The organism is Cohnella sp. GCM10020058 (assembly GCF_042683485.1).
Classification (GTDB): domain Bacteria; phylum Bacillota; class Bacilli; order Paenibacillales; family Paenibacillaceae; genus Cohnella.
In genome coordinates this window covers 171364-401877 of the sequence record NZ_JBHUJV010000019.1, presented here as the reverse complement: position 1 = coordinate 401877, position 230514 = coordinate 171364, and the positions used below count along the sequence as shown (strand labels likewise).

At 60.2% G+C, this 230514-nt stretch carries 204 protein-coding genes, 5 tRNA genes, 1 other RNA gene and 4 pseudogenes (1 of these 214 only partly in view); 39 read left to right on the top strand and 175 right to left on the bottom strand.

Going from position 1 to position 230514, the window contains the following annotated elements; translation table 11 throughout:
- Window positions 1-652 precede the first annotated feature (652 nt).
- Window positions 653-2377 carry an acetate--CoA ligase gene (acsA, locus tag ACFSR7_RS32480; protein WP_378168794.1) on the bottom strand — a complete coding sequence of 575 codons (1725 nt, stop codon included), beginning with the start codon at window positions 2375-2377 and terminating at the stop codon, window positions 653-655.
- A 291-nt stretch (window positions 2378-2668) separates the two neighbouring features.
- Here acsA and ACFSR7_RS32475 point away from each other — a divergent pair, with 291 nt between their 5' ends.
- Window positions 2669-3301, top strand: a complete 633-nt coding sequence (locus tag ACFSR7_RS32475) for a GNAT family N-acetyltransferase (protein WP_378168793.1) — start codon at window positions 2669-2671, stop codon at window positions 3299-3301.
- 20 nt (window positions 3302-3321) lie between these two features.
- On the top strand, window positions 3322-4518 hold the full coding sequence (locus tag ACFSR7_RS32470; RefSeq protein WP_378168792.1) for an acetoin utilization protein AcuC: 1197 nt from the start codon (window positions 3322-3324) through the stop codon (window positions 4516-4518).
- 98 nt (window positions 4519-4616) lie between these two features.
- Here ACFSR7_RS32470 and ACFSR7_RS32465 read toward each other — a convergent pair whose 3' ends face one another.
- From ACFSR7_RS32465 to ACFSR7_RS32450, 4 genes are all read right to left on the bottom strand, one after another.
- Window positions 4617-5312, bottom strand: coding sequence for a 5'-methylthioadenosine/adenosylhomocysteine nucleosidase (locus ACFSR7_RS32465; protein ID WP_378168791.1), 696 nt, complete (start codon window positions 5310-5312; stop codon window positions 4617-4619).
- A gap of 106 nt (window positions 5313-5418) precedes the next feature.
- Entirely contained in the window at window positions 5419-6426 is a 1008-nt protein-coding gene (gene ccpA, locus ACFSR7_RS32460) for a catabolite control protein A (RefSeq protein WP_378168790.1), read from the bottom strand.
- A gap of 127 nt (window positions 6427-6553) precedes the next feature.
- Window positions 6554-6904: a bacillithiol system redox-active protein YtxJ gene (ytxJ, locus tag ACFSR7_RS32455; RefSeq protein WP_378168789.1), complete on the bottom strand. Its 351-nt coding sequence runs from the start codon at window positions 6902-6904 to the stop codon at window positions 6554-6556.
- Between the two features lie 107 nt (window positions 6905-7011).
- Window positions 7012-7422 (bottom strand): hypothetical protein, encoded by a 411-nt coding sequence (locus ACFSR7_RS32450; RefSeq protein ID WP_378168788.1) that lies wholly within the window; start codon window positions 7420-7422, stop codon window positions 7012-7014.
- A 231-nt stretch (window positions 7423-7653) separates the two neighbouring features.
- Between ACFSR7_RS32450 and ACFSR7_RS32445 the strand changes: the two genes are divergently transcribed.
- Complete coding sequence (locus ACFSR7_RS32445) at window positions 7654-8187, top strand: type 1 glutamine amidotransferase domain-containing protein (protein WP_378168810.1); 534 nt, start codon at window positions 7654-7656, stop codon at window positions 8185-8187.
- Window positions 8188-8280: 93 nt separating this feature from the next.
- Here the strand turns inward: ACFSR7_RS32445 and ptsP are convergent, their stop codons facing one another.
- From ptsP to aroA, 4 genes are all read right to left on the bottom strand, one after another.
- Window positions 8281-10038: a phosphoenolpyruvate--protein phosphotransferase gene (ptsP, locus tag ACFSR7_RS32440; RefSeq protein WP_378168787.1), complete on the bottom strand. Its 1758-nt coding sequence runs from the start codon at window positions 10036-10038 to the stop codon at window positions 8281-8283.
- The gene (locus tag ACFSR7_RS32435; protein ID WP_378168786.1) at window positions 10035-11921 is read right to left on the bottom strand and encodes a glucose PTS transporter subunit IIA; all 1887 of its coding nucleotides are present in this window, start codon (window positions 11919-11921) and stop codon (window positions 10035-10037) included. The genes ptsP and ACFSR7_RS32435 overlap by 4 nt, the downstream gene beginning before the upstream one ends.
- 133 nt (window positions 11922-12054) lie before the next feature.
- The gene (locus ACFSR7_RS32430; RefSeq protein ID WP_378168785.1) at window positions 12055-12483 is read right to left on the bottom strand and encodes a CoA-binding protein; all 429 of its coding nucleotides are present in this window, start codon (window positions 12481-12483) and stop codon (window positions 12055-12057) included.
- 44 nt (window positions 12484-12527) lie between these two features.
- Window positions 12528-13823 carry a 3-phosphoshikimate 1-carboxyvinyltransferase gene (gene aroA / locus ACFSR7_RS32425; RefSeq protein ID WP_378168784.1) on the bottom strand — a complete coding sequence of 432 codons (1296 nt, stop codon included), beginning with the start codon at window positions 13821-13823 and terminating at the stop codon, window positions 12528-12530.
- A gap of 131 nt (window positions 13824-13954) precedes the next feature.
- On the opposite strand from aroA, the gene ACFSR7_RS32420 reads away from it, so the two are divergent.
- Window positions 13955-14257: a rhodanese-like domain-containing protein gene (locus ACFSR7_RS32420; protein ID WP_378168782.1), complete on the top strand. Its 303-nt coding sequence runs from the start codon at window positions 13955-13957 to the stop codon at window positions 14255-14257.
- Window positions 14258-14474: 217 nt separating this feature from the next.
- Here ACFSR7_RS32420 and gndA read toward each other — a convergent pair whose 3' ends face one another.
- From gndA to ACFSR7_RS32405, 3 genes are all read right to left on the bottom strand, one after another.
- Complete coding sequence (gene gndA / locus ACFSR7_RS32415) at window positions 14475-15890, bottom strand: NADP-dependent phosphogluconate dehydrogenase (RefSeq protein ID WP_378168780.1); 1416 nt, start codon at window positions 15888-15890, stop codon at window positions 14475-14477.
- Between the two features lie 139 nt (window positions 15891-16029).
- A complete protein-coding gene (locus ACFSR7_RS32410) occupies window positions 16030-16698 on the bottom strand; it encodes an SGNH/GDSL hydrolase family protein (protein ID WP_378168778.1) in 669 nt (222 codons plus the stop codon).
- Window positions 16699-17089: 391 nt separating this feature from the next.
- Window positions 17090-17686, bottom strand: coding sequence for a hypothetical protein (locus ACFSR7_RS32405; RefSeq protein ID WP_378168776.1), 597 nt, complete (start codon window positions 17684-17686; stop codon window positions 17090-17092).
- 179 nt (window positions 17687-17865) lie between these two features.
- On the opposite strand from ACFSR7_RS32405, the gene ACFSR7_RS32400 reads away from it, so the two are divergent.
- Complete coding sequence (locus tag ACFSR7_RS32400) at window positions 17866-18507, top strand: YktB family protein (protein ID WP_378168774.1); 642 nt, start codon at window positions 17866-17868, stop codon at window positions 18505-18507.
- Window positions 18508-18628: 121 nt separating this feature from the next.
- Here ACFSR7_RS32400 and ACFSR7_RS32395 read toward each other — a convergent pair whose 3' ends face one another.
- Window positions 18629-21634: an efflux RND transporter permease subunit gene (locus ACFSR7_RS32395; protein ID WP_378168772.1), complete on the bottom strand. Its 3006-nt coding sequence runs from the start codon at window positions 21632-21634 to the stop codon at window positions 18629-18631.
- 210 nt (window positions 21635-21844) lie between these two features.
- On the bottom strand, window positions 21845-23029 hold the full coding sequence (locus ACFSR7_RS32390) for an MFS transporter (RefSeq protein WP_378168770.1): 1185 nt from the start codon (window positions 23027-23029) through the stop codon (window positions 21845-21847).
- 275 nt (window positions 23030-23304) lie between these two features.
- Here ACFSR7_RS32390 and ACFSR7_RS32385 point away from each other — a divergent pair, with 275 nt between their 5' ends.
- The gene (locus tag ACFSR7_RS32385; protein WP_378168768.1) at window positions 23305-24774 is read left to right on the top strand and encodes an aminotransferase class I/II-fold pyridoxal phosphate-dependent enzyme; all 1470 of its coding nucleotides are present in this window, start codon (window positions 23305-23307) and stop codon (window positions 24772-24774) included.
- A gap of 77 nt (window positions 24775-24851) precedes the next feature.
- Here the strand turns inward: ACFSR7_RS32385 and ACFSR7_RS32380 are convergent, their stop codons facing one another.
- The 3 genes from ACFSR7_RS32380 to ACFSR7_RS32370 form a co-directional block, all read right to left on the bottom strand.
- The gene (locus ACFSR7_RS32380) at window positions 24852-25142 is read right to left on the bottom strand and encodes a DUF1292 domain-containing protein (protein WP_090115327.1); all 291 of its coding nucleotides are present in this window, start codon (window positions 25140-25142) and stop codon (window positions 24852-24854) included.
- Window positions 25143-25273: 131 nt separating this feature from the next.
- Window positions 25274-25849, bottom strand: a complete 576-nt coding sequence (locus ACFSR7_RS32375) for a stalk domain-containing protein (protein ID WP_378168766.1) — start codon at window positions 25847-25849, stop codon at window positions 25274-25276.
- 211 nt (window positions 25850-26060) lie between these two features.
- Entirely contained in the window at window positions 26061-26282 is a 222-nt protein-coding gene (locus tag ACFSR7_RS32370; RefSeq protein WP_378168764.1) for a hypothetical protein, read from the bottom strand.
- 175 nt (window positions 26283-26457) lie between these two features.
- On the opposite strand from ACFSR7_RS32370, the gene ACFSR7_RS32365 reads away from it, so the two are divergent.
- The 6 genes from ACFSR7_RS32365 to ACFSR7_RS32340 all read left to right on the top strand — a co-directional run bounded on the left by ACFSR7_RS32365 (window position 26458) and on the right by ACFSR7_RS32340 (window position 30371).
- Window positions 26458-27192, top strand: coding sequence for an MBL fold metallo-hydrolase (locus ACFSR7_RS32365; protein ID WP_378168809.1), 735 nt, complete (start codon window positions 26458-26460; stop codon window positions 27190-27192).
- A 636-nt stretch (window positions 27193-27828) separates the two neighbouring features.
- Window positions 27829-27904 (top strand) — tRNA-Val (locus tag ACFSR7_RS32360).
- 191 nt (window positions 27905-28095) lie between these two features.
- Window positions 28096-28518 (top strand): hypothetical protein, encoded by a 423-nt coding sequence (locus ACFSR7_RS32355; RefSeq protein ID WP_378168762.1) that lies wholly within the window; start codon window positions 28096-28098, stop codon window positions 28516-28518.
- A 128-nt stretch (window positions 28519-28646) separates the two neighbouring features.
- Window positions 28647-28722: transfer RNA gene (locus ACFSR7_RS32350), tRNA-Val, on the top strand.
- A 246-nt stretch (window positions 28723-28968) separates the two neighbouring features.
- Window positions 28969-29289 carry an acyltransferase family protein gene (locus ACFSR7_RS32345; RefSeq protein ID WP_378168808.1) on the top strand — a complete coding sequence of 107 codons (321 nt, stop codon included), beginning with the start codon at window positions 28969-28971 and terminating at the stop codon, window positions 29287-29289.
- A 152-nt stretch (window positions 29290-29441) separates the two neighbouring features.
- On the top strand, window positions 29442-30371 hold the full coding sequence (locus ACFSR7_RS32340) for an S-layer homology domain-containing protein (protein WP_378168760.1): 930 nt from the start codon (window positions 29442-29444) through the stop codon (window positions 30369-30371).
- 68 nt (window positions 30372-30439) lie between these two features.
- Here ACFSR7_RS32340 and ACFSR7_RS32335 read toward each other — a convergent pair whose 3' ends face one another.
- Window positions 30440-31192: a uracil-DNA glycosylase gene (locus ACFSR7_RS32335; protein ID WP_378168758.1), complete on the bottom strand. Its 753-nt coding sequence runs from the start codon at window positions 31190-31192 to the stop codon at window positions 30440-30442.
- A gap of 91 nt (window positions 31193-31283) precedes the next feature.
- Here ACFSR7_RS32335 and dat point away from each other — a divergent pair, with 91 nt between their 5' ends.
- Window positions 31284-32129, top strand: a complete 846-nt coding sequence (gene dat / locus ACFSR7_RS32330) for a D-amino-acid transaminase (protein WP_378168756.1) — start codon at window positions 31284-31286, stop codon at window positions 32127-32129.
- Between the two features lie 46 nt (window positions 32130-32175).
- On the opposite strand, the gene ACFSR7_RS32325 is transcribed toward dat, so the two are convergent.
- Window positions 32176-32343 (bottom strand): hypothetical protein, encoded by a 168-nt coding sequence (locus ACFSR7_RS32325; protein WP_378168754.1) that lies wholly within the window; start codon window positions 32341-32343, stop codon window positions 32176-32178.
- A gap of 199 nt (window positions 32344-32542) precedes the next feature.
- On the opposite strand from ACFSR7_RS32325, the gene ACFSR7_RS32320 reads away from it, so the two are divergent.
- Window positions 32543-33073, top strand: coding sequence for a YdhK family protein (locus ACFSR7_RS32320; RefSeq protein WP_378168752.1), 531 nt, complete (start codon window positions 32543-32545; stop codon window positions 33071-33073).
- Between the two features lie 149 nt (window positions 33074-33222).
- Here the strand turns inward: ACFSR7_RS32320 and ACFSR7_RS32315 are convergent.
- The 12 genes and pseudogenes from ACFSR7_RS32315 to ACFSR7_RS32260 all read right to left on the bottom strand — a co-directional run.
- A pseudogene (locus ACFSR7_RS32315) lies at window positions 33223-33429 on the bottom strand (KGG domain-containing protein); the annotation flags it as partial.
- Window positions 33430-33694: 265 nt separating this feature from the next.
- Window positions 33695-33780: transfer RNA gene (locus ACFSR7_RS32310), tRNA-Leu, on the bottom strand.
- A 35-nt stretch (window positions 33781-33815) separates the two neighbouring features.
- A tRNA-Ile gene (locus ACFSR7_RS32305) sits at window positions 33816-33891 on the bottom strand.
- A gap of 29 nt (window positions 33892-33920) precedes the next feature.
- Window positions 33921-33997, bottom strand: a tRNA-Met gene (locus ACFSR7_RS32300).
- Between the two features lie 89 nt (window positions 33998-34086).
- Complete coding sequence (locus ACFSR7_RS32295) at window positions 34087-34269, bottom strand: YycC family protein (protein WP_378168750.1); 183 nt, start codon at window positions 34267-34269, stop codon at window positions 34087-34089.
- A 120-nt stretch (window positions 34270-34389) separates the two neighbouring features.
- Window positions 34390-34554: a hypothetical protein gene (locus ACFSR7_RS32290; protein WP_378115380.1), complete on the bottom strand. Its 165-nt coding sequence runs from the start codon at window positions 34552-34554 to the stop codon at window positions 34390-34392.
- A gap of 95 nt (window positions 34555-34649) precedes the next feature.
- Entirely contained in the window at window positions 34650-36215 is a 1566-nt protein-coding gene (locus ACFSR7_RS32285) for an ABC transporter substrate-binding protein (RefSeq protein ID WP_378168748.1), read from the bottom strand.
- 158 nt (window positions 36216-36373) lie between these two features.
- A complete protein-coding gene (locus ACFSR7_RS32280) occupies window positions 36374-37924 on the bottom strand; it encodes an ABC transporter substrate-binding protein (RefSeq protein ID WP_378168746.1) in 1551 nt (516 codons plus the stop codon).
- A complete protein-coding gene (locus ACFSR7_RS32275; RefSeq protein WP_378168744.1) occupies window positions 37921-38808 on the bottom strand; it encodes an ABC transporter ATP-binding protein in 888 nt (295 codons plus the stop codon). The genes ACFSR7_RS32280 and ACFSR7_RS32275 overlap by 4 nt, the downstream gene beginning before the upstream one ends.
- Window positions 38809-38811: 3 nt before the next feature.
- The gene (locus ACFSR7_RS32270; protein ID WP_378168742.1) at window positions 38812-41694 is read right to left on the bottom strand and encodes an ABC transporter permease; all 2883 of its coding nucleotides are present in this window, start codon (window positions 41692-41694) and stop codon (window positions 38812-38814) included.
- A 3-nt stretch (window positions 41695-41697) separates the two neighbouring features.
- Window positions 41698-42798: an efflux RND transporter periplasmic adaptor subunit gene (locus tag ACFSR7_RS32265; RefSeq protein ID WP_378168740.1), complete on the bottom strand. Its 1101-nt coding sequence runs from the start codon at window positions 42796-42798 to the stop codon at window positions 41698-41700.
- Window positions 42758-43450, bottom strand: a complete 693-nt coding sequence (locus ACFSR7_RS32260; protein ID WP_378168738.1) for an ABC transporter ATP-binding protein — start codon at window positions 43448-43450, stop codon at window positions 42758-42760. The genes ACFSR7_RS32265 and ACFSR7_RS32260 overlap by 41 nt, the downstream gene beginning before the upstream one ends.
- 235 nt (window positions 43451-43685) lie before the next feature.
- On the opposite strand from ACFSR7_RS32260, the gene ACFSR7_RS32255 reads away from it, so the two are divergent.
- The 7 genes and pseudogenes from ACFSR7_RS32255 to ACFSR7_RS32225 all read left to right on the top strand — a co-directional run.
- A complete protein-coding gene (locus ACFSR7_RS32255) occupies window positions 43686-45368 on the top strand; it encodes a glutamine--tRNA ligase/YqeY domain fusion protein (protein ID WP_378168737.1) in 1683 nt (560 codons plus the stop codon).
- A 111-nt stretch (window positions 45369-45479) separates the two neighbouring features.
- Window positions 45480-46880 carry a beta-N-acetylhexosaminidase gene (gene nagZ / locus ACFSR7_RS32250; protein WP_378168735.1) on the top strand — a complete coding sequence of 467 codons (1401 nt, stop codon included), beginning with the start codon at window positions 45480-45482 and terminating at the stop codon, window positions 46878-46880.
- 80 nt (window positions 46881-46960) lie between these two features.
- Complete coding sequence (locus ACFSR7_RS32245) at window positions 46961-47692, top strand: winged helix-turn-helix domain-containing protein (protein ID WP_378168733.1); 732 nt, start codon at window positions 46961-46963, stop codon at window positions 47690-47692.
- Window positions 47685-48809: a sensor histidine kinase gene (locus ACFSR7_RS32240; RefSeq protein ID WP_378168731.1), complete on the top strand. Its 1125-nt coding sequence runs from the start codon at window positions 47685-47687 to the stop codon at window positions 48807-48809. Before ACFSR7_RS32245 ends, ACFSR7_RS32240 begins: the two co-directional genes overlap by 8 nt.
- A 109-nt stretch (window positions 48810-48918) precedes the next feature.
- Entirely contained in the window at window positions 48919-49695 is a 777-nt protein-coding gene (locus tag ACFSR7_RS32235; RefSeq protein WP_378168730.1) for an ABC transporter ATP-binding protein, read from the top strand.
- Window positions 49670-51637 (top strand): ABC transporter permease, encoded by a 1968-nt coding sequence (locus ACFSR7_RS32230; RefSeq protein ID WP_378168728.1) that lies wholly within the window; start codon window positions 49670-49672, stop codon window positions 51635-51637. The genes ACFSR7_RS32235 and ACFSR7_RS32230 overlap by 26 nt, the downstream gene beginning before the upstream one ends.
- Window positions 51638-51838: 201 nt before the next feature.
- Window positions 51839-52402, top strand: a pseudogene (locus tag ACFSR7_RS32225) (Ig-like domain-containing protein); the annotation flags it as partial.
- 1029 nt (window positions 52403-53431) lie between these two features.
- Here the strand turns inward: ACFSR7_RS32225 and ACFSR7_RS32220 are convergent.
- The 13 genes from ACFSR7_RS32220 to lspA form a co-directional block, all read right to left on the bottom strand.
- On the bottom strand, window positions 53432-54217 hold the full coding sequence (locus tag ACFSR7_RS32220; RefSeq protein WP_378168726.1) for an ABC transporter permease: 786 nt from the start codon (window positions 54215-54217) through the stop codon (window positions 53432-53434).
- Window positions 54218-54221: 4 nt separating this feature from the next.
- Window positions 54222-55040 carry an ABC transporter permease gene (locus ACFSR7_RS32215; RefSeq protein ID WP_378168724.1) on the bottom strand — a complete coding sequence of 273 codons (819 nt, stop codon included), beginning with the start codon at window positions 55038-55040 and terminating at the stop codon, window positions 54222-54224.
- The gene (locus ACFSR7_RS32210; protein ID WP_378168722.1) at window positions 55037-56080 is read right to left on the bottom strand and encodes an ABC transporter ATP-binding protein; all 1044 of its coding nucleotides are present in this window, start codon (window positions 56078-56080) and stop codon (window positions 55037-55039) included. The genes ACFSR7_RS32215 and ACFSR7_RS32210 overlap by 4 nt, the downstream gene beginning before the upstream one ends.
- Window positions 56081-56488: 408 nt before the next feature.
- Window positions 56489-56740 (bottom strand): hypothetical protein, encoded by a 252-nt coding sequence (locus ACFSR7_RS32205; RefSeq protein WP_378168720.1) that lies wholly within the window; start codon window positions 56738-56740, stop codon window positions 56489-56491.
- A gap of 391 nt (window positions 56741-57131) precedes the next feature.
- Window positions 57132-57785, bottom strand: coding sequence for an orotate phosphoribosyltransferase (gene pyrE, locus ACFSR7_RS32200; RefSeq protein WP_378168719.1), 654 nt, complete (start codon window positions 57783-57785; stop codon window positions 57132-57134).
- Window positions 57782-58525 carry an orotidine-5'-phosphate decarboxylase gene (pyrF, locus tag ACFSR7_RS32195; RefSeq protein ID WP_378168717.1) on the bottom strand — a complete coding sequence of 248 codons (744 nt, stop codon included), beginning with the start codon at window positions 58523-58525 and terminating at the stop codon, window positions 57782-57784. The genes pyrE and pyrF overlap by 4 nt, the downstream gene beginning before the upstream one ends.
- Window positions 58526-58652: 127 nt before the next feature.
- Window positions 58653-61868: a carbamoyl-phosphate synthase large subunit gene (carB, locus tag ACFSR7_RS32190; protein ID WP_378168716.1), complete on the bottom strand. Its 3216-nt coding sequence runs from the start codon at window positions 61866-61868 to the stop codon at window positions 58653-58655.
- Window positions 61855-63000 carry a glutamine-hydrolyzing carbamoyl-phosphate synthase small subunit gene (gene carA / locus ACFSR7_RS32185; RefSeq protein WP_378168714.1) on the bottom strand — a complete coding sequence of 382 codons (1146 nt, stop codon included), beginning with the start codon at window positions 62998-63000 and terminating at the stop codon, window positions 61855-61857. Before carA ends, carB begins: the two co-directional genes overlap by 14 nt.
- A gap of 5 nt (window positions 63001-63005) precedes the next feature.
- Window positions 63006-64325, bottom strand: a complete 1320-nt coding sequence (locus ACFSR7_RS32180; protein ID WP_378168712.1) for a dihydroorotase — start codon at window positions 64323-64325, stop codon at window positions 63006-63008.
- 52 nt (window positions 64326-64377) lie between these two features.
- Window positions 64378-64977: a bifunctional pyr operon transcriptional regulator/uracil phosphoribosyltransferase PyrR gene (gene pyrR / locus ACFSR7_RS32175; protein ID WP_378168710.1), complete on the bottom strand. Its 600-nt coding sequence runs from the start codon at window positions 64975-64977 to the stop codon at window positions 64378-64380.
- A 241-nt stretch (window positions 64978-65218) separates the two neighbouring features.
- On the bottom strand, window positions 65219-66472 hold the full coding sequence (locus tag ACFSR7_RS32170; protein WP_378168708.1) for an LL-diaminopimelate aminotransferase: 1254 nt from the start codon (window positions 66470-66472) through the stop codon (window positions 65219-65221).
- A gap of 132 nt (window positions 66473-66604) precedes the next feature.
- Window positions 66605-67555 carry an RluA family pseudouridine synthase gene (locus ACFSR7_RS32165; protein ID WP_378168807.1) on the bottom strand — a complete coding sequence of 317 codons (951 nt, stop codon included), beginning with the start codon at window positions 67553-67555 and terminating at the stop codon, window positions 66605-66607.
- A 52-nt stretch (window positions 67556-67607) separates the two neighbouring features.
- Window positions 67608-68138, bottom strand: a complete 531-nt coding sequence (gene lspA / locus ACFSR7_RS32160) for a signal peptidase II (protein ID WP_378115427.1) — start codon at window positions 68136-68138, stop codon at window positions 67608-67610.
- 222 nt (window positions 68139-68360) lie between these two features.
- Here lspA and ACFSR7_RS32155 point away from each other — a divergent pair, with 222 nt between their 5' ends.
- Window positions 68361-69104 carry a TraR/DksA C4-type zinc finger protein gene (locus tag ACFSR7_RS32155; protein ID WP_378168706.1) on the top strand — a complete coding sequence of 248 codons (744 nt, stop codon included), beginning with the start codon at window positions 68361-68363 and terminating at the stop codon, window positions 69102-69104.
- An 87-nt stretch (window positions 69105-69191) separates the two neighbouring features.
- Here ACFSR7_RS32155 and ACFSR7_RS32150 read toward each other — a convergent pair whose 3' ends face one another.
- A complete protein-coding gene (locus tag ACFSR7_RS32150; protein WP_378168704.1) occupies window positions 69192-69557 on the bottom strand; it encodes a DUF5665 domain-containing protein in 366 nt (121 codons plus the stop codon).
- Window positions 69558-69763: 206 nt separating this feature from the next.
- Window positions 69764-72865, bottom strand: a complete 3102-nt coding sequence (gene ileS / locus ACFSR7_RS32145) for an isoleucine--tRNA ligase (protein ID WP_378168702.1) — start codon at window positions 72863-72865, stop codon at window positions 69764-69766.
- 83 nt (window positions 72866-72948) lie between these two features.
- On the opposite strand from ileS, the gene ACFSR7_RS32140 reads away from it, so the two are divergent.
- Entirely contained in the window at window positions 72949-73080 is a 132-nt protein-coding gene (locus ACFSR7_RS32140; protein ID WP_378168700.1) for a hypothetical protein, read from the top strand.
- Window positions 73081-73294: 214 nt separating this feature from the next.
- Here ACFSR7_RS32140 and ACFSR7_RS32135 read toward each other — a convergent pair whose 3' ends face one another.
- The 31 genes and pseudogenes from ACFSR7_RS32135 to bshC all read right to left on the bottom strand — a co-directional run bounded on the left by ACFSR7_RS32135 (window position 73295) and on the right by bshC (window position 106801).
- Window positions 73295-73807 carry a DivIVA domain-containing protein gene (locus ACFSR7_RS32135; RefSeq protein WP_378168698.1) on the bottom strand — a complete coding sequence of 171 codons (513 nt, stop codon included), beginning with the start codon at window positions 73805-73807 and terminating at the stop codon, window positions 73295-73297.
- 99 nt (window positions 73808-73906) lie between these two features.
- Window positions 73907-74692: a YlmH family RNA-binding protein gene (locus ACFSR7_RS32130; RefSeq protein ID WP_378168696.1), complete on the bottom strand. Its 786-nt coding sequence runs from the start codon at window positions 74690-74692 to the stop codon at window positions 73907-73909.
- Between the two features lie 20 nt (window positions 74693-74712).
- Window positions 74713-74997 (bottom strand): YggT family protein, encoded by a 285-nt coding sequence (locus ACFSR7_RS32125; protein WP_378168806.1) that lies wholly within the window; start codon window positions 74995-74997, stop codon window positions 74713-74715.
- 17 nt (window positions 74998-75014) lie between these two features.
- Window positions 75015-75473 carry a cell division protein SepF gene (locus ACFSR7_RS32120; protein ID WP_378168694.1) on the bottom strand — a complete coding sequence of 153 codons (459 nt, stop codon included), beginning with the start codon at window positions 75471-75473 and terminating at the stop codon, window positions 75015-75017.
- Between the two features lie 13 nt (window positions 75474-75486).
- A complete protein-coding gene (locus ACFSR7_RS32115) occupies window positions 75487-76182 on the bottom strand; it encodes a YggS family pyridoxal phosphate-dependent enzyme (protein WP_378168805.1) in 696 nt (231 codons plus the stop codon).
- Window positions 76183-76196: 14 nt separating this feature from the next.
- Window positions 76197-77036 (bottom strand): peptidoglycan editing factor PgeF, encoded by an 840-nt coding sequence (gene pgeF, locus ACFSR7_RS32110; RefSeq protein ID WP_378168692.1) that lies wholly within the window; start codon window positions 77034-77036, stop codon window positions 76197-76199.
- 54 nt (window positions 77037-77090) lie between these two features.
- Window positions 77091-77366, bottom strand: coding sequence for a YlmC/YmxH family sporulation protein (locus ACFSR7_RS32105; protein ID WP_378168690.1), 276 nt, complete (start codon window positions 77364-77366; stop codon window positions 77091-77093).
- Between the two features lie 185 nt (window positions 77367-77551).
- On the bottom strand, window positions 77552-78334 hold the full coding sequence (gene sigG, locus ACFSR7_RS32100; RefSeq protein ID WP_090115206.1) for an RNA polymerase sporulation sigma factor SigG: 783 nt from the start codon (window positions 78332-78334) through the stop codon (window positions 77552-77554).
- Window positions 78335-78420: 86 nt separating this feature from the next.
- Window positions 78421-79143, bottom strand: a complete 723-nt coding sequence (sigE, locus tag ACFSR7_RS32095) for an RNA polymerase sporulation sigma factor SigE (protein WP_378168688.1) — start codon at window positions 79141-79143, stop codon at window positions 78421-78423.
- A gap of 15 nt (window positions 79144-79158) precedes the next feature.
- On the bottom strand, window positions 79159-80130 hold the full coding sequence (locus ACFSR7_RS32090; protein ID WP_378168686.1) for a sigma-E processing peptidase SpoIIGA: 972 nt from the start codon (window positions 80128-80130) through the stop codon (window positions 79159-79161).
- Between the two features lie 469 nt (window positions 80131-80599).
- The gene (locus ACFSR7_RS32085; RefSeq protein ID WP_378168811.1) at window positions 80600-81220 is read right to left on the bottom strand and encodes a hypothetical protein; all 621 of its coding nucleotides are present in this window, start codon (window positions 81218-81220) and stop codon (window positions 80600-80602) included.
- 78 nt (window positions 81221-81298) lie between these two features.
- Window positions 81299-81469 (bottom strand): annotated as a pseudogene (locus tag ACFSR7_RS32080) (transposase); the annotation flags it as partial.
- A 388-nt stretch (window positions 81470-81857) separates the two neighbouring features.
- A complete protein-coding gene (locus ACFSR7_RS32075) occupies window positions 81858-83186 on the bottom strand; it encodes an HD-GYP domain-containing protein (protein ID WP_378168684.1) in 1329 nt (442 codons plus the stop codon).
- Between the two features lie 165 nt (window positions 83187-83351).
- On the bottom strand, window positions 83352-84485 hold the full coding sequence (gene ftsZ / locus ACFSR7_RS32070; RefSeq protein WP_378168682.1) for a cell division protein FtsZ: 1134 nt from the start codon (window positions 84483-84485) through the stop codon (window positions 83352-83354).
- Between the two features lie 48 nt (window positions 84486-84533).
- Window positions 84534-85781: a cell division protein FtsA gene (gene ftsA / locus ACFSR7_RS32065; RefSeq protein ID WP_378115453.1), complete on the bottom strand. Its 1248-nt coding sequence runs from the start codon at window positions 85779-85781 to the stop codon at window positions 84534-84536.
- Between the two features lie 308 nt (window positions 85782-86089).
- A complete protein-coding gene (locus ACFSR7_RS32060; RefSeq protein WP_378168680.1) occupies window positions 86090-86848 on the bottom strand; it encodes a cell division protein FtsQ/DivIB in 759 nt (252 codons plus the stop codon).
- Window positions 86849-87024: 176 nt separating this feature from the next.
- Entirely contained in the window at window positions 87025-88284 is a 1260-nt protein-coding gene (murA, locus tag ACFSR7_RS32055; RefSeq protein ID WP_378168678.1) for a UDP-N-acetylglucosamine 1-carboxyvinyltransferase, read from the bottom strand.
- Window positions 88285-88301: 17 nt separating this feature from the next.
- On the bottom strand, window positions 88302-89207 hold the full coding sequence (murB, locus tag ACFSR7_RS32050; protein ID WP_378168676.1) for a UDP-N-acetylmuramate dehydrogenase: 906 nt from the start codon (window positions 89205-89207) through the stop codon (window positions 88302-88304).
- A 186-nt stretch (window positions 89208-89393) separates the two neighbouring features.
- Entirely contained in the window at window positions 89394-90503 is a 1110-nt protein-coding gene (gene murG / locus ACFSR7_RS32045; RefSeq protein ID WP_378168674.1) for an undecaprenyldiphospho-muramoylpentapeptide beta-N-acetylglucosaminyltransferase, read from the bottom strand.
- 4 nt (window positions 90504-90507) lie between these two features.
- Complete coding sequence (gene spoVE / locus ACFSR7_RS32040; protein WP_282909398.1) at window positions 90508-91605, bottom strand: stage V sporulation protein E; 1098 nt, start codon at window positions 91603-91605, stop codon at window positions 90508-90510.
- A gap of 46 nt (window positions 91606-91651) precedes the next feature.
- Window positions 91652-93094 (bottom strand): UDP-N-acetylmuramoyl-L-alanine--D-glutamate ligase, encoded by a 1443-nt coding sequence (murD, locus tag ACFSR7_RS32035; protein WP_378168671.1) that lies wholly within the window; start codon window positions 93092-93094, stop codon window positions 91652-91654.
- Complete coding sequence (gene mraY / locus ACFSR7_RS32030; protein WP_378168669.1) at window positions 93091-94062, bottom strand: phospho-N-acetylmuramoyl-pentapeptide-transferase; 972 nt, start codon at window positions 94060-94062, stop codon at window positions 93091-93093. The genes murD and mraY overlap by 4 nt, the downstream gene beginning before the upstream one ends.
- Window positions 94062-95534, bottom strand: coding sequence for a UDP-N-acetylmuramoyl-tripeptide--D-alanyl-D-alanine ligase (locus ACFSR7_RS32025; protein WP_378168667.1), 1473 nt, complete (start codon window positions 95532-95534; stop codon window positions 94062-94064). Before ACFSR7_RS32025 ends, mraY begins: the two co-directional genes overlap by 1 nt.
- A complete protein-coding gene (locus ACFSR7_RS32020; protein WP_378168665.1) occupies window positions 95531-97018 on the bottom strand; it encodes a UDP-N-acetylmuramoyl-L-alanyl-D-glutamate--2,6-diaminopimelate ligase in 1488 nt (495 codons plus the stop codon). The genes ACFSR7_RS32025 and ACFSR7_RS32020 overlap by 4 nt, the downstream gene beginning before the upstream one ends.
- 278 nt (window positions 97019-97296) lie before the next feature.
- Window positions 97297-99246, bottom strand: coding sequence for a stage V sporulation protein D (locus ACFSR7_RS32015; RefSeq protein ID WP_378168663.1), 1950 nt, complete (start codon window positions 99244-99246; stop codon window positions 97297-97299).
- Between the two features lie 127 nt (window positions 99247-99373).
- A complete protein-coding gene (locus ACFSR7_RS32010; RefSeq protein WP_378168661.1) occupies window positions 99374-101680 on the bottom strand; it encodes a penicillin-binding transpeptidase domain-containing protein in 2307 nt (768 codons plus the stop codon).
- Between the two features lie 51 nt (window positions 101681-101731).
- Window positions 101732-102118, bottom strand: coding sequence for a cell division protein FtsL (gene ftsL2, locus ACFSR7_RS32005; RefSeq protein ID WP_378168659.1), 387 nt, complete (start codon window positions 102116-102118; stop codon window positions 101732-101734).
- 84 nt (window positions 102119-102202) lie between these two features.
- Window positions 102203-103177, bottom strand: a complete 975-nt coding sequence (gene rsmH / locus ACFSR7_RS32000) for a 16S rRNA (cytosine(1402)-N(4))-methyltransferase RsmH (RefSeq protein WP_378168657.1) — start codon at window positions 103175-103177, stop codon at window positions 102203-102205.
- Between the two features lie 104 nt (window positions 103178-103281).
- Entirely contained in the window at window positions 103282-103719 is a 438-nt protein-coding gene (gene mraZ, locus ACFSR7_RS31995; RefSeq protein WP_277567075.1) for a division/cell wall cluster transcriptional repressor MraZ, read from the bottom strand.
- 140 nt (window positions 103720-103859) lie between these two features.
- Window positions 103860-105125 (bottom strand): adenosylhomocysteinase, encoded by a 1266-nt coding sequence (locus ACFSR7_RS31990; protein ID WP_378168655.1) that lies wholly within the window; start codon window positions 105123-105125, stop codon window positions 103860-103862.
- Entirely contained in the window at window positions 105122-106801 is a 1680-nt protein-coding gene (bshC, locus tag ACFSR7_RS31985; RefSeq protein ID WP_378168653.1) for a bacillithiol biosynthesis cysteine-adding enzyme BshC, read from the bottom strand. Before bshC ends, ACFSR7_RS31990 begins: the two co-directional genes overlap by 4 nt.
- 87 nt (window positions 106802-106888) lie before the next feature.
- Here bshC and ACFSR7_RS31980 point away from each other — a divergent pair, with 87 nt between their 5' ends.
- Window positions 106889-107659 carry a tryptophan-rich sensory protein gene (locus ACFSR7_RS31980; protein ID WP_378168651.1) on the top strand — a complete coding sequence of 257 codons (771 nt, stop codon included), beginning with the start codon at window positions 106889-106891 and terminating at the stop codon, window positions 107657-107659.
- An 81-nt stretch (window positions 107660-107740) separates the two neighbouring features.
- Here ACFSR7_RS31980 and ACFSR7_RS31975 read toward each other — a convergent pair whose 3' ends face one another.
- The 3 genes from ACFSR7_RS31975 to ACFSR7_RS31965 all read right to left on the bottom strand — a co-directional run bounded on the left by ACFSR7_RS31975 (window position 107741) and on the right by ACFSR7_RS31965 (window position 109975).
- Window positions 107741-108136: a DUF3397 domain-containing protein gene (locus ACFSR7_RS31975; RefSeq protein WP_378168649.1), complete on the bottom strand. Its 396-nt coding sequence runs from the start codon at window positions 108134-108136 to the stop codon at window positions 107741-107743.
- Window positions 108137-108146: 10 nt separating this feature from the next.
- Window positions 108147-109112 carry a ketopantoate reductase family protein gene (locus ACFSR7_RS31970; protein ID WP_378168647.1) on the bottom strand — a complete coding sequence of 322 codons (966 nt, stop codon included), beginning with the start codon at window positions 109110-109112 and terminating at the stop codon, window positions 108147-108149.
- Between the two features lie 212 nt (window positions 109113-109324).
- Complete coding sequence (locus ACFSR7_RS31965; RefSeq protein WP_378168645.1) at window positions 109325-109975, bottom strand: RsfA family transcriptional regulator; 651 nt, start codon at window positions 109973-109975, stop codon at window positions 109325-109327.
- 307 nt (window positions 109976-110282) lie between these two features.
- Between ACFSR7_RS31965 and ACFSR7_RS31960 the strand changes: the two genes are divergently transcribed.
- Window positions 110283-110519 carry a DUF2626 family protein gene (locus tag ACFSR7_RS31960; protein ID WP_090115152.1) on the top strand — a complete coding sequence of 79 codons (237 nt, stop codon included), beginning with the start codon at window positions 110283-110285 and terminating at the stop codon, window positions 110517-110519.
- A 202-nt stretch (window positions 110520-110721) separates the two neighbouring features.
- The gene (locus ACFSR7_RS31955) at window positions 110722-111813 is read left to right on the top strand and encodes a coiled-coil domain-containing protein (protein ID WP_378168643.1); all 1092 of its coding nucleotides are present in this window, start codon (window positions 110722-110724) and stop codon (window positions 111811-111813) included.
- On the opposite strand, the gene ACFSR7_RS31950 is transcribed toward ACFSR7_RS31955, so the two are convergent.
- From ACFSR7_RS31950 to ACFSR7_RS31940, 3 genes are all read right to left on the bottom strand, one after another.
- A complete protein-coding gene (locus ACFSR7_RS31950) occupies window positions 111784-113091 on the bottom strand; it encodes an extracellular solute-binding protein (protein ID WP_378168641.1) in 1308 nt (435 codons plus the stop codon). The genes ACFSR7_RS31955 and ACFSR7_RS31950 overlap by 30 nt on opposite strands.
- 62 nt (window positions 113092-113153) lie before the next feature.
- On the bottom strand, window positions 113154-113282 hold the full coding sequence (locus ACFSR7_RS31945; RefSeq protein ID WP_378168640.1) for a hypothetical protein: 129 nt from the start codon (window positions 113280-113282) through the stop codon (window positions 113154-113156).
- A gap of 9 nt (window positions 113283-113291) precedes the next feature.
- On the bottom strand, window positions 113292-114626 hold the full coding sequence (locus ACFSR7_RS31940) for a PhoH family protein (protein ID WP_378168638.1): 1335 nt from the start codon (window positions 114624-114626) through the stop codon (window positions 113292-113294).
- Window positions 114627-114784: 158 nt separating this feature from the next.
- On the opposite strand from ACFSR7_RS31940, the gene ACFSR7_RS31935 reads away from it, so the two are divergent.
- A complete protein-coding gene (locus tag ACFSR7_RS31935; protein WP_378168636.1) occupies window positions 114785-115390 on the top strand; it encodes a YhcN/YlaJ family sporulation lipoprotein in 606 nt (201 codons plus the stop codon).
- A 318-nt stretch (window positions 115391-115708) separates the two neighbouring features.
- Here ACFSR7_RS31935 and ACFSR7_RS31930 read toward each other — a convergent pair whose 3' ends face one another.
- From ACFSR7_RS31930 to ACFSR7_RS31910, 5 genes are all read right to left on the bottom strand, one after another.
- Window positions 115709-116785 (bottom strand): LCP family protein, encoded by a 1077-nt coding sequence (locus ACFSR7_RS31930; RefSeq protein ID WP_378168634.1) that lies wholly within the window; start codon window positions 116783-116785, stop codon window positions 115709-115711.
- A gap of 84 nt (window positions 116786-116869) precedes the next feature.
- A complete protein-coding gene (locus ACFSR7_RS31925; RefSeq protein WP_378168632.1) occupies window positions 116870-117175 on the bottom strand; it encodes a YlaH-like family protein in 306 nt (101 codons plus the stop codon).
- 35 nt (window positions 117176-117210) lie between these two features.
- Window positions 117211-119049: a translational GTPase TypA gene (gene typA / locus ACFSR7_RS31920; protein ID WP_378168630.1), complete on the bottom strand. Its 1839-nt coding sequence runs from the start codon at window positions 119047-119049 to the stop codon at window positions 117211-117213.
- A gap of 199 nt (window positions 119050-119248) precedes the next feature.
- Window positions 119249-119743: a hypothetical protein gene (locus tag ACFSR7_RS31915; RefSeq protein ID WP_378168628.1), complete on the bottom strand. Its 495-nt coding sequence runs from the start codon at window positions 119741-119743 to the stop codon at window positions 119249-119251.
- A 129-nt stretch (window positions 119744-119872) separates the two neighbouring features.
- Window positions 119873-120547, bottom strand: coding sequence for a TerC family protein (locus ACFSR7_RS31910; RefSeq protein ID WP_378168626.1), 675 nt, complete (start codon window positions 120545-120547; stop codon window positions 119873-119875).
- A 133-nt stretch (window positions 120548-120680) separates the two neighbouring features.
- Between ACFSR7_RS31910 and ACFSR7_RS31905 the strand changes: the two genes are divergently transcribed.
- A complete protein-coding gene (locus ACFSR7_RS31905; protein ID WP_378168624.1) occupies window positions 120681-121400 on the top strand; it encodes a TerC family protein in 720 nt (239 codons plus the stop codon).
- A 52-nt stretch (window positions 121401-121452) separates the two neighbouring features.
- Here ACFSR7_RS31905 and thiI read toward each other — a convergent pair whose 3' ends face one another.
- The 5 genes from thiI to ACFSR7_RS31880 form a co-directional block, all read right to left on the bottom strand.
- Window positions 121453-122679 (bottom strand): tRNA uracil 4-sulfurtransferase ThiI, encoded by a 1227-nt coding sequence (thiI, locus tag ACFSR7_RS31900; RefSeq protein WP_378168623.1) that lies wholly within the window; start codon window positions 122677-122679, stop codon window positions 121453-121455.
- Between the two features lie 4 nt (window positions 122680-122683).
- Window positions 122684-123841 carry a cysteine desulfurase family protein gene (locus tag ACFSR7_RS31895; protein ID WP_378168621.1) on the bottom strand — a complete coding sequence of 386 codons (1158 nt, stop codon included), beginning with the start codon at window positions 123839-123841 and terminating at the stop codon, window positions 122684-122686.
- A gap of 108 nt (window positions 123842-123949) precedes the next feature.
- Entirely contained in the window at window positions 123950-124726 is a 777-nt protein-coding gene (locus tag ACFSR7_RS31890) for a lytic transglycosylase domain-containing protein (protein WP_378168619.1), read from the bottom strand.
- Between the two features lie 154 nt (window positions 124727-124880).
- Window positions 124881-125090: a DUF1540 domain-containing protein gene (locus ACFSR7_RS31885; RefSeq protein WP_378168617.1), complete on the bottom strand. Its 210-nt coding sequence runs from the start codon at window positions 125088-125090 to the stop codon at window positions 124881-124883.
- Window positions 125091-125174: 84 nt separating this feature from the next.
- Window positions 125175-125663, bottom strand: a complete 489-nt coding sequence (locus ACFSR7_RS31880; RefSeq protein WP_378168615.1) for a YpuI family protein — start codon at window positions 125661-125663, stop codon at window positions 125175-125177.
- 213 nt (window positions 125664-125876) lie between these two features.
- Here ACFSR7_RS31880 and ACFSR7_RS31875 point away from each other — a divergent pair, with 213 nt between their 5' ends.
- The 3 genes from ACFSR7_RS31875 (at window position 125877) to ACFSR7_RS31865 (ending at window position 129388) form a co-directional block, all read left to right on the top strand.
- Window positions 125877-127886 carry a S8 family peptidase gene (locus ACFSR7_RS31875; RefSeq protein WP_378168614.1) on the top strand — a complete coding sequence of 670 codons (2010 nt, stop codon included), beginning with the start codon at window positions 125877-125879 and terminating at the stop codon, window positions 127884-127886.
- A 257-nt stretch (window positions 127887-128143) separates the two neighbouring features.
- On the top strand, window positions 128144-128908 hold the full coding sequence (locus ACFSR7_RS31870) for a DsbA family protein (protein WP_378168612.1): 765 nt from the start codon (window positions 128144-128146) through the stop codon (window positions 128906-128908).
- Between the two features lie 15 nt (window positions 128909-128923).
- Window positions 128924-129388, top strand: a complete 465-nt coding sequence (locus tag ACFSR7_RS31865) for a disulfide oxidoreductase (RefSeq protein WP_378168610.1) — start codon at window positions 128924-128926, stop codon at window positions 129386-129388.
- A gap of 197 nt (window positions 129389-129585) precedes the next feature.
- Here ACFSR7_RS31865 and ACFSR7_RS31860 read toward each other — a convergent pair whose 3' ends face one another.
- The 28 genes from ACFSR7_RS31860 to yqfC all read right to left on the bottom strand — a co-directional run bounded on the left by ACFSR7_RS31860 (window position 129586) and on the right by yqfC (window position 157065).
- The gene (locus tag ACFSR7_RS31860) at window positions 129586-130815 is read right to left on the bottom strand and encodes an aminopeptidase (protein ID WP_378168608.1); all 1230 of its coding nucleotides are present in this window, start codon (window positions 130813-130815) and stop codon (window positions 129586-129588) included.
- A 45-nt stretch (window positions 130816-130860) separates the two neighbouring features.
- Window positions 130861-132093: an aminopeptidase gene (locus ACFSR7_RS31855; RefSeq protein WP_378168606.1), complete on the bottom strand. Its 1233-nt coding sequence runs from the start codon at window positions 132091-132093 to the stop codon at window positions 130861-130863.
- A 203-nt stretch (window positions 132094-132296) separates the two neighbouring features.
- Window positions 132297-133250 (bottom strand): metal ABC transporter substrate-binding protein, encoded by a 954-nt coding sequence (locus ACFSR7_RS31850; protein ID WP_378168604.1) that lies wholly within the window; start codon window positions 133248-133250, stop codon window positions 132297-132299.
- Window positions 133247-134170, bottom strand: coding sequence for a metal ABC transporter permease (locus tag ACFSR7_RS31845; protein ID WP_378168602.1), 924 nt, complete (start codon window positions 134168-134170; stop codon window positions 133247-133249). Before ACFSR7_RS31845 ends, ACFSR7_RS31850 begins: the two co-directional genes overlap by 4 nt.
- Window positions 134113-134823 (bottom strand): metal ABC transporter ATP-binding protein, encoded by a 711-nt coding sequence (locus ACFSR7_RS31840; RefSeq protein WP_378168600.1) that lies wholly within the window; start codon window positions 134821-134823, stop codon window positions 134113-134115. Before ACFSR7_RS31840 ends, ACFSR7_RS31845 begins: the two co-directional genes overlap by 58 nt.
- 168 nt (window positions 134824-134991) lie before the next feature.
- Entirely contained in the window at window positions 134992-135489 is a 498-nt protein-coding gene (locus ACFSR7_RS31835) for a Fur family transcriptional regulator (protein WP_378168598.1), read from the bottom strand.
- A gap of 57 nt (window positions 135490-135546) precedes the next feature.
- Window positions 135547-135958, bottom strand: an RNA gene (gene rnpB, locus ACFSR7_RS31830) — RNase P RNA component class A.
- Window positions 135959-136163: 205 nt separating this feature from the next.
- Entirely contained in the window at window positions 136164-137279 is a 1116-nt protein-coding gene (locus ACFSR7_RS31825; protein WP_378168596.1) for a Nif3-like dinuclear metal center hexameric protein, read from the bottom strand.
- Window positions 137246-138067, bottom strand: a complete 822-nt coding sequence (locus ACFSR7_RS31820) for a tRNA (adenine(22)-N(1))-methyltransferase (protein WP_378168594.1) — start codon at window positions 138065-138067, stop codon at window positions 137246-137248. The genes ACFSR7_RS31825 and ACFSR7_RS31820 overlap by 34 nt, the downstream gene beginning before the upstream one ends.
- Window positions 138064-138897, bottom strand: coding sequence for a hypothetical protein (locus tag ACFSR7_RS31815; RefSeq protein WP_378168593.1), 834 nt, complete (start codon window positions 138895-138897; stop codon window positions 138064-138066). The genes ACFSR7_RS31820 and ACFSR7_RS31815 overlap by 4 nt, the downstream gene beginning before the upstream one ends.
- Before the next feature lie 106 nt (window positions 138898-139003).
- On the bottom strand, window positions 139004-140140 hold the full coding sequence (gene rpoD, locus ACFSR7_RS31810) for an RNA polymerase sigma factor RpoD (RefSeq protein ID WP_282909440.1): 1137 nt from the start codon (window positions 140138-140140) through the stop codon (window positions 139004-139006).
- 31 nt (window positions 140141-140171) lie between these two features.
- Window positions 140172-141998, bottom strand: coding sequence for a DNA primase (gene dnaG, locus ACFSR7_RS31805; protein ID WP_378168591.1), 1827 nt, complete (start codon window positions 141996-141998; stop codon window positions 140172-140174).
- A gap of 48 nt (window positions 141999-142046) precedes the next feature.
- Window positions 142047-142517 carry a YaiI/YqxD family protein gene (locus ACFSR7_RS31800; RefSeq protein WP_378168589.1) on the bottom strand — a complete coding sequence of 157 codons (471 nt, stop codon included), beginning with the start codon at window positions 142515-142517 and terminating at the stop codon, window positions 142047-142049.
- 165 nt (window positions 142518-142682) lie between these two features.
- A complete protein-coding gene (locus tag ACFSR7_RS31795; RefSeq protein WP_378115547.1) occupies window positions 142683-143489 on the bottom strand; it encodes a pyruvate, water dikinase regulatory protein in 807 nt (268 codons plus the stop codon).
- Window positions 143490-143530: 41 nt separating this feature from the next.
- On the bottom strand, window positions 143531-145618 hold the full coding sequence (gene glyS, locus ACFSR7_RS31790; RefSeq protein WP_378168587.1) for a glycine--tRNA ligase subunit beta: 2088 nt from the start codon (window positions 145616-145618) through the stop codon (window positions 143531-143533).
- On the bottom strand, window positions 145611-146498 hold the full coding sequence (glyQ, locus tag ACFSR7_RS31785) for a glycine--tRNA ligase subunit alpha (protein WP_378168585.1): 888 nt from the start codon (window positions 146496-146498) through the stop codon (window positions 145611-145613). The genes glyS and glyQ overlap by 8 nt, the downstream gene beginning before the upstream one ends.
- Window positions 146499-146885: 387 nt before the next feature.
- A complete protein-coding gene (locus tag ACFSR7_RS31780; RefSeq protein WP_378168583.1) occupies window positions 146886-147614 on the bottom strand; it encodes a DUF6081 family protein in 729 nt (242 codons plus the stop codon).
- Between the two features lie 23 nt (window positions 147615-147637).
- Entirely contained in the window at window positions 147638-148558 is a 921-nt protein-coding gene (locus ACFSR7_RS31775; RefSeq protein ID WP_378168581.1) for a prenyltransferase, read from the bottom strand.
- 138 nt (window positions 148559-148696) lie between these two features.
- The gene (gene recO, locus ACFSR7_RS31770) at window positions 148697-149461 is read right to left on the bottom strand and encodes a DNA repair protein RecO (RefSeq protein ID WP_378168579.1); all 765 of its coding nucleotides are present in this window, start codon (window positions 149459-149461) and stop codon (window positions 148697-148699) included.
- 98 nt (window positions 149462-149559) lie between these two features.
- A complete protein-coding gene (locus tag ACFSR7_RS31765; protein WP_090115089.1) occupies window positions 149560-149712 on the bottom strand; it encodes a YqzL family protein in 153 nt (50 codons plus the stop codon).
- 139 nt (window positions 149713-149851) lie between these two features.
- The gene (gene era / locus ACFSR7_RS31760) at window positions 149852-150757 is read right to left on the bottom strand and encodes a GTPase Era (protein ID WP_378168577.1); all 906 of its coding nucleotides are present in this window, start codon (window positions 150755-150757) and stop codon (window positions 149852-149854) included.
- Complete coding sequence (gene cdd, locus ACFSR7_RS31755; protein ID WP_378168575.1) at window positions 150754-151203, bottom strand: cytidine deaminase; 450 nt, start codon at window positions 151201-151203, stop codon at window positions 150754-150756. Before cdd ends, era begins: the two co-directional genes overlap by 4 nt.
- A gap of 41 nt (window positions 151204-151244) precedes the next feature.
- Window positions 151245-151616: a diacylglycerol kinase family protein gene (locus ACFSR7_RS31750; RefSeq protein ID WP_378168573.1), complete on the bottom strand. Its 372-nt coding sequence runs from the start codon at window positions 151614-151616 to the stop codon at window positions 151245-151247.
- Window positions 151613-152182 (bottom strand): rRNA maturation RNase YbeY, encoded by a 570-nt coding sequence (ybeY, locus tag ACFSR7_RS31745; protein WP_378168571.1) that lies wholly within the window; start codon window positions 152180-152182, stop codon window positions 151613-151615. The genes ACFSR7_RS31750 and ybeY overlap by 4 nt, the downstream gene beginning before the upstream one ends.
- Window positions 152179-154443, bottom strand: a complete 2265-nt coding sequence (locus ACFSR7_RS31740; RefSeq protein WP_378168569.1) for an HD family phosphohydrolase — start codon at window positions 154441-154443, stop codon at window positions 152179-152181. Before ACFSR7_RS31740 ends, ybeY begins: the two co-directional genes overlap by 4 nt.
- Window positions 154444-154458: 15 nt before the next feature.
- Window positions 154459-155430 (bottom strand): PhoH family protein, encoded by a 972-nt coding sequence (locus tag ACFSR7_RS31735; RefSeq protein ID WP_378115566.1) that lies wholly within the window; start codon window positions 155428-155430, stop codon window positions 154459-154461.
- Window positions 155431-155436: 6 nt separating this feature from the next.
- Entirely contained in the window at window positions 155437-156639 is a 1203-nt protein-coding gene (gene yqfD / locus ACFSR7_RS31730) for a sporulation protein YqfD (protein ID WP_378168567.1), read from the bottom strand.
- Between the two features lie 141 nt (window positions 156640-156780).
- The gene (gene yqfC / locus ACFSR7_RS31725) at window positions 156781-157065 is read right to left on the bottom strand and encodes a sporulation protein YqfC (RefSeq protein WP_090115073.1); all 285 of its coding nucleotides are present in this window, start codon (window positions 157063-157065) and stop codon (window positions 156781-156783) included.
- Window positions 157066-157214: 149 nt separating this feature from the next.
- Here yqfC and ACFSR7_RS31720 point away from each other — a divergent pair, with 149 nt between their 5' ends.
- Window positions 157215-157409 carry a hypothetical protein gene (locus ACFSR7_RS31720; RefSeq protein ID WP_378168564.1) on the top strand — a complete coding sequence of 65 codons (195 nt, stop codon included), beginning with the start codon at window positions 157215-157217 and terminating at the stop codon, window positions 157407-157409.
- A 965-nt stretch (window positions 157410-158374) separates the two neighbouring features.
- On the opposite strand, the gene ACFSR7_RS31715 is transcribed toward ACFSR7_RS31720, so the two are convergent.
- The 16 genes from ACFSR7_RS31715 to ACFSR7_RS31640 all read right to left on the bottom strand — a co-directional run bounded on the left by ACFSR7_RS31715 (window position 158375) and on the right by ACFSR7_RS31640 (window position 177337).
- Window positions 158375-159037, bottom strand: a complete 663-nt coding sequence (locus tag ACFSR7_RS31715; protein ID WP_378168562.1) for a zinc-dependent alcohol dehydrogenase — start codon at window positions 159035-159037, stop codon at window positions 158375-158377.
- 175 nt (window positions 159038-159212) lie between these two features.
- A complete protein-coding gene (locus ACFSR7_RS31710; protein WP_378168560.1) occupies window positions 159213-159665 on the bottom strand; it encodes an SIS domain-containing protein in 453 nt (150 codons plus the stop codon).
- A 301-nt stretch (window positions 159666-159966) separates the two neighbouring features.
- Window positions 159967-160686 (bottom strand): sugar phosphate isomerase/epimerase family protein, encoded by a 720-nt coding sequence (locus ACFSR7_RS31705; RefSeq protein ID WP_378168804.1) that lies wholly within the window; start codon window positions 160684-160686, stop codon window positions 159967-159969.
- 200 nt (window positions 160687-160886) lie between these two features.
- Complete coding sequence (locus tag ACFSR7_RS31700) at window positions 160887-161312, bottom strand: hypothetical protein (RefSeq protein WP_378168559.1); 426 nt, start codon at window positions 161310-161312, stop codon at window positions 160887-160889.
- Between the two features lie 108 nt (window positions 161313-161420).
- Window positions 161421-161708, bottom strand: a complete 288-nt coding sequence (locus ACFSR7_RS31695; protein WP_378168557.1) for a hypothetical protein — start codon at window positions 161706-161708, stop codon at window positions 161421-161423.
- Window positions 161709-162063: 355 nt separating this feature from the next.
- Window positions 162064-162681, bottom strand: coding sequence for a hypothetical protein (locus ACFSR7_RS31690; RefSeq protein WP_378168556.1), 618 nt, complete (start codon window positions 162679-162681; stop codon window positions 162064-162066).
- Between the two features lie 5 nt (window positions 162682-162686).
- Complete coding sequence (gene floA / locus ACFSR7_RS31685) at window positions 162687-163676, bottom strand: flotillin-like protein FloA (protein ID WP_090115067.1); 990 nt, start codon at window positions 163674-163676, stop codon at window positions 162687-162689.
- A gap of 26 nt (window positions 163677-163702) precedes the next feature.
- Window positions 163703-165061, bottom strand: coding sequence for an NfeD family protein (locus tag ACFSR7_RS31680; RefSeq protein WP_378168554.1), 1359 nt, complete (start codon window positions 165059-165061; stop codon window positions 163703-163705).
- Between the two features lie 255 nt (window positions 165062-165316).
- Window positions 165317-165760 (bottom strand): GatB/YqeY domain-containing protein, encoded by a 444-nt coding sequence (locus ACFSR7_RS31675; protein WP_378115619.1) that lies wholly within the window; start codon window positions 165758-165760, stop codon window positions 165317-165319.
- A gap of 15 nt (window positions 165761-165775) precedes the next feature.
- Window positions 165776-165949, bottom strand: a complete 174-nt coding sequence (gene rpsU, locus ACFSR7_RS31670) for a 30S ribosomal protein S21 (RefSeq protein ID WP_080840534.1) — start codon at window positions 165947-165949, stop codon at window positions 165776-165778.
- A 107-nt stretch (window positions 165950-166056) separates the two neighbouring features.
- On the bottom strand, window positions 166057-166413 hold the full coding sequence (locus ACFSR7_RS31665; protein WP_378168552.1) for a histidine triad nucleotide-binding protein: 357 nt from the start codon (window positions 166411-166413) through the stop codon (window positions 166057-166059).
- A 173-nt stretch (window positions 166414-166586) separates the two neighbouring features.
- Window positions 166587-167009 (bottom strand): hypothetical protein, encoded by a 423-nt coding sequence (locus ACFSR7_RS31660; RefSeq protein WP_378168550.1) that lies wholly within the window; start codon window positions 167007-167009, stop codon window positions 166587-166589.
- A gap of 148 nt (window positions 167010-167157) precedes the next feature.
- A complete protein-coding gene (locus tag ACFSR7_RS31655; protein WP_378168548.1) occupies window positions 167158-167754 on the bottom strand; it encodes a hypothetical protein in 597 nt (198 codons plus the stop codon).
- Window positions 167755-167828: 74 nt separating this feature from the next.
- On the bottom strand, window positions 167829-172181 hold the full coding sequence (locus ACFSR7_RS31650) for a UvrD-helicase domain-containing protein (protein WP_378168546.1): 4353 nt from the start codon (window positions 172179-172181) through the stop codon (window positions 167829-167831).
- A complete protein-coding gene (gene addB, locus ACFSR7_RS31645; protein WP_378168545.1) occupies window positions 172178-175762 on the bottom strand; it encodes a helicase-exonuclease AddAB subunit AddB in 3585 nt (1194 codons plus the stop codon). The genes ACFSR7_RS31650 and addB overlap by 4 nt, the downstream gene beginning before the upstream one ends.
- A 159-nt stretch (window positions 175763-175921) precedes the next feature.
- Window positions 175922-177337: a class I SAM-dependent rRNA methyltransferase gene (locus tag ACFSR7_RS31640; protein WP_378168543.1), complete on the bottom strand. Its 1416-nt coding sequence runs from the start codon at window positions 177335-177337 to the stop codon at window positions 175922-175924.
- A gap of 139 nt (window positions 177338-177476) precedes the next feature.
- Here ACFSR7_RS31640 and ACFSR7_RS31635 point away from each other — a divergent pair, with 139 nt between their 5' ends.
- Window positions 177477-178460 carry a Na/Pi symporter gene (locus ACFSR7_RS31635; RefSeq protein WP_378168541.1) on the top strand — a complete coding sequence of 328 codons (984 nt, stop codon included), beginning with the start codon at window positions 177477-177479 and terminating at the stop codon, window positions 178458-178460.
- A gap of 40 nt (window positions 178461-178500) precedes the next feature.
- Here the strand turns inward: ACFSR7_RS31635 and deoC are convergent, their stop codons facing one another.
- The 13 genes from deoC to ACFSR7_RS31570 form a co-directional block, all read right to left on the bottom strand.
- Window positions 178501-179643, bottom strand: coding sequence for a deoxyribose-phosphate aldolase (deoC, locus tag ACFSR7_RS31630; RefSeq protein ID WP_378168540.1), 1143 nt, complete (start codon window positions 179641-179643; stop codon window positions 178501-178503).
- Between the two features lie 17 nt (window positions 179644-179660).
- A complete protein-coding gene (gene mtaB, locus ACFSR7_RS31625) occupies window positions 179661-181010 on the bottom strand; it encodes a tRNA (N(6)-L-threonylcarbamoyladenosine(37)-C(2))-methylthiotransferase MtaB (RefSeq protein ID WP_378115637.1) in 1350 nt (449 codons plus the stop codon).
- Window positions 181003-181794: an RsmE family RNA methyltransferase gene (locus ACFSR7_RS31620; RefSeq protein WP_378168539.1), complete on the bottom strand. Its 792-nt coding sequence runs from the start codon at window positions 181792-181794 to the stop codon at window positions 181003-181005. The genes mtaB and ACFSR7_RS31620 overlap by 8 nt, the downstream gene beginning before the upstream one ends.
- Before the next feature lie 536 nt (window positions 181795-182330).
- Window positions 182331-183017: a site-2 protease family protein gene (locus tag ACFSR7_RS31615; RefSeq protein ID WP_378168537.1), complete on the bottom strand. Its 687-nt coding sequence runs from the start codon at window positions 183015-183017 to the stop codon at window positions 182331-182333.
- Window positions 183014-184015 (bottom strand): 50S ribosomal protein L11 methyltransferase, encoded by a 1002-nt coding sequence (prmA, locus tag ACFSR7_RS31610; protein WP_378168535.1) that lies wholly within the window; start codon window positions 184013-184015, stop codon window positions 183014-183016. Before prmA ends, ACFSR7_RS31615 begins: the two co-directional genes overlap by 4 nt.
- A gap of 87 nt (window positions 184016-184102) precedes the next feature.
- Entirely contained in the window at window positions 184103-185368 is a 1266-nt protein-coding gene (gene tyrS, locus ACFSR7_RS31605; RefSeq protein ID WP_378168803.1) for a tyrosine--tRNA ligase, read from the bottom strand.
- Window positions 185369-185711: 343 nt separating this feature from the next.
- Window positions 185712-186062, bottom strand: coding sequence for a hypothetical protein (locus tag ACFSR7_RS31600; protein WP_378168534.1), 351 nt, complete (start codon window positions 186060-186062; stop codon window positions 185712-185714).
- Between the two features lie 5 nt (window positions 186063-186067).
- Window positions 186068-186220 carry a YfhD family protein gene (locus tag ACFSR7_RS31595; protein WP_378168532.1) on the bottom strand — a complete coding sequence of 51 codons (153 nt, stop codon included), beginning with the start codon at window positions 186218-186220 and terminating at the stop codon, window positions 186068-186070.
- 265 nt (window positions 186221-186485) lie between these two features.
- Complete coding sequence (gene dnaJ / locus ACFSR7_RS31590) at window positions 186486-187604, bottom strand: molecular chaperone DnaJ (RefSeq protein ID WP_378168530.1); 1119 nt, start codon at window positions 187602-187604, stop codon at window positions 186486-186488.
- A 118-nt stretch (window positions 187605-187722) separates the two neighbouring features.
- Window positions 187723-189573 (bottom strand): molecular chaperone DnaK, encoded by a 1851-nt coding sequence (gene dnaK / locus ACFSR7_RS31585; RefSeq protein ID WP_378168528.1) that lies wholly within the window; start codon window positions 189571-189573, stop codon window positions 187723-187725.
- A gap of 74 nt (window positions 189574-189647) precedes the next feature.
- Window positions 189648-190208 (bottom strand): nucleotide exchange factor GrpE, encoded by a 561-nt coding sequence (grpE, locus tag ACFSR7_RS31580; RefSeq protein WP_378168526.1) that lies wholly within the window; start codon window positions 190206-190208, stop codon window positions 189648-189650.
- 45 nt (window positions 190209-190253) lie between these two features.
- Entirely contained in the window at window positions 190254-191279 is a 1026-nt protein-coding gene (hrcA, locus tag ACFSR7_RS31575; protein ID WP_378168524.1) for a heat-inducible transcriptional repressor HrcA, read from the bottom strand.
- Window positions 191280-191425: 146 nt separating this feature from the next.
- Window positions 191426-191893, bottom strand: a complete 468-nt coding sequence (locus tag ACFSR7_RS31570) for an N-acetyltransferase (RefSeq protein WP_378168523.1) — start codon at window positions 191891-191893, stop codon at window positions 191426-191428.
- Window positions 191894-192112: 219 nt separating this feature from the next.
- Between ACFSR7_RS31570 and ACFSR7_RS31565 the strand changes: the two genes are divergently transcribed.
- Both ACFSR7_RS31565 and ACFSR7_RS31560 read left to right on the top strand, forming a co-directional pair.
- Entirely contained in the window at window positions 192113-192898 is a 786-nt protein-coding gene (locus ACFSR7_RS31565; RefSeq protein ID WP_378168521.1) for a TrmB family transcriptional regulator, read from the top strand.
- A 25-nt stretch (window positions 192899-192923) separates the two neighbouring features.
- Window positions 192924-194135, top strand: coding sequence for an MFS transporter (locus tag ACFSR7_RS31560; RefSeq protein WP_378168519.1), 1212 nt, complete (start codon window positions 192924-192926; stop codon window positions 194133-194135).
- Between the two features lie 408 nt (window positions 194136-194543).
- Here ACFSR7_RS31560 and ACFSR7_RS31555 read toward each other — a convergent pair whose 3' ends face one another.
- From ACFSR7_RS31555 to ACFSR7_RS31540, 4 genes are all read right to left on the bottom strand, one after another.
- Complete coding sequence (locus tag ACFSR7_RS31555) at window positions 194544-194801, bottom strand: YkgJ family cysteine cluster protein (RefSeq protein ID WP_277567014.1); 258 nt, start codon at window positions 194799-194801, stop codon at window positions 194544-194546.
- 116 nt (window positions 194802-194917) lie between these two features.
- Window positions 194918-196096 carry a radical SAM family heme chaperone HemW gene (hemW, locus tag ACFSR7_RS31550; RefSeq protein ID WP_378168517.1) on the bottom strand — a complete coding sequence of 393 codons (1179 nt, stop codon included), beginning with the start codon at window positions 196094-196096 and terminating at the stop codon, window positions 194918-194920.
- 105 nt (window positions 196097-196201) lie between these two features.
- On the bottom strand, window positions 196202-198016 hold the full coding sequence (lepA, locus tag ACFSR7_RS31545) for a translation elongation factor 4 (RefSeq protein ID WP_378168515.1): 1815 nt from the start codon (window positions 198014-198016) through the stop codon (window positions 196202-196204).
- A 77-nt stretch (window positions 198017-198093) separates the two neighbouring features.
- The gene (locus ACFSR7_RS31540) at window positions 198094-199194 is read right to left on the bottom strand and encodes a hypothetical protein (RefSeq protein WP_378168513.1); all 1101 of its coding nucleotides are present in this window, start codon (window positions 199192-199194) and stop codon (window positions 198094-198096) included.
- Here ACFSR7_RS31540 and ACFSR7_RS31535 point away from each other — a divergent pair.
- On the top strand, window positions 199180-199392 hold the full coding sequence (locus ACFSR7_RS31535) for a hypothetical protein (protein ID WP_378168511.1): 213 nt from the start codon (window positions 199180-199182) through the stop codon (window positions 199390-199392). The genes ACFSR7_RS31540 and ACFSR7_RS31535 overlap by 15 nt on opposite strands.
- Before the next feature lie 21 nt (window positions 199393-199413).
- On the opposite strand, the gene ACFSR7_RS31530 is transcribed toward ACFSR7_RS31535, so the two are convergent.
- From ACFSR7_RS31530 to ACFSR7_RS31505, 6 genes are read right to left on the bottom strand one after another with little or no spacing between them, the layout of a single operon-like run.
- Window positions 199414-200313 (bottom strand): fumarylacetoacetate hydrolase family protein, encoded by a 900-nt coding sequence (locus ACFSR7_RS31530; RefSeq protein ID WP_378168509.1) that lies wholly within the window; start codon window positions 200311-200313, stop codon window positions 199414-199416.
- A gap of 23 nt (window positions 200314-200336) precedes the next feature.
- Window positions 200337-201347 carry a zinc-dependent alcohol dehydrogenase gene (locus ACFSR7_RS31525; protein WP_378168507.1) on the bottom strand — a complete coding sequence of 337 codons (1011 nt, stop codon included), beginning with the start codon at window positions 201345-201347 and terminating at the stop codon, window positions 200337-200339.
- Between the two features lie 13 nt (window positions 201348-201360).
- Complete coding sequence (locus ACFSR7_RS31520) at window positions 201361-202482, bottom strand: mandelate racemase/muconate lactonizing enzyme family protein (protein ID WP_378168505.1); 1122 nt, start codon at window positions 202480-202482, stop codon at window positions 201361-201363.
- A 23-nt stretch (window positions 202483-202505) separates the two neighbouring features.
- Entirely contained in the window at window positions 202506-202820 is a 315-nt protein-coding gene (locus ACFSR7_RS31515; protein ID WP_378168503.1) for a cupin domain-containing protein, read from the bottom strand.
- Between the two features lie 15 nt (window positions 202821-202835).
- Window positions 202836-203609 (bottom strand): SDR family NAD(P)-dependent oxidoreductase, encoded by a 774-nt coding sequence (locus ACFSR7_RS31510; protein ID WP_378168502.1) that lies wholly within the window; start codon window positions 203607-203609, stop codon window positions 202836-202838.
- A gap of 40 nt (window positions 203610-203649) precedes the next feature.
- Complete coding sequence (locus ACFSR7_RS31505; RefSeq protein ID WP_378168500.1) at window positions 203650-204357, bottom strand: PIG-L deacetylase family protein; 708 nt, start codon at window positions 204355-204357, stop codon at window positions 203650-203652.
- Window positions 204358-204548: 191 nt separating this feature from the next.
- Here ACFSR7_RS31505 and ACFSR7_RS31500 point away from each other — a divergent pair, with 191 nt between their 5' ends.
- Together ACFSR7_RS31500 and ACFSR7_RS31495 are read left to right on the top strand one after the other, a co-directional pair.
- Window positions 204549-205241, top strand: a complete 693-nt coding sequence (locus tag ACFSR7_RS31500) for a GntR family transcriptional regulator (protein ID WP_378168498.1) — start codon at window positions 204549-204551, stop codon at window positions 205239-205241.
- Window positions 205234-206295, top strand: a complete 1062-nt coding sequence (locus tag ACFSR7_RS31495) for a DUF6786 family protein (protein WP_378168496.1) — start codon at window positions 205234-205236, stop codon at window positions 206293-206295. Before ACFSR7_RS31500 ends, ACFSR7_RS31495 begins: the two co-directional genes overlap by 8 nt.
- Here ACFSR7_RS31495 and ACFSR7_RS31490 read toward each other — a convergent pair whose 3' ends face one another.
- The gene (locus ACFSR7_RS31490) at window positions 206296-206640 is read right to left on the bottom strand and encodes a hypothetical protein (protein ID WP_378168494.1); all 345 of its coding nucleotides are present in this window, start codon (window positions 206638-206640) and stop codon (window positions 206296-206298) included. It lies immediately after the preceding gene.
- Window positions 206640-208241 carry a glucosidase family protein gene (locus tag ACFSR7_RS31485; protein ID WP_378168493.1) on the bottom strand — a complete coding sequence of 534 codons (1602 nt, stop codon included), beginning with the start codon at window positions 208239-208241 and terminating at the stop codon, window positions 206640-206642. The genes ACFSR7_RS31490 and ACFSR7_RS31485 overlap by 1 nt, the downstream gene beginning before the upstream one ends.
- 314 nt (window positions 208242-208555) lie before the next feature.
- Here ACFSR7_RS31485 and ACFSR7_RS31480 point away from each other — a divergent pair, with 314 nt between their 5' ends.
- Window positions 208556-210010 carry an SGNH/GDSL hydrolase family protein gene (locus ACFSR7_RS31480; RefSeq protein ID WP_378168491.1) on the top strand — a complete coding sequence of 485 codons (1455 nt, stop codon included), beginning with the start codon at window positions 208556-208558 and terminating at the stop codon, window positions 210008-210010.
- A gap of 73 nt (window positions 210011-210083) precedes the next feature.
- Here ACFSR7_RS31480 and ACFSR7_RS31475 read toward each other — a convergent pair whose 3' ends face one another.
- From ACFSR7_RS31475 to ACFSR7_RS31415, 13 genes and pseudogenes are all read right to left on the bottom strand, one after another.
- Window positions 210084-211751 (bottom strand): SGNH/GDSL hydrolase family protein, encoded by a 1668-nt coding sequence (locus ACFSR7_RS31475; RefSeq protein ID WP_378168489.1) that lies wholly within the window; start codon window positions 211749-211751, stop codon window positions 210084-210086.
- Between the two features lie 13 nt (window positions 211752-211764).
- The gene (locus ACFSR7_RS31470; protein WP_378168487.1) at window positions 211765-214398 is read right to left on the bottom strand and encodes a glucosidase family protein; all 2634 of its coding nucleotides are present in this window, start codon (window positions 214396-214398) and stop codon (window positions 211765-211767) included.
- A 74-nt stretch (window positions 214399-214472) separates the two neighbouring features.
- Entirely contained in the window at window positions 214473-218345 is a 3873-nt protein-coding gene (locus ACFSR7_RS31465; RefSeq protein WP_378168485.1) for a carbohydrate binding domain-containing protein, read from the bottom strand.
- Between the two features lie 38 nt (window positions 218346-218383).
- On the bottom strand, window positions 218384-219217 hold the full coding sequence (locus ACFSR7_RS31460) for a carbohydrate ABC transporter permease (protein ID WP_378168483.1): 834 nt from the start codon (window positions 219215-219217) through the stop codon (window positions 218384-218386).
- The gene (locus ACFSR7_RS31455; RefSeq protein WP_378168481.1) at window positions 219214-220128 is read right to left on the bottom strand and encodes a carbohydrate ABC transporter permease; all 915 of its coding nucleotides are present in this window, start codon (window positions 220126-220128) and stop codon (window positions 219214-219216) included. The genes ACFSR7_RS31460 and ACFSR7_RS31455 overlap by 4 nt, the downstream gene beginning before the upstream one ends.
- A gap of 152 nt (window positions 220129-220280) precedes the next feature.
- A pseudogene (locus ACFSR7_RS31450) lies at window positions 220281-221465 on the bottom strand (ABC transporter substrate-binding protein).
- Between the two features lie 285 nt (window positions 221466-221750).
- On the bottom strand, window positions 221751-223385 hold the full coding sequence (locus tag ACFSR7_RS31445) for a response regulator (RefSeq protein ID WP_378168479.1): 1635 nt from the start codon (window positions 223383-223385) through the stop codon (window positions 221751-221753).
- Window positions 223386-223398: 13 nt separating this feature from the next.
- Window positions 223399-225294, bottom strand: a complete 1896-nt coding sequence (locus ACFSR7_RS31440) for a cache domain-containing sensor histidine kinase (protein ID WP_378168477.1) — start codon at window positions 225292-225294, stop codon at window positions 223399-223401.
- A gap of 411 nt (window positions 225295-225705) precedes the next feature.
- Window positions 225706-227706 carry an endonuclease MutS2 gene (locus ACFSR7_RS31435; protein WP_378168476.1) on the bottom strand — a complete coding sequence of 667 codons (2001 nt, stop codon included), beginning with the start codon at window positions 227704-227706 and terminating at the stop codon, window positions 225706-225708.
- A 308-nt stretch (window positions 227707-228014) separates the two neighbouring features.
- Entirely contained in the window at window positions 228015-228713 is a 699-nt protein-coding gene (locus ACFSR7_RS31430) for a Crp/Fnr family transcriptional regulator (RefSeq protein ID WP_378168474.1), read from the bottom strand.
- 43 nt (window positions 228714-228756) lie between these two features.
- A complete protein-coding gene (locus ACFSR7_RS31425; protein WP_378168472.1) occupies window positions 228757-229743 on the bottom strand; it encodes an HD-GYP domain-containing protein in 987 nt (328 codons plus the stop codon).
- Between the two features lie 136 nt (window positions 229744-229879).
- Entirely contained in the window at window positions 229880-230332 is a 453-nt protein-coding gene (locus tag ACFSR7_RS31420; protein ID WP_378168470.1) for a hypothetical protein, read from the bottom strand.
- Between the two features lie 15 nt (window positions 230333-230347).
- Window positions 230348-230514: the 3' end of a stage II sporulation protein P gene (locus tag ACFSR7_RS31415; protein WP_378168469.1), read on the bottom strand. The gene runs 1042 nt beyond the window's last position; the window shows 167 of its 1209 coding nt (coding positions 1043-1209); the start codon falls outside the window, past its right edge; it ends in the stop codon at window positions 230348-230350.

Here is a 230514-nt window from a genome sequence, read left to right as displayed (position 1 = left end):
TCTTCTCTACAATAGGGGTCTTTTTGTTTTTTGCCCATGAAAAACCCGCTTTAATTAACATAAATAGTAATTTTAGATTGATTTTCATGTTAATTTTTATGCAAGGCTAGTGGATTAAGTGGGGTTCTGATCGCGCGAATTTCCGTCAGGTGGCGCATCATAAGCTCAAACATGCCTAGCTAGGCGGCATCCTTCAAGAGAGCCGACAACCACGGGTAGGACTCTTGCGGCAGCAAGGGGCCTCCGCATCTTGCAGTCGGTTTCCTGAGCGAAGGGGATATCGTTAAAACGCGCGAACGAGGGGTGATGACTCCGATGATCGGCCTCTTCTTTAAGCCCTTTCTATTACTTGCACATTTGCATGCATTTCCAACGTGTAATCAATCAGCAGAAAATACCTATACAAATGAAGCTTCTTCGCCCGACAAACATGCGAATAGCTCCGGCAAGGCGAAAGCACGCTTACCTATCGACGAATCGCTGCCGTCGCCGAGTCAAGAAGACAACAAGCTCTCTTCCCAGTCTCCCATCTCCGATTTTCGATTACCGTTTTATCGATAGGCCCGATCTTGCGGACTTTAAACGTGATTTAATCACAAAAAGCCGCCCCTCGGAGAATCGCTTCTCCGTAGGGACGGCCTTCCTTACGTCATCAGTCTTCGATCGTAGAAAGATCGCCGGTCGGGAGATTAAGCTCCCAGGCCTTGAGGACGCGCCGCATGATCTTGCCGCTGCGGGTCTTCGGCAGTTTATCCTTGAACTCGATCTCGCGCGGCGCAGCATGCGCGGATAGTCCAACCTTGACGAACTTGGAGATGTCCGCCTTCAGCTCCTCGGAAGGCTCGAAGCCTTCGCGCAGCGAGATGAACGCCTTGATGATCTCGCCGCGGAGCGGATCGGGCTTGCCGATGACGCCGGCTTCGGCGACGGCCGGATGCTCGACCAGCTTGCTCTCGACCTCGAACGGCCCGACGCGCTCGCCGGACGTGTTGATGACGTCGTCGATCCGGCCCTGGAACCAGAAGTAGCCTTCTTCGTCCATGTACGCGGAGTCGCCGGACACGTACCAGCCCGGGATCCGGAAGTACTCCTCGTACTTGGCCGGATTGTTCCAGACCTTGCGCATCATCGAAGGCCATGGCGTTCGGATCGCAAGGTTGCCCATCCGCATCGGAGGCAGCTCGTTGCCCTGATCGTCGATGATAGCCGCCTGAACGCCCGGGATCGGACGGCCCATGGAGCCAGGCTTGATCTCCATGCTCGGATAATTGCAAATGAGCTGTCCGCCCGTCTCCGTCATCCACCACGTATCGTGGATACGCTGGTTGTATACTTTGAGGCCCCAACGAACGACCTCGGGGTTCAGCGGTTCACCGACGCTGAGCACATGACGCAGATTGGACAGATCGAACGGGCTGACCGCATCGTCGCCCGCGCCCATCAGCATGCGGAAGGCGGTCGGCGCGCTGTACCACACGGTAACCTTGTACTTCTCGAGCGTAGCATACCAATCCTGCGGGCTGAAGCGCCCGCCGCGGATGACGTTGGTCGCTCCGTTCAACCAAGGCGCGAATATGCCGTACGACGTGCCGGTTACCCAGCCCGGATCGGCCGTACACCAGTAGACGTCTCCTTCCTTCAAGTCAAGCACGATGCGTCCGGTATAATAATGCTGGATCATCGCATTTTGCACATGGTAGACGCCCTTCGGCTTGCCTGTGGAGCCTGACGTATAATGCAAAATTAAACCGTCTTCGCGGTCAAGCCATTCGATATCGGCCGTCTCGGACGCTTTTTCCATCTCGGCCTTGAAGTCGACGATGCCGTCGCCTGCGGCAACGCCTTCGCCGAACACGATCAGATGCTTCAGCTCCGGCAGCTCGGCGCCCGAGATGCGCGGCAAGAGCGCCGGCGTCGTCACAATTGCGACTGCGCCGCTGTCCTGCAAGCGATCGCGGACGGCCGTCTCCATGAACGCTTCGAACAACGGTCCAACGACAGCGCCGATCTTCAGCGCGCCAAGCAGGGCAAAGTAAAGCTCCGGCGTGCGCGGCATAAAGATGAAGACGCGGTCGCCCTTGCCGATGCCGAGCCCACGGAGCACGTTGGCGAATCGTGCGGACTGCAGCGAGAGATCAGCGTACGTATAGCTCTCGTCGCGCTGAGCATCGCTATAGTGCAAAGCGATCGTACCGCCTCTGCCTTCCTCGACATGGCGGTCGATCGCCTCGTACGCCATATTGACTTTCCCGGTCTTGGACCAGGAAAAATGGTTTTCGATGTTCTCCCAATTAAAGTTGCGCACCGCGTCCTCATAAGAACCGAGATTTGCGGTTGTCGCCGTTACGGCCACTTTTTCATCCTGACTTAATGTCATTAATGATCACCTTCCCGTTGATTTGCTGCAAACCCGATGCTAAGTATACGAATGCGCTTACACGAAGAACAAAGCCCTTGAGGCTTGCTTTTGCCATTATACCATGCGTCCGACATACCTACGCAACCGAAGGAGGGAAATTTTCTCCAAGACGTAGATAACAATGGCAAAAATGCGTGCGAAATCGGTAAAAAAGGCGCGCGATAACGGCTTTGCTGTATAATGCTGTATAATGAGATTCGTCGAAACCCTCGCGCAAGACGTACTCGAATCGGCAAAAGGAGCGTGCGCATGGAACATTACAAGCGCTATCAGCGCGTCGCCAGGCCCGGACGGGCGGGTCCGATCGTCATCGAAGGTCCGGTCGATCCGGAGCGGCTGAAGGACTACCGGCTCCACGACAAGCTCGATGCCTTCCGCAGGCCCCGGGAGCAGCACGAGGCGCTCGTCGAGATCGCCGGCCTGCCCGAAGGCAGGATCATCATCTCCCGCGAAGAAGACATGATCGTCGGCTACGTCACCTTCCACTACCCCGACGAGCTCGAGCGCTGGTCCGAAGGCGGCATGGACGACCTGATCGAGCTTGGCGCCATCGAGGTGGCCGACGAGTACCGGTCGCTCGGCCTCGGCAAAGCGATGATCGTCGCAGCATTCGCGGAGGAGCAACTGGACAATGCTATCGTGTATACGACCGAATATTATTGGCACTGGGACTTGGAAAAAAGCGGGCTGAACGTCTGGCAATACCGCGAGATGATGGAAAAGTTAATGAAGTCCGTCGGCATGGTGTGGTTCGCCACGGACGATCCCGAGATTTGCGCGCATCCGGCCAACTGCCTGATGGTGCGCATCGGCAAGGACGTGCCGCTGTCGTCGGCCGAGCAGTTCGACCGCGTGAGATTCCGTCAGCGGTTTATGTATTGACGAAAGGCAGGCGACCCCTGTTGTCATCGAAAAGCGATCACGCGCGCTGGATCGACTGCAGCGCCGTAAAGCGGTACTCGTTTCGCGAAGATCATCCTTTTCACCCGATCCGGCTCGCCTTGACCGAGGCGCTGCTCGAGGACTGCGGCGCGCTCGGTCCCGAAGACAAGCTCGTGCCGACCGCGGAGGGCGCGGCCGAAGCCGTGGACGCTATCCACCGGGCCGACTACGTCGAGACGGCGCGTGCGCTCAGCGTTGAGGCCCCGGCCGTGTCCTACCAGGACCTGGCCGAGCAGTACGGCCTCGAAGAGGACGGCGATACGCCGTATTTTCCAGGCATGCACGACGCCGCGCTGGCCGTCGTGCAAGGCTCGCTGAGCGCCGCCGAGGCCGTCATGTCCGGAGCGACGAGGCATGCGCTCCATCTCGGCGGCGGCCTGCATCACGCCTTCCGTGAGCGGGGCGCGGGCTTCTGCGTCTACAACGACGCCGCGTGCGCCATCTCCTGGATTCACCGCAAATACGATGCCAAGGTGCTGTACATCGACACCGACGTGCATCACGGCGACGGCGTGCAGTGGAGTTTTTATACGGACCCGGACATATTCACCTACTCGATTCACGAGACAGGCAAGTTCCTTTTCCCGGGCAGCGGATTCGCGCACGAGCGCGGCGAAGGCAGCGGCTACGGCGCCAGCCTCAACATTCCCGTGGAACCGTATACAGAGGACGAATCGTGGCTCGAGAGCTTCGAGAGCGGCCTTGCGCAGGTCATGCGCGCGTTCAAGCCCGACGTCGTCGTCAGCCAGCACGGCTGCGACGCCCATGCACTCGATCCGCTCGCGCATATTCACTGCAGCATGCGAATCTACCGCGAGATGCCCCGCCTCATCCATCGGCTGGCGCACGAGCATACGGATGGGCGGTGGATCGCGCTTGGCGGCGGCGGCTACGAACATTGGCACGTCGTCCCACGGGCTTGGAGCCTGCTCTGGCTGGAGATGAGCGACCATCCGCTGCTCGCATCCATCGACGCTTCGCCGGACGGCGGGCCCCTCCCCGCCTCTTGGCCCCGACTCTCGTCGCCCAGCCGACCCGCGGACCTCCCGCGAACCTGGCTAGACGATACGTCGCTGTGGTCGCCGATGCCTCGCAGGGCCGAGATCACGGCCAAAAACCGCGAGATCGTGGCGCTGGCGCTTCAGCATTTGGGCTAACCGGCAAGCGTTCGGCATCATCCAATTTTTTTGCAATAAAAAACAGCAGGTGTCTCCGGCTTCGCCGGAAAATACGCCTGCTGTTTTGACGATTATCGCTATTTGCCCAAATGCTGCAACATCTCGTTGACGATCGCGAACGACCGGTTGGATGCCGTCACCGTAAACTCCGTGAAGTTCACGTCCGCCGAACCGTCCGCCTTGTCAGAGATGGAGCGGATGACCACGTAAGGCACCTGGTTCATCGCGCATACTTGCGCGACGGAAGCGCCCTCCATTTCCACGCACGAGCCTTGAAGCTCGTCTCTAAGCCGCACGACCAGCTCTCTGTCGGCGATAAACTGGTCGCCCGAGAGCACCTTGCCCGTCTTGATATGACCGGGGAACAGCTTGTCCCCGGCCTCGCGCGCCGCCTTGATCAGCGCTTCGTCCGCCGCCCAGTCCGAGATCTCCTGGTACGGCAGAACGCCGCGCGCGTAGCCGAGTGCCGTCACGTCGATATCGTGCTGCATGCTGCTCGAGGATACGACGATATCTCCGATGTCGAGCTCCGGATCGAGCGCGCCCGCTACACCTGTAAATACGACCTTGTCTGCGTTGAAACGGTCGATGAGCACCTGCGTGCAGATCGCCGCGTTCACCTTGCCGACGCCCGACTTGCATACGACGACTTTGTGTCCGTGCAGGCTGCCCGCCACATAACGAATGCCGGAGCGCTGCAGCTCCACCGCGTCCTCCAAGGCGCCGAGCAGCAGGTCGATCTCTTCCTGCATGGCGCCGATAATGCCGATCATGAGCATATCTCCTTTGAAACTAGAATAAGAAGCCCTGCGGCGGGCGATTACTGTCCGCGCAGGGCGATCAAACAGGTTATGGGCCGATCCGTACCGAAAACGACGATTAGCCGCGCGGCGCGACCGAATTGCGAACGATCAGCTCGTGATGGAGTGTCACTCTAGCCTGCTCGACGTTTTCTTTTTTCATTAATTTGGTGAGCAAACGCATCGAGACGGCGCCGATGTCGTACATCGGCTGCGCAACCGTCGTGAGCAGCGGACGGACCATCGAAGCCAAGCGGATATTGTCCACGCCGATCACGGAAATGTCCTCCGGTACCGACAATCCTGCGTCCTGGATGCCGTGGATGGCGCCGATCGCCATCTCGTCGGTAGCCGCGAACACGGCCGACGGGCGTTCTTCCAGCTCGAGGAAGTACTGAACGGCCTCGATGCCGGATTCGTAGCGGTAATTGCCGACGCGCACGAGCGATTCGTCGAACGCGACGCCGCTCTCCTCTAGCGCGCGCTTATAGCCTTGATAACGAGCGTAACCGTTGGCCGGATCCTGAAGCGTGCCGCTGATCATCGCGATGCGCGTATGGCCCTCGCCGATCAGCTTGCGAACCGCGTCGTACGCTGCCGTCTCGTGGTCGATATCGACGGAGGGCATCGTGCCCTTCTCGTCGGTCGTCGCACAAAGGACAATCGGCACATTGGACGTATTAAACGCCTGGATATGCTCGTCCGTCACGACGCCGCCCATGAACAGGAGCCCGTCCACTTGCTTCTCGAGCAGCGTGTTGATGACGCGGATCTCCTTTTCCTTGCGCTTGTCGGCGTTGCACAGGATGATGTTGTAATGATACATGTTCGCGATATCTTCGATGCCGCGCGCGACTTCGGCGAAGTTGGCATTCGCGATATCGGGGATAACGACGCCGACCGTCGTCGTCTTCTTGCTGGCGAGGCCCCGGGCCACCGCATTCGGCCGGTAACCGAGACGCTCGATCGCTTCGTATACTTTTTTTCTCGTCTGGGGCTTTACGTTAGGATTGTTATTGACGACGCGGGATACCGTCGCCATCGATACGCCGGCCTCGCGGGCTACGTCATAGATAGTTACCGTCACATCTCACCGCTCCATTTGCTCATGTCAGGTCTTTGTCCGATTGGAGGACCCGTTCATGGTATATTAAGGTAATGATACGACAAAAGGGGCGTTTCCGCAATGGCAAACCCCGACATCCGTCGCGCTTTTAGCCTTCCGAACCGACGCGTTCGTTCAGAAAATCCGAGGTAATGCGCCAGTGCGATTCGTTCCATACGGGGTGTCCATCGCGCACCAGAATCGCCTGCGGCGACTTATGCTGCACCTGCAGCGCTTCCGCGATCGCATTGCTCACGGGACGTTCCTCGATGACATGCACGATGGCGACGTCTACAGGCAGCTCGTCGCGTCCGCCGAGGAAGCGGTCCAGCTCGTCGTGCGCACCCGCGCTGATCGGGCAGGAGGTGCTGTGCTTGAAGACGAGCAGCGGTTTGCTCGACGTGTTTTTAAGCGCTTCTTCCCACTGTTCGACAGTCTGCAGTCTTTTCACTTCCGACATCGCATGCATCCTCCTTGAAAATAAGTTTCATTGATTTTCATGGTATCAGAAATGAAAAAGTTTCGCAAAAAAAAGAAAAGGAGCGCGACCGCTCCTTCAAGTTTTACTCAAAATATGTATTGTCCGTTAAGCTGCGCAAGCTTTGCCTCCAGCTCGCGCTTCCACGCCCGATCACCCAGAGAGGCGGCGATCAGCAGCAGATCGAGCAATTCGTTCGTCCGCTCCTCCGTCAGCCTCGCGATTCTGGCGGCGTTCAGCGGCTGACTCGCAGAAGCGGCTTGACTCAGCATACCGGCCCATTCGTGCACTTCGTCAAAACGAATTTCCCGCGGCAAGGGCTTCGAGCCCAATCCGGACAACAGGCTGCTCAGATCCGACTTGACGCCCGGATATACTTCGTTGCGCGAGCAATGCCCGCAAGCGTACACGGGTACGCCGGTGATGCTCACCGTCTTGGAATAAAAGACCTTGCGGAGACCGAGCGCCATCGCTTTCCCGCATATACACCGTTTGAACAACTGACTCTCTCCTTACGCGCCGCGCGCGCGGTTCCAAAATCCCCGAGAGGGACGTTGAGAGAGTATATTCGGCGGATGCGCCTTTAACTCCTTCTCAGCAAACCGCTGTAAATTATGGAAGCAAATCGGTATTAAAACAATACCTGCATCCGGATGAACGCATCTTGCAAATGTGCTAGGATAGAAGATATTTATGCGCATATGCGCCGATGAACAGCCGAACTGGGAGGAATCGAATTGACTGAAGCCAAACGTATCATTTGTCTGATCGACGACGAGTTCGAAGACTTGGAATTGTGGTACCCGGTATACCGCGCCCGCGAAGAAGGCGCAGTCGTCCTGTACGCCGGCCCCGAGAAAGGCCGCAAGCATATCGGCAAATACGGCGTGCCTGCCGTCGCCGACATTTCCTATGAGGAGCTGGATGCGGAGAAATGCGACGGCCTGCTCGTGCCGGGCGGCTGGGCGCCGGACAAGATCCGCCGCAGCGAGCGCGTACAGGCTTTTGTGCGGGAGATCGACGACGCAGGCAAGCCGATCGGTCAGATCTGCCACGCGGGATGGGTGCTGATCTCCGCCAAGATCCTGCAAGGACGCAAGGTAACGTCCACGCCCGGTATCCGCGACGATATGGAAAACGCGGGCGCAATCTGGTTCGACGAGGCTGTCGTCGTGGACGGCAATCTGATCTCCGCGAGGCGTCCGCCGGACCTGCCCGAATATGCAAAGGCATTTTGCGACGTATTATACGGAAGACAGTCCTGATTCATTTTTTATCGGCTATTAGAAAAAGATCCGTAAACGGTGCGGCAGCCGCCCGTTTACGGATTTTTCATTATACACATTTGCCGTCCGTCCCTAGCGTTTGCCCGGATGGAGCCGTTCGTCCTGCACGGCAGCCCCGGCGTGGAACCGCTCGAGTCGCTCCTTAATCTCGGCGGCCGTCCCGAGCGCGAACAGCTCCTCCGTGACCTTTTTGCAGGCCATGGCGTTCGTGCGCAGCATCGTCGCCTTAACGGGAAGCACCGATTGCACGGACATGCTGAGCATCTGGATGCCGAGGCCCACCCAAAGCGGGATCGCCCTTACGTCGCCGGCCATTTCCCCGCATACGCTCACGGGAACGCCGTTTCTGGCGGCGGACTCCGCGACGGTGCGGAGCATGCGAAGCACGGCGGGATGGTACGGTTCGTACATATGGTTGATCTGATCGTTCATCCGGTCGACAGCGAGCGTAAACTGGATCAAGTCGTTGGTGCCGATGCTGAGGAAAGAGACCTCTTTCGCGAGCAGATCGGCGATCATTACCGCGGCGGGCACCTCGATCATCGCACCTGTCGGCAGTCCGCCGCGGAAGGGAAGCCCCTCCGCCGCAAGCTCCCGTTGGGCTTCGGCCAACAGGGCATTGGCCGCACGCACCTCGTCGACCGATGCGATGAGCGGATACATGATGCGGATGTTGCCGAAGACGGACGCCCGCAAGATCGCGCGCAGCTGCGTCTTGAACAAATCGCTCCGGTCGAGGCTGAAGCGAATGGCGCGATAGCCGAGAAACGGATTGTTTTCCTCCGGCATATCGTAATAATCCAGCTGCTTGTCTCCGCCGATGTCGAGCGTGCGGATCGTCAGCGTAGCCGTGCCCAGACGTTCGGCCGCCGCCTTGTACACCTCGAACTGCTCATCCTCCGTCGGGAATCGCGAGCGATCCATGTACAGAAACTCGGTTCGGAACAGTCCGACGCCGTCAGCTCCCCGCATCAGCGCCGCGTCAAGCTCTTTGATCGAGCTGATATTGGCGGCCAAGTACAGCCGCTCCCCGTCCGGCGTGACCGACGGCACCTGGACGAGCTCCTGCAGCCGCTCCTTGGCATCCAGATGCTGCTTGCGAAGCTCCGTATACCTGCCGACCGTCTCCGCGTTCGGCATGACCGCCAGCGTGCCGGCGCCGCCGTCCAAAATAAGGAGGTCGCCCGTCACGATCGGCTCGGACAGCTTGCCCTCGACGCCCATGACGAGCGGAATGCCGAACGCCCTGGCCATGATCGCCGAATGCGAGGAGGCGCTGCCGATCATCGTCACGATGCCGAGGACGACGTCGGGCTTGAGATGGATCAGCTGCGACGGCGTCAGCTCCCGCACGACAAGAATGAATGGCTGGGCGTCCGTTGGCAGCGCGATCTCGGGAGCCCCGAGCAGGTGCTTGAGCAGCCGGTTGCCGACGTCCTTGATATCGAGGGCCCGCTCCTTCATGTACTCGTCGTCGAGCAGGTCGAACATCGTCACGAAGTGATCGATCGCTTCCTTTACCGCGACCTCCGCCGCCTTGTACTGGCGTTGAATGATGCCCTGGATCTCGTTCATGAAGACGGGATCGTCCAGAATCGCCAGATGCGCGTCGAAGATGCTGGCCTCTCCCGCGCCGACCGTTTCGTCAAGATCGCTTTTCATTTGGCGAATCTCGGTTTTTGAACGCTTGACCCCCTCGTAGAGCCGTTCGAATTCGAGCGCGAGGTCGAGCGAGTCGATCTTCTGTTCGGGCAGCTCCCATTCCCAGTTGGGCAGCACGAACGCCTTGCCGATGGCGATGCCCTCCGAGCCTCCGATCGCTTGGATCATAACTCCGCCCCCCCGTTTTCTCTCTCTCTTACGACGACCGACATGACCGCCGCTTGACCCTTTTTAACCGCCTTGAACGGCGCGAAGCGCCAGGAGCGCACGATATCCGAGTTGGTAATGACCATCGGCGTCGCCAGCGACTTGGCATGCGCTTTAAGCGTGGGCAGATGAAACCGGATGAGCGGCTGCCCGGGCATGACCTCGTCGCCTTCCTTGACGAGCGCAGTAAATCCTTCCCCGTTCATCTGGGACGTGTTGATCCCGATGTGGAGCAGCACCTCGAGACCTTCCGGCGTCTCGATCCCGATCGCGTGCTTGGTCGGATACAAGTGAATAATCTTCCCGCGCACCGGCGCGACCAGTTCTCCCTTCTCGGGAATAAAAGCGACGCCATTGCCCACGAGCTTCTGTGCGAAAATGGGATCGTCCACTTCCTCGAGCGGGATCATGCGTCCTTGCAGCGGCGCATGGAATTGGACCTGGTGCACGTCGAGCTGCATCAGCTTGACAATCTCGCCGCGGATCAGATCCGAGTAAGTGCCGAATACGACCTGCACGTGGCCGCCGCCAAGCCGGATGACGCCCGCAGCCCCAAGATGACGCAGGCTTTTCGCATCGACCCGCCTGTCGTCGTTCAGCGTCAGCCGCAGCCTGGTAATGCAGGCCTCGATCCGCGAAATGTTGTCCTTGCCGCCGAGCGCCTGCAGCACGAGCGGCGCTCTGTACGGAATATCGCCGCCCCAATCGTCGAGCCGCGTGGAGTCCTCGCGTCCCGGCGTTGACAGCTGAAACCTGCGGATGCTCCATCGGAACAGCACGTAGTAAAAGACGGCGACCGCCAGGCCGATCGGAATGATCAGCCAGCCCCGCTCAGACAGCCTGAAGTTGATGATATACTCGAGCGCGCCCGCGGAAAAGGTGAACCCTTCGCGGATGCCCAGCTCGTACGTGAGCCACATGATCCCGCCGGACAGCAGCGCATGCACGATAAAAAGGTAAGGCGCCACGAACAGAAATGCGAATTCGACCGGCTCGGTCACGCCCGTAACGAAGGCCGTCAGTGCCGCCACCCGGAACTGCTTGGCAGTCTTGGGCTTGAGGTCTTCGCGCGCCTCGTGGATGATCGCGTAGGCGATGGCCGGCAAGGCGAACATGATGACCGGATACAGCCCGGTCATATAGACGCCGGCCGTCGGGTCCCCGGCAAAAAATCTTGGCATATCGCCAAAATAGACGCTGCCGTCGGGCGCCGTATAGTCGCCGATCTGGAACCAGAACAGATGATTAAGCAGATGGTGTAGGCCGAAAGCGACCAAAATGCGATGCAAAAATCCATAAAGGAATATGCCGAAGCCGCCTGCGGAATTCACCAGTCCGCCGGTCGCGCCGATCCAGGCAAGCAGGCCTTGGCCGATTCCGATCATGAGCCACGCGAAAAAGAAAGAGAAGGCGCTCATGAATATAGGGACAAACCGGGTCCCTCCGAAAAACTGCAGCGATTCGGGCAGCTGGAACGACTTGAAGCGCTCGTTGGCCCAGCCGGACAGCATGCCGATGACGACGCCCGCGAACATAGAGGGCTGGACGCCGCCGGGATCGTAAGCCTGCGTCACCGCGCCGAAAATGATCATGCCGACCAGGGACGCCATGCCGGCGTGCACGGATTGGTTCGATAAACCCAAGGCGATGCCCACCGCAAATACATAAGGCACGTAAGCGAAAATCGCCATCCCCGCCGAATGCAAAAGCACCGGCGCCGACTGTAATCCGACGGAGTCCCAAGGCAGGCGCGACAGCATGAGGAAAATGGCGGCCGCGGGCAAAACCGTCATCGGCAGCATCATCGCCCGGCCGAGCCTTTGCAAATAGCCGATTCCGAACATGCGAGCATTCCCTCCTCCTCTCTCGCGGTAGGTTCAAGATATAACGGCCAAATATAGCATAAAAAGTAAGGACGGACCGACCGCATCGCTTATGGCTGAAGGCGCGGCCCGTCCGCGAGAAGCGAATGTCCGGTCAGCTTTTCCCTTGGGGAAGCAGGATCGAATCCTCGACTTTGATGCAGCGGTCCATGATGACGGTCAGACCGCCGCCCGCCGCGATCGATGCCGCTTCGTCGTTCGCGATGCCAAGCTGCAGCCAGAGCACCTTGGCCCCTGCGGCGACAGCTTCTTCTGCGATTGGCGGCGTGTGCTCCGGACGCCGGAACACGTTGACGATATCGATCGGCTCCGGAATTTCCGCCAGCGACTTGTAGCATTTCTCGCCGAGAATCTCGGCTTCCTTCGGATTGACGGGGATGATGCGGTAGCCCTTCGCCTGCATAGCGGCAGACACCATATGGCTGGTCTTGTCCGGATCGCCCGACAGGCCGACGACGGCTATGTTTTTCGTCTCCTGCAGGATTCGTTTGATCTCGTCGCGGCTTGGATTTTCGAACGGCATGCTCATCTACCTCCGTAGGATAAAATTAACGCTTGTCCGGCGGCTTATTCGGTCCAGCGCACGTTGGCGCCGAGCGCGGTTAGATGGTCGAAGTAATTGGGATAAGACTTGGCCACGTGATGCGCATCCTTGATCGTAAGCGGCGCCTTCGCGCGGAGCCCGACGACCGTGAGCGCCATAATGACGCGGTGATCGTAGTGCGCGTCAATCGTCACGCCGCCCTCTACGCCTTCCGGACGCCCGTGAACGATGATCTCGTCCCGCTTCTCCTCGACGTTCGCGCCGGCTTTGCGCAGCTCGGCCAAATAATCGGTGATGCGGTCGCATTCCTTGAAACGGAGATTCTCTACGTTGTAAAAACGGGAGGTGCCTTCGGCGAACACGGCTGCGGCCACCATCGCGAGCACGCCGTCCGTGAACTCGTCGCCGTCGAATTCAACGGCGCGGAGCTTGCCGTTGCCTTGCACGTGCACGACGCCGTCCTTGTGGGTAAGCGGCGTTCCCATCGCCTTCAGCACGTCGACGACGGCACGCTCGCCCTGCTTGCTCTCTTCGAGCAAACGATGCACGGTGACGTCGGATTCAGTGACGGCGGCTGCCGCCAGGATCGCGGCCGAACCCGGATAGTCGCCCTGCACGATGTACTCTTGCGCGCGGTAGCGCTGACCGCCGGGCACCTTGAAGCGCATCAGATCGCTTGACGCTTCGACGACGATACCGGCCTGGGCCAGCACTTCGAGCGTCTGGCCGACGACAACCTTCGACTTAAGGTCGTTCAGCACCTCGATCTCGCTGTCCTTCGCGAGCAGCGGCGTCAGGAACAGCAGCGCGCTGAGGAATTGGGAGCTCACGCTGCCCGACACCTGAATCTTGCCGCCGCGGACAGCGTCGCCGCCGCGAATCGTGATCGGCAGCTTGCCCTCGCGGTGTTCGATCGTCGCGCCCATGCTCTTGAGCGCCGTGATCAGGTCGTCATGGGGCCGTTTGCCGAGCGATTCCGGGTACTTATTGACGAACGTCACCTCGGGCAGCAGCGCCGCCACGGCCATCAGGAAGCGCAGCACCGCGCCGGCATTGCCGACGTCGAGCTCCTTGACCGGTTTCGGGCGGTTGCCGAAGCCCGTGACGACGATCTTCTCGTCGTCTTCTTCGAGCACGGCGCCCAAATCCCGCACGCAGCGGCGCAGCGCGTCGCTATCCTCGCTGTGGGCCGGATAGCGAATGACGCTCGTGCCTTCCGCCAACGCGGCGACGAGGAGATACCGGGTCGTATAATTTTTGGACGATAAGGCTTGAATCTCGCCCGCGAGCCGCGGGGTCGGTATGACGATCATATCCATTTGGCAGCGCTCTCCTTCCGTTCATGAGGGGAAACGGTTATGTATGGTGTTGTTGCCGCGCGAGTTGACTTGCGGCGCGTCGTGTCCGTATGATGGGACTGAAGCTAATCGAGCGATGGAGGGCAATCCACATGAGCATGTATGAAACGACGACGGTCGATCAATTGAAGGCTCGGCTAGACGCGGGCGAAAAGCTGCACCTGATCGACGTCCGCGAGGACGACGAAGTCGTCGCGGGCATGATCGAGGGCGCCAAGCATATCCGTCTCGGGACGCTGCCGGACAGACTGTCCGAGATTCCGAAGGACGAGGAAGTCATCTTCATCTGCCGCAGCGGCGGACGAAGCGGCAGAGCCTGCGAGTACTTGAGCCAGCTCGGCTACGGACGCACCGTCAATATGGCCGGCGGCATGCTGGCCTGGAACGAGCTTTAAACCGGCAGGAACCTGAGGACGCAAGTCGCGTGGCAGCGCGGCCTGCGTCTTTTTTCGATTCAAGATGACTGGCGGACGCCTCGCCCCTCATCATAGCATATTCGGCGCATTCCTACCCGAAGTCTCTCGCGACCGCATATCGCAGGGACGGCCGAAGGAGTCCCGGACTAGATGGGCTCGATCGGCCGTCCTGTAGAGAGCTATGCGGGCTTCACGCTTAGTTGTGCAGCCAGTTGTGGTGGAACGTGCCTTCCTTGTCCAGCCGCTTGAACGTGTGCGCGCCGAAGTAATCGCGCTGCGCCTGCAGCAGGTTGGCCGGCAGACGCTCCGAGCGGTAGCTGTCGTAATAAGCGAGCGCGCTCGCGAAAGCAGGTACCGGAATGCCGAACTTGACGGCCGACGAGACGACTTCGCGCCATGCGTCCTGGTAAGATTCGACGACGTCCTTGAAGTACTCGTCGAGCAGCAGGTTGCGAAGGCTCGGATCGCGATCGTAAGCATCCTTGATCTTCTGCAGGAAGCGTGCCCGGATGATGCAGCCGCCGCGGAAGATCATCGCGATGTTGCCGTACTGCAGGTTCCAGTTGTACTCTTCGGAAGCGGCACGCATTTGGGCGAAGCCCTGCGCATAGGAGCAGATTTTGCTGGCGAACAGCGCCTTGCGCACGCTCTCGATAAACGCGGCACGGTCGCCGGCGAACGCCGTCTTGGCCGGTCCCTTCAGCACTTGGCTGGCGGCGACGCGCTCTTCCTTCATCGCGGACAAAAAGCGCGAGAAGACGGATTCCGTGATGATGGACAGCGGCACGCCCAGGTCGAGCGAGCTTTGGCTCGTCCATTTGCCCGTGCCCTTCTGGCCGGCGGAGTCCAGGATGACGTCGACCATCGGCTTGCCGGTCTCCGGGTCCTTTTCAGCAAAAATGTCGGTCGTGATCTCGATCAGGTAGCTATCGAGCTCGCCCTTGTTCCACTCGCCGAAAATCTCGTGGAGCTCGTCCGGCTGTACACCAAGGACATCCTTCAGCAGTTGGTAAGCTTCGCAGATGAGCTGCATATCGCCGTACTCGATGCCGTTGTGAACCATCTTGACGTAGTGGCCCGCGCCGTCCGGACCGATGTACGTGCAGCATGGATCGCCGTTAACCTTGGCGGAGATGCCGGTCAGGATCGGCTCGACCAGCTTGTACGCTTCTTCGGGACCGCCCGGCATGATGGACGGGCCCTTGAGCGCGCCCTCTTCGCCGCCGGATACGCCGGTGCCGATGAAGTGGAAGCCGCGCTCGGTCAGATCCTTGCTGCGGCGCTGCGTGTCGGGGAAATAGGCGTTGCCGCCGTCGATGATGATGTCGCCCTTATCCAGGTGCGGCACGAGCGATTCGATCGTTGCGTCCGTGCCGGAGCCGGCCTGAACCATGATCAGAATCTTGCGCGGCTTCTCGAGCGAAGCCACGAACTCCTCGACCGTGTATGTAGGCACGAGGTTCTTGCCTTTGCCGTCCGTGTTGATCAGATCGTCCGTCTTCTCCCGCGAACGGTTGTAGACGGCTACGGTAAAGCCGCGGCTCTCGATGTTGAGCGCCAGATTGCGTCCCATAACGGCCATGCCGACGACGCCGATATTTGCATTAGACATATTCCGATTCCTTTCTCCAAGCCGTTAAGCCGTTTTTTCTGCGCGTTTTCAGCCAATCCTTATTGTACTCTTTTTGCCTGAAGATGAAAACCGGCCGACCCGACCCGCGAAAAACGGCGCCGGATCGCGCTTTTCGAGACTATTCTACCCGGGCGGCGCCGTCCCAGGAAAAGCCTAACACGTCCAGGAACGCCTTCGCCAAAGCGATGTGGCCTGTCGCGCTCGGATGGACGCGGTCCCAAGCGATCGTCGCCGGATAGACGTGCGCGAGGATCTTGTCGAACGCGGCCTGCGTATCGACGAACAACGTGCCGTGATTTTCCGCGATCCGCTTGACAATGCCGCCGTACAGGTCCATCGTCGTGCGCATCGCGTCGTTCCGGTTCGGCTCGAGATAAAACGGCGTCATGAGCACGATTCCTTTTACGTGCGTAATCGTCTTTTCGACCAGCTCGCTAAGCGTCTCCTCGTATTCTTCCGCGTATACGTGGGACTCCTTGATGTACGGCTGATCGTACTGACGCCAGACGTCGTTCGTGCCGATCATGACCGATACCCAGTCCGGGGACAAGTCCAGCACGTCGGTCTGCCAGCGTCCTGCGAGATCGCGAACGGTATGCCCGCTCGTGCCGACGTTGACGATCCGCACGGCAAGCTCCGGATAAATGCTTTGCAGCAGTCCCGCCGCTACCGAGACATAACCGGTGCCAAGCCCGGCCCCCAATCCTTCGCCGAACGGTCGGCCCCGTCCGCAATCCGTAATCGAGTCGCCGATCATGACCAGCTTGTCATTTGAAGATAGCTTCATTCGAATATCCTCCTCCGGATTCGCCCCATGGCATCCATGTACGCGCTCGATGTCCCGCCTTCATTTCCATGTCTTCTTTGCCATCCCACATTTTAACCCGTTGATGCGTCGCAGGACAACAACAATCCTTCATTTCGGTCGCAAAAATGACGCCTGGAGGGGGATGTCAGCCGGGATTTTTCGCTTGGGGGCTTTAAGGCCAAGGCCATAATCGGCGCATCCCCTCCCTAGTGCAGGCGATGGCTATCGCGCAGGCCATAATCGACGGATCTCCTGCTGTTGTGCCTTACTCAACGCAGGTCCAGTTATAGCTGTCAAAAACGCAAAACGGGACGAAGCAGGGGCAAGCCCGCTTCATCCCGTCTTTATTTTTACAGCCTGTTTGAGAAACTTAAAGCTCGAGCTGAAGGCTCTCGACCCTCATCGATGCGAGCTTGGCCTTGGAGGCTTCGACGCCCTCCGCGTCGCCCGACTGGATCGCTTCGTGCAGAACGGCGAGCTCGTAGTCGATCTCAAGCCGCAGCACGCCCGCGCGCTGCTCGGCACGCCTCGATTTGTAAGCCTGAATCATATCTTCTACCGTGATCTGAGGGCGCTTCTGGAATATAATTCGATGCTCCATGCCTGACACCTCCACGAGACGTATGATTTCGCCGAACATAATATTCTCTATCAACAAGTGACGGTCGCGAAAACGCTTGACGACGGCATGGCCTCTCGAATCGTTGATCAGCTTTTCCAGCCACAGCGCGAACTTCTCGTCCTTGACCAAATAATCCCCGACCATCTTGTAGCGTCCGCTGGTTCGCTGGAAACGCAGCTTCAGCAGTCTCCTCCCCGTGCGGACGGAAACGAGAAAATACGACTCGCTCTCGTTCCAGTACAGGGAATAGCCTTCTTGGATCAAATCCCGAATCAAACTCTGAATCTGTCCGCGATCGAATCGAAGCTCCAGGTTGCAATATTCGACTTCATGGCTGCGGTTCACGGCCATCCCCCCCTCCTGCGATATGGGCAGCGATCGAGTTGTTGACCGAATGTTCAGATAATTTGTTCTTACCCTTATCTTATACTTCATCTTATGTTATGGCAACTTGGTTTCTTGACTATTTTCCGGTATAGTGAGGGCAAAATAGCAACCGAAATTTGCCGCAAGAGGTGACTAGCATGTCCACACTACTAAACGCCGGATTCGCGGGTTTTACGGATTCGGACTTCGGCGCCATGACCGTCCCGGGTCTTGAGGGACGGATGGAAGCGATCATCCGGCAGGTCAGGCCCAAGCTAGAGGGTCTCGGGAACGCGCTGGCCCCCTATTTGGCCGAACTGTGCGCGGAGCCTATGTATCCGCACGTGGCCAAGCACGCCAGGCGGTCGGTCAATCCACCGAACGATACTTGGGTCGCGTGGTCGCGTCACCCCCGCGGCTACAAAGCGCATCCTCATTTTCAGGTCGGACTGTGGTCCACGCATCTGTTCATTCAGTTCGCCATCATCTACGAAAGCGGCAACAAAACGGTGTTCGCGGAACGCGCGGCGGAAGAGCTCGATTCGATCCGCGCATCGATTCCCGCTTCGTTCGTGTGGTCCAAGGACCATACGCTGCCGAACGGGGTGCCGCATGCGGAGCTCTCTGCCGAATCGTTGACCGAGTGGCTGGCCAGGCTCAGAACGGTCAAGGCGGCGGAGATCACCTGCGGCCTCCATATCGCGCGCGGCGACGAACGCCTGTTGAGTCCCGACAGTCTGCTGCGGACGGCCGAGGATACGTTCCGCCGGCTGCTGCCGCTGTACCAGCTGTCCTTCTAAAGGAAGCCCCGACCGTCACCCGCATACTCATTCATACACCAAAATTCGCCAAAGCCAAACAGCGAACGAGACAAGAGAAGCCTCTCCGGACGGAGAGGCTTCTCTTTGCGCTCGCAGGGAATCAGGCTGCGGCCGCCTGGCTTGCCGCGCGCCGTTGGCGCTTCGCCTTGCGGAAGTGCAGCAGCTCGTAGACGCACGGCACGAGGACCAGCGTCAGCAGCGTCGCGACGACAAGGCCGCCGATGACGACGATGGCGAGGCTCTGCGACACGATGCTGCCGCTCTCCGACGTGCCGAACACCAGAGGCAGCATCGCGCAAACGGTAGCGATCGCCGTCATGAGGATCGGACGCATCCGTGTGCCCGCCGCTTCGATCAGCGCTTCGCGGATCGGCATGCTTGCCTCGTTTTTCTTGACGCGATCGATGAGCACGATCGCGTTCGTGACGACGATGCCGATCAGCATGACAACGCCGAAGATCGCGGTAAAGTCGGGCGTCACGCCGGTGACGATCAAGCCGAGCACGGCGCCGATCGGCACGAACAGAATCGAGGCCAGGATCGCGAGCGGCGCCCGCAGCGTCTTGAACGTGAACACCATGATCAGATAGACGATGCCGATCGAGATGAGCATCATCATGAACAGGCTCGCGAAGTCGGCGTTCTGGTCGGCGGACGCGCCCCCGACGAACAGCTTCACGCCGTCTGCCGGTTTGATATCCTTCATCGCTTCGGAGATCTTGCCGCCGACGATCGACAGCTGGGCCGCCTCTACCGTCGCGCTGACGCGGACATACGTCTTTCCGTCCTTGCGGTAGGTTTCCGTCGGCTGGTCGCTCTTGACCCACTCGGCGATCTGGGACAGCTTTTTCGGACCTTCGTCCGTCGCTACGGTCAGATCGTTCAGTGCGGCGGAAGAGCCGGGCACGAGCAGCGGTTCGAGCGAAACGGCGAGCAGCTGGCCGTCCTTGACGACGTTGCCGAGCGGCACCGCGTTCAGCATGCCCTGCAGCTGCGATACGATATCCGATGCCTTTGCGACCGTAGGGTCGACTTGCAGCGTATAGACGGTTTTGCGTTCCTGCTGATTGCTTGCGACCTTGAGCACGTCTTTAATCGGCTTGATCTTGCCCATGACAAGGTCGGCGGTCTTGGTCAGCGCTTCCGGATCGTCGCCGACGATGTCGACGAATACCTGGCTGCCTCCGCTGCCGAACATGAGCGAGCCTGCGGATGCGGTCAGTTCGGCGCCGGGATAGCTCGCGCGCTCGTTCTTGACCGACTCGATGATTTTTTCGGCGTCGGCCTTCGGCTTCATCTGAATCGTATAGTCAACACGGGTAGGCGACTTGACGTTGCCGTACATGGCGGCGTCCCCGCTGTTGCCCATGTCCATGTTGACCCACTCTTGGCCCTCTTGCTTCAGGAGGAACGCCTCGAGCTTTTTGCCGTTCTCGAGCACGTCGGCGACCGGCGTATCCTGTGGATACGATAGCTGCACGCTGACACTCGAAGCGTCGGAAGAGTCGATCGCGCCTTTCGGCAGACTGAAGTAAGTCGCGATCGAGCCGACGAGCAGAAACAGCGCGACGAGCAGCGGCAGCCACTTGTGTCTCAGATTCCATTCGAGGAACCCGCCGAAACGCTTGGAAGGCTGGTGCTCCTTGATCTCGGAACGCTTGAGCAGTCCCGCGCTCATGAGCGGGATAACGGTCAGCGCGACGAGCAGCGAGGACAGCAGCGAATAAGTAACGGTCAAGGCGAACGGCAGAAGGAACGACTGCAGCGAGCCGCGGAGCAGTCCCATCGGCAGGAATACAGCCACCGTCGTGAGCGTCGAAGCGGTAATCGCCGTGAACACTTCCTTGGTCGCGTCGATAACGAGCGAGACGGAAAATTTCTCCTTCTGGAGCCTGCGGAAAATATTTTCAATAACGACGATGCTGTCGTCTACGAGCCGTCCGACGGCGACGGCCACGCCGCCCAGCGTCAGAATGTTGAGACTGATGCCCGACAGATCGAGCAGATATAAAGTCAAACCGAGCGACAGCGGGATCGAAACGATCGTGACGAGCGTAGCGCGGAGGTTGCGCATAAACAGCAGGATGACGACGGTGGCGAACAGTGCGCCCATCAGCACTTCGCGCATCATGCTGTTCACGGAGTGAACGACCTGGTCCGAGGTGCTCATGATGACCTTAAGCTCCATGCTCCCGTCCTCTTCCATCAGCCGGTCGGCCGTCTTCGCGACTTCCTTGCCCACGCTGACGGCATTCGCGTTGGCGCCTTTGGAGACGACGATCATAAGCGCGTCCTTGCCGTCGATGCGGCTCACGCTCTCCTGTTCGTCGGACTGGGCCACGCTGGCGACGTCGGACAGCTTCACGCCCGGCGCCACCGGCAGCTTGGCGACGTCCTCCGCGCTGCCGAGCTCGGCGCTCACGTTCAGGTTGACGGCTTCGCCGTCAAGCACGGCCGCGCCGACCGATGCCGACGCGGTGCGACCTTGCAATACCCCGTACAAAGCCTGTGCCGGCACGCCTTTGGCTGCGAGCTTTGCAGCGTTGGGCGTGATGACGATGCTCGGGCTCGACTTGCCCGACAGCTGAACCTGGCCTGCGCCGTCGATCGCACGGAAGGCATCCACCGCGCGGGCTTCGGCTTTGGCCTTTTCCGCATCGCTCAGGCCGTCCTTGAATGTCAGCGACAGGAACGAGATCGGAATCATCGACGTGTTGTACTGGATGACGTACGGCTTCGATACGCGCTCGGGCAGCTGCACGGCTGCCGACGCCTTCTCGACCTCGGCTTTCGCCTCCGACATGTCGGTTTTCGAATCGAAGTTCAGATTGACCTGCGCGTATCCGTCTCCCGAAGTCGACAGCATGCTCGTCTTGCCCTTGATCGCGGACAGCGCCTGCTCGAGCGGGTCCGTCACCTCCCGTTCCATGGTGGCGGTGTTGTAGCCCGGACCGATAACGCTGACCGTCACCTGCGGGTTGTCGGCTTCGGGCAGAAACTCCATGGGCAGCTTAAAATAGCTGAAGACGCCCAGGCCCAGCGTCATGACGACCAAAATGACGATCGCCGCCTTGTTTTTGAATACGCCTTGAATAAATGAACTCACGTTAAAATAGCCCCTCTCCTCTTGCTTGCATCAGCTACGATCAAGCATAAAGGAGAAGGGACCGCAGGCAACAACGGCCAGAGACCGGACCTTCTCTCCGACTTAAGTCTTAGTCGGAATCGGACCCGGGCCGCTTCCAATGTCTTCCTGAGCGCAAAAAAACCGCCCCCAAGGAGGCGGTTGGAACCATCGTACGCCAGCAAAGCGCGGTCAGGCTTGCTGCGAACGCGACGAGGCGCGGTCGGAGCTCCGGTAACCGGCGAGCAGGCCGAGCGCGCCAAGCGACAGCAGACCGGACACGATAAAAGGGAGTCCGGCTTGGGCGGACAGGAGCGCGGCTCCGAGCAGCGGACCGACGATGCGGCCGAGACTGTCCATGGAGGAGCTGAGACCGGAGGCGACGCCTTGGGAGACGGTCGTCTTTTGCGTAATCAACGAAGTGACGCAAGGCTTGATGAGCGAGTTGCCGACGCCGAAAATGCAGAGGTAGACGGAAGCGGCGATCCAGCTCTGGGCCGTCAGCAGAAGGAAAAAACCCGCCGCGGAGATGACAAGCCCCACTGCGATATAGCGGCTCTCTTGCCCTGGCTTGACGCGCCGCCGCACGATCCCGCCTTGCACGAGCGCGCCGACCAGGCCGCAGAAGAAGAACATGAGTCCGATCTTGCGCGGCGTGACGTCGAACTTGTCGATGCCGTACAGCTGCAGCGTGCCTTCCAAAATGGCCAGCGAGAACGTGACAAAAAAGGCGAGCACGTACAGCTGCTTAAGCGGTCCTTGAAAGGCGGTCCAGCGGGACTCGCGCCTCTGCAGTCTGGCCGCTTCGCGCTTGTCCGCCGTAAGCGACTCGGGCAGCTTGAGCCAGGCGGCGAAAAACGTGAGCAGTGACAACGCGGCCGCGGCGAAAAACGGCGTATTCAAGGAGAACAAATTGCTCAGCTCCCCGCCGATAAAAGGGCCGAACGTAAAGCCCATGCCGATGCTCATGCCGACGACGGCCATGCCCTTCGTCCGGTTCTCCTCGGACGTAATGTCCGCGACGTAAGCGACGATACATGCCGTGACCGCGCCGGAGAACAACCCCCCGAGCAGCCGCGACGCGTACATGATCCACAGGTTTCCGTCCGCGAGTCCGAAAATCAGGAAGCTGACGGCAAACCCGAGTACGCCGATCATGATGACCGGCCTGCGTCCGATCCGCTCGGATATGCCGCCCCATACGGGAGACAGCAGGAACGACACGAACGAGTAAAGCGACAGCATGCCGCCCGTATGCCAGTTCGCCGATTCCGGGCTGGCGTCCGTCACCAGCTGCGGCAGGATCGGTATGATGATGCCGAATCCCACGAATACGGTGAACAACATAAGTCCTACGATGATCAGCCTGCTTTTCACGTCTTTTTCTCCTTTAACCCTATTAAAGACCCGCGCCCGAAATCGATCGGGAGCCGGCCTTCCTCTTTACCTCATATGGTAGCACAACACCCGGACCGTTCCAAATGAAAGCGCATGACGTTTTGGTGACGGCTCGCCGCGCGTCCCCGGCATGCGCGGCGGGCTCCCGCAGCTTGTTCCGACGGTGCGTTTCAACGGTTGCAATCCCCCGCGGTTTTGCTATACTCATGCTTGTTCGCAATCTATGTTCGGCATTGAAAGGCAGTGAGGCTAAAGTGGACCACTCCCGCACGCCCTTGTTCGATGCGCTGCTGCGCCACAAGGAACGCAATCCCGTCCAGTTCCACATCCCCGGCCACAAGAAGGGCGCGGGCATGGATCCCGAATTCCGCAGCTTCGTAGGCCAGAACGTTCTGGACATCGACCTGATCAATATCGCGCCGCTTGACGACCTCCACCAGCCGGTGAGCGTCATTCTCGAAGCGCAGCGGCTCGCCGCCGACGCCTTCGGCGCCGACGCGACGTTCTTCTCCGTACAGGGCACCAGCACGGCGATCATGGCGATGATCCTGTCCGTATGCGGCAACGGCGACAAGATCATCGTTCCGCGCAACGTGCACAAATCGATCCTGTCGGCGATCATCTTCGCCGGTGCGCGGCCCGTCTTTCTGTCGCCCGCGCGCGACCGCAATCTGGGAATCGATCACGGCGTGACGACCCAGTCGGTCCGCAGGGCGCTCGAGCGCCACCCCGACGCGGCCGCGGTGCTCGTCATTAATCCTACCTATTACGGCGTGTGCGCCAACCTGAAGGAGATCGTGGATCTCGTCCACGAGTATGACATCCCGGTGCTCGTCGACGAAGCGCACGGCGCGCTCATTCACTTTTCTGACGAGCTGCCGCTGTCCGCGATGGCGGCCGGCGCCGATATGGCCGCGACGAGCATGCACAAGCTCGGCGGTTCGATGACGCAGAGCTCGGTGCTCAACGTCAGAGGCGCACTCGTCAACGTCAAGCGCGTGCAGACGATTCTGAGCCTGCTGACGACGACGTCGACCTCGTACCCGCTGCTCGCCTCGCTCGACGCGGCGCGGCGTCACCTGGCGATAAACGGCCGCGAGCTGGCCGCAACCGCAGTTGCAAGAGCCGAGCGCGCGCGAGCGGAGATCAACGGGATCCCCGGACTGTATTGCTTCGGCGAGGATATTCTGGGCGAGGAAGCAACCTTCGATTACGACCAGACCAAGCTGACGATCCATGTCCGCCATCTGGGCATCACCGGCTACGACGCGGAGAACTGGCTGCGGGACAAGCACCGGATCGAGGTCGAGCTGAGCGATATGTACAATATTTTGTGTCTCGTGACGCCGGGCGACGACGATACGACGATGGGCATCCTGCTCTCAGCCCTGCGCGAGCTCTCCGACAGTTATATGGGCAAAGGCGAGATCAAGGAGCTGGTCGTCGAGATCCCGCAGATTCCGCATCTCTCCCTTACGCCCAGAGACGCTTTCTATGGCGAGACGGAGATCGTGCCGTTCCGCGCGTCGGCGGGCAGGATTATCGCCGAATTCATTTACGTTTATCCGCCGGGCATTCCGATCCTGCTGCCGGGCGAAGTCATCTCACAGGACAACATCGACTACATCGTCGATCACCTGGAGGTCGGGTTGCCCGTCAAGGGTCCCGAAGACCGCAACGTCGAGTTCGTCAAAGTCATCGTCGAGGAGACCGCCATCTCTTAATCGGACATAAAAAGAGCCAATCCTTCAAATGACGGCTTCGTCGCCCATTTGAACGGATTGGCTTTTTTGTGCGAGGGTCAGTCCGCTTCCTGCGCGGCCAGCTCCTCGTACACCTTCATAACGCGTTCCCATTCTTCATCGTCTTCGATGTTGACCAGGACTTCGTCCTCGCCGTCTTCCTCGATCCGGAAGATGACGCCGTCGTCGTCAGGATCGTTGCGGTCGAGCAGCACAGCGTAAGCTTGATCCCCGCTCTCGAACGTATACACCAGCACCATCTCGTGCTCGTTGCCATCCTCGTCGGTCACGACGAATACGGCTTCATCGTGCTCGTGATCGCAGTTTTCGTCATGAACATGATCGCTCATGGGAGAACCTCCGTTCATCGGTTAAATTAGTCTTCGCCCTATCCTATCACTAACCCACTACCGGGTCAAACGACGCGACAAAGCCGCGTTCCTAAGTCCGCGGCCCTTGCACATTCCGCGACTGGCGCGGCTTATTTGGCGAATACGGTCTTCTCCGACACAACCTGATACGAACCGCCGTCGGCCGACCTCATCCAGAAACGGATTGTGTACTTGCCCACGCTGCTGAAGTTATAAGCATAGTCGCCGCTCGTGAACCAGAAGTTATCCTTGTCCGTGGGGAAGTCGCTTTCCTTGCTCGTATGCGTCTCGATTTCTTTTTCGTCGCCGTAAGGATCGGCGATCGTCACTTTGAACGCATTGATCGACACGCTCAGATTGTCCACCTGCGAAAATACCTTAAAGCTCTTTTTGCCGCGCTCCACGCCTCCGAACGGCTTGCTGCCGTCCATCAAAAACATGTGCACGTTCGGCTTGACGATCGACACCTTCTTGGACGAGTCGTCCCAGATGACGAGCGCCTTCATAATATCAGCCAGGCTGCGGACGCCTACGTAAGCCTTGCCGTCCTCAAGCATCCCCTGGTCGTCCAGCTCCTGCTTGTTGATGACGATCCGCACCTTCTGTACGATCGTGTCCGCGTATATGGCGGAGCCGCCGACCAGGGAAAGCGCGACGGTCAATATCAGAAGCCTGCGCAGCTTCATTACCTATCCCTCCGATTTCGCCGCAAGTTGACAAACGATATTTTTGTTGTATGTAAACGTATATACCACTGCCGTTCGCAAAAGTTGCGGTAAGGGGAGAGATTAAAGTTTCGGGACGATTCGACCGATAATCCGAATTGTCGGCAGGACGGATCGGAATATGCGGTTGCCCGGGAAATGCTCTCCCCTTCCGTTTATTTCCCCGTTCGCTTCACCCCTTTTTGGGAAGCGTAAGGACGCAAGGGACGCCCTTGCCGAGCGCGCCCGGCTTCGACATCCGTTCGAGGTACGCGATGCCTCGCGCGCACGGCGTCTTGCATACTGCGCATACGTCCGACAAGACGACCTTCATCTGCGGCTGGACATGCTCGGCGTGCACTTTTTTCTTGGCTCCGCCTTTAGCGCTTTTGGTCTGGCTGGCTGGCTTGCTCATCTCGCGCTTCTCCCCCGGCGGCCGTGTGCGGAGCGCCAGAATAATTTATGCATGCAAAAGCCCGGACGCCACTGACGGTCCGGTATGGGAATTGATATCTTCTGCTGCCTCATAAATTATGGTACAGTAATTTAGAATTTACGGTCGGGTGCTCGTAGGGGCTGGTCACGGGAGGCTGCTGATGGATATTCGGATGCTGGGTTGCGGAAGCGCGTTCGCCAAGGAATTTTACAATAACAACGCCATCGTCTACGCGGGGGGCAAGAAGCTCCTGCTCGACTGCGGGACGACCGCGCATGTGGCCATGCACAAGCTCGGCATCGCCCTGCCGGAACTCGACGGCGTGCTGATCACCCATATTCACGCGGATCATGTCGGCGGACTTGAGGAGCTCGCCTTTCAACTAAAGTTTCAGTTCAAACGACGGATTCCTTTATATATCGCAGATTCGCTGACCGGCATACTGTGGGAGCATTCGCTTCGGGGCGGACTCGAGCAAGAAGGCTTGCTCTCGCTGGCCGATTATTTCGACGTCCGGCCGTTGCGGGAAGAAACGCCTTACGAGGTACTGCCCGGACTTACCGCAGAGCTGCTGCGTACGCCGCATATCCCGGGAAAGCTAAGTTACTCCATTTTATTCGGACCGTCCTTCTTCTACTCGTCCGACATGATTTTCGAGCCCGAGCTGCTCCGGCAGCTTGTCGCCGAACGCGGCGTGAAGACGATATTCCACGACTGCCAGCTGGAGCCGCCGGGCGTCGTACATACTTGTCTTCCGCAGCTGTTGACGCTGTCTGAGGATTTGCAGCGCAGAATCTATCTAATGCATTACGGGGATGCGCAGCCGGCCTACGTCGGCCGCAGTGGCGAGATGAAGTTCGTCGAACAACACCGCTTGTACAGCTTTTAGCATACAACGCTTCATGTTAGAAGGAGGAGATCAACATTGACAGGCTTGTGGATCGGGGCTGCAATCATCGTAGCCATCATTATCTGGCTGACGATATGGGTAACGAAAAAAGCCTACTCCAAAAAGTGGGAAGGCGACAACGACGAATAGACGTCATGCTCTACGGATGGCGCATAGACGGTCGTTAACACGGGCGCCGTATCTTCCGGCTTGGGAAGCAGGCTGCAGCCGGCAATCGATGCAGAAGCTCCGGCAATGATCAACAACCTGGCCGCACAGCGAGCGCGGCCCCGCTTGCGAACGTTCATCGGGGATTCCTCTTTTCTTCTCTCGGATATCCCCAGTCTGTACCGATTGTGCCGCTTCTATCCTTCGCGATCGAGCAGCCGTACGACCGCAATCAGTACCGTGCCGATCAGCCCGAACAGCAAGACGAGCCATAGCGTTAACAACGGGATATTGTCCATTCCCGGGAAGCGCCTCCGATTCTGTCCATACTAGCCTTAGTTGCCGGTATTCCCAGTTTACGCGGCGATTGGGCGAATCATCCCGAAGCGGCGAAAATTTTAACGAAATAAGTTGTTGACTTCGATAGCTTATCTTGCTATTATATAAAAGTCCTTCCGATTCCGATACGATCTGATAGCTCAGCTGGGAGAGCACTACCTTGACAGGGTAGGGGTCACAGGTTCGATCCCTGTTCAGATCACCATACTTTATTATGACAGAAGCCTTGCGTTGCAGGGCTTCTTTTTATTTTCGTTTCATTCCCATTCTTCATTTTATACAGCGTCTCCTTTCGTCCACACTCCCCCACGAATCGATTTTTCCTGCCATTTCTTTTCCCCCCGTTTAAAGTCAGGCTCTCCTGCTCACAATAACATCCGAAGGAGGGAATTCACCATGTTAAAAACTTCTCGCCGCAACGCGCTGCTCGCAGCGACGCTGCTGCTGGCGCTCGCCTCCCCCACGATGGCTGGCAAGGCCAGTGCCGAGACGCCGGCCGGAAGCGATCCGGCCATTTCCCGGCAGGCTCAGACGCCCGCCGCAGCCGCGCCGGTACCGAACGCAGAACGCGTGCACCGCGAAGGCCATCACCATGGCCGCAAGCACCATCGCCGTCTGAACGATATGGCCGAGGTGCTGGGCATGACGCCGGCTCAGTTGATCGATGAGCTCAAGAAAGGCAAGTCGATCGCTCAGATCGGCAAAACCAAAGGCATGAGCGAGGATCAGCTGATCAACAAGCTGCTCGATAAGGAACGCGTCCACCTGAAGGAGCAAGTCAACCGTTCCTGGACTGCCGAAGCCAAAAAAAATACGTAAAGCGGCCGCCTCCAGATCGCGGGTCGGCGCTCAGTCGACCCGCGATCTGGTCCTTCTAATATTTTTTCAAAAAACACTTTACACGGCGTTAATCTTCCTCTATAATCAATCAAGTCGCCACCAAACATGATCTGATAGCTCAGCTGGGAGAGCACTACCTTGACAGGGTAGGGGTCACAGGTTCGATCCCTGTTCAGATCACCATACTTACACGACACAGAGTTCTCGATTCGATCGAGAGCTCTTTTTTATTTTCGAATCGCAAACCAGCGTTGACTATCTTCGGAAAATGATACAAAGTGCATCTACCCTTTCCCCCTTCTCGCTTTTGTTTTTCTCGTGAACGGCCATGCGGCCGTTATCTTCTTTTTCGTACTCAGCGGCTTCGTCCTCTCGCTCCCCACTCGCCAGCCGGAAGGTCGATCACGGAAGCTATATCATAAAGCGCGCATGCACTCACCGCCAAAGAGATCATCAGTCACGCGACTGCGATCGGCCCCCTTCAAGACCGTCGATCTGAACGGCGTTATTTGGACGCTCGTGCATGAAATGCGGATATCGATTATTTTCCCTTTCGTAGTCCTGCTATTGATGGCCCGTAAATGGGGAGAAACGTTGCTTGCGCTGCCGGCACTGTCCGCATTGTCCGCCCTGACGATTGCATACGCTCATATTAACGCCGGCGATACGCTTCATTACTTGTCTTTCTTCATTCTGGGCATGCTCATCGCCAAATTCAAAAACGAGCGTCGTCGGCTACCTGGGTTATAAATATATCGAAAACTTGAACGGACGCAAAGACCGTCACACGGACGGAAGCCCGCAAGGGCTTCCTTTTTCATTTGATGCAACCTTTCGCCGCACGCTTACGTTTGAGTGGTTGACCGTTCGGGAAAAACAATCCATACAAGGAGGACACGAATATGAAAAAATCGTACAAGAGCTTGTTCGTTCTACTCGCCGTTTTGCTGTTCACCCTGTCCGCAAGCGGCTCCGCGTTCGCCTTCAACGATATTGACAAGGACGCGGGAAAAAGCTACATTGAGCAGCTTCAAAAGAAAGGCCTGATCAAAGGCGACGGCAGCGGGATGTTCAAGCCGAAAAGCGCGCTTACGGCACAATCGGCCGTCTTGCTTATCGTGAACGGCTTCGGACTCAACATTGACAACATCCGCTTTATCAAGGAGCCCAAGGCAAGCGACTTCTTTACGAAGGTCAAGGACGACGCGTATTACGCCAAAGCTTTTATCATCGCCAACCTGAACGGCCTTGAGATCCCGCGCGACATCGATCCGAACGGCAAAGTCACGCGCGAGCAATTCGCGCACTGGATTTTTAAGGCGATCAGCAAAAAGGGCGATTATGCCTGGATCGAAATGTACCAGACGTTCAAGGACGAGGATAAGGTCACGAAAGGCTACATGGACAGCGTCCAAAAGCTTCTCGTCGGCAAAATCGCATCGCTCGACAACGGGAAGTTCCGTCCGAAGGACGCCATTACCCGCAGCGAAGCCGCGGTCATCCTCGCCAAGGCGCTTACGTTCGTCAAAAACACGCAGCCCGTGCCGCCTGCGGAGCCCGAGCAGCCCGCCTCTCCGCTGACTGAAGTGAAGCTGACGACCGAAGCGTACGGCAGCGAAGCGACGAAAGTTACGATCTCTGCCCAAGCTCCGCACCCTGGCTACGGCATCGAGATTACGAACGTCGCGTTCAAGGATAAGCAGGCAATCGTCACCTATCGGGTCGTCAAGCCCGATCCGGCGAAGTTCTATCCGCAAGTGATTACGACAGTCAACGCATCCGTCTACGTGAGCAACGCCTACACCCCCGTTATCGGCGGCGAGGCGCAATAAACCATCCCGCTCAAAAGAGCCGCCGGGGATTCCCCCGACGGCTCTTCGTTTTTTTTGCATGCGCCGATTTATTCCTGGCCGGCCGTATCCAATCCCTCCGCCGACGCCGCCGTCTCCTGGCGCATAAGCTCTCGTTCCCCTGCCGCGAGCTCGGGCACGCACCAATCGATCGGCTTGAGACCGGCTTGCTGCAGGTATTCGTTTGCCTTGGAGAACGGCCGGCTGCCAAGAAAGCCGTTGTGGGCGGACAAGGGGCTGGGATGCGCCGAAGCGATCACGAAGTGCTTGCTTTTATCGATAAATGCCGCCTTCTTCTGCGCATGGCTGCCCCACAGGATGAACACGAGCGGCTCCTCCCGCTCGTTCAGCGCCGCTACGACGGCGTCGGTGAACCTCTCCCAGCCCAGTCCCTTATGAGAGTTGGCCTCGCCTTCCCGCACCGTCAACACCGCATTGAGCAGCAGGACGCCCTGCTTCGCCCAATACGACAGATTGCCGTGGCTTGGAACCGGGCAGCCGAGGTCGCTCTGAAGCTCCTTGAAAATATTGCGAAGCGACGGCGGCTGCCTCACGCCCGGCAGTACGGAAAAGCTGAGACCGTGCGCCTGCCCGGCACCGTGATACGGATCCTGGCCCAGGATGACGACCTTCGCATCCCGATAGGAGGTCAGATGAAGCGCCTCGAAAATATGGTGCATGTCGGGAAAGACCGTCCGTTCGCGGTACTCGGCCGCCAATTGCGTTTTTAACGTCTTATAATAGAGTTTGTCCAGTTCGGGTTGTAGCAGGGGCTCCCAATCGTTTTTGAACACCGCTGGCATGAGGCACGCCTCCTGATTTATGATAGCTATGAAGTGATTCTATTATATCAGAATCGATCTGTTTGCCCAAAAGGAAAAGGAGATGCGTCCCATGACTTCGATCTACTGGCACGACAACGCATTCCTGCCCGAGGAGGAAGTGCTTATCTCGCCGCATGACCGCGGCTATAACTTCGGGGATGGCATCTACGAGGTGTTCCGCGTTTATGGCGGCAGCTTGTTCGAGGCCGAAGCACACTTCGAGCGGCTCCGGCTTAGCGCAGAAGGGCTTAAGCTGGCGCTGCCCTGGGGAATCGACGGACTTCGCGCGGCAATGTCCGAATTAGTGGAACGGAACGCGCTGTCCGAAGGCACTGTATATCTGCAAATCACGCGCGGTGTGGCCGCGCGCAATCACCTCTTCCCTGCCGGCGCCGCGCCCGTCGCGCTTGCTTATACACGGGAAGTATCGCGTCCCGTTCAAACGATGGATCAAGGGATATCGGTCGTCACGCTTGAGGATATCCGCTGGCTGCACTGCAATTACAAGACGCTTAACCTGCTTGCCAACGTGCTCGCGAAGCAGGAAGCGGCGGAGCGCGGAGCCGCGGATGCCGTTCTGCACCGGGGCGGCACCGTTACCGAGAGCAGCGCTTCTAACGTTATGATCGTCAAAGACGGCACGCTCCTTACGCATCCCGCGAACAACCTGATTTTGCACGGCGTCACGCGCGCCGTGGCGCTTCGCCTGGCGCTGGCCGCGGAGATCCCTACCCAGGAGCGCCCTTTCTCTCTGGACGAGCTATACGAGGCCGACGAGGCGTTCGTGACGGGCACGACCGTAGAGATCACGCCAATCGTAGCCGTAGACGGCCGCGAGGTGGGCGACGGCAAGCCCGGTCCGATCACGCGCAGGCTGCAGCACGAGTTCGCAGCCGCCATCGGACTGGCGCAATAATAAACGGCTCCGCCGCGCAACAAGCGCCAGCGGAGCCGTTCCTTTATTAAACCTCGATGCTGAACACCACATACCGGTTCAGCTGCTTCTCATCCTTCTCCGCCTTATCCACGACCCTGTAAGAATCGGCGTCCTCTTCCTGAATGACGAAGTACGACCGCTCGTGCTCCCTGAACAGTTTTTTGGCCAGATCGATCGCGTATTGCTTCATCATGCCGTAATACCCCGCTTCCTCTTCACTTCACAAGGACTGCTTATCTATTACCTTCTCATCAATTCAACGCCGGAGGCGGATTTCCTGCCGGAATTAATGGATGCGAGCATTAACCGGTTTGCAATTGAAATTGAAAAACGAATTTATATATACCCTTGCGGGGTATGGTATAGTGTAGTTAAAAAAGGAGGCGAACATGATGAAAAAATGGTTGGTTGTCCTCGGCTTGTCAGCTTCGCTTGCATTAAGCGGCTGTGCGAACGTAGATGTCGAGGGCGGCATGAAAGGCATGAACCATCAGTCACATTCCAGTTCGACAAACATTCCGAACTTAAAGGAAGCGCATGCCCCGGTGTTCCCGGTCGGAAGCAAGATTACGATTCATTCCGATCATATGGAAGGAATGAACGGCGCCCGGGGGACCGTTTCCGGTGCGTACGCAACAACGATATACGCGGTAACCTACCAGCCATCCCCAGGCGGCAAGACCGTGCACGAGCACAAGTGGGTCATCCAGGAAGAGATAAAAGATGCCGGCGGGAAGCCCTACGCCCCGGGCGATAAGGTCATCCTAAACGCAGACCATATGGCAGGCATGATGGGCGCCGACGCCACCATCGATCTCGCAGTGGAGGGGACCGTCTATTCAGTAGACTACCAACCGACCTCCGGCGAAAATACGGTCAAAGATCATCGTTGGGTAACGGAAGACGAATTGTCCGCCGGATAAATTCATCACCAGTTTTAAATTGAGCTGGAATTTATCCAGACGTTTTCGGCGAAAAAGCAAAGCGCCGAATACGGAGGCCGCATTCAGCGCTTTGCAGGTCATGCTATTTTACGATTGCTCGCATCCGTTCACATTAGATCGTGCGATCAGGAGCGTCCGCCTTGGCGGCCCGCCTCTTCGCGGCTCATGCCGTCGCGATCGTCGCTCTGGCTGCGGTTGCCGCTGCCGCCGCGAGCTTCGCCGCCCTTTTCGCCGATCTCTTGGTAAAAGTCCCTGTCATGCGTCCTTGAAGTCGCTTCTCCACCCATACGTCCTGCTTCCTCGCGGCTCATCTTGTTGTCGTCGTTGCGTGCCATTCAGAATCACTCCTTAGGGTTTATCGGGCTTGCCTGCCCACGGTATATGTACCCTTACCAGGTTAGCCTGAACGGAAAATGAGAGCTTTCTCACGACAATATGTCGGATGTGGCTGCTCAAACGAAAACGCTCCACTTTATTCATTTCGCAGGATTCGCGAATGAATAAAGTGGAGCGTGTTGTTAGTCATATGTAGGATTGCAATCGTACCGCGAGACTTCCGTTGTCGACAACGTCAACCCCAGCAGCCTATGAAAAACATAATGCCGAGGACGGGGGTCGAACCCGTACGATGGTCACCCATCGCAGGATTTTAAGTCCTGTGCGTCTGCCAATTCCGCCACCCCGGCATGGATGGATGCGGGAGCTTGACCGTTCCTCGCTGTGGTGGGCCCTGAGGGACTCGAACCCCCGACCAATCGGTTATGAGCCGACAGCTCTAACCACTGAGCTAAGGGCCCTCGTCATGATCCTACGAGGAAGCTAAAATTGGTTGCGGGGGCAGGATTTGAACCTGCGGCCTTCGGGTTATGAGCCCGACGAGCTACCGGGCTGCTCCACCCCGCGTCGTTAAACGATCAAGTGTCCCTCAATGGCGACAAGAATTAATATACCGCACAAAGAGATCTTCCGTCAAGGAAAATTCGCTATTCTTTTTAACTTTTTTCCTCTTTTTCTTTTGACCCTGTCTCCGAAGCGACGCCGGCTTCCTTTTCGGCCATCTCCGCCAGCTTCTGAAGCAGGATATGCTGCGGCATGTGCATCAGATGCTCTAGCGGCACCTTCAGATGTGCGGCAAGCTTCTGCGCGGTATCCGCGGACAGCGGCATTCTCCTCATCTGCTTCCCCTCCTGTCCTAAAAAATGGAGCGGGTGAGAGCCGCTCTTCTTTCCCTCGACGATACCACAGCAAGAGGACCCGCCGCAACCGTAGGCTGCAACGGGTCCTTCCGAACGCGATTACGGCATGTACCGGACGCCGAACTTTCCTTTTCTCGAACGGTACACTTCGACTTCCCGCGGCATCTCGACGCCGAACAGCCAGCCGTCGTTCTCGATGCGGCGCACGAGGCATCCCGCCTGGAATTTGCTATCGTAGAGCCGCGACCAGTACACCCAATTCATCCCTTATCCGTCCCTCCGGAATGTGGTCGTTATGGGTATAGGATGCTCGAATCGGATACGATTTAACCCCGACGGCCGGCATGGTAGACGCTTTCTTATTGTTCGATCGCGACTGCCTCCCCTGCGGCCGCCCGCAGCATATTTTTCATGCCCGATTGCGCGGCATCCCTGTACGTCTGCAGCTCCGAGGATAAATCTCCCGTCGGATTCAGCTTGATTTTCTGCAGCAGCTCGTTGCCCTTGCTGTCCCACTCGGCCAGCGCCTCGTCTACCGTCTTCTTGCCTTCGGCCGCCTCCTGGAACAGATAGCCGCCGAGCTCCGAGATCAGGTTGAGATTCGGACGCTCGCGGTACAGCGCTTGGTCGGCCTCGCCGAGATCGTCGGTATTCACCTTGACATTGGTGAACGCTTCGATGCGGTAGTTGGCGCCGTCTTTAGGCTGGATATACTTCTGCCGCACGCTGAGCTCTCCCTGGCTTCTTGCCTTGAACTTCGCCACTTCCTCGCTGTTCATATGCTTGATGAACGCCCATGCATCGTCCGGATTGGCGCTCTTCGCATTGATCGAGGCCAGATTGGACAAATACACGCCGTTCGAGCCCCCGCTCTCAAGCTGCGGCATGGACACGACGTCCCACTCGAGCGCCTGCGCGTTTTTCATTTTGCTCACGTTTTTGTTGTAATTAATCAGCTCGTTCACCATATAATAGCCGCCGACGACCATCGCGATCTTGCCGCCGATGAATCCGTTACCTTGGTATGGGTTGTATGCATAGCTGCCGTCGGAAGACGCCATGGAAGCGGTTTGCTGCATGTCTTCGGCATGCGGGATTACACGGTCTTTATAGAGCTGGATCGGCCTGGTCCACGCATCGGCCCACGTCTTCGTATGGACGGTCATCTTCTCCCCGGTCGTATCGAACATTCTCATTTGCGAGAAGCTCGCGACCGTAGATTGGGCGTCATACATGCTTAGCCCGCCGCCGTAGTTGTTAAAAGCGAATCCATACACCGCATCCTTGTCTTTGCCGCTTTTCATCGATTGGGCCACGGCGAACAGCTCGTTCCACGTCATGCCGTCTCGGGGCGGCTCTACCTTCGCATTCGCGAACAGCTTTTTGTTGTAAAAGACAGCATTGCTTGAAAAGGTCGGCGACAGGCCGTAAATGCGGCCGTCTCCCTGCGCCTTGATCGTGTCCATGACGGCCGGCAAAAAGTCGGACAAATCCATCTTGTCCTGCTTGATATAATCGTCGAGCGGCTTCAGGAGATTGTCCGATGCCATCTTTTTCATAGACACGATATCCGTCATGACCACGTCAACCGGGTTATCGCCCGACATCACCGCCCGCAGGTTTTCTTGCGGATCCTGCTGTTGCTGCTTTTTTCGCTCTTCGTCGGTCGCGAACTGCATACTTGAATAATCGGTGCCGTATACGAATTCGATGTCGATATTCCCGTGGTCCACCTCGAACATATCGGTCATCTGCTGCCGATAATACGATTCGCTCTCCTTGCTTCCGTACATCATGCCGATCCGCAGCGTTCTGCGCTCCTTATCGCCGCTCTCCGGGCCATTCGTGCAAGCGCCGAGCGTAGGTACAGCTACCAGAAGCGTTGCAAGCGCGAAGCCCCAGCTTTTGTTTAATTTCTTCATCATTGAATTGTCCCCCTCGAGTTTCCTCAACCGGTAATATATTCCGCTCGTCGCCGAAAAAAAGCACGATCAGTTCAAAAGATGACTGATCGCGCAAAGCTAGCAGATCGTGATGAATAGCGAAAGTCCCGAAAAAACGATGATTTATAAGTTCAGGTCAATCAGTCCAGCGGCCTGACTACGCCGCCGCCGCCGTACACATCGCCACCGATGCCCGGATCGAACTGGCCCTTCGGGTTCAGCTTGATCTTCTGCAGCATGTCGTTGCCTTTTTCCTCGTATTCCTTGAGCGCTTGCTTGACGGACAGCTTGCCGCTCAGCACCTGCTGGAATTCGCTGCTGCCCAGCTGATTGATGTAGTTCAGGTTCGGACGCTCCTGCAGAAGCTTGGCGTCGGCCAGGGATTGCTGCGGAGCCGGCTGCAGCTGCGTAAACGCGTTGATGTTGTAGTTCATGCCGTCGCGCGGCTTGATGAACGATTTGCGGGCCGTCATTTCGTAGCTGCTGCGGGACTTCAGCTTCGCCCAGTCTTCGCCGTTCATGAACTTGACGAAAGCCCAGGCATCGTCCGGGTTGGCAGCCTTCGCGTTGATGCTCGTCAGCGCGCTCAGCGTGATGTTCGTACCGACGCCCGGCGCTTCGTTAATGAATTGCGGCACCGTCACGACATCCCAGTCGAGCTTCGTCATCTTCAGCTTTTCATAGTTTTTGTTGTAGGTCTCAAGATCGTTCAGCATGTAATACTGACCGAGCACCATCGCCATTTTGCCGGAGAAGAAGAGCTGGTTCTGGTACGGGTTGTAGACCTGGTTGCCGTCGCCGCCGGCGACTTCCTTGTTTTGCGCCTCGTAAATCTTCTGCATGTCTTCCTGGGTCGGCACGACGTGCTTTTTGTACAGATCGGCGATCGTCGTCCATACCTTTTCCCATTGCGGCGTATTGACGAGCATCTTTTCGCCTTTTTCGTCGTATACCCGCAGGTTCAGCGGCGCGGCATACTGCGTCATGTCGGAGAAGCCGTCGCTCGCTCCCCATTGGTTGAAGGAGAAGCCGAACGTCGCGTCCTTGCCGCCTTTGCCGTCTCCAAAGCGCTTGGCGAGGTTGATGACATCGTCCCAGCTCATGCCGTCGTGCGGCGGCTCGATGTTGTTTTTCTGGAACAGCGTCTTGTTGTAGAACAGCGCCGAAGGCACGAAGGTCGGCGTCAAAGCGTACAATTGGTTGTCTCCGACCTGCTTGATGCCGTCGATGACCGAAGGCACGTAATCCGTCAGGTCGATCTTGTCTTCCTTGATGAGCGGGTCGAGCGGCTTCAGCATGTTTTCCTGGACGAGCTGGCTCAGCATGGCCGTAGAGTCGACGATCATGACGTCAACCGGGTTGGCGCCCGTCATGATTTCTTTGACTTTTGCGAGCTGGTCGACGTTTTGCTGCTTGTCGGGCTCTTCGAACTGCTGCTCCGTCCAGTCGATCGCGGGTACGAGCTCGATATCGATATTTTTATGCGTATATTCGAAAAGGTCGGTGTACTGCTGGCGATAATACGATTCGTCCTGCGAGCTGCCGTACATCATCCCGATGCGCAGCGTGCGGCGGTTGTTCGGATCGTCTTCGTTCTTGTCGTTGCACGCTGCGAGCAGCGGCACGAGCAGGCTTAGCGTCAGGCCGCCGGCCACGACGCGTCTAACTGTTTTCTTTCTTTGGTCCATCATGCGGATTCCCCCTCGTTTGATTTGGGTCCGCGGATGACGATCTTGTCTCCGTCGAACTCCATCGTTGCCTTGTCTCCGATCTCAAGCTGCTTCAAATATTCCTTGGGCACCTGCAGCCGCCCGACGCGGTCGACGACGACAAACGCCTCGTGCACGTCGTCGTTCACGCCCACGCCGCTAAGCGGCGGCGCGCCGTCCAGGTTCGGATTGCGCTTGATGAACTCGGTGCTCGTCAGTCCGTCGCGGATCGCGACGACGCGGTCGACCTTGCCGGCGAGCGACAAGTCGTGCGTGACGATGACGATCGTCAGGCCCATCTCGCGGTTGAACTTGCGGAAGATGTCCATGATGATATCGGACGTCCGCGAGTCGACCGAGCCCGTCGGTTCGTCGGCGAGCAGCATCTTCGGGCGGTTGGACAGCGAGATCGCGATCGCGACCCGCTGCTGCTCCCCGCCCGAGAGCTGCGTCAGCTTGTTGTGCATCCGTTCCTTGAGCCCGACCCACTCCAGCAACTGCTTGGCGTAAGCGCGGTCGACCTTGCCGTTGAACATCATCGGCATCTCCACGTTCTCGAGCGCCGACAAGTACGGCAGCAGGTTGCGCGCGTTGTTCTGCCAGATAAAGCCGACCGTCTCTCGCTTGTACTTCACCAGGTCGTGGTCGGTGACCTTCAGCAGGTCCCAGGGTCCGACCCGTACCTGGCCGGCGGAAGGCCGGTCCAGACCGCCAAGAATATTAAGCAGCGTCGACTTGCCGCTGCCGCTGTTGCCGATGATCGCCATCATCTCGCCGTCCTTGACGGACAAGTTGAGCCCTTGCAGGGCGACGACCTCCAGATCGTCGGTCTTGTAAATTTTGACGAGTCCTTCGCAATCGATCATGGATTAGCGCTCCTCTCCCAGCTTGACGGCCTGATGGACCCGCAAGCGGCGGATATGGGTGATCAGCATCAGGACGCCGACGAGCATCATGAAGCCGACGACGATATAGAGACGATAGGTGTCGGTCTGCTCGAAAATGACGCGGAACGGAGGCACTTGGCCGGCCGTATTGTCCGTCGTCTGCAGGAACGGCAGGAACAGCAGGCTCGCGAGCTTGCCGATGCCGATGCCGAGTCCGATCGACAGTCCGGCGGTGAACACCTGCTCGAGCAGCAGCATGCCGGTCAATTGGCGCCTGGACAATCCCATCGCGCGCAGGATGCCGATCTGCACGATCCGTCCCGACAGGTTAAAGAACCAATACAGAATGTAGCCGGACAGCGTGACGATGATCGTGACCATGAATCCGAGGCTGAGGATGCCGAACACGCCGCCGCGGGCCGGATGCTTGCTCTGCGCGATCAGGTCGCTGCGGGCATCCGAGATGGACGCGATCTCCACGCCCTTCTTCTGGAGCGCAGGGATGAGCGGCGCCGTCTTGGCGTCTGGCTCCATCTTGAGCCAGACGTCGTAAGGCATGAGCGGCATATTGTCGTAAAGGTAATCCAGATTGGCAACCAGGAACGGAGATTCGTCCGGGTACTGCGCCGGCCAGTAGGGCAGCGACGCCGCGATGATGAACGGAATCTTCTGATCCTGCAGAATTGCGTCGATCTGGTCGCCCGGCTTCAAATTGTATTTTTTGGCCAGGTTGCTGGAGACGAGCGCATAGCCGGCCGATCTGCCCATAACGGCCAAGTACTTGTAGAAGCCCGCAGGATACAGGTCTTTGCGGTACCAGGCGACCCGGGCGAAATCGACGTTGTCGATGCCGACGACCGTCGCCTGGCCCGCCGTCCGGTCGGCGACCGTAAGGCTTGCCTTCGCCTGCAGCACGCGGGCTGCATGTACGACGCCGGGCAGGTGCCGGAACGTCTCGAAAGGTGGCTCATTGTAGTTGATCTTGGTTGGCACCGGGCGCGTCTGGCCCCCGCCGGAGCCCCCGCCACCCGAACCGCCGCCGCCGGAACCGCCGCCGCTTCCTCCGCCCGAACCGCCTCCCGAGCCGCCGGAGGGCTGAGACACTTCGGCATTGCCTTCCCAGGCAGCCGAGACGACGACATCCGCGCCGTGCTTATACAATATGCGCTCCTCCGAATTCAGCCCGATCGTACGGGCCGCCGACGCGTTGTAAACCCCGAGACCGAGCGTCAGAATGAGCAGGATCATCAGCGGGTAATACGACTTCGCGGAGCGCGACAGCTGCGTCAGCGTCAGGTAGAGCGACACCGGCAGGAACGAGCGGCCCAGCCAGCCGAACAGCGCCAGCAATAGCGGGAACAGCCGCAGGAAAACGAGGCCCGCCGCGAATATGCTGATCGCCGGCACGAAAAACAGAAACGGCTGCACATTCAGTTGGTCGGTCGTCATCCCCGTCTTGAACGAGATCATCTGACGTTCGTTGAACAGGTACCAGCCGTATGCGGCCACGCCCACGAGCACGACGTCGAGGAACCAGCGCTGCCAGAACGGCCTGCGGTCGCCGCGCGCCATCTTGCGCTTGTAGTCGACGATCGACGTGCGTGTGAATACGAGCGCCGGGATGACGGCCGCACCGATCGCGACGACGACGGCCGCCGCGCCTGCAAGCACGCTGTCGGTCGAGAAGCCGACAGGAATCGACTTGCGGTTGACGAATTCAAGGAAGCCGCTCGCCGAGCCGATGCTTTTCGCCATATACCAGCCGATAAAAGGCCCCGATACGAGCGCCACGATGCCCAGCAGAATGCCTTCGAGCAGGAAAAGCAGGAAGATCTGCCGCGTCCCCGCCCCCCGGCTTCGGAGCACCGCGATGTCGGAGCGCTGTTTTTCAAGCGACTGCTGCGCGTTCATCGTAATGAAGTAGAATACCATTGCGATCATGGGCGCGGCGAGCGTGAACAACATCGTCTGAAGCTGCACGCTCTGCTTGCGGAATTCGCTCAGCATGTCGGCGAAAGAGATGACCACCTGGGTATCCTTGAGCAACTGGTTGGATTCGATGTCCGCCCGAGACAGCGTATGGGCGAGCGGAGCCAATTGACTCGTCTGGATGTTCCGCAGGTCGTAGGCGGAATACCAGGCCGCGATCTGCAGCGGAATCTTCTGCTGCGCCACGAGATCCTCCAGCATGGCGGGCTCGGCGATGAACAGCGTGCCGAGCAGCGTATCGAGTCCCTGGTACCAGTACGCGGCCGAATCGGCCTTCGGCTTGAAGCTGCCGACGATCTCGACCCGCAGCATCACGTTCAGGCCGCCGTAGATCGGGTACAGAATTACGTCGCCGACATGAAGGTCTAGGCGAAGCATCGCCTCCTCCATCATGACGGCCTGGAGCGTGCCGTCCGAGCCTGCCCGGTCCGCGAACCAATTGCCGCCGGCAACCTCCACTTGATCCTTCAGGCCGCTTAAAGCCGAGATCGTCATCTTGCGCGTGCGGCTCGCGTCGACTTTGCCCGGATCTTCGGGCTGAACCTCCGCCGACCGGATCGACAGGCTCCGCTGATCGGCTTCCTTGGGGAACCCCACGCGCGAAGGCACGTCTTCATTAATATAACGGTCGACCGCGGCGAAGTTCGCCGGATCCGTCTTGCCGTCGCTCGACTGGTAGCGGAACAGCAGCGAGCCGGCGGGCAGCCCCTGGCTGTTCTCCTTCAGCGAGCTTGCGACGACGCGCTTAAGCGCGCCGTCCGCGTACATCGGGATGCTGGTCGTGAAGGCGACGGCCACGAGCAGCCCCGCGAGCGTGCTGAGCGTAAGCCAGCGGGTGTTCCACATTTTGCGAAATAAAAACCGGATGAGCGCCATAGCTTAAGAGCCTACGACTTTCTGTCCCGGCGTCAGACCTGACAGCACTTCGATATCGGTCGCCGTCTGCTGGCCGACCTCGATGTCCACCTCGCGCTTGCTGCCGTCTGCCTCGGCGACCTGGACGTACGTCCTGGCGCCGGCCGTATGCAGCGTCGAGCGCGGGATGACGACCGCATCGACCTTGCGGTCGACGACGATGGAAAAGCTGAGCGGCGTGCCGCGTCCCGCCGCCGCCGGCAACTTCGCCACCGAGATCAGCAGATAGTCGCTGAGGTTCGTGACCTTCGGCCCTTGAGCGCCGCCGCCGTTGCCGTTGTCGGCCTTCGGCACCGGCAGCGACTTAATCTTGCCCTTGACCGCGCCGGCGCTGTTGATGTCGACCGTCGCCTCCATGCCGACCGCGACCTGCTGCAGGTCGTCGGAGGACATCTCGCCCGCGACGATCAGGCTGCTCGGATCGGCGATGACGCACAGCGGATCGTATACTTTGATCGCCGCCCCCTCCTGGACGGTCACCGATACGACCGTGCCGGCGAACGGCGCCGTCAGCACGGCGCTGCCGATGTCCGTCTCCAGGTCGCTGATCTTCTGGCGCGCTTCCTCGAAAGCGATCTGCTTCTGCTCGAATTCGATCGGATCCATCTCGTCCTTGTCGCGCAGCGTCTGCTTCATTTGCAGCTCCTGTTGGCGGAACTGGAGCCGCTGGTCGCGAAGCTGCTTCTTCATGTCCTCGACGTCGAGCTCCGCGACCGTCTGTCCGGCCTTCACGACATCGCCGGGCTTTATGTACAACTTTTTAAGATGCATGCCCTCCATTGCTTTGGCGGAATAGTACAGCGTCTTTTCTTGCGTGGACAAAACCTTGCCCGTACCGGACACCGTCGTCTCGAGCGTCTTGGTCGTCACTTCGTACTCGGGCTTTTTGGAGATCTCCGGGAGCTGGATCTGCGACAGATCCTCCTCTTCCGGCTCATCGGGCAGCAGCGAGCAGCCCGCCACGGCCGTGGACAGGGCGATCGCGGCCAGGATGCCCGCCGCCCGGCGCATGCCGCTTTTCTTTTTATCCTGCGACGAAGACGCCGTCCACCATTTCATAGACATGATCTGCAACCTCCATAATCGTGGTATCGTGCGTGGTCATGCAGATCGTGACGTTCTCCGTGCGCACGATCTCCCGGAATACCGCCATGACCTGCGCCGCCATCTGCGAGTCGAGCTCTGCGGTCGGCTCGTCGGCCAGCAGCAGGCTTGGCCGATGCGCGATCGCCTTGGCGATCGCCACGCGCTGTTGTTCGCCCCCCGACATCTCGAAAGGGCGGTGATGCATCCGCTTCGCAAGTCCCACGAGCTCAAGGCAAGCGGTCACCCGGGACTTCCACTCGCTCCGCGGCTTCTTGGCCATCCGCAGGGACAGCTCGACGTTCTCGTAGGCGGATAACAAAGGCATGAGGGCGTAGGCTTGAAAAATAAAGCCGATATCCTTGCGGCGGACCTCCGTCCGCTTGTCGTCGTTCCATGCGTGAAACGGCTTGCCTTGAAAAAAGATCTCTCCCTCTGTCGGCCTGTCGAGGCCCCCCATCAAATTCATCAGCGTCGTCTTCCCGGAGCCGGATCGGCCCTTCAGCATGATCAGCCGGTTCGGCTCGAGGGTCAGATTAATGCCCTTCAGCACGCGCAGCTTCTGTCCGCCGACGTCGAAGGAGCGTTCCACGCCCTTGACGCTGAGGAGCGGCTGCTTCTCGGGAACATCCATTGCCTTTCCTCCCTCGGTCTTCCATCTTACAGTTCAACATTATAACGAGAGGTTTCGCGAAAAAGTTACGTCTTTAGATTAAATTTATGAGAAATCTGAAAAAATGCTGAAAGTTTTTTCGCCTTGGCGCTTTCGCTTGGGCCGACTTCGTTTTTTTGAGCAAAGTCTTTATAAGAAAGGGTATAATTGTGTATCATGAATAAATATCCTCGCAGCATAGAAAGGTCGGATCGCCGTGGACAAAACCTCCGAAAATAAAACTTCATCCTCCAACTTCATTAAGAACATTGTGATCGACGATCTGGCAGCGGGCCGCGTCAAGGAAATCGTCACCCGCTTCCCGCCGGAGCCGAACGGTTATCTGCATATCGGCCATGCCAAGTCGATCTGCCTGAACTTCGAGCTCGCCGACGAGTTCAAGGGCCGCACGAACCTGCGGTTCGACGACACGAACCCGGTCAAAGAAGACGTCGAATACGTCGAATCGATCAAGCAGGACGTCAAATGGCTCGGCTTCGATTGGGACGGCCTGTTCTTCGCCTCGGACTATTTCGGGGAAATGTACGAGCGCGCGCTCCTGCTCATCCGCAAGGGACTCGCCTACGTGGACGATCAGTCCGCCGACGAGATTCGCGAATCCCGCGGCACGCTGACCGAGCCGGGCAAGCCAAGCCCCTACCGCGATCGCTCTCCCGAGGACAACCTCGCGCTGTTCGGACGCATGAAAGACGGCGAGTTCGCCAACGGGGAAAAGGTGCTCCGCGCCAAGATCGACATGGCCTCGCCGAACGTCAACATGCGCGACCCGGTCATCTACCGGATCGTGCACGCGCACCATCACAACACCGGGGATGCCTGGTGCATCTACCCGATGTACGCCTTCGCGCATCCGATCGAGGATGCGATCGAGGGCGTCACCCACTCGATCTGCACGCTGGAGTTCGAGGATCAACGCCCGTTCTACGACTGGGTCGTCGCGCAATGCGAGATGCCCAGCGTGCCGCGCCAATACGAGTTCAACCGCCTGAACCTGACCAATACGGTCATGAGCAAGCGCAAGCTCAAGCAGCTCGTCGACGAGAAGGTCGTGGACGGCTGGGACGATCCGCGCATGCCGACGATCTCGGGCCTTCGCCGCAAGGGGTATACGCCAGAGGCGATCCGCGCGTTCTGCCGCGAGATCGGCGTCGCCAAGAGCTACGGCGTCGTCGACGCGCGCATGCTCGAGCACTTTATCCGCGAGGACCTCAAGCTCAAGGCGCTGCGCACGATGGCTGTCCTGCGGCCGCTCAAGGTCGTCATCACGAACTATCCGGAAGGACAGACGGAATGGCTCGACGCGGAGAACAACTCGGAGAACGAAGAGATGGGCAGCCGCAGCATTCCGTTTTCACGGGAGATTTATATCGAGCAGGACGATTTCATGGAGATACCGCCGGCCAAGTACTTCCGCTTGTTCCCGGGCAACGAGGTGCGCCTCAAGCACGCTTACTTCATTAAGTGCGAGGAAGTCGTGAAAAACGAAGCGGGCGACGTCGTCGAGCTCCGCTGCACGTACGACCCGGAGACGAAGAGCGGCAGCGGCTTCACCGGCCGCAAGGTCAAGGGCACGATTCACTGGATCGAAGCCTCGCAGGCGGTGCCGGCCGATTTTCGTCTTTACGAGCCGCTCATCTTGGACGAGTCGAACGAGGACGACGCCGAGGACAAGACTTTCCTCGAGCGCATCAATCCGCAATCGCTCGAGACGCTGTCCGGGTTCGTCGAGCCCGGCATGAAGGAAGCGGCCGCGCAGGAGAAATTCCAGTTTTTCCGTCATGGCTACTTCAACGTCGATCCCAAGGACAGCGCGCCGGAACGGCCGGCGTTTAACCGGATCGTGTCGCTTAAGAGCTCTTTCGACGCTTCCAAAGCCTGATCCGGCGGCCAGCCGCCCCGGGCGATCCAATATCCCGATCCAGCCCCTTCGCCGCCTTAAGCGGCGGGGGCTTTTTCACTCCGCCAGAACGATATCAAAAGGAGGCTCATTATGTCCCGCAACAAAGTCGTCCGCAAGCCGCTCTATCTCCCCCGCTTGTCGCTGCGCGCCGCCGCGTTATCCGCAGCCGTCGCGCTCCTGGCCGGCTGCGGCGGCCCTTCGGGCTCCGCCGCAGGGACCGCCCCGGCAAGCCCGACGGTCTCGGCACCAACGGCGACGCCCGGCGCTTCTCCCTCCGCCGCCCCGTCGACCGGGGCTTCGCCGAGCGCGTCCGCTTCCGCCTCTCCGACATCATCCGCATCGCCCGCTCCCACGCCGACGGAGGGCGCCTCTTCTTCCGATTCGATCAAGTACCGCATCGCAAAGATGAGCCTTGAGGAAAAAATCGGGCAAATGATTTTGGCAGGCTTCGTTGGCGACGCGGCGCCGGATGCGGCTACGCTTCGGATGATCCGGGAAGACCGCATCGGCGGCGTCATCCTGTACAAGGACAACATCGCGAGCGTGTCGAAGACGGTCAAGCTTATCAACGCGATCAAAGCCGCGAACGCCAAAGCCGGCAACGCGCCCATTTTCGTCAGCGTAGACCAGGAGGGCGGCAAGGTCAGCCGGCTGCCGTCCAGCTACAAAAAAATACCGGAGGCGGCCGATGTCGGACGCACGGGCGACGAAAACCTGGCCATGCGCATGGGCGAGCTGCTGGCGCGGGAAGTCCGGTCGGCCGGCTTCAACGTCGACTTCGCGCCGGTGCTCGACATCAACAGCAACCCGGACAACCCGGTGATCGGTACCCGCTCGTTCGGCGCCACTGCCGATCTGGCGACGCGCATGGGGCTGTCCGCCATGCGCGGCCTGCGCGAGGAAGGCGTCGTCTCCGTCGTCAAGCATTTTCCCGGCCACGGCGACACGGCGGTCGACTCGCATCTCGACCTGCCTGTGCTGAACAAGACGGCCGAGCAGCTGGCGAAGCTGGAGTGGGTGCCGTTCAAGGCGGCAATCGGAGAGCAGGCGGACGCCGTGATGGTCGCGCATATTTTGTTCCCGAAGATCGATCCCGACGCGCCCGCTTCGTTTTCGAAGGTGATCATCGGCGACCAGCTGCGCGGCAAGCTCGGCTTCAAGGGCGTCGTCATCACCGACGATATGACGATGGGTGCGATCGCAAAGCACTACGATCTGGCGGATGCCGCCGTCAAAAGCGTGTCGGCCGGCAGCGACATTCTGCTCGTCGCGCACGGTTATGACGTCGAACGCAAAGTTTACAAGGCGCTGCTTGACGCGGTACGTGACGGCAAGTTGACGGAAGCGCGGATTGACGAGAGCGTGACGCGCATTTTGACGCTGAAAGCGCACTACAAGCTTAGCGATGCGGCAGCGGCCGTGCCGAATCTGCAAGCGCTGAATGCGGATATCGGGTCCTGGCTGGACGACGTGGCCGGCGCGAACCGCTAGCAGTCCCCCCAAGATTAGCGCCGGAGACAGCGCCAAGCGAAGCCAACAGCAATCGATCCGACAAAGGAGGTGCCGGCCGCATGTACCGGATTATGATCGTCGAGGACGACGAAAAGATCGGCGCACTGCTGCAGGATTACATCGGCAGGTACGGCTTTGCGACACATGTCGCCAGCCGGTTCCGCGATCTCGCCGCCGAATTCGAAGACGTGCAGCCCCACCTGCTGCTCCTCGACATTAACCTGCCGTACTTCGACGGCTACTACTGGTGCAGGCAGATCCGCCTGCGCTCGAATGTGCCGATTATTTTCCTGTCCGCGCGGTCTGGCGAGATGGACCAGGTCATGGCGATCGAAAACGGCGGCGACGACTATGTCGCGAAGCCGATCCCGCTCGACCTGCTCATGGCCAAGATCAAAAGCGCGCTTCGGCGCGCCTATGGCGAATACGCCGGCGGGCAGGCGCAGCCGAGCGCCGACACGGTCGCGGCCGGCAGCCTCGCGCTCGACATCGGCCGCAGCGAGCTGTCTTGGCGGGGCGCGCGCGTGCCGCTGTCCAAAAACGAGCGCCAGCTTGCGTACGCACTGCTCCGCCAGGCCGGACGCATCGTCTCGCGCGAAGAGCTGCTCGAGGCGCTGTGGGACGACGTCCAGTTCGTGGACGACAACACGTTGACGGTCAACGTCACCAGGCTTCGCAGGAAGCTCGAGGAGCTGGGGCTAAAAGAGGCGATCGACACCGTTCGCGGCCAAGGCTATCGTCTGCAGGCGGACCCGGACGAAGACGGCGGAGCGGCGGCCGCCCATGACTGAGCGCGGCGCGGACGGCAAGGACGGCAAGGCGCCTTATGCGTTCAGGGATTATCTGGCCGACCGGATCCCCCATGTAGCCGTTCTCGTCGTCGCGGTGCTGCTCGCGCTGTCCTTTGTCCAACTGCTGCTGTGGAATGTCGGTCTGCCGCTCTCTTGGGCCGACGACGCCTATATCGCGCTGCTCGTAGCGCTTGTGGTGGCCGCATGGCTGACCGTCGGCTGGCTTAGGCGCAAGGCGTTCGCGCGCGAGCTCGACGAAGCCTGGCGACAGGCGGCGGCAGGCGATGCTGCCGCCTCGCTCGCACTCGCCTCGCCCGTTACGCGCGAGCAGCGGGCGCTGGTTGCGCTGGTGGAACGGCTGTATGCGGCTCATGCAAACGAGCTGAGCGAGCTGCGCCGGCAGCAGGAGTTCCACCGCCATTTTACGGCGCGCTGGGTCCATCAGATGAAGACGCCGCTGTCTGTCATCGAGCTGCTCATGCAGCGGCATCCCGATCAAGGCGCAGACGCGGGACCGCGCGATACCGAGCGCAGCGTCATGGAGGAGACCGACCGCTTGCGGCACGGTCTGGATATGATGCTCCATACGTCTAGGCTGGACAAGTTCGAGCTGGATGCTTCGTTTCGCGCCGTGTCCCTGTCCGAGATCGCGCGCGCGGTACTGAGCGAACACAAGCGGCCTTTTATCCGGCGCTCGATCTTCCCCTCGCTCGAAGGCGAGGCCGTTGTGGAGACCGATGCCAAGTGGCTCTCCTTTATCCTCGGTCAGCTCGTGTCCAACGCGATCAAATACGCCAAAAAGGGCGAAAGTCCGCAGCGTCTCCTGATCCGGATCGAAGGGAAGCCGGACGGAGCGGCGCTGCTTCGCATGACCGACGAGGGGATCGGCATCGCGGCCGAGGACCTGCCCCGGCTGTTCGATCCGTTTTTCACCGGCAGCAACGGCAGGCTAACCGGAGAATCGACTGGCATGGGACTCTATCTTGCCAGGCAGGCCTGCACGCGGCTTGGCATCGGTCTTCGCATCGACTCCAAGCAGGGCGTCGGCACGACGGTTACGCTTGAATTTCGACCGTCGGGCATCCACCGCCTGTCCGGCGATACCGGCCAAACGTGACAACTTTGTAAGGTAATCGCGCCGCAAATGCAAGCAAAATCGATGGGCCGGCCCTCCCGACGCCGCTATACTTGAGGCATAAAGATAACAGGCAGGAGGGTTCACCCACATGCAAGTGCTTAGAACGCAAGGCTTATCCAAGGTGTACGGCGCCAAAGGCGGCGTCGCCTACCATGCGCTCGACCAGATCGATCTTTGCGTCGAAAAAGGGGAATTCGTCGGCATCATGGGTCCGTCGGGCAGCGGCAAAACGACGCTGCTCAATCTGCTCGCCACGATCGACAAGCCGACGTCCGGAACGCTCGAGATTGGCGGGACGAATCCCGTAAGTTTAAGTCAGCGGGATATCGCCTTGTTCCGCCGGCGCGAGCTCGGCTTCGTCTTCCAGGATTTTAATCTGCTCGATACGCTGCCGATCAAGGAAAACATCATTCTCCCGCTCGTGCTTGAAGGCGCGAAGCCGGCGGTCATCGAGCAGAAGCTGCGCCCGATCGCCGAGCTGCTCGGCATCCAGGACATCCTGAACAAGCGCACCTACGAAGTATCGGGCGGCCAAAAGCAGCGCGCGGCGATTGCGCGGGCGATCGTTCACGAGCCGTCGCTGCTGCTCGCAGACGAGCTGACGGGCAATCTCGATTCCAAGTCCGCCAAGGACGTCATGAACGCGCTGCAGGATCTGAACGAGCGTCTGGCCGCGACCGTGCTGCTTGTCACGCACGATCCGTTTTCTGCGAGCTACTGCAAGCGCGTCCTGTTCATCAAGGACGGCAAGCTGTTTTCGGAGATTCGCCGGGGCGTGAACCGGCAGGCGTTTTTCCAGCAAATTCTGGATGCCTTGAGCGTGCTGGGAGGGAATTTCGATGACGTTCCGTTCGCTCGCGCTTAGCAACGTCCGCGGCAATTGGCGCGCTTACAGCGCTTTTATTTTGAGCAGCGTGTTCTCCGTCCTTATTTTCTACCTCTATGCCGCTTTTCTGCTTCATCCCGACGTCCAGAGCGGGGAGATCAAAGGCGCGCTTCAAGTGAAGCAAGGCATGCTCGCCTGCGAATTTCTGATCATCGTCTTCTCGTTTTTCTTTGTCCTCTACTCGAACTCGGCGTTCATGAAGACGCGCAAAAAGGAATTCGGACTATTCACGCTGTTCGGCATGACGCGCGGCCAAATCCGTAAAATGGTGCTGTACGAGAGCGCGTTCATCGCCGCGGTGTCCATCGTGGCCGGCATCGGCCTTGGCATGCTGTTCAGCAAGCTGTTTTTCCTGGCCCTCGGCGCACTGCTTAATTCCGGCCAGACGATCCGTTTTGCGGTGCCTCCCGCGGCTTTATGGATGACGGCGGTCGGCTTCTTCGCCTTATTCATGATCATCACCCTGCTTACGCTGTTTCGGGTCGGCCGCTCCGAGATCGTGGAGCTGCTGTGCGAAGCCCGCAAGCCGAAGCCGGAGCCGCGCCTGTCCGTTTGGGCCGCGGTCGCGGGCTTCGTGACGCTGGGAGGCGGCTACGCGCTCGCTTTGTCGATGAACGCACGCACCTTCCTCTTCCTTTCGCTTCCGGTTGTCGGCCTTACGGTCATCGGCACTTATTTTTTATACGCCCAGGGCAGCGTCGCAATTTTGCGTCTGCTGATGCGCCGCAAGCGGTTTTACTATGATCGAACGAATATGCTTAGCGTCTCGCAGCTCGTCTACAAAATGAAAGACAACGCGCGTCTTCTGTTCGTGATCACGGTCATGAGCGCCGTCGTCCTATCCGCCTCGGGCACCGTCTACGTGCTGCAGCAGCTGCAAAAATCGCAAATCCTCGAACACGCGCCTTTTGCGATCGGCTTCGTCGAACGAGGCGCTGACGCCCATCAGGTTATCGCCCCCGGCGAGGTGGAGCGAATGGCCCGCGAAGACGGGCTCCATGTCACCCGGCAGCAAAAGCTGTCCGGGTTGCTCGGGGAAGGGCTCGCGAAGGATGATTCCTCGGCTGGAGCCGCGGCCAAAAACAAAGGTTTCGAAGTAATGATCGTCTCCGAGAGCGACTATAACCGCGAGGCCAAACTTCTCGGCCGCAAGCCGGCAGCCCCTGCCGGCGACAATGCCGTGCTGATCCTGCCATATCAAGAGATGGAAAGCTATCGTCCCATCCAGAATGGCGCGATCCGCCTAGCCCTGGGCAATGAGACAGTCAAGCTGCAATTGGCCGACCAATTCGCGGGCGCCGTCGCAAGCCCTGTCTCTTTTGCGACCTATCTGCTTGTCATAGACGATGCCCGCTTCGCTCGGTTAAGCGCATCGGCGCCGGCCGACAGCCGGCTCGTCAGCTACGGCTACGACTGGTCGAATTGGGAGCATAGCGAAGACACGGTACAAAAAATCGTAAAAAAGATTGATCCGGCCTTCGAATCCCAAGCGCAGACGTATCGCGTGCCGAGCTACGTTTCCACCAATCAATCGATCTCGCTGACGCTGTTCATCGGTCTGTTTATCTCCCTGCTCTTTTTTATTGCGATGGGCAGCCTCATCTACTTCAAGCTGTTTACGGAGCTGCAGGAAGATCAGGCGCAGTTCAAGGCGCTGTCCCGCATCGGCATGACCGCCGCCGAGATCCGGCGGATCGTCGTCACCCAGGTCGGACTCGTCTTCCTCATCCCCTGCATCGCCGGCAGCGTCCATGCCTTGTTCGCGATTCAGGCGCTGGGCAACCTGCTCGGCAGTCCGATCCTCAAGTACGCAGCCGTCGTGTTTGCCATCTATCTGGTTATGCAGGCCGCCTACTTCGCCGTAACTTGCACCACTTATTTGCGGAGCATCCGCAGCGGCGGCCGCACGGCGACGGAATAGACGTCAAGCGGATTCGGGATAACGGTACAACATTTTGTTAAAAAGACCTCCTGTCCTTTGCCTTCCTGCGAGGGATGTCGGAGGTCTCTTTCATTTAGTTGAAAGTGCAAGGATCGAAACGATACACGAAATTCGGCTGTTTTTGCCATTCGGGTCTAAAAGACATAAAGATGATTTAAAGTCGTGGACCGAAAAACGCGAATGGCTTTATGCTGGACCGCCAGAAAAGCCAACGTCTGGAGCATCTGGACGGACGCCTCCCTCACGCCCGTCGCGCCTGCGGTCACTGTAGAGCTGTATCATGCCGCGCCCGGCGCGGACAGCCGATCGCTGAAGATGCCGGCGCACGGGACCGCCACCATTCAACAGGACGGCTACTGGATTTACTGCCCGGATGCCGACTATAACGGCAAAGACGCCTTCACGCTGCTTATTACGGACGGCCATGACCATTACGGCTTCTCGGCTGCCGATCTCGTCGTGCTCCACGTCGAGGACGTGCCGGTCATGGCCAAAAATCAAATCAACGCAGGCACGACGCGTGACGTCGTTCTATCGAACGACTATACGATCGTGTCGGCGACCGATGCGGACGGCGAGGCGCTGACGTTCGGCCTGGCGCCAGACAGCGCATCCGGGCCCGCGTACGGGACGGCGACCGTGCAGCCGGGCGGCCGCTGGTCCTATGCGCCAGATGCCGGATATACGGGCTACAACAGCTTCATGATCGAGGTTAGTGACGGCCACGGCGGCACGGACCGAACCAGCGTCGTCGTCTACGTCGGTCCGCCCGGCTCGGAACTGATTGCAGCGCTCGCATCTCGGCATGACTACTACCGAAAACGGGCGGAAGGCTCGAATACGCTCGTCATCAATCCAGGAGACGGACCGGACCAGGGAGATCGACGCCATAGCGCCGATCATCGCCTACGATTCGAAGCCCGAGGGCGGTTAATCGATCGTCGATATGACGTCCGCCTACTCGCAGGATGCCGTTTTGACGAGGCGCGGGCTGCAATTCGGCGAGCATCGCGCAGCTATCTGCTGCAGGACGAATTGCAGCTGAAAAAGCAGTCCGATCTGTACTGGTTCATGCATACCGAAGCTTCGATCACGCTATCGGCGGACCGGAGAAGCGCCGTGCTCGAGCAGGACGGCAAGCGGCTCTATGCACAGTTGCTCACGCCTGACGGGCAATTCGGGGATCGGCGAGCCGAGCCGCTGCCTTCTTCGCCTTATCCCGCCGTCCAGGCGCAAAATACGAAGCAGCGTAAGCTCGCGATTCATCTGCCGGAAGCGCGCGGACTCGTCACGATCGCCGTCCGTTTCACGCCGCTGTCTGCCGCCGAGGCGATTCCAACCGCAGCGCCCGCGGTCATTCCGCTCTCGGACTGGTCCGTCGATACGTCGCCGGTCGCGACGCTGTCGTCGATCACGCTCGGAGGCGTCCCGCTGCAAGGCTTCGCTGCGTACAAAACCAAATATGCAAGCGAACTGCCGTTAGCCGTCCGATCGGTGCCGATCGTTGCGGCGACGGCCGCCGACCCCAACGATACCGTGACCGTCACGCAGGCGTCCGGAATTCCCGGAACGGCCATTGTCGAAGTGACGGACGGTCGGGGCATCGCCGCCCCCAGCATCTACTACGTCGATCTCGTCCGCGGCGTCACGTCCGGCATTCTGCCCGGCGTGCCCGTCTTGCCCCTCGCCTGTTGGCGGAACAGCGCTCCGGCCGGACATCTCCAGACGCCTGCTGCCCGTGGGGAGATTTTTTCGTATGCCCAAACGTCCCGCTTAGTTGCGCATCGCCATCGCATTGCCGGAAGCGTACCGGGCGAGACCCGCGCGGAACAGAAAGGCGCCAAAAGCGAAGAAAATGGCGGCCGCGCCAAAAGCAGCCGCGGCAAACGCCGGATTAAAATCCCGCATGAGGCCGATCGGCATATAACCGATGAAGCCGGCGGGAACGACCGTGAACAAAATGATCTTGGCGGCGCCGCGGAAGATGCCGGTCGGATAGACGGTCAATGAAACGAAGCTGCCGAATACCTGGCTCGCGATGCCTTCCGCATTGCCGATCCAAAAAGCCAGCGAACCCGCGATCACCATGACTCCGATAAACAACACCCCCGAGACGAGCAGCGCGCAGGCGAACAGCAGACAGCCCTTAGGCGTAAGATCGCCCGCCCACAAAAAGACGATCAGGCCGAAAACGAAATCGCCTGCGCCCGTAACGGACATCCGGCTCGTCAGTACGTTCAGCAGAACCGGCTTCGGCTGGGACAGATACACGTCCAGTTGACCCGAGGATACGATGGTCGCGACGCGCGGAAAGTTGCCGAACAGCACGCTCGCCCATCCGAAGCCGCCTGCGGAGACTGCCCACAGGAGCATGACGTCCCCGATCTCCCATCCGCTGACGACTGGGAATCTGCCGAAAAACAAATACCAGAAAAACAGCCAAATCGCATTGTTGACGAACATCATGCCCGCCAGCAAAAAGAAGCTGAGCCGGTATTCCAATGCCGATGCGAGATTGACCTTCCAACTCGCCAGCAGGAAACGGACGGTACCCGCCATTCGCTTATCCTCCGTTGACATGGAGCTTTCCCGTTCCTCTCCTGAAAATAAAAGCGACGAGCAGGGCCAGCGCGACGATCCATCCTAGCTGAAGCAAGCATGCCCGCAGCAGCTCGTGGAAGTCGAACCGGACGCCAAGACGGGCGGGCAAATACAGCGCCGCTTGAAACGGCAGCCATGCGCATATCCGCTGCAGCCATTCGGGCATGAGATCGATCGGGATCAGCATTCCGCCTGCCGTAAACGTCAGCTTTTGCAGCACGAACTCCAGCCCGCGCGTCTCCTCAACCCAAAATGCGCACAATCCGACGGCCGCCGTCATTAAAAACGATAGTGTCAGACCAAGCATCGCGAGCGGAAAATAGGCTAACAGCCCGTAACCTAGCACAGGCGGTCCGACCGACAGCCAGGCGACCAGCCCGCCCGCCGCCAGCAGAACGAAAAACCGCAAAGCGCCTTCTCCCAGGTAGGAGCCATAATGATAGCCGACATAGGAAAGCGGCCTCGTCAGACGGACGGCGATGTCCCCGCTTTTGACTTCCTCCTCGATTCTTGCGCCGACAGGCAGTCCGGCCAGCGTAATCGCCTCCGTGAATACGAGGTACCAGACGATCTGCCGGAGCGTGAAGCCGCCGATCGCCCGGTCGTATTCCCCCTCGTACGCCGCGCCGTAAAGCTGCCCGAGCACATACAGGATCAGCAGCAGAAAACTGGCTCGGAGCAGAAAGTCCGCCTTGTAGGCCCATTGCTGGCGAAGGGCAATCCGTACGACCGCGAGCTGCTTGCGGCCGGTGCCTAGCAGGATGCGAGCGGCTTGTATCAAGTCGAAACGCCTCCCTTCGTCCTCTCCATGCCGTAAATGTGCTTGATGGTATCCTCGAGCGTCGGATCCTCGACGGTCAGATCCGCGATGCGCGCCGCTTGCGTCAACGAGGCCAGCAGCTGATTCATGTCCGTATGCGCCAGGTCGACGGTCAGACGGATGCGCCTCCCGTCGATCGCAGCCAGCTCGGTGCCTTCGGGCAGCGGCGCCCACGCCCGTCGGCCGAACCATTCGGCAATCGGAGCCGGCTCCTCGGTATCCGCAAGCGTGACCGTAACCGTCTTGCTGCGAAGCAGCTCCCGCCGCAGCAGCGCGACCGGCCGGTCGACCAGCACGCCGCCGTGGTGGATGACGATCGCCCGCGAGCAAAGCTCTTCGACGTCTCCGGCATCGTGAGAGGTAAGGAAGACCGTCGTCTCCTCCTCGCGGTTGCGCTCGCGTATGATCTCGCGAATGCGATCTTTGACCACGACGTCGAGTCCGATCGTCGGTTCGTCGAGAAATAATATTTGCGGACGGTGGAGAAAGGAAGCTGCGATCTCGCAGCGCATGCGCTCTCCAAGCGACAGCTTGCGCACGGGCGTATGCAAATAGGGCCCGAGCTCGAACCGTTCGACCAGACGGTCCCGGCGCTTCGCATAATCGCCCCGGTCCAGCTCGTAAATCCGGCTGATCAGCTCGAACGTATCGATCGGCGGCAGATGGTACCATAGCTGCGACTTTTGCCCGAATACGGTACCGATCCGGTAGGCCAGCTTCGTCCGCTCCCGCCATGGCACAAGTCCCGCTACGTTCGCTTCTCCGGCGGTCGGATGCAAAATGCCGGTCAGCATCTTAATCGTCGTCGATTTGCCGGCGCCGTTCGGGCCGAGCAGCGCCACCGTCTCCCCGGCCTCGACCGACAGATCGATGCGGTCGACCGCAATTTTTTCTTTCCATTCCGGCGCAACGAGCGACCGCAGGCTGCCCCGCAGTCCCGCCCGCTTCTCCTTCACTCTGAATGTCTTGCCGAGCGCCCTCGCCTCGAGTGCCAGTTTCATCCCCGATCCCCCCTTATCCGAATCGCAACGGCGGTCAAGCCAAAAAAGACCCGCAGCAAACCCGCCTCATGGCGGAACTTGCCGAAGGTCTTTTATCCCTACGGTGTAAAGAGGCTATCGCCTCATCGGTCTCGCTCGGTTCGACCGCCCGGCTGGCTGAATGGCGTCGGCTCCCTAGAAACCCTTCCGTTTGATGATAGATATTACCAGCCTTCCGGCTTATGAACAACCGGTTTCGTCGTTTTCTCGGATGAACGAAATCGATAACGGGCATCGAATCATTTCATCGAGGCGATTGAAGCGATTAAAGCGACAGAAGCGGTCGATAAGAAGATATGTAGCTTAAAACCCGCATAAAAAACCTTCGGACATGATCCGCTGCCGCAGCGGAATGCCGAAGGTCATATTTTAAGCGGTGAACAGCAGATCTTCCATCATCGTCAGCAGACGGTGGCGCATCCGGATAAGCTTCTCGATCGCCTTGGTGCGGAACATCTCGCTCTCGCCCATCCAACGCAGGCTGCCGATCATTTCGTGCGTCCGATCCATCTCGATAATCTCATCGGTATGAACCATGTCGCGGTCGTAAATGCGCACCCGGTAGAGCAGATCCTCGGTCTCGGTCAACAGTTGTTGGTAGATGTCGGTGTTCATGGTCATAATCAGCCTCTCTTTGTCGTTGTTATCTATTTCGTTCCAGCTTCTCGTTTGCACCGTATTGATCTTCATTAACCCGGTGAGAGCGGATTGAATCAACAACTGAAGCGGCCGGGCATTAAAAGTTGATCATCAAACGGAAATTCTCGGTCAGCAGCTCGCCTTCAAATTCGAATGATCCGACGGACGCAGGCTTCGGCAGCAGGCGGTCGGCCGTTCAGCCGTCCCCGCTGATCCTTCGCCACCGGATTGACGCGGAAAAAGCTGCTGCACGGAATCTGCAGGGAACCGGCTTTCTTCCGGATGGCGGTTATAAAAAAAGGATGAAGCGGCGCACGGCTGCTTCATCCTTTTTGCAATTGCGAGTACGGGCCGGATGCCAGCGACTCGACGACTAAGCCCAGACAAAAGCCTTCGGATCCTGTCGCCATTCCTGCAGCAGCGCAACGTCCTGCTCGCGGACGGCGCCGCGCACAAGCGCCACGTCGATCAGCGCACTGTAGCTCGACAGCGTGTCGAGCGGCACGGACTCGGCGGCGAATGCGTCCAGCGCGTTCTGGAATTGATATGTGAAGATCGCGATGACGCCCTGTACTTCGCAGCCGGCGTCGCGTACGGCGACGGCTGCCTTAAGCGAGCTGCCGCCGGTCGAGATCAGGTCCTCGATCAGAACGACCTTTTGCCCAGGCTTGAAGTGGCCTTCGATCTGGTTCGTCTTGCCGTGCCCCTTGGCTTTGTCGCGTACGTACAGCATCGGCAGACCGAGAATGTCGGCAATCCATGCCGCATGCGGAATGCCGCCGGTCGCGATGCCGGCGACGGCCTCGCAGTCCGGGTATTTGTCGCGGATGATCGCCGCGAAGCCTTCCGCGATCGTGCGACGGATCGCCGGGTAGGACATCGTCAGCCGGTTGTCGCAGTAGATCGGCGACTTGATGCCGCTCGTCCAGGTGAACGGGTCCTGCGGGCGCAGCGATACGGCGCCGATGTCGAGCAGCGCACCGGCGATAACGGCCGGCAGCTGCGCAAGGTCAACAGATTCGCTCATGCTTCGGTCAGCTCCTTCAAAATGGATTCGAATGCGTGCGCCGGATCCGGCGCAGCGACGATGGGACGGCCGATGACGAGATAGTCCGTGCCGCCGTCCACCGCTTCGCGGGGCGTCGTCACGCGCTGCTGATCGCCGAGCGCGGCGCCGGCCGGGCGAATGCCAGGCGTCACCGTGAGGAAGCCCTCGCCGCAGGCGGCCTTGATCGCTTCGACCTCGAGCGGCGAGGCGACGACACCCTGCAGCCCTGCGTGCTTGGCCAGCACGGCATAGCGCACGACCGCTTCCTCTACGCTGCCCGCAATGCCGATCTCGCCGTTCAGCGTCTCCCGGCTCGTGCTCGTCAGCTGCGTGACGGCGATGACGAGCGGCGCCGCCTGCGCTTCGCCAGCCTCGACGGCGTCTCGCACGCCCTGCATCGCCGCCTGCATCATGGCACTGCCGCCGGCCGCGTGGACGTTAAACATATCAACGCCCATGCGCGCGATGCTGCGCGCGCCGCCGCGCACCGTATTCGGAATGTCGTGCATTTTCAGGTCGAGGAAGATCTTGAAGCCGCGCTTTTTCAGCTCCCGCACGATCTCGTGTCCGGCCGCATAGAACAGCTCCATGCCGACCTTGACCCAGCAGCCCGTGCCTTCTAACCGGCTTGCGACCTGCAGCGCAGCCTCGGCGTCGGGCTTGTCCAGCCCGACCATGATCTTGGCCGCAGCTTCCTTGCGCGTCAGCGTTAAAGTCATCGTCTTCTTCCGCCTTTCCATCTCGGTTTTGAACTCGTTTTTACGGCTTTTTCCCGTCTTTCGCCCATATAGAAGCCCGATCCGCCGCCGATGAAGCTGGCGGAAGACCGGGCATGGCGCGTTATTATTAATAAACCGGCATCGGTTCGCTGGAGAAGCGCAGCGCCTGCAGCATATGCAGCAGCGCGCTCACCGTGTCGAGCGACGTGAGGCACACGACGCCGTTCTCGACCGCCTCGCGGCGGATGCGGAAGCCGTCGCGCTCCGGCGTCTTGCCCTTCGTCAGGGTGTTGACGACGAATTGCGCCTGGCCGGTGCGGATCAGGTCGACGATGTTCGGCGAGCCCTCGCTCAGCTTGTTGCAGCGTTTAACGCGCATGCCGGCCGCTTCGAGCGCGTCGGCCGTACCGCCGGTGGCGATCAGCTTGTAGCCGAGGTTGTAGAAGCCGCGCAGGATCGCGATCGCTTCATCCTTGTCCTTGTCGGCGACCGTCGCAATGATCGAGCCCGACTGCGGGATTTTCATGCCCGAACCGATCAGACCCTTGAACAGCGCCTTGGCAAAGTGGCGGTCGCGGCCCATGACTTCGCCCGTCGACTTCATCTCCGGCGTCAGCGTCGGGTCGACGCGGCGCAGCTTGGCGAAGGAGAACACCGGCACCTTGACCGATACGTGCTCGTCTTCCGGCCACAGGCCGTCCTTGTAGCCCAGGTCGGCCAGCTTCTCGCCGAGGATCGCGCGGGTCGCCAGGTTCGCCATCGGGATATTCGTGACCTTGGACAGGAACGGTACGGTACGCGACGAGCGCGGGTTAACCTCGATCACGTATACCTTCTCCTGCCAGACGACGAACTGGATGTTGACCAGGCCGACCGTCTTGAGCGCCTTGGCGATGCGGATCGTGATGTCGACCGCCTGCTGCTTGATGTCGTCCGACAGCGTCTGCGGCGGATACACCGCGATCGAGTCGCCGGAGTGGACGCCCGCGCGCTCGACATGCTCCATGATGCCCGGGATGAGCACCGTCTCGCCGTCGCAGATCGCGTCGACTTCGATTTCCTTGCCGAGCATATAGCGGTCGATCAGGACCGGGTGCTCCGGATTGATCTTGACCGCGACCTTCATGTAGGCGAGCAGCTCTTCGTCGGAGTAGACGATCTCCATCGCGCGTCCGCCGAGGACGTACGAAGGACGTACGAGCACCGGATACCCGAGCTCCTGCGCCGTACCGACCGCCTCGTCGACGGAAGTGACGGTGCTGCCCTTCGGCTGGGCGATCTCGAGTCCGCGCAGGAGCGCTTCGAAACGCTTGCGGTCTTCGGCTTCGTCGATGCTGTCGAGCGAGGTGCCGAGGATGCGCACACCTGCCTTGGACAGCGGACCCGCCAGGTTGATCGCCGTCTGGCCGCCGAACTGGACGATGACGCCGAGCGGCTGCTCCTGCTCGATAACGTTCATGACGTCTTCGAAGAAGAGCGGTTCGAAGTAGAGGCGGTCCGACGTGTTGAAGTCGGTCGATACCGTCTCGGGATTGTTATTGATAATGACCGCTTCGTAGCCCGCGTTGCGGAGTGCCCATACGGCGTGCACGGTCGAGTAGTCGAACTCGATGCCCTGGCCGATGCGGATCGGCCCGGAGCCGAGTACGATGACCTTTTGCTTGTCGCTCGGGAGCACTTCGTTCTCCGTCTCGTACGTCGAGTAGTAATAAGGCGTCGTCGCTTCGAACTCGGCCGCGCAGGTATCGACCATTTTGTATACCGGCTTGAGGCCTTGCGCGAGACGGTGCTCGCGAATGTCGGCTTCGACCGTCAGCGCGGCGGACGCGCCCTGGCCCTCGCGGCGCAGCTCGGCGATCGCGCGGTCCGTGAAGCCCATGCGCTTCGCCTTGTACAGCGTCTCAGGCGTCAGGCCCGGCTCGCGGCGAATGACGTCCTCGAACGAGACGATGCGTTCGATCTTATCGAGGAACCACCAGTCGATGCTCGTCGTGTCCTGGATGTGCTGCAGGCTCCAGCCGCGGCGGAACGCTTCGGCGATCAGGAACAGGCGCTCGTCGTCGGCCTTGGCCAGACGCGTCGTCAGCGTTTCTTCGTCAAGCTCTTCCGCGCCTTTCAGGAACAGCCGGTGCACGCCGATCTCGAGCGAGCGAACCGCCTTGTGAATCGACTCCTCGAACGTGCGGCCGATCGCCATCACTTCGCCGGTCGCCTTCATTTGGGTGCCAAGCTTGCGGTTGGCGTCCGTGAACTTGTCGAACGGCCAGCGCGGGATTTTGCTCACGATATAGTCCAGCGTCGGCTCGAAGCAAGCGTACGTCTGTCCCGTAACGGGGTTGACGATCTCGTCGAGCGTGTAGCCGACAGCGATCTTGGCCGCCATCTTGGCGATCGGGTAGCCCGTTGCCTTGGAGGCGAGCGCCGAGGAACGGCTGACGCGCGGATTGACTTCGATGACGTAATATTGAAAGCTGTGCGGATCGAGCGCGAACTGTACGTTACAGCCGCCTTCGATATTCAACGCGCGGATGATCTTGAGCGAAGCCGAGCGCAGCATCTGATACTCGCGGTCGGACAGCGTCTGGCTAGGCGCCACGACGATCGAATCGCCCGTGTGCACGCCGACCGGATCGAAGTTTTCCATGTTGCAGACGACGATGCAGTTGTCGTTCGCGTCGCGCATGACTTCGTACTCGACTTCCTTCATGCCGGCGATCGACTTCTCGACCAGGCATTGGCCGATCGGGCTGTAGCGAAGGCCGTTCGCCACGATCTCGCGCAGCTCTTCTTCGCTGCCGGAGATGCCGCCGCCCGTGCCGCCCAGCGTATAAGCCGGACGCACGATGACCGGGTAGCCGATCTCGTTGGCAAAATCGACCGATTCTTGGACCGTCGTGACGATGACGCTCTCCGGTACCGGCTGCTCGAGCTCGCGCATCAGGTCGCGGAACAGGTCGCGGTCCTCAGCCTTCTCGATCGCGGTCAACTGCGTGCCGAGCAGCTTGACGCCTTCGGCTTCAAGCACGCCCGCGCGCGCCAGCTCGACGGCCATATTGAGGCCCGTCTGGCCGCCGAGCGTCGGCAGCAAGCCGTCAGGACGTTCCTGGCGGATGATCTGGGATACGAACTCGAGGTTGATCGGTTCGATGTAAACTTTGTCGGCCATGTTCGTATCGGTCATAATCGTGGCCGGGTTGCTGTTGATCAGGACGACCTCAAGGCCTTCTTCCTTCAGCGCCTGGCAAGCTTGCGTACCTGCGTAGTCGAACTCGGCCGCCTGGCCGATAACGATCGGACCTGAGCCGATGACGAGAATCTTTTTGAGTTCATTATTTCTGGGCATACTGCAGTTCTCCTCTCAGCATCTCCGACAGTTGCGCTTGCCGCGGGCGTTCGGGGTTTTTCAGCTTGTGCTCGCGGATCATCTCCAGGAACTGGTCGAACAGATAGCTGCTGTCGAACGGTCCGGGAGCGGCTTCCGGATGGTACTGGACGCTGAAGGCCGGGAATTTGGCGTGCTTCAGGCCTTCGATCGTCTTATCGTTGTTGTTGATATGCGTCACGACGAGGTCGGTGCCCGCGACGGACTCTTCCTTGACCGTGTAGCCGTGGTTCTGCGAAGTAATGTAGCAGCGGCCGGATTCGAGCTCCTTGACCGGGTGGTTGCCGCCGCGGTGGCCGAACTTCAGCTTGTCGGTGTCGGCGCCGCAAGCGAGCGCGAACAGCTGGTGACCGAGGCAGATGCCGAAGATCGGATATTCGCCGAGCAGCTGGCGGACCGTCTCGACCGACTCCGGCACGTCCTTGGGATCGCCGGGGCCGTTGGACAGCTGGATGCCGTCCGGGTGCAGGCGGCGAATCTCGTCGGCCGTCGTGTTGTGAGGCACGACGATAACGTCGCAGCCGCGCTGCGTCAGCTCGCGCAGGATGCCGCTTTTCGCGCCGTAATCGATCAGCACGATACGTTCCTTGGTGCCCGGGCTCGAAAATACGTTTTTCGTGGACGTCCAGGCAACCTGGTTGCGCGGCAGCGGCGTCGAGCCCATGCGCTCTTGCAGCTCCTCGACGCGCTCGCTTCCCGTCGTCAGAATGCCTTTCATTACGCCATGGCGGCGAATGATCCGCGTCAGCATGCGCGTGTCGACTTCGCTGATGCCGATGATGCCGTACTCTTTAAGAAGATGGCCAAGGGAATCCTGGGCGCGCCAGTTGCTCGGCACTTCCTCGTAGCGGCGCGTGACGAAGCCGTGGATGAACGGCCGCACCGACTCGAAGTCGTCGCGCGTGATGCCGTAGTTGCCGATCAGCGGAAACGTCATCGTGACGATCTGCCCGCAATACGACGGATCCGAGATGACCTCCTGATATCCTGTGATGCCTGTATTAAATACGACCTCGCCCACCGACGCGCCTTCCGCGCCGAACGATTGCCCCGTAAACAGGGTGCCGTCTTCAAGTAAAAGTCTCGCTTGCATCCCGATCACTCCTCGCTGCTTTTAAGTATGCCTTGTTCTTCGCTCCAGACCGTCTTGCCCGCGACTATCGTAAGCGTCGGCCAGCCCGACAGCTTCCAGCCCGTGAACGGGGTGTTGCGCCCCTTCGTCAGGAAGCTCGCCGGGTCGACTTCGCGCTCGCCTTCCAGATCGATCAGCGTGATGTCCGCAGGCGCCCCGACTTCAAGCGTCCCCGTCGTCAGCCCGAACACCCGGGCAGGATCGCTCGTCATCCGGCTCAGCAGAAACCCGAGCGTCCAGCGGCCGGTCTTGACGAATTTCGTGTACAGGAGCGGAAACGCCGTCTCGAAGCCGACGATGCCGAACGGTGCGCGCTCCATGCCCTTCGCCTTCTCTTCCTCGCTGTGCGGCGCGTGGTCGGTGACGATAATGTCAATCGTCCCTTCCTCGAGCGCCCCGATGCAAGCCTCCACGTCACGCGGCGTTCGCAGCGGCGGGTTCATCTTCCAGCTCGTGTCCATGCTGTCCGGGATGTCTTCGTCCGACAGCAGCAGGTGGTGCGGACATACCTCCGAGGTGACGTTCACGCCGACCGACTTGCCAAGCTTGATCAGTCGGATCGACTGCTCGGTGCTGACGTGGCAGACGTGATAGTGCACGCCCGTCGCCTCCGACAGCAAAATGTCCCGTCCGACGTGGATCGCTTCGGATTCGTTCGGAATGCCCTTCAGCCCGTGCCTTTTGGCAAATTCGCCTTCGGATACCGCGGCGCCTACGACCAGCGAATCGTCCTCGCAGTGCGCGATGATCGGCATGTCGAGCGACTTGGCCAGCGCCATCGCGTTTTTCATCATTTGCGCGTTCTGCACGCCGACACCGTCGTCCGTGAAGCCGATCGCGCCTGCGCCTTTAAGCGATTCGAAGTCGGTGAGCTCGCGGCCGAGCTCGTTTTTGGTGATCGCCGCGTACGGGAGGACGCGCACGCCGCAAGCGGCCTGGGCCTTGTCCAGCACCAGCTTCACCGTGTCCGGCGTATCGATGACGGGCCGCGTGTTCGGCATGCAGGCGATCGTCGTAAAGCCGCCTTTCGCCGCCGAAGCCGTGCCGCTTGCGATCGTTTCTTTATGTTCGAAGCCGGGTTCGCGCAAGTGCACGTGCATGTCGATCAATCCGGGCGATACGAGCTTGCCGGCGGCATCGATGACCTCGGCGCTGCCTACGTCCGGCGCAGCGGAACCGTCGAGCCATTGCGCGACCAGGCCGTTCTCCAATTTCAAGTGCTTCTTGACCGTATTTCCGGTCTTTGGATCGATTGTAAGTCCGTTAAGTATCCAGGTCGTCGTCAAAGGATTTCCTTCCTCCTTTTGCTAGTAAAGCAGCTCTGCCCGTTCAAAATGCTCAGCCGCCGACTTCCGCTTCCCGCGGATGCTTGATCATCACCCGGTCGTCGCCGTCGAACTCCGTCAGCGACACCTCGATCTGCTCGTGCTTCGACGTCGGTACGTTTTTGCCGACGTAGTCGGGCCGGATCGGCAGCTCGCGATGACCGCGATCCACGAGGACGGCCAGCTGGATCGACTGCGGGCGTCCGCAATCCATGAGCGCGTCCATCGCCGCCCGGATCGTGCGTCCCGTATAAAGCACATCGTCGAACAGGATGATGCGCTTGTCCTTCACGTCGAACGGGCGGTCTCCGTCGCCGCACACGACACCGGCCGCCGCCCCGTCCGCCATTGGGCGATCGTCGCGATACCGCGTAATGTCGAGCTCGCATGCCGCGATCGGATTGCCTTCGATCTCGCGGATCCGCTCGGCGATCCTTCGGGCCAGATAGACGCCCCGCGTCCGGATGCCGACGATCGCGCAACCTTCGATCCCTTTGTTTTTCTCCAAAATCTCGTGCGCGATCCGCGTCAGCGCCCTGCGGATGGCAGCCTCGTCCATAATGATGTTCGGGGATTCCTGCACGGGTGCGCCTCCTCCTCGGTAAGACGGCATCAAAAAACCTCCTTGGCTAGCCAAGGAGGTCGGGACATACGAAGATGATGACGCTGGGAACCGGACCGCATAGCCGGTCCAAGTACGATCCGCGTCGGATCTCATCCATAGTATTCGCGCCACCTTGCCAGTCTCACGGGACTGAATTAAAGGTACGGTTTCATTGGTTCTCATTATCGCATTTTCGACATGGACTGTCAACAAAAAGCGGGGGCTCGAAAGCCCCCGCCTAAGCCAAACCTTAAAATTCGAATTCGACGTCCGTCAGACGGCGCTTGATCTCGCCGATGACGCGGCGTTCTTCTTCCTCGCCGGCGGCAAGGAACGTGACGGAGAAACGCACGAAGTGGCCGGCGTCATCCCACGGAACCGTAGAGATCAGCTTTTCGCGGATGAGGAATTGGGAGAAATCCTCGCCCGTCTCAAAGCGCTGGCCGCCTTTAATGCCCTTCGGCGCTTCGACGTAAAGGAAGAACGAGCCCTTCGGCTTTTCGGCTTTGAAGCCGATTTCGTTCAGCGCGGCGACCAGCAGGTCGTGACGGCGCGAATACTTCTGCGCGATCGCTTCGGTGATCGACGGATTCGCAAGGCCGTAAGCGGCAGCTTTTTGAATGGCGATGAACTGGCCGGAGTCGTTGTTGTCCTTGATGTCGCTGAACGCCTTCACGATCAGCGGGTTGCCCGCGACGAAGCCGATCCGCCAGCCGGTCATGTTGTAAGACTTGGACAGCGAGTGCAGCTCGACGCCGACATCCTTGGCGCCCGGGACGGACAGGAAGCTGAGCGGCTTCACGCCGTCATAGGTGAGCGCGGCATACGGCGCGTCGTGCACGACGACGACTTCATTTTTCTTCGCCCATTCGACCACCTCCGCGAAAAACGCGGGCGTTGCGGCAGCTCCGGTCGGATTGTTCGGGTAGTTCAGGTACAACAGCTTGGCGCGCTTCGCGATGTCGGCCGGAATGGCGGACAGATCGGGAAGGAAGTTGTTTTCCTTGGTCAGCTTGATGTTGTAGACTTCGCCGCCCAAATACTTGGTGTGCGTGCCGAGCACCGGATAACCCGGTACCGTCATGATGGCGACGTCGCCCGGATTGATGAACGCGGAAGGCATCATCGCAAGCGCCGGCTTGGAGCCGATCGAGTGGACGATCTCGGTGACCGGATCGATGCCGTCTACCGAGAAGACTTCCTTGAGGTACTTCGCGGCGGCAGCTTTGAACTCGGGAATGCCGTTGTCGGCATAGCCGCGGTTCTCGGACTTGGCCGCTTCTTCGGCGAGCTTGGCGATGATGCCGTCGTCGGCCTTCTCGTCGGGCTCGCCGACGCCGAGATCGATCAACTCGATATCGGGAAATGCAGCTTTGGCCGCAGCCTTGGCGCGCTTGATCTTTTCGAACTTGTAAATGTTCGTATCTTTGCCGTAATTCGCGCCGCCGATGCGGTCCGCAAATTGCTGCTGAATGAAGGTTCCTTGATATTGTTCGACGCTCACTTGACGACACTCCTTGTCCGATGGCGGACGTGTGATGGGATCGCTTGCTATGGTATCAATATGCCTTAAAAAGGGCCCCCGCCGCCATGGACAAATCCGTCGATCATTTGCAGAAATTCTAGCGCGAAAAATCTAACGCGTGCGCAGCATGTACAGCGCATGCTCCATATCCTGGGGAAGCGGAGCTTCGAAAAGGAGCCGCTCTCCGGTGCGCGGATGATCGAAGCCGAGCACGCCCGCATGAAGCGCTTGTCCCTCCATGCCAAGCGTACGGCCCGCGCGGCCGCCGTAGAACGGGTCGCCGACGATCGTATGTCCGATATATTTCATATGAACGCGGATCTGGTGGGTACGCCCCGTCTCGAGCTGCAGCTCGACCAGCGTGTAGTCCCCGAAGCGCTCGATTACCGTAAAATGGGTTACCGCCCGCTTTGCGCCTTTTTCCGTAACCGTGAACAGCTTGCGGTCGCTGCTGTCACGCCCGATCGGCGCGTCGATCGTCCCGCGGTCATGCGGCACGTTGCTGTATACGAGCGCGGTATAGCGGCGCGTAACGGAGTGATCCTTGAGCTGCTGCGCGAGCGATGCATGCGCCAGATCGTTTTTGGCCGCCATGAGCAGGCCGGACGTATCCTTGTCGATCCGGTGGACGATGCCCGGACGCAGGCTGCCGTTGATCCCCGACAGGTCGCGGCAGTGATGCAGCAGCGCGTTGACGACAGTGCCCGAGGCGTGCCCCGGCGCAGGATGCACGACGAAGCCCCGCGGCTTGTCGATGACGATGACATCCCCGTCTTCATAGACGACGTTCAGCGGAATGTCTTCCGGCTGCGCCTCGATCGGCGCCGCGTCGGGCACGTCTACGGTCAAGACGCTGCCGGCGTGCAGCTTGGCGTTCGGCTTGATCTTCATGCCGCCAATCCGGACCTGCCCGTCGCGGATCCAATCCTGGATCTGCGACCGCGACACGGACTCGTCTCCGATCGCGCCGGCCAAGAACTTGTCGACCCGCTGTCCCGCGGCTTCTTCGCCGATTTCCCAGGACAATGTGCCCGCAGCGCTTTCCTCGTCATCGTCGGGCATCACGAACGGACGCTCCCCTTCCGGGGGCGCCGTTAAAGTAATTTCTTCATTTTCAGACCGGCTGGTGTTCGCTCGGTTCGTTCTGTTGTTCATTCTTGGTCTCCTGTGTCGGTGCTGGCGTGAGCAGCGAATCGAGAATAATCAGACATACGCCGACGACGATCGCGGAATCGGCGATATTAAAGATCGGGAACGTATAAGATCCGAAATTGAATTGCAGAAAATCGACGACTTGTCCGTAAAACGCGCGATCGAGAAAGTTGCCGAGCGCTCCGCCCAGAATGAGCGACAACGCAGCGAGCATCAGCCTTCTGTTGTTCCGGTGAGAACGGTTCAAATAGATGACGATGGCGCTCACGACGACGACGGTAATCAGCAGGAAAAACCAGCGCTGCTCCTGCAAAATGCCGAAAGCCGCTCCCCGGTTGTGAATAAACGTGATGAGGAAAAAGTTGCCGATGACCTTGATCTGCTCGTTCAGTTCCAGGTTGTGCTCGATGAGCTTCTTGGATACGTAATCGATGGCGAATACGATCGCAGCTGCAAGGTAGTACACCCATAAGCCGATTTGACGTCGTTGCATGTCCGGATTGCCGCCCTTCCGCGAATGATTCTGACCGCTTTGGCCGAATGCACTGATTTTAACATACCGCCGGAGCGGGCGTCCAACGTCTTTCGCCAATTCACGGCAGCGCCGCCAATAGATGCTCTCCCTTGGTCCGACATGATTATCCGCCCGCGCGAGCAAACTAGCTTTCGTATGGAACGCCTTGTCGCTACGCGACAAAATCGAGGAGGGATCGGCATGCATCGTACGTTGTCCGACAGCTACATGTCCCAGCAGCGCCGCCGGCTCTTGGATCTTCGGGCCGATATCGAGAGCCGCGTCGGCGCGAACGGGCACTTCGGCCTGACGGATAGCTACCGCGACGCCACGGGCGATCTGAGCGGCATCGACAATCATCCCGCGGACGCCGGCACGGAGACGTTCGAGCGGGCCAAAGATATCGCCTTGCTTGAACGCGAGGCGCTGACGCTGGAAAAAATAGAAGCGGCCGTCCGCCGCATGGACACGGGCGAGTACGGCATTTGCGAAGCCTGCGGCAAATTCATTCCAACGAAGCGGCTCGACGCGATGCCGACCGCCGTGTACTGCGTCGAGCACGAGCCGCTTCAGGCGGAAAAAGAGGGCCGCCCGGCCGAAGAGCTGTTCTTGCATCCGCCGTTCGGGCGCACCAGCATGGACGAGAGCGACGAGCAGAACGGCTTCGACGGCGAAGACGCCTGGCAGATCGTCGAATCTTGGGGCAACTCGGACAGTCCGGCCATGGCCGAAGGCAACAACAACGACGATTACGGCGCGCTCTACATCGAATCGGATGAAAACGACGGCTTCGTGGAGCCCATCGAAAGCTTTCTCTCTGCGGATATTACCGGTCACTCGAGCGGGATCGTGCGAAATAGCGCCTATCGAAGGTACCTCGAGTCGCACGAAGGCGAAGGCTTGCTGGAGCCGGACGTTTGGTCCGACGAACAAACGAACGATTAAAGGAACAAGACGCCTGCCTTTGGGCGGGCGTCCGTTCGTTATCGCATCCGATCTCGCAATCGCAGGGGGCAGACGCATAACGGCTCCTCAATAATGCTCGATTTCCAGCTGCCGCTGCACGATCTTGACGATTTCGGCAATATAGTCGCCGATGATCGGCAAATTCAGCGCACCGAGTATTTGAAGCAGCCATACGATCGTAGCCGCAAAAAATGTAAAGCCCAGCGCGATGCCGACGCCCCTGGCGATGCCCGACAGCCAATTGCGCCATATAAGCTGCCACGGCCTGCTCATCAGGTTTACATAATCTCTAAGCTGCGCCTTCTCCATCTGCACGGCCAATTCGTCCAGCCGCTTGGACAATCCCTCGAGCATACGCCGCAGCGCCCCCGCCTCTTCCGCCAGCGTCTTCATCCGGGCGTCCGACCTCGCGCCCGGCTTATTCTCGCTCATGCCGCTCTCCTGCCTCCCGCGCAAAAACGAGCCCTGCCGCCGGAACGACTGGCCGAATGGCCTCGCGTTCGCTTGCGGACAGGACTCGTTATCGCTTCCTGCTCTTATTCAGGTTGGCACAAATGGCGGCGGTTCATACGCCTGCGGAGCGGACGGGTATCTGGCGCAGAAGCTTCGCCGAGACTCGGCCAGAGCAGGGCCGTCGCTTAGCCCGCTACGATCGCGATGCCGATCCGTAGCTCGCCGGCCTGCACGGTCTCCGTCGCATCGGTGCGTCCGAACGAAACGTCGTTGACGAGCACGTTGTCGCGCAGCACGCCGTCATAGGCGCGGAGCGCCGCCTCGGTCTCTGCGTCCGCCTCGAGCACGAGGCCGACTCTTTGCTCGATCGGCAGATCGAGCTTTTTGCGCTGGTCCTGTACGGCTCGGATGACCTCGCGCACGATACCTTCCTGTACGAGCGCAGGCGTCAGCTCCGTGTTGAGCGCGACGGTGATGCCGCCGCCGGAGGCGGACGCGAAGCCCGGTTTCGCCTGCTTCTCGACGAGCAGCTCGTCGAGCGTGACGGCGAGTGCTTCGCCTTCCGGCGACGCGTAGGCCAGCTCGCCGCTCGACACGATCGCGCGCGTTTCCTCCGCCGACAGCGACTTCAGCTTGCCCTGGATCGGGCCGACGTGCTTGCCGTACTTTTTGCCCGCCAGCTTCAGGTTCAGCTTGAGCGTATAATCGACGAATCCGCTATCCTCGGTCACAAGCGTGACGGCCTTGACGTTGATCTCGTCCTTGACGATCTCCTCGTACTCGGCGGCGTCGAACGGCACGCTCAGCGCGACGAGGAGCTCGGATAGCGGCTGGCGCGTCTTGAGGCCCGTTTCGTTGCGCACGTTGCGGGCCAGCTCTACGATGCCGCGGGCCGTCTCCATATCGCGTTCGAGCGCATCGTCGATCGCGCCGGCGTCGGCAATCGGGTAGTCGGCCAAATGGACGCTGCCCTTGCCGCCGAGGTTGCCGTACAGATCTTCGGCAAGGAACGGCAGGTAAGGCGCGATGAGCTTCGACAAGGTCAGCAGCACGGTGCCGAGCGTCTGGTAAGCCGCGACCTTGTCCTCGCCCAGACCGCTTCCCCAGAAGCGGTCGCGGGAACGGCGCACGTACCAGTTGGACAGCTCGTCGACGAACGCTTCGATGCGTTTTGCCGGGTTAAGGAAATCGTTGGCGTCGAGTCCTTCGACGGTGGCGCCTACGAGCGAGTTGAGACGCGACAGGATCCAGCGGTCCAGCTTGCTCTCCGACGGCCTTGCCGCGTGCTCCTCCGGCTTGTAGCCGTCGATCGTCGCATACAGCGCGTAGAACGCATGCGTGTTCACGATCGTGTCGACGACCTTGGACTTCGCTTCCGCGACGATGCCCTTGGAGAAACGCTTGCTGTTCCAAGGCGCGCTGTCGGCGAGCAGCGCCCAGCGGAAGGCGTCGGTGCCGAATTCTTCGATGATGTCCCAGGGATCGATGACGTTGCCCTTGGATTTGCTCATCTTCTGCCCGTTCTCGTCTAGCACGTGGCCGGTCGAGATGACCGACTTGTATGGCGCCCTGCCGTTGTACAGCGTAGACACCGCCAGCAAGCTGAAAAACCAGCCGCGCGTCTGGTCGATCCCCTCGCAGATAAAGTCCGCGGGGTATTGCTCCTCAAAGCGCTCCATGTTCTCGAACGGATAATGCTGCTGCGCGAACGGCATCGAGCCGCTGTCGAACCAGACGTCGATGACTTCCGACGTCCGGTGCATCGTGCCGCCGCATGAACAGCGCAGCTCGATGGCGTCAACGTAAGGCTTGTGCAGCTCGATGTCCTCGGCGACCTCGCCCACGGCCGCAGCGCGCAGCTCCGCGATGCTGCCCGGCGATTTTTCCGCGCCGCAGTCGTCGCAGGTCCACACGTTCAGCGGCGTGCCCCAGTAGCGGTTGCGGCTGATGTTCCAGTCCACCAGATCCTCGAGGAACTTGCCGAACCGGCCGTCGCGCAGATGCTCTGGATACCAGGCGATGCTTTTGTTGTTCTCGATCAGCTGTTCCTTGACCGCCGTCGTCTTGATGAACCAGCTCTCGGTTGCGTAGTACAGCAGCGGCGTCTTGCAGCGCCAGCAGAACGGGTAGCTATGCTCGTGCTTTTCCTTGTGGTACAAAAGGCCGCGCTCCGACAGCGACTTCACGATATCGATGTCGACCTCCGGATCCTTGACGAAGCGTCCGGCGAAGCCCTTCACCTCGTCCGTATAGCGGCCCTGTCCGTTCACGAGCTGCAGCATCGGTACACCGTGCTCGCGGGCGACGCGATAGTCGTCCTCGCCGTGCGCTGGCGCGATGTGGACGATACCCGTACCGCTCGCGTCGGAGACGAATGCCGCGTCGATGATCCGGTAAGCGCCGTCCAATGGTCCGCCCGCATAAGGGAAAAGCGGCTCGTAAGCCAAGCCGACGAGGTCCTTGCCTTTTATGGTGCCGAGCGTCTCGTATTCGCCCTTCATGACTTTATCGGCCAGCGCGCCGGCGACGATGTACGTCTCGCCGTTTTGGCTGACGCGCACGTATTCGATATCCGGATGCACGGCCAGCGCGACGTTGGACGGCAGCGTCCAAGGCGTCGTCGTCCAGGCCAGGACGAACTCGCCGCTGTCCTTCAGCTTGAACTTGGCGGTAGCGGTCAAGTCCTTGACGTCTTCGTAGCCCTGCGCAACCTCGTGCGAGCTTAGCGTCGTCTGGCAGTCCGGGCAATACGGGCTGACGCGATGACCGCGGTACAGCAGGCCTTTGCCATGGATCGCGGACAGCAGGTGCCATACGCTCTCGATGTATTTGTTATCCAGCGTGATATACGGATTATCGAGGTCGGTCCAATAGCCGATCGCCTCGGTGAGCTCTCTCCATTGGCGCTCGTACTCGAACACGCTCTCTTTGCACTTTTTGATAAACGGCTCGACGCCGTAGTTCTCGATCTCCTGCTTGCCCGAGATGCCGAGCTGCTTCTCCACGCCGAGCTCGACGGGCAGGCCGTGCGTGTCCCATCCGGCTTTGCGGGTGACGCGATAGCCGGACATCGTCTTGTAGCGGCTTACGAAATCCTTGATGACGCGGCCGAGCACATGTCCGATGTGCGGCTTGCCGTTCGCGGTAGGCGGGCCTTCGTAGAAGACGAAGTTCGGCTTGCCGTTGCGGTTTTCGATGGATCTGCGGAACGTATCCTCGGCCTTCCATTGCTTCAGTACGCGCAGCTCGCGGCTGCGGGCTTTTTCTTTGACGTCCACGCGACGCATGACCATCATCCTTTTCTCGTGAATTGTAATCGATTCTGAAAATAAAAAAAGCCCGCCCCCGTAAAAGGGACGAGACATCTCTCGTGGTACCACCCTTGTTCAGCCGCAGTCCTGTCCATGCGACGGACGCGGCGCTCAAGCCGGACATCCGGCATGCGTTAGGCATGGCGGTCGATCCGGTATCCCGTAACGTGGGAAGAACCGGCCGGTCTTAATGATCCGGGCAAAGTGCCGGACGTTCGGATCGGCGTCTCGGGGAGGATAGGCGATGCGGCGTCCAACGTTGGCTCGCAGCAGCCGCCAACTCTCTGGGATGGTTCATCCGCACGCCGTTCCCGTCATCGACGTTAACGCGTATAACCCATTTATACGGCGAAGAGGCCGATTTGTCAAATCGGCGTTCGCCCATCTTTTTCGATCAACTATCGTCTACTCTACAATCTCGCGTACCCGCGGCTCATTGTCCCGCGAGCGGGACTCCGGCGGCTCAAGCTTCTCCCAGCCGTCCTGCGTGAGCAGGTCGAGTTGCGTCTCCACGAGCGTGCGGAATCGCGCACGGTAGATCGCCGCCTGCTTCTTCAGCTCCTCTACTTCAAGCGCATACTTGCGCGACTTGGAGAGCGATTCGTTGATGATGCGGTCTGCATTCTTCTCCGCTTCCTTCACGATGAGCTGGGCTTCCTTCTTGGCATTGCTCTTGACCTCGTCGGCCGCTTCCTGCGCGACAATAATCGTCTTGCTCAGCGTCTCCTCGATATTCGCGAAGTGGCCGAGTCGCTCCTGCAGGCCGACGATTTGGTTCTGAAGCTCTTTGTTGTCCCGGATCATCGCTTCGTAGTCCTTGATGATCTGGTCGAGGAATTCGTTCACTTCGTCTTCGTCGTAGCCGCGCAATCTGCGCCCGAATTCCTTGTTATGAATATCCAATGGCGTCAATGGCATTGGCCGTTCCTCCCGTGAATCGTGTTCTTGATCCGCGACAGCTCGCTAGATCGCTATCTAAGGCAGATTCGACGCGAGACGCGAAATTCCTGCTTGATTCTACACATATTTGCCGATACGCAAGCGAATCCGGCCGCTTTTCGAGATGCCTTCGGCCTCCAGTACGCGGAATCTTCCGAATCCTTTGAACGATACGATGTCGCCCTCTCGCAGCTGTGCGGACGGATCCTCCACCGTTTTGAAGTTCACCCGGCAGCGCCCAGCGCGGATCGGATCCATGATTTTCGCGCGGCTGACGCGCAGCACGTCGCTCGCGATGCCGTCGAGCCGCATCGAGGCCACGGAGATCGCGCTTTCCTCAAGCTTCACCGGCACGGCAAGAAGCCGGTCCAGCGGCAGTACCGACGCCGACGTCTCGAGTCGGTGCACCTGCTTCAGATGCGAGCGCAGGAAATCGCCGATCTCGCTGGCGATCAGCACATGGCATCCGTCGTCGCGGACATGGATATCGCCGATTTTCTCCCGCTTGATCCCAAGGCCGAGCAGCGCCCCGAGGTAATCGCCATGATCGAGCTCGGCTTGCCGGCGGTCGTCGCTTGCGATATCGAGCACGACGATGCCGGCATCCTCGCCCTCGAGCGGCCGGTAATCCGGGGCGATGAGCGCTCTGACCCGCTCCGCGCCTTCATAGCCGCCCTCGAGTCGGATCGCGGCGTCCGGGTGCCGGTTGGCCAGCGCATACAAAATATGCGCCTGGCGCGGATCGAGAAAATCGGTACGCCGAAGCTCATGCTGCTCGGCGGCCCGCTCGACCCACTCCCAGGCGCGGTCCACGAAGGACTTTTCGTCAGGAAGGAAATGTGCGTAAATATCGCTCTTGCTCATGCTGGTCCGGTCCTTTCCCTTTAGGACACGCCGAACAGTCCGGCAAGGAAGCGAATGACCTCTTCAAGGCCCCTCACCAAAAACTTCAGCGCGTACCAGGCGACAATCGGCGAGATGTCCAACACGCCGCCGATCGGCGGAATGATCTTGCGAAATGGCTTTAGATAAGGCTCTACGATCTTGCCGAGCAGCTCGCCGATGTAGCTCTGCCTCACATTAGGCAGCCAGGACATCAGCACATAGATTAAGATGAGCCAGCTGTAAATGAGCTGCAAACTATACAGGTAATTAATGACCTGATCCAAAGCCGTCAATGCTGCTGTCACCTCATTTTAGTGTAATCGGCATCCTCCGCGAGAAGCTCCGAGATCGTCCCCGTAATCTCGACCGAATCCGGCGTGCACAAAAAGATGTTCGGACCGAGCTTGGAAATGTGCCCGCCGAGCGCATAAACCGTACCGCTCAGGAAATCCACCATCCGGATCGCCTGATCCCTGCGCACCCGCTGCAGGTTCACGACGACGGATCGTCTGGATTTCAGATGGTCGGCGATTTCCTGCGCTTCGTTGTCGTAGGTACGCGGCTCCGTCAAAATGACCCGAACGTTTTTCTGGGAATGGATGCTCACGATATTATTCTTCCCCGTAGGTTTACGCGGCTCGAAGGCCGAGGTTTCAACTTCCGGCTCATCCTCGTATCCCAGCGGCTCTTCCCGCTCCCGGTCCCGCTCTTGTTCGTCCTGAAGGCCGAGATAGTTCAAGAACTTGTTAACTACGCCCATCATAATCCCTCCGTTATCCGTCGTTCTCTTCGTGACCGACCAGGACGCTGCCCAGACGCACCCATGTGGCGCCTTCTTCGATTGCGACTTCAAAGTCGCCGGACATGCCCATCGACAGCTCCGTCAGCGACTCGTCCAACAACGACATGCCGTTGATCTCGTCCATTAGCTTGCGAAGGCCGGCGAAGACGGGCCTCGTCTCCTCGGCATCGTCTACATTCGGCGCCATCGTCATGAGACCAATCAAGCGGATGCCGGACAGCTTGCCGAGCGAAGCGACAAATGCAGGAACCGCCTCCGGGGCAAGCCCGTGCTTGGAATCTTCGCCCGATACGTTCACCTGAAGGAAACAAGGCACGCGAATGCCCAGCGCTTCGGCGCGCTTATGTATCTCCTCGGCGAGCGACAAGCGGTCCAGAGAATGAATGTAATCGAATTTGCCGACGACATCCCTGACCTTTCTGGTCTGGAGCGATCCGATATAGTGGAAAACGGCTTGTCCTTCGAGCAGCCGCCACTTCTCTTCCGCCGCGGGCCAGCGATTTTCGCCGATATGGCGCATTCCTGCTTCGACTGCGCGCTTGGCCGTATTCGCGGACACGTACTTCGTCACGGCGACGATATTCACGCGACCGGAATTCCGGCCGCTTCTCGCGCACGCCTCGGCGATGCGACGTTCCACGTCTTTAAGCCGCTGCTCCAACGCCATCGCGGCATTCACCTCTATTTCTTCTTACCCAGCCAGCTCATCATTCGCCCGGTTTGTCCCCGTTCCTTGCGATGGGAGAAAAACAAATCCGTGCTGCAGCTGGTGCACCATCCAGACATTTCGATGCGGCTCGGCAATATTCCTGCTTTTATCATAAGATGCTTGTTGATTTCTTTCAAGTTTAGCCGAGATTTGCCTTCGGAAGACGGAACATGGAAGCGTTCGTCGTCGGGCACGAAGCCGCGCACGCGATTCATGACGATATCGTCCACTTCGTAGCAGCAGCCCCCGATCGATGGGCCGATCGCAGCGTACAAGTCTGACGACTCAGTGCCGAACGCGTCTCGCATCGCGCGAATCGTCTCGTCGGCGACGTCGGCAACCGTTCCCTTCCAGCCCGCATGAGCGAGACCAAGCGCGCCGTGCACGGGATCGTAAAAATATAAAGGCACGCAATCTGCGAAGTACATGACCAGCAAAATGTCGGGCTCGTCCGTAATAAGCGCATCCGCATCCTGGATCGCGCTCTCGCGCGACAGCCTTCCGAGGCCCCGCTCCGCGTCCGCGACCCGGACGACGCGGCTGCCGTGCACTTGCTCCGCACAAGTCCACGTCTCAAACGGCCAGCCCAGCGCCTCCGCAATCGCGCGGCGATTAGCGATAACCGCATGCTCATCGTCGCCTACGTGAAGCGCCGTGTTCAAGCCGTCTCTCGGCGGCAAGCTGCTTCCGCCAAGTCGCGCGGAAAAACCGGCGGTCAAGCCGTCGAATTGCGACCAGGGCGCAAGGGACAACAGTCCGGGTTCGTGACGCTCTGCTCTCGCAGATTCAGTCGTATATACAAATGGTTCCATACAGCCCACCTCCGCACCAAGTTTAACACAGGGAAGGCGCCGAGGCGATCTCCGTCAGCGTCCCCCGTTTTCCGCTTCGACGCTCTTGTACGGCCGTGCCTCCTCCAACCGGACAAGCACGACGTCGGTTCCAATCTTGACGATACTCCGCCACGGGATGACCACATCCTCGCCTCCGCCGAAAATACCGAGCACCCGCCCGCCTACCGGCACTACGATCGCGTCGATGCGGCCTTGCCTGAGATCCAGCTCCAGATCGGCCACATGGCCCAATTTTTTGCCGTCTACAATGTTGATGACGTCCTTCGCCTGAAAATCGGATATTTTCATGCCGGCGCTCCCCGCTTTCCGCGGCCCGGGAAGCAGTAGCTTTTGGACCCGGTCAACCGCCCATAATTCAATATATGAGCCATGCCCGGAAATGTTGCCCGTCGTGACTATGCTGCGATAACGGGGCTCAAACGTCAAAAAGACCGGAGTCTCCTCCGGTCCCTTAAGCTCCTTAAGACTCACACTTAAGTCTTGACGTGCTTTTGCATTTGCTGGATCGCCGACTTTTCGAGCCGGGACACCTGCGCTTGCGAAATGCCGATTTCGTCCGCTACTTCCATTTGCGTCTTGCCTTCGAAGAATCGCATGGACAAGATCATTTTCTCCCGGTCGTTCAGCTTGCGCATCGCTTCCCTGAGCGCGATCTCCTCAATCCATTGAATATCCTTGTTGCGTTCATCGCTGATTTGATCCATCACGTAGATCGGGTCTCCCCCGTCGTGGTAGATCGGTTCGAAGAGCGACACAGGGTCCTGAATGGCGTCCAGGGCGAAGACGATATCTTCTTTGGGAACGCCGAGCACTTGCGATATTTCCAAAATCGTCGGTTCGCGGGAATGACGGTTCGTCAGTTGATCCCGGACTTGCAACGCTTTGTAGGCAATATCGCGCAGGCTTCTGGACACGCGAATCGGATTGTTGTCCCTCAAGTATCTGCGTATCTCGCCAATAATCATGGGCACGGCGTAGGTGGAAAAACGGACATTTTGGCCTAAGTCGAAGTTGTCGATCGCTTTCATCAGGCCGATACAGCCGACCTGGAACAGATCGTCCACGTATTCGCCGCGGTTGTTGAACCGCTGAATCACGCTGAGCACGAGGCGCAGGTTGCCGTTGACGAGTTTTTCCCGGGCTTCGAGTTCACCGCGGGTTTGCAGAGCTAGGAACAGTTCCCTCATTTCGGCATTGGTGAGGACAGGCAGCTTTGAGGTGTCCACTCCACAAATCTCCACTTTGTTGCGGGTCAAGTTGTTTCCCTCCCGGGAGCAGCATTACTGTAAAGTATCTCCTGGGATGGGCTTTTTATTCCCACGTTCGGTCGACCGGCTAAGGGTCATACCATCTTGTTGAATTCCTTGCGGAGCCGTTTAATAATTCTTTTTTCTAATCTGGAAATGTAAGATTGCGAGATGCCGAGCAAATCGGCGACGTCCTTTTGCGTCTTCTCTTCGCCGTCGGCCAAGCCGAACCGGAGCTCCATGATCGTGCGTTCGCGGTCGGCCAGCTTGTCGAGCGCTTTGTGCAGCAGCTTCCGATCGACCTGCTCTTCGATATTGCGATAGATCGTATCATTCTCGGTGCCGAGCACGTCGGACAGCAGCAGTTCATTGCCGTCCCAATCGATATTAAGCGGCTCGTCGAAGGACACCTCGGTCCGGGTCTTGCTGTTGCGGCGCAGATACATCAAAATTTCGTTCTCGATGCATCGCGAGGCGTAGGTGGCGAGCTTGATTTTCTTTTCAGGATCGAACGTATTTACCGCCTTGATGAGTCCGATCGCCCCGATCGATACGAGATCCTCGATATGGATGCCGGTGTTCTCGAACTTGCGGGCGATATAGACGACCAATCGAAGATTGCGTTCGATCAGCATCGCGCGAATCGCCGAGTCGCCCGAAGAGAGACGTTCGAGCAAGTACTCCTCTTCCTCTCGGGTCAACGGAGGGGGCAGCGCCTCGCTGCCGCCGATATAATACACTTCTTCGCTTTTCCAGCCCAGCCAGAACAACAGGCGATAGTACGTCAGCTGATACATCAACTTTAATTTAACGGGCACTTGCACAACCTCCTGTTAAGCGGTCTGGGTTGATGATGCCGGCACTTCCACGCTCTCAATCGTGAGATCGGAATGGACGATCGCACGATACGCGCCCTCCGAGGACAGCGCTCCTCCGTCAAGCCCGACAAGGACGCGGCGATGAACGCAGACCCCTTCTTGTCCGGCAGCGTCCTTGATCGACACGCTGTCCGGCTTAACGGCCAGCATCAGCTTCGAGCTCCCCCCGGCAGCCCGGTAGGGAACAAGACGGTATCGGTCCCTGAAAGCGGACAAACCGCCATCGGCTTCTTCCAGCTCGCCAATGAGCCGATCCGCAGATTCGGACCTCAATCGGTCCGCCCACCCTTTCGGAAGCTCGTCGCGCCACAGGGACGCCTCCAGAATCATGACCGGAATACGGGTGAGCGGATCATAGAGACGATTGCCCGTATCGACGAGTCCTCTGCACGACCATTCCCGATCTCCGATTCGGATCGTCACGTCGACGACAAGCGCCTCCAGCCGCTTCCTGCTTTCCCTGCTCTCCGCCTCGCTTCTGTACAGCCAGATCGCCACGCCCAGCGTTACGGCCAGCATGAAGGCCTGTACGTCAAACGACAGCACCATGCCGCCGTCATCCGTGAAGGCAATTCCTCTCCATGGCGAGCCGGACCACTTGACCAGCGAAGAGATGCCGATCACGGCGCCGAGCGTCGCAAAGTTTACCAGGTAAAACGAACCGATCGTCCTCGCGAACTTGAGAGGCCCTCCGTAGCCGAACGTCAGATAAACCATTAAAGCCGAAATCATGAGTTTGGCGCCGAACGAATACAGATAAGGTACGGACGTCACGAACATGGCGGCCGCGTATGCAGCCCCGACGCTGGCAGACAGCGCGACCCGTCTTCGGCGCGGCCGAAGGTGCCTCACCTTTGCCGTCGTCATCAGAATGGACGCGTCGATCGTCAGATTGGACAAAAACACCAAATCCACATAAACCGTCATCGCGCCTCACCCTTCCTTGCAAACCCATCGCTTACGTTTGTCCCTAGGACGAAATGGATTGCTCTCAGTATAAGCGGGCACTTGCGAGGTGTCTGTCTAAACGCGCCGCAGGTTCGGCTGTTTTTTTGTCGAGCAAAATCGGGTTAAGAACATGCGGGACTAGCCCTCAAGATACTGTAATATTATCCCATCCCATGCGGTGCATAAAGGTTCCCGGCGCGTTTACGGCCTTATCCCCTTCGCTCACTTTGACGTAATATGTCATTAGAATGCTTAAGATTGTGTTACGATTTTCTAACAGGGAGAGTCAAAAAAGAATAAAAAGGAGGGGCGTTTAGAAACGCGAAGCGTTTAACGACCTCAAAACATATGGCGATTCTAGTAATGAGGGACAATTGCTGTTCCACCTTATCCCATTCGCTCAGTAGTCGCGAACTTTAATATAAGTGGTTAAAATGGATGAGCCTGTTTAACGTGACCAAGTAAGAGTAAGCTCGCGATATGTGATCTTTTCTCTTGTTGCACATAGATGCAGCATGTAAGGAACAACTTTCGCAGCTTTTTTGGCAATGTTAAAAACAAAAGCTTGATGATTCAAATAGGCCTGCAAATGCTTTGGTCCGATCCCCTGAAGCGTATGATCAAGCCAACGAAGAGCATGCATTAAAACGGCTGACAAAGGCGCAAGCTTATTCATGCCAAAGTAAGGAAAAGCTCTGACTGCCTTCGCGTCATCCGAAACATGAAAGTCTGAAAATTTCATATGCGCAAAACGGCTGATTAGACGCGAATTCCCGGATTCACGTTTGTTCAGATGTTCCATTTTAATTTCCCGGATCTCCTCGTCACCGTCCATCGTTCCTCCAATTGCGACCGGTTGGTCCGCAGGTTGCATGACCAGGCTGCTAGAAGCCCTCCTCCATCCATAGATTCCCCCAGTAACCGCAACCATGCCGGACAATTGATGCTCATTCGATTCTTGGGTCAATGCATCCCGCAGCTTATGCCCGATGAGCCAAGCCGTCTTGTAGGTAACTCCCAATGTATCGGAAAGCTCGACAGAAGTGGCATCCTCGACGAGCCATATCATAGCCCTAAACCACATTCGAAGTGGCGTTCGCGTACCATGAAAAACAGTGCCAGCCGTAGCGGAAGTTTGATGTCGGCAAGACGAGCAAACATACAATGGATACTTGCGCGATCTTATCACCGAATAATGCGCATACGAACAACGTGGACAGCGAAAACCATCCGGCCAACGCGCGTTAAATAGAGCCTCTACGCATTGTTCTTCCGTCCAAGTTTCCCAGGAGCCTTCAGGAAAAACGATAAGATTCATATTCCCACTCTCCAAATAAGAACTTATGTTCTTATATTAAAATAGAGAAATAAACATGTCAATCTTTTCCTAAAGATAAATTGAGTAAGGGGGATAAGCCCAATAAGGCGTTAAACCGACGGAATTGAGCAAAAGGGATAAGGCTAGAAAGGGAGCTGCGATATACACCAAGCCCAAAAATGAGCGAAGGGGATGAGGTTCGTAAAGTAAGAGAAATAAGGATATCGATTCGCCTGATTGAGCGAAAGGGATAAGGTCGGAAAAGAAAAAAAATAGACCATATATTGTCCCCCCGCCGCCTTTCACTTAAAATAAAAAGCCTCCGCATTAGCGAAGGCAAACTGTAAGGTCAGCATAAATAAAATACAGATCAATGTTACGCTGAACATTACACCACCTTAGGAAGCAACTCATCGAGCGACAAAAATTGAATGTCCTGTTGCGACATTTGGCGGACGCGCTGCAGCGTATCTGCAGGCAGCTTCATGAAGGCTTCTACGACTGCGGGACAAAATTGAGAGCCTGCGAATTTATCGAGTTCGTCGAGAGCCGTTTCATGAGATTTGGAAGCACGATACGGACGGTCGGATGTAATGGCGTCATATGTATCGCACACGGCGAAAATTCTTGCGCAAATTGGAATTTGTTCGCCTCGCAAACCGTCCGGATATCCAAGACCGTCCCAACGCTCGTGGTGGTAGCGTACGACGTCCAATGCCGGACCCAAAAATTCGATATGTGCGAGCATGCGCACGCCCATATTGACATGTGTGCGCATGATTGCCCACTCCATCTCGTCGAGCGGTCCTTCTTTGCGCAAAATGGCATCCGGAATGCCAATCTTGCCGACATCGTGCAGCAGCGCGCCGCGATAAAGCATCTCCAGTTCTTCGCCTTCGATGCCCATCTGCTTACCCAGCAGCCAGGCATAAGCGGTGACGCGCAATGAATGTCCTTGCGTCTCGTTATCCCTGCTGTCCAATGCGCTGCTCATCGCCTGTAAAGACTCGTCATACGTGCGATGAACGCGGTCAAGCATTTCGCTTAATTCTTTATTCTGACTTTCGATGACACGCGACGAACGTAAAAATATTTGCCGAAGGCTGAAAAAGAGCAGTGCCATCCCAGCTGTCAATAAGAGGACAATCGTCAAGCTGATATTGAATATTTTAGCACTCTGCGCCGACCAGTCTTTGGACACTTCCGCTACGCCGATCAATGTCCCTTCGGCCATGTAGATCGGGATCCAGAGCTTTAGCTCTGTTGCCTTTTTATCGGTCAACATTGCCCCTTCATTCATCACCCGGTCAAACCGTTCTCGTTCATGCCCGGTTAACGAAACACCGTTTTTACCCGGACTGTAGCTGAACAATATTTGGCCGCCCGGGCTCACGAAGCGAACATCACGTATGCCGTAAGGATCGAAGGCTGCATGGATATCGGCTTCTAATTCCTCTTCTTTGGCTCCGAATTCTATCTGGGCCCGGCTGTCGCCTGCTTGACCCGTGGACATTTTGGTCGAAACAGGGCTCTTGAACAGCATATCCGCATCCGGCATGCCGGATATGTACTCCTCGACCGCATTGCGCGTCAGACCGCTCGTTTCCCGAATCAGCTCATGAGAGATAAACCAATAGGAAACGGCAGATAGAAGCACTCCGAAGATGACAACAAATGCCGCCAGCATAGTTGTAAAGGAACGATAGGGATTGGTCATCATGTGCCTCCTGTGCGGATACTGCTAAGCTGTGCTGAGAGAGTTCGACAGACAAAAGGCGTTTACCTGCCAAGCGAAGCCAAAAAAAGAAGACCGCTAATTAGCCGGTCCTCGACATGATTGATTCATATAGGTTCAAGCGTGCCTCAGATGTGGAACCGAGTATTAGCGATCGCCGCGCGGACGATTCCGCAAAAAGGCCGGGATGTCCAGCTGTTCGCTGGAAGTGGTACCGCCGCCGAACGGACGCAGGTTGTGCCCGCTCGCGCGCGAGTCCTGGTGCTCTGGCTGCGACGGCGGATTCGATTGAGGCGAAGAAGACGAGATCGGGCGGCGAACCGGACCCTTGTGCTCAAAGCCCGTTGCGATAACCGTAACTTTGATATCGTCCTTCATACTGTCGTCGATGCTTGCGCCGAAGATCATGTTCACTTCGGGATCCGATGCCGAGATGACAATCTCGGCCGCTTCGTTCACTTCGAAGAGCGACAGATTCGAGCCGCCCGTGATGTTCATGATGATGCCGCGCGCGCCTTCGATCGAAGTTTCGAGCAACGGGCTCATGATCGCCTTGCGCGCCGCGTCCATCGCGCGGTTTTCGCCGGAAGCGACACCGATCCCCATCAGGGCGGAGCCGCGCTCCGTCATGATCGTCTTGACGTCCGCAAAGTCGAGATTGATCAGTCCGGGCACGGCGATCAGATCGGAAATGCCCTGAACCGCCTGACGGAGGACATTGTCCGCTTCGCGGAAAGCCTCCATCATCGGCGTCTTCTTGTCGACGATCTCGAGCAGGCGGTCGTTCGGGATGACGATGAGCGTATCGACCTTTTCCTTGAGCGCTTCGATGCCCAGTTCAGCCTGTCCGGAGCGCTTGCGACCCTCGAACGTGAAAGGCCGCGTCACGACGCCTACCGTAAGCGCGCCGCACTCCTTGGCCAGCTCGGCGATGACCGGCGCCGCGCCCGTGCCAGTGCCTCCGCCCATACCGGCAGTGACGAATACCATGTCCGCACCCTTGAGCGTGTTCATGATACCGTCGCGGGATTCCTCCGCCGCTTTTTTGCCGACATCGGGATTCGCGCCCGCACCCAAACCACGGGTCAGCTTGTCGCCGATTTGAAGCTTTTGTTCGGACTTGGTCAGGTGCAACGCTTGCGCATCGGTATTAACGGTAATAAATTCGACGCCCTTGACGCCGTTCTCGATCATGCGGTTAACTGCGTTGCTGCCTCCGCCACCGACCCCGATGACTTTAATTTTCGCGAGCGGTTCCATTTCAAAATCAAACTCCAACATATCTCAATACTCCTCCTCGCTTCGCTGGTGAATCTCGTCAGTGGCGGCTTATATGAATTCTTTGAACATATTCTTAAACCATTCCATGACGCCTGTCTTGTTGGCAGGCGCTGTGGCCGCCGAAGCCTTGCTCTTCGTCGGACGCTTGGCGGGCGGAGCCCCCCGTGTCCGTACGTATTTCATTACGTACTGGATCATGCCGACTCCGCTGCTGTATGAAGGATCCCGCACCCCGATAAAATCGGGAACCGCAATCCTCACGCTCGCTTCCAGCTCGATCTGAGCGAGGGACAGCACGCTCGGCATGGATACGGATCCGCCCGTCAGGACGTAGCCGTTGAGCTTGTCCAGGAAACCAAGGCGCTTGACCTCTTGCCGAATCATATGGAAAATCTCCTGCATGCGCGGCTCGATGATGCTGGCAAGGTCAACTTGGGAAAATTCCTTTTCCACGTTGCTTCCGACTCGCATCACCTTGAAGCGAACGTCGTCCGCCGCCTCGTCCTGACGCGCGCAGCCGTACTTCAGCTTGATCTTCTCGGCGTGCTCCGTCTGCGTCTTGAGACCATAGCAGATATCGCTCGTCACATAGTCCCCGCCGATCGGCAGCGTAGAAACGGCTGCCAGACTCCCGCCTTCAAACACCGCGATCGTCGTTGATCCAGCGCCGATGTCGGCCAGCACGGTACCCATTTGCTTTTCGTCCTTGGTCAGGGCCATCATCCCGGAAGCGAGCGACATAAGCACGATTCCCGAGATGCGAAGGCCGGCCTTCTCGACGCAGCGCATAAGGTTATGTACAGCGGCCTTGGTGCCGGTAATGATCGTACATTCGACTTCGAGCCGCACGCCGATCATGCCGCGCGGATCCTGGATACCCGCCAGCCCGTCAACCAGGAACTGCTTGGGCAACAAGCCGATAATCTCCCGCTCGGGCGGCAGCGCAACGACCTTGGCTGCCTGTAGCACCCGTTCGATGTCGTCTTCGCCGATCTCCCGGTCTTCGTTCGAGACGGCGACGACGCCGTGATTGGTCTGCAGCGAGATATGATTGCCCGCGATGCCGACGTATACTTCGCCGATGGTAATGCCGACCATGCGTTCGGCGTGGTCCACGGCGTTGCGGATGGACTGGACCGTCTGATCGATGTCGACGATGGCGCCTTTTCGGATGCCATCCGAGTCCGCCGATCCTACGCCGATAATATTGATCGCTCCGTTACTTATTTCTCCGATAATCACCCGAACCTTAGAGGTTCCGATGTCCAGACTGACGATGAGGTCGTTGTTGCTCAACCGGTGGCACCTCCCGTAAATACATAAATATCCGGCCGTCCGGCCATTCGTTAGTTTGGTCGCGACTTATTGAAATCCGTTGCGGAATGAGGAGTTGTTCAAGGGGTTCCGAACGAAGCCAAATCGGTACACATTCAGTACTTATTCAACAAAGACGGGATTTTCCCTCTTTTTTCAACAAAAATTTTAGTTCCCTCATTCTAACAATTTTGTCCGACGTTCTGTCTGACTCCCGTCATTTAAGAGGGAAAAGCATACGAAAATTCTAGCATTAAACCTTGCGGTTGAGTAGAGTCCTTTTCCTTAAGTTACTGGGCTTCTTCGTCTCCCGACGGGTCCGTTTGTGCCGAATAAGGCGAGTACGTGTCCGAATCGAGCAGAACGACCGTCCCCGGCTCCCGATTCTCTACGAGTTCGCTTAAAATCTGGATCTTTTCCTTAAGCTTGCCGACTGTCGTCAGCACGTCGAATCCTGAACGGGTAAAAATGCGAATCCGGTCGGGATAAGCGCTCGAAGGATCCGGCGAGATCTCCGAGAAATCGGCGAGTCCCTCTGCAGTAAGCCCCCCCAGCGCCAGACACAAGGCTGCGCGTTGCGGGTCGTTTTTCGTCCAGCCGGTAATAACCGGCTTGGCCGGAAGCGTGCCGCCTGCCGCCGACTGAACGCCGACACCGTTGGCCAAAATGACGGACAAGCCGCCTTTGCCGTCGAGCTCGAGCGCCACAGGGGCGTATTCCTGAACCTTAACGTCGAGCTTGCCCGGAAAGTGCTTGGCAACCCGTACGTCCTTGATTTGTGGAATCTGCTTGACCCGCTCTGCAAGCTCGTCCGAAGCCGGCATAAAAAAAGAATCTCCGATCCCTACGCCCAGCTGTGCCTTGACCTGGTCTTGCTTTAAATAGGTCAGGCCCTGAATCTCTATCACGCTGATGCGGGACAGAGAGGATCTGAAAAACAATACGATCAGCACCGCGACGAATAAGGCAATGACGATCCACAGCAGCTTGCCGCCGCGCCGTCTCGTCCCCGTCCGTTCCCGCGGCAAAGCGGGAATTCGCTCTATCATCTTGCGTGCTCTCCTCTCGACAGCCGGCGGAAATCCATAGCTTGTCCTCGTCCAAAAAGCAAGGCGGCCCGCCCGGACGGCCGATCGGAGGCGAGAAATTCCCGTTCCCCCGCCGGCCCGGAAGCGGATAAGCAAAAGGCGCTTATCCCTCCCGGTCGTTCGTCGCTTGATTAGGTCTAGCTGTCGGTGACGCGAGAGATATCGCCGCCCAAGCTTGCGAACATTCGCTCGATCTCGTCATAACCTCGGTCGATATGATGCACCTGCTCGACGATTGTCCTGCCCTGCGCAGCGAGCCCGGCTATGACCAATGCGGCGCCGGCGCGCAGGTCCGTCGCTTCGACCGTCGTTCCGTAAAGCCTGGGCACGCCCCGGACGATCGCGGAATTCAAGTCGATGCGTATATCCGCGCCCATACGGCATAATTCGTCTACATGCTTAAAGCGTCCTTCGAACACCGTCTCCTTGATCACGCTGACGCCGCCCGCAAGCGACAAGAGCACCATCAACTGCGCCTGCATATCGGTCGGAAACGCGGGATAAGGAGAAGTGACGATTCGGTCGACCGCACGCGGCCGGCCTTTGGCGCCGACTCTTATTATACCATCCCCGGTCTCGATGTGAACACCGGCACGGCGCATGACGTGAATCAGAGAGATCAAATGGGCGGATTCAGCGCCTTCGAGCGTGACCTCGCCGCGTGTGGCAGCGGCAGCTACCATCGCCGTACCGGTCACGATCCGGTCGGGGATGATCTGAAAATCGCAGCCGCCGAGGCGCTCCGTCCCGTCGATCACAATCATATCCGTACCTGCGCCGCGAACCTTGGCGCCGATCGCGTTCAGAAAACGTTGCAGATCCTGAATCTCGGGCTCGCGGGCGGCGCCGATAATCGTCGTGCGACCTTTAGCCATAACAGCCGCCATCATGATATTTTCGGTGGCGCCGACGCTAGGAAAGTCCAGACTGATCTCGGCTCCCGTCAAGCGGTCGGCCTTGCATACAATGCGGCTGCCCGTCTCCTCGATCTCTGCGCCCAACGCGGCCAGGCCGCGAAGATGAAGATCGATCTTGCGTTCGCCGATCGCGCAGCCTCCCGGCTGATAAACCTGCACTTCGCCGAATCGGGCGAGCAACGGCCCCATCAAAAATACGGAGGAGCGCATTAAGCGCATTAACCGCTCGGGCACGTGCGAAGAGCTCGCCACGGTACCGTCAATCGTCACGGCGTCGCCGCGGCGCAGGACGACGCAGCCGAGATCCCGCATAATGTCCAGCATGACTTCGATATCCAGCAGCTTCGGAATGTTGCGAAGAGTTACCGGCTCCTGAGCGAGCAGCGTCGCGGCCAGGATCGGCAGGGCGGCGTTCTTGGCTCCATGGATGCGGATGGTGCCCGAAAGCGGTTTGCCGCCTTCAATCACCAGTTTGTCCAAGGAATTCACCTCCGGAATTACCGCTCGCCCATCAGGAGCACCTCGGGCACGAGTAAAATGCCGAACCGTTCGTTCACGGTACGTCTTACGCGTTCCATCAAGGCGAGCACGTCTTCGGCCGTCGCATGGTCTTCGTTAACGATGAAGTTGGCGTGCAGCTCAGACACGACGGCTCCGCCTTCCCTGGTGCCTTTGAGACCCGCAGCCTCAATCAGCTTTGCGGCATGGTCTCCTTCCGGATTGCGGAATACGCTGCCTGCACAAGCAAGCTGCAAAGGCTGCGTGCGCAGCCTCCGATCCTTGTAGGATGCCAGCATGGCGGCGATCTCCTTGCGGTCTCCGGGCGCCAGGGCGAACACCGCTTCGGTCACGATGCCCCTTTTCTCTTGCAAAATCGAATGACGGTAGCCGAAGTGCAATTCTTCGTTGCTGTACGTCCCCTTCGAACCGTCTTCCCAGACGATGTCGGCCGACTTTAAAATGCGCGATACGTCCGAATGATGCGCCCCGGCGTTCATATAAACCGCTCCGCCTACGTTGCCAGGAATGCCACCGGCGAATTCCAAACCGGTGAGCCCTTCCTTGCCGGCCATGACCGACAGCTTGATGAACGAATACGACCCTCCGGCGATCACGAGATTGCCCTCGAAACGCACCGCGTCGAATCCTTTACCCAGCTTGATCACGGCGCCGCGGACGCCTTTGTCGGAAGCGAGCGTGTTGGAGCCGCGTCCAAGGACGGTCCAGGGGACACCGTGACGGCCAAGGACGGCGATGGCCGAAGCCAGCTGCTCCGCGTCGGCCGGCACGAGGAACAAGTCGGCGGGGCCGCCGATTTTCCAGGTCGTATGGGCTGCGAGCGGCTCGCTTACTTTAACGACCCCCGAATACGACCGCTCCAGGTCCGCGATCAACTGCTCCATCCAAAATCTCCTCCAATTCATTCTAAGGAGCTGCGGGTTCGATGGCGCCTGGCTCATCATTGCGGACAGCCGCGACCACACCCTATCGTATGTCGCGCTGCGCGGCATGGTGACAATCGCCTAGCCAGCCGCAACTTCAGCTGCGGCAGCCTTGGTCCCGCAGACCTTCAATTCTGATCAGTCCCGCTAAACGCGGACGATTCGTTGCAATTGCTCGTAAATAACGCCGGCCGCTTCGGGCATGCCGATGGACTTGGCCGCTTCCGCCATCCTGACGCGGCGGGGCTCATCGCCCATGATGCCTGCGACTGCCTCATAGAGCTTCGTGCCGCTAAGCTCGCGTTCGAGAATCATCATGCCTCCGCCTACGCGCACGACGCTCTCGGCATTAGCCTGCTGATGGTTGTTCGTCACGTTCGGCGACGGCACGTAGATCGCCGGCACGCCGAGCGCGGCGAACTCGGCGATAAACGAAGCGCCTGCGCGACCGACGACGAGCGACGTCGCGGCAAGCACTTCCGCCATATTGCTTATGTACGGCTTGACATGCAGCCGACTCGCGACCGACGGGTCCGAGATGCGGCCGACTTCCGCCTGCAGTTCCTCATAATAACGCTCGCCGGAGGCAAATACAAAGTGCACGTCCGGCAATCCGCCAAGCTTGGCCGCCGCTTCCGCAGCCGCCCGGTTCAGCGTCTGCGCGCCCCGGCTGCCGCCGACGATCAGCACGAAGCGCGTCCCGGACGCGAGTCCCAGCGAGGCGTAACCGCGCGTCGGATCTCCGCCGAGAATGGCCGTCGCGCAAGGGTTGCCCGCGTATTCAACGCTCTTGACTCTGGCGAAGTGCGGCTTGGAGTCGGCGAAGCTGACGGCGACCGCGTCCGCATAACGGCTCAGGAACTTGTTCGTCAGGCCGGGCACGACGTTTTGCTCGTGCAGCAGCGTCGGAATGCCGAGCTTGGCCGCCGCATAGACGACAGGCCCGCATACGTAGCCGCCGGTGCCGACGACCGCGTCGGGCCTGAACTCCCTCAGCAGCGATTTGGCGCGCCGCACGCCGCGGACGAACCGCAGAGCGGTGCGAAGATTTTCCAGGGACAACGATCTACGTATGCCCGTAATGTCGATGCTCTCAAAGCGCACACCCCGTTCGGGCACGATACGGCTCTCGAGTCCTCGCTTCGTGCCGATGTACAGCAATTCGCTGGCCGGCTCGCGCCGCTCTACCTCGCGGCCGATCGCGAGCGCCGGATAAATATGGCCGCCGGTACCGCCGCCGGTCAACACGATACGCATAGCGTCACCTCGCAAATCTGGATAAGTTAAGTAAAATGCCGAGCGCCGTCAGAAGCAGCGTAAGCGACGAGCCGCCATAGCTGACGAGCGGCAGCGTAATGCCCGTGACGGGCATTAATCCGATGACGACGCCGATATTAATGAGCACCTGCACGGCGATGATGCCTACGATGCCCGCCGCCAGGAAGCTGCCGAACGGATCGTCGATAGCGATTGCGGTCCGCATGCCGCGCCAGATCAGCAGTAAAAAGAGCACGAGCAGCAAGCTGCCGCCGATAAAGCCGAGCTCCTCGGCCAAAATGGAAAAAATAAAGTCCGTTTGCGGTTCGGGCAAATAGTTGTATTTCTGACGGCTCATGCCGAGGCCCAGCCCGACGAGTCCGCCCGGCCCGATCGCGTAAAGCGACTGGATCGATTGATAGCCGGCGCCCAGCGGGTCCTGCCAGGGATCGAGAAAGGCCGTAATCCGCTGCAGCCGGTAAGGCGCCGCGGCGATCAGGCCGACAAGTCCGACGACGCCGAGCATCGCCAGTCCGCCCAGATGCCCGATCCGTGCACCGGCCGCATAGATAACGAGCAGCGCCGCACCGATCATGACTGCGCCCGTGCCGAGGTCCGGCTGCAGCATGATCAGCCCGAACGCGCCGAGCAGAATGCCGAGCGGCGGCAGAAGCCCTTTCGTAAACGACACGAGCTTTTGCTGCCGTTCGGCAAGGAAACGGGCGAGGAACAAAATCATCGCCAGCTTCATAAATTCGGACGGCTGGATGCCGAAGCTGCCGATGCCGAGCCAACTGCGCGCGCCGCCGCGCACGACGCCGACGCCCGGCACGAGCACGAGCAGCAGCAGGCCGAAGCACAGCAGCAGGCCGGGCAGCGCCCACCGCCGCCAGCGGCTGTAGTCTACGTTCATCGTCACGAACATCATGAAAATGCCGAGCGCTGCGAAAAGCAGCTGCCGTTTCACATAATAAAACTTGTCGCCATAATCGTGGAAGGCGGCTACCGCGCTCGCGCTGTATACCATCACGATGCCGACCGCCAAAATGCCGAGCGTCGCCGCGATCATCCAAATATCGGGGGCCTTGCGGACCTTGGCCATAAACCGGACACCTCGCCAAACGAAGAAGTGGGGACGAGCCCCCTTCTTACAGCGTATGCGCCGATTGCTTAAAAATGCGCCCCCTTACCTCATAGGAAGGAAACATGTCCCAGCTTGCGCAAGCGGGCGAGAGCAGCACGATATCTCCCGGCCCGCTCATGGCGGCGGCTTCGAGTACGGCTCTCTTCAGCGTCTCGGCGGCATCCTCTACAGGTTCGACGACCGCGACGTTCGTTAAACCGGCTTCCTCCGCGACTTTGCGAATCTTTTCCCGCGTCTCGCCGAGCGCGACGACGCCCTTGACGCGATCGCGGAAAAGCGGAACAAGCTCGCGATAGTCGGAGCCCCGGTCAAGCCCGCCCGCGATCAAGACAAGCGGCGCCGGCAGCGAAGAGACAGACATGATCGTCGCCGTCGGATTGGTCGCTTTGGAATCGTTATAGTAACGCACGTCGCGGAAGGTTCCGACGTATTCCAAGCGATGCTCGACGCCCTTGAACCCCTTCAGCGGCTCTCGCAGCGCCGAAGGTTCCGCGCCTGCCGCCAGCGCGATCGCAACCGCCGCCAGCGCATTGGCGCAATTATGCCGGCCCGGAATGCCGAGCCGGTCGACGGGAACGATACGCGTCTCAACGCCGCTCTCGTCGCGCGCGACGATCCACCGCTGGGCGGGTTGCGTCTCTTGCGACGCTCCCTCGTCGTCCGCCGCCGGAAAGGGAGGCTCGACCGATACGCCGACCGCAAGCCGCCTGGTGAGCGAAAACGGCCACTGGCGCCCGGCCGACGCGCGTCCGATCTCCGCGCAGACGGCATCGTCCGCGTTGTAAATAGCCGTATCCCCTTCGCTCAGGTTGGCGAATAGCTTAGCCTTGGACGTCACGTAGTCTTCCATCGTGCCGTGGTAATCGAGATGCGTCTCGGCCAGATTCAACAGACACGCGATTCGAGGATGAAAATCGGTCGTTCCCTTCAGCTGGAAGCTCGACAGCTCGGCCACGAGCCAGCCCTCGGGACCGATCTCCTGCGCGGCGTCGGAGAGCGGACGTCCGATATTGCCCGCCACGATCGGCGAGAGACCGGCCGCGGACAGAAGCTCGCCGGTCCACGTCGTGGTGGTCGTCTTCCCGTTGGAGCCCGTAATGCCGATGATGGGGGCCGGTGACAGCTGCCCCGCCACCTCGACCTCCGTCACGACCTCCACGCCGAGCGCCTCGGCCTGCCGGATCGGCGCCGCCGAGTACGGAATGCCCGGATTTTTGACGAGCAGCGCCGTGTCAGGCGTCACCAGATCGTCCGGATGTCCGCCGCAAACAACAGAAATGCCCAAAGCCTCGAGCTCCGAGGCTTCGGGACAGGCATCCCTCTCCTTGCGGTCGTTCGCAGTCACGATGCTGCCCGCCTGATGGAACAGCTTGGCGGCCGCGGCGCCGCTGCGGGCAAGGCCCAGCACGACAACCTTGCGGCCGCGGTAATTCGCCAGTGGCATCATAGGTTCCCAATCCCCTTATACAGAATCAGACCGATTGCGGCGAAGATGAGCCCGGCCAGCCAAAAGGTCGTCACGACGCGCCACTCGGACCAGCCCGACAGCTCGAAGTGATGGTGAATGGGACTCATCTTGAATACCCTTTTGCCGCGCGTTTTAAACGAACCGACTTGAATGATGACGGACAGCATCTCGAGCACGAATACGCCGCCGATCACGATAAGAAGCAGCTCGGTCTTGGTCAGGATCGCCACTGCGCCGATTCCGCCGCCGAGCCCGAGGGAGCCCGAATCTCCCATGAACACTTTGGCCGGATGCGCGTTGTACACGAGGAAGCCGAGCACCGCGCCGACAACCGCCGCCGAGAAGATAGCGGACTGCTGCTGCGTCGCCTGAAGCGCCACGATGGCGAAAGCGCCGAACGCGAGCGCGCTTGTCCCCGACAGCAGGCCGTCGAGTCCGTCGGTAAAGTTTACTGCGTTCGTAGCTGCGAAAAAGATAATGACGACCAGTATGTAGTACGCCCAGCCAAGGTCCAGCGACCAGTTCGTCCCCGGCACGCCGACAGCGGTGCTGAGGTCCATCCGGTTGATGATGAAGCAAAACGCGATTGAGACGACAAGCTGTCCGAAAAGCTTCTGCTTGGCCGTAAGGCCCAGCGAACGCTTCATCGCGATCTTGATGAAGTCGTCCAGGAAGCCGACGAGTCCGAAGCCGAGGCTTGCGACGAGCAGCGCCCAGAACGGCCAGCCGCGGTCCGAAAACTTCAGGAACGCCACGGTCATCGCGAGTAAAATGATGATGCCGCCCATCGTCGGCGTGCCGCTTTTCTTCAAGTGCGACTGCGGCCCGTCGTCCCGTACCTGCTGCCCGAACTTCAGCCGGCGAAGCATCGGAATGCAGAGCGGACCGAGCAGTACAGCCAGCAGGAAGGAGACGCCGAGCGTCCATAGCGTAGATGCGTAATCCATCAGTGTCCCTCCTCCTTCCCTGCCGCAAGGCGCCGCACGATTTCTTCGAGACGCATGCCGCGCGAAGCCTTCACCAGTACGAGGTCGTCTGGTGCTACGAGCGCCAGCAGCGCTTCGGCCAGCTCGTTTTTGTCGGCGAAATGGCGAACCGCACCCGCCGGCATCGACCGAGCGGCGGCTTCGGCCGTATGCGCGGACAGCGGTCCGTAAGCCAGCAGTTCGTCGGCTTGCCCCTGCGACAGCTCGCGTCCGATGGAAGCGTGGAACTCGGCCTCGTCCGGGCCGAGCTCGAGCATGTCGCCGAGCACGAGCCATTTGCGGCGGTAGCCCTGCAGCTGCGCGACCAGTGAGAGGGCCGCGCGTACGGAAGCCGGGCTCGCATTGTACGCGTCGTTCAGGACAAGCGCGCCGCTCTGCGCCCGGACGCGCTCGATACGCATGCCGGTCAGCTTGGCTGCGGCCAAGCCGCGCGCGATGTCCGCGTCGGCGACGCCAAGCAGCCGGGCGACCGCGATCGCCGCCAGCGCGTTGACAGCATTGTGCCGGCCGGGAATCGGCACGGCAAAGCGCGAATGCTGCGCCTCGACCGCTTGCGCTTGCAAGCTAGGGACGCTGTCGCCTTGCGCGTCCGCCGAGGCGCCGGCCAAAGCGTCAAACGTCGCGCGCTCCGCGTCCGTCGCGATGTCGGTCGCGCGCAGATCGCATGCCGCGGACTCGCCGAACGTGATCGTCCTGATGCCACCGGCCGGCAGCGCCAGCGAAGCAAGCTCTTCGCGAAGCAGCGGCTCGTCGCCGTTGTAAACCAGTGTACCGCCGTCCTTCAGCCCTTCGGCGATCTCAAGCTTCGCCTGTGCGATGCCGCGCCGCGAGCCGAGATGCTCCAGATGGGACTCGCCGATGTTCGTGATGACGGCGATGTCGGGCCTTGCGATGCGGGAGAGCAGCGAGATCTCGCCAAAGGCGCTCATCCCCATTTCCAGCACGAGAACCTCCGTATTGCGGTCCGCCCGGAGGATCGTCAGCGGCAATCCGATATGATTGTTAAAATTGCCTTCGGTTTTCGCCGTCCGGTAGACGGTGGCGAGCGCCGAATAAATCAAGTCCTTGGTCGTCGTCTTGCCGTTGCTGCCGGTGACGCCTACGACCTTCGGCTTCCAGCTCGCCAGGTAAGACTCGGCTAACCGCTGCAGGGCGACGAGCGTGTCGTCGACGAGCAGCAGCGGCAGTCCGGCGTCTTCCGGCAGCGCCCGGTCGCGCTGCCAAAGCGCAGCGGCCGCCCCTGCGCTTGCGGACGTCTCTATGTAGTCGTGTCCGTCGAACCGGTCTCCCGCGATGGGCACGAACAATTGTCCGGCCCCGATCGACCGCGAGTCGATCGATACGCCGGCGATCTCAGGCTCCGCGCCTGCCTGCGTTCCTTGCAGCTCCGCGCCGCACCATGCGGCCACTTCGCTAAGCGTCGCTCTTATCACAGCATCGTGCTCCTTATCGCGTCGCGCGCCGTCAGCCGATCGTCGAAGTCGTGCGTCACGCCGCCGATAATTTGGTAGGTCTCATGCCCTTTGCCCGCTATCAATACTACATCCCCGGGGCCGGCCATTTCAACCGCCTTGTGGATGGCCGCGCCGCGGTCCGGCTCAAGCTCGTAGCGGTCCGGATCGACAGCGTCTTCCTTAAGCCCAGCCTCGATATCCAGCAAAATCGCAACCGGATCCTCCGAACGCGGATTGTCGCTCGTCACGAGCAGGACGTCCGCGAGACCGGCCGCGATCTTGCCCATGATCGGACGCTTTGTCCGGTCGCGGTCGCCGCCGCAGCCAAACACGCAGATGACTCGGCCTTCCGCAATCTCGCGCACGGCGCGGAGCACGTTGTCGAGGCCGTCCGGCGTATGCGCGTAGTCGACGACGACCGCGTAGGGCTGCCCTTCGTCTACGGCTTCTACGCGCCCAGGCACGCCAGGCACCGCCTCGAGGCTCGCCACGGCGGCATCAAGCCCGATGCCCTCGCAAAGCGCCGCCGATAGCGAAGCGAGCGCGTTGTATACGTTAAACTTGCCGACCATGCGCAGCTGCACGTTTCTGGAACCGCGGAACGTCTCCACGTCGAACGACGTGCCCCGGGACGAGATCCGCACGTTTGCGGCGCGCACGTCCGCCTCTTGCTCAATGCCGTACGTGACGACTTCTGCTGCGGTCAGCTTCGCGAACTTGACCGAGACGGGATCGTCGGCGTTCAGCACGGCGAACGAGCGATCTTCCGGGCCGGCGCCGTAATCGTTGCCCAGTCTCGAAAAGAAGAGCCCCTTAGCGTCGGCGTAAGCCTCCATCGTCACGTGGTAGTCCAGGTGGTCCTGTGTCAGGTTCGTAAAAATGGCCGTCCTGAACCGGGTTCCCCACGTTCTGCCCTGCTCCAGCGCGTGCGAGCTGACTTCCATGACCGCCCGGTCCGTCCCCGCTTCCGTCATGTCGCCCAAAAGACGCTGCAGCGGCAAAATGTCCGGCGTCGTCCCCGACATCGGATAGCTCGCGCCCCCATACCGCGCTTCGATCGTGCCGATAACGCCCGGCGATACGCCGGCATCGCTCAGGATTCGCTCGATCAAATAGGTCGTCGTCGTCTTCCCGTTGGTCCCGGTCACGCCGATCGGGCGCAGCTTGCGCGACGGATGCCCGTACCAGCTGTCGGCGAGCACGGCGAGCGCCCGTCTCACGTCGGGCACGATCAGCTGCGGCACGGACAGCGGCAGCTCACGCGACACGACAAGCGCAACAGCCCCCTTCTCCAGCGCCTGCGGCGCAAAATCGTGGCCGTCCACGCGGTGTCCCGGCAAGCAAAAAAACAGCTGTCCCGCCTGCACGGCTCGCGAGTCCGCCTCGATCCCCTGAATAATGACGCCGCCATCGCCGACAATCCGATGCAGCAGCAGTTCCTTGGCTAATTGATTCAGTTGCATCGTACGTTCAGCTCCTTGGACTACAGCAGAATTGCTACTTTAAGCTTCGATAAAAAGAAAGATCGCTTGAATTTCCTATGCGTACATTATCCGCCAGGAGCGCTTTTCAAACAAGGGCAAGGAAATACTTGGCAGTCCGTTCTGTATCAATCTCAGACAACCGCCGAAGCCGGGGGCGGCCCACCGAACGACGTTTTCCGTCACCGCTCCCCCAGCTCTGTTACCCGATTTCCCCGGCGATAACACCTAGTTCGTCGCGATTGCGTCATTCCCCCGCGTCAATTCGTGCCATCCGCCGCTGGCGCCTGCTCGCCTTCGCTGCCTAAATAAATGCGGATGACCGAGCCCTTCTGCACCCGCTGCCCGGCTTCGGGCGCCTGGCGCAGCACCGTATCCCCTTTGCCGGAAGCCGACAGCTGAAAGTTCATGTTCATGTCCTCGTACAGATCCGTCACTGACTTGCCGACGAGGTTCGGCACGTTCACCATCGGCAGCTCGCCGAGCTTGTATTCCTTGCCGATCTGGTCCTTGCGCGGTTCTACGCCGAGATACGGCAGCGCGTCGGCCATAATGTTGCGTACGATCGGCGCCGCTACGACGCCCCCGAACTGGATGCCCTGCGGGTTGTCGACCGCGACGTAAACGATCAGCTGCGGGTCGTCCGCCGGCGCGAAGCCGATGAACGAGACAATATGCTCGCTCGCCGAGTATACACCGTTAATGACCTTTTGCGCCGTACCCGTCTTGCCGCCGACCCGGTAGCCGTCCAGAAATGCGTTGCCCCCCGTCCCCTGCGCCACGACGCTCTCTAGCGCTTCGCGCACCTGCTTCGACGTCTCCGGCGAGATGACCTGACGCACGAGCTCGGGCTCGATCTCCTGCAAGGTCTCGCCCGTATCCGGGTTGACCCAGGCCTTTGCGACATGCGGCTTGAACAGCTTGCCCCCGTTGATCGCGGCGGCGACCGCCGTGATCTGCTGGATCGGCGTCACCGACACGCCCTGGCCGAACGCCGTCGTGGCCAGCTCGACAGGACCGACGTTCGCGAGCTTGAACAGTATGCCGTTTTCTTCCCCTCCGATATCGATGCCGGTTCGTTTGCCGAAGCCGAAGTTTTTAATATACTCGAACAGCTTCTCCTTGCCGAGCCGCTGCCCCAGTGCCACGAACCCCGGATTGCAGGAGTTTTCGACGACCTCCAGGAACGACTGGCTGCCGTGCCCACCCTTTTTCCAGCAGCGCAGTCTCGCCCCGCCGACCTCGACGTAGCCGGGATCGTAAAAGGTCTCGTTTTTTAAATTGACCTTGCCTTCCTGGATGGCCGCGGACAACGTAATAATCTTGAATGTGGACCCCGGCTCGTACGTCATCCAGATCGGCAGATTGCGGTTGTACACTTCCGGCTCCGCTTCCTGATAGCGGTCGGGCTGAAACGTAGGACGGCTGCCCATCGCCAAAACTTCTCCGCTTTTCGGGTCCATCGCGATGGCGATGACGTCCTTCGCCTGATACTTCAGCATCGCCTGATCCAGCTCGCGCTCCACGATGGACTGGATCTTCTGGTCGATCGTCAGTTGCAGCGTCAAGCCGTCCCGCGGCGGCTGGTAAGCTTCGGACGAATTGGGCATCTGACGGCCGGCCGCGTCGGTCAGAAACGAAATATTGCCGCGCGTGCCCGACAGCAATTGATTGTACTGCTTTTCCACGCCGGTCAGGCCGCTGTCGTAGCCGGTGATGCCAAGCACCTGCGCGGCCATCGTACCGAACGGATAAAAGCGCTTGTTGTCCTCCGCCACGTAAATGCCTGGCAGCGCCAGATCGCGAATCTGCTGGGCGAGCTCCAGCGTAATTTTGCGCCCGCCGGGACGAAGGTTCACATTGCTCGCCTTCTTTTTAAGCATCTCCAGCACCTTGTCCCGATCCATGCCGATGAGCGGAGCCAGCTTGCCCGCCGTGCCTTCCTTGTCCTTCACCTGCGCCGGCACCGCATAAACGGTCGGCGAGCTGATGTTGTAGGCGAGCTTGATGCCGGTGCGGTCCGTGATCGTTCCTCTTTTCGCCTCGAACGGAATCTGGCGGCGCCACGACTCCTCCGCCTGCTCGGCCAGCTTGCCTCCCTTGACCAGCTGTACGTATGCGAGGCGCGAGATCAGCGCCATGAACCCGATTCCCACTGCGAACAGCGCCAGCAGCAAGCGCCTCCTCACCGTCACTTGCGAGATTCTCACGCAGGTCAGCCCCCTCCCCGGAATATCGGTGCGTTACTCCCACCCTATTCCATGGAGAAGGGGCTTAGAACAAGCTATGCCTGTCTTATGCCTGCTTAGACGGACGAAGCCCTAGAACGAAGACGCGTCAATCGCCCGCGTCGTCCACCGCGCTGTCGTCCACGTCCGATGCGCTCGCGCCGTCGCTTGCGGCGCCGCCCTGGTCCTGCTTGCCGGCCGTTGTCTCGGTGGCGGACGGCGCAATCGTCGTACCCGCCGGCGGCGACAGCGTCAATGCGATCGACAGCTTGTCGCCTTCCCTCGTCGCCTGCTGGCCAGATACGTAGCCCTGACCGCTTGCCGTGCAGGAAGCGCCGAGCAGCGAGCACATGTCGAGCGCGTCGCGGAGCGACAGACCCTTCAGGCTGGGCACGCTGCCGAGTGTTTTCTCGGTCAAGAGATACACATGCTGGGAGGTCGGCAGGACGGTGCCCGCTTTGGGCAGCTGGGACACGACTTTGTCGCCTTTGCCGAGCACGATCGCTTCGAACGAGCTGTTACCGAGCTTGCTTTTGGCCTGCGTCGTCGTCAAGTTTGTCACGTCGATGACTTTGGCGGTGATCGGAGCCGGCGTCGCCTCTGCGTCGTCCTTCTTTTCCTGTTCCGCATCTTTTGGGATGTCGGGCAGCACGCCGAGGTGAAGCAGGGATTTTTGCATGATCTCCTTGAAAATCGGAGCGGCGACCGAGCCTCCGCCAAGCGTCTTGTCATCCGGCTCGTCCACGAGCACGTAGAGCACGATCTTCGGGTCCTCCACGGGCGCGTAGCCGATGAAGGAAACGACGAATTTGTCCTCGGCGTAGCCGCCGGATGCCTGCGCCTTCTGCGCCGTGCCTGTCTTGCCCGCGATCCGGTAGCCTTCTATGTAGGCGTTGCGCCCGGTGCCGATTACTTTATCGCTGACGACCTGCTCAAGGTACTCGCCGACCTTTTTGGACGTCTGCTCCGTGATGACCTGGCGGATGACCTTGGGCTCGGTCACGACCTTCTCTCCTGTATTCGGGTCCGAGATCGACTTGATAATATGCGGCGCCATCAGCTTGCCGCCGTTGGCGACCGCCGCGACCGCCGCGACCTGCTGGATCGGCGTGACGGATACGGCCTGACCGAACGTTGCCGCCGCGTAGTCGCGTTCCCAAGTCAGCTGCGTCGTGCCCGCGATCTCGCCGGCCAGTTCGATGCCTGTCTTTTGGCCGAAGCCGAAGTTGTCGATATACTGCTTGAACTTCGTCTTGCCGAGCTTCTCGTATCCGAGCTTGACAAACGCTACGTTACTCGAGCGCTTCAGGCCTTCCAGGTACGTGATCTCGCCCCATCCGCCGCGCTTGATGTCGTTAACGGGCTTGGATTTCGGGATCTGCACGGTGCCCGACATATATTTGTCGTTCGGGTTAAACAGGCCTTCCTGAACGGCTGCAGCCAGCGTCACGATTTTAAACGTGGATCCCGGTTCATAGATGGACTGCACTGCGTTATTTTTGAAGGAAGACAGGTTTTTCGCATAATCCCAGTAGTTGTTCGGATTAAAATCGGGCAGGCTGACCATGCCGAGAATATCCATCGTCTTCGGATCCGCCGCGATCGCGGTCATGCTGAGCGGATGGTACTGCGCGTAGGCAGTCTTCATCGCCTGTTCCATATAATACTGAATGTCCCGGTCGATCGTCAGCGCCACGTTTTTGCCGTCGACCGCCTGCTTCGCCTCGATCTCGCCGTCGGCAAGCTGCGTGCGCTTGCCGTCCTTGACGTAAGTAATGGAGCCTTCCTCGCCTCTGAGATCTTCGTCGAGCGTCTTCTCCAGTCCCATGATCGCGACGCCTTCCTTGTTCTGATAGCCAAGGATCTGGGAAGCAAGCGAACCGTTCGGATAATAGCGTTTTTTGTCTTCGATCAGGTAAATGCCGACGTCCTTCTTGCCGGTCAGCTGACGCATCTGGTCGCGGAAGGCCGTCAAGCGGTCGGCGACTTCCTTGTCGACCTTCCAGCCTTCGGGCTGCACTTCGCGCTGGGAGTAATAAACGCCTTTGCTCGTTTTCGCATCGATGATCTTGCGCACCTCGGTCTCGGGCTTGCCAAGCACGTTCGTCACCTTGGACGCGATCTGGTCGATCAGCTTCCACTCGGGATGGGCGTCACTAAGCTCGTGAATAATTTTGGGGCTGAGCGCGAGCGTGTACGCCGCTGCATCCCCGGCCAATACCGTGCCGGTGCGGTCGGTAATCGTGCCGCGTTCCTGGACGAGCTTCTTGGTCGTGACCCACGTGTTGCGGGCTTGCTCGGACCAGAATTCGGCGTGCGCCACCTGTACCCAGTAAATTCGCCCCCATAAAGCGACAAACAGGAGGGTAATTACCCCTCCCGCCAGCAGCGTACGCAATTTGATTCGTTTCGTCATTTCCCTCACCTTCCGTTCAAGCTCGGACGAAGCTACCGGGCCGAGCGTCCGTTAGTTGCCGTCGGTGGACAGCGTCAACGGCTTTTTGCCGTTGTCGTAGCCATATCCCTTCTCGGCAGCCAGCTTCGAGATTCTCGCAGGATCCCGCAGCTTGTCCACTTCGCGCTGCAGCTCCTTCGTTTGATCGGCGCTTGTCTCGTAATCGCTCGTGATTTTTTGAATATTTCGGTTCATTTCGTACAATCCCGCGTTGCGATACAAGATTAATCCCGCTACGGTGACGCATACGAACACGGTGAGCAGATACAGCAGCTTCTCCCCGACCGGAATGCTCTTGCGGCGAACGTAAGACGCCGTCTGCGGCGCCGCCGTGCGCTGCTGTTTTTTCTGCTCCGGCTGACGCTCCTCGCGAACCGCCAGATTGCCATAATAACGCATGTTCTTCGCTCCCCCCGCGCTTGGATATCTCCAGCTTGTCTATTTGAATTGCGGCAATCGGCCGTCCATGGACGAAACGCGAACTTATCCGCGCTCGTCCGCTGCGTCCGGATCCAGCTTTTCGGCGATTCTGAGCTTGGCCGAGCGTGCCCGGTTGTTCAGCTCGAGCTCCGCGTCGGAAGGCACGATCGCCTTTTTCGGCGTGAGCTTCAATCTGCCTTCGCCCCAGACCGTCACAGGAAATCCCGGCGGGCTGATATTGGCCGGCACTTCCTTGACGAACGTCTCTTTGCATATACGATCTTCCAGCGAATGAAACGTAATGACCGCGATGCGTCCGCCCGGGGCGGCGCAATCGATCGCCTGCTCCAGCGCGTCGCGGAACGCCTCCAGCTCGTCGTTGACGGCAATGCGGATCGCCTGAAAGGCCCGCTTCGCCGGATGGCCTCCCGTCCGCCTTGCGGCGGCGGGAATCGCCGTCTTCACGAGCTCGGCAAGCTGCGCAGTCGTCTCGATCGGCGATTTGGCTCTCGCTTCTACCAGATGGCGGGCGATTTTGCGCGCAAACTTCTCCTCGCCGTAATCGCGCAGGATGCGCGACAGCTCCCGCTCGTCCCACTCGTTCACGATCTCTCTTGCGGTGAGCGGCTGCCCGCGGTCCATGCGCATGTCGAGCTCTGCATCAAGATTGTAGCTGAAGCCCCTGTCGGCTTCGTCGAGCTGAGGGCTCGATACGCCCAAATCGAACAAAATGCCGTCTACTTGCGGCATGCCGCCTTTTTCCGGTACTCCCGCTTGCCGCAGCGCGTCCGCGAGATGCCGGAAGTTGCTTTTCACCAGCGTCACGATGTCGCCGTATGGCGCCAATCGCTCCCGCGCGTGGGCGAGCGCGGTGTCGTCCTGATCCAGACCGATGAGCCTGCCCCCGGGGGCGAGGCGCGAAGCGATCAAATCGCTGTGTCCCGCGCCTCCCAAGGTACAATCGACGTAAATGCCGTCTTCGCGGATATTCAGACCTTCTACCGCTTCTTCTTTAAGCACGGTGATGTGGTGGAACAAAGTATGGCCTCCCGGCAACCCTCGCGGTCATGCTGTCGGTTGCTTCTGTCTATGTAGTGGTGATGTGTAAACGTGCTTCGAGACTTCGCGACGACGTCCTCTGCTCAGAAATGAAAATCGAAATCGACCAGCTTCTCCGCAATCTCGTTAAACGACTCCTCGGAGGCATGACTGTAGGCTTCCCAAGTCGCCTTGTCCCAAATCTCCACTCTCGTGGATACGCCGATAATCGTGCATTCCTTGTCCAGCTTGGCATAGTCTCGCAGGTGATTCGGAAGGTTGACCCTTCCCTGCTTGTCCCATTCGCCCTCGGAAGCGCCGGAGAACAGCAGACGGGAAAAAGCTCTCGCATTGGCCGCCATGGATGGCAGCGCGCGAAGCCGCTGCTCCAGCTGCGCCCACTCTTCGCGGGGATAAACGAACAAGCAGCTGTCGAGTCCGCGGGTGACGATAAAGTCGGTGCCCAGCGCGTCGCGGAATTTAGCGGGAATAATGATTCGGCCTTTGTCGTCGATCGAATGCTGGTATTCCCCTAAAAACATGACCGCTGCACACCCCCTCCATATTCCACCACTTCACTCCACTTTAAACCACTTATGATGACTATTCGCGCAAAAAAAAAGAAATCCTGCTTTAAAAGCAGGATTTCCTCAAAATATTTTAGGTTATTAAAAAATCGTCATTATTCGTGGCCCGCCCAGCTGTCCAGGTACGATTTTTGCTCTTCGCTCAAGGTGTCGATCGAGATGCCGAGGGACTCCAGCTTCGCTCTCGCCACTTGTTCGTCGAGCGCATAAGGCACCTTGACGACCTGCTTGCCGATCGATTCGTAGTTCTCGTTGACATAACGCAGGGAGAGCGCCTGCAGTGCGAACGTCATATCCATGATCTCCGCAGGGTGGCCGTCTCCGGCAGCCAGATTCACAAGACGCCCTTCGGCGAGCACATAAATCTTGCGGCCGTCCTTCAGGCGATACTCCTCGATGTTGCGGCGCACGGTGCGCTTCGATACCGACATCGCTTCGAGTTCGACGAGGTTCACTTCGACGTCGAAGTGGCCCGCGTTGGACAGGATCGCTCCGTCCTTCATCTGAGCGATATGCGCCCCGGTGATGACGTCCTTGTTGCCCGTGACGGTGACGAAAAACTCGCCAACCTTGGCGGCTTCTTCCATCGACAGCACCGTGAAGCCGTCCATGTACGCTTCGACCGCCTTGATCGCATCAACCTCGGTGACGACGACGTTCGCGCCAAGCCCCTTGGCGCGAAGCGCCACGCCCTTGCCGCACCAGCCGTAGCCGTTGACGACGACGGTCTTGCCCGCAACGACAAGATTGGTCGTCCGGTTGATGCCGTCCCACACCGATTGGCCCGTACCGTAGCGGTTGTCGAACAAGTATTTGCAGAAGGCGTCGTTAACGGCCACCATCGGAAATTGCAGGGAGCCGTCTTTCTCCATCGCCTTGAGACGCAGGATGCCCGTGGTCGTCTCTTCGGCGCCGCCCCGGATGCCCGGCAGCAGATCGCGGCGCGTCGTGTGCAGCATCGTGACCAGGTCGCCGCCGTCATCGATAATAAGATCCGGCTTCGTCTCGAGCGTCCGCTCGAGCAGGCCGTGATATTCTTCGGGCGACGGATTGTACTTGGCGAATACGGCGATGCCTTCTTCGGCCAGCGCGGCGCAGACGTCGTCCTGCGTGGACAGCGGATTGCTGCCGGTGATCGCCACTTCGGCGCCGCCGGCCTGAACGACCTTCGCCAGATAGGCCGTCTTCGCTTCCAGGTGAAGCGAGATGGCGACCTTCAGCCCTTTGAACGGAAGATCCTTGGCGAACTGTTCTCGAATTCGGTTCAACACCGGCATATGGGCGGAGACCCAATCGATCTTGAGCTTGCCTTCCGGGGCGAGCGACGGATCGCGGATAATGCTGGACAACGTCGTTTTCATGAACAACAAACCTCCTGATGTCGGCCGCCGGGCTCGGCCTGCTGTTGGGCCATCAAGCGATGGCCGCCCGTGACGTCGAACGGAATGCAGCGCATGGCGGCAAGCCAGCCCATGCCGTACCGGTTAATGAAATGTACGATGCCGTAGACGCGTTCTTGCGGCTGCTCCATCGGGCGCAGCGAGTGCAGCATCCGGTCCCATTGGCGCAGCGACGACTCGTGGCGCTTGGCAAGCGCGCCGGTCGTGCGCTGCTCGAGATAGGCGATCTGCTCGAGGATGAGCTCCATGTTGCTCTCCCCGAGCTTGACGAGTCCCCGGTCGACCTGGGACACCGTATCGAGCACCGGTGCGTACAGCTCGCCGAAACGTGCCTTGACCTCGGCGAACCGGCCGCCGATATCCCACGTATCCTGCGCGGCAAGCCACTCCCGCTTCAATCGGTCGCCGTCCGCGGCGATCTGCTCCGCGGTGACGCCGTATTTGGCCAGCAGCTTCTCCACCTGCGGTTCCAGATAAGTAAACGACTGCCGCGGCACGATGACGGGCATTTCCAGCCCAAAGGCAGAGAAAGCCGGCCCGAGCGAAGCCCAATAGGCGATCTCGGAAGGGCCAAGCACCGTAGCGAGCACCGGAAGCAGATAATCCTGCATGAGCGGCCGCGAGAGCGCGTTGTTGCTAAGCAGCTCCGGACGCTCGGCCGCCATCCGCAGCAGCTCGTCTCTGTCGTATGCGAGTCCGCCCTTGCGGTCCTCAAAGCGGTCGCCTTGCCTGAAGAGCAGCATGCGGCCCTGCTCCGCGTGCACGAACAGGTTGGCGCCGTCCGGCGCGGACTCCGCCTGGATCGGGTAGCCCAGCCGCTTGACAGCCTCCTCGCCGGCGGCAAGCGCGGCGCTCAAACGTTCGCTGCCCGTGACGAGTTCGCCGAACAGGCCGCCTTCGAGCCCGCGGATCGCAGGATCGTCCGCGTCCATCAGGACAAGGCCGTCGTCCGCGAACCACTCGGAGAGCAAGCGGGCGAACGCCAGGGTCAGCGTCGGCGCGTCGCTTGCGTGCATCCTGATTTGCCGGAGCAGATTCGGTTTAAATTCGGTATCAGGGAGCGTCAGCGCGAGTTCCGTGAGCGCGACCTCCCAATCGACCGCGGAGAGCGGCGTTCTGCTGACGGCATGGCGGGGCCCTTCCGGCCGGCCCAGCTTGACCTTGCGCGGTTCGCCTTCGCCCGGGGAAACGTATAAATGATTGGCTTCTTCAAAATCATGGTCCTCGCCGGCGATCCAAAATACCGGCACGACCGTCCGGCCCAGACTGCGCGACGCGTGCTTCGCCGCCTGGATGACGGTCAAGGCTTTGTACGCGATCAGGAGCGGACCGCCGAACAGCCCGGCCTGCTGGCCGCCGACGACGGCGAGGGCGCCTTCGCCCGCGAGCGCTTCGATGTGCTGAAGGGCGAGCGGGCTCGGGCTCAGCCGGCGCTGGTAATCTAGCAGCGCCTCGCCGAGCCGCCTTCTGTCCACGCGGCCGCCCGCGCCTTGATCGAGTCGCGCGGCGCGCCGGCTCCAAGCTTCTATATCTCTGCAGTGGGCGCTTCCGAACAGCGCAGCGACCTGATCGTCGCCGCGCCTGTATGCTTCGGAGAGAGACTGCGCCGTCCCGTCATTAAAGGGAGTCGTATTCATCCCGGACATCCTCCCGTCCGAATGGTGTCATTCTCGATTGTACATGAAGCGGCCGGATATCGTCAAAGAAATGAAGGAGGAATTTAAATGCCTTTGCATTGGCGCATTCTGAACGCGGCCGGTTGGCTCGGGGTCGTCGCGGTCAACGCGGCCGCCGCAACCGGCGGTCTTTTCGGCAGATCGTCGGGTGAGATATCGGACAAAGTCCCTACGCTCGTCACGCCTGCCGGCTATGCCTTTTCGATCTGGAGCGTCATCTATTTGCTCGCCCTGTGTTACGTCGTCGCCGCCTTCTTGCCAAGCCGCCGGGACGACAAGACGATGAACGCGACCGCGCCCTGGTTTTTCGCAAGCTGCCTGTTCAATGTCGGCTGGCTGCTCGTCTGGCACTCGGAACGCTATACGGCGTCCGCGCTCGTCATCGCCTGCCTGCTGCTGACGTTGATCGGCTTGTACCTCTCTTCCCGCCCCGCCGCCCGCGCTGCAGGAGACAGAGCCGGCTTCTTCCTGATCGCGCTGCCCTTCTCCATCTATCTCGGATGGGTGACGGTCGCGACGATCGTCAATATCTCGGTCGCGCTCCGGGCGGGCGCCTGGGACGGCTGGGGTCTGCCCGACCGCACGTGGGCCGTGGCCCTTTTCGTCGTCGCGGCAGCCCTTGCGGCAGTCGCCGCATTCAAGGACAAAGACCCCTGGTTCCCGCTGACGATCGCCTGGGCGCTGATTGCGATCGGCGTGAAGCAGCAAGCAGCTTCGCAGCTCGTCGCCGTCGCCGCCTGGACGGCCGCCGGCATCGCGATCGTGGCCGCCCTGATCAAGCTGCGCGGCATCGCGGGCCTGAAGCCGCGACGCATGTGATGGCGCTTCGCCCGCCGCGTCCCAAACGAAGACCCGCCCTTCGCAACCTGCGAGACGGCGGGTCTTCGTCCGGCATGCGGCTTATTCCCATTCCCCGCCGGCGAGGAAACGTACGATCTCGATCAGCATGAACAGCACGTACAAAGCCGCCAGCCCGAAAAACGACAGCCGCCAGATCGCTCGGAAAAGCTTGAGACCGTCCACTTTGCCGCGGACCCGGTATTGCGCGTTTCCGATCAGGCCCGCCCCAAGCAGCATGAATAGGAGAATGATATAAAAACCCATATGTATGCCGAACACCCGATTAAGCAAATAGCTCACAATGCCGATCAGGAATATCGTCGTCATGTCCATCGCAAGCCCCATCGCGCGCTTCTTATCGCCCGTCTGCATCGTTGAGATGCCGTAGACGGCGGCGAACGGAATGACGGAGCCGATGGCCAATACGGCGTAAGCGGATACTAACGCATTCCACAAGCGCGTTCACTCACCCTTCTCTGTCGTCGCCCCGCATCGCCGACACCAGTGCGACAAGCGACTCGTTATAAGGCGCGTCCATCCCATGCTTTGCCGCCAGGCGCGCGACGGCGCCGTTGATCGACGCGATCTCGGTAGGACGGCCGGCCAGCACGTCCTGCAGCATCGAGGAGCGGTTGGCCGCCGTGAGCGCACACAAGTCGAGCAGCTCTTCCCAAAGGCCATCCTCGTTACGGAGCCCGCTGGCTTCCAGCACGGACAACGTCTCGTCGAACAACGTCCGCATCAGCGTCAATCGCTCTGGCGTTCGGACCAATGCGCCGTTCTGAACCCGCAGCAGCGCCGTCAGCGGATTGACGACGGCATTGCTGAGCAGCTTTCGCAGCATTCTCTGTGCCATATCATTCGACAGCGTTGCGGAAAATCCTGCCTGTTTCAGCATCAACGCGAGCGGCGAAGCAGCGCTTTCTTCTCCTGCCGCAAACACAGTGCCGCCCCGCTCGAAAAGCGGGGCCGGCCCGAGCCGAATCTCGCCACTGCCCGTATGGCGCACGGTCGTCGCATCGACCCGGAGCGCCCCCTCTGTCGTTACGGCTGCGAAGACGCTTCTGCCTCGCAAGCGCGCCGCCAGCAGGTCCGTATGGCCGATGCCGTTGCAAAATGCCGTCACTGAGGCGCCAGGCGGCATTACCGCGTCCAGGCGGCCCAGAAACGCGGGCGTCAGCGCCGTCTGCTTGACGGCGAGCAGCGCATCGCTCACAGGCCCGTCCCATGTGTCGTCCAGCGCCGCCGCGTCCACTTCGGCGCGCACATCCGCCTCTCCCGGCGCGGACAGCACCGTCACGCCCCGGGCCGCCAGCTCGTTCGCCTGCGCGCGGGTTCTCGTTCTCACGCAAACGCGAACGCCCGAATCCGCCAGCCTGCCCGCAAGCAGCAATCCGATCGCGCCGCCGCCGATGATCTGAATGTTTGCCACCGCGAATTCCCCCTCTTATTTCGCCATTCGCCTCTTATTGCACCTATGGCCGCTTGTCTCCCCGTTCTGCCTGTCCAAGAAATACCATACCTTGTCTCGCATGCCCGCACAACGGCGCCATCGTTTTTCCGACTCAAAAAAGAGCCGACCCCTTCGCCGAAAGCAGCGGGGGACAGCTCTTTAAAGGAACTTCAAAGGGAAGCGCTTATAAACTACTCGATGCGTTCCAGGTTGCCGTTGGCATCCATTTTGAATCTCGTTTTCTCTTCCTCCGACTCCTCGGACAAGATCGCTAGCCTGCGCGCCCGATCCATAATTCGGATAAGCGCTTTATAATCGTCGTTAACGACCTGGTAGTCGGTTTGCGCCGCATCGGCCTGCTTGGACAGACGGTCGTTGATCTCCCTGAGCGCGCTGAGCTGCTCGTTCTTTTCTCTTAATTCCTTTTCCAGCAGCTTCACCTGTTTGCCTAGCTCCTGAACGGAGCCCTTCCACTGCTTCAAGTAGCGGATGACCGCTTCAAGGCTGAGTGCATCGGAGCCGATCAGCTCCGTCTTGCCGGCGATCTCTTCATCGGCCGAGGCCGAAGGCCGTTCGTCCGAAGGCAGCGCGATCGCGCCCTGCTTTTTGAGATAATTGCGCTTTTGCCGCTGTTGCTTGGAAATGCTGATCGCGTCGTCGTAGCGCTTTCGAACGCAGCTGTTCCAACGGAATCCGCATGCTGCGGCCGTTCTTGCGATCCGCTGCCCGACTTCCTCGAACGCGGCGAGCTGCGTGCTCCCTTCCCGTATATGGCGAAGCGTAATCTCCGCCAAAATCAGATCGTCATCCGCGCTCCATGCATCTTGTCTAATAGCCGCCATGCGGTCTATTCCCTCCTCGATCGCTCGCATTACTTGCTTTCTTTTTTTATCTGTATGCCCGTGATAGAAATCATAGAATCTATCGGATACCTCTAGGTATATCCATTTTTGCACGTCGTATACCTTTCGCCTGCAGGGCTCTTAAAACTTGCGGACGACATGGCGAATAGCGGCACGCCGGGAAGGCATACTAGGCTTGGACGAAAAGTTTGCCATTTCGTCACGAATCACCGTTTACACTGCACCCGAACCGTGGGTATAATATGCTGTAGAAAAATGGTTAGAGAAACGCTGAAGGGGGATTACCATGGCACGCATGTTCCGGATGCTTGGTTTCTGGACGCTCGCGATCGCGCTCATGTCGTTTGCAGGCGATATGTATGAAATGGCGCTTCTGTTCTTTATTCAGACGGCCGCCTTCTTCTTGCTCGGTTACCTGAAGTTCACGGAGCGCACATACGTCTTCATGTTCTGGGGCTATATGATCATCGCGTTCCTCGGCTTTACCTATTGGTCCGTATTCGAGATGGGCTTGCCAGCTTAACCGTTAATCTTAGGCACGCCTAAAGGCCGGAGCTCACCGCTCCGGCCTTTTTATGTTCATGAACGGATTTATACGGTGCGTAATCGGGCTGCTCCCCCGCGTTCTCCCTCTCTGGCGATCGGGTTCTTTTCGTCTATAATGAGGTAGAAATGCATAAGCTTGACTACCGCCGCACCGTCTGGCAGAGAGAAAGGAGGGCCCGATGCGGAGATTCGTACTGTTTGCCGTCGCCGTTTTGCTCCTCATGGCGCTTTTTCCCGGAAAAATCGTACCGACACCGCCTCCCGTATACGCGGAGCCGCTCACGGAGACGACCCGTCAGCTGCTGGAAAAAGGCCTCAGCGTCGTGGAAATCGACAGGGAGATCGAGCGGATCTCGGGGCTGCGGGAAGAAACCGAACGAAGCATTGCAAAAAACGAAACAAAGCTCGCGGAGCGTCAGCTCGCCATCGCGGCGCAGCGCGAAAAAGCGGGACGCGTGCTGCGAGCCTACTATATGGGCCAGAAGGAAGCGATGCTGGGCATCCTCGTCAGCTTCAAATCGTGGGCCGGCTTGCTTCGAAGCTGGGACTTGATGGATACGATTTTCGAAGCCGACCGGCGTACGCTGGCCGACTTCAATCGGGAATACGAGGAGATCCGTAAGGGGCAGGACAAACTGAAAAACGACAAGGACGAGCTGTCCCGCGTAGCCGCTCACCTCGCGAGCCAGCGCGACCGGGTCGCGGCGCTGCAGGCCGAGATTCAAAATGCGATCGACGGAAGCGAGGATCCCGCGCTTGCGCGCAAGCAGCTCGAAGAAATACAGTCCTATTGGCAGAGTGCGGGGCTGTACGAAGTGAGACGCCACTTCAGCGCGCTGGCCAAAGCGATGAACAAGCTTCCGGATTGGATTCAGGACCATCCGCAAGCGCTGAAAACGAAAGGCCTGTCGACGACGCTTACCCTGACCGACGCGCAGTTAAACGATTTCCTTCACGCGCAAAGCGAGCTCCTCAAAGATTTCAGCATTTCGTTCAAGCCGGGCCTCTTGTCTCTGCAAGGAAAAAGCGGGTCGATGGAAGTCGCAGTCACGGGCACCTATACGGTCGAGAACGAACCGAAAAACGCCATTATGTTCCATATGGATACGCTTGTTTTTAACGGACTCACGCTGCCTGACACGACCCGCGACGATCTGGTGCGCGACTTTGATCTCGGCTTCTATCCGCAGCAGGTAATGGCCTATCTCAAAGCCGACAGCGTATCCCTTGAGGACGGCAAGCTAATCGTGAAGCTGAAGATCGGCAAGTAGCCCGCTCCATCTCGCGGGCCAGTCCGCCAAAGCGAGCCTGCCTTGCCGCCAGTCCGCCCAGTAAATAGCGATTTTATTCATCAGCAGCGGCCATTCGGGGCCGGCATGGGGCGCCCAGTTCGGGTATTGCTGCGCGCCCCTGCCAGTCAATACCGGCAGCGTGTGGCGATCGGCGTACGCTGACCGGTATACGGGCAAATACCCCGCCTCGTCAAAATTATCCAGCTGAAGCTGCGCTTCGGTCATCGCCGCGATCCAGCTTTTCGCCGCGCTCTCGCCCTGCGTTCCTGCGCCGATGACAAAGGAAGCGCCGCCGTCGAACGCATACGCCTTGTCCCAGCCGCTGCGGTCGATGGCCAAGCCGGCTGCCGCATCTGCCCCAAGGCCCGCGATGCCTTTCTCGGCTACCGACAGCCGCACGACTGCGGCCGCATATTGTCCCGAAGCCATCGCTTGCCAGAACGAGGCGCCGCGATCCGGCACCCGCAATCCGATCGAGCCGCGAAGGGTGTCCAGCATCGTTGCAGCAGGACCGGCTCCCCACGGGCCGTTCGAGTCGCCCAGCAGCAAATCCGGCCTGATCCCGGTCGACGCGCCCAGCCAGGTGAGGAGCGCCGCCGAATCGCGCTCGTCGATCGCGAGCCAGGGCCGACTCCCCTCGCTTGCCATCTCCGTGCCGAGCGTGGCCCAATCTTCGGCTCCCAGCGGCAGCGACAACACGCTGCCGTCTTGTCGCGCGGCCGCAGACAAGCGTGCGCGATTCCACACGACGACATAAGGATCCATATGATGCGGTACGCCCCACATGTACCCGTTCCACTTGAGCGGGGCGGCGACCGCTTCGAACTGCTCGGACAGCGCGTCGCCCTCGAACGCGGCGTCCGCCGGCAGCAGCATGCCCGAGACGGCCAATCGCTTGACCCACAAACTAGGGATGAGCGCGACGTCCGCGCCTTCCTCCGACGTGTGCCAATTATCGAGCAGATCCGCCGCATCGTCTGGATCGATGCGCTCCAGATTGACGCGGATGTCCGGATGATCGCGCTCGAACGCCGCCGACTGCCGCGCAAGCAGCCGGTACGTATCCTCGTCCTGAATGATCTTGACCGCCAGGTCCGCATGTTCCTCGGCGAAAACGGGCTCTTCCTCGATCGTCTCCTGGCCCTCCGGCGCCGTATCCGGCGTGAGGTCCGGCTCCGGCGCGGATGCCCACGGCGAAGTCAACAGTACCGCCAGCATGAGCAGCATGAGCACGACGACATACTTCCGGCGCGTCACGATCCAACACCTTCCTCCGCCCGCTGCCGCAGGCACAATCGTTTGGTTCCATGATAGCAGGATTAAGCCGCCTTGTCGCCTCTTCCTGCAAACGCTTCCCCCGAAATGCGGCCCGGATTGCGGTTCTTGCGAGCGGGGCCGACGTAGAACGAGCCGGACGCCTCGTTCGCGTCCGGCCCTGCTTTTTCCATTTATCTCGCTTAAAGCTTCTCCGCGGCCAGTTGGGCGAGCTTGGAGCGCTCCCCTTTTTCCAGCGTCACATGCCCGCTGATGCCCTCCGCCTTGAAGGTTTCGACCAGATACGTGAGTCCGTTGCTCTGCGCATCCAGGTAAGGATGGTCGATTTGCTCAGGGTCGCCCAGCAGCACGATTTTACTATGCTCGCCGACACGCGAGACGATCGTTTTCACCTCGTGCTTGCTCAGGTTCTGAGCCTCGTCGATGATGATCAGCTGTCCCGGAATCGAACGCCCACGAATGTACGTGAGCGCCTCGACCTGAATGCTGCCGAGTCCCATCAGGATTTTATCCAGGTCCCCCGATTTTTTCGTATCGAACAAAAATTCCAGGTTGTCGTAGATCGGCTGCATCCACGGCCGCAGCTTCTCTTCTTTCTCCCCCGGCAAATATCCGATATCCTTGCCCATCGGCACGACCGGACGGGCGATGAGCAGCTTCTTGTACTTGTGTTCGTCTTCGACCTTCATAAGCCCCGCGGCCAGCGTAATCAGCGTCTTGCCGGTGCCGGCTCTCCCCGTCAGCGTCACGAGCGGAATATCGTCGTTCAGCAGCAGCTCGAGCGCCATGCGCTGCTGCGCATTGCGGGCGGTAATGCCCCATACCGGCTCATTGGACAAATGCAGCGGCTCGAGCCTCGCGCCGTCCTGGCTCACCTTCAGGAGGGCCGACTTGGACGTGCCGAGCTCGTCGCGGAGAATGACGAATTCGTTCGGGTGCAGCTTTTGCTTGAGTCCCAATTGATTGATGCTCAGAAACCGGTACGTATAAAATTCATCGATCTGCGCCGGATGGACGTGGAGCGTGACCTGGCCCGTATAGTGGTCGGTGCCCTCGGCGATCCGGTCGGACAAATAGTCCTCGGCCGTGACGCCAAGCACGTCCGCCTTGACGCGAACCAGCACGTCCTTGCTCACGAGGATGACAGGACGCGCCGATTCCGGCTGTTCCTGTTCCTCCAGATGATAATTCAGCGCGACCGCCAGGATGCGGTTGTCGTTGGTCATCTCCCCGAATAGCTCCTGCACCCGTACGAAGCGGCGATGATTCATTTCCACCTTCAGCACGCCGCCGTTTTCCAGAGCAACCCCGTTGTGCAAATGCCCGATCTCCCGCATGCGGTCGAGCTCCCTGGATACGAACCGGGCATTGCGCCCGATCTCGTCGGCCAATCTTTTTTTGGAGTCGATCTCCTCGAGCACGACCGAAGGAATGACGACCTCGTTCGAGCCGAAGGCGAACAAAGCGAGCGGATCATGGAGCAGCACATTCGTATCGAGCACGTAAATTTTTTTCACGGCGGTTCCTCCCGGTTGAGACGGATTGTGACGTATTTACATACCGGCGCATGGGACAGGGAATCATAGTACCAGGTGGAGCTTGCTTGAAGCCTTTTTAGAGACTTCGGACATCCCCCCTTAAAAGAATTGATACCCACGAGGATGGTGATCCCCACATGTACGTTCGCAAGCCGGCCAAAGCCGGATTAATCTTGCTGCTGGCTTCGGCTCTGCTCTCCGCCGCCGGATGCGGCAACCGGTCTGCAGCTCCCGCCGAGCCCGATCAGGACCGCCTGCAGGCGCACAGCGCGCCCGGAAGCGATGTTGCGATCGGCGACCGCTCAGTCGCGGTCCGGCCGAACGCCAAGGCCGTCGCCGCCCATCTGGAGCAGCTGGCCGAAGGGGTTCGGGGCGTTCGCCACGCCAATTGCGTCATTTTCGGCAAATACGCCGTCGTCGGCATCGACGTCGATCCGAAGATGGAGCGCTCGAGAGTCGGGACGACCAAGTACGCCGTCGCCGAGGCATTTCGCAAAGACCCGTACGGCATCGATGCGCTCGTGACCGCGGACATGGATATGGCCGAGCGGATCCGGGAGATTCGGGCCGATGCGAAACGCGGCCGGCCGATCGCGGGCTTCGCGGAAGAAATGGCGGATATCGTCGGCCGGCTCGTACCTCAAGTGCCGCGCAGCATCGTGCCTCCGGCCTCGCCGGACGGTCCCGGACCGGCTGCCAAGTCTCACGCGAATACGTCCGTAAATACGCAAAGAACCCAGTGAAGTCACTGGGTTCTTGTCCGTATACACATATAAGCTCCGCACGCGGCGCAGAGGCAGCGAAGACAGGGAACGCGATGGCGATCCGAAGCCGCAGGAACGACCCGGGACAAGCCTGACGCTCTGCAGAGACGACAGTCGGGCGAATTCGCCGAATCCGGTTGACCTACATCCTCTGCCTGCCATCCGCAACACTCCCTTGACACCGTGGTTAAGAGACATGAGCACTTTGCAACGGGGTACGTTGACCTCAGTATAGCATATGCCTCCCGGAGAGGCCAAGCGATGCCTGCCCGGAGCGCGCAGCTTGACAGATGCCTTTTATTTTCCGTCGCCTGCCGTAGCGGCCGCGACGCGTCCTTCAGGAGACATCTCTTCGGCAAGCGCGGCCTTGGCTTCCGCCACCGAATCTTTGTCCAGATATACGTAAGGACTTTGCCAGACGCCCGTCAGCGGGATGAAACGGATGTCCTCGCGGTTGATATTATAATATGTTTTTAACATATTCGTGATCTGCGCTTTCGGTATATCCGTCACCACGTTTTTGCCGGCCACGTCGATGACGCCGCTCAGCTTCGTGATTCCGCCGAAGGACTTCATCTTGTCGACGATGGCGCCGAGCACCTGGCTCTGACGCTCGTTGCGTTCGAAATCGCTCGAGGCTGCGGTGCCTCTGTTGGACTTGCGGTAGCGCACGAAGCCGAGCGCATCCTCGCCATGCAGCGTCTGTTCGCCTGCTTTAAGGTCGATGTTGGTCCCGTCCGCATTGTCGACATATCGCATATCCTTGTCCACGTTAACCTTTACGCCGCCCAGCTTGTCGACGACGTCGACAAATCCCTGGAAATTGAGCACGGATGCATACTTGATGTCGATGCCGAAAAATTTCCCGAGCATCTGCTTCATTTCGTCGCGGGCGTAGGCGTCAGCCGCCTCCCCCTTCGCATCGCTCTTGCTATGGAACCTGGCGTAAAACGCATTGATTTTTTGCGTCGAATACCCGTCCAGCTGCAGATCCGAATCTCGCGGAATCGTCACGACCGTGGCCGTGTTCGACTTGGGATTAAACGCCGCCACCATAATGACGTCGGTGTTCATACCGCCGATTTTGGGCCGGTAATCCATGCCAAGCAGCAGCAGCGATAGCGGTTTGACCTGCGCCTTTTCGCCTTCCGGCACCGTCTGCGTAGACGCGCCGGAGGATGCGTCGTCGAGCGCGCCGTCGACTTCTCTCCATAACGAATATGCATAAGCGCCAAGGCCTAGAATGACAAGCAGAATAATAGCAAATAAAACGCGAGGCCATTTTCTTTTTTTCTTTTTCGGAGGATTCGCCCTGGCAGTTGCGTTCGCGGCGCCCGAACTCCGGCGCGGCGGCAGCGGGGTATTGGAACTCATTGCTTCACCTCTTCAATGAATTTAAAAAGGCGAATCCCGAAGAGCGCGGGGCTCTCCCGGGGTTCGCCGGAGCTGCATTCAATTCTAGGATTCCGTCCGCTTGACGGCCGCTTCGGCGCCGCCCCGCTTGGCCCGCCATTTGTCGTACATCTGGCGGCCGCGAAGCATCAGCATCATAATGACGGCGACCGACATGCACTGAATGATCGGCAGCTTGTCGAGCTGGAGCAGGAGGAGCACGAGGCACCCGATCGCCATGATGATATGCACGATGATCTCCTTCAGGATCGGCAGCTTGCCCATCCTGAAGACGGCGTTGAAGATATAGATCGTAAATGCCAAGATCAGCAGGTACGAAACGATAGGGTGATCATGAAACCACGTTTGCACTGGTGCCCTCCTCCTCGTTACGCGCGGCTATCCGATCAGACGCCGGATTCGGCCATCTTGCGCTGTTTCTCGGAACGCTCGCGTTCGCTCTTGTTCAGCAGCTTCTTGCGCAGGCGGATCGACTTCGGCGTGATCTCGCAAAGCTCGTCGTCGTTCAGGTACTCGAGCGCTTCTTCCATCGACATCAGGCGAGGAGACTTGAGCTTGACCGTCTCTTCCTTGTTGGCCGTACGGATATTGTTAAGCGCCTTTTCTTTGCAAATGTTGACGATGATGTCGTTGTCGCGAGTGTGCTCGCCGACGATCATGCCTTCGTAAATATCCGTGCCCGGCTCAAGGAACATAATGCCGCGATCCTCGACGCCCATCATGCCGTATACGGTGGACGAGCCCGTCTCGCTGGCCACGAGCACGCCTTGGTGACGTCCGCCGACCTGGCCGCCCACGACCGGACCGTAGCTGTCGAATGCGTGGTTCATGACGCCGTAGCCGCGCGTCAGCGTCAGGAAGTTCGTGCGGTAGCCGATCAGGCCGCGCGCAGGAATCAGAAACTCGAGACGGACTTGCCCGTTACCGTTGTTGATCATGTTTACCATGTCGGCCTTGCGGGTGCCGAGGCTCTCCATGACGTTGCCCATGCTCTCCTCGGGTACGTCGATCATCAGACGCTCGATCGGCTCGCTCTTGACGCCGTCAATCTCGCGGAGGATAACCTCCGGCTTGGATACTTGCAGCTCGTAGCCTTCGCGGCGCATGTTCTCGATCAAAATGCCGAGATGCAGCTCGCCGCGACCGCTGACGACGAAGGCGTCCGGGCTGTCGGTCTCGTCGACGCGCAGCGCGACGTCGGTCTCAAGCTCCTTGAACAGACGCTCGCGCAGCTTGCGCGAGGTGACGTGCTTGCCTTCGCGGCCCGCGAACGGGCTGTTGTTGACCAGGAAGCGCATCTGCAACGTCGGCTCGTCGATCTTGAGCACCGGCAGCGCCTCGGGATTCGCCGGGTCGGCGATCGTCTCGCCAATGTTAACGTCCTTGATGCCGGCAATGGCGATGATGTCGCCGGCCGCCGCTTCTTCCATCTCGACGCGCTTCAGGCCCTGGAAGCCGAACAGCTTTTCGATGCGGGCCTGACGAATCTTGCCTTCGCGGTCCAGAACGGCGACCGGCTGGCCTTGACGGATCTTGCCGCGGTTGACGCGGCCGATCGGAATGCGGCCCAGGTACTCGTTGTAATCGAGCAGCGTAACGAGGAACTGCAGCGGTGCATCCTGATCTTCCGTCGGATGCGGAATCTTCTCGATGACCGTCTCGTACAGCGGCTCCATCGTCGTACCGAGCGTGCCGGCGTCGAGGCTCGCAATGCCGTTCAGGCCGGATGCGTAAACGACCGGGAATTCAAGCTGCTCGTCATTCGCTTCGAGCTCGATAAACAGCTCGAGCACCTCGTCGATGACTTCGGCCGGACGGGCCGCCGGGCGGTCGATCTTGTTGACGACGACGATCGGGGTCAGGCCCGCTTCGAGCGCCTTGCGAAGCACGAACTTGGTCTGCGGCATGCAGCCTTCGAACGCGTCGACGACCAGCAGTACGCCGTCGACCATCTTCATGATCCGTTCGACTTCGCCGCCAAAGTCTGCGTGTCCGGGAGTGTCGACGATATTGATCAGGTGATCCTTGTAACGGACGGCGGTGTTCTTCGCCAGGATCGTAATGCCGCGCTCCCGCTCGAGATCGTTGGAGTCCATCGCTCTCTCCTGGACTTGCTCATTTTCGCGGAAGGTGCCGGATTGACGCAGAAGCTGGTCGACAAGCGTCGTTTTCCCGTGGTCGACGTGCGCGATAATGGCGATATTGCGGATTTTTTCTTGTTGCATGGTTCCACTCCTTGTAATTTTTATATCTGTATCCATTACGACCGGCAGGCCCGCGTAGACTGACGCGAACCCGTCGTCCCTAATTTGCCGTGTCCAACACAAAACGCCGACGCGAGGCCGACGTTGTCTACATCCCTTCAATTATACGCTAAGCGGGCCCGATTGCCAACCCTCTGTTCAGGATGTCGATCCATCCGGACTATCGGCGGCGTCTTCGCGGCTTGCGCCGGCTGAGGACCAGCCAGACCCCGAATCCGATCAAAGCGACGGCGAGCAAATAAATGCCCCACGTCCACAGCAGCATGATGGCGAACAGCAGCAGCGAGAGCGCTCCGATGCCCATTGCGGCATTCCAGACCGCGCGGTCTTTGCCGACGCCGAATACGGCGTATTCGTAAAGGCCGATCGCGATCGAGAGCAAGAAGAGCGGCCATACATACCGCATCGAACCCCAGCCGACCCAGTTGCCAACCATAAGCAGCAGCGACGATCCGGTCAGGGTGCCCGCGGGCACAAGCACCACGGCCGGCACGATGCCGCCGAAATAAAGCACGTGGAGCAAAATGCCGACGATTAAAATCAGGATCGGCCAGAACACGGCCCCGATAAATGAAAAGACGCCCAGCTTCCCGAGCAAAATAATCAATCCCGCAGCCAAAATCCAGATTCCGACCGCGGCGGATTGCTTGTTCAAAGCGTCTCCCCCACTTCGCTTGTCTATTGCGAACGAACGATATTCGTTTCTTTTATCTAACAGTTTAATGGAAGTCGGGGTAAAAAACTAGTTCGACGCCTTTAAAAAAGAGTAAAAGCCACAATCCTGTCACGAATGCGCGCGGCTTCGCCGCTTCATCCACAGCGCCGCGGACAGGAGTGCCGCTACGGTTGCGAAGGGCAGCGCGAGCGATCCGCGCTCGCCCAAACCCGCGATCAGCGGCGCGAGTCCCTTGTCCTTCAGCGCCATCTCGCAAGCGGCATAACCGAGAAGCGCTCCGCCGGCGTAGAGCAAAATGGGGTACCTGTCGAGCAGATGCATAATGAACGAGCTCCCCCAAATAATGATAGGTATGCTCATCGCGATGCCGATCAGGAGCAGTGCGGTATCCTCTCCGGCGACGGCCGCCACGGCAAGCACGTTGTCCAAGCTCATGACGAAGTCGGCGACCACGATCGTCCATACGGCGCCGGCGAGCGTGGAAGCACCCGCGCCTGCGCTTACCTCCTCTTTATGGTCCGTCAGCAGCTTAAAGGCAATGACAAACAGCAGCACGGCGCCTGCCGTCTGCAAATAAGGAATGTCGAGCAGAAGCGCTGCGAGCACGGTGAGCGCGCACCGCAGCAGCACGGCCGCGGCCGCCCCCCACCATACCGCGCGCCGCCGCTGCGCGGGCGGAAGCCTGCGGCCGGCCATGGCGATGACGACGGCGTTGTCGCCGCTGAGCAGCAGATTGATGAGTACGATTTGCGCGAAAATGACCAATTGACCCCATAATTCCATGACGCGCACCTCCTTCCCCTGTTATATGTACAGGCAGGTCCGAATATGAAGGAGGCTGGTTCCTCAATTTTTTGAATCTTTCTTGTCCGACCGCCGTATAACCGTTTATCATTTCATTGTTGGAGGGTCGGAAATGGATTTTTTGAACGCTGAATTTTTTACCGCTCTGATCACGATCGTCCTGATCGACCTCATGCTCGCCGGAGACAACGCGATCGTCATCGGCCTGGCCGCGCGGAACCTCCCCAAAGCCAGCCAGAAAAAAGCGATTCTATGGGGAACGGCCGGCGCCGTCATCATTCGCGTGATCGCGACGCTGTTGATCGTATACTTGCTTAAAATTCCGTTTCTGCTCGCCGTAGGCGGCGTGGTGCTCATCTGGATCGCCTACAAGCTGCTCGTCCAGGAAGAGTCCCACGAGCACGTCGAAGCCGGCAGCAATCTGTGGAGCGCGGTACGCACGATCGTCATCGCGGATGCCGCCATGGGCCTCGACAACGTGATCGCCGTCGCGGGAGCCGCTTCGGGCGGCAGCTCCTCCGATCACAGTACGCTGCTGGTCATCCTCGGATTGCTTATCAGCATTCCGATCGTCGTATGGGGCAGCACACTGTTCGTCAACCTGATCAAGCGGTTCCCATGGATCATCTATATTGGATCCGCGATTCTGGCGTATACCGCGGCCAAGATGATCACGCACGAAAAGAAATTTGAAGAGCTGTTCGACAACGACCCGACCAATTGGGCGTTTATTGTCGTGATCGTCATCGCGGTAATGACGCTCGGCATCTGGAGCAACGCCGCCAAGAACCGTAAAAATGCCCGCAAGCTGAATTCCACGAATACACATTAACTGAAAATAGCCGATCCGGTCGACAAGCGACGCGGATCGGCTATTTTTTTTCCTAGAACCAGCGATCTTCGGCTGCAGGCGAAGTCTGCTTTTCCTCCGGCCCTTGCGCCGTCATGACTACCGTTTCCGTGCCCGCGACCGCTTCGGCCACCAGACGATCCAACTGCTCGCCAAGCGCATGCTCGATGCCTTCGACGACGCGCAGATTCGGATTCGTGGCCGGCGATTTGGGCACGAACAGCGTACAGCAATCCTCATAAGGCAAAATGGAAGTCTCGTACGTGCCGATCCGCTCGGAGATGCGGATGATCTCCAGCTTGTCCATCATGACGAGCGGGCGAAGAAGCGGCAGCTCCGCCGTGCGCCCGATGACGTTCATGCTGCCGAGCGTCTGGCTGGCCACCTGGCCGAGGCTGTCCCCCGTAACGAGGGCGAGCGCTCCGGAGCGTTCCGCAAGGCGCTCCGCGATCCGAAGCATCGAGCGCCGCATCAGCGTAATAATGAGGTGATCCTGCTTTTGCTGGGCCAGCATCGTCTGCAGCTCGGTAAAAGGCACGAGGTGCAGCTTGATGCGGCCTCCATAGTAAGCCAGCCGCTGAGCCAGGGCGATCACTTTGTCCGTCGCCTGCTCGCTCGTGAACGGATAGCTGTGAAAATGAACCGCTTCGATCTCGAGTCCTTTGCGCATCGCGGTCCAGCCCGCTACGGGGCTGTCGATGCCGCCGGACAGCAGCAGCATCGCTTTGCCGTTCATCCCAAGCGGGAACCCGCCCGCGCCGGGCACGACCGTGCAATAGACGAAGACGCCCTGCTGCTGGATGTCCAGCCGCAGCTCGACATCGGGCTCGCGCACGTCGACCCGAAGCGATGGCGTGTTGCGCAGCACATGGGCGCCGACCAGATGATTCATTTCCATCGAATCGTGAGGAAACGTCTTCCAGGCGCGCTTTACGCTCATTTTGAAGGTTGAAGGAACCGGTCGGTGCGTCTCCATGACAGCCAAAGCAGCGCTGCGGATGTCCTCGAGATCGTGCTTGACCTTCAGCACCGGGCTGATCGTCCAAATGCCGAACACGTCGGTCAACCTCGACAGGACGCGATCCCCGTCGGCACCGTTTAACTTAATATATACGCGGCCGAAGGCGCTCTCGTACGACAGCTCCGGGTGATCTGCCATCGCCTGCTTGATCTTGCCGAGCATAAGCGACTCGAACTTGCCGCGGTTGCGCCCCTTGAGCGTAAGCTCGCCCAGCCGGACGAGCAAATAGTCAAATTTCATTTGTCTAATCCCTTTCTAGCGGCTTCAGCTTGGTTACGGTCATCCGCAGCCGCGCGGCCAATGTATCGATATCCCCGGCTGCATGCTCGTCGCCGAAGCTGATCCGGATGCTGCCGGCTCCTCTCGCTTCGCCCAGTCCCATCGCCATCAGGATGCGGCTGGGCTTCAGGCTCTTGGAGGAGCAGGCCGATTGCGTGGAGACGAGCACCCCGTGCTCCTCGAGCATATGAAGCAGCACCTCGGGCCGCATGCCCGGATAGGACAGATTGACGATCTGCGGGGAAGCGAGCCGTTCGTCCTCCGGGCTGTTCAGCACGAGCTCCGGCATATCCTTCACGCCGGCCAGCAGCCTGCGCCTCAGCTCGTACATCCGCGTCCGGCGCTCGGGCATCGACTCAAGCGCGAGACGAAGCGCCTGCGCCATTCCCACAATGCCGGGCAGGTTGTGCGTGCCGCTGCGCGCATCGCTCTCCTGGCCGCCTCCCGCGAGCAGCGGACGGAGCTTAAGCCCTTCTCGCACGAGCAAATAACCGGCGCCTCGCGGTCCTCTGAACTTGTGCGCCGAAGCGCTATATAAATCCACATGCGAACTCGCCCAGTCGAAAGGCACCTTGCCTACCGCCTGAACGCCGTCCACATGGAACCGGATGCGCGGATGGCCGCGAAGCAGCTCGCCGATCTCCTCGATCGGCTGCAGCGCGCCGGTCTCGTTGTTCACATGCATGACGCTCACCAGCACCGTATCCTCGGCAATCGCCGCCGCGACATCCGCCGCGTTGATCCGGCCCTGCGCGTCAGGCAGCAGGTAGGTGACGCGCGTACCCTCGCTCTCGAGCTGCTTGGCCGTGGCGTGCACGGAGGCGTGCTCGATCGCAGTCGTAATCAAGTGCTTGCCCTTGCGCCCCGTCTGCCCCAGTATGCCCTTCATCGCCAGATTGTTGCTCTCCGTGCCGCCGGAGGTGAAAACGACCTCGCCAGGCGCTGCGCCGAGCAGCGATGCAATGGCCGTTCTGGCACGCTCGACCAACTTGCCTGCGTCGGTGCCCGCCCGATGAAGCGCCGAAGGATTGGCATAGTGCTCGGCCATCAGCTCGGCAACCGTACGAATGACGGATTCGTAGGGGGGCGTCGAAGCGCTATGATCGAAGTAATAGGTTTTCAATGGCCTGATTCCCTTCTTTTCCGCAAACAAAGAAAAAGATCAAAGGCGGCACGAAGCCGCCCTGATCCCTTCTCGCGTCAGCGCTCAGTAATCTGGTGAAACCGTCGCTCACGGCAGCGTCCATCCGCTGCGCGCAGAGAGCACTTTGCCGATATAGGCCTGCGTCTCCGCCGGCAGCTCGGACAGTCGCGCGGCTACGTCCGCATCGGTGCGCAGTCCGATGCGATCGACGCGTCCCGGCCCTGCATTGTAGGCGGCGAGCGCGGTCATCTCGCTGCCGTCGTACTTGCGCAGCAGATAGGACAAGTACCGGCTGCCGCCGTCGATATTTTGCGCGGGATCGAACGAGTCCTCTACGCCAAGACCCGAGGCGGTGTTGTCCATCAGCTGCATGAGGCCCTTGGCGCCGGCGGACGAACCCGCGTTCGGATTAAACGAAGACTCCGTCTGGATGACGCCCTTGATCAAGGCGGGATCAAGTCCGTAGCGTGCGGCGGCGGCCTGGATCAACCCGTCGTACGCCGAGGTGGATGTATTGGAGTCGGCCGTGAGCCCGCCCGTTCCATCGTCCGAAACGAGGCTATCAAGCAGGCTCGAACCGTATGATCCTGCGTTCGCGGACAGCAGGCCGAGACCCGTCGTCAATCCGGACGTATCGGTTGACGTGCTGTCCAAAGCGCCTGCGTCGGCATATCCGTAGCTGTCCATGCTGCCCATATACTGAGAAAGCAATTGCGTAAACAAGTTGTTGTCGCCGGTGCCCGATGTCACCGCGTCGGTGCTGCCCGCGAACGGATCGACGCCTGAAGTGAACTGCGCCAGCAAAAGCTGCTTCAACATACGCGGGTCGACCGAATTGCCTGCGACGCCGTTAATATATGTCATCGACGAATCCGCCCTTTTATTCGACATTTTACCTTTTCATTGTACACCACTTCGCGTCCGGCGACCAGCGCAAGACGGCGAATATGCTACATAAGCGCAATCGCCGTTCGTACCGGGCAGCCCCGGCGCGAACGGCGATCGGCAAAACGGATAATCAGGAATTCGGCTTAAAGGTCAGGCAGCAGGTGCTCCTCGAGCTGGCGGCCTTGTCGCGGTGTTCGGCGAACGACTCTTCCGCGAACTCCTCGTTCCACTCGGCCTTGGCGTGCGCGTCGATCTCGATCGCGATCTCTTCGGCGCCGCACCGGTTGCCCTTGTCCCAGAACGCGCAATTGCTGACGCTGCAGGCTACGCCTCTAGGCATAACGGATCACCTCCGCCGCTTAGTCTGGCCACTTCAGGTCAGCGCATGCGGGCGGCAATCAGGGATGTAGAGGAGAGCTTGGCCTTATTTGGACTGCAGGCGGCATTGAATCAAGTATTCGCTCTCATAATAAGAGAGGTCTTCCCGAAGCTCCTCGTATACGCGCGAGACGCCGAGGACGAGATCGCGGGCCGCCCGGACAGGCTTGGCGCGGAAGCGAATCGCATCCTGGCCGGTGTATGCATAACGGCCGTCTTCGGAATAGCCTTCGTTTTTCGGATAGAAGAAAGCATTCACGCAATAATGATAAACCTCGTAAAGCGAGCGCTCGGCAGCCTTCTCGTCAAAGTTCGGCCTGCGCAGCAGCGCACCCAGCTTCTCGTACGACACCTCGGAAAAAACGAGCAGGTGGCGGAGATCGGACAGCAGTCCGGCATAAAACGATTCGGTGTTATCTTCGGCAACCAACTGCGGCAGCGCGTGTCCGTTCAGGAAGGACTCCAGTGGATCGATGGCCGCTTTTAGTTTGTCGCGGCTGGACTCGGCTAACGCCTTCACGTTGGCGGATGGCATAAATTGCTTTCCCCTTTCCGTCTATGCACATGCATGGGACGCCTCACAGATTTCCCGAGAGACGCAATGCCCTTATCGTATCATAAATCGACCTCAAACGGTACTCCGCGGCACGCAATTCCTCCGTATAATTTTTCCCCCTTTCCAAAGCCTAAGGGTGTAGATTCAGGATCATCGCGTTCACCCCTAAATCCCAAAGGAGTCGATCCGCCCATGCGCCGCCGATATGCGTTTCTCGGATTATTATTTACCGTAGCCGTGGCCATCTTCGCCGTGCCGATCATCGTGCCCCAGCCAGGCGGGCGGGACCATGCTTCGTCCCCTTCTCCGTCCCAGCAAGAAAGCCGATATTCGGCTGCAGCCAAGGAAGAGCATGCCGAAAAGCTGGAGACGATCAAACAGGATATGGCGAGAACCGGCATGCTGTGCCGGATCGAATGCAGCAGCGATATGCGCAAGCTCGCGGCCGCAGCTTATAAATCCGGTTCTGCTCCGCTATCCGAAGCTCGAAAAAAGGCGTTAATGAAGGACATGCTGGCGGCCAACCCGCACTTAGAAGCGATGGCCTGGACCTCCGGCACGTCCGACGCCGCGGTCGGCGCGAAGCTGGAGCGCTTCGACCGGACGGTCCGGTCGGCCTGGCAAGAAGGCCTGTCCGCAGCCCGTAAAGGACGCAGCTATGAGTCCGCCTCCCTGCCCGTTCGCGGCGACGGCGGTTACGTGCTCGCGGTCCCGGCCGGAACAGGCGGCGACGGTCTCGTCGCCCTGATCCATAACGACGCGGTCGACGAGGTCGAAAAACATCAACGACGCAATCTGAGGCTCGTCCCTTATCCCGACAACAGCCGCTTCAGAACGCAGGCGACAGAGCCCGGAAGGCTGAAAGACAAACATGTGTCGTCCGGAGACGCCAACGGCAACGCCAGCCATTATGCCGTCGACGAAGTCGTCGTCAAGCTGCGGCGCCAGCTCACGCCCCGGGAGCTGCTGCAGCTGCGCAAAACGCTGAATCTGTCGGTTGCTCGCGAGCACCGCAAGCAAACTTACGTATTCCGCTCCAAGACACTTGGCACCGCCCAATTGATCGCTTATTTCAAGAAAAACTGGAACCCGATTTTTGCGGAGCCTCATTACCTGTATATGACCAATGACGGTAAGCCCGCCCGGATCATAACGCCGCTTGCCGGACGCATAACGCCGCTCGCCGCGGACAACGCGCTTCAGACCGACATCGTGCCCAACGACACGCTGTACGGACAATATCAGTGGAACCTGCCCGAGATTGCGACGGAGCGCGGCTGGAACGTCACCCGCGGCAAGCAGGACATTATCGTCGCCGTCGTCGATACCGGCGTGCAGCTCGATCATCCGGACTTGAAGGGCCGCCTGGTGAAAGGCACCAATATTGTGGACCCATCGGCGCAGCCCGAGGACGATGTCGGCCACGGCACCCATGTGGCCGGCATTATCGCCGCGGAGGTGAACAACAATGAAGGCGTCGCGGGCATGACCTGGTACACGAAGGTTATGCCGGTCAAGGCGCTGGACAACTCCGGCGCGGGCACGACGTATTCCGTCGCCGAAGGCATTATCTGGGCGGCGGATCACGGCGCGAACATCATTAATCTCAGCCTCGGCAACTATGCGCAGGCCCAGTTCCTGCACGACGCGATCAAGTACGCCCACGACAAAGGCGTGCTCGTCGTCGCCGCCAGCGGCAACGACAATACGGACCGGCCCGGTTATCCGGCCGCCTATCCCGAAGTCGTCGCCGTAGGCGCGACCGGCTCGGACGAACTGCGCGCGCCGTATTCGAATTACGGCGACTATATCGATGTCGTCGCGCCGGGCACCTCCATCGCCAGCACGTATCCGGGCAGCCGGTACGCAGCTTTGTCCGGCACGTCGATGGCTACCCCGCACGTGGCGGCACTCGCTTCGCTCATGCTGGCTGCGGACGGCAGCCTGACGAACGACCAGCTCGCCGATCTGCTCGACAAGACCGCCAGAGACCTCGGCGCCGCCGGCAAGGACACGGAGTTCGGCTACGGCCAGATCGACGTGCGCGCGGCCGTCGACGCTGCCGCCGGTAAAAACGCCGCCCCGGCCGCGAGCAAGCAAGCTGCCGCAACCGACGTCCAAAACACAGGCCAGCCCGACGTCGTCGAGCAGCGGCTGCTGGACAGGCTGCAAACCCTGTTATCCGACTTGCTCGGCCGCTGACTCTTTTTTGCTGAATAGCTCTAAAGCAATGCCGCTCCTTTTGTTGAATCGAACGGTCGTCTAACCGTTCTGCCGCGAAGCCCGGGACGATCCGCTCCCGTTCTGCGCGCGGAACGGCTTTTCATTTACCGCCTCCGCCACCTCGAAAACTACGATTTGTCGTTTGACCTCCGGACTTCTATAATAGAGAGAAGCGCGATCGGAACGATCGCCGATATTGCGATGATTATTCATCCGGAACGAAGGGGTAGAGCGCATTGGACAAGGCACAGCGGAAAAAAGAAGAACGATTGAAAAGGGAAGCGCAGGCCCTCAAGAGGCGCAAGCAGTCCCGAATCTGGGTTTGGACGACGGTCGTGGCCGCCGTCGCGATTATCGCGCTGGCGATCGTATTTCGTCCCGAGCCCGAAGATTTGAATTTTAATTACGACACGCTGCCGACGATCGGCCAGACCGATGCGCCAGTCAAGCTCGTCGAGTTCGGCGACTTCAAATGCACGACCTGCAAATTTTTCAACGACGAGATCTACCCCAAGTTAAAAGCGGACTTTATCGATACCGGCAAAATATCGCTCAGCTTCATGAACTTCACGATCATCAGCCCCCAAACGGATTCGAGGACCGCAGCGCTCGCAGCGCAGGCCGTCTATCATCAGAACAACGACGAGTTTTGGAAGTTTTATCATGCCGTCTACGAGAATCAGGGTGCCGAGAGCGCGACATGGGCCACCTCCGACTTCCTCGTCAAGCTGGCGCAGGATAAGTCGCTGAATCTCGACTTCGACAAGCTCAAAAAGGACATCGACAACGCTACATACAAGTCCGAAGTGGACAAGCACAACAAGATCGCGCGCGACAACAACTTTACCGGCACGCCAACGCTGATCCTGAACGGCAAAAAACTGTCCGACAGCCAGGCGCTGACCTACGAAAATCTGAAAGCCGAGATCGAAAAGGCGCTGAAGGAGTCGCCGGAAGCACCGGCCGCCTCGTCTGCGACCGCTTCCGCCTCGGCCTCCTAAGGGGGACTTCAAGCGATGCGCTCGTTTATCCGGGCTAACTTCCTCTACCTGGCATGGGTCGTCTCGCTCGTCGCGACCGGCGGCAGCTTGTTCATGAGCGAGGTGCTTAATTACGCCCCCTGCAAACTGTGCTGGCTGCAGCGGATCTTCATGTATCCGCTCGTGCTGCTGCTCGGCCGCGCCGCTATCCGCAGCGACCGGCGCATCGTAGGCTACGTCGCGCCGCTGATCGCCATCGGCGGATTGATCTCGCTCTATCATTACGGCGAGCAAAAGGTGCCGGGGATGGCCAGCATCCTCCCTTGCACGGTCGGCGTTCCTTGCAACGAAGATTACTTGGACTGGTTCGGCGTCATCACGATTCCGCTTTTGGCGCTTACTGCTTTTATCCTGATCGGTCTGCTGCTGTGGTTCGGCAGCAGAAAACAAAATCAGGAAGGCTGGGCCGAAGCCGACGATTCGGATTTCGACGAGCGTTAATCGAAGGCAGTCGCATTTGCAAAAAGGGGCTGCCTCAAAAGCCCTTCAAAGGTTAAAGCCGTAACAGCAAAAAGGGACGAAGCAGAGGAGATCTGCTTCGTCCCTTTTGCGTTTATTAAGAGAGCCCCTTGGCCCGACCTCGCCGCTAACCGTGGCGAGGCCCCTTTTATGACAGCCTTTCAATTGCTCTCCGATCGTCACGCCCAATTGCCGCCCCTGAAAATAGGCACGACCGTGCCGTCCTCCTGGTAACCGTCGATATCCATCTCGGCAGAACCGATCATAAAGTCGACGTGCGTGATGCTCGTATTGACGCCGCTGGCCGCGAGCTCCTCGGGCGTCATCGTCTTGCCGCCCTCGACGTTAAAGGCGTAGCCGCTGCCGATGGCGAAGTGGTTGGAAGCATTCTCGTCGAACAGCGTGTTGTAGAACAGAATGTTCGACTCGGAAATCGGCGAGCGATGCGGGACAAGCGCCATCTCCCCGAGATAATGCGAGCCTTCGTCGGTCTCGACGAGCTGCTGCAGAATCGCTTCGCCTTCCTCGGCTTCGGCTTTGACGATCCGTCCGAGCACGAATGTCAGCTTGAACCGGTCGATAATATTGCCGGCATAACTGAGCGGCTTCGTGCTGCTCACATAGCCGTTCACCCCGTCGCGACGCGGCGCCGTGAACACTTCTTCGGTCGGCATGTTCGCCATAAAGTTAACGCCGCCCGGCGCGACGCTCGAGGCGCCCACCCACAGATGGCGGTCCGGCAGCTCGACCGTCAGATCCGTGCCTGCTGCCTTGTAATGCAGCTTGCGCAGCCGCAGTCCGTTCAGCCAGTCGACCTTGCCGTGCAGGGCACGATCGTGCGCGCGCCAAGCTTCGACCGGGTCGTCCGCATGCAGGCGCACCGCATCGAAAATCGCCAGCCACAGCTTGCTGAGCGCGATCTCGGGCTCGTCGCCGGGGAATACCTTTTGCGCCCAATCGTTCGAAGCCGCGGCCGCGACCGTCCACGCGACCTTGTCGGATTGAATGGCCCTGCGGAATTCCGCGAGCCCAGCGCCGGCCGCTTTTTGATAATCGCCGATCCGCTGCGGGTCGACGCCCTTCAGCACGTCCGGTCCGGACGATACGAATGAGATAAAGCAAGCGCCCTTTTCCACGAAGCTGCCCCGCTTTAACGTCTCCCACGCGGGGAACGCGCGGAAAACCTCGGGGTCCGCATGGTCGTATTTGAGCCGGGACACTGCATCGTCGCTCCAGTCCACATGCACGTTGGACGCGCCGGCCTCATAGGCCGCTGCTGCGACGAGACGCGTGAGGGGCGCGATCTCGATCTGGCTGACGACAAATACTTCCTGACCTTGCTGCACGTTCGCGCCGACCTTGACGATCAGCTCCGCATACCGGGCCAACTGCTGCTCCAATGGTTCCACAGGATCATCCTCCGTATCGTACAAATGTTGTTATACTTAAACGCGTCAGTTCGCCCAATTCCCGCCGCGGAACACCGCAACCACCGTGCCGTCCTCCCGAATCCCGTCAATATCCATGTCGGCCCTTCCGACCATGAAGTCGACGTGAACGACGCTTGCATTGACGCCGGCCTCGCGCAGCTGCTCGGGCGACATCGTCTTGCCGCCTTCGAGCGTGAACGGGAAGCCGAGCCCGATTGCGAGATGGTTGGATGCATTCTCGTCGAACAGCGTGTTGTAAAATAAAATGTTCGCATTCGAGATCGGCGATCGGTGCGGCACGAGCGCGACTTCGCCAAGATAATGGGAGCCGTCGTCCGTCTCGACGATCTGCCTGAGCATCTCCTCGCCTTCTTCGGCCTCGACGCCGACGATACGTCCGTTCTCGAACGTCAACTTAAAGCGGTCCACGAGCGTGCCGCTGTAGCTAAGCGGCTTGGAGCTGCTCACGTATCCGCTGGCGCCGTCGCGGTGAGGCACCGTGAACACTTCCTCGGTCGGCATGTTTTTCATAAAACCGACGCCGTCAGGCTTCGTTCCGCCGGCCGTCATCCACAGATGACCCTCAGGAAGACCGATCGTAAGGTCCGTGCCCGGCGCCCTGTAATGCAGCTTGCCGAAGCGCTGTTCGTTCAGCCAAGCAGCTCTCTCCTGCAGCGTTGCATCATGCGCGCGCCAATTTTCTACCGGGTCTTCCGCATGCAGCCTTACAGCGTCAAAAATCGCCTGCCACAGCTTGCGGACGGATACCTCGGCAGAATCGCCCGGGAACACCTTTGCCGCCCATGCCTTCGTGGCGCTGCCCGCGATCGTCCAGGCGATCTTGTCCGACGCCGTCGCCTGCCGGTACACGGCTAGCGCCTCCCCCGCCGCCTTTTGATATTGGCCGATTTTCTGAGCGTCGACACCGCTTAACAGATCGGGATTGGAGGCATTCAGAAAAATAAAGCAGCCTCCGCGCTCCACGACTTCGTTGCGCCGCAGCTTCTCCCATTCGGGAAACTGCGTGAATATTTCCGGCGCGGCATGGTCGTACTTGAGACGAGTGAGCGCATCGTCCGCCCAATCCACGATTACGTTGCCTGCCCCGGCCTTGTAAGCATGCTCCACAACCAGACGGGCCAGCGGCGCACCTTCGATCTGGCTGGAGACGTATACGTCTTGACCTTGCTGTACATTGGCGCCAATCTTTACGATCAGTTCGGCATACTTGGACAAATCACGTTCGAATTCCGACATGTCTCACGCTCCGTTTTCAGAATGCAAACTGTTTTCTATATTGTACCGAATTCGCAGATCGATCACAAACTGAACTGACCAGTCATTTTAGCACCGAGGCAGACGCGACTTTCCGCACAAACAAAAACCCCGGAATATCCGGGGTTCGGGTGCGAGCGAATATCGCCCGTAGCTTTAAGCTTTGTCACGCATTTAACGCATTGTCACGCATTCAGCGCTTTTACCAGCGCAGTTAAATTTTGATTCATCAATCCGATATAATCGAGCCCCTGCTTGTTGTCGTCCTTCGTCAGTCCCTCGATCGGATTCAGCACATCCGTCTTCGCTCCCGTCTCGCTCGCGATCGCTTCCGCGATCTTCGGGTCGACAAGCGCCTCGAAAAAGATCGTGGAGATGCCGAGCGACTTGATCTCCTTCACGACGGAAGCCATCTGGCCAGGCGTCGGCTCCTGCTCCGGGGACAAGCCGGAGATCGGCAGCTGCGTCAAGCCATACTCGCGGGCCAAGTAGCCGAACGCGGCATGCTGCGTCACGAACGTCTTGTGCGACGTTTGACCAAGCGCCGCGCGGAAGTCCGCATCGAGTTGCTGGAGCTTGGCCATGTAAGCTTCGGCATTCGCTTCGTAGTCTGCGCTATGCGCCGGATCCGCTTTTGACAAGCCGTCACGGATATGTTCGACTTCCCGCTGCGCAAGCACCGGACTCAGCCACACGTGCGGGTCCATGCCGGCATGGTCGCTGTCCGAAGCCTGCTCGCCGCCGGCCGCATTGAGTTCGAGACCGGCAGAAGCTTCGACGTCGACCCGATTGCCGCTTCCCGCGCTTGAGATCGCCTGCTCGGCCCAGCCCTCCACGATCCCGTTGTATACAAAGACATCTGCCTTGGACAGCAGCGCCATATCCTTGGGCGTCGGTTCCCAGTCATGGGGCTCTACGCCGCCCGGCACCATCAGGGTCACATCGGCGAGGTCGCCGGCGATCTGCCTGGCGAATTCGTACATGGGATAAAAACTGGCCGCCACCTTAAGCTTGTGCTGCGAGCCCGAATTGGGATCCGCCTCCGAAGCCGTGTTGGCCCCGCCGTGCGAGCCGCAGCCCGCGAGCAGCATCGACACGGTCAGCGACGACAGCGCAGCCTTGGCCCATAAAGCCTTCATCCTCGCGATTCCCCCTTATCGGCGACACGCGCCGTGCTGCTGAATCGCGCAGCTTCGTAGAGCGAATCCGGCCCGTTGCCGGATACGGTATGGCCGAGCCTGCTCTTGCGCTTCGCCGCGCGAAGCGCCCCCTTCTTCAGTCCGATACCGACAAGCAGAATCGCGAGCAGGATGAGCGCGATCGTCGCGCCGGGCGGCGTGCTGAACGCGTAGGAGGCGGCCAATCCCGACCATACGCCGCCCAGGCCGAACGCCATCGACAGGCCGATCGCCATCGCGAAGCTCGAGGCGAGCCGAATGGCGAGTGCTGCGGGCAGGACGACGAGCGACGAGACGAGCAGCACGCCGACGATCGGCATTGCCGCCGCGACGATCATCCCGGTGACGACGCTAAACGCAAGCGACAGCCAATGGACCGGCAGTCCGGACGTCTTGGCCGTATCTTCGTCGAACGTCATCTGGTAAAGCGGACGGCGCATCAAGATGAAGAACAAGGCTGCAAGCACCGATACGGCCAGCATCAGGATAAGCTCGGTGCGGTTGACGGCTACGACCGAGCCGAACAAGTAGGACGAGAAACTCTTGTTCACGCTCTGGTTCAGGTTCATGATGATGACCGCGCTGGACAACCCGCCCACCATGATGATCGCGACGGAGATCTCGCTGTATGTCTTATATGAACGGCGCACATATTCGACGGCGACCGCGCCGACGATGGCGATGGCGAATCCGGTCAGGGTCGGATTCCAGTGGAGATAAGCACCGGCCGCGATACCCGCCAGCGAGACGTGCGAGAGCATGTCGGCCATCAGCGCCTGCCTGCGAAGCATCAGATAGACGCCGAGCGCCGACGCAACGAGCGCTATGAGCGCGCCGGCGAGAAATGCCCTCTGCATGAAGTCGTAGTGCAGCATCTCCACTTGCCATCCTCCTTCCGTTCCAGCTCGACGATGCGATCCAAATAAGGCGATACTTCGTCCAGGCCGTGCGTAACCATGACGACGGTGCGTCCGAACTGCTCCGTCTGCGTCTTCATGAGCTCATAGAAACCGAACCGGCTCTCCTGGTCCATGCCTGTCGTCGGTTCGTCCAGCACGAGTAAATCAGGCTCCATGGCCAGCGCCCGCGCAATGCAAATCCGCTGCTTCTGGCCGCCGGACAGCTCGCCGATCTTGCGATGCCGCAGATGCCACATCCCCACCTGCTTAAGCGCCAGCTCCGTTTGCTCATGATCCCGGGCATTCATTCTCCGGAGCCAAGAGCCCTTGGTATATCGGCCCGAGCGCACGAACTCCAGAATGCTGCTCGGAAAACCGCTGTTGAACGCAGCGATCTGCTGCGGAACATAACCGATCGTAAGCCTCCCGCCTCCCGTGCCGCGGGAAGCCAGCTTGATCTTGCCCTTCCAGGGAGCCAAAAGACCCATCATGAGTCGGAGCAGCGTCGTCTTGGATGCGCCGTTCGGTCCGGTAACGGCGACGAATTCGCCTGCGCCAATCTCAAGATTCACATCCTCCAGGCTCGGTACATCGTCATATCCGAACACGACCTGCTCCATCGCTACGAGCGCCATAGCTCTCTCCTCCTCGTCCTTTATCGTAAAAGTTACGCTTATATCGCATAACGAAAGCCCGCTTCTCAGCCGGCTTCGGATTCCTATCCTCATTTTATCCGTAACAATTACACTTTAACAATATAGCAGTAGGCCGCAATAGCGTCAACCACATTATTGATGCGGCAGTTATCGGGCGATCGTCTTGATGCCTTCCTGCTGGCATTCCTCGCATACGCCATAAATCTCAAAACGGTGGCTCAACACGCGATAGCTGCCGGGCAGCTCCAGATCTTCCTTCATCGGACAATAATCGAACGAAAGCGTCTTCTCGCAATTCGTGCAGATGAGGTGGTGATGATGGTGCTTGGCGCAATTCGCCCTGAACTTAAGCCCGCCGTCCATAAAATAAAATTGCTCCAGCACGCCCATATCGCTGAGCATCCGGAGATTGCGATAAACGGTATTGAAGCTGACGCTCGGATACTTCACGGAGAGCTGATCGTATACGTCCTTCGGAGACAAATAGCCATCGGTATCGGCGAAAATACGGGCAAGCGTCCGGCGCTGGTCGGTAATGCGCCATCCGGCCCTGCTCATCATGGACACCATCTCTTGGACAGTCGCGGCTTCGTTATCCAAATCTTCGTCATGAATGCATGCTTCGTTGTGTTCTTGCACACTCATCTGTGTCGACCTCCTATCCTTTATGTAAAAAGCAAGGACGGATTCATTAGCGCATAATCGGAAAGCGCAACGTAAGCCGGGTTCTGTTCTTCCGGTGGTAAGACGGACCTGGTGGTCCTCCCACGGATGGAAGCGACAATCATCTATCTAGGCCGTACGTTGCCGCACGGCTCAAGCGACCAACCCGAACGCGCCCCGGGCAAGGGCCGCGGCTCAAGGCCGCTGCGTTCCTCTTCGGTCTTGCTCCGGATGGGGTTTACCAGGAACAAAGTCGCCAGTGCTCCTCGTGGTCTCTTACACCACGGTTCCACCCTTGCCTGATCCGCGACGAGTCGCGGCCATCGGCGGTCCATTTCTGTGGCACTATCCTTCGGCTCGCGCCGACTGGACGTTATCCAGCATCCTGCCCTGCGGAGCCCGGACTTTCCTCTCGCGGCGCGAAGCCGCCAGCGATTGTCTGTCGAACTTTCCGATATGCACCGATAAGTATAACCAAAATCCCGCTCCGACACAATGGCAGGCGAATCCATGCACGCTTCTTGTGCACGATTGTTCTCTCACGCGATGGCCGCCGCATAAAGAAACGTCGCCGTGCGGAGTCTTGATCATTCGCTTTCCCGCCGCGATTTTCCCCTCTGTGATCAGCGTAAACAAGGCGACTCCTCAAAAACGGGCTACTTGAGCCTAAAAGGATCCGTGTGCACCTCGGAAGCGAACACTTCCGTAGCGTAGCCCTTCTCGGCGAGTCGCTCCCGCAGCCACTCCGCGGTCTTCGGACGCATGATCTTCTCCGCATAATGGCCCGGATCGACGATCGCAAGTCCGCCAGCTTCGGCGTCCTGGGCCGAATGGAAGTCGATGTCGCCGGTGACGAGCACGTCGGCGCCCATGAACATCGCACGCTTGATATAGCTGCGCCCGGAACCGCCAAGCACAGCGACCTTGCGCACTTGCCGATCGCCGTCCCCGACGACGCGGACGAACGGCATGCCGAGCCGCTCCTTGACCAGCTCGGCGAAGTCGTCCAGCGGCATGGCCGCCGGGAGCTTGCCAACCCGTCCGAGCCCGAATGAGCGGCCCTTCAAGTCGACGCCGTACAGATCGTAGGCGACTTCCTCATACGGATGCGACTTCAGCATCGCCTGCACGACCGCTTTGCGCGCGCTCTCCGGAACGATGATCTCGATGCGCGTTTCCTCTGCGGTTGCCAGCTTCCCTTTTTCCCCGATGAACGGATCGCTCCCTTCTCGCGGCATGAAGGTGCCGGTGCCCTCCACGTTAAAGCTGCAGTGGCTGTAATTGCCGATCCATCCGCCGCCCGCACGGAACATCGCGTCGCGTACGGCCTCGCCGTGCGGGCGCGGCACGAATACGGCCAGCTTGTACAGCTTGTCCGTATGGACCTCCTCCAGCACGTCGCGGCCTTCGAGGCCGAGCGCCTCCGCCATCCAATCGTTGAGGCCGCCCTCGGCGGTATCCAGGTTCGTATGCGACACGTAGACGGCGATATCCCGCCTGACCAGCTCGGCGGCCAGCGCGCCGGCAGGCGTATCCGTCTGCAGATGGGCGAGCGGCCGATAAATGACCGGATGATGAGCGACGATGAGCTCAGCGCCCAAATCTACAGCTTCCCGCACGACGTCCGTATTGACGTCGAGCGTCACCAGCACGCGCTTGATTTCCTTGCGCAGCGAACCGACCTGCAGGCCGATTTTGTCGCCTTCGACCGCAAAGTGCTTCGGCGCGAGCCGCTCCATTAGCTGGGCGATCGTTTCTCCCCTTGCAAGCATGCCAATACCTCCTCGATCTCTGCCGTCGTGCGCGTCCAGGCTTCCAGCTTGGTCCGGGTGTCCGCAGTGTCCGATTGCTTCATGCCTTGTGCGATTCGCTCCCGCTTCGTCAGTTCGCCGCGCCATTTGGCCATGAAAGCTTCGTCCGCCGAACGGAGCAGCAGCGGGCCCATCTCGTACAGCAGGGCGTGCGGGACCGCTTTACACTCCGCGCCGAGCAGCGACGGATCGTACAGCTCTTTGTGCCTAACTTCGGACGCCTCTGCGCTTGCCGCACGCTCCGCCCGGAGCAGCGTATAGATCTCGCCGTCTTCTTCGATAAGACATTCGAGGGCGAGCACGTAGCAATTCGTCTCAAGCCAGCGCCGCACCTGATCCTCGGCCACGTGCGGCGAGAGAATCAGCGTCGTCACGCCTGACAGCGCCTCGCCCGCTTCCTCAAGCAGCCGTACCATCAGACTGCCGCCCATCCCGGCGATGCAGACGGTGTCCACCTCATTGGCCGCAAGTACGGACAAGCCGTCGCCATGGCGGACCGACACGATGTCGCCTACGCCGGCGGACCGCACCTGACGCCTGGCGGCCTCGGCCGGGCCGGCATTCACGTCCCCCGCGACTGCATACGATATTGTGCCCGCCAACGCCAGGTGCACGGGCAGCAGCGCGTGGTCGGTGCCGATGTCGGCGAACCGAGCGCCTTGCTGCACGAGACCAGCCAGTGCGGCGAGACGCTTCGACAGCCTTGGCAATTCTATCGAAAGCTTGCCGTTCTTTTCATTCATGCTCATGCAACCCATTCCATCCATTGTCTGCGCAGCCGGAACATAAGCGTGCCGACCAGCGCGATTTTTACGAGCAGTTCGACCTGGATCCAGTTCCGGTCCACGCCGAACAGTGCCGAATATACTTCGGGCATAAACCATAAAATGAGCGCCGTCGCGAACAGCACGGCGCCGGTCGCCTTAAACTTCACGTGCGAGACCCAGCTGAGCCAGGCGAACAGCAGCGCTGCCGGCACCCAGAACACCTGCACCTCAAGCCAGCTCGGATCGGGTACCTGTCGGGACAGCACCGCTGCATAGAGCCCGATGACCCCCATCCATCCGAGCCAATGCAGCACCGCAAAGCGTTCCGCGATGCCGCATACGATCCAGATGACGGCGCTTGCGAGCAGCAACACGAACAAGCCCGGTCCGTCCATCCAGCCTTGAACGTGGAGGATCGCCATCCCCGTGGCCGGCAGCAGCAGCATGCCCGTGCTGAGCAGCGCCAGTCCGCGCGCAGGCAGACGCTCCCTGTAGCGGGAGCCGAGACCGACGAGCCCCCCCGTGCCGATGACCGCCACCGCTATTTGCAATGCCAGCGGAAACGCGCTAAAATGAAGGACAACAAGGCAGATCAAGGAAATTATGCCAATGACATACATCCATTGTTTTCCGGAAGCCTGACCGATCTGACGCAGTTTTTCGCCTGTCACGCTCTTGGGCCGGACCGTCAGATCGTCCAAATACAAATTCAGCAGGAAATCGCAATACTGTTCCGGCAGCATTTTTGCCCGGCGCCAGGACTCGATTTCCCGCACGACCCATTTCCTCTTGTCCTCATCCAATGGAGGCATGTCGATAGCTCCTCTCGCTCATGTAGCATCCCGGATGCCAAGAGGACCTTGCTGCCCATGAATCGGCGCAAGGTCCTCAGCATGAACGCAGTCCGGCGTTCGGCGCTTATTCCAGGAAGTCCTTCAGACGCTTACTGCGGCTCGGATGGCGAAGCTTGCGAAGCGCCTTGGCTTCGATCTGTCGGATCCGCTCGCGCGTAACGCCGAATACTTTGCCGACTTCCTCCAGCGTACGGGTACGGCCGTCGTCGAGGCCGAATCGCAGCCTGAGCACGTTTTCCTCGCGTTCGGTCAGCGTGTCCAGCACGTCCTCCAGCTGTTCCTTCAGCAGCTCGTAAGCCGCCGCATCAGCCGGCGCCAACGCCTCCTGATCTTCGATGAAGTCGCCCAGGTGCGAGTCGTCCTCTTCCCCGATCGGCGTCTCGAGCGATACAGGCTCCTGCGCGATCTTCATGATCTCGCGAACCTTATCCACGCTGAGCTCCATTTGCTCCGCAATTTCCTCGGGTGCCGGCTCGCGTCCGAGCTCCTGCAGCAGCTGCCGCGACACGCGGATCAGCTTGTTGATCGTCTCCACCATATGCACGGGAATCCGGATCGTCCGCGCCTGGTCGGCAATCGCCCGCGTAATCGCTTGGCGAATCCACCAGGTGGCGTACGTACTGAATTTGTAGCCCTTCGTATGGTCGAACTTTTCGACGGCCTTGAGCAGGCCCATATTGCCCTCTTGAATCAGGTCGAGGAAAAGCATGCCTCGTCCCACGTACCGCTTCGCGATGCTGACGACCAGACGCAGGTTCGCTTCGGCCAGACGCTTCTTCGCTTCCTCGCCGCCTTCGCCGCCAATCTCGATCTTTTTCGCCAGCTCGACCTCGTCGTCGGCGCCCAGCAGCGGCACACGTCCGATCTCCTTCAAGTACATGCGAACCGGATCGTTGATCTTGATGCCGGGCGGGAGCGACAGATCGTCGTCGAAGTTGAACTCGTCGCGTTCTTCATCTTCGCGTTCGCGGTCGCGGCCGCCTCCGATCTCGTCGTGATCGTTAACGACCTCGATGCCGTGATCGGCCAGCTGCTCGAAGAAATCGTCGATTTGTTCGGCGTCCTGGTCGAACGGAGACAGCTTCTCCATGATGTCTTTGTAGGTCAATCCGCCCTTTTTCTTGCCTTGTTCAATGAGCAGCGACTTGACCTGCTCCAGCGAGCTCTCCGTCTCGAGTCCGGTGTGTTGATCGTTCGCCATTTCCGACTCCCTCCTCCCTGCAGCGGCGGCATCAGCTTTCCTTCTGCCGTCTCTCCAGGGCGATAATCTCTGTCAATATTTGCGCGGCGCGCAGTGGATCACCGGTACGCTCCGCTCGATTCATTTCTTCGTACAAGCTCTGCAAATCGTCCTTTTTCGTCACCTGACGTTCGACCGTACGCATGCAATCGGCAAGTTCGCGTTCCCCGAAAGGCACTTCGATCAGCGCGATGGCGCTGGTCGCGCGCTCTAGCCGGTCGTCCTGCAGCGTTGCGATAAAGCGTCCTATGTCAGGAGGGTTGCCGTGCGCGTAGTAGGCATATAGATAAGCAGCGATTGCCGCGTGATCCTCCACATGGAAGCGATCGCCCAACCGTTCCTGCACGACGCCCGCCGTCTCGCCGTCCTGCAGCATCCAAGACAAAAGATACTGCTCGGCCTTGACATAGTCGACGGATACCTTGGGAAGCTTGGCCGAACTTCGGTTATCATTCCATTCATTATTCCACGATCCGCCCGGAATATCCCCAGCCGTTCCCAATTTCTCCTGCTGCCTGATCTTGAATACGTCCTGCTTTAAACTGTCCGTCGAAGCCCCGAATTCCTGCGCCAGCTCCTTCAGCATCAATTCCCGTTCGGTAGCCGATTCGCGCCGGGCTACAAGCTTAATCGCGTCTTCAAGGTATCGGAGCTTCCCGTCTTCTTCTAGCAGTATATGGGACTTCCTCAAATAGATGAGCTGAAATTTGAGGGCGGATACCGCGTCTTCGACGATCTCCCGCATGTAGGCTTCGGAGCCGTATGCCGAGATGTATTCGTCCGGGTCCATCTTGCCGGGCAGCACGCCGACCCGCACTCTGAAGCCGGCATTCTCCAGCAGCGGGATGCTCTTGCTAGCCGCGGCCATCCCCGCATCGTCCCCGTCGTAGCACACGATCGCCTCGTCCGCATAACGCTTCAGCAAGGATGCGTGCTCGCCGGTGAGGGCGGTTCCCATCGTCGCGACGCCGTTGTGCACGCCGGCCGACCAGGCCTTGATGACGTCCATGTAGCCCTCGAGCAACACGACCTGCCTCGTCTTGCGGATCGTACCCTTCGCCGCGTGGAACCGGTACAGCGTCCGGCTCTTGCTGAACAACGGCGACTCGGGCGAATTGAGGTACTTGGGCTGGCCGTCCGACATCAGTCGTCCCGCGAACGCGATAATCTTGCCGTCGCCGTCGTGGATCGGAAACATGACACGATCGCGAAAACGGTCCACGAAGCCCTCGCCCTCGTGTCGCCTCGAAAGCAGTCCGCCCCGGTCCATCTCGGCCAGGTCGTAGCCCTTCTTGTCCAGCGCCTGCGTCAGCGTATCCCATCGGGCCGGCGCGTACCCGAGCCCGAACTCCTCGATCAGCTTGTCCGTCATGCCGCGGTCCCGGAGATAGTTCATCGCCCCGGTACCGGCTGCGGTATTGCGCAAAACGGCGTGATAGAACTTCGCCGTGTAGGCATGCGCCTCCGTCATGACGGAGCGTTCCTTCTGGCGCTCGGACTGCTCGCCTTCGGGCGCCTGCCAGGAGATCGGAATCCCCGCCTCCTCGCACATGCTTCTGATCGCTTCGGGGAAGGTCTCGTTCTCGATTTCCATGACGAACTTGACGACATTTCCGCCCTTGCCGCAGCCGTAGCAATGGAAAATCTGCTTCTCCGGCGTCACCGTGAAGGAAGGCGTGCGCTCGGAATGGAACGGGCACAGCCCCTTCAAATACTTGCCGTTCCTGGACAACTGAACGTAACGACCGACGGTCTCCGCAATGTCGTACCGCCGAAGAACCTCGTCGATCGTCTCTTGTGGAATCATGCCGTTATTCATATTAAGCCATCCGCTCTGCCGTTCAATTTCGGCACGTAATACAATTCGCTAAGCGAACGAATTCTCCTGCAACCTCCGAAGCAGCAATGTCAGTTTTTGTTGAAATCGGTCGCGATCCTCGTCCGTGAAAGGTTTGGGCCCTCGCGTCCGCATGCCTCCCCGACGCTGCTTGGCCGAAAAATGCCGCTGCGCGAGCAGGCCGTCGATATCGTCCTCGCCGATGACCTTGCCGCGCGGTGTCAGCACCGCCGCTCCGCGCGCCAGTCCGAGCGCAGCCAGACCGTAATCGCCCGTGACGAGAATGTCGGCGCTTTTAAGCGCGTTGGCGATGTACAGATCCGCGGACTGGTCGCTCGCGTCCACCGTCACGACGTCGACGCCTTCCTCGGCCTGGAGCACGTGCGCATGCGAAGACACGAGGAGAGCTCTTGTCCCCGCGGCCCTCACGCATGCGGCGATCTCCGGCTTCACCGGGCAGGCGTCCGCGTCGACGACGACCCGGACCGAATTTTGCAGCATTCGACACCACCGCTCATTGAATATGGTATGAGTCCCTATTATATACGCTACCGGCGCGATAAATCCTTCCTCGAGCCCAAAATTTCAGGCCTTGTGCCCGTAAGAAAGCAACAACCAGCCGCCTCAAAGGCATGCCGGTTGTCCGCCATTTTTGTCGAAACCCGTCTATTTTTCCAGCTGCTCCATAATCAGGCTGGCCGTTTCTTCAACCGCCTTGTTCGACACATCGATGATGACGCAGCCAAGCTTTTTCATGATGCCATGCGCGTATTCGAGCTCCTGCTGGATCCGCTCCGCCGTCGCGTACGAAGCCGTATTCGGCAGGCCGAGCGCCTTGAGCCGTTCGACGCGGATCGCGTTCAGCGCGTCCGGCCGGATCGTCAGGCCGAAGATCTTGGTCTTCGGTACGAGGAACAGCTCCCGCGGCGGCGTAAGCTCCGGCACGAGCGGCACGTTCGCGACCTTGTACGTCCGGTGCGCGAGCACCATGGAGAGCGGCGTCTTCGACGTCCGCGAGACCCCGGTCAGCACAATGTCCGCCTTGCTGACGCCCGTTACGTCGCGGGCGTCGTCGTATCGGACCGCAAATTCGACCGCTTCGACCTTGCGGAAATATCCGGCGTCGAGCACATGGTTAAGCCCCGGCTCGTGCCTGGACTGACAGCCGAAGCGCTGCTCCATCTGGTCGATGAGCGGGCCGAGCAGGTCGATGGCCGAGATGCCGCGCCGTGCGGACTCCGATGCCATGTAGGCACGAAGTGCGTCGATGACAAGCGTATAAAGCACGACGGCGCGCTCGCTTTGCGCCGCCTCGAGCACGGCGTCGATCGCCGCCTCCCGCTGAATGAAGCCGGCACGACGAATCTGCACCTTCAGCGGGTGAAATTGGGCGGCCGCCGCCCGCACCGCGAGCTCTCCGGTATCGCCGGCGGAATCCGAGACGACGTAGACGGTTACGCTTGTTGCTTCCATGATGCAATCCCTCCGTTCGATTGGCCGCGGTGCGGCCCGCATCAGCCCGCGAGCTTGGCGAAGTCGGCGAAGCCGCGCACGTCGTCCGCGATCAGCCCGAGCAGCGCCAGCCGGTTGCGGCGGATCGCCTCGTCGTCGGCCATGACCATGACCGCCTCAAAAAACGCGGCGATCGGTCCGCTAAGCGCGGACAGCGCCGACAATGCATCGGACAGCCTTGCCTCGGCCGTCGCGGTCAGAATGTTGCCGTGCGCATTCATCCAAGCCTCGTGCAGCGCGCCTTCGGCAGGGTCCGCGAACAGCGACGCATCCACCTGGCGCGACTCCCCGCCCTTGGCCGCGAGATTTGCGACGCGCCCGAACGCTTCTGCAGCCGGACGGAACGCATCGCGGTCGTCGCCGCCAGCAGCGGCTTGCAGCGCCTGCGCCCGCAGCACCGTGCGGCGAACGTCGTCGCAGCCGGCGCCGAGCACCGCGTCGGTGACGTCATAGCGAATCTGCTGCTCCGTCAATACGTTCTTTACCCGCAGCGCAAAAAATTCGCCCAAATCCCGCGACGCTTCGAACGCTTCGCGTTTGCCGAGGCCGGCGGCGGCGTATACGTCCAGGGACAGCTTGAACAGGTCCGACAGCTTGAGCTCGAGCCCGTGCGCCAGCAGCGTCGATACGATGCCGGCGGCCTGACGGCGAAGCGCATACGGATCCTGGGAGCCCGTCGGGATGATGCCGATCAGGAAGCAGCCGACGATCGTGTCGAGCTTGTCGGCGATGCCCACGATCGCGCCCACGAGCGAGGACGGCGGATTGTCCGACGCGTTGCGCGGCGAATAGTGCTCGTTGATCGCCTTGGCGACCGCCGCTTCTTCGCCGAATTTAAGCGCGTAATCTTCGCCCATGATGCCCTGCAGCTCGGGGAACTCGTACACCATCTGCGTAACAAGATCGAACTTGCAAATATCGGCGGCACGCGAGGCCTGCGCGCGAACCGCATCGTCGGCCCTCAGCAGCGCGGCGAGCTTGTCGGCGGTCACGCGGATGCGGCGCACCTTGTCGGCGACCGTGCCGAGTTCCTCGTGATAGACGATGCTCTCCAGCTTCTGGAGGAAAGTGTCGATACGCCCTTTTTGGTCTTCGGCGTAGAAAAACTTCGCGTCGGACAGCCGGGCGCGCAGCACCTTTTCGTTGCCCTTTGCGACGGCTTCGAGCGATGCGGCGTCGCCGTTGCGCACGGTGACGAAATGCGGCTGCAGCTTGCCCTGCGCGTCAAGCACCGGGAAATAGCGCTGATGCTCGCGCATCGACGTAATCAGCACCTCCTGCGGAATGTCCAGGAAGGCCGGATCGAACGAGCCCGACAGCGCGGTCGGCGTTTCGACGAGGAAAAGCACCTCTTCGAGCAAATCGTCCTTGATGGCGATCTCCCAGCCGCGGGACTTCGCCAGCTCGCCGAGCTGCGACAAGATCGCTTCGCGGCGCTCCTCCACGTCGGCGATGACGTGCTGTTCGCGCAGCTTGGCCACGTATTCGGATGGATCGGCGATCTCCGCATCGGTGCCCAGGAAGCGATGCCCGCGGGTCGTGCGGCCGGTCTCGACGTCCGTGATCGCGAACGGCACGACCGCTTCGCCATGCAGCGCGACAAGCCAGCGGATCGGACGCACGAAGCGAAGGTCGTAAGCGCCCCAGCGCATGTTTTTCGGGAACGTCATCGAGGTGACGATCGCGGGCAGCGCCTCCGGCAGCAAGCCGGCCGTCTCCACGCCGACGCTGGACTTGTTGGCGTAAACGTACTCCACGCCGCCGAGCTCCTTGAAGAACAGCGCCTCGGGCTCCACCGCGTTGCTGCGGGCAAAGCCGAGCGCGGCTTTGGTCCATGCGCCGCTCTCGTCGAGCGCGATCTTGCGCGCAGGTCCTTTGACTTCCTCGCTGACATCCTCCTGGCGGTCGGCCAATCGACTTACAATAACGGCCAGCCGGCGCGGCGTCGCGTAGGCGGTCACGCCTTCATGCGCAAGGCGATTGCCTTCGAGCCATTTTTCGGTCTTGTCCTTGAGTTGCTCCATCGCGCCGCGCACGAACCGTGCGGGCACTTCCTCGAGGCCGATCTCGAGCAGCAGATCCTTAGGCATGGTCAGTCGCCTCCTTCTTCAGCAGCGGGAATCCGAGTCGCTCGCGCTCCTGCAAAAACGTCGCGGCGACCGATCGCGCCAGATTGCGCACTCTCCCGATATAGCCCGTACGCTCGGTGACGCTGATCGCGCCGCGGGCGTCGAGCAGGTTAAACGTATGGGAGCATTTGAGCACGTAGTCGTAAGCCGGGAAAACGAGATTCTCGTCCATCGCGCGCTTCGCCTCGCCCTCGTAGGTCGAAAACAGAGTAAACAGCATCGATACGTCCGAAACCTCGAACGTATACTTGGAATGCTCGTACTCGGGGTGCTTGAACACGTCCCCGTAGGAAACGCCATCGACCCATTCCAGATCGAACACATTTTCCTTTTCCTGGATGTAGGAAGCGAGACGCTCCATACCGTACGTAATCTCGACAGCGACCGGATGACAGTCGATGCCGCCCACCTGCTGGAAGTACGTAAATTGGGTGATCTCCATGCCGTCCAGCCACACTTCCCAGCCCAGGCCCCAGGCGCCGAGCGTCGGCGATTCCCAATTGTCCTCGACGAACCGGATGTCGTGCTTCAGCGGATCGATGCCGAGCCGCTTCAGACTCTCGAGGTACAGCTCCTGGATATTGTCCGGCGAGGGCTTCATAATGACCTGGAATTGGTGATGCTGATACAGCCGGTTCGGATTCTCGCCGTAGCGCCCGTCCGCCGGACGGCGGGAAGGCTCCACGTACGCGACGTTCCACGGCTCAGGTCCGATCGTGCGCAGGAACGTCATCGGGTTCATCGTGCCCGCGCCCTTTTCGGTATCGTACGGCTGTACGACGATGCAATCCTGCTCCGCCCAGAATTGCTGCAGCGTCAATGTCATCTGCTGAAAATTCAAGTCCGCCACTCCTTCGTAAATTGGGATCGAATCCGCTATTTTCCGCGGCGCCGGAACAAGGCAAAAAACTCCCGTCCCACGTCTGCCGCGCAGACATAGGGACGGGAGCTAGATCCCGCGGTTCCACCCTACTTGACGCCCGAAGCGACGCCGAGCGGGTCGTATCCGTCCGATCCGGATCGCCCTCGCGTGTCTTCGTTTGCCCGCTCTTGTGATGACTGTTCTCTCCGGAGCGCCCTTCGCCGATTCGTCGCGCCGGGCTCGCACCGCCCCCGACTCGCTTGCAGCTGCCGACAGGCAACCGGCTACTCTCTCCTTCAACGAGACCCTTGTCATCGATATGCAACATTTTAGCCGATGGACGCTTCCCCTGTCAAATGCCGGCGTTTATTCCCGGACCGTCACCTTCACCGGCGAATACTCGGCGATAACCGTCTGGCCGTGCACCGAGACGCTGCCTTCCGGCGACAGATCCTTTTCGGTCATGATCCCGAGCGCGATGGTGAAGCGGTTCATCTTGACAGGCACGTTCCGCTCGCGCCGCACTTCTGCGCCGTTCAGATAAAAGACGACTTCGTCCTCGGCGCGATTGTACACGATCTTGTATGTGTTGAATTCGCGCGCCTTGAAGTTCGTGTCTTCCTGAAACACGCAGAAAAACCGGGTCTTGTCCGACTTCGGCACCTCGACGCCCGGGAACGGCAGCACCGCGTAGACGGAGGCGTACTTGTCGTTGCCGGCGAAAAAGTCGAGCGCTGCGCCCGTCGTGAAATCGAGCAGATTGAGCGATACGTAGCCGTCGTACAGATCGCCCGGCGCCGTGCCGGTGCTGCGCGCGCGGATGTCGAGCTCGAAGCTGACCTCGCCGTTTTCCGGCACGACGACCTCCTCCACCGAATAGTACATATGTTTCGCATTGTCCAAAATCTGCACGCGGTCGTGACTCCGGCTGAGCGGCGCCCGGACATAGAGGATGCCGTTGCGGACGATGACGACCGCGTCGGGCTCCCGGTACTCCCAAAACGTGCCGTCGGGCAGCGGAAATCCGCCGATTTTCCATGTCTCGCCTTCGGATAGGATGCGGTGAAAATCACCGAATACCAGCTGCTTTTCCATTGAAGCGGTCACTTCCCGTCATTTTATTGGATAAGTCCCTGGATAATGAGACATACGATGAGAACGGAGCCGCAGCGATTGGCGGCCCGCACGGAAGCGCCCATGAGCGGCAAATACGCACGCGAGCTGTTCTGATCCTGCAGCCGGCCGTACGTCAGGTAAAGCGGAATCGCGGTAATCAGACCGACCAGCGCATAGGCGGGCAGTGCGCCTGCAAGTGCCGCCCCGACCAGCGACAACGCCGCGAGGCCGAGCAGCAAACGGGAAAACTGCAAGGCACGGCGTTCGCCCCACACGACGACCAGCGTCCGCTTGCCCGCCGCCCGATCCGCCTGCCAATGAAGAAAATGGTGGTTAAACAAAATTAACGTCGTAAGCAGACCGATCGGCAGTGACAGCAGGATCGCCCTGTAGTCGAACGTGGACGTCTGCACATAATAAGAGCCGAGCACCGGCAGAACGCCAAAAGCGAGCAGAATCGCAATCTCGCTATAGCCTTTGCCCCGGTAGCCGAAGCGAATCGGAGGCGCCACATAGAAATAAGCGATGAGGCCGCCCAGCGCGCCGAAGACAAACGCCCAAATCCCGCTGAGCAAAGCCAGTGCAACGCCGCTTGCGGCGGCGATTGCAAACAATCCCCAAGTGACCGCAGCGAACGTGCGCATGCTCCATACGCCGTTCGTCAAATAGCCTGAATTCGTGCCGATCGCGTCCGCCGTATTTTTCGCAGCTTCGTCGGTGCCGTTTTTATAATCCCAGAGATCGTTGATCATATTCGAAAACAGATGGGCCGCGCCCGAACCGATCAACGTGAGCAGCAGCAGCCAAATGTCGAAGACGCCGTCCCACACGTAAGCGCCTAGCGCCCCCAGCGCGACGGGCATGAGCATGACCGGGATGACGCGCATGCGCGAAGCTTTCATGAACCGTTTAAGTACGTCCATCGTGCCGCATCCTTTCCAGTTTTAATGGTCGAATTGCGCATAAGAAAACGGCTTCGCCGATCTGCCCAAATCCAGCGAACCCGCAGCTTGGCTTGCATCGTGTGCGTTACTTACTATAGTATAGCACAATTTGTCGAATCAGGGTACCGGTTTGAAGAAATCTTCGCCCCGCTCCCACTGATCCAAAAAATGCCGGGACTTCAAATTCAGCGCTAAATGATGATCGAACCACCTGCGCATAACGGTCGCCAGCTGCTTGGCCGTCGATTCCTTCACGGCGACGTTGCCGAGCCTCCGCATATCCATCGCGGAGAAGACGCGGAGCAGCTTCCATACGCCGTCCTCGAGCTCCATCGCCCTCGGATCGCGGTGCCGGCATAACGAGCATAAGGCGCCGCCCCCCGCCGCGCTGAAATAAAAGGTGCCGTCTTCCCGCCCGCAGCCTGCGCAGGCGTCCAGCATCGGCGCGTATCCCGCGATCGCCGCGATCTTCATCTCGAACAGCCGCGCGACGATCCGGGAATCCTTGCCTTCCGATATCGCCGTCAATCCGGCCTGCAGCTGATAATAAAGAAATGCGCCCGCATCCTCGTCCTGGATGGCGCGGTCGCACAACTCGACCAAGTAGGATGCATATGCGGCCTGATCGAGCCCTTCTCTGAGCCCTCTATACGATTCGATGATCTCGCCGCTGTTAAGGCTGCCAAGACCGCCGCCCTTGTAAAAGGAAAAATCGCCGAGCGTAAACAGCTGGGCGAGCGATGCGTAACGGCTTTTCGATTTACGGGCGCCGCGGATGACGATGCCCTGCTTGCCTAGAGACGGCGACAGGATCGTGACGATCTTGTTGCCTTCTCCGTGATCGATGCTGCGGATGACGATGCCTTCCGTCCGATAGAGCAACGGTCTCTCCCCGTTTCTGTCGCCCCTGCAGGGCCGGGTCGCGCGCCGAGTGTCGGTGCGCGACGAGCGCGTGCCGAAGCCGATCTGTCTAGGCGACTTTAGGCTCCCGCTCCGTTCTCTTCCCCTTCGCCCTCTGGAACCGGTTCTTCCGACGCCAGGCCGGCGGCTCCGGGCTGAATCATTTCCTTGTAAAGCAGGTAGGCTTCGATATCGCCGGTCTGCGTAAACACGTGCCACGTGAAGTCCCGCAAAGCGCCACATCCTCCCCGGTGGAAATGAAATCTTCCCAAATCGCCACCGTTAGAATGCCACCGTCGCCGCGCCGGTATGCCTGACAACATTTGTCCGAAGCCCCGGCGACTACTTCAAAACCGGCTGCGCTACCAGGTTCTAGTCGTGCCGGAAGCCGAGCGTCTTCAGCACCGATTCCCGGTTCCGCCAGTCTTCCTTGACCTTGACCCACAGCTCCAGGAAAATCTTGGAGCCAAGCAATCTCTCCATGTCGTGCCGCGCCCTTTTTCCGACCTCTTTGAGCGCAGCGCCGTTTTTGCCGATGATGATACCCTTCTGCGAAGGCCGCTCCACATAGATGACCGCGCCGATATTGACGACGCCATTGTCCCCGGTGCCCATGCTCTCGATCTCGACGGCGATGGAGTGCGGAATCTCCTCGCGGGTCGTCTGCAAAATTTTCTCGCGGATGAGCTCCGCGCAGATGAACTGCTCCGGGTGATCGGTGATCTGATCGGCCGGGTAATACATCGGGCCTTCCGGAAGATAACGGCCGATCTGCGCAAGGAGCGTCGTCACGTTGTTGCCGTCACGCGCGGATACCGGCACAACCTCGGTAAAGCTGTGAAGCTTGCTGTATTTGTCGATAATCGGCAGAAGCGCTTCGGGCTGCACCTTATCGATTTTGTTCAGCACGAGGAAGACTGGCGTCTTCACCTTTTTAAGCTGCTCGATGATAAAGCGGTCGCCGCCCCCCAGCTCCTCCGACACGTCGGTCAGGAACAGGATCGCTTCGACCTCTTCGAGCGCCCCGAGCGCCGACTTGACCATGAAGTCGCCGAGCTTGGAGTTCGACTTGTGAATGCCCGGCGTATCGAGGAACACGATCTGTTTTTCGTCCGTCGTGTAGACGCCGTGAATCTTGTTGCGGGTCGTCTGCGGCTTGTCGCTCATAATAGCGATCTTCTGGCCGATCACCTGGTTCATCAGCGTCGACTTGCCGACGTTCGGCCTGCCGACGATGGCGACGAAGCCCGACTTGAACTTGCCTTTTGGTTCGCTCATTCTGTTATCCTTCCCTCCGCCAGCTTGGCCGGCGTAAATGCGCCGGGCAGCAGCTCGGCGACTGTCATAATCGATAGGTCTCCCTTAGCATTGCCCATAATGACCGGCATGTCCGGTCCGCCCAGCTCGACGAGCACCTGGCGGCAGACGCCGCAGGGCGTAATCGGCGCGTCGGTCCGGCCCGTGACGGCAATCGCCCGGAAGCTGCCCGGCGCATGGCCGTCCGCGATCGCCCGGAACAGCGCCGTGCGTTCGGCGCAGTTGCCCGGGCTGTATGCCGCGTTTTCGACGTTGCAGCCGTAATGAATGGCGCCCGTGCCATCGACCAGCGCGGCGCCGACCTTGAAGCCCGAATAAGGCACGTATGCCTTCTCCATCGCCTTGGCCGCCTCGGCCAGCAGCTGCTCTGGCGTCCAGCCGATCGCCTCTATATTGATGTCCCCCATCTGTCATCCTCCGAATCGGTCCTTGTCCGGACCGCAGTCATTTAACCCGAGAACCGCTCCCAAAGGGGCGGCAGAAGCACGATCAAGCCCACGGCGGCCGCGAATACCGAAGCGACCAGTACCGCACCCGCAGCCGTATCCTTGGCCGCCTTCGCCAGCTCGCTCCGCTGCAGGGAAGCATGGTCGACCGCACGCTCCACGGCCGTGTTGACCAGCTCCGCGCAGAGCACCGCCGTACAAGCCGCGAGCAGCCACATCCAGTCCCCTCGCGGCAGCCCAAGCCAAGCGGCGACGATCAGCACGACCGCGCTCGCCGCCAGATGGAACCGCATATGCGGCTCCGTCCGCAGCGCGTGCGCGATTCCCGCCAGCGCATGCCGGAACGACGCCGGCTCGGACTGGTTGCGGCTCACCGCGTCAAGCCCGCCTTGGCGAGTATCTCTTCTTGCTTCGCGAACATCTCCCGCTCCTCTTCCTCCGAGCCGTGATCGTAGCCCATCAGGTGGAGGAAGCCGTGCACGAACAGGAAGCCGAGCTCGCGCTCGGCGCTATGACCGTATTCGGCGGCCTGCTCGTGCATACGAGGCACCGAGATGACGATATCCCCCAGCAGCTCCTCGATACGGTCGGCGCCAGTCTGCGGCTCCTCGTCGCCAAGCGTCTCGTCGTTGCCGTCATCGCCGTTGGAGATGTTGACCGTCGCCGTCTCGTAATCGTCCTCGTACAAAATCTCGAATTCCTCCGCGCCCTGCTCCCGCATCGGGAACGACAGCACGTCCGTCGCCTTGTCCAGGTTCCGGTACGTTCGGTTCAGCTCGCGGATGCCTTCGTTATCCGTCAGCGTCAGCGTGACGATCCCGTCCGCGACGCCCTCGGCCGCTCCCGCTTCGTTCAGCAGACGCGTCAGCAGCGCCGGCCATCCCTCCTCGCCTGCCGAAGCTTCCTCGCGCTCGTCCACCCATTCCAGCTTCAGGCTCATGCTTCCCGCTCCTTTTTATCCGTCTCGTTTTTTACGGCGCTTTCTTCCGGATATTTGATCCGCGAATGGAACATGCCGATGACGGTCGTCTTCAGTGTCTCGGCGATCTGGTTCAGCTCGCGCACCGTCAGATCGCATTCGCTCAGCTGCCCGTCGTCGAGCCGGTCCTTGATGATCTTGGCGATAATCGACTCGACCTGCTCGACCGTGGGCGCCCCAAGCGACCGGACAGCGGCTTCGACGCTGTCCGCGATGCCGACGATGGCCGCTTCCTTGGACTGCGCCTTGGGACCCGGATAACGGAAGTCGTCTTCCTTCCATTCGTTCTCCGTGCCGGCCTGCTCCGCCTGCTTGACCGCCTTGTAATAGAAAAACTTGAGAAACGTCGTGCCGTGATGCTGCTCCGCGATGTCCCGGATCTGCTTGGGCAGCTTGTGGGCCTTTAGCATCTCCGCGCCGTCGCGGGCATGCGCGATGATGATCGACGCGCTGACCTTCGGATCGAGCTTGTCATGCGGATTTTCTCCGCCGTTCTGATTCTCGATAAAATAGAGCGGCCGCTTCGTCTTGCCGACGTCATGATAGAAGGAGCCGACCCGGCAGAGCAATCCGTTCGCGCCGACCGACTCCGCCGCCGCCTCGGACAGGTTGCCGACCATCAGACTGTGGTGGTAGGTCCCCGGCGTCTCCGTCAGCAGCTTGCGAAGCAGCGGGTGGTTCGGGTTGGACAGCTCCACGAGCTTGAGCGCGGACAAAATCCCGAACGTCATCTCGAAAAACGGCATGATGCCGATGACGAGCACGGCGGTCAACAGACCGCTCGCCAGCATGAAGCCGACCGACTGGACAAGCTGGGTCCGGTCCGGATCCGGGCCGACGAGCGTGAGCGCGGTCACCGCGAACGAGCCGAACAGGCTGACCATGATCCCCGCCTTCAGAATGGCGGAGCGTTGACTTGCCCGGTGGATCGCCAGCACGGAAGTGAACAGCACGACCGCAGCGACGAAGCCGAAGCGGAAATCGAACAGGCTCGTCTGCTCGACGTTCATGACGATGCTCGCGTGAATCGTGAAGAGCAGCGAGCCGACCATCGCGGTCTGGATGTCGATGAGCAGCGTCATCAGCATGCTGCCGAGCGCGAGCGGCGCAATATAGATGATATAGGGCCACGCCTCGCTGTGCGCCAGTGCGACCAAGTGCATGACCAATATATTGATTGCGAAAATGAATAAAAGCATGAGCCAGTCGACGTTGGTCCGCTTCATCGCCGGTTTGGCCGCGGAAGCCGTCAGCTCCGCGTAGCTGTAAAGCGCGAGCATGAACAGCACCGCCAGCATGAGCGCGCCGAGCTGCGGCCAATACGTCCGCTGCTCCTGCAGCAGGCCGAAGGCGTCGAGCCGCTCGTAGGTTTCCTGGTCGATGACTTGTCCCGCCTTGACGATGACGTCGCCCTGCTTGATGACGACGAGCGGCGTATTCTGCTTGGCCTGGACCTTGGCTTCTTCGGTCGCGTCTTTGTCGTAGAACTTGTTGGGCGTCAGGACGAACCGCGACAGCTCCTGCACGATCTCCCGCTGCGTCTTGAGCGTCAGCGAGCTGCCGTTGACGAGCTCCGCCACCTTCGCGCGCGCGGCTTCGGCATCCGTGATCGGATCGGCCATCAGCCTGCGGACGACGTCTCGGCCCACCGTACGCATTTCTGCGATCTGCTCCGTCGTGAGCTTAGGCAGCTTGTAAAACGTCTCTTCGGGAATTTTGTAAGCCTGTGCCAGCACCGCTTTTTTCATTTCCCCGAACAGGCTTGCGGAGTATACGCCCGAGCCCGAGTTCGTGCTGATGAACGTTTCGATAAACTGATCCACCCGGTCCGGCAGCTCGCTGCGGTAAATCTCGATCTTCTGCTCCAGCGTCACCTGATCGTCCTGGTTGAGCTGGTCGATGCGAACGAGAATGCTGTCGATGAGATTCTCGTTGTGCAGCGCCACGTACGGATAGATGGCGCCGATCTTCTCGGCCGCTTCCTCCTGGGCCTTGAGCGTCGCCTTCTCGTCAGTCGCCTGGTGCGGCGCCTTGATGTCGTGCTCGCTTTTTGCGCCCAGGGTAATATCGTAAGTCTCCGGCACGAGGCGCGTCGACAAGCTGAAATAAAACAGCAGGACGAACGCGAGCAGCAGCAGTCCTTTGACCGCCGCGCTCTGCTTCCATCCTGCAGCAGCAAAGGAAGATAAAGTACCCGCCGGGCCGCTTCGTGTCCGATTCATCCGGCGCTCGCTCCTTTACGTATTTGTCTCGTCGTCCTTCTGATAGGCTACGATAATCTTCTGCACGAGCGCATGACGAACGACGTCCTGCTCGGAGAAGTACACGAGGCCGATCTCGGGAATGTCCTTCAGAATGCGCTGCGCTTCGTTCAGGCCGGATTTCTTGCCCTTGGGCAAGTCGATCTGCGTCACGTCGCCGGTGATTACCATCCGGGAGCCGAAGCCGAGCCGCGTCAGGAACATCTTCATCTGTTCGCCGGTCGTATTCTGCGCTTCGTCGAGGATGACGAACGAATCGTCGAGCGTACGGCCGCGCATGTAAGCGAGCGGCGCGATCTCGATCATGCCCCGCTCGAGCGCCTTGGCGACGCCTTCCGGACCGAGCACGTCGTTAAGCGCATCGTAGAGCGGGCGCAGGTACGGATCGACCTTCTCCTGCATGTCGCCCGGCAGGAAGCCGAGATTCTCCCCGGCCTCCACGGCGGGGCGTGTCAGCAGGATGCGCTTGACGCGTCCTTCCTTCAGCGCCGCCACGGCGGATACGACGGCCAGATACGTCTTGCCCGTACCGGCGGGTCCGATGCCGAACACGATGTCCTTTTTGCGGATCATCGTAATATAATGGCGTTGGCCGAGCGTCTTGGGGGCGATCGGCTTGCCTCTGAAGGTCGTCGTAATCTCGCCTTGAAACAGCGCCAGCAGCTGATCGGCCTTCATCTCGCGCGCCAGCTCGAAGGCGTAGCGTACGTCGCGCTCTCCGACGGTGAGGCCGCTGCGGATCAATTGAAGGACGGTGTCAAAAAATTGCTGAAGAGACCGCAGGTCGCTCTCCGCGCCCTCGACGGTAATCTCCGCGTCGCGGGAATGGATAACGGCTGCCGTCTCCTGTTGGATCATGCGCAGGTACTTGTCCTGCGGACCGAACAAAGCCAGTCCCTCCGCTGCGTTGCGGAGTGGAATCGTAATGAACTGCCTGCTGTCTGTCAAAAAGCCTCATTCCCCCTGCATCTTGGGATCGGTCGCGATCGGGCGCCGTACGGCAATCGATTGTTCAATTTCAAAGAGTACACGTATCATCACTTTACCATTCTCCGTTTGTTCATGCAAAATTTTTTCCGCCTTGATGACCGCGTCCTCGCCCGCGGCGGACAACGCTTCCGCCCGCGCTTGCGCAAGCCCCGCTTCTCTCGCCGCTTCTGGCGTCAGGCGCTCGCTTCGTTTATCGACCGCCAGCTCCTTTTCCTTCAGAATGGCAAAGGGCAAAGTCCAGCCTCCCCATTTGAAAGTCCGCCAATCCGCGAACGTATTCGAATCCGCGAAAGGCTCTTGGCCGTATCCGCTTGTCTGCAGCGCCCGGTTCCCGATGACGAGATACGTCCGCTCTGCCGAATCGCCCGTATAATAATTCGTACTCCGCGCCAGCGGCGACACGATGCCGTATTCGTACCAGACGAGTCCGCGCACTTCGCCTTCCGAAGCGACCAGCTTGACCCGGTCGGCTTCGCCTAGCTGTCCCGAGATTAGCACGTCCCCCTTGCGGACGCGCGTATTGCGCACGACCTTCGGCTTGCCGCTTTCCGCGACGATCCGCGTCACGACCGCGTCCGCCTTCGCGATCAGATCGCTAGGTCCGCTTTCCTTTTTTATTTCGGGCTTGTTCGACCGAATGACATTAATGACGTACCTCGTCCCGCTTTTCTCTACGCCCACCCACGCCGCGTCGGGCAGCCTGCGCGCGAGCCGGTGCGCCAGCTCCGTGGCGTCCGGCAGGCGCGGCGACCATTGCAGCGGTCGAATGCCTTCCGCAGCCGCGGCCTTGCGGATCTCCGCCTCGGGCACCGTGTCATCCGTATGGACCTGCACGTCCCATACGAGCGTGGACAGCGCGAACAGCGCCGCGACAAAAAACAGCAAGCCGCCCGCGAATGTCTTGCGCCTGGACAAGCGGCCGAGCTTGAACGGCAGGCCGCGGCGCTCCAGCACGCGCGGGCGGCTGCCCGCCGTGCGAAGAATCGGGCGCAGCGAGAAAAAATCCGGCACGGACACCCAGAACGATAAGTGTCCTTCCCGGTCGTAAGCGATATCCCACAGCTCGATCCGATTCGAGCCGGCCGCGTTCAAAAAGATTCGACTGTCCCCGCCGACGAGTCTGACGCGCACGCTGCCGCGCATGAAGCTTAACCATTGACCCTTCAACGGCTTCTCCCCCTTTACATGCTTGTCCTCCCGCTTGGACGCCGGCAACCGCTTCGGCGGCGCGGCACACTTCAAATCTATGCGGCCGGCGATCCCGAGCCCGGACGAGCCCCGGCGCCCGGGCGCTGCCGTCAGCGGTTTTCAATCGCCCGGATGCAGCAGTACGCCGGTGATTTTCCCTTCGACGAACACTTCCTCGCCGCCGATGAGCCGGATGACGAGATCGCTCCCGACGATCTCCAGCTCGCCGCGGTCCATCGCGAGCCGCAGCCGGTCCTGCGAAAAGTGAAGCACGCCGCGGTGATTTTCCACCGTCAGCTGGAGTCCCGCGATCATCGTAATCCGCGGCACGTCCAATACGACGTCCTGCGGCAGATCGAGGACGCGGGCCGTCCATTTGCGCAGCTTGCGTCCGACACGCGGCATGACGCGTCCCCCTCCCATACGTTCCATCTATATGCGGGGCGCGCCGGTAATATGAGAACGGGAGCTTTGGGTACGGTTCGAAAAAGGCGTGCCAAAAACGTGGCGTTGCGGCGTTAACCAAGGCAAATAGATGCTGTGGAAGCGCTTTTTTGCGGGATCGTGCGGTCATTCGGGGCAAAGAGGCGCTGTGGAGCGCTACATGGAGGGAGCGTGCGGTCATCCGGGGCGAAGAGGCGCTGTGGAGCGCTACATGGAGGGAGCGCGCGGTCATCCGGGGCAAAGAGGCGCTGTGGAGCGCTACATGGAGGGAGCGTGCGGTCATCCGGGGCGAAGAGGCGCTGTAGAGCGTTACATGGAGGGTCCGAGCAGTCATCCGGGGCAAAGAGGCGCTGTGGAGCGCTACATGGAGGGAGCGTGCGGTCATCCGGGGCGAAGAGGCGCTGTAGAGCGTTACATGGAGGGTCCGAGCAGTCATCCGGGGCATTAATTTGGGATAGCTAAGCAGCGATGCGCAATTGGACAACGCCTCCTATGCGGCCATCCGTTTGTTCGAGGAATAAAAGGCAAATGCCTGCACATTTACATCTTTTTTCGTATAGTCAAGACCTTGAGCGATAAAAGATGCGAATGTGCAGGCTTTTATTTCCTTTCCTTTCGAATTTCGGATATCGCAGCTAAAAGGATGCTGATTTGCAGGCATTTCCGCTTCCGCTCGCTGAATTGGAATAAAAGCCTGCACGGATGCAGGCTTTTATTTTCCTTCCGTCTCTTTTTTGCGTTGTATAGCTTGCTCCTAGCTTGCATAAGGTGATTTTTACATTTTAAAATGTCAAAAAAACCGCCAAGCCCGTTCGAGCTTTTCGTCGTTCAGCGCTTCCGGCAGGTTCGCCATCCTGATTCTCCTCTTTGGTAACGAGATGACGGTGCGCGACCTGTCGATTGGCAAAACCTGCGGCCATCTACCCGCCGGCATCGACGAATTAGTCGGAAATTCCGGTTAACGGCTCCCAAGTACCAGCGTCACAGCCGAGTTAACCGGAAAATCCGACCAACTCGCCACATCAACCGGCCAGCGCTGTCAAGTTAATCGGAAAAACCGGTTAACGGCTCACGCCTCCCAGTCTCGCAGTCGAGTTAACTGGAAAAACCGACCAACTCGCCACATCAACCGGCCAACACCAACGAGTTAGCCTGAAATTCCGGTTAACTCCCCGGCTACCCGTCGATTCCAGGGCTATTCCTCTTCGAAGTAACAGACCTTCAGCAAGATTTTAATTTTCTTTCCCGGCGACCGGGACAGCTTGTCGAACTAAAAAGGCCCATCTTCGAACGCGGCTACGGTCGTCCTGTCGCCGAGTCCCATCCTCCCGGCAGCAATCGATGAAAGCGCGTCTTCGAAGCTGCGCCTGGAATAGGCGAAAGAGCCGAGCAGCTTCAGCTCGCGCCTCACTGCGTCATTGATGTCGAGCGTCGTCTCCGCCTGATGCATTCCGGTAAATACGACCTTGCCCCCGCTCGCCGCAGCGGCGGCGCACTGCCTTCGCGTCGTTGCAGCGCCGACCGCGTCAATGGCGGCTTGAACCCAGAGGTCGCTTGTCAGCGCAAGAACCGCTTCCACCCGATCCCGCTCCTGCGGATTTATGGCAAGGGCGCCTAGCTCCGCCGCATAGGCAAGCCGTTCTTCGCTGAGGTCCGTCGCGATGACGCGCGCCGTGCCTTGGAGCAAGACCGCCTGCATAGCGAACAAGCCGATCGGTCCCATGCCGGCGACGAGCACCGTATCCCCCGGGCCGGCCGCGGCCAGCTCCGTGACGCGAATGCCGCAGGCGGCCGGCTCGGTCAGCGCGCCGTCGCGCAGCGAAACGCGGTCCTCGAGCGGGTATACGAATGCGGCGGGCACCGCGACGAACTCGACGTTGCTGCCGGACAGCGCGGCGCTCAGCAGCTTGCGAGGCGGGCAGAGCGACGCCATGCCCGCCTCGCAGTAAACGCACCTCCCGCAAGTGATTAGCGGGTCGCCTTGACCTGCATCCTTTCGCGCAATCCCGCCCCCTCCGCCGCCTTGTCCATTTTCTCAATAATGCCTGAAAATTCATGGCCGAATATCATCGGCGGCTTGCGCAGCGAATTGTGGCCCAGATACCGTGCTAAGCTCGGAGCCGCAGATGCCCGAGTACGCGACCCGAATCAATACCGCTCCCGGCCCGGCGTCCGGAACGGCCACCTCCCGCAGCTCCATCTTTTCCGGTCCTTCGTATACCAGTGCTTCCACATGACCGCTCCTCCCCCGCCTCGGCAGCATGCAGGGCGGTCACCGCTGCCTTACGGGCAATCGCCTCCCGCTCGGCATCTGTCTTTGCGCCGTACGAATGGTCAGCGAACACGAGCACGCCCCACACGCGAATGCCCTGCAGCGGAACGGCGTCGATGAAGGCCGCGTTAATCCCGTAGGCATTCATGAGGATGAGAAGATCGCCTTCGCCTATGCCGTAGTCCTCGAGCACGACGGCCGCGTCCCCCGGGGTACGCTCGATCGCCATCGAACGCAGCGCGCCGCCGCTAAGCAAAGTGCCTTCGTCCAAAATCGCGCTGACGTGCATTTAGCCCCCCCGCACGGAAAAAAATGTCCTGCGCGCCCAGATTGAATTGTAAGCCGGGACCAACCGGCTCTCCGCTACGAGTTTGGCCTGGTCGAGCAGCCCAAGGTTGGCGCAATTGGCATTGTTCGCCATAATGTGCGCGACGCGCTGGTACAAAAACGCGCCGATCGCAACGGACAACAGCAGAATGGCAATATAGGAGACGAGAAGGGTGGCAAAAATGCTTTTCGTTGATTTTCCTTCGGAGCAAAGTCATATCTCTTCCCTCCTGCCGCTGGGACTCCGTGTACGCTTGCTGCCTTTAGCGACCGGCCCCATCCTCGCGGACGTGCCGAACGAATTTTTTCAGAGTAGCCGCATCCTTCAGGAACTGCCCGATGTCTTCGTCCTTCACGAACTCCAATAATAAATAACGCGGTTTTTCCACATTCCGCAAGACGTCCAAATAGGATCGCCATGCCGCTTCGCCGGCTTCGAGCGGCTGCTGCCGCCGACTTTTATCGTATTGGAAGACATGCACATTGGAGAGCCACGGCAAAAAGGCGGTTAGCGCAGCCAAGTTTTTTTCCGGGGATAACCCGATCTGGGGCTGCCAGTACAAGGACACATTGTCGCCGGCGATCGACCGGATCAGCGCGACGGACGACGAGGCATTGTCGGCCAGCGTGCCGTCGTGAAATTCGAAGGAGAGTCCGATGCCTCGCTGCCGCGACTGGTCCGCAAGCCGGCCAGTCTCTTCTACGATCCGCCGGTACGACTCGTCGTCCGCTTCGGACGAGCCGACACGGCCGGCCCAGATCCGGATGCTCGGGGCGTCAAGCGCTTCCGCGGTATCCAGAACGCTGGAAAAGTTCGTATCGCAGCCGACCCGGTAATAGGAACCGTAAGAGGACACCCGCAGCCCTGCGGCCTCCGTCATGGCGCGGACTTGCCTGGCCAACGGCAGATCGCCGGGCGGTACGTGAACGTCTCCTCCCCATTCGATCGCATCGAGGCCGGCTTGCGCGGCGAGCGCTACGATCTCCTCGGGAGACAGCTTGCGAAAAGTTACGGATACGATGCCGGTGGATAAGATAAGATCATTCCTTTCAGTCCATAGGACGGACGCTGATACTTCGAATCAGAAACCATATACTAGCAGTTTATACGATACCGGGAACGTTCAAAAGAGGAAATTGCGAGAGGAAATCGCGTCCGGCGTCATTTCCGCCGGCTGCTCGGTCACTTTTTCCGGAACAGACTCCACCCGCCGAACTCGGGGGGATTGCCGGCGTCGTTTACAAGCAGCTCCCGATAAATTTCCGCGACCTTGCGGAACGCCTGCGTGTACGCTTCGATCGCCTGTGGACGATCGTGCTTGAACCAGGGGACGCTGAACACCTTGTGCGCGATCTCCTCGCTCACCGGCAGCGAATCGTCCAGCGCGCTGACGTCCCGGTGCGCATTGGCGATCCGAGTCGGCCTGCCGTGTCCGTATACGTCTGCCGTCTGCAGCAGCGCGTGTCCGTGCAGCGGCAGGTTGCATCCCGGATGACAGCCGTCTGCGCCTTCCGCCCGCACCGCCTCGCAAAAACGCGTCACCGACAGACCGCCGAGCTCCTCGGACTTGTAATGTCCGCGTTCGGAATACCAGCCGCCGGTTTTCATGGAGGCCTTTTTGTCCGGACGATGAGCCCGTATGGGGGAACGCCTTCGAGCAAGTCCCAAAATCGGTTCATCGCCCGGTCGACTCGGCGTGCCGCGCATCGTAATGCTTCAGCTGCATGCGTCCGACCGCCGAGCTCTCCTGATGCATCCGGTATTTGTAGCCGCCCATCGGGAGGTCGCGATACGGAGCGAGCGCCGGATCACGTTCATCCACCTGCCGAAGTCTTCCTCGAACTGCTTCGTCACTTCTATACCGGACATCGCGCCTCTGCGCAGGACGTCCAGGGCGGCTGCCTCGTCCTCATCGGTAATGATCGGCCAGGCGAACAGGTTGCCAGGCTCTTCTGTAACGGCTTTGCTTCCCCCGAATATCGCCAAATTTTCTGAATCGTTCATCGAATCACATCTCCTTCTAGATGGGAGAGTCACGCCAAGTTCGCGTTGCCGCAAAAATGTAAACGCCCTCCTTTACGCTTGCTATAGCGCTGGATGCAGCGCATTGCATATAGTCCGATTTAAAGATCGAGCTGCCTGTTTACGCTTTTCAAGAAGAATACCTCACATAGAAGCACTGATGATCGTACGAAATGCGAACCGCGTCATGTTCATATTCGGTTAATTCGATAAACAGCCTTTCCATAAGATCATACGGGCCACTTAGAAGCATAAAATCTGTCAAAAAGAAAAAGCCGCCTCGTCGGATTGACCGATCAAGACGGCTTCATGCGTTCATGCACTTGATTCGTGTTTTTTATCTTCGAAAAGGCTTGCGCGAGCGCGGCGGCCCTAGTATCTCAGCCCATATGACGGCACGGGCCAGCTCGCTGTGCTTCGGTCTCGCCGGCGCCGACGCTGCCTGCGGCTGCACGGATGCGTACGGCGGCGACGCTTTTGCGGCCGCGTGGTAAGCTGCGTCTTCGCGGGCCGATTGGGCCGCGGACACGGAGGGTGTCCCTTCGCCGCCCGATTCGCCTTCGCCGTTCCATGGCACGGGCGTCGGCTGGGGCGTGCCCGGGCTCCGGTATACGATCTGCTTGTCGCCCATGGGAACGCCGCGCTCTTCCTCCGCCCTTTCGGCGCTGCGCGGACGCGCAGGGACCGCCACGATCGGCGGTTGCCTCCGTTCGTGTACGGAAGGCCCCTCGCGCCGCTCGATAGGCCGCTGCACCGGCCTCGGATCCGCCGCAGGCCTTGTCGGACGCGGCAGCCCGCTGCCGCCGAAGTCCGGCATGCGTCCGGAAGGGCGGTTCCCCGGCTTGCCTCCAGGCGGCTTTTCAAGCGGCGATTTGCGCAGCAGGAAGAACAAAATGCCGAGCACGACAAGGACGAAATGAAAGTTGCCGAGCAGAAAGCCGATCAGCTGCTCCATGGCGATCAGCGCTCCTCGCCGTTGTTAGAGCCCGCCTCGCCCTTGCCGATCGAACCGCGCATTTGCGTATCCGCTTCGAGGTTTTTCAGATTCATATAATCCATGACGCCCATCTTGCCCCCGCGCAGCGCTTCGGCCATCGCGAGCGGCACGTCGGACTCGGACTCGACGACCTTCGCCCGCATCTCGACGACGCGCGCTTTCATCTCCTGTTCCTGTGCGACAGCCATCGCGCGGCGCTCTTCGGCCTTCGCCTGCGCGATGCGCTTGTCAGCCTCGGCTTGCTCCGTTTGGAGATGAGCGCCGATGTTTTTGCCGATGTCGACATCCATGATATCGATGGACAGAATCTCGAAGGCGGTGCCTGCGTCCAGCCCTTTGGCAAGCACGGTACGCGAGATGAGATCCGGATTTTCAAGGACGTCCTTGTGGGAATTGGCCGAGCCGTTCGTGCTAACGATACCTTCCCCGACGCGGGCGATAATCGTCTCCTCGCCGGCACCGCCGACGAGCCGGTCGATGTTGGCGCGCACGGTAACCCGCGCCTTGACCTTCACTTCGATGCCGTCCTTGGCTACCGCCGATACGACAGGCGTCTCGATGACGCGCGGGTTGACGCTCATCTGCACGGCCTGGAGTACGTCGCGGCCCGCCAGGTCGATCGCAGCCGCCCGTTCGAAAGGAAGCGGAATATTGGCGCGCTGCGCCGCAATCAGCGCATTGACGACGCGGTCGACGTTGCCCCCCGCGAGAAAGTGGCTTTCCAGCTGGTTGATGTTAAGACCGAGTCCGGCCTTGGTCGCCTTGATCATCGGGTTGACGATCCGGCTCGGTACGACGCGGCGGAGCCGCATGGCCACCAGCGTGATAATGCTGATCCGCACACCGGAAGCGAGGGCGGAAATCCAGAGCATAAACGGGAAAAAGCTGAAAAACACGGCAAGCGCGATAATAATCAAAGCACCGATAATCAAGAGCTGTACATTCGGATCCAAATACAATCCCTCCGCATCCAATAATTTTATTCGGCCTGTCTTACGGCCTTAACCAAAATTCGCGTGCCGTCGACGGACACGACCTCGATCTGCTGCCCGGCGTTCAGGAATTGTCCGCTCGAGATGACGTCGACACGCCTGCCGGCGATCTCCGCGACCCCGGAAGGACGAAGCGGCGACACCGTCACACCGCTGCTCCCGACGAGCAGCTCGCGATCGTCTCCGCTCGGGACGAAGCCCTGCTCCGCGGTAAGACGCTCCTGCAGGATGAATCGGTTCCATATCCCGCGTCTGCGGAAGACGTACGCGATGACGACAACGAGCGCGAGCGCGATCAGCAAAGCATAGCCCAGCGATTCGAAAGCATTGCCGGTATCGTAGGCAGCCGTAACGACGCCGCTGACGATGCCCGCCCCGCCCAGCAAACCGAGAATGCCGAAGCTCGGAACGAACATTTCCAAGACGATAAAGGCGACGCCGGCCACAAACAGCACGATCGATTCCCGCCCTGCGAAGCCGGCCACCTGCTGTCCGAAAAAGTAGAGGCCGAACGACAGCAGTCCCAGTATGCCGGGTACGCCGAATCCGGGCACGATCAATTCGATCAGCACGCCCGCGATGCCGACGATCAGCAGCAGCGTCATGATCGCTGGACTCGTCAGCGTCTGGGAGACGCGCTCGGCAAGCGTCGGCGTTTCGTGAACGACCGTGAGCTCAGCTAACCCTTCGGCCGCGATCGCCTGCTCTACCGTCTCCGCCTGCCCTTCCGCATATCCTGCCTTCAATGCTTCCTCAGCGCTCAGAGAGATGATCTCGCCCTTCGGCTTGGTCCAATTCAAGCCCTTGACCTCGACGACCGCGTTGGGATCCACCATGCCGACTGCAATCTGCCCGTCGCGGCCGTTCATCTCTGCCGCCGAGCTCATCTGCTTGCTCCAGAAGGACACGATCTTAGGGCTCTCGACAGCTTCGCCTGCGGCATTCACTACCATCGCCGCGCCAATCGTCGAGCCGGGCGACATGTAGAGACGATTCGCATTTAAAGCGATGTACGCGCCAGCCGATGCGGCCTTCCCCTTGACGAATGCCATCGTCGGTACCTTGGACGAGCGTATTCGCTCTCCGATTGTTTCTGCGCTCTCCAGGCTGCCTCCGGGCGTATCGATCTCAAGCACCGCGAGCGCGGCGCCCGCATCCTCCGCCTCTGTCAACGCCCGGTCCAGAAACGAGGCGAGTCCGCGCTCCACCGTCATTTTAACAGGAATGACATACACGGAATACCCATCCGTTGCGGCGGGCGGCACCTTCGTCTCCGCCTTGGCTAATGCTGCGCTCGTCGTTAACGAGAACGCCAACGCCATCAGCAGCGCCAGCGGCCACAGCATCCGAGCGTACGTCCGCCGCGTCTTTTGTTTCGGTTTTCCATGACGGGTCAAAAAGCTCCTCCCCCTCCCCCGGGAAACTCCGGTCGCGGTCATCATACGGCATACCGCAGCCCCGTATGACTTTCAGTACGTTATGTAAGGGCTTTACGTTTCATTAAATGCGCGGCGGACCTTTCTTTTCATCATACCCTTAAACGACTGCGAAGACGCAAAAAGCACTCCCCAGAAGGAGAGTGCCTGTCGTTCTCGAGATAATCATTGCAGTAGTTGTTGGACGATCTGGTTGACGAGCTTGCCGTCCGCGCGTCCCTTCACCTTGGGCATCAGAGCGCCCATCAACTTGCCCATATCGGCTTTGGAAGAAGCACCGGTCTCTTGAATGGTCTGTGTAACGAGAGTCTTGATTTCTTCTTCGTCTAGCTGTGTGGGCAGGTACTCGCTGATGATATCGATCTCAGACGCTGCGGCCGTTGCCAGATCGTCGCGGCCCGCTTTGCCGAATTCCTGGAGGGAATCCTTGCGTTGTTTGACTTCGCGGCTCAGGATCTCGATAACTTCGTTATCCTCGAGCGGGCGGCGCAGCTCAATCTCTTGATTCTTGACCGCCGCACGAACCATGCGAATCGTGGTCAGGCGAAACTTATCCTGGGCCCTCATCGCCTGCTTCATGTCTTCGTTCAAACGGTCCGCGAGGTTCATAATGCGTAATTCCTCCTAGAACTTGCGTTTACGAGCAGCCTCGGACTTCTTCTTCCGCTTAACGCTCGGTTTCTCGTAGTGCTTGCGTTTTTTCAGTTCCGCGAGAACGCCATCTTTAGCGATCGAACGCTTGAAGCGGCGGAGTGCAGCGTCGAGTGTTTCATTTTTGCGAACTTTCGTTTCGGACACCTGTTTTCCCTCCCTCCGGAACAGACCACAACACACGGTTATCAAACTTCATTATAGGCGAACAGGAAAGGCAGTGTCAACTTCCAAGAAGCCGATTTTAAAAGGAATTATACTTGGGTCGGACGAGCGTTGAGCGGTCCCAGTTTTTCTCCGCCCAGCACGTGGAGATGTATGTGATACACTTCCTGTCCGCTGTCGGGATTGCAGTTGTTAATCAGACGGTAACCGCTCTCTGCGATGCCCGCATCTCTGGCGACGCGTTGCGCGGCCAGCATCAGCTTGCCCAGCAGCAGCGCATCCTCCGGCTCGGCGGCATCCAGCGTCGGAATCGGCTTTTTGGGGATGACCAGCACATGCACGGGCGCCAGCGGACGGATGTCCTTGAAGGCCAGCACGTCCTCGTCCTCGTACACGATATCGGCCGGAATCTCGCGGTTGATGATCTTGGTAAATAGCGTATCCATCAGCTAGGCCTCCAGATTGTATGAGTGATATACCAACATCATACTCTACGCCCGCAGGGCTCGTCCAATCGATGCCAATGAGAGCGGGTAAAAGCCGTCGCGATTTGAAAAGCCCGCCCGGAACGATGCCGGGCAGGCTGATCAAGATAAGCGAATCGCGGGATTCGCGTCCGTCAATAATACGGCAGAAGCGAAAGCGCGGTCAGCGCGTACAGCGGGAGCGCGAGCCTGGTGAACCGCCTGGGCCGGAAAGGGAGAGGTCCGGGACCGAATCCTGGTCCAAATCCCGGGCCGAAGCCGGGGCCGGGGCCGAAACCAGGACCGAAACCAGGGCCCACCCCGGGACCAAACCCAGGGCCAAATCCCGGACCCGCTCCGGGACCAAACCCAGGGCCGAAGCCGGAGCCGGGGCCGAAACCGGGGCCGCCCCCTGGGCCGAACGCCCGGTCTTCCACCGCTCCCGGAACGGCAAGGCAAAGCGTCTCGTCGTCGATATATTCCACAATGCCGTCATAGCAAATGCCGTTTTGATCCCGCACCTCGACATAACGATACATATGCGCCTCGCTTAAAGCTTTGATATCCTGCCTGAGCATGCAAGCAACCTCCCGATAGCCGCTGTTTTGTATCAGCATATGCCCAGGCGGGCAATCGGCTACCGGTTTAAACGTTCATTTTGCATCCGGACGCATTCTAGCGCAGGCGAAGGCTTGCGGGAATAACAAAAACGCGCCTACGATTCTATTATCCGATTGCGGCTGCCGCCTCTTTAAGTTCTTGAACGAAGCGCTGCGCGACGGGCACCCAGTCGACGCCAGCCTCCATCTGCCGGAAACGGTCGGATCCCGTCGGCGCCGTATATGCGCTCAGCACGCCCGACAATTTGTCTGCGGACGCCGCCGCCGCGGTCAAAGTCGCCCGCTCTTTTTCCGTGAGCGCGCCGCCGCTCGCGCCGATGGGGGCGAGCGCCTCGCTGATTTTCTGCATAGGCCCGGAGACCGCAGCTAAGGCTTCTTCTTTGCTCTGGCCGGTGCGCGTGCCGGATTGCATAAGCACGCCGGTGCCGCATTCTCCGGCGGAAACGTCAAGCTTTCCCAACATCTTTGCAGCCTGCATGCGGGCTTCCTCGCCGTCCGCGTCGAGCAGACCTGCAGAGCCATCCTTCAGTACAGTAGCGTATAAGATGCAATAGTTGTAGCTCGACGCAAGCCGCTGGCCCCGCTCGGTCTTGAGCGATTGCCCGTCCAGAAGCACGCGGGAGAACAGCACGACGATCAGAAACGTCAGCATCGTGATGATCGCCAGCATGATCGGAACGGTGTATTTCCTTTTCCCTGACATGACCCCAGTCCTCTCTCAATCAAATTCAGGAGGTAATACGGCCGAAAGGCCGTGCCGTTGCGCATAGGCCTCGCTTAATAGAGCCGCACGCAGGCGCCTCCTTCCACGAAGTAGATATGGCCTTCTTCGACCTTCCTCCCCATGATGTCCTCGACGGCGCGTGCGTACATCTCCATCTGAAAGCGGTGCTTTTCCGCAGCTACCTGCCAGTCTCGGTCGGGGACGTCATCGGTCTTGTAATCGACCAGCACGAGGCTATCGCCGTCGTCGAACAGACAATCGAGCACCCCTTGAATAAGCACCGTTTCCCTCTGCAGCCCATCGGGAGCAACCGAGGGATGCGCCTCTGCCGCGGAAATGCCCGCACTGAACGGCCATTCGCGCCACAGCCTTGGGGCGCGGCTCATTCGCGCATACAGCTCGGTGCGGAAAAAGGCTGCGATATCGACTTGCTCCGCCGCCTCGCGCTGCTCCCGGGTCAGGATTTGCTGCGAGATCAGACGCTCCAGCAGCGCCGCTGTCTCGGCTTCCGCACGATTCGGCGACAGGCCGATCGGCAAATGCTGCATGACCAGATGCACGGCCGTGCCCCGCTCCGCCGCGCTCATCCGTCGGGCGGCCATGAACCTCGGCCGGCGCAGCCGATACGTCCAGTAGCCCGAATCCGGCACTTCTTCCGGATTCCAGGCGGGATGCCGCATCTCCTCAAGGTCCGGCATTTGCGCCGCGTCCGTCAGCTCCTCGACATCAGACGGCGCAGTGCCGTCTTGCAGCGCCGCGCGGTCCGGCGTATCTCCGGGAGCCGACATCCGTTCGCCTGCCGATACGCTTGTACCGGTAAGGCCGACAGCATCGAAATCCCGCGCCGACTTCATCGCCGTGATCGACGTTTTGGCGGCGGACCGCGCGGCGGCCGCGTGAGGATCCTGCCAGGAAAGCGCGGCATAGGCAGCCTCCCCGGCGGGAGAGACCGGGCCCGGCAGCGGTTCCAGCCGCGTCGCGACGTTCCAAAGCGGCTCGCCCTCAAGCGCCGATCTATCCTGCATCTTGGGCGACAGGAGCGCCCGGGACGGCAGGACGCGGCAGGTCCAGGATGCGGCTGAAGAGACACGCGACGTTCGGTACGCAGCGCCGTCTCCGCTTGCGGCCGCTTGAAGGGCAGCTTCGCCCGCGCCGGCAGCATCGGTCAAGCCTCCGGCCAGCCAGTCCGCTCCCGTCAGAATAGAGGCCGGTCCGAGCCAGTCCAGATAACGCCCCGCCGCCGCGACGGCATGGTCCTGCAGCCGGTCGGTCGCGTCCGCTGCCGTCCGGCGCCAATGATCCAGATCGCTCCCAGCGTCCTTGGTCGTGCCGATTAATATCAGCTTCTCCTTGGGACGTGTCAGGGCGACGTAAAGCACGCGCATCTCCTCCGCGAGCAGCTCGGCCTTCATGCGCCGGCGGATCGCCAGCTGCGGCAGCGTCGGGTAGGAGACGCGCGTCACTCGCTCCACCATGCGCGGTCCGAATCCCAGCTTCTTGTGCCGCAGAAACATCCCGCTCAAATCCTGCCGGTTGAACCGGCGTCCAAGGCCGGCCACGAATACGACGGGAAACTCGAGCCCTTTGCTCTTATGGATGGACACGACGCGCACGACGTCCTCCTGCTCGCCGACCGACCTTGCCGCGCCTAGATCGCCTCCCGTATCGCGCATGCGCCCTAGAAACCGTAAAAACCGGAACAGCCCGCGATAACTGGAGTTGCGTTCATACTGCCTTGCGCGGTCGATTAACGCACGAAGATTGGCTTGCCGCTGGCCCCCGCCGGGAAGCCCGCCGACAAAGTCGAAGTACCCGGTATCCCGATATAAGGCGTGCAGCAGTTCGCCTAGCGGCTCTCTGCGCGCGAACGTTCTCCAGTTCTCGAGCGACCGGACGAAGGCAGCCAGCTTGTCCCGCAGCGTCTCGTCCTCGGCGTCGGCCGCAGCCGAACGAACAGCCGACCAGAAGGAGCCCGCGCGGTCCGCGATTCGCACGGCGGCCAGCTCGTCCGCGCTGAGACCGACAATGGGGGAACGGAGCACGCCGGCAAGCGGGATATCCTGGTCGGGATTGTCGATGATGTTCAGCAGAGACAACATCACGTCGACCTCGACGGCGGCGAAATAGCCGGTCGCCAGGTCCGCATACCCCGGAATCCCGGCCGCACGCAGCTCGTCGAGCACGACGGGCGCGAGCGAGGTCGCGGCCCGAAGCAGAATGACGATGTCGCGATAGGCCAGAGGTCGGTGCAGGCCGCTGCGTCCGTCATAAACGGCGAACGGCGGACGCCCCGTGCCGTCCGTGCCAGTCAGCCGGGCAATCTCCGCCGCGATGCATCGGGCCTCGAGCTGTGCGCTCTCGAGCTCCTCTTCGTCGGCGGCCGCTCCTTCTTCGCCGCTCCCGGTCCCGGCAGCATCGGCGCCGGCATCCGCAGCGACGAAATCGGCTTTGCGGGTTCCGCCGGCTCCCGCTCCCGTATCGATAAGCAGCATCTCCACCGCATACGACGGCATCTCAGTCCTGCCGACCGCGACCGCGTCCGCGACAGTCTCTTCGGCCGGATACCCCTCGCCGTAGATCAATTCGGCACGACGGTCGTAATCCATCTCGCCGACCGGCTCGCGCATGATCAGCCTGAACACGTGGTTGACCGCATCGAGCACGCGGCTTCGGCTGCGGAAATTGCGCGCCAGATCGATCCGCAGTCCGGCATCTCCGCCGCCGGCGGCGTCTTTGCGAGCGGCGTTGCCGCCTCCTGCAGACTCCGGACCTTGCGGTGTCCATACGTCGTACGATTTGTACTTGGCGAGGAACAGACCCGGCTCCGCCAGCCGGAAGCCATAGATGCTCTGCTTCACGTCGCCGACCATGAACACGTTGCCGGGATTGCTTCGTGCAATCAGCGACACGATCGCCTCCTGCACCTCGTTCGTATCCTGATACTCGTCGAGCAGGATCTCCCTGAAGCGCTCCCGGTAGGCAAGCGCGGCGTCCGATGGCCGTACCGCTTGCGGCGAGCTGTCGGACGCACGCAGGATCCGAAGCGCATAATGCTCCAGATCGCCGAAGTCGAGCAGTCCTTTTTCCCGCTTCGCCGCTTCGTACTTATCGCCGAACGCGATGACAAGCTCCGCGATCTCGCGCATCCGGGGCGCCAACGCGGCGAGCTCCTCCGCGTACTGCGCCGGGGAACGGACAAACCATTCGTCCGCGAGCCGGGTCACCGTCTTCTTCGCTTCGTCGCGCATCTGCTTCACCCGTTCCTGCAGCTCCGGGTCGTAGCCGTCGCCGCGGCAGGCCTTGAGCCTTCCGAAAGCAGCGGCTGCGAAAGGCTCCCGCCACGCCGTCCAGGGCTGTCCGGTGACCGTCTCGGTCAGCGCGTCCACGAGCGCCGCATCCTCGGCGAGCGTGGACGCGTACGGCTCCGGCCCTCCCGGCGCCGAGGCGAGCTCGCGGGCGCTGCGCAGCAGCCCCGCAGCCCCGGACAGCGCGAGGAGCACGTCCGCCCGCATGCTCTGCACCCACGGCGACGAAGCAAGCTCCGCCTCTGTGCCGATATCGAAGCTGTCCGCTGTCTCCCTCAGCCATGCATCCGGCCAAGGATGGCTGCGTGAGAAATCGTACAGCTCCAGGACAAGGCGATGCAGCGGCTCGTCGCTTCGCTGGCCGCCGTACATGTCCGCCAGCGTCGCCAGCGTCCCGTCCTCGCCGAGCGCAAGCTCCTCTTCGTAGCGCGCCTCGAAAAGCTCGTCGAGTGTGTCCATGCGGAGCAGCTCCGCCTCGGTCTCGTTCGCGATCCGGAAGCCCGGATCGAGCCCGATCAGCGGCGAATAACGCTGTACCGCCTCCATGCAAAACGAGTGCAGCGTCGTAATCGACGCCCGCGGCAGCAAGGCCAACTGCCGGCGAAGATGCGCGGATCCGGGCGATTGCTCGAGCTTCAGCTCCAGCGCCGTCCGGATCCGTTCTTTCATCTCGGCGGCGGCGGCCTTCGTGAAGGTAGCGACGAGGAGCGCATCCACGTCGAGCGGGTCGCGCTCGTCGGCGATGCGGGAAATGATCCGCTCGACCAAGACGGCGGTCTTCCCCGAGCCCGCGGCCGCGGCGACGAGCAGATGCCGGCCGCCGGCCGCGATCGCTGCCCATTGCTCCGCCGTCCAGCGGCTGCCTTCCGGCCTGGCGTAGGTGGCCGCAAGCCCACCTTCGCTGCGGGCGACGCCCGTTAAGGCGCTCCCGCTCGCGGCTTCGGCCACATCCTGTCCGGCTGACGCCTCCGCTTCCGGCACGGACCGATCGGACGCCTCTTCAGAAGCGGATGCCTCTTCCTTACGTCCGCCTTCTTCGAACAGACCGTCCCAGTCGAAGGCCAGCTGTTCGTCGTCCTCTTTTCCCCGCGATCCGTTCAAGATTCGTCTCCTCCTTCCTCATCGTCTTCGCCGAGCCATTCCCATACCTCGTCCTTGTTCGCCGGGCGACGCAGCGCGTGATGGCGGTTGCCCTCAAGCTGTCCGTCGAACTGGCATACCGGCCGGAACTCGCATACCGTGCATGGGCTGCGCTTGCCCAGCCGGTATGGCGCGATGTCGACGTCGCCTTCGACGATGCGCTTGCCGATCTTGGATATGTTGCGTCGGACGGCTTTGCGCAGCGTTTCCCATTGCGCGCCGTCGGCCACCTGCGAACGAGCGGAAAAGCTGCCGTCCTTTTTGTATTCGACCGGGACGACCGCCGACTTGGCGCTGCTCTCGAGCGACTCGTCCATCAGCTGCACGGCTTCGCCGTCGGCCAGCACGAGCCCCTCCATGCGATATTCCTTGCGGATCGCCTCCTCCGCGCCCGTCTCGTCGAGACCGTTGGCCGTATGCAGCAGCGGATTGTGCACGTGCAAATAGAGCACGCCGGCAGGCTTGGCCGGCCGGCCGAGCCAATGCGGCGCGTGCGTGACGACGACGTCCAGGTAAGTCAGCATTTGCAGCGATAGGCCGTGCGCCACTTCGTCGAGCCTCAGCTTGACCGCGCTCGATTTGTAATCGAGAATCCGCAGCAGCGTCCCGTCCTGCGATTCCGCCGCGTCGACCCGGTCAATACGGCCCGCGACGTCCATCCATCTGCCGTTGCCCAGATACAAGCTGAGCGGCGGCATGATCCCTTGCGGACCGAAGTCCACTTCAAGCCCGACCGGGCGAAAAGCGGACAGTGCGGCATGCTCCCCGAGCATGGCGGACGTCTGCGAGACGATCCGGCTGAGCTTGCGCGCCATCGTGCGGTGCCGATTCGAAGACAACAGAATCTGAGACTGCACCTTCGGCAGCAGCCGCTCGACAGCGGCCGCGGCTTCGCTATGCCAAAGGCCCGCGTCCCCGTCCGACGGGTCGCCCATCAACAGCTTTTCCGTCGTCTGCCTTAGCGCGGCATGAAAGAGCTGTCCGATATCCGGCGCGTCCACGCGGTACATGCGGCGCTCCTTGAGCCGGAGCCCATGCGCGGCGTAATGCCGGAACGGGCAAGCGACGAACCGCTCCATCCGCGACACGCTGGCGAGCAGCCGGTCGCCGTACAGCAGGAGGCTCGTCTGCGGCTGCAGCGGCCGCTCCTCGTTGCTGTAGCGCAGCGACGAGAGCAGGACGGAAAGACGGGAACGCCAAGGCGCGTGCTCGATGAGCCAGCGGTAGGCGGAGCGCCAGCCCGGCGAGAGCGCGTCGCCCTGCCTGTGCCTGCGCAGCATGGCGACCGTGTGCGTCAGCGCGCGCCCGGGCCGGACGGCGAACGACAGCTGCACTTCGTCCGGGGAACCCGGCTGCGGCTCGGCCGACTCGGACCGGACCGGCAGCCCGGGGAACCAGGCGCGAATCCGGCCAATCAGGCTCGATTTAATCAGACTTTGGCCCTCTTCGTCCGCAAGCGCGTAGCTGATCCACAGATGCCGCGACGGCGTCGTTAATGCCAGGTAAGCGAGAAACTCCTCGTCCAGCAGCCGGCGCCTGGCGCCCGGGGCCATGGCGATGCCCGATTCGGCCAGTCTGACGCGTTCTTCCTCGTTCAGAAGACCGTCGTCCTTGATCGCCCTTGGCAAAACGCCCTCGTTCACGCCCAGCAGATACAGGACGGATACGCGGTCCGTGCGCGTACGCTCCGGCGTCCCGATCAGGACGCGGTCGAGCGAAGGCGGCACGACGCCGAGGCGGATCGACTCCAGTCCCGCGTCGATCATGCCCGCGAACAATGCCGGATCCGCCGGCTCGTCCCCCGTCAGCTCCACGAGCTGATCGAGGAGCCCCATCGCGCCGTCCCAAAGCTGACGATGCATGCGGGAACGCAGCGGCTCGCCGGCCAGCTCGTCTTGCCTGCTCCACAGCTCCAGCCGATCCGGCGCGGCCGTTTCTTCCAGCAGCAGGAAAAGCGCGCGGCTTAAGTCGGCCAGCGTCTTGGACCGCTTGAAGCGCGATTCGAATGTCCTAAGCGGCGCGAGCAGCGCATCCCGGGTCGCGCGGATCGCCTGCATCCTAGGCCCGCCTCGCACAGCCCCGTCTTCGTCCTCTTCCTCGGCCTCCAGGTCGCGGGCGGACAACGAATACCAGCTGCGGTCGTCATGCCAGCGCCAGCCGTCGATGCCGGCCGCCAGGACGTAGTTCTCGAGCGCATCGACCGACTCCCGCGCGACGGTGCCGCCCTGCGGATGAAGCAGGTCCGTCTTCGCGCAGCGGAAAAACGCCTCGTAGCGCCAGCCGCCGATCACGCATTCCAGCGCCGAGCGAACGAACTCCACGAGCGGATGCTGCGAACCGCTTGCCTTGCCGTCCAGAAAGTACGGGATGCCGTAATCGTCGAAAACGGAAGCCAGCACCTCGCCGTAATCCGCCAGATTACGAGCGAATACGCTCATCTCGCGCCAGCGCATGCCGTCCTCGCGTACGCGGCGCAGCATGTCTCTCGCCGCCGCCTCGGCTTCGGCTCTCCGGCTGGCCGCCTCGCGGATCGACAAGCCGCAGCGCGGGTGGTCCGGCTGCAGTTGGGCTTCTCCGCCGGACCAGCGATGGCGGCCGTCCATTGCCTGCTCCAGATGCGCCAGCATCGGACAGTCAACAAAGCGCGGCGCCACGGTCGGACGCAATAAAACAGGAGGCTCGAGCTCCGCTCCCGCGGCCTCGGCCGTCGCGCAGAGACGCGCGGACGTGTCCGCGGTCTGATGGAACAGATCCAGCTCGTCCGGGCGTTCGCCGGCTCTATAAGGGCGGTCCACGCAAAGCGCGGCGGATACGCGCGTGCATCGGCTCAGTAGCGCCTCAATGACCGCATATTCCTTGGGCGTAAAGCCGTGGAAGCCGTCCAGCCAAACCTCCGCGTCCTGAAGCAGCGTCGACGCTGGCGCTCCACGGACCAAAAAGTCGAGCGAATCCTCCCCGTCGAGATAATGCCCCGCCAATTCGCGCTCCACGTCCTCGTACAGCAGGGAAAGGTCATGCAGCTTGTCCGACAGCAGGCTTTCTGCGGCAGCGGCCGCCTGCTCCGCGGCGCCGGACGGTCCGCCGCCGTCTTTGCCGCCGCGTCCGGATAGCGGCACGGAGCTGATGGCAAAAGGGTCCGTGCCGTATCGCTTCCATTCCGTGAGCAGCTCGCCGATCCGCTCGGCCAGCCCGGCTCCGCCTGCGCCGCTGCGATACAGCTTAAGCTGCGCCTGACGGCGGACGAGCGCCTTGTGAATCAGCATCGTCTTCCCGTTATCCGCGATCGGAACGACGGCCGCGCCTCCCGTCTCCTGCATGACGCGAAACGCCAGCCGCCTGAAGCTCAGTACCTGCAGGCGCATAAATCCCCGCGAGCCCGGGGCGGAAGCCAGCGCATACTCGGTCTGGAAGGTCGCCTGCTCGGGCACGATCAACAGAAGCGGCGGACCCGCAGGATCCTGCGCGATCCGTTCGGCGATCTCCGTCTTGATCAGATGCGACTTGCCGCTGCCCGAGCGGCCCGCGATCAATCTCAGCTTCATGGCCTGTGCCTCCATTTCCCTTACCGTTTCATACCGTTCCGTTTCATTTCATTCTAGCGATCATTGTACCACACCCGTACCCGCACAGACGTTCGCACCGAAAAAAAACGGGCCGTCCGCTCCGCGCGAAGGCGGGACGGACGGCCGACGATCATGCGATCACAGCTCTTTGCGGCTCCTGACTTCGAAAATGCCGAATTTCAGGTAATGGCCTTCTTCGACGCCGACCAGTTGCGGATGATCGCGCCCGGCGCCGGTCCAGACGATGCGCCGCAGCACCTTGCCCGCATCGCGCGCCGCTTCGAGCAGCGTTTCCATGAACAGCTCGGGCCGGACATGGTAAGAGCAGCTCGCCGTGACCAGATATCCGCCCTCGTTGATCAGCTTCATGGCCTGCAGGTTGATATCCTTGTAGCCGCGGATCGCGCCCGGCACGGCGCGCTTCGTCTTGGCGAACGCCGGCGGATCGAGGATGATGACATCCCATGTGCGCCCCTGCTTGGTCAGCGGCTTGGAGGTGTCGACCTTAGCCGCAGGCTTGCCGCCTTTGGCAGCCCCCTCCGCCGAGCCGGCTCTCGCCGCCCTTTCCTCGCGTCCCTTGACCTGCTCGCGCAAATACTCGAACGCATCGGCGACGACGAATTCGACGCGGTCCTCGAAACCGTTGCGCGCAACGTTCGTCCTCGCGGTATCGATGCCATGCTCCGAAATATCGAGGCACGTGACGCGCTTGGCGCCATACTTGCAGGCGTGAAGCGTGAAGCTGCCTGTATGCGCAAAACACTCCAGCACGGTGGCGCCGTCCCAGTACGGGAACGTGACGATGCTGCCGTTGGCATTTACGGGTACGGGCCTTACGCCCTCTTCGGTGGCGCGCTCCTCGACGGCGATGCCGCTTCGTTTGCCCCAGCCCTTCATCAGCGGCTCGATCGCAGCGCGGTTTTCCCGCTGATCGAAGAAGTAGCCCGTCTTCTGGCCGCCCTCGATATCGACCTGGACGGACAGACCGTTCTCCACGATCTGCAGGTAACGCGGGCAATCGCCGTACAGGACGCCCGTGCGCTCCTCGAGCCCTTCAAGCGTGCGTACGCCGACGTCGCTGCGCTCGTAGACGCCCTTTGGGGCGAACACGCGCACCAGCGCCGGCAACCACGCGTCCCGGGCACGGTCCATGCCAAGCGTCAGCACCTGAACGACGAGAACGCCGTCGAACCGGTCGACGACGAGCCCCGGCAGAAAGTCGGCTTCGCCGAATACGAGCCTGCACGACTCGTCCTCGGGCGCGAACCGCTCGCGGTAGTCCAGGCATGCGCGGAAGCGCGCGTCGAAGAAGGCTTTGTCCATCGCGTCCAGCGGCCCGTAAGCCACGATCCGGATCGCGATCTGCGAAGCGGGGTTCCAGTAGCCGGTCGCCAGAAATTGCCCCCGGTGGTCGCGAACCTCCAGCAGACCGCCCGGCTCGGGCTCGCCTTCGGTACGCTCGATCTCATTGGCAAAAATCCAGGGGTGCCCGAGCTCCAGTCTCGGGCGGCGCGAGCGGTTCAGCACGGCAAAAGGCTTGTTGTCGGTCGGCATGCGCTCATTCCTTTCTCTATCATGTCTTGTACGATTGCCGCATACGATGGTCCAGACGGGACAGGTCGAGCCTGTCTTCCCTGTCGTCCTTGTCGTCCTCGTCGTCCGCGGCTATGTATCCCAAAGGAGAAACGATTGTATGCTGCTATATTTAATCTCGCTGTCGATCGTCGGGTTGGCGCTGCTGCTGTCCGGCATGAAGGTAATGGAGGCCGCGCTCGCAAGCTGGGCCGGAGACCGCATGACGCTCGCCGTCGCGCGCTCCACGTCGACGCCGCTCCGGGGCTTTGCTCTCGGCACGGCATCGAGCGCGCTGCTGCAAAGCGGCACCGCCGTCACGCTGCTCACGATCAGTCTCGTCAACAGCGGCATCCTGCCGTTCGCGCGCTGCTTCGGCATCCTGCTCGGCACCAACGTCGGCACCTGCCTGACGACGGAGCTCATGAGCCTTGCGCTCCACCGCTACGGCTTGCCTCTGCTGGGCGCCGGGACCGGCCTGTGGCTGCTGTCCCTGATGTCCGGGGAGTGGCGGGCACTGCCGCCGCTGCCCCGCCGCGTGCACGAAGCCTGCCGCTTCGGCGGAGCGGTGCTCGCGGGCTTCGCTCTGCTGCTGGCCGGCTTTGCGCTGCTTCGCACGATGGGGCCGCTGCTCCAGCAGCAGGGCACGTTCGCGCGGCTGATGGACATGGCCTCGCAGCAGCCGGCGCTCGGCGTGCTCGGCGGCGCCGTGCTCACCGCGCTCATCCACTCCGGCGCCGCGGTCATCGGCATGTCGATGGGCTTCGTGTCCGCCGGCGCCATGAGTCCGGACACCGCCGTCGCGATCGTGCTCGGTGCCAACGTCGGCACCTGCGCGACGGGGCTGCTCGTCTCGCTTGGCGGCAGTCGCGGCGGCAAGCTGGTGGCGCTGTCGCAGATCGCGCTGAACGTCGGCGGCGTGCTGCTGTTCTACCCGCTGCGCCACGAGCTTCTCGCCGCAGCGGCCTACATCGCGCCCGGCAATGCCGCGGCCCAGATCGCGCATGCGCAAACGATCTTTAACGTCGCCTGCTCGCTGCTGGCGCTGCCGCTCGCCTATCTGTTCAAGCCGCCGGCCAAGCCGGCAATGCCCGCAGCCGCTTAATAGGCATCATGGAGACCGTCATTTATAAGTCAATATCCGTTCAGTATGCGCCGGCAGCCGCCGGATCGCCGCCAATAATCGCGATGCCCGAGCTCGTGCCGATGCGGCTCGCGCCGGCGAGCAGCATCGTCTCGGCAGTCGCCGCGTCGCGAACGCCGCCCGACGCCTTTACGCCGACACGCCCGGACACGGACGAACGCATGAGCCGGATATCCGCCTCCGTCGCCTTGCCGGGGCCGAAGCCCGTGGATGTCTTCACGTAATCGGCGCCGGCCGCTTCAGAAAGGCGGCAGGCTTCGCGCTTCAGCTCGTCCGTAAGCGCACCCGTCTCCAGGATCACCTTGACGAGCGCACCGCCCTGTACGGCTCTTACGACGGAGGAGATGTCGCGCTGGACGGAGTCGAAGTCTCGGTCGAGCAGCTTGCCGATCGACAGCACCATGTCGATCTCGGAGGCGCCGTCTTCGACGGCGGCCGCAGCCTCGAACGCCTTGGCGCGCGTCGCGGCGGCGCCGAGCGGGAAGCCGACGACCGCGCATACTTTGACATTGGTGCCGCCGAGCCGTTCACGGCTCAGCCTGACCCATCTGCCGTTCACGCAGACGCTGTAAAACTGATAAGCGAGCGCTTCCTGACACAGCTGTTCGATGTCCGCAGTACGCGCCTCCGCCTTGAGCAGCGTATGGTCGATAAAAGGAGCGACCGATTGGCCCGGCGTCCAGATCGGAAAGCGGCCCGCCGTGACGACATGCCCGTCCTGCGGCTCGAAGCCGAGCTGGCGAAGCGCTTCGCGCAGCACCTCGTCGTTGTTGTCGTACCCGCCGCTGCGCTGCAGTCGCCAGCTCTCCGCGGGCGAATACCAGGCGACGCCTTTGATCTCTTCGATTTGCGCCTGCAGCGTGCCTTCGCCGGCCTCGACGAGATAGTAGTGCACCTCTTTTTGGACGGTTGCCCTGTCCGCGGCTTCATACTGGTAACGAATGACCGATAACGGAGAGCGAATGTCTCCGCGGATCCCCGTCTCCTCCAAAATTTCGCGCAGCGCCGTTTCTTCAATCGTTTCGCCGGGCTCCATCTTGCCTTTTGCCAGCGTCGTCTTGCCGAAGCGGTCCTCGATCATCTGAATTTCGATTTTCCCGCTATTTTGACGGTACACGACGCCGCCTGCCGATATCTCCAACATTTCCGTTATCCCCCTATTTAAGCCTGCAAGGCAGGCATAAGCCCTGCCGCCGGCGCCTCGACCAGCTCGCCGCGGCATTCGTTCGCGCCGCCCTCGGTAATCCTCACCCGGCACAGCTTGCCGACGAGGGACGGATCGCCCTTGAATACGATGTTCAAATAATTATCCGCATGTCCGCTCATCAGACCGCTGCCCGCCGGACCTTTTTCCCCTCGCTCCGGAATGATCTCAAGCACTTCGCCGACCCAATCCGCCGCATAATCGGCTTGCATGCGCTCCGAGAGCTCGATCAGCTGCTGGACGCGCGCGTGCTTCGCTTCTTCGTCCACCTGGTCCTCCATGCGCGCGGCAGGCGTGCCCGTCCGCTTGGAATACGGGAACACGTGCATCTCGGCGAAGCCAATCTCCTCCATAAAGCGGTAGCCCCGCTCATAATGCGCATCCGTCTCGCCCGGAAAGCCGACGATGACGTCGGTCGTGATTGCGACGCCCGGCATCGCCGCCTTGATGCGCCGGATCTTGTCCGCGAACTCGGCCGTCGTATATTTGCGCCGCATGCGCTTCAGCACCTCGTCGTCGCCCGCCTGCAGCGGGATATGGAGATGCCTGCACATTTTTTCCGAGCCGTTCAGCACCTCGATCATCGCGTCGTCGATCTGGCTCGCCTCGATGGAGCTGATGCGGATTCGCTCAAGCCCTTCTACCTGGTCCAAATCGCGAAGCAGATCCGCAAGCCGGTAATTCTCGAGATCGTCGCCATAGCCGCCCGTATGAATGCCTGTCAGCACGATCTCCTTATAGCCAGATGCGACCAGCTGCCGCGCTTGGGCAAGGACGCTCTCTGGGCTCCGGCTGCGCGACAGGCCGCGCGACCATGGGATGATGCAGAAGGTGCAAAAATTGTTGCAGCCCTCCTGGATCTTGAGAAAAGCGCGGGTATGATCGGCGAAATCGGGCACGTCGAGTTCTTCGAACTCGCGCGTCTTCATAATGTTGCGCACCGCGTTGACCGGCCTGCGTTCGGACTGGATGTCCGCGACGTACGTCATCAGCTTGTCCCGGTCCTGCGTGCCGACGACAAGATCGACGCCCTCGATCGCGAGGATCTCGGCGGGCGACGTCTGCGCGTAGCAGCCCGTCACTGCGATAACGGCGTCCGGATTGCGTCTCACCGCGCGCCGGATGATCTGCCGGCTCTTCTTGTCGCCGGTGTTGGTTACCGTGCACGTGTTGATGACGTACACGTCCGCAGCGCGCGATTCGAAGTCCACCTGCTCGTAGCCTTCTTTTTTAAAGAGCTGCCACATCGCTTCCGTATCATAGAAGTTGACCTTACAGCCTAGCGTATAAAATGCCACCTTAGACATGGCGAGCTTCCCCCATCTCTCCGGATTGGTATCCGATCGCGGCCAGCGCTACGAGCGCCGCCGTCTCCGTGCGCAAAATGCGCCTGCCAAGCCCGACACAGACCGCGCCTGCGGCCTCCGCCTGCCTGGCCTCTTCCTCGTCGAAGCCGCCCTCCGGACCGACGACAACGAGCAGCCGCGGCTGGGACGAGCTTGCCGTCTCCTCCGAAAGCCGCCTTGCGAACGCTTCGAGCTCGGGCTTCAGTCCCGCGCCTCTTCGCCCTTCTTCCTCATAACAAAGCAGCACGCGATCGAAGCGGCCGAACCCGGCCAGCAGCCCCTTCCACGAAGCGACTTCCTCGACTTCGGGCACGATGCCGCGATGCGCCTGCTCCGCTGCCTCCTTGGCGATCTTGCGCCAGCGGTCGAGCCGCTTCGCCTCCTTGCGCGCGTCGTACTGAACGACGGTACGCTTCGAGACAAAAGGCAAAAACGCAGCCGCGCCGCACTCCGTCCCCTTCTGGATGACCGTCTCGAGCTTGTCGCCCTTGGGCAAGCTCTGGGCGACCGTGACGCGCCAGGCCATCTCGGAATCGGATGGGCCCGTGCGCACGACGCGCCCTTCGACGCGTCCGACTTCTATGTTTACGATCTCGGCAAGGCACTCTCGCCCCGACCCGTCGCAGGCGATAAACGGTTCGCCGGTCTTCGCCCGCATGACGGCGGACAGATGCCTGGCATCCTCCCCCAGCAGCACGACGGCGTCGCCGTCGATCTGGCCGGGATCGATAAAGTAACGCTGCATTCGCTTGAAGCCTCCACGATCGATTCAAGTTCCACCGTCCATCATACCTCGAAACGCGTTCAGGCGCTACCTTCGGGGCCTGAAAGAAAACATCCTGCCGCTGCCCAAGTCGGCCAACGCCGCCCGCGTCGTTCCTTCGCCGCAATGCCTGCAAATATACATCGTTTTCTGCCGATGGCGCCCCTTTTGGACAGGATAAATGCAGAAGCGCAGTTGTTTTCGTCTGTAAGCCCGATTTCGGGCTTATGCTTTGATTTTTCCTGCATATTTGCATGTACTTCACCAAGTGTCGCGGGTCGGCAGAGAATACATGTATAAATGCAGGTTTTGGGGCCCGCCCAACACCGAGGAGCTCCGCCACGTCGAAAGATCTACCAGTTGCATCCGTGTATTCCGGCTTTGAGACGACTTGACTCCTACCCCGACCGCGCTTCCATCGGCTAGTTGCGCCTAACTTGGCTAGGCGCGCTCATGCAAAAAGCCTCCGGGACGAATCCCGAAGGCGAATCAGGACAAGGCTTATGCTGCAGCCGACCCTATGCAAATCCGTAAAATGGCGTCGTGATATGAAGCAGCTTCGCTATCCACAGTGTTGCGTGGTGAATAATAGGATCGCCTAGAGAAAACAGCGGCGTTAGCGTCTTGGCCTTAAGCGGCGGCAGGAATACGAACAGCAGGAACAAAAACATGCCCCACTGCTCGAACTGCATCATCTTGAGCCGCAGCCGCAGCGGCGCGAACTCCTCGACGATCCGGTAGCCGTCGAGCGGCGGCAGCGGGATCAGGTTGAACAAGAACAGCATGACATTGATCGGCACGAAATAACGGAATAAAGTCCAGACGGTCTCCTGCGTCGCGAACTGGTCCAGCGCGCCGAGCTTCACAAGCAACAGATAAATAAATAATCCGATAAAGGCCAATAGCAGATTGCTGATCGGACCCGCGGCCGTGACCGCGATGCTCATCAGTCGCGGGCGGCTGAACCGGCTGCGCCGGACGGGCACCGGCTTCGCCCATCCGAAGCCGGCCACGAGCAGAAACAGGATGCCGAACAGATCCAAGTGCGCCATCGGGTTGAGCGTGACGCGTCCCTGCTCGTAGGCAGTCGGATCGCCGAACTTGTAAGCCGTCCATGCGTGCGCGAATTCGTGCACGGTGAACGCGACGAGCATCGTCAGCAAGACGAACGGCAGCTCGTTCAGCGGAAACCAAAAAAAGCTCATTCGTCCTCACCCTTCGGCTTGCCGCAGACGAACGCAATCCAGTCGTCTTGCCGCACGCGATCGACGATCTCAAAGCCGGCCGCGAGCAGTCCAGCCTCGACGTCCTCTTCTTTGTTCTTGTATATGCCGCTTGCGATATAGATGCCGCCCGGCTTCAGCACGTCGAAGACGTCCGCGATAAAAAGCAGAATGATCTCCGCAAGAATATTGGCGACGACGAGATCGACGGGCGGCACGACTCTCGAAGCGGCAGTGGCTGCGTCGCCGTCAACGTTCTCGCCGTCTCGCAGCACGCCGAGCAGGTCGCTCAGCCGCACCTCGATATCGTCCTCCAGGCCGTTCAGCTTCACATTCTCCGTCGCGCTTGACACCGCCACCGGGTCCAGGTCGAGCGCAAGCACGCGCGAGGCGCCCAGCTTCATCGCGCCGATCGCGAGAATGCCGGAGCCGGTGCCGACGTCGATGACGGTGTCGCCCGCCTTGATCGCGCCTTCGAGCGTGCGCAGGCAGAGCGCGGTCGTCGGATGCGTCCCGGTGCCGAACGCCATGCCCGGATCCAGCTCGATGATCAGTTCGTCCTCGCGAGGCGTATAATCCTCCCAGGTCGGCTTGATCGTGAGCCGCTCGGAAACCGGCAGCGGCTTAAAATACTTTTTCCAGGCATGCGCCCAGTCGTCCTCGTTCACCTCGCGGGTCTGCACGGTAAAGTCCCCCGCGTCATAGCCGAACTCGGGCAATCCTCGCAGCAGCTCGGACAGCTCGGCAGCCAGCGTTTCCCCGTAAATGTCTTCCGGGAAATAGCCTGCGATCACGGCCAGGCCGGCCGGAATATCGTTAAGCGGCTTGTCGTACCATTGTCCCAGCGACGTGTCCCTCGGCTTGTCGGGCGACCACGATTCCTCTATGGATACGCCGCCTGCGCCCAGTTCATGCATATAGTGAGCGACCATTTCCTGCGCCTGCTCGTTAGCTACGATCGTAATCTCAAACCAACGCAATTCCGTTTCCCCCTAGACGACTCGTCGTTAGCCCCCATTATACATCTAGCTCGGAATGGGAAGCAAAAGCGAAAGCCGCGCGACTTGCTAGACGATTTTCACCAAACTGTAGTTTTTCTTGCCCTTGCGGATGATTACGAATCGGCCGCCGATCGCGTGGCTCGCCGATACTTCCAGCTCGAGATCGCTGACGCGCTCGCCATTCAGGTAGATTGCGCCTTTGGAGATGTCCTCGCGCGCCTGGCGCTTGGAAGGCTCGATCTTCAGGTCCACCAGCCAATCGACGATATTTTTGGCTTCCGGCGTCGCTTCGAAGGTCGGCATCTCCTTGAAGCCCTGCTCGATCTCTTCGGCAGTCAGCGCCTTGATATCCCCGCTGAACAGCGCGTCAGTGATGCGTTTGGCTTGCTCGAGAAGATCGCCTCCGTGCACGAACCGCGTCATTTCCTCGGCCAGCGTTTTTTGCGCCTCGCGTTTGTGCGGCTCGGTCTGTACCTTCTCCGCCAGCTCGTCGATCCGCTCTTTGGACAGGAAAGTGAAGTACTTCAAGTATTTGACGACGTCGCGGTCGTCGGTGTTGGCCCAGAACTGGTAGAACTCGTACGGCGTCGTCTTGTTCGGATCCAGCCATACGGCACCGCCCGCCGTCTTGCCGAACTTCGTGCCGTCAGCCTTCAGCATGAGCGGGATCGTGAGTCCGAACGCCTTCGCTTCCGCGCCTTCTTTTTTGCGAATCAGGTCGAGGCCGCTCGTAATGTTGCCCCACTGATCGGAGCCGCCGATCTGCAGCTGAACGTCCTCTTCCCGGTACAAATGGAGGTAGTCGAGCGATTGCAGGATCTGGTACGAGAATTCGGTAAAGGAAATGCCGCTGTCGAGGCGGCTCGCCACGACGTCCTTGGCCAGCATCGAATTGATGCTGAAGTTTTTGCCGTAGTCCCGCAGAAATTCGATTACGTTGATCTTGTGCGTCCAATCGTAATTGTTGACGATGCGCATCGGGGCTTGGCTGGTGTCTTCCGCAAGAAACAGCTTGGTGAGCTGCGCCGCCAGCGCCTCGACGTTCGCCTGAATCTGCTCCAGCGTCTGCAGCGAGCGCTCCGTCGTGCGTCCGCTCGGATCGCCGATCGTGCCGGTTGCCCCCCCGATGAGAATAACCGGACGATGGCCGGCCAGCTGGAACCGCTTCAGCACCATGAACGGGATCAGATGCCCGATATGCATGCTGTCGCCGGTCGGGTCTACGCCGCAGTACAGCGAGACCGCCTTCTGGTTCGTCAGTTCGCGAAGGCCTTCGGCGTCGGTCTGTTGATTAATCGCGTCGCGCCATTCGAGTTCGTCGATAATGTTCATGCTCATTGGTTCTCGCTCCCCTTGGCTGAAAATAAAAAATCGCCCCTTGTCTAAATAGACATAGGGACGATTGGACCACCGTGTTACCACCCAAATTGCACCGATGTGCGCCGCGAATGACGCGCGCCATGGATGCCGCTCTCGGCGAGATATCGATCGCCAGGCCGCCCGGCATTACCCGGGTTACTCCAGAACGTAATTCGCTGGCCAGCGTGTGTACCGGGTCTCATCGACCCCCGGCTTTCTGAGACAGGGACGAGGCAGCTACTGATTCCTTCAACGTAATGCATATGAGTTACAGACAGTTTATTGATATTAACGGACGATGTCAACCACGAACTCGCTAAGCGAGCGTGCCGCCCGTATTTTGAATGACTCTGCGCGCCTGTTCGACGGATTCGCCGGGGATGTCGGCGGTCAGATGAATCGCGGCAGCTTTGGAAGCCCCCGGGCTGTACTCGGCCGTGCCGGTTCCGAGTTCCTCCGCCGCTTCGAGCTCCGCGCCGCCGTACAGCATCGCGCTGGCCACGCCGCTCGCGATCGCATCCTGGCGGCCGGCCTTTGAGCCAAAATCCGCGCCCGCCGCCGCGCTTTCCATGCGGAAGCGATCTCCGCGCAGCGCCGTCAGCTTGCGAACGGCGGCTTCCGCTTCCTCCTGCGAGTCGAAGCTCGCTTCAAGCGTCGTCTTGTCCACGTCGCTCACGTCCCTTCGTATTGCTGCGCCCGGCGGTCGGCTTCCTCCGAGCGCTGCAGCGCTTCCAGATCGTCCGCATCCGCGCGTTCCGCCGCGAACTCGACATCCTCGGCCTTCGCTACGGGTAACTGCTCATTGCTCTTGCTTCGCTTGCCCATCGATATTGATCCTCCCGTAATGGCGAATAAAATGCATACAGTCGCCGTTTAGGATGTGCGATCGGCGGCGTCTTATGCGCGGAAAAGCGGTTTTGGGCGCGGCGCGGGCACGGCGCGGGCGCGCTGCTGTACGCGTGATTTGCGCGGCTGCAGCTCGGGATTAGTGGCTGGAGTCCACTGTAAACGGGATTTGCGCAGTTACAGCTTGCTACGGGCGCCAGCAAAAGCAAAAACGCCCCTCCTTAGAGGGGCGCCGATGCGATTATCAATCGCCCAGAATCGCTTTTTTCATGCGTTCAAAAATCGATTGGTGCTGCTCATGGGTGGACTCGCCCGTCGTGGAACCGAATTCCCGCAGCAGCTCGCGCTGCGCATCGTTCAGGTTGGTCGGCGTGACGACCGTCACCTTGACGTGCTGGTCGCCCTGGCCGTAGCCGCGGAGCTTCGGCACGCCCTTGCCCTTGAGGCGGAAGTACGTGCCCGTCTGCGTGCCAGCCGGGATCTTGAGCTTGACCTTCTCGGTCAGCGTCGGGATCTCGATCTCGTCGCCCAAAGCCGCCTGCGCGAACGTGAGCGGCACTTCGCAGTAGATGTCGTCGCCGTCGCGCTCGAAAAAGTCGTGCGCCTTGACGCGCAGGACGACGTACAAGTCGCCCGAAGGTCCGCCGCGCGAGCCGCCTTCCCCCTCGCCGCTTACGCGAAGCTGCGAGCCGTCGTCCACGCCAGCCGGAATCTTGACGTGGATTTTTCGCTGCTTCTTCACTTGACCGCTGCCCGAGCACACTTTACAGCGATCTTTGATGATTTTGCCGCGTCCGCCGCAGGTCGAGCAGGTTCTGCGGTTGACGATACGCCCGAACGGCGTGTTCTGCGCGACTTCCTGCTGGCCCGTGCCGCGGCAAGTCGGACAGTTGTCGACCTTGGAGCCCGGTTCGGCCCCGCTGCCGTGACAGTGGTCACAGCTCTCGGTGCGCGGAATGGTGATGTCGAGCTCCTTGCCGAATACGGCTTCCTTGAACTCGATCGTCATCGTATATTGCAGGTCGTTGCCGCGCTGCGGCGCGTTGGGGTCGCGCCGTCCGCCGCCGCCGCCGAAAAACATATCGAAAATATCGCCGAAGCCGCCGCCGAAATCGCCCTGTCCGCCGCCCATGCCCGCCATCGGGTCCTCATGGCCGAACTGGTCGTAGCGCGCGCGCTTCTGGTCGTCGCTGAGCGTATCGTAAGCTTCCTTGACTTCCTTGAACTTGGCTTCCGCGTCGGCCGCCTTGTTCACGTCGGGGTGATACTTGCGGGCGAGGCCGCGGTAAGCCTTTTTGATCTCGTCCGCGGATGCGCCCTTGCCGACGCCGAGCACCTCATAAAAATCCTTTTTGTCCGCCACTATTCAACCTCCATCTCCATGACAAAGTCAAAGCGGGTTCCGCCGCGCGCCATCGAGGCAGCGCCAAGCGGAACCGGCTTTGACTACTCGCTGCCGCCGGCAGCCGGCTATCTATGCTTTATTTCTTGTCTTCGTCCACGACTTCGTAGTCGGCATCGACAACGTTGTCCTTCTTCGCGGAAGACGGACCTGCGTCAGCGCCGCCGGCTTCGCCTTGTGCGGCTTGGGCTTCCTGAGCCGCTTGCTCGTAAACCTTGACGGACAGCTGTTGCACGATGCCGGACAGCTCGTCGGAAGCGGCCTTGATCTCGTCGAGGTTGTCGCTCTCGAGCGCCTTCTTGACCTTTTCCTTCGCCGCTTCGACGTTCGCCACCTCGGAGGCGTCGACCTTGTCGCCGAGATCCTTGACGGATTTGTCGGCTGCATAGACCAGTTGGTCGGCGCTGTTTTTCGCTTCGATCAGCTCGCGGCGCTTGCTGTCTTCTTCGGCATGCAGCTCGGCTTCCTTCTGCATGCGTTCGATCTCTTCCTTGGACAGACCGCCCGAGGACGTGATCGTGATCTTCTGACTCTTGCCCGTGCCCTTGTCGAGCGCGGAGACGTTAACGATGCCGTTGGCATCGATGTCGAACGTGACTTCGATCTGCGGCATGCCGCGAGGCGCCAGCGGGATGTCGGTCAGGTTGAAGCGGCCGAGCGTCTTGTTGTCCTTCGCCATGGCGCGCTCGCCTTGAAGCACGTGAATCTCGACCTGCGTCTGGTTGTCCGCGAAGGTGGAGAACACTTGGGACTTGCTCGTCGGAATCGTCGTATTGCGGTCGATCATCTTCGTCAGAACGCCGCCTGCGGTCTCGATGCCGAGCGACAGCGGGGTTACGTCGAGCAGTACGACATCTTTGACGTCGCCCGTCAGGACGCCGGCTTGAACCGCGGCGCCGAGCGCGACGACTTCGTCCGGGTTAACGCCTTTGTGCGGCTCTTTGCCGGTCAGGCGCTTGATCGCTTCCTGTACGGCCGGAATCCGCGTGGAGCCCCCGACCAGCACGATCTTGTCGATTTGCGCGGCGGACAGGCCGGCATCGGACATCGCTTGACGCGTCGGGCCCATCGTGCGCTCGACGAGCGAGGCCGTGATCTCGTCGAACTTGGCGCGTGTCAGGTTCATCTCCAAGTGCTGCGGCACGCCGTCCACGACCGTGATGAACGGCAGGGAGATCGTTGTTTGCAGTACGCCGGACAGTTCCTTCTTCGCCTTTTCGGCTGCATCCTTCAGACGCTGAACAGCCGATTTGTCCTTCAGGAGATCGATGCCCTGCTCCTTCTTGAACTCGGCGGACAGCCACTCCATGACGACTTGGTCGAAGTCGTCGCCGCCCAGGTGATTGTCGCCGCTCGTCGCTTTGACTTCGAAGAAGCCGGAGCCGAGCTCAAGGATACTGACGTCGAACGTACCGCCGCCAAGGTCGAATACGAGAATCGTTTGGTCTTCGGCTTTTTCGAGACCGTACGCAAGCGCTGCAGCCGTCGGCTCGTTGACGATACGCAGCACTTCGAGGCCCGCGATGGCGCCTGCGTCCTTCGTGGCTTGACGCTGGCTGTCATTAAAGTATGCCGGAACGGTGATAACGGCTTGCGATACCGTTTGGCCGAGATAAGCTTCGGCGTCCGCTTTCAGCTTTTGCAAAATGATCGCGGAAATCTCTTGCGGCGAATAGTCCTTGCCGTCGATCGACTCTTTGTGGTTCGTGCCCATGTGACGCTTGATCGAGATGACGGTGCGGTCGGGGTTCGTGATCGCCTGGCGCTTCGCCGTATCGCCGACGATGCGCTCCCCGTCCTTCTTGAAGCCGACGACGGACGGGGTGGTGCGGTTGCCTTCCGGATTCGGTATGACGACGGCTTCGCCGCCCTCCATGACCGCTACGCAAGAGTTGGTGGTACCCAGGTCAATGCCGATAACTTTGCTCATGATTCAAGTCCTCCAGTCTTAAAATACGTGAATTTGAAATTCGGTCGTGATTTTGAAGTTCGGTTAAGTAGGAATTACCCGCTAACCTTGACCATGGCGGGACGAATGACCTTATCGCTCAGCCAGTAGCCCGGTTGGACGACCTCGACGACGATGCCCTCTTCGTATTCCTCCGACTCCACCTGCATGATCGCCTGGTGAAGCTCGGGATCGAACGGCTGGCCTACCGGCTCCATTACCTTCAGCCCTTCGGCTTCGAGCACTTGCCAGAGCTGGCGGTTAATCATATCGATGCCCTTGACAAAAGAATCGCTCTCGGATCCTTCGGACGAGGTCTGCAGCGCGCGCCCGAAGTTGTCGAGCACGGGAAGCAAATTCGTCACGAGCTTGAGCGAAGCGTACTTCTGCAGATCGGCCGTCTCCTTGAGCGTGCGGCGCCGATAGTTATCGAAGTCGGCCTGCACGCGAAGCTGGCGCTGATACGCCTCCTCGGTCTGGCGCTTAAGCTCCTCGAACCGATCGTCCTCCGGCGCTGCCGACGCTTGCTCCGTCTGTGCCCCGGTCGCCTCTTCCGCCTCTGGCGCGGCTTGTTCCGACGCTTCCGCGTGCGGCTCCTGCTTCAAATCCTGGTCCATTGCTCCGGCTCCTTCCTCATCAAGATCATTTTGCGCGTTCATGCGTTATTTGTACAATCGGTTGTAAAGACGGGACAAATCCCCGGACAAATAATCCAGCAGGCCGATGACCTTGCCGTACTCCATGCGCGTCGGGCCCAAGATGCCGATCGTGCCGAGCAAATGGCCGTCCGCGGAGATCGTGGCCGTCACGAGACTGCATTGGTTGATTGCCTCTACGCCGTTCTCCGTCCCTATCCGTACCTGTATCCCTTCGGACAGCGACTGAAACAGCTGCATCAGGCGTGGCGTCTCCTCGAGCACGTCAAGGATCCCCTTGACCTTGTCGACGTCCTTGAACTCCGGCTGCGTCAGAATGTTGGTCGCGCCGCTCAGGTACACCTTGGGCTCGGTCTCTTCCTTCAGCGTATCCTCCAGCAGGGACAAAATATGCTCGCAATGGTCGATATAGCTGCTCAGCTCGTTGGCCACCTCGGTATACAGCACCGTTTTCACCTTATAAAAAGGAACGCCGGTCAGCTTGTCATTGAGCAAGGCCGCGATTCTGCGCATATCGTCCATGCTCACGCCCTCGGGCAGCGTGATGGTCCGATGCTCCACATGCCCCGTGTTGGCGACCACGATGGCGACAGCCGTCGTATCGTTCAGCGGGAGCAGCTGGAAATGCTTGAGGCTCGTATGAAACGAGTCCGGACCGAGCACGATCGACGTATAGTTGGTCAGCTGCGACACGATCGTCGCGGCGTGACTCACGGCGCCTTCCCAGTGATTCATCTTCTCCGCGACCAGGCTGCGAAGACGCTTGACGTCCTGTTCCTTCACGCCGCCGAGCCGGATCAGATGGTCCACGTAATAACGATATCCCTTAATGGAAGGAATGCGGCCGGCCGACGTATGCGGCTGCTCCAGCAACCCGAGCTCCTCGAGGTCGGCCATATCGTTGCGGATGGTGGCGGGGCTGAACGAGACGTCGCTGCGCTTGGAGATGCTGCGCGAGCCGACGGGCTCCGCCGAGCGAATATAGTCGTCTACAATGGCGCTAAGAATCATACGTTGACGCTCGCTGAGCATGAATCGTTCCCCCTCCTCGCCGTCGTTAGCACTCAACGATCATGAGTGCTAATCACTATTACAAAAATACCAAACCGCGCTTGCCGTGTCAAGACGACCGGAGCGGTTTGGCATAGATTCGGGCGGATGCCCACTTGATGCGCAGGCTATTCCAATATCCGTACGACCGCGATTTCGTCGCAGTTGTTGCGCTTGCTGCAGTGCACGCAGTCGGTCCACACTTTTTCGGGAAAAATCTCCTTGTCGACGACGCTGAAGCCGTTTTTCAAAAAGAATTTCACTTCATAAGTAAGCGCCATGACCTTCGGTATATTCAAGCGGCGCGCTTCGTCGATCAGCGCGTCGACGATGCGGGAGCCGATGCCCATGCCTTTGTATCCTTCGCTCATCCCGAGCGAGCGGATCTCGACCAGATCGGAGCCAAGACGGAACAACGAACCGCAGCCGATCAACTTGCCGGCATCCTCGACGACGACGAAGGAGTCGATATGGCGCAACAGGGCCTCTCTCGATCGCGGCAGCATAATTCCCTTTTCCGCATATCCCTGGATCAATTCAAACAGCGCTTCGACGTCTTCCGGCCTTGCCTTGCGGCTCACGATCGTTGTGTTCATGGTCTCCCTACTTTCCGTCCGCGCCGACGGCGCCTCCTGATAAGATGATGTGAATAAATATACATGAATACGAATGAATTCTCAATAGCGTTTTTTAAATGCCGCGATGTGTCCCATCGGATTTGCAAATAACGATTGACAATGTATTTATTACCCCATCATAATAACGATCACTAAGTAGTATTTTTAAATACGACTAATGAGAAAGGCGGTTTATCCATGATTGAAAGGTTAAAACGGCTCGGACTCTCCGAGCTGGAGGCGCGCTGCTACCTGGCGCTCCACGAAGAACCGTCTCTCTCCGGCTACGAGGTCGCCAAGCGCGTCTCCATATCGCGGACCAACGTCTATGCAGCGCTGCGGTCTCTCGTGGACAAAGGCGTATGCAGAGCCGCGGAAGGCGATCCGGTTTTGTACGGCGCCGTACCCATCGGACAGGTCATCCGCATGCTGCGCTCCGAGTTCGACGAGATCGCGGACGTGCTGGTCAAAGAACTGAAGCCGAAGCCTGCGGCGGCTTCGTTCTACAATTGGTCGGGGGAAACCAACATCCGCCTGTCCCTCAGGCGCATGATCGCCAGCGCGGAGCGCTCGATCGTCGTCGACATCTGGAGCGAGGACTTCGCGGAGTTCGAGCCGCTGCTGCTGGATGCCGAGGCGAGAGGCGTCGTCGTCGTCGCAATCACGCTGGGCCAGGTCCGGTCGAAGCTTAAGCACGTGCGCACGCACAAGCGAATGGAAATGTGGCTGCCCCAGGACGCGCGCGACTATTACGTGCTGTGCGACTGGAAAGAAGGCTTTATCGGCAGCTTCGGCGCCGCCGGCAAGTCGGCCGCGCTGGAGACGAACCACCCCGCCGTCGCGCATGTGCTCAAGCAGGCCTTCCAGCACGACGTCATGATGATGGACATCGAGCGGGACTTTGGCGTCGAGCTCGAACGCGCCTACGGCGGCGATTACGAGAACCTGCTCGAGCGCTATCGCGAACAATACGGACTTGAATGAAGATTTAAGGGAGAGAAGCTCGCACATGAAAAACGCAGTCGCCCGCGCGCTGCCCGTCAGCGCCACCGTGTTCCCGATCCTGTACATGATCAGCACGGTTCACTTGCTCAACGATTCGATGCAATCGACCGTCACCGCGCTGTTTCCCGTGCTGCGGGAGTCGCAGCACCTGAGTTACGGCCAGATCGGCCTCATCGCCTTTATGATGAACATTACCGCTTCGTTCCTGCAGCCGCTCGTCGGCTGGTTCGCCGACAAGAAACCGCGTCCCTTCATCCTGCCGTTCGGCGTCTGCTTTACGCTGCTCGGCGTCGTCATGCTCGCGCTCGCGCCGAACTTCGCGACCATCCTGTTGTCCGTTACTGCGATCGGGATCGGTTCAGCCGCATTTCACCCCGAATCTTCGCGCGTCGCCTATCTCGCTGCGGGCAATAACCGGGGGCTGGCGCAGTCGATCTTCCAGGTAGGCGGCAACATCGGCAGCGCGCTCGGTCCCGTCATGACCGCCACCATCTTCATTCCGCTCGGACAGAAAGGCGTCCTTTTATTCATTATCGCAGCCGTAGCAGGCATCGTGCTGCAGACGCTGGTCGCTCGCTGGTACGCTGCGGTGGGCGCGGCGCCCAAGCCGAAGAAGGCGGCGCAGTCCCTTCCATCCGCCAGCAAGCTCACTGCCGGCAAAGTGCGGATGTCGGTCGGCATCCTGGTCCTGCTCGTTTTTTCCAAGCATGTGTACCTGTCCAGCTTCACGAGCTTCTACTCGCTGTACTTAATCGACGACTTCGGCGTTGGCAAGCAGGCTGCGCAGTGGTACCTGTTCGCGTTTCTCGTCGCATCTGCGGCCGGCACCTTCATCGGCGGTCCGCTCGCCGACCGGTTCGGCAGACGCAACATCATCTGGCTCTCGATTCTGGGCACCGCGCCCTTCTCGATTGCGCTTCCTTATGCGGACCCGTTCTGGTCCGCGGTATTATGCGTCTGCGCCGGGTTCGTGCTCTCCTCCGCCTTCTCGATCATTGTCGTCTATGCGCAGGAGCTGCTGCCCGGCAAAATCGGCCTCGTATCCGGCCTCTTCTTCGGCCTCGCATTCGGCCTGGGCGGACTCGGCTCCGCGCTGCTCGGCGAGATCGCCGACCACACCAGCATATCGACGGTTATGCATATTTGCGCCTACCTGCCGCTGCTCGGCATATTCACGCTGCTGCTGCCCAAGGATGCGGAGCTGCGGGGACGTTAAGAATGGCTTATTTAGAAAAACCGCCAGGGCGAGATCACCCTGGCGGTCCTTTTAAGTTTAGCGGATATCTGAAACTTGCGTGGCCCGGAACGCCCGTTGATCGCTCATCCAACAGCCTCTCCGATGGGCTCGGGTATCTGCGCCCGCGTCGTTTTTTCGTCGCAATGCCTGCAAATATACATCTGTTTATGCCGAAGTCGACCCTTTTGAATAGAAAAGATGCAAAAGCGCAGTTTTTTTCCTTCATCTGCCTCATTTTCGGCTTGCGCTCTGCAATTACCTGCACATTTGCAGGCATTTCATCACGTGTCGCGCGTCGGCAGAACATACATGTACAAATGCAGGTTTTTAAAAAGCTAAACGTTAAAAGCTCCGGTACGAGGATAGCGCGCTGCTTCTTTTTGTATCTTACCTCGGTGCCGTCAACCGCTCCAACTCCGCCAAATACGCAAACGCATCCTCATCCCGCGCGCCGCACATCTCGGCCGAGGCTTGAAGCTGTCCGCAGACGGCAGGCCGTTCGGGAAGGCCGAATATCGAGCAACGGTTGTCTTTGGTGAGCTGCACGCAGCGCACGCCCGCCGGCTTGCCATCCGGCATCCCGGGAATCGGCGACGAAATGGAAACGACAATACAGCACGCGCCGCAGCCGGGTCTGCATTCCACATCGATCGCCCCCATCCGTAATGATAAATTCACATACAACCGCATCGCATTGCAGTTATACGGTTTTTCCGGCTAACTCAGCGCTCTCATACCGACTCGCAATGGCCTGCTGCTCCTCACGCCAGAAACGCCCCGAACACCTCGTTGCCCAGGGGCACGCCCGCCTCGCTTAACCGGTATCCGTCGTCCTCCGGCGTGCGTTCGAGCAGCCCTTGCGCAAGCAGCTTGTCCAGCACCGGTCCGAACACGTCAACCAGGCTCGCTCCTCCGAACTGAAGCGCGAAGTCGGCGTCTCGCACGCCCGTCCGCAGCCGCAGTCCGACCATCATGAAGTCTTCCATCGCTTCTTTGACGGGCACAGCATTGCGTTCGAGTCTGGGCAGCCCTGCCAGCGCCGCATCAATATAAGGCTGCACGCCTTTGATATTGAGATGCCGCTCGCCATGCGCATAACCGTGAGCGCCGGCCCCGAGCCCATAATAAGGCTCGTTGTGCCAATAAGCGGAGTTGTGCCGGCTCTCGAAGCCGGGACGGGCGAAGTTGCTGATCTCGTAATGCCCGTATCCGGCTTCGGTCAGCCGGCGGCGCAAATGCGCGAACATCTCGACCTCGACATCCTCTTCCGGCAGCGGCAGCTCGCCCCGCTCGTACAGGCGGTGAAACAGCGTGTTCTCTTCCACCTTCAGGCTGTACAGCGAGTAATGCGGCAGGTCGAGCTCGAGCGCCCGCTCCACGCTGTCGGCCAACTGCTGCAGCGTCTGGCGCGGCAGTCCGAACATGAGGTCGATCGACAGATTCGTGAAGCCTGCGGCCTTGGCGTTGGCAATGCTGTTCACGACATCGTCCGCCTCGTGAATGCGGCCGATCGCGGCGAGCAGCTTATTGTCGAACGTCTGCGCGCCGAAGCTGATTCGGTTGACGCCCCCGGCGCGCATCGCCCCGAGCTTGTCCGGGTCTGTCGTGCCAGGGTTCGCCTCCATCGTGAACTCTGCGCCGGCAGCGATCGGGAAGTGACGATTCACCGATTCGAGGAACCGCGTCATCTGCATGGGATTGAGCACGGTTGGCGTGCCTCCGCCGACGAACACCTTGCCGATCGCCTCCGGCGGAAGCGCCTTGACCGTGTTTTCCATTTCCCGCTCCAACGCATCCAAATAGGCGTCGATCGGCTGGCCGGCGGCCACATAAGAATTAAAGTCGCAGTAATAGCATTTATTCGTGCAAAACGGGATGTGTATATAGAGCGCCCGGGGCGTCCACGCGTGAAGCGGCGGCACCGTAGCGGTTGCGTTCATAGGTTAAGCTCCTCTCGGATGCGGCGCGGCATGCTTAAAGGAAGCAAAAGCTCCCCGGGACTTTGTCCTACGGAGAGCTTGCCGCAATCGTTAGTCTGTAAGGTTCTAGTCGTCCAGCTTCAGTACCGCCATGAACGCTTCTTGCGGCACCTCGACGTTGCCGACCTGCTTCATGCGCTTCTTGCCTTCCTTTTGCTTCTCGAGCAGCTTGCGCTTCCGGGAGATGTCGCCGCCGTAGCACTTGGCGAGGACGTTTTTGCGCATCGCCTTGATCGTCTCCCGGGAGACGATCTTCTGGCCGACGGCCGCCTGGATCGGCACCTCGAACATTTGACGCGGAATGAGGTCCTTCAGCTTCTCGCAAATGACGCGTCCGCGCTGGTATGCACGGTCCCTATGCACGATAAAGGAGAGCGCATCCACCTGCTCGCTGTTGAGCAGAATGTCCATCTTGACAAGGTTCGACTGGCGGTAGCCGGTCAGCTCGTAGTCGAAGCTGGCATATCCCTTGGTGCTGGACTTGAGCTGGTCGAAAAAGTCGTAGACGATCTCGGCGAGCGGAATATCGTACTTGAGCGTGACGCGGTTGGCATCGAGGTACTGCATGTCGATGAATTCGCCGCGCTTGCCCTGGCACAGCTCCATGATCGCGCCGACGTAGTCCTTGGGCACGATGATCGACGCCTTGACGTAAGGCTCCTCGACGAAATCGAGCTTGCCCGCTTCCGGATATTCCGAAGGGTTCGAGATATCGAGCTGCGCGCCGCTGGTCAGCGTGACCTTGTAAACAACGCTCGGCGCCGTCGTGATGAGCGGAATGTTGAACTCGCGCTCGATCCGCTCCTGGATGATCTCCATATGCAGCATCCCGAGGAAGCCGCAGCGGAAGCCGAAGCCGAGCGCCTGCGACGTCTCGGGCTCGAAGCGCAGCGAAGCGTCGTTCAGCTCGAGCTTCTCGAGCGCGTCGCGCAGGTCGTTGTAGTCCGAGGACTCGATCGGATACAGGCCGCAGAACACCATCGGATTGATGCCGCGGTAGCCCGGTAGCGCCTCGGCTGTCGGACGCTTCGCATTGGTGATCGTGTCGCCGACGCGCGTGTCCTTGACGTTCTTGATCGATGCCGTCACGAAGCCGACGTCGCCCGGCCCGAGCTCGTCCACGATCGTCGAGCGCGGCATGAAGGTGCCGACTTCGACGACGTCAAACGTCGCGCCGGTCGCCATAAACTTGATCGGCGTGCCGGCGCGGAGCTTGCCGTCAATGACGCGGATATAACAGATAACGCCTTTGTAAGCATCGTAGTAAGAGTCGAAAATCAGCGCTTTAAGCGGCGCTTCGGGGTCGCCCTGCGGCGCCGGCACCTTATGCACGACCTGCTCGAGAATCTCCTTGATGCCGATGCCGTTCTTCGCGGACGCGAGGACCGCTTCGCTCGCGTCGAGGCCGATGACGTCCTCGACCTCCTGCTTGACCCGCTCCGGCTCTGCGCTCGGCAAGTCGATCTTGTTGATGACCGGGAGAATCTCCAGGTTGTTGTCCAGCGCAAGATAGACGTTCGCAAGCGTCTGGGCTTCGATCCCCTGCGCCGCGTCGACGATCAGCAGCGCGCCCTCGCAGGCCGCAAGGCTCCGCGACACCTCGTACGTGAAGTCGACGTGTCCGGGGGTGTCGATCAGATGCAGCGTATAAACCTCGCCGTCGTCGGCCTTGTACTTGAGACGGACGGCCTGCAGCTTGATCGTGATGCCGCGCTCCCGCTCCAGGTCCATCGAATCGAGCACCTGGTCCTGCATTTCGCGCGCTGTCAGCGTGCCCGTATATTCCAAAATGCGGTCGGCCAGCGTCGACTTGCCGTGGTCGATATGCGCGATAATGCAAAAATTGCGAATATGGCTTTGCTTGTGTTGGATGTCTGCCATCTTCTTTGTCCTTACCTCCACCGATACATGCCGTTGTCCGGCTATCCCATCTATTATATCAGCAGGGTCAAGACGCTTCAATCGGCAGTCCCCGACTTTCCTGGCGCCGTTTCATCGTATGCCGACTTGGCAAGACGGTAAGCCTCGCTGCCCTCGACGGAATCGGGGGCTTTTTCCAGCTTCCTCAGACTCTCTTTATGCGACTTCAATTCCGATGTGTAATCCGCGCGGCCCTTCTCAAGCTCTTGCTCCCGGCGCAAAAGGCTTTGAATGCGAGGGTCGGCTGGATCCAGCCCTTTGAGCGCTTCGAGCTTGCCGTTAATCGTTGCGATTAAAAAAGCGAGATGCGCCAACTTTTTGAGCGTTTCGTCGATTTTACTTTTGAACGTGTCTGCAGCTTGCGTGTACGCGCCTGTCTTGAGCTTGGCGCCGGACATCCTCTGCACCGCCTTGAAGGCCGCGTCCTTAATAGGGTCCGAGAGCCCGGCGGCGCTCAAAACGCGTCGCGCGTTCGTCTCCCAAGCCGCCACCGCCGCGCCGAGCTTGGCCGGATCGGCCCCCGCCGCCGTCGGCGGCTCGACCGAGCCAAGTGCCGTCAGCGCGCCGGAAAGCGCCTTGATATCGCGGTAGCCCATTGTTTCAAGCACGTTCCCGGCTTCTGCAGATTCCAGGTAAGCGGCCGTCTCGCCAGGATGCGCAAGCGCGATCTGCTTGGCCGCCTCGGCCAGGTCCGTCAGATGCCTGCGGATCGCCTCCCGGTCGAATCCGGACGGGCTCGCCGACATGCCGTACGATTCCAGCTGCCGGCCCGCCCCGCCGAAGAATGCATCGAAACGGGCGGTCAGCCGGTCCGCTGCGTCGCCCGTCACTTCGCCGTATACTTCAGCCAGGAGCTTCAGCGCCTGCGACGAGTCCGCCGCTCCGCCGCTTAACAGCTCCTGCCGAAGCTGGCCGTAGGTTTCTGCGCACGAAGACAAATAAGAGGCCGGATTCGCTTCGCCCTCCATCGCCTTGCGAAATCGACCGAGATAGTCGGACTTGATGCTGCCCGCATCGGATATGGACACTGCGAGAGGCAACGCCGCGGCGTCCATCAATCGCCGGATTTGAAAGGCGGAATGACTGGCCGTCAGCGGCGACAGCGCGGGCGGGAGGCTCGCGCCATGGATTTTCATCATCGAATTCCTCCGGAAAAAAGTAGTTGCTCACCTTTTATCGGCAGGGGAATTTTGGAAATGAAGGGACGCAAACGGGACGAAGCAGGAAATTCCTCTGCTTCGTCCCGTTTGACGAGTTCGGCTTGGTTGACGATTTCGGCTTGGATTGAAGCTTTGTGCTTCAACTTAATAAGGCTTATGGGACAGACCCGCTTTTAGGAAAGGGTTTACAGGGCAATATCAATCGATCAGGACATTCCTAAGCTCGCCCAGCTTCTCGATTCGAATCGCCACCCGATCGCCGGCCTTCAAGTAGACCTGACGATCCTCCGGATACCCCATGACTACGCCCTCTGGCGTTCCCGTCAAGATGACGTCGCCAGGCTGCAGGGTCATATGCCGGCTGATGTAGCTGACGATCGTTTTGCAATCGAAGATCATGTCGCTCGTGTTGGAGTTTTGCCGCTGCTCCCCGTTTACGAAGCCCTGGATCTCCAGCCGGTTGGGGTCGCCGACCTCGTCCGCGGTGACGAGCCAAGGCCCCAGCGGACAAAAGCCGTCGAGGCTTTTACCGAGCAGCCATTGAGAGGTGCGCAGCTGCAAGTCCCGAGCCGACAAATCATTTGCCGCGCAATACCCGAATACGTAATCCAGCGCATCGCTCTCGCTCACGTTAAAAGCGGTTTTGCCGATAACGATTGCCAGCTCCGCTTCGTAGTCCAACTTGGCCGTGACGGCAGGGACGCGGACGGGCGCTTCATGAGCGGTCAGCGCGTTGGCAAATTTGTTGAAAAGAATCGGAAAGGCGGGGATCGGCGAATTTGTTTCTTCGGCGTGCTTCTTGTAGTTTAAGCCGACGCAGATAATCTTCCCCGGATTCGCGACGCATGGCGCCAATCTTGCCTCGCCGAGGTTGAGCGCGCTAGCCTGGAGCAGCGGCTCGTCTCGCAGCGCTTCCTCGATACGATTTGCGAGCGACGCGAGTCCTTCGCCGCCCATGCCGATCAGATCGTCGGTCGATCGCGCGGTCCGCGCCGCCTCCGAGCCCGCCATCATCCGCTCGACGTCCAGCAAGCGATCCTTATCGACTACGCCCAGCTTCAGCTTTCCGTTATCGTCCCAATAGTTAACCAGCTTCAAAGTCTATTCCTTCTTTCTTCAAATTAAGGCTGCAGCAAAATCTTCGCGATCGAGCCCGGCCCGCCGATCAGCGTCTCGAAGCATTCGCCGCCCTGCTCGAGCGGCCGGTGCATTGTCCAGGGCAGCAGATCCACTTTGCCTTCCGCGATCCAACGCAGCGCCTGCTCGAAGTCCTGCGAATCGTAGGCGAAGGCGCCCAGCAGCTTGAGCTCCTCGCGGATGATCGTGTTGACGGGCAGCGTGCTGTCAGCCTCGTGCAGTCCGGTCAGGCCGATCCGCGCGCCTCTGCGCACCGAAGCAATGCAGCGCAGCCGCGTCGCCTGCAGGCCGACGGCGTCGACCGCCGCCTCAAAGCCCTCGGCCGGCTTCAACCGTTCGATCTCGGCGTCGCCGTTCGCGGGAATGCCGCCCAGCTCGGCGGCGATCCGCAGCCGGTCGGCGTTCAGATCGGCGACGACGACTTCGCGCACGCCGAGCAGCCTCGCCGCCGCGACCGCGAACAAGCCGATCGGTCCGGCGCCCATCACCAGTAGCCGGTCTTCCGGCCGCAGCGCGATCAGCCGGCACAGATGGACCGCGCAAGCGAGCGGCTCGGCCATCGCTGCCAGGTCAAAGGATAAATCGTCCGGTATGGCATATACGTTAGATTCGGTCACGACGGCATATTCGGCGAATGCGCCGGGCAAGTGCGCGCCGAGCAACTTTCGCTCCGGACACAGCTGCGCTTCGCCGCTCAGGCAATCCCGGCATTTGCCGCAAGTCTGAAGCGGATTGACGGCTACCCGGTCCCCGGGCTTGAAGCGCGACGCGCCCTCCCCCGTCTCCGCGACCGTGCCCGCGAATTCATGCCCCATTACAAGCGGAGGCTTGCGAAGCGAGTTATGTCCCAGGTAGCCGCTCAGCTCGGAGCCGCAGATGCCGACTCTCTCAATCTTGACCAGTACTTCTCCCGCCGCCGGCTCCGGCACCGGAAGCGTCCTCATGTTCATCAGCCGCGGTCCTTCGTAGACCAGCGCCCGCATCGTCTGCGTCATGCGCGTATTCCTCCTATCGGACTCTGTAGCGGTTGAGCACCTGCTCGTCGATCTCGATGCCGAGTCCCGGCCGATCCGTCGGCACGGTCACGTAGCCGTCCTTGAACTCGATCTCACGGCTCACCAGATCGCGGGCGAGCGGCGAGTTCGATACGGTGTATTCGATCATGAAGCCGTTCGGGATAGCAGCCGCGAAGTGCGTGCTCGCCGCGACGAGAATGCCCGTCTTGAAGGCATGGGGAACGACTTTCTTGTGGCGGTCGTATGCCAAATAAGCGATGCGCTTGCCTTCGGTCAAGCCGCCGACGCGGGCAAGATCCGGCTGAATGATATCGAGATGACCTTCGTCCAGCAGCCGCTGGAAAGCCATACGTCCGCTCTCCTGCTCCCCGCCCGCGATCGAGATGCGGCTGCGGTCCGCCAGCGCGCGATAGCCCGCGATATCGTTCGAATGAACGGGCTCCTCCAGCCAGTAGACGCCGTACCGCTCGTACACCTCCGCCATGCGCAGCGCGCCCTTCAGATCCCAGGCGAGGCCGGCGTCGATCATGACGTCGACATCGTCCCCGACCGCCTCGCGGATCGCCTTGATCTGCGCTTCGTCGAACTTGGCGTCCCGTCCGATCGGCCCCCAGCCGAACTTCATCGCCTTGTAGCCCAGCTTGGCATAGCTCTCGGCCATCGCCGCCGCTTCTTCGATCGTCTCCGGCATAAGGGCGCTCGCGTAGGCTTTCAGCTTGCGGTTAAACACGCCGCCCATCATTTCGCAGACCGGACGGTTCATCGTCTTGCCCAGGATGTCCCACAGCGCGATATCGACGCCGCTGATGGCATGCAGGGCGGGGCCGGTCCGGCCGAAATAGATCGTGCCGCGGTACATTTTGTCCCACAGCCGCTCGATCTCGATCGGATTTTCTCCGATCAGCAGGCTCCGCAAGCCCGTCGCGATCGAATGCGAGGCCGGCGCCTCCACGACGGCCTTGGCGACCAGCGGCGACGAGTCGACCTCGCCGACGCCGACGATGCCTTCGTCCGTATGAATGCGGATGACGAGCGTATCCTGCGTGCCGTCGCACTGTGCGGCGTCCAGGTCGGGTATGCTCAAATAAATCGCTTCGACTTCGGTAATTTTCATAAGGCCCAGCTCCTCGTCTGTCGTTAGCTTCCCAGCAGGTCTTCCCGCAGGGGGGTGAACACTTCCAGCACCAGCGAATCTTCCAATGCCTCGACCGAATGGGAGACGCCGCCCGGCACGCGAACCTGCTCTCCCGCCGAAGCGACGATCTCGGCGCCGTCCAGCAGCATCCGGATCTTTCCGGACACGACGTAACCGAGCTGCTCGTGCGGATGCGCGTGCTCCGGGCCCGTTCCGCCCTTTTTAAATTCGATCGCCATGCTCATCAGCCGCTCTCCCGGGGGAAATACTTTGCGGCGGATGAGCGGATTAATCTGCTGCCATTCATCGATCGGCATCGTGACCCTACCTCTCTAAAACGTAATCGACAATCCGCCGTCCACGGGCACGATCGCGCCCTGTACGTACGAAGCCGCTTCCGAAGCAAGGAAGGCGATAACCTCCGCCACTTCTTCGGATTGGCCGGGGCGGGCCAGCGGAATCTTGCGTTCTCCCACGTAATACCGCTTGAACCACTCGGTCTCCAATTCGTTTTCGCCGCCGACGACGGACAGGCCCGTATCGATAAAGCCCGGCGCCACGCCGTTCACGCGGATGCCGTGCGGCGACAGCTCGGCCGCCGTGCCTCGCGTCAGCTGATCGAGCGCGCCCTTGGCCGAATTGTAATGGCTGGACCGGATCAAGGCGCGGACGCCGTTGATCGAGGAGACGTTGACGATGGCGCCGCCGCCCTGCTCCTTCATCGCGAGCGCGGCTTCGCGCGTGCACCAGTAGGCGCCGTTCACGATCGTATCGAACACGGCGCGCCAGCGGGCCGTCGTCTCTTGCAGGAAGTCGCTCTCGTAAAACATCGCCGCGTTGTTGATCAAGATGTCGATGCGTCCGGCGTGCGCCTTCGCGCCGCCGATCAGCCGCCGAACGGCGTCTTCTTGACTGATGTCGGTCTGTATGAACAAAGGCTTCCCGCCGATGGCCGCGAGCTCCGCCAGGGCCGCAGCCCCCCTGCGTTCATCCCGTCCCGCGATGACGACGTCCGCGCCTTCGGCGGCCAGCAGCTTGGCCGTCGCGAGTCCGATGCCGGTCGCGCCTCCGGTGACGATCGCCGTCTTTCCTGCGAATCGACTCATTTTTAGCTCTCCTCTCGTCAGTTCCGCGTATGTGCCAAGATCAAGGCAGCAGCGTGCCCACGATGTTGCGCGGATACGCCTTGGCCCGGATGAATCCTTCGGCGTAGCGAACCCCGCACTGAATGCCCCGAAAGCGCGAGGTCACCTCGACCATCTCCATCGCATTGGAACCGTACTGATCCTGCAGCCAATCGCCGACCTGGCTCTCGTGCGCGGCCAGCATTCTTTTTTTCGTATCGATAAAGTCCGTAATATCCACGTATTCGTCGGGCTGGAAGCCGATGCCCGCCATGCTGTCGACAAAATAAACGATCGGAATCTTCTTCAGCACGGGACTTGCGGTCACGATATTCGGCACCGTCGTCATGATGGCAACATCGTTGGCGATCTGGCCGGTCAGCGTATGGTCCGGATTGTACAGGTCGTCCGGCCAGTGCGTCAGCACGACCTCTGCCCCGCTCGCGCGCATCGCCTCGATGAAATCCAGACGCGTCTTTTCGGTATCGAACAGGAATTCGTCCGGGTACCCCATCCAGATCAGGTCTGCGCCGATGAGATCCGCAGCGGCCTTCGCTTCCTGACGGCGAATCTCGGCGATCTCCGGCTTGGACAACGTCGGCGAACCGACTTCGCCGTTGGTCGAGATCGCGATCGTGATTTTGTCCCCGCGCGCCGCGTACTTCGCCAGCGTGCCGCCGCATAAAATCTCGGCGTCGTCCGGATGCGCGCAAATGGCCAATACGTTCATCTTTATTCCTCCTCGTTTAATGCTGACTCGTTTAACGCAACTTCGGCTTCTTAGCCCATCATAAAGGCGATTTTGGTAGATTGTCAACAATCGATCATCTTCAATTGATCGTTGAATTTAATCTGATGCTGCACTATACTGGGGGCATCGCTTATCGAACGTTCGAATTAAACAGGCAGGGAGTCTTAGAAATGAAGCCCTATCAATTCAAAACCCAGGAAAACCTGTCGCTGCGCCAGCGCGTATTCGCGGACATTCGCGACGCGATCGTACGCGGACATCTGAAGCCGGGCGACAAGCTGCGGGAGCTCGACATCTCCAAGCAGATGAACGTCAGCCGCGGTCCGCTCCGCGAGGCGCTGCGGGATCTGGAAGCGCTCGGCCTCGTCGTGAGCGCTCCTTATCGGGAGACGGCGGTCGCCGACGTGCGCAAGGAAGAGGTCGTCGGGCTGTTGATCCCGGTCCGCCTGCAGCTGGAGTTGTTCGTGCTGAAGCAAAGCCGGGACAAATGGGACGAAGCTTTTTTCGCGGCTTTGGAGGAGATCGTGGAAGAAATGAAGCGCGCGGCGGACGAAGGCGACCTGTTCGCGCTGGTAGAGAGCGACATTCGGTTTCACGAACAGGTGCTGTCGCTCGACGATTCGACCCACACGCAGCAGATTTGGCTCGGCATCGTGAACCGGCTTCGCCTGCATTTCATCAAAAACACCGGCGCGTTCGGCGACCTCCGGCGCGTGCCCGCGGAACATACCGCGCTGCTGTCGGCGCTGCGGGACGAGAGCGACGAACGGATCGAGGAACTGTGGACCCGGCATATCCGGGACGAAGATTGCCTGCTTTGCTTTGACGAGTCGGACGAACGGGGAGAGCAAACGAATGTCTGAAAAGCTTGAAGCGCAACTGAGGTTGGCCGGCGAACCCTATGTCAAACTGACCGCCGAAGACGGCGGAACGCTGCTCGTGCTCGTGCGGGGCGGGCGCGTGCACGATATGACCGTCCCGGACGGGCAATCGGGCGCGTCCTTCTGGACGAACCCGGCAGCGCTGGATGCCGGCGGCTGGAATACGGGCGGGGACCGCACCTGGGTCAGTCCCGAGATCGAATACTTCACGGACAGCGCCGGCAGCTATGCGATACCGCCGCAGCTGGATCCGGGGCATTGGACGCTGATCTCGACTTCCGAAAGCGAAGCGCTTGTGCGGATGGCCTGCGAGCTGCCCCACCGCTCCTCCGACGCTTCGATCCGGTTGAATCTGGAAAAACGGTTCGCGGCGCTGCCGAATCCGCTCCGCATGAATGCTTCCTTGGCTGGGCGCGACTGGGCCGGCCTCCGCTACGTCGGGTATGAGGTCCGTACGACGCTTGAGTTGGAGCCCGTCGCGCTGGACGTCGGCGCTGCCGGCATTCCGTCAGGCTTCTGCAGCTTGTGGAGCATCATGCAGGTGCCTGCCGGCGGCGTCGCGCTGGTGCCGACGCGCGGACGCGTACTGCCGCTGACGATGTTCGCCCAGCGGGAACCGGCGGACATCGAAGCGACGTCCCGCGGCGTCCGCATTCCCTGCGGCGGCAGCTACAGCTACAAGCTGTCGTTCGACGCCGTCGCCTCTACCGGCCGCTACGGCTATATCCGGGGGCTCGACGCGTCCGACAGCAGCCTCGTGGTGCGGCAGTTCAGCGTCAATCCTGCCGGCGTCTATCCCGACTATCCGCCGGGCAAGCCCGATTACCTCGGCTCCTGCATGCAGATTTACAACGACGGCGGCCATCTGGGCGGCTTCGCCGAACTGGAATACCAGTCGCCCGCCCTGGCGATCGGCAAGCCCGGGCGGGCGACGGATGATTCGCAAGTATTTCATTTCACGGGACCGACGGCGAAAATCAGGGAAATCGCCGCGCTCCTGCTCGGCATGGACGATTTTTCGCCGGACGGGCTTTAGTCAGAAATACAGCTTGACCCGCATCTCCGCAGCGACTCCGGACAGCAAAATGTATTCCGTCCCTGCGAGCCGCTCCCCGCCTTCGATCCGCTCCGGCTGCGCGCCGAGCGGGTGCGGAAGGCGGATCCGGACGCGGGCGGGCCTCCGCTTTTCCGCCAGCTTTATCGTGGCCGCGATCATGCCGCGCTCAAGCTCGGCCTTCACGCTCAGATCCAGCTTGCCGAAATAGCTCGCGGCCCCTTCGATCTCGATGCGGCTTCCCTCGTAGAACCACTGCGAGGGCGCCCCGGCCAGCAAGCTCAGGGTATCCCCTTCTTCCAGATAGAGCATCCAACGCGTCTGCATCAGAAACCAGGCTTCTTCGTGCGTCTTGTGCGCGCTGCAGTGCCAATAATGCTCCCAGAACGTATACGTCTCTCTGTCCGCCAGACCCGCGAAGCCGTTGTGTACGCCTTCAAGAAGGCCTTGACTTCGCCTCTCTTCAAATGAAGCCATGGATGAATGCTGTAATAGGGTTGACTGAGCGCCACGTGGCGGGAATGGGTCAGCTCGCTGTGAAACTGAAGCAGAAACTCGGTTGCCTGCTCATTCGGCGCCAATACTTCCTGGAACGCGAGATACAGCGGTCCGAGCAGCGCGTCCCGCGTAAATACCGAACCGTGCGTGACGCAGCCGTGCCCGTCCGCATAAAGCGCCATCGGTCCGCGATTTTCCACCCAGGGCGGCGCGGTCGGCACCCAGGTCCCATCCCCGATCGGCACGGCGGGAGACAGGGCCATCGCGCGTTTGAAGGCGGCGCGGATATCCGACTTGCAGGCACTCGCTTCCGCTTCGACATCGCCGGCCAGCGCATGGCCCGCCGACCGCAGCAGCTCTGCGAGCCGCCGCATCCCCATATAGGCGTAGCCGTTCAACATAAAAGAATGGAACGGATCCTCCGGATCGGCCACCTTGCCGTCCAGCATGCCATAGCCGCCTCCGACATGCGATTCGTCGCTGTTGCGCCGTCGCCAATCGACCAGGTACCGATACGCCAGTAGCGCCTCGGGCAGCGTCTCCGTCAGCCAACGCTCGTCCCGCGTATAGCGGAAATGCTCGCCGACCGTCCATAGAACGGCGCCTGTCTCGAGCATGTAGCCGTTGAAGTTTTGGATGAAGCCGTCCTCCTGCTGCTTGTCGAAAAAAAAGCGGATCGCCCTGCGCGCTTCCGCATGCAAACCTAGGGAATCCATGAACTGTATGATCGGCGCGCTCTCGGAGCCGATCGCCGTATAATGGCCGATCGTCGGCACGAGCGTGCCCGCCGGCTCCCGTCCGTACGTCGCCAGATCCAAATGCAGCAGACCGGCTTGGACCATCTCTTCGATCCGGCGCTCGGGGAGCCGAATGCGCGCCGCGCCGTCCAGCTTCGCCCGCCAGTAGGCGGCGCATTCGCGGTGCAGATCGTCGAACGATGCGTGCGCTAGCCGGCCCGCCCGTGCCGCGGCGAGCGGCGCGTGCGGGATGCGCAGCTCGAATACGGCTTCCTCGCCGGGCTTGAGCAGCGTCGCCCACTTGTCCAGCTTGACCGGGTCCGCGCCCGGTCCGGCGGCATCGTCGTTCGTCCACCACAACCAAGGGTACATATCCTGCCGGTCGCCGACGCTGAGCTGCTGGAGCAGGACGTTGGCGCCGATGGACTGGTAGAAATCCAAATATTTGTACACCGCCTGCATTTCTGAGGACTCGTAGTTGGCGGTCCCGTCCGTCGGATTAAACCAGTGAAAGAGCGTCCAGAGCCGGATAAAAGAAGTCTCCATCTTCTTGGTGCGGGCCTTGAACAGCTGGAAATCGCCTTTGGTCATGCCGCTGCCGGTGCCGTATTGAGACATCATATCGACATTGACTTCGCCGCCGATGCCCTGCAAGGGAACGGTTGTCGCCGGCGTCGCGTTCTGGAGCGACATCGTCGCGCTTTCGGCTGCATCCGCTTTCAAATGGACGGGTCACAATGCCAGCAGAAGCGCTGCCGCCAACAGTTCGTACAGACGACTTTTTTTTCATGATTCTCCTCCTCGTTTTTCTGCTCCCCCGCTCGGATTCGCCAGGGCTGGCTTCATTATAGAAGGACGCAGGTGCGCCAAAAAGACGCATAATCTGATATTTTGGATATCAAACGTGCGATCTTGATTTTTACTCCCTTCCAACTCTCCTCAAATTGTTTGATAATAGATGACAGGATCGGCTTGCGAAAAATTAATGCTTAAAAGGAAGTGGCGCTTTGGATCCGCTTGTGTTTTTCTCCCGATATGCCATAAATTTGACCGCGGCTCATTTTCCCGCGCTCACCGCCAGACGGCGGGCGCACCGCACCGCGGAGACGGAGATTCTCCTGTTCGGCGACAGCCACGGATGGGGACAAGGCGCCGCGGGCTATGACGCCATACTCCCCGGCGCCCCGACGCATATGGCCGCTCTCTCCGGCAACGGATTTTATGCAAGACTGCAGGCCCATCTCCTGAGCAGGAACGGATTTTATGCCTCGGCTTCCGCGAACCGCGAGCTGTACGACCCTATGGACGAGTATCGGCGCTTGACCGGCGATTGCCGCCGCGTGGAAAAAACGTTCGCGGAGCGTCGCGAGGCGGTCGGCTTCTATGCGCCCGATGCGAGCGGCGGCGGCGATCTGGATCTGAGTACGTTCGGTTATCTGGTAACCGATTACAAATGGACGGAGAAGCTGCTGGTCATCGATAGCAGCGAGGGACAAGGCGGGAGCGGTTATGTCGACATGCGCGCGCATGCCTCCAAGCTTTTCATCGGCGTCCTGTCCGGCGAATTCGGCGCGAAGCTGCACGTTTATTTTCAAAACCGGGGCGGCCGCAAGGGCAGCACGGCGGGAGCGCTGTATCCGGCTGCCGACGGGTATCCGAAACTGACGCGGGTGGCAGACGGACGGCACCTGCCCGTGTCGCCGCAGGAGGCTTCAGTATCCGCGGACGGCGGGATCTTGATCGATACGTTCTCGCCGGACGGCGAAGAAGAGCGCGTTTACTGCGTCGATTTCGGGCAAAAACAACGGGGTCGGCTATGCTTCGCCTATGCAGGAGCGAACGAGAAGGCGACGCCGCTGCAAGGGAGCGGCTTGCGCTTGCCGCATGCGGCCGTTTGCCTCAGGGGCTGGCGGTTCGACGGCAGCGACGTCCGCAACTTCTCGATGGGCGGACATACGGTCGGACAGTGGCTGGGCGACGGCACGCCGAGCTTTAACGACGACTCCGCGCCGCATGTCGACCGGTTGCTGCGTTACGTCCCGTTTACGCCGACGCTTGCGATCGTTCAGGTGCCGATCGTCAACGAATATTTGAGGCAGACCGCCCCGGACACGCTCGCGAGCAATCTCCTGGCGCTGAAGCGCAAGCTGAGCGGACATCTGAACGGCGACGGCAGCGGAAGCACGGACTTTCTGCTGCTCACGACGCCGGGCGACAAGCGCATTCTTTGCGAGGGCGCCGGCTCCGCGCCGGTTCGTTACGAAGATTATTATGAGACGGTTCGGGCTTTCGCGGAAAGAGAGAAGGTCGGGCTGATCGATTTTGCCCGCTATTTTAAGGACAGGGTCGAAGAAGGCTTGCTCGACTATGAACTGCTGTACGACGATCCGATCCATCCCGGACCTTATGTGCACGACTTTATCGGCCGGATGCTCGGACATGCCGTCGATATGGTCATGTGATTTTTTGCCCGGAGATAAAAAAAACCGCATACCTCGGGCAGCCCGATGCATGCGGTCCTTTTCAATGCGCAGCTTACACGCCCGTCACCGCGCGAATCACCGCGCGTCCGAGCACCTTGTCGAAGCCGCCCCAGTCCGGATCTACGTTGCCGAACGGATGGTTGATCATATTGCCTTTGAGCTCGGTCAGATGATAGATGCCGAACTCGTGCAGCCGACCGAAATAAACATAACCGCCGACAAAGGCGCAGCCGTAAGACGCGGCAAGCTGACGGTACAGGTCGTGCGTCTGCTCGACTCGCCCCTTCGTTCCCTCGAACAAGGGGTGGATGCCGTTGTTGGAGACGATGAGGCACGGGATACCCGCCTCCTGCAGCCGCGCCAGAATGCCGGACATCGCCTGCTCCGACCGGCTCTCCGGCAGGAAGCTGTCGTTCAGCATATACTCCAGCACGACCAGATCCGGATCGACGGAACGCACTTCGTCCTCGTACCGGAGCGCGCCCTGCGCCGAATTTTCTCCCCCGATCGCCGTATTCGAGGTGTGCACGATCGCTTGGGGGTAGGCTTCCCGGAGCGCGCGGGCCAATTGATACGGCCAGCGTCCCGAGCGGGTCGTGCTCTCGCCGAAGAAGGCGATGCGGACGGGACCACCGCGGCGCAGCTTGGCCCGAAAAGGCGCAAGTACGTCCAGGTTGTCCAGCGGGATAACGGCCAGCGGATCGGGAACGGGTATCGCGAGATTCATGACCGAGCGGGGGCTCGCCGCGATTCGATAGACAGTACCGCGACGGTGCCGATCGGCCGGAACGACGGACAAATCGAGCTTCAGTCCCCAATCGACGCTATGACCGTAGGCGCTGCGGAGCAGGAGCGGGACCGGCTCCGACGGATCGACCGCCTGCCGCTCCAGCCAGCGAACGCTGTCTCCCGCGAGCGGCTCGTCCAGACCGTAGTCGATGCCTTCGGCCCCCGTTCGGATGTCGATGCCGCCGTCCGGCCGGACGGCGGTCACTTCGACGACATAGACGCGCGGCGTAGCGTCGAGGTAGCGCCCCGACACTTGCGGCAGCGGTACCTCTCGCATGGAATCGGTGGAATCGGCGGCATCCGGAGCCCTCATCACGGCAGTTTCTCCGTCGTATAGCCGGGGCTCGCCCCAGCCGGTGAATATATGGGCAAGCACGTAGCCCTCCGTCACCCGGGGCGGGTCGGGGAGCAGCAGCTCCCGGGACTCCGGCGCTTCCTCGTCTCCTTCGACCACCGTCAGCTTACCGTCCGGCAGCAGGACGACCGCGTCGTAACGGCAGAGCCACGCCTCGTAGTCCAGCAGCAGCAGCTCGCCCTCGCCGATCGCGCCGTGCGGATGCCGTTTGACCGTTCCCCAATAGTAATCGAAGCAGTAATCGGCGTCGGGCCGATAGACGATCGTGCGGCTCTTATCGCGGACGCGCAGGCTGCCCGGCACCATTCGCTGGTAAGGCGCGCCGCCGCTGCCGCGGATGCTCTCGGTATTCCAGTAACACGGAGAGGATGGCGCCTCGCCTGCTATCGTATAGCGCTGATCGGCAAAAGCCCGCTTGCCCGCTGGCCGAATCTCAAGGACGCCTCCCTCCGTCGCAAGCGCGGTGCCGTCCGTAAGCTTCAGAAGGCCGGGCTCGACTCTGATCCGCCAATCACCATCTATGCGAACGTGCATGCCGATTTTCTCCAGCACGTCCGGCCTTTCCTCTCGAATCACGTTCATGTCCCCCTTAAAATCTCAGCTCGATAACCGCACGGCCGCCGAAGCCGGCGATCCGTACGGATTCCGAGGCTTCGTCATAGACGCCGCCTTCGACATGGACGGGTCGCCGGTAATCAGGATGCGGCGTCCGAATCTCGACGTTCGCCGGACCGCGCCTCCCCTCGCATGCGAGGCTGACCCGCAAAATGTCCGCCCCCAGCTCCGCCTTGAAGGTGAGCGCGCCGAAATAACTGGCTGCGCCGCTTACGACGATCGGTCCATCCGCCAGCCAGCGGCGCGGCACGCCCTTCAGCAGTTGGAGCGTGTCGCCCGCTTCCATATACAACATCCAGCGCGTCTCCATGAGGAACCAGGCTTCCTCGTGCGTCTTGTGCTCGCTGATCCGCGGGTTCAGATGCTCCGCGAACGTATACGTCTCCCGGTCGGCCATCGACGCCATCGTATAATAGTAGGCCTGCAGAAAAGGACGCACTTCGCCGCGCTGAAGATGAATGCGGGGATGACGGCTGTAGTAGGGCTGCGTGTACGCCACGTTGTCCAAGCACAGCAGCTCCCGGTGCGCGTTCAGCATAAAGGCGGCGCCGGGCTCGTCCGGATCGACGATCTCGCCGAACACGAGATAGAGAGGCCCGCAGAGCGAATCGCGGATGCCGACAGCGCCGTGCGAGTACCACTCGCCCGGCTCCGCGAACAGAACGGCGGGGCCATGCCCGCCCGCCCACGGGGAGACGGTCGGGCACCAGGTGCCGTCGCCGAGCGGGATGACCGGTCCCCGCGCCATCGCGTCTTCGTAGGCGCGCCGGATATCGCCGCGCAGCGCCGCCGCTTCTGCGCGAAGCGTCTCGGCTTGCGCCGGATCGGTCGACGCGAGCATCTCCGCGGCCCGGGACAGTCCGAGATACGCATAGGCGTTCAGCATAAAGACGCGCACCGGCCCCTCGTCCTCCGGATCGGCCACCTTGCCGTCGAGCATGCCGTAACCCGCGACGCGGCCGTCCCCCGACAGGTTGCGGCTGCGCCATTCGATCATATAGCGGCAAGACCGCAGCATGCCGTCCTTGATCGAAGCGACCCATCCGTCGTCGCGGGTGTAGCGGTAATGCTCGCCCAAACTCCAGAGGACGCAGCCCGTCTCGATCATATAATGAAGAAAGTTGAAAATGCCGCCGTCCTCCTGCTGCTTGTCGAGGAAGTACGCCAGGCAGCGTTCCGCAAGCCCATGCAAGCCCATCGAATCGAGAAACTGGATGATCGGCGCGCTCTCCGAGCCGATCGGCGGATAGACGCCGATCGTCGGCGTCACGGGCCCGTCCGGCTCAATCCCGTAAAGGATCAGGTCGAGATGGAGCAGGCCCGCCTGCACCATCTCGCCGATGCGCGCCTCCGGCAGATTGAACCGCGCCGCCGCATCCAGCTTGGCCTGCCAATAGGCGCGGCACGCCTCCAGCAGCTCGCCCGGATCCCGCTCGCTCAGGCGGGCGGCGCGCGCCTGCGAGATCGGCCGATGCGGGACAATGATATCGTAGACAAGCGCCCCGCCCGGCGGAACGAGCACCGCGATCTCCTCCTGCGGGACAGGCTTGCCGTCCAGCAGCGCAATGAAGCCGACGCGGCCGGTCTCCTCGTATACGCCGAAGCCGCGCGCGCCGTCGTAGACGCAGCGCATCCCGCTCGGCAGCACCGACGGCACCCAGGTGCCGTTCGGCACCGGCGCTTTGAACCAGGCGTAGCGCGGTGCCGCCGCCCGGTTCGCCGCCTCGATGCGATAACATAGCACGGTCTCCTCGTCCCGCTCCAGCTCTCGCTCGTGCAGCGCGTCGTAGGCGGCCTGCTGCGCCGACGTAAACGTGATGCCGGACGTATGCCCGGCCGCCGTCCAATGGTGGGTGCCGCGCACATGCGCGGCCGTCAGCGGACTGCGCTCTAACGTAGCAAAAGCCGTCGTACGGTACAGCATATCGCCGTCGTCGACCTCGCCGTGCAGGATCGGCAGCTTCCCGTCCGCAAGGCGCCTTGACGTAGCGCGTCTGCCGCCGTCGCCGCGGCCGAAGCGGAAATGGTAGCGCACCGGAACGTCTGCGCTTTCCGGCAGCGACACCTTGCGCTCGTGCAGTCTCGGCTCGATCCAGTCGTACGACTGGGCATCGTACTCCGCGAAGCCGACGCCGAACAGACGAATGTCGCGACCGATGCCGAGCCATGTGCCGAGCTGCTTGTCCTTGACGACGGCGGCAGCCTCTTCGAAGCTCGGTTCGCGCTCGTATAACGTTCGGCTCTCGCGCATACGGGCGGACACGCCGTCCCTCAGCTCCCCGTAGCTTCGTCCGTCGTCCGTCGTCGTGACGGCGACGCCGTATTCGGGGATCAGAATCGGATACGCCGCGTCGACATCCCGCAGAAAAAAGGAGAACGGATTCGCCGCCGTCTTCAGGCTGACGATCGAAGCGCCGGCTCCCGGGGCCGTCTTGCCTTCGATCTCCAGCTGCAAAGAGACGCCGTGCGCCCCTTCCCCATTAAAATCGTCTCCCACTATGCTGCCGCCGCCGCGAACGAAGCGGGCCGCAAGCAAGGAGCCGCCGGCGATGCCGACGGCCCCTTGCACGGCCCCCTCCTCCCAATGTACGATTATCGTTTTTTGCAAAGCGAGCTCCTCACCTTTCCCATCCCTACTCGGAATTCGAATCGTCTTCAAGCGCGATCATAATCGGTCGACCCTTACCGGTTCCGTACCAGCTTAAACGTCACGTCGTCGAACCAAGCCGTACCCGAAGCGTTCCATACCCGGTTCTCGAGGTAGACGTATTCGGTGTGCGGCGGAAGCACGATCTTCCCGCTCACGTACGTCCAGCCGCTCGTGCCCGTCACGTAGGCGGTCCGCGCCTCCTGCACGATCATCCCGTCGAAGTCCTTGGCCGTAACCGCGATGGCCGCGCCGCCGGCTCCCGCGATGGCCGAGGTTTTCACCCAGCCGCCGAACGCGTATTCGCCGCCCCGCGCTACGCTCGGCAGCAGCTGGTTCCACGACGAGAACGCCGCGCCGCCGTTTGCGATCTTAAGCGAACGTCCGCCCGAATGACGCTCGGTCGCATCCCAGGTGAACGGGGTGCCTGCGGTCGTCCATGTGCTCCACCCTTCAGGCGCGGCAGCGCCGGTCTCGGCGTCCGGATTGTTCGCGCCGTTGTCCGCCGGGGCGACGACGATATCGTCGAACCAGGCGGTGCCTGAAGCGACCCATAGCCTGCCTCCGATATTAATGGACACCGTCCCGGCCGGCGGCGTGAAGCGCGCGCTCACCTTGGTCCAGTCCTGCGTGCCGGTGACGACCGGCGACCACTGCTCCGCGAGAATCGTACCCGCCGCGTCTCTGGCCTCGATGGCGATGAACGCGCCGTTCGTACCGGCGACCGCGGAAGTTTTCACCCAGCCGGAGACGTTCAACTCTTTGTTGATCTCGGGACTGGCGATCGCTTGCAGCCAAGTGGAATTGGCGGCGGTCGCGTTGACGATTTTCACTGACTTTGCCCCCGTATGCGCGTTCGTGCCGTCCCACGTAAAATTGCCGGTGCCGCCCGTCCAGCTTGACCAGCCGGTCGGCGCGCCCGTCCCCGTTTCCATGCCGGGATTGACGCCCATATTGGTTTTCGGGAATGTGATCGTGTAGACTTCCCCGCTGTTCACCTGGAACCTTGGATAATAGCCTCTGATCCGGTAGCCGTTCTGGAACGATACCGGCTTGGCCGCGCCGAAAGCGTATTGGATCCGATAGGGCGAATTGAACTGCTGCAGCGCCACGGAAGTCACGCTTTTCTGCACGCTTTTCCAAAGGCCGATCGAAGCCAGATCGCTCACCGTGCCGTCCGACCACTGCGCGCGGCCGCCGTACTTGTACGGATATCCCGCTTCCTCGATCAGGTAGCCGCCGGTCTGCGGTCCGGTTACCTTCATTTCAATCCGGTCCGGGTAAAAGTCGTACGTGAGCGTCTCGCTGCCCTGGACAGTAACGACCTGCTTGTGCGCGGCGCCGAGATCGCTCGCGGTCACGGAGGTCGGCCCGTTCGCCAGATCGGGGATGACCTTGGTCCCGGACTTGACGAGGCTGACGTCGTCGAACCAGGCGGTGCCGGCCGAGCCGTAGATGCGCAGCTGGATCAGGACGGAGTCCGTCCCCGCAGGCGCCTTGACGGAGATGTTGTTGTAAAACCAGCTGTGCGTATCTTTCTTGGAATCCAGCTCGCCCGTGCTCGCGATCTGGTTGCCGGCGGCGTCCTTGAAGACGATGACCGCGCTGGCGCCCTGGCCTTCGTAGCCGATCAGCGACACGTTTTCGAGCTTCATCCAGTAACCGAACTCGAAGTTGGTGCCCGGCGTTACGTTCGGAATCGCCTGGAGCCAGGCGCTGTTCTGCGTGTCCGCCGTGTTGGTCACCTTGAGCGAACGGCCCCCCGCATGCGAGACGCTCGAATCCCAGGTCAGCGTGCCGCCCCCGCTCGTCCAGTTCGACCAGCCGTCGGGCGCGGACGCGCCGCTCTCCATGCTTCCGTTCGCCAACTGCTCGGTAAAGGCGCTGCCGTCGTACTTGTATACGATCGGATACGTAAACCCGCCGCCCGCGATGTTCGTCCACGAAGTGCCGTCCGTATCCTCGACATAGAGACCGCCGCCGGAGGCTTTGGAGATCCGGTACTTGTAGCCGCCGTCATAGGTGCTCGCCACCTCGTAATATTGGCCGGCGGCATTGTTCGCGAGCGTGAGCGCATTGCCGAAGCTCTCCTGCGGCACTCCCGCACTCGCTTGGGCGGATGCCGCGCCGACATTTTCGGACGTATCGGCCGCCGCCACTTTATAGTAATACGTATGTCCCGGCTCGACATTCCGGTCGTGATAGACCGGACTCGCTCCCGTTTGAATCCATACTTCGTCGATCAGATTCGCCTCGGACGCCGTGAAGCCGCCTGTTTCGGACCGATAGATTTTGTAGTACGCCAGGTCCGCATCCGTATTGGCCGTCCAGGCGATCGTCGCCGTTTTGCCTGCGGCCGAAGCGGCTGCGCCGGTCACCTGCGCCGGCGCGGTCGCGTCCGGGATATCCGTGTAGACGTATAGCGTCCTCGGCGGAATCGTATCGCTGAAGGCGGTGCCGCTCACGCTTTTCGTGCCGATGCTGGCGGGAAATTTGCCGAGCCCGTCGAGCTGCTGCGATTCGTCGTATTTGTATACCTTAAACGTCGTGCTTAGCGCGCTTTGCAGCGCGAAGCCGACCGATGCAGGCTCGGCGCTCCAGTTCACGACCGCGACCGTATGCTTGCCGCCCGGCGTCGTGACGACGGCCGGCACGACAAGCGGATTGCTCGATGCGGTCGTATAGGTCGTCGAGCCCTTCGGGACGAACTTGGCCATCAGCGACATCGCATAATAGGAAGGCTTGGGCGTATAGTGCTCCTGCTTGCCGTTGATCGCGCCCCAGCCGTAGTCGCCGGAGCCCGTCATCGTCTGGTTCGCGCCGACGAGCGCCGAATACCAGTCGTCGTATAGCCGCCACTTGGAGAACCCGGCGACGCCATTGCGCAGTCCGTCGGCGATTTCGCTGGCGAAGTGCAGGCCGTCTACCGCGAGGCTCCGCGTCTCGAGCGCGCCCATTTCGGTGAACATGAACGGCTTGTCGCTGCCGTTCGCGTCATTCGTGTTTTTCATCGCGGTCCACGCGGCCACCCGGTCGGAGAAGCTGCCGTCCATCAGCTGCGACACCGACGGTCCGGCATGCGTCGTGTAGGCGTCCATGTAGTCGCCCATCGTCTGCGTGAAGCTCTCGAACCAAGGCTGGCCGAGCGTGTCGAGGAAGCCGACCTCGATGCCCGACAAATTGATCGCGGAGGACAGCCCTTCGGCGGACAGACGGTTCGCTACATCCTTGTACACCTGTTTGTAGTATTCGAGCCTGTCCTTGCCCGGAGGCACGGTGATGATATTTTCAGGCTCGTTGTACAGCGAGAAAAATTTGACGTTGGTGTAGCCTTCGGTCACGACCAGATGCTTGACCAGCGCGGCGATGCTCTCCGCGAATTCGGGCCGCTTGTCGTCCGCCGGCAGCGCATCGCCCCAATTGTCCCATAGCAGCCAGGGATAGAGCTTGCTCGGATCGTTGATCATCGTATTGAGCTCGACGTCCACGCCAGCGTCCTTAAGCGCTGAGAGATACCGCTTGAGACTCGTCATCTCCGGGCTGTTCCAGGCAAAGCCGGCATCGTTCATCGTATTCGGATCGCTGTTGTCGTTGATCGGCTCCCACCAGTCGACCTGAACCCACATGCGAACGAAGCTGATGCCGCCCTTTTTGATCCGCGACATGAGGACGGCGAAGTCGTCGTCCGATACGCCGCGAATCTGCTCGTGCGGAAAAAACATGAACGGATCGGTCTGTCCTCCGATCCCCACGACCGTACCGCCGTAAGCGGGAGTGGCATTGTTCAGACTCACGTTCACATCGATCGCCGCGTACGTCGGCTCCGGCTTCAGCAGCAGCGCCCCGAGCGTGACGGCGGCCAGTCCCGCCGCCCCGATTCCCAATCTTTTTAACCACATTCCCGACATCATGCAGCCTCCCTTGTATTGGATCGCCGGCGCCCTCTTCAGCCTTTGACGGCCCCGGCGGTGATGCCCTCGATAATGAACCGCTGCGCGAACAGATAGACCGCGATCATGGGAAAGACGATCATGCAGACGCCCGCGAAAATAAGCGACCAATCGTTGAAGTACATCCCTTGGAAGGAAGCGAGCTGTACGGTGATGGTCAGCTTGGCGCTGTCTTGCAGGTAAAGCATCGGCATCAGGAAGTCGTTCCAAATGGTGAACAGGTTCAGAATCGAGACGGTCATGAGCGCGGGCTTCAATAGCGGCAGGACGATACGGAAAAACGTGCCGTACAGCCCGCAGCCGTCGATACGCGCCGCCTCCTCCAGCTCGCGCGGCACCGACTTGACGAAGCCGCTCAGCAGGAACACGGTAAACGGAGCCAATGCGGCCAGGTAGATGAAGATAATGCCGTGATAAGTGCTGATCAGACGGAAGGCGAGCATGATCTTGTACAGCGGGATCATCGTCATCTGGAACGGAATGATGAGCCCTGCCAGGAACAGGAGGTACACCGCGTTGTAAAACCGGTTGGCCCGCCTTGCGATCGCGTAGGCCGCCATCGCGCCGATCGTCGCGGTGACGGCGATCGAGACGAATCCGATCAAGGCGGTATTGCCGATGGAACGGAAATAGTGCATCGTGCGAAAAGCCGCCGAGAAGTACTCGAACGTCAATGCCTTCGGCACACCGTAGGGCGATAAGGACAGATCGCGCTTGGTCTTGACGGAGGAGATCAGCACGAGCAGCACCGGATAAAGGTTGACGATGCAGAAAATCCACAGTAAGACGCGGAGCGTATAAGCGGAAAAGCGTCGGTTCGCGGCGGTCATAGCTCGACCTCCCTTCGGCGAAGCAGCGTGACCGAGACGGTCGTCAGCAAAAGAATGAAGAGAAACAGCACGATCGACATCGCCGAGCCGTACCCCCAGCGCCCGCTGCCGCCGGAGCCGAAGCCGAGATGGTAGATCATCGAAGCGACCGATTCGGTCTGATAGCCGGGTCCGCCCCCGGTCAGCACGTAAATCTGGTTAAAAATTTGCAGATTGCCGATCAGGCTCAGCACGATGTTGATCGTAAAAGCGGGCGCGACGAGCGGGAACGTTATATGGATAAATTTCTTCATGCCGATCGCGCCTTCGAGCTGTCCGTATTCGTACAGCTCCTGATTGATCGATTGCAGTCCGGCGATATAAATGACCATGGAGTATCCCATGAACTGCCAGGTCGTAACGAGCGAGATGACCCACTTTGCCCAGAACGGATCGCTCAGCCAGCCTACCTGCAGACGCTCAAGGCCCAGGCTGGCCAGCAGGTTGTTAACGACGCCGATATTCGGCTCCAGCATGAAGCTCCATACGTAGCCGATCAGCAGCGTACTGAAAATGCTCGGCAAGAAAAACATCGACCGCATGAAGTTCACGCCGGCGAACCGGCGGACGAGCAGCAGCGCGAGCAGCAGGCCGAACAGGTTTTGCAGGATCGTGATCGTGACGGTAAATTGCGCGGTATTCCAGAAGGCGGTCAGTATCATCCGGTCCCGGAACATCTCGGCATAGTTATCCAGGCCGATAAATTTGCTGGTGACGCCGTTCCAGTCCGTGAACGAATAATAGGTCGAGCTCAGCATCGGGAAGAGAGAAAAGCAGAGGTAGAAAATTAAAGCGGGCAGCAGAAACAGGAGCCAGCTCAGCTCGTAACCGAGCTTGAAGCGGCCTGTGCGGTAAGGCTTCATAGCGGACATTCCTTTCCTCTTGAAGCAAATGGCAGGCATTTGGAATGAATGCCTGCCATCGGTTCAAGGATGTCGTACTTCAAGACGCGCTTGGTCGTTTAGGCGTCGGCTGCCGTCGCCGTCAGGGAGCCTCGCGGCTGCCGCAATTCGGCGCAGCGCGGCTACTTGGCGGCTTCGAGCGCGTTGGCGATGCCCTTGTCGTAGCCTTCGATGAACCGGTCCGGCGTCGTGCCGTCCGCGAGCAGGCTCTGGAACTCCTTGTCCGGCGCGAAGCCGGACAGGCTTGCCGGGTGATAGTAGTTAACGCCCCACCAGTCGGGCTGCACGTCGCCTGCCGCCATCGCTGCGTTGATATCGGCGACGAACGCATTGTCGACCTTGACCTGCGTATTGGTCGGGATGCCGTTAAGATCCGCCATGATGCGGGTTTGATTTTCCGCGCTTAAGTAGACATCCATCGCCAGCTTGGCCGCTTCCGGATTCGCGGTCTTCGCGCTGATGACGAGTCCGCCGGAGGCGCTTGTCGGCACGACCGTCTTCTCTCCCGGCTCGTTGAGCGGAAGGGCGAAGAAGCCGATCTGCGCCTCCGGATCCGCATCCTGGATCGCCTTGTATTGCCAGGTGCCGCTGACCAGCATGGCCGCCTTGCCCGTGCCGACCATGGTGCTGGCGACATTGGCGTCGGTGCCGAGGAAGTCCTTGGGGAAATAGCCGCGGTCCCGCCAGTCCTGCTGTACGGCGAGCACCTTCTTGAAGTCGTCCGCGATATCCGCCGCCTTCATCGTCCCGTCGGCAATCTTGATCCGCGTCGTCATGTCCTTGGCGTTGATGTATTGGCCGTATGCGATAAACGGAATGATCTGGGTCGTCCACGAGTCTTTGAATCCGCCCGCGATCGGAATGACGCCGGCGTTCTTGAGCTTGTCGCTCGCCGCCTCGAACGCCTAGCGGTCGGTCGGCACGGCGATGCCGTTGTCCGAGAATGTTTTCTTGTTGTACAGAACGCCCAGCGCGTTAGTCGAAACGGGGACGAAGTACAGCTTGCCCGCCTTGTTGTCCTTCGCGTCGGCGACGACCGAGGGAATGTACTGAGAGACGGACGGGACGTCGGAAATATCGAGGAACAGATCGGGGTCCATCTGCGTGCCGTATAAGGTCAGATCCTTCGAGATCGTATGCGTCATGAGCAGATCCGGGATATCGCCCGCGGCCAGCTTGGTTTTGACGGCCGTCTCGTACTGGTCGGTCGGCACGTTCTGCAGCTCGATCGTAATATTGTACTTATCCTTCATGTCCTTGATCCAGGCATCCGTCGATTTGGTACGGTCCGCGTACGTATAAGTCATAAACTTCAAAGTGACCGGCTTGCCTGACGCGGCGGATGGCGTCGCTCCTTCCGATTGGCCGGCGGCAGTCGACGACGATGCGGCCGGCTTGTCCGGCGTATCGTCGCTCCCGCAGCCTGTCAAAGCCGCGGATGTCATCGCAGCCGCGAGCGCCAGCATGGACAGCTTTCTCATGGCGAATCCTCCCTTTTCTTTATCAAAGGCAGCTATGCCCCGTAAACCCATCATAGAGGGATTCCGTCCGCGCCAAAATCAACTTTTATGTCCGAATCGATTGCAATATTTCTACTCGGCCCGCGCATGCAGTCTTCTGTACGCCGTCGGCGTGCAGCCGTATCGCTCCTTGAACTTCTTCAAAAAGTAGCTGACGTTGCCGTAGCCGACCATGCCGGATATATCCTCCAGCTTCAGGTCGGCCTGTTGCAGCAGCTTGGCCGCCGCGTCCATCCGCAACCGGTTCACGTACTCGTTGAAATTTTCGCTGTAGGCTTGTTTAAAAATGCGGGACAGGTAGGCCGGGCTCATATAAAATCGCTCCGCTACGCCGTTTAAGTTAATATCCTCGCAATAAAGCTTGTCGACATAGTCGACGACGTCGTCGAGCGTACGCCGCGAACCGGTCTTCTTCGAGGCCGCGATCCGGTCCAGCGTCCGGTCGGTCTCGGCCCTCAGCCAGTGCACGATGTCGGCGTAGGTAAGCAGCTCGCGCATCAACTTTACGTGCATATGGGACTCTTGCAGCAAGTCTTCGCCTCCGGAAGGATAGGATAAAGACGCCCTGCGCAGGTTCATGGCAAGCTCGAGCGAAGTCATTCGCAGGCTGAGCGGATGATAGGAACGATCTGCCCGGATGTCCGCCAGGACGCTGTCGATCCATGTCAGCGCCTGGATGCGGTAACCGTTTTCCAAATAGTGCAGGAACGCCTTCTCCTTGTCCTCCGGATAAACGTAGTAGCGGCTCCGGCCGGAGAGCGAGGAGAAAAATACGATGCGGGTATCGCTCTCTAAGCCTGCATAAAGGACCGCAGCAGCAGCTTCCTTGTAGGCGCGGGATATCTGCTTCGGATCGTCGGCAATTCCGCCGAACCCGACGTACAGCTCCATGCCCAAAAACGCGCGGGCATCGGCCGAAGCCCGGCCGCTTTTGACCCGAAGCGTCTCCAGCAGTGCCGTGCCTTCTTCTGTGGAATCGCAGCCCGCGACCAGGACGATCTCCTCGCGCCTGTCGCCATGCCTGAAGAGGACCTTGTTCGCCGTATCCCCATAGTGCTCCCCGATGAGGTTGAACAGCGCGTATCCGGCGAGCTCGCGGTCGCCGCCGAAGCGTGCAGCCGACACCTGCTCCTCATTCGCCGCGCGGAATACGGCCGCCGCGAAGCAAGCGCCTGACAGCCGAAAGCCGCTGCGGTCCAGCTTTGCAAGCAAGGAGGGCACTTGGTCTTCGGCTCCTTCCGCCAGACGGGTCAACAGCCGTTCCTCGGCAAGCGCGCCGTTCTCCCTCAAACGCCGGTCCATGCGAAGCAGGTCCTCTCTCGCTCGCTGCCGTTCTTCGAGCTTGTCGATCGCGCGGACCAGCACCGCCTCAAGCTGTTCCTCCTCGATCGGCTTCAGTATATAGTCGAACACCTGGAACGTAACCGCCTTCCTGGCGTATTCGAAGTCCGAATAACCGCTGATGACAATAATGAGGATATCGGGATAGTCCTTATGAACGGTCTCCATCAGTTCAATGCCGTCCATGAACGGCATGCGGATGTCTGACAGCACGATATCCGGACGCAAAGTCCCGATCATTCCGAGCGCATCGCGGCCGTTCGCCGCTTCGCCAACGATCGCGACGCCGAGCGCCTTCCAATCGATTTGCTCGCGCAGCCCCAGCCTTATCCACGCCTCGTCGTCTACGACCAATGCCCGTATCATTAAAGCTCCCCCTCTACGCTATTTTGCCGTCCTCCGCCGATTCCCTTTGTACGCCGCCGCTTGTCTCTTCAGCCGCTATCGGCCATTCGACGGTCACCTTCGTCCAAGCGCCGGGCTCGCTGTCGATCGAGATGCCGTACGACTCGCCATAAATGAGCTTGATCCGTCGATGAATATTGCGCAGCCCCACGTTGGTATGGAGCCGGTCCGCCGATTCCGCGTCCGATCCGGCATCCGGCGCATCCAGCTTGCGCGTCAAATCGGCAACCCGCTCCGGCGGCATCCCCGCGCCGTCGTCACGGACCTCGATGCGCAGCCTGCCTCCGGAGCGGCTGCCGGAGATGCGGATCAAGCCTCGTCTACCCGTCGGCTCGATCCCGTGGCACACCGCATTTTCCACGATCGGCTGCAGCACGAGCTTCATCATCGGCGCGGCCCGCATCGAGTCGTCGATATCCGTCTCGTAGTCGAGGAGATCGCCGAATCGCAGCTTTTGGATATCCAGATACCCGGTCACCGCGTTCAGCTCGTCCTTAACGGTTACGGGTCCAGGCCGTTCGGAGATGCTGTAGCGCATCATACGGGCCAGACTTTTCGCCGCGGTGTTGATAGGTGGCACCTTGTGGACGACCGCCATGCTGCTGATGATTTGGAGCGTATTGTAAATAAAGTGCGGATTAATCTGGGCCTGCAAAAACCGGTACTCCGCTTCCTGGCGGGCCAGCCGCTCCTCGTACTTTTCCGTAATGAGCGACTTGATCGTCGATACCATCGTATTGAAGCTGCCCACGAGCTGTCCCAGCTCGTCGTTCGCCCCGTGCGGGAGCCGGAAGTCGAACTGGCCCAGCTTCACCTTGCCCATCCCGCGCTGCAGCTTCAGGATCGGCTTGAACAGCAGCCTGGAAAATCCGTAGGTGAGCAGCGCGGTGAACAGCAGCGCGACGATGCCGAGCGTCAGCGTGAAAACCAGGAGCCGGTCGGCGCCTTTTTCGATGACGGAGAAGGGCGTGAACGTCAGCAGCTTCCAGCCCGTAATCTCCGATGTGCGATAGGAAACGAGGTACTTGGCGCCGGCCAGCGTTAAGGTCAGCTTGCCTTCCGCCGACCCGGCGAGCTTGTCCCGGTCGATCTTGCGCAGCGCCTCTTGCTCATAAGCCGGATGGGTCGTATAGATGGACCTCCCTGCATCGTCCAGAAACAACACGCCCGTCTCCGCGCCGAGATTGACCTTGTCGACGAGGCTGCTAAGCGAATCCATCGAAAGATCGATCAGAATGACCCCATATGGCGCCGCGTTGCGCGTGTCGATATTTTTAAGCAGTCTGGAATAGGAAATCACAGGCTTGTCGTAGTTGAGCTGATAAGGCCGATGAGGCGCGAAAATGCTCGTCTTGCCGCCGGCCGCCACCGTCTGCCGGTACCAGTCTTCGCCGGTGGGATCGTAGTCGAGCTTGTTCGTGCCGAAGAGGGCGTAGGAGAATGACTTTTGCGGGGAAGCGTACAAATAGATGCTGTTGAAGTCTTTGCGGAGATACATAAGGCGCTGAAAAAAATTGCCGACCACCTTGATCGCGTTCAATTCTTCGCTGTAGTCGGCGAAGGACGGCGTCGCGAGCACTTTTTTTAACGTATTGTTGGAGTCCGCGTAATCCGTCTCCGCGTAGATGGACTGGATGATTCGGTCTACCTGGTCCAGGTTGTCCTCGAAGCCCGTGTTGATATTGTCCACCAGTCTCGCCGCGCTGCTCGCGGCCTCCTGCTCGTAGATGCCGCGCGAATAGGAAAACGAGAAAAATCCGGAGACGGCCAGTACGACGACGACGATGATTAAAATGCCGTAGAAAATCTTATTGAAGATGCTGATGTCCGCAATCATGCGCTTGTACAAACGCCGCGCGACCGATGCCATAGCCGTCTCACTTCCCGCGATCCGATTTTTACAACATTTTAACAGAGGATCGTGTCGAGTTATAGGACTTAATTGACGACGGCGGGGAGCAGAATGCGGCGGCGGGAATGTACGGGGCGCGGATAGGCGATTCTTTATTTACTCCGGAATCACGGTTTCGGAGGAGTCGCGGATACCGGATACGCTAATGCGGTCAAGCGGGCGGCTATCCGGGCTTTATGCAGCGGGTAACGGAACTGCGGTCCGCATTGGTATCGTGAAGGCGAAACGGGTCGAATAACGGCTGCCCGGTCCGTCCGTTGTGCCGTTGGAAGGCGCATTGAATCGTATTGCGCGGATAGACGGCAGTCCGGCCCATCCTACAAACCGCCTCTCCGAAGAGAAGCGGTTCGCGATTTGTGGCCTATTGCTTTATTCGAGCTCTTCCCGCTCGATCTTAAGTCCTTCTACATGCCGCTTGGCCATGAGACTGCGTCTTTTGCGGTTCTCGACAGAGTCGAAGACGATGTCCATGTCGTATTCGTCCGGATACAGATGCTTGCTCTCGATCTGCAGCCGCACCCGCTTGCGGTTGATGAGCTGCTTGGCGCCGCGAACCTGCACGACGAGGTTGCCCCGCTCGTCCGCGAGCCGGTAGACGACGCCGCGCTGCCCGAGCGACGGGATCCAGACGACGTCGCCGACAGCGAGCTCCGGCGGCTGCGCGGCCACGGTCTCCTGGCGCTCGCTCATCGCCCCCGCTGCGCCGGAATCGCTCCCTGCGCGAGCCGCAGGTCGCACGTCCTCATCCGTGACGGCCTTCGCCGCAGGGATGATTCCCTGCAAGCCTTCGCGCAGCCCATCGCCGCTCGGACCATCGCCGTACGATCGATCGAGCCCGCCGCCCTTCAGCCCCCGGGAGATCTCCTTTGCGCGGTCGATGATGTCTTCGCCGATGCCGAACTTGCGGGCGATGACAAACGCATAGCTGTCTCCCGCCTCGCCCATGTCGAGCCGGTAGAGCGGCTGCAGCGTATCCTCGTCGAACGCCATCCGGGCATTGCGGAAGCCCGGCGCGAGCCGCGCGTATTCTTTAATCTCGTTGAAGTGCGTCGTCGCCAGCACCGCCGACCCTCGGCGGTACAGCTCCTCGAGCACGGCGATCGATAGTCCGACGCCTTCGCCCGGATCTGTCCCGGTCGCCAGCTCGTCAAGCAGCACGAGCGTCGAGCGGTCGGCGACGGCGAGGATGTCGGTGACGTTGCGTATATGCGACGAAAACGTGCTGAGCGAACGGTCGAGGCTCTGTCCGTCGCCGATGTCCGCCTCGATGGCGCGGAACAGCCCGACGCGGCTGCCCGCTGCCGCCGGAATCAGCAGCCCCGTTTGTGCCATCAGCGTCAGAAGACCCACGGTTTTCAATGCGACCGTCTTGCCGCCGGTATTCGGTCCGGTGATAAGAAGCGATCGATAACTCGCGTCCATTGCAATATCTAGCGGCACCGCCCTCGCGCTAAGGAACGGATGCCTGGCCTCGCGAAGCTCGAACGTGCCGTCGTCGGTGAGCGCCGGAGGCAGCGCGCCGATCGCAAGCGCCCACTTGGCCTTGGCGAGCAGAAAATCGTAGTGCCCGACCGCCTCCGCGTTCACGGACAGCTGCGGCAGCGCAAGCTCGGCCTCGCCGGTCAGCCTGGCGAGCACCTGGAGCTCCTCGCGCTGCTCCTCCGCCCGCAGCGCGGACAGGTCCATCTGCAAGCCGACCGTCTCGGACGGCTCCACGAATACGGTTTGCCCGCTGGCGGATTCGTCCAGCACCGTGCCGGACACCCTGCGGCGGTCCTCCTTCTTCACGGAGAGCACGTATCGTCCGCCCCGCGAGCTGACGATTCGCTCCTGCAAATGCTCGGTATGCTTGGACAGCAAGCCGTCAAGCCGCTTCTGCAGCTTTTCCTCCGCCTGCCGGAGCTTGCGCCGGACGCGGCCGAGCTCCTGGCTGGCGCCGTCCAATATACGGCCGCGATCAATGCTGCGCTCGATCTCGCCCAGCAATGCGCCAAGCTCATGCATCGACGAAGCATAGCCGGCGACCGTGGGCGACGAATCCGCTTTTGACGCCATGAATTTGCGGAGCTGTCCGCAGCTGCGCACGAATTGCGCCAGCTGGCCGAACTGCTGCTCGCTTGGCACATAGCCGGTGCCGAGCAGCGCCAGCAGTTCCTCCATACCTTCCATAGAAGGCAGCGGAACGTGCATGCCCTTTTCCAACAAAGCGCGCGCCTCTTCGGTCTCGCCCAGGCGAGCGGCAATGACGCGGGCGTCGTACAGCGGCGTTAATTGCTCAGCAAGCTTTCGTCCTAAATAAGTGGTGGTACGTGCGGTAACGGCTTGGATGGCACGCATATATTCTAACTTTTCGAGGGAATGGGTTCTCATGATTAGGGGATGCTCCTTTGTTTTAAGGGAAATGGCATTCGGCGAACGCGGCGAAAACGCAAAAAAAACCGTACCTGATCGGCACAGTTCGCATTCCCGCTCCTCGCCGCAGCGACGGACGGAATGTCGGACAGTTCCTCCCCGGCAATCAGAGCCGCTAGACAAGCGCAACAAAATAAACGGGCCGAATGGCTTCGACCGTCCGAGCGCTCGCGCTAACGTGCTATCCAATTGATCAGTTCAGAACCGTCGCAGACATCAAGTCGTTCCCCTTAAGATAAACAAAGTTAGCTTTAACTTATCACAAGTTACATCTCGTTCACAAGCCATTTTTCGAGCCCGGCCCGGTCCTTGACCTGAATCATCTTCTGGTCGATCTCGATCAGCCCCTCGTCCTGCATGTCCTGCAGCACTTTGGACACGGTCTCCCGCACGGCGCCGACCATATCGGCGAGCTGCTGATGCGTGAGCTTGATCGGGATGCGCACGGGCGCTTCCGGGTCTGCGGCATTGCCGAATTCCTCGCACCAATTGGCCAGACGCTTGATGATTCGCGAGCGGACGCTAAGAAAGGTCAAATCGTAAATTTGCTGGTTGGCCTTGCGGAGCCGGTTCATCGTATCTTCGACCAGATAGTGAAGCAGATTGCGGTCGTTCTCAAACAGCAGCTGGAAGTGCGTTCGCCGAAGCGACAATAGACGGGTCTGCGACGCTGTCTCCGCGGTTGCCGAGCGGACGAGGCCGGGCTTGATGAGCGCCATCTCGCCGAAGTAGTCGCCTTCGTGGAAAAACGCAAGCACAACTTTTTTGGATTTGTTAATCGTATGAATGCTGATCGAGCCCGAAAGGATGAAATAGATCTCGTCCCCTTCGCTGCCCTCGAGGAAAATGATCGAGCCCTTGCGATACACTTTTTCCTGAACGTACGGGAGGACGCGGTCGAACAATCCGGGATCGATACCTTTGAAAAAAGGAATTGCCCTCAGCTTGCTGGCTGTGATCGGCATATTTGCCCCCTTGCGCGTGTGTGGCAGCTGCGCCGTATGTTCCCTAGACGACAGCCTCCACCATAAAGCTTGGATGCTCCATCAAGTTGAACTTCGTGCCGAACTGGTTCAAACGGACGACCGGCCTGGCCAGATGTCCTTGGTTCAATTCGACGACCGTCGCATGCAGTCCGCCGGTCAGGCGGATTTCGGTGCCGACCGGATAGGGAACGAATGCCTTCAGAAAGCCGCGGACGACCGCATAGCTGTATGATGTATCTATTTTCGACATCACGTACTCGATTCCTCCACAAGGCAGCTTGTCCGCGAGCTTATCGTTCATAAAATAGTCGAATTCGCTGCACAAGCCGCAGATCTGGGCTTCCTCCGACAGCTCCGCGCCTTTCGTCCCATACGGAAATCCTCTGCCGTCCAGCTGCTCGTGATGCTGCACGACGATTTTGAGCGCTGCAGGCGTCAGGCCGGGATACTGCCGTAGCAGCTCGTAGCCGGCCTGCGGATGGTTGATGACCATCGTGCCGTCATGCGGCTTGAACAGGCCGATGTCATGAAGCAGGCTCCCGACGGCCACGCCCTGGATCCGATGCTTGCCGTAGCCGAGCGCTTTGGCGGTCAGCATGGCGAGGAAGCAGACGTTCACGCTGTGCGCGACCAGGTCTCCGTCCCCTCGCGGCAGATCCTCGTAATGATAGAGCAGGTCGCGCTCCTCCATGACGATGCCCGCCATATGCTCGGACCACGACAGCACCTCGTCGACGGGGACGGGGCCGCCGCGCCTCACGGCATCGAGCACGAGCGTCAGCAGCTCTTTCATCTGAACCCGCAGGTTTTCCTTCAACGCGCGCGGATCTGCGTCGTACGCCGGCGTCGTCTCGATCGACAAATAACGAAGATTTCGTTTTTTTATGGCCGCGATGAGCCGCTTGTCAAGCACGACCCCCTGCCTCAATATAAGCCGGCCGTCTTCCGTATATATGCTGTGGCCGAGCTTGTCGCCTTCTTGCAGCTGGTCTGCACGAACTACCCGCACAGTCTCTCACTCCCGATTCTCTCTTGCGAGCTTCTCTTTACTGATACGATACTACTATCCGCGCCCCGCCGGTTTCTGTAACTCAAATCACACAAAAAGGAAAATAGTCGCAGACTATTTTCCTCAGGAGTAGATCTTATGAACCGGACAACTTGTCGAACAAGGAGACGACCGCTCGCACGCCGCCCTGGGACAGGGCCTGCAGCGCAGACGCGGTTTTGTCGGCCAGACTGTCGACCAACGGCTCGCCGTCAGGACGGGGAATCGCGTACGGATCCTCGTTGCCTGCCGCTTGATTTGTCTGCGTTCGCGTCGCATCCGACGATCCGCCTGCTTTTACGCCCTCTCTCGTCGCGCCGGCATTCCGGTTTTCGCCCTCGTAGGCAATGCCCTGCGGTTCCTCGGCATAGTAGCGGCTGCGCTGCTCGGCGCGGCTATCGGCCGCGCTCCCGCTGCCGACGGTCGCCGTACCGTCGTTTATCGGCCCGTATACGGTACGAATGCCGTCGTCCGCCAGCTCCATTCCAAACAGGATCGCAAGACCGATCAACACCGACAGCAACGCGAATCTTGTGAGCGAGCGTCCCATTGCGCATCTCCTCCATTAACCTGCATTGGCTGCATTGTTCTTGCCGGCGCCCGCCGCTTCGGCGTTCTGATCCTGCCAATACAGATCCGCGATCGTCTTGGCGAGCGCATCAGCCGTACGGTAGCATTCCTCAAGCGTGTTGTCGACGCCGCCGATCTCGATAAGCACGCTGTCCGGCGCCA

Excerpts from the sequence above, each read along its gene's own strand:
- acsA (WP_378168794.1), bottom strand. The coding sequence starts at position 2,377 with ATGACATTAAGTCAGGATGAAAAAGTGGCCGTAACGGCGACAACCGCA.
- ACFSR7_RS32475 (WP_378168793.1), top strand. The coding sequence starts at position 2,669 with ATGGAACATTACAAGCGCTATCAGCGCGTCGCCAGGCCCGGACGGGCG.
- ACFSR7_RS32465 (WP_378168791.1), bottom strand. The coding sequence starts at position 5,312 with ATGATCGGCATTATCGGCGCCATGCAGGAAGAGATCGACCTGCTGCTC.
- ytxJ (WP_378168789.1), bottom strand. The coding sequence starts at position 6,904 with ATGTCGGAAGTGAAAAGACTGCAGACTGTCGAACAGTGGGAAGAAGCG.
- ptsP (WP_378168787.1), bottom strand. The coding sequence starts at position 10,038 with ATGATCCAAGCGATCGGAGGCTCGGAGGGCATCGCCATCGGCAAGGCG.
- ACFSR7_RS32435 (WP_378168786.1), bottom strand. The coding sequence starts at position 11,921 with ATGTTCGGAATCGGCTATTTGCAAAGGCTCGGCCGGGCGATGATGCTG.
- ACFSR7_RS32430 (WP_378168785.1), bottom strand. The coding sequence starts at position 12,483 with ATGCCGTTCGAAAATCCAAGCCGCGACGAGATCAAACGAATCCTGCAG.
- aroA (WP_378168784.1), bottom strand. The coding sequence starts at position 13,823 with ATGGATATGATCGTCATACCGACCCCGCGGCTCGCGGGCGAGATTCAA.
- ACFSR7_RS32420 (WP_378168782.1), top strand. The coding sequence starts at position 13,955 with ATGAGCATGTATGAAACGACGACGGTCGATCAATTGAAGGCTCGGCTA.
- gndA (WP_378168780.1), bottom strand. The coding sequence starts at position 15,890 with ATGTCTAATGCAAATATCGGCGTCGTCGGCATGGCCGTTATGGGACGC.
- ACFSR7_RS32410 (WP_378168778.1), bottom strand. The coding sequence starts at position 16,698 with ATGAAGCTATCTTCAAATGACAAGCTGGTCATGATCGGCGACTCGATT.
- ACFSR7_RS32400 (WP_378168774.1), top strand. The coding sequence starts at position 17,866 with ATGTCCACACTACTAAACGCCGGATTCGCGGGTTTTACGGATTCGGAC.
- ACFSR7_RS32380 (WP_090115327.1), bottom strand. The coding sequence starts at position 25,142 with ATGAGCGATCATGTTCATGACGAAAACTGCGATCACGAGCACGATGAA.
- ACFSR7_RS32375 (WP_378168766.1), bottom strand. The coding sequence starts at position 25,849 with ATGAAGCTGCGCAGGCTTCTGATATTGACCGTCGCGCTTTCCCTGGTC.
- ACFSR7_RS32370 (WP_378168764.1), bottom strand. The coding sequence starts at position 26,282 with ATGAGCAAGCCAGCCAGCCAGACCAAAAGCGCTAAAGGCGGAGCCAAG.
- ACFSR7_RS32355 (WP_378168762.1), top strand. The coding sequence starts at position 28,096 with ATGTTAAAAACTTCTCGCCGCAACGCGCTGCTCGCAGCGACGCTGCTG.
- ACFSR7_RS32345 (WP_378168808.1), top strand. The coding sequence starts at position 28,969 with ATGCACTCACCGCCAAAGAGATCATCAGTCACGCGACTGCGATCGGCC.
- ACFSR7_RS32340 (WP_378168760.1), top strand. The coding sequence starts at position 29,442 with ATGAAAAAATCGTACAAGAGCTTGTTCGTTCTACTCGCCGTTTTGCTG.
- ACFSR7_RS32335 (WP_378168758.1), bottom strand. The coding sequence starts at position 31,192 with ATGCCAGCGGTGTTCAAAAACGATTGGGAGCCCCTGCTACAACCCGAA.
- dat (WP_378168756.1), top strand. The coding sequence starts at position 31,284 with ATGACTTCGATCTACTGGCACGACAACGCATTCCTGCCCGAGGAGGAA.
- ACFSR7_RS32325 (WP_378168754.1), bottom strand. The coding sequence starts at position 32,343 with ATGATGAAGCAATACGCGATCGATCTGGCCAAAAAACTGTTCAGGGAG.
- ACFSR7_RS32320 (WP_378168752.1), top strand. The coding sequence starts at position 32,543 with ATGAAAAAATGGTTGGTTGTCCTCGGCTTGTCAGCTTCGCTTGCATTA.
- ACFSR7_RS32295 (WP_378168750.1), bottom strand. The coding sequence starts at position 34,269 with ATGAGGAGAATGCCGCTGTCCGCGGATACCGCGCAGAAGCTTGCCGCA.
- ACFSR7_RS32290 (WP_378115380.1), bottom strand. The coding sequence starts at position 34,554 with ATGAATTGGGTGTACTGGTCGCGGCTCTACGATAGCAAATTCCAGGCG.
- ACFSR7_RS32285 (WP_378168748.1), bottom strand. The coding sequence starts at position 36,215 with ATGATGAAGAAATTAAACAAAAGCTGGGGCTTCGCGCTTGCAACGCTT.
- ACFSR7_RS32280 (WP_378168746.1), bottom strand. The coding sequence starts at position 37,924 with ATGATGGACCAAAGAAAGAAAACAGTTAGACGCGTCGTGGCCGGCGGC.
- ACFSR7_RS32275 (WP_378168744.1), bottom strand. The coding sequence starts at position 38,808 with ATGATCGATTGCGAAGGACTCGTCAAAATTTACAAGACCGACGATCTG.
- ACFSR7_RS32270 (WP_378168742.1), bottom strand. The coding sequence starts at position 41,694 with ATGGCGCTCATCCGGTTTTTATTTCGCAAAATGTGGAACACCCGCTGG.
- ACFSR7_RS32265 (WP_378168740.1), bottom strand. The coding sequence starts at position 42,798 with ATGTCTATGAAATGGTGGACGGCGTCTTCGTCGCAGGATAAAAAGAAA.
- ACFSR7_RS32260 (WP_378168738.1), bottom strand. The coding sequence starts at position 43,450 with ATGGATGTTCCCGAGAAGCAGCCGCTCCTCAGCGTCAAGGGCGTGGAA.
- nagZ (WP_378168735.1), top strand. The coding sequence starts at position 45,480 with ATGTCCCGCAACAAAGTCGTCCGCAAGCCGCTCTATCTCCCCCGCTTG.
- ACFSR7_RS32245 (WP_378168733.1), top strand. The coding sequence starts at position 46,961 with ATGTACCGGATTATGATCGTCGAGGACGACGAAAAGATCGGCGCACTG.
- ACFSR7_RS32240 (WP_378168731.1), top strand. The coding sequence starts at position 47,685 with ATGACTGAGCGCGGCGCGGACGGCAAGGACGGCAAGGCGCCTTATGCG.
- ACFSR7_RS32235 (WP_378168730.1), top strand. The coding sequence starts at position 48,919 with ATGCAAGTGCTTAGAACGCAAGGCTTATCCAAGGTGTACGGCGCCAAA.
- ACFSR7_RS32230 (WP_378168728.1), top strand. The coding sequence starts at position 49,670 with ATGACGTTCCGTTCGCTCGCGCTTAGCAACGTCCGCGGCAATTGGCGC.
- ACFSR7_RS32220 (WP_378168726.1), bottom strand. The coding sequence starts at position 54,217 with ATGGCGGGTACCGTCCGTTTCCTGCTGGCGAGTTGGAAGGTCAATCTC.
- ACFSR7_RS32210 (WP_378168722.1), bottom strand. The coding sequence starts at position 56,080 with ATGAAACTGGCACTCGAGGCGAGGGCGCTCGGCAAGACATTCAGAGTG.
- ACFSR7_RS32205 (WP_378168720.1), bottom strand. The coding sequence starts at position 56,740 with ATGACCATGAACACCGACATCTACCAACAACTGTTGACCGAGACCGAG.
- pyrE (WP_378168719.1), bottom strand. The coding sequence starts at position 57,785 with ATGAGCGAATCTGTTGACCTTGCGCAGCTGCCGGCCGTTATCGCCGGT.
- pyrF (WP_378168717.1), bottom strand. The coding sequence starts at position 58,525 with ATGACTTTAACGCTGACGCGCAAGGAAGCTGCGGCCAAGATCATGGTC.
- carB (WP_378168716.1), bottom strand. The coding sequence starts at position 61,868 with ATGCCCAGAAATAATGAACTCAAAAAGATTCTCGTCATCGGCTCAGGT.
- carA (WP_378168714.1), bottom strand. The coding sequence starts at position 63,000 with ATGCAAGCGAGACTTTTACTTGAAGACGGCACCCTGTTTACGGGGCAA.
- pyrR (WP_378168710.1), bottom strand. The coding sequence starts at position 64,977 with ATGCCGTCTTACCGAGGAGGAGGCGCACCCGTGCAGGAATCCCCGAAC.
- ACFSR7_RS32165 (WP_378168807.1), bottom strand. The coding sequence starts at position 67,555 with ATGCCCGACGATGACGAGGAAAGCGCTGCGGGCACATTGTCCTGGGAA.
- lspA (WP_378115427.1), bottom strand. The coding sequence starts at position 68,138 with ATGCAACGACGTCAAATCGGCTTATGGGTGTACTACCTTGCAGCTGCG.
- ACFSR7_RS32155 (WP_378168706.1), top strand. The coding sequence starts at position 68,361 with ATGCATCGTACGTTGTCCGACAGCTACATGTCCCAGCAGCGCCGCCGG.
- ACFSR7_RS32150 (WP_378168704.1), bottom strand. The coding sequence starts at position 69,557 with ATGAGCGAGAATAAGCCGGGCGCGAGGTCGGACGCCCGGATGAAGACG.
- ileS (WP_378168702.1), bottom strand. The coding sequence starts at position 72,865 with ATGCGTCGCGTGGACGTCAAAGAAAAAGCCCGCAGCCGCGAGCTGCGC.
- ACFSR7_RS32135 (WP_378168698.1), bottom strand. The coding sequence starts at position 73,807 with ATGCCATTGACGCCATTGGATATTCATAACAAGGAATTCGGGCGCAGA.
- ACFSR7_RS32130 (WP_378168696.1), bottom strand. The coding sequence starts at position 74,692 with ATGAGCAAGAGCGATATTTACGCACATTTCCTTCCTGACGAAAAGTCC.
- ACFSR7_RS32120 (WP_378168694.1), bottom strand. The coding sequence starts at position 75,473 with ATGGGCGTAGTTAACAAGTTCTTGAACTATCTCGGCCTTCAGGACGAA.
- ACFSR7_RS32115 (WP_378168805.1), bottom strand. The coding sequence starts at position 76,182 with ATGGCGTTGGAGCAGCGGCTTAAAGACGTGGAACGTCGCATCGCCGAG.
- pgeF (WP_378168692.1), bottom strand. The coding sequence starts at position 77,036 with ATGGAACCATTTGTATATACGACTGAATCTGCGAGAGCAGAGCGTCAC.
- ACFSR7_RS32105 (WP_378168690.1), bottom strand. The coding sequence starts at position 77,366 with ATGAAAATATCCGATTTTCAGGCGAAGGACGTCATCAACATTGTAGAC.
- ACFSR7_RS32090 (WP_378168686.1), bottom strand. The coding sequence starts at position 80,130 with ATGACGGTTTATGTGGATTTGGTGTTTTTGTCCAATCTGACGATCGAC.
- ACFSR7_RS32085 (WP_378168811.1), bottom strand. The coding sequence starts at position 81,220 with ATGATATGGCTCGTCGAGGATGCCACTTCTGTCGAGCTTTCCGATACA.
- ACFSR7_RS32075 (WP_378168684.1), bottom strand. The coding sequence starts at position 83,186 with ATGACCAATCCCTATCGTTCCTTTACAACTATGCTGGCGGCATTTGTT.
- ftsZ (WP_378168682.1), bottom strand. The coding sequence starts at position 84,485 with ATGTTGGAGTTTGATTTTGAAATGGAACCGCTCGCGAAAATTAAAGTC.
- ACFSR7_RS32060 (WP_378168680.1), bottom strand. The coding sequence starts at position 86,848 with ATGATAGAGCGAATTCCCGCTTTGCCGCGGGAACGGACGGGGACGAGA.
- murB (WP_378168676.1), bottom strand. The coding sequence starts at position 89,207 with ATGGAGCAGTTGATCGCGGACCTGGAGCGGTCGTATTCGGGGGTCGTT.
- murG (WP_378168674.1), bottom strand. The coding sequence starts at position 90,503 with ATGCGTATCGTGTTGACCGGCGGCGGTACCGGCGGCCATATTTATCCG.
- spoVE (WP_282909398.1), bottom strand. The coding sequence starts at position 91,605 with ATGGCCAAGGTCCGCAAGGCCCCCGATATTTGGATGATCGCGGCGACG.
- murD (WP_378168671.1), bottom strand. The coding sequence starts at position 93,094 with ATGATGCCACTGGCGAATTACCGCGGCCGCAAGGTTGTCGTGCTGGGC.
- mraY (WP_378168669.1), bottom strand. The coding sequence starts at position 94,062 with ATGGATTACGCATCTACGCTATGGACGCTCGGCGTCTCCTTCCTGCTG.
- ACFSR7_RS32020 (WP_378168665.1), bottom strand. The coding sequence starts at position 97,018 with ATGCAACTGAATCAATTAGCCAAGGAACTGCTGCTGCATCGGATTGTC.
- ACFSR7_RS32010 (WP_378168661.1), bottom strand. The coding sequence starts at position 101,680 with ATGACGAAACGAATCAAATTGCGTACGCTGCTGGCGGGAGGGGTAATT.
- ftsL2 (WP_378168659.1), bottom strand. The coding sequence starts at position 102,118 with ATGCGTTATTATGGCAATCTGGCGGTTCGCGAGGAGCGTCAGCCGGAG.
- mraZ (WP_277567075.1), bottom strand. The coding sequence starts at position 103,719 with ATGTTTTTAGGGGAATACCAGCATTCGATCGACGACAAAGGCCGAATC.
- ACFSR7_RS31990 (WP_378168655.1), bottom strand. The coding sequence starts at position 105,125 with ATGAAAACGACGTTGTCCAGCATTATCCGCGATCCGTCGCTCGCCCCG.
- bshC (WP_378168653.1), bottom strand. The coding sequence starts at position 106,801 with ATGAATACGACTCCCTTTAATGACGGGACGGCGCAGTCTCTCTCCGAA.
- ACFSR7_RS31980 (WP_378168651.1), top strand. The coding sequence starts at position 106,889 with ATGCCTTTGCATTGGCGCATTCTGAACGCGGCCGGTTGGCTCGGGGTC.
- ACFSR7_RS31965 (WP_378168645.1), bottom strand. The coding sequence starts at position 109,975 with ATGGCGGCTATTAGACAAGATGCATGGAGCGCGGATGACGATCTGATT.
- ACFSR7_RS31960 (WP_090115152.1), top strand. The coding sequence starts at position 110,283 with ATGGCACGCATGTTCCGGATGCTTGGTTTCTGGACGCTCGCGATCGCG.
- ACFSR7_RS31955 (WP_378168643.1), top strand. The coding sequence starts at position 110,722 with ATGCGGAGATTCGTACTGTTTGCCGTCGCCGTTTTGCTCCTCATGGCG.
- ACFSR7_RS31945 (WP_378168640.1), bottom strand. The coding sequence starts at position 113,282 with ATGGAAAAAGCAGGGCCGGACGCGAACGAGGCGTCCGGCTCGTTCTAC.
- ACFSR7_RS31935 (WP_378168636.1), top strand. The coding sequence starts at position 114,785 with ATGTACGTTCGCAAGCCGGCCAAAGCCGGATTAATCTTGCTGCTGGCT.
- ACFSR7_RS31930 (WP_378168634.1), bottom strand. The coding sequence starts at position 116,785 with ATGAGTTCCAATACCCCGCTGCCGCCGCGCCGGAGTTCGGGCGCCGCG.
- typA (WP_378168630.1), bottom strand. The coding sequence starts at position 119,049 with ATGCAACAAGAAAAAATCCGCAATATCGCCATTATCGCGCACGTCGAC.
- ACFSR7_RS31910 (WP_378168626.1), bottom strand. The coding sequence starts at position 120,547 with ATGGAATTATGGGGTCAATTGGTCATTTTCGCGCAAATCGTACTCATC.
- ACFSR7_RS31905 (WP_378168624.1), top strand. The coding sequence starts at position 120,681 with ATGGATTTTTTGAACGCTGAATTTTTTACCGCTCTGATCACGATCGTC.
- thiI (WP_378168623.1), bottom strand. The coding sequence starts at position 122,679 with ATGAAATTTGACTATTTGCTCGTCCGGCTGGGCGAGCTTACGCTCAAG.
- ACFSR7_RS31890 (WP_378168619.1), bottom strand. The coding sequence starts at position 124,726 with ATGACATATATTAACGGCGTCGCAGGCAATTCGGTCGACCCGCGTATG.
- ACFSR7_RS31885 (WP_378168617.1), bottom strand. The coding sequence starts at position 125,090 with ATGCCTAGAGGCGTAGCCTGCAGCGTCAGCAATTGCGCGTTCTGGGAC.
- ACFSR7_RS31880 (WP_378168615.1), bottom strand. The coding sequence starts at position 125,663 with ATGCCATCCGCCAACGTGAAGGCGTTAGCCGAGTCCAGCCGCGACAAA.
- ACFSR7_RS31875 (WP_378168614.1), top strand. The coding sequence starts at position 125,877 with ATGCGCCGCCGATATGCGTTTCTCGGATTATTATTTACCGTAGCCGTG.
- ACFSR7_RS31865 (WP_378168610.1), top strand. The coding sequence starts at position 128,924 with ATGCGCTCGTTTATCCGGGCTAACTTCCTCTACCTGGCATGGGTCGTC.
- ACFSR7_RS31855 (WP_378168606.1), bottom strand. The coding sequence starts at position 132,093 with ATGTCGGAATTCGAACGTGATTTGTCCAAGTATGCCGAACTGATCGTA.
- ACFSR7_RS31850 (WP_378168604.1), bottom strand. The coding sequence starts at position 133,250 with ATGAAGGCTTTATGGGCCAAGGCTGCGCTGTCGTCGCTGACCGTGTCG.
- ACFSR7_RS31840 (WP_378168600.1), bottom strand. The coding sequence starts at position 134,823 with ATGGCGCTCGTAGCGATGGAGCAGGTCGTGTTCGGATATGACGATGTA.
- ACFSR7_RS31835 (WP_378168598.1), bottom strand. The coding sequence starts at position 135,489 with ATGAGTGTGCAAGAACACAACGAAGCATGCATTCATGACGAAGATTTG.
- ACFSR7_RS31825 (WP_378168596.1), bottom strand. The coding sequence starts at position 137,279 with ATGCTTGCAAGGGGAGAAACGATCGCCCAGCTAATGGAGCGGCTCGCG.
- ACFSR7_RS31820 (WP_378168594.1), bottom strand. The coding sequence starts at position 138,067 with ATGAGCATGAATGAAAAGAACGGCAAGCTTTCGATAGAATTGCCAAGG.
- ACFSR7_RS31815 (WP_378168593.1), bottom strand. The coding sequence starts at position 138,897 with ATGCCTCCATTGGATGAGGACAAGAGGAAATGGGTCGTGCGGGAAATC.
- rpoD (WP_282909440.1), bottom strand. The coding sequence starts at position 140,140 with ATGGCGAACGATCAACACACCGGACTCGAGACGGAGAGCTCGCTGGAG.
- dnaG (WP_378168591.1), bottom strand. The coding sequence starts at position 141,998 with ATGAATAACGGCATGATTCCACAAGAGACGATCGACGAGGTTCTTCGG.
- ACFSR7_RS31800 (WP_378168589.1), bottom strand. The coding sequence starts at position 142,517 with ATGCTGCAAAATTCGGTCCGGGTCGTCGTCGACGCGGACGCCTGCCCG.
- ACFSR7_RS31795 (WP_378115547.1), bottom strand. The coding sequence starts at position 143,489 with ATGGAAGCAACAAGCGTAACCGTCTACGTCGTCTCGGATTCCGCCGGC.
- glyS (WP_378168587.1), bottom strand. The coding sequence starts at position 145,618 with ATGCCTAAGGATCTGCTGCTCGAGATCGGCCTCGAGGAAGTGCCCGCA.
- ACFSR7_RS31780 (WP_378168583.1), bottom strand. The coding sequence starts at position 147,614 with ATGGAAAAGCAGCTGGTATTCGGTGATTTTCACCGCATCCTATCCGAA.
- ACFSR7_RS31775 (WP_378168581.1), bottom strand. The coding sequence starts at position 148,558 with ATGGACGTACTTAAACGGTTCATGAAAGCTTCGCGCATGCGCGTCATC.
- era (WP_378168577.1), bottom strand. The coding sequence starts at position 150,757 with ATGAGCGAACCAAAAGGCAAGTTCAAGTCGGGCTTCGTCGCCATCGTC.
- cdd (WP_378168575.1), bottom strand. The coding sequence starts at position 151,203 with ATGGGGGACATCAATATAGAGGCGATCGGCTGGACGCCAGAGCAGCTG.
- ybeY (WP_378168571.1), bottom strand. The coding sequence starts at position 152,182 with ATGAGCCTGAAGCTGGAATGGGTGGACGAGCGCGAGGAAGCTTCGGCA.
- ACFSR7_RS31740 (WP_378168569.1), bottom strand. The coding sequence starts at position 154,443 with ATGAATCGGACACGAAGCGGCCCGGCGGGTACTTTATCTTCCTTTGCT.
- yqfC (WP_090115073.1), bottom strand. The coding sequence starts at position 157,065 with ATGCCGCGTGTCGGACGCAAGCTGCGCAAATGGACGGCCCGCGTCCTC.
- ACFSR7_RS31715 (WP_378168562.1), bottom strand. The coding sequence starts at position 159,037 with ATGGCGTCGCTCTGCCCGCCTCGCAAGCTGCTGAGCGCCGCGCTGTCC.
- ACFSR7_RS31710 (WP_378168560.1), bottom strand. The coding sequence starts at position 159,665 with ATGCACGTCAGCGCGATTTTGGACGAAGGCACTTTGCTTAGCGGCGGC.
- ACFSR7_RS31700 (WP_378168559.1), bottom strand. The coding sequence starts at position 161,312 with ATGAAAACCGGCGGCTGGTATTCCGAACGCGGACATTACAAGTCCGAG.
- ACFSR7_RS31695 (WP_378168557.1), bottom strand. The coding sequence starts at position 161,708 with ATGAACGATTCAGAAAATTTGGCGATATTCGGGGGAAGCAAAGCCGTT.
- ACFSR7_RS31690 (WP_378168556.1), bottom strand. The coding sequence starts at position 162,681 with ATGGAGCAGCTGATCGGCTTTCTGCTCGGCAACTTTCATTTCGTCCTT.
- ACFSR7_RS31680 (WP_378168554.1), bottom strand. The coding sequence starts at position 165,061 with ATGCTGTGGCCGCTGGCGCTGCTGATGGCGTTGGCGTTCTCGTTAACG.
- ACFSR7_RS31675 (WP_378115619.1), bottom strand. The coding sequence starts at position 165,760 with ATGAACCTCGCGGACCGTTTGAACGAAGACATGAAGCAGGCGATGAGG.
- ACFSR7_RS31665 (WP_378168552.1), bottom strand. The coding sequence starts at position 166,413 with ATGGATACGCTATTTACCAAGATCATCAACCGCGAGATTCCGGCCGAT.
- ACFSR7_RS31660 (WP_378168550.1), bottom strand. The coding sequence starts at position 167,009 with ATGCTCAGGCAGGATATCAAAGCTTTAAGCGAGGCGCATATGTATCGT.
- ACFSR7_RS31655 (WP_378168548.1), bottom strand. The coding sequence starts at position 167,754 with ATGTCAGGGAAAAGGAAATACACCGTTCCGATCATGCTGGCGATCATC.
- addB (WP_378168545.1), bottom strand. The coding sequence starts at position 175,762 with ATGAAGCTGAGATTGATCGCGGGCCGCTCGGGCAGCGGCAAGTCGCAT.
- ACFSR7_RS31640 (WP_378168543.1), bottom strand. The coding sequence starts at position 177,337 with ATGCCGACCGACAACAAGCCTTTTGCCGTGCTGAACCGCTCGCGCCGC.
- ACFSR7_RS31635 (WP_378168541.1), top strand. The coding sequence starts at position 177,477 with ATGCTGCTATATTTAATCTCGCTGTCGATCGTCGGGTTGGCGCTGCTG.
- deoC (WP_378168540.1), bottom strand. The coding sequence starts at position 179,643 with ATGTTGGAGATATCGGCAGGCGGCGTCGTGTACCGTCAAAATAGCGGG.
- mtaB (WP_378115637.1), bottom strand. The coding sequence starts at position 181,010 with ATGTCTAAGGTGGCATTTTATACGCTAGGCTGTAAGGTCAACTTCTAT.
- ACFSR7_RS31620 (WP_378168539.1), bottom strand. The coding sequence starts at position 181,794 with ATGCAGCGTTACTTTATCGATCCCGGCCAGATCGACGGCGACGCCGTC.
- ACFSR7_RS31615 (WP_378168537.1), bottom strand. The coding sequence starts at position 183,017 with ATGAGCTTTTTTTGGTTTCCGCTGAACGAGCTGCCGTTCGTCTTGCTG.
- tyrS (WP_378168803.1), bottom strand. The coding sequence starts at position 185,368 with ATGAACATTATCGACGAACTCGAATGGCGCGACGCGATTAATCAACAG.
- ACFSR7_RS31595 (WP_378168532.1), bottom strand. The coding sequence starts at position 186,220 with ATGGGCAAGCGAAGCAAGAGCAATGAGCAGTTACCCGTAGCGAAGGCC.
- dnaK (WP_378168528.1), bottom strand. The coding sequence starts at position 189,573 with ATGAGCAAAGTTATCGGCATTGACCTGGGTACCACCAACTCTTGCGTA.
- grpE (WP_378168526.1), bottom strand. The coding sequence starts at position 190,208 with ATGGACCAGGATTTGAAGCAGGAGCCGCACGCGGAAGCGTCGGAACAA.
- hrcA (WP_378168524.1), bottom strand. The coding sequence starts at position 191,279 with ATGCTCAGCGAGCGTCAACGTATGATTCTTAGCGCCATTGTAGACGAC.
- ACFSR7_RS31570 (WP_378168523.1), bottom strand. The coding sequence starts at position 191,893 with ATGAACACAACGATCGTGAGCCGCAAGGCAAGGCCGGAAGACGTCGAA.
- ACFSR7_RS31565 (WP_378168521.1), top strand. The coding sequence starts at position 192,113 with ATGATTGAAAGGTTAAAACGGCTCGGACTCTCCGAGCTGGAGGCGCGC.
- ACFSR7_RS31560 (WP_378168519.1), top strand. The coding sequence starts at position 192,924 with ATGAAAAACGCAGTCGCCCGCGCGCTGCCCGTCAGCGCCACCGTGTTC.
- hemW (WP_378168517.1), bottom strand. The coding sequence starts at position 196,096 with ATGAACGCAACCGCTACGGTGCCGCCGCTTCACGCGTGGACGCCCCGG.
- lepA (WP_378168515.1), bottom strand. The coding sequence starts at position 198,016 with ATGGCAGACATCCAACACAAGCAAAGCCATATTCGCAATTTTTGCATT.
- ACFSR7_RS31535 (WP_378168511.1), top strand. The coding sequence starts at position 199,180 with ATGGATTTTCATCATCGAATTCCTCCGGAAAAAAGTAGTTGCTCACCT.
- ACFSR7_RS31540 (WP_378168513.1), bottom strand. The coding sequence starts at position 199,194 with ATGATGAAAATCCATGGCGCGAGCCTCCCGCCCGCGCTGTCGCCGCTG.
- ACFSR7_RS31525 (WP_378168507.1), bottom strand. The coding sequence starts at position 201,347 with ATGACGCAGACGATGCGGGCGCTGGTCTACGAAGGACCGCGGCTGATG.
- ACFSR7_RS31520 (WP_378168505.1), bottom strand. The coding sequence starts at position 202,482 with ATGAAAATTACCGAAGTCGAAGCGATTTATTTGAGCATACCCGACCTG.
- ACFSR7_RS31515 (WP_378168503.1), bottom strand. The coding sequence starts at position 202,820 with ATGCCGATCGATGAATGGCAGCAGATTAATCCGCTCATCCGCCGCAAA.
- ACFSR7_RS31510 (WP_378168502.1), bottom strand. The coding sequence starts at position 203,609 with ATGAGTCGATTCGCAGGAAAGACGGCGATCGTCACCGGAGGCGCGACC.
- ACFSR7_RS31505 (WP_378168500.1), bottom strand. The coding sequence starts at position 204,357 with ATGAACGTATTGGCCATTTGCGCGCATCCGGACGACGCCGAGATTTTA.
- ACFSR7_RS31500 (WP_378168498.1), top strand. The coding sequence starts at position 204,549 with ATGAAGCCCTATCAATTCAAAACCCAGGAAAACCTGTCGCTGCGCCAG.
- ACFSR7_RS31495 (WP_378168496.1), top strand. The coding sequence starts at position 205,234 with ATGTCTGAAAAGCTTGAAGCGCAACTGAGGTTGGCCGGCGAACCCTAT.
- ACFSR7_RS31490 (WP_378168494.1), bottom strand. The coding sequence starts at position 206,640 with ATGCAGACGCGTTGGATGCTCTATCTGGAAGAAGGGGATACCCTGAGC.
- ACFSR7_RS31485 (WP_378168493.1), bottom strand. The coding sequence starts at position 208,241 with ATGTCGCTCCAGAACGCGACGCCGGCGACAACCGTTCCCTTGCAGGGC.
- ACFSR7_RS31465 (WP_378168485.1), bottom strand. The coding sequence starts at position 218,345 with ATGTCGGGAATGTGGTTAAAAAGATTGGGAATCGGGGCGGCGGGACTG.
- ACFSR7_RS31460 (WP_378168483.1), bottom strand. The coding sequence starts at position 219,217 with ATGACCGCCGCGAACCGACGCTTTTCCGCTTATACGCTCCGCGTCTTA.
- ACFSR7_RS31455 (WP_378168481.1), bottom strand. The coding sequence starts at position 220,128 with ATGTCCGCTATGAAGCCTTACCGCACAGGCCGCTTCAAGCTCGGTTAC.
- ACFSR7_RS31445 (WP_378168479.1), bottom strand. The coding sequence starts at position 223,385 with ATGATACGGGCATTGGTCGTAGACGACGAGGCGTGGATAAGGCTGGGG.
- ACFSR7_RS31440 (WP_378168477.1), bottom strand. The coding sequence starts at position 225,294 with ATGGCATCGGTCGCGCGGCGTTTGTACAAGCGCATGATTGCGGACATC.
- ACFSR7_RS31435 (WP_378168476.1), bottom strand. The coding sequence starts at position 227,706 with ATGAGAACCCATTCCCTCGAAAAGTTAGAATATATGCGTGCCATCCAA.
- ACFSR7_RS31430 (WP_378168474.1), bottom strand. The coding sequence starts at position 228,713 with ATGCCGATCACAGCCAGCAAGCTGAGGGCAATTCCTTTTTTCAAAGGT.
- ACFSR7_RS31420 (WP_378168470.1), bottom strand. The coding sequence starts at position 230,332 with ATGGGACGCTCGCTCACAAGATTCGCGTTGCTGTCGGTGTTGATCGGT.